Raw genomic sequence first — 225,253 nt, forward strand, 5'->3', positions numbered from 1 at the left:
CTTCAAGCTCTGACCCATACCCGACCCGATTGCCCATTCCCGGAGGAGTAACCATGACCAAGACCTACCGCATCGGCCAGATCGTGCCGAGTTCGAACACCACGATGGAGACCGAGATTCCCGCGATGCTGCGCGCGCGCGAGCTGATCCGTCCCGAGCGCTTCACCTTCCACTCCAGCCGCATGCGCATGAAGAAAGTGGTGAAGGAGGAACTGGCCGCGATGGACGCCGAGTCGGACCGCTGCGCCGTCGAGCTGTCGGACGCGCGCGTGGACGTGCTGGGCTACGCCTGCCTGGTGGCCATCATGGCCATGGGCCACGGCTATCACCGTGTGTCGCAGGAGCGTCTGACGGGCCAGACGGCGGCCAACGGCGCCAGCGCGCCGGTCATCACCAGCGCGGGCGCGCTGGTCGATGCCCTGAAGATCATGAGGGCGAAGAAGATCGCCGTGGTCGCGCCCTACATGAAGCCGCTGACCGACCTGGTGGTCAGCTACATCGCCAACGAGGGCTACGAGGTGCTGGACTACCGCGCGCTGGAGATTCCGGACAACCTGGACGTGGGCCGCCACGACGCCGCGCGCCTGCCCGGGATCGTGCAGGGCCTGAAATACCAGGATGCCGACGTGATCGTGCTGTCGGCCTGCGTGCAGATGCCGTCGCTGCCGGCCATCGCCAAGGTCGAGGCCATGACGGGCAAGCCCGTGGTGACCGCCGCCGTGGCCACCACCTACGCGATGCTGGGATCGCTGGGCCTGGAGCCGGTGGTGCCGGGCGCGGGCGCGCTGTTGTCGGGCGCGTATTGAACACCGGGGAGCCGACATGAGTACCTTCCAATACGGCGCGCACGTGCACGCCAACGGCATCCGCCAGCACTACCTGCGCTACGGCGGCGCCAAGGCGGGCCTCGATCCCGTCATCATCGTGCCGGGCATCACCAGCCCGGCCGTCACCTGGGGCTTCGTGGCCGAGCGTTTCGGCGGGCGGTTCGACACCTACGTGCTCGATGTGCGGGGCCGCGGGCTGTCGCAGGCCGATGCCTCGCTGGACTACGGCCTGGACGCGCAGGCGGCCGACCTGCTGGCCTTCGCGCAGGCCCTGGGCCTGGCGCGCTACAGCGTCGTGGGCCATTCCATGGGCGCGCGCATCGGCATCCGCGCCGCGCGCACGCGGCCCGCGGCGCTGGCCCGGCTGGCGATGGTGGACCCGCCGGTGTCCGGTCCCGGCCGCCGTCCCTATCCCGCCAAGCTGCCCTGGTACGTGGGCTCGATGGCGCAGGCGCGCGCCGGCATGACGGCCGAGGACATGCTGGCCTATTGCCCGACGTGGACCGAAGAACAGCGCCAGTTGCGCGCCCAGTGGCTGCACACCTGCGACGAGCGCGCCATCCTGGCCAGCTTCGACGGCTTTCACCTGGACGACATCCACGCCGACCTGCCGTCGATCGAGGCCGGGCGGCTGTTGGTCACGGCCGAGCGCGGCGAGGTGGTGCGCGACGACGACGTGGCCGAGATCCAGCGGCTGGCGCCGGGCACACGGCACGTACGCGTGGCCGACGCGGGCCACATGATTCCCTGGGACAACGAGGAGGGCTTCTACGCGGCCTTCGGCGAGTTCCTGGGTGCGGCGCTAGACCTCCCCGAACAGGAGCCATGATATGCCAGTCAGCGACTACGCCATGATCGAAGCCTGGAAAGAGGTGCTGACCCTGTCCCGCCTGGAAGCAGGGCAGACCGTCACCATCCTGACCGGCGCGACCACCCATCCCCAGACCCTGTCCACCGCGCTGATCGCGGCGCAGTCGCTGGGCGCCATCGTCAATCGCCTGGACCTGCCGCCCGTCAACGGCGAGAAGGCGTTGAGCCGAGACACGCTTGCCTACCTGGGCACCACGCCGCTGACCGGCAACCAGGCGGCCATTGCCGCCCTGAAGGCCAGCGACCTGGTGCTGGACCTGATGACCTTGCTGTTCTCGCCCGAGCAGCATGACATCCTGGCCAGCGGCACCAAGATCCTGCTGGCGGTCGAACCGCCAGAGATCCTGGCGCGCATGGTGCCCACCGAGGCCGACCGGGCGCGCGTGAAGGCCGCCGCCGCCCGCATCGAGGCCGCCAGGACCATGCATGTGACGTCGCCCGCGGGCACGGACGTGCGGTTCCGGCTGGGCGAGTTCCCGGCGATCAGCGAATACGGCTACGTCGACGAGCCCGGCCGCTGGGACCATTGGCCCAGCGGCTTCGTGCTGACCTGGCCCGACGAAGGCAGCGCCGACGGCGTGATCGTCATCGATCGCGGCGACATCCTGCTGCCGCAGAAGAGCTACGTGAACGACCCCATCCGGCTTACCGTGCAAGGGGGGTACGCCACGCATATCGAGGGCGGCATCGACGCGCAGTTGCTCAGCGAATACATGGCGTCGTTCAATGATCCGGAAGGGTACGCGATCTCGCACATCGGCTGGGGACTGCAGCCGCGCGCCAGCTGGACCACCTTGTCGCTATACGACAAGGAGGCCACTATCGGCATGGACGCGCGAGCCTTCGAGGGCAATTTTCTTTTCTCGCTGGGACCCAACAACGAAGCGGGCGGCCATCGCACCACGGCCTGCCACATCGATATTCCGCTGCGCCGCTGTACCGTGCGGCTGGACGGCGACACCATGGTGCGGGACGGCAAAGTGCTGTACCCGCCACAATCAGGAGCCTAGGCATGACCCAGACCCCACAGACCGCCGATACCGACGTCTACCGCCGGCAGAGCTTCGGCACGCCGCTGCCCTTGAAGGCCCCGTATGGCCTGCTGATCGTCGATTTCGTCAATGGCTTCGCCGATCCCGCCGTGTTCGGCGGCGGCAACATCCGCCCGGCCATCGACCGCACGGTGGGCCTGTTGCAAGCGGCGCGCGAACGCGGCTGGCCGGTGGCGCACAGCCGCATCGTCTACGCGGACAACGATGCCGACGCGAACGTGTTCTCGTTGAAAGTGCCAGGCATGCTGGGACTGAAAGAGCAGGGGCACAACAGCGCCATCGTGCCCGAGCTGACGCCCGCCGACGGCGAACTGGTGGTGCGCAAGACGGTGCCTTCAGCCTTCTTCGGCACGGGCCTGTCTGCCTGGCTGTCATTCCATGGCGTGCAGACCCTGCTGGTCGCCGGCGCCGTCACCAGCGGCTGCGTGCGGGCCAGCGTGGTGGACGCCATGCAGTACGGCTTCCGTCCGCTCGTGGTCACCGACTGCGTGGGCGACCGCGCGATCGCGCCCCACGAAGCCAATCTGTTCGACATGGAACAGAAGTACGCGGCGCTGATGACCCGCGACGAGGCTCTGGCCGCGACAAGCCAATGACGACGCATCGGGGCCTGCTGCCCGGCCCTGCGCATTTCTCGACAGGTCGCCCTAGTCGTTCTCAAGCAACCGCCCGGCCTTGGACGACAGCGCGGCCCCCGCGCGGTGATAGCCAACCACGCTGGCCACGCTGGCGTGGCCGGTCAGCGCCATGGTCTCGCCCAGCGGCAACGCCTGTCGGCCTGCCTCGGTCACGAAACCCGAGCGCAGGCTGTGCGCGGCGTAGTCGCCTTGCAACCCCGCCTGCGCGGCGCGCTGCCGCACGATCTTGCGGACTGCCTCGGCCCCCAGGCCGTCACCAATCACGCCCCCCCGCCTCACGCGGCGGAACAGCGGGCCTTGGGTAATGCCGGCTGCCGTCAGCCAGGCCTGCAGGGCCACGGCGGCGCGGCCCACGACGGGCTTGTGGCTGTCAGCGCGTTCGGCGCCTTCCTGGTTGGTCTTGGACGTCCCCATCGAATACAGGAATCCCTCGGGCACGCGCCGGGTATTTTCCATGGTGGCCCGCACGACCTCCGAGCGGCGGCGTCCGCCGCTGGCCCAGGCGAACAGCAGCAGGGCGCGATCGCGCAGGCCGATCAACGAGTCGTCGCAGGTGGCCAGCAGTTGCTCCAGCGGCTCTTTCGTCAGGGCATCCTTTCTGGCCGGACGAACGCCACGCTTGGCATAGGCGCTGCGCACGCGCGCCATCAGCGCCTGCACCTCGCGGCTGCGGCAGGGATTGGGCTGCTGTTTTGCCTCATGGGCTTCTGACAACACCGCCAGGCGATGCCGGACCGTCGCCAGCTTGAATGCGCCCAGGCTGCGTTTGACGCCACGGGCGACCAGCGCGGCATCGACGGCAGCGGGCAGGTCGCAGGCCAGCCCATGCTGCTCCGTGACGTGCTCGACGTGATCGGCGATGAACTGCAGGACGGCAGGGACCGAAACGGGGAGCGTGAACGGCTGGCCCAGGCGCAACTGATGCCAGGCAGCCCAGTACTGAATCGCCGAGCGGTACGAGGCCACGGTGTTCTGCGCGCTGCCCTCGCGCATCAGCGCCCGGATCGACGCGTCACTGGAGCCCAGCCCGACCACGACGGCTTCACCGGGGGAAGCCCACCTGGGCGCTGGGATCGACGGGGAGGGTGGCGCTTTGCTCATGGAGGTTCGACCGCTGCTTGAATTTTGTTTGATATAATACATAAAACGTATTTTATAATACGCCTTAAAGCAACTAAGGCGGATAACTTTTAATTATCCGCTCTAATTCCAAGCCGCTGCGGCATTTGCTCACCCACGCATCCAGAAAAAGGACGTCCTTATGGCCAGAGGCATCACCGACGAAGACGTCTGGGCGGCGGCCGATGCATTGCTGCGTGACGGCGAGCAACCCACCATCGAGCGTGTGCGTCTGCACCTGGGCCGCGGATCGCCCAATACCGTCGGCCCGCACCTGAAAACCTGGTTCAAGCAACTCAGCGAACGCCATTCGCGGCTGGGCGGGACGGAGCAGGGCGGGGCAAGCGGTTTGCCCGCGCCGCTGTTGCGGGCGGCTGCCCAGCTCTGGGAAATGGCATTGGCCAGCGCCCGTGACGAATGGGCCGACGCCGCCGCGCAGGAACGTGCGGCGCTGGCCAAGCAGCGGGAATCCCTCGACGCCGAACGCGCGATGCTGCGGCAGGAGCGGGATCGATTGCAGGCGCGCGAAGCCGACCTGCAGGCCGCGGCGGAAACGGCACGCTCACAGGCCGCCGCGGCGGAAGCCCGCCTGGTGTCGGCGGAGACCCAGGCTCGCGAAACCCGCGCCGCGCTGAAAGATGCCACATCGCAATTGACCGACATCCGCGACCGCGAGACCCGGCTGCAGCAGGCGCTGCGCGACGCTACGGTCGCCCACCAGGATGCCCTGGCCAAGGCAGAAGCCCGCCATGCCGTGCATGAGCGCCGATGGCTCGGCGAACTGGACGAATTGCGCCAGTCCCTGAAGCAGGCCGGCGAGGACCAGGAGCGCGCACGCAAAGCCGCCGAGGCAGCCGCCGCCAAACTGCGGACGCGGATCGAACAGGCCGAATCGGAAGCGGACGCGCAGGCACAGCGCGCCCAGGCCGCCGAATCCACGGTACAGACCCTCATCGCGCAGTTGGATGCCAGTATTGCCGCGACCGAGACGGAGCGGTCATTGCGTCACGACACCACGGCGCAGCTGCTCGGTCAGTTGGGCAGCCTGAACGAGCAACTGGCGGGCCGGGACAGGCAGATCGATCAGTTGCTGGCGCAACAGCCGCGCAAGCCCGCCGCCAGGAAGCGACGGCCCTGAACTTCCTGAGCAGTCCGCGTGGTTCCTGCGTACACTGGCCCCCATGCTACGCATCGATCGACTCGGCAAACGCTACGGCGGCCACACCGTCTTCGACGGCCTGACCCATACCTTCCCGGCGGGCTGCTACGCGCTGTGCGAAGAAGACAGTACCGGCAAATCGACCTTGCTGGGCATCATCGCGGGGGTCATTGCCCCGGATGCGGGAGAAGTCTGGATCGACGGCCATTCCCTGGCCGCCACCCCGCAACAGGCCAGGCTCAGGCTTGCGTACGTCCCCGAGAACTGCATGGCCAACCCCGCGCAGACCGGCCGCGAACTGCTGGCGCAAGCCGCCGCCGGCAAGCACACGACGATCGGCGAAGCCACCCTGGAACTGGCCCACGCGCTGGGACTGGACCCCCACCTGGACAAGCGTTTCGAGCAGATGTCCACGGGCACCCGCAGAAAGGTCTATCTGGCGGCGGCCTCGTTGGGCGATCCCGCCGTCGTGATCGCCGACGGGGCCAGCAATGGACTCGACGGCCCCGCCCGCGCGGTGCTGGCGCAACGGTTCAAGGCCTGGGCCCAGGACCGCGTCGTGCTGTTCGCCAGCCATGACCCTGAACTGGTGCAGGCCTGCGGCGCGACGGCGATCGATGTCCGCGGCCTGCGTCCAGCCTGATGCCGCGCTCGCCCTCATGTCCGCCGACACCGCCCACCGCCGCCGCGCCTTCCTCGCCGACACCACGGCGCTGATCCTGTTCTTCACCACGACCGGCGCGCTCAACGAACGCTACATCGCGGGCATGACCTGGGACCAGGTGCTGCACGCGCGGCTGCTGGGCGCGGCCCTGATGATCCCGGTCGCCAGGCCCTACGGGATCTGGCGCGACTACGTGATGCGCCGCGCCAGCGAAAGCCGGCTGTCGCAACTGCTGTGGGATAGCGCCGCCCTGGTCAGCTTCCAGGTGCCGATCTATGCCGCCATCATCGCTTTCAGCGGCGCCTCCGGGCCTGGCCTGTGGCTCGGGGTGCTGAGCGCCACGGTGATGATGCTGGTGCTGGGACGGCCCTACGGCGCGTTTCTCAATGCCGTGCGCAGGTTGTTCGGCCTGCCGCCGGGCGGCGCCAAGCCGATGAGCCTCGATACCTGAAGACCGGAAGGGCGATGCCATCGTCCTCTGCCGGGCAGCGCGTGGGATGGGCCGGATCGAGGCCATGATGCCCGGCGGCTCGACGGGAATCGCGACCCGCCGCCGCCTCGGCGCCCGGCAGAGGGTTTTCACTGCCCCGCAAGGGGCAGGGTACTCAACATCGGCCGGGCCAGGTGCAGCACCTGCCAGGTCATGCCGCCGTCTCCCGCCACCGGCTCGGTCTCCGACAGCACGGCGCGCGTGATGCGCCAGCGGGCCGGATCCACGCTGACCGCGGCCGCCACCACGCCCGGCCGCGCCGCCGCCTCACGATTGCGGGCGACTTCACGGGCCAGCACGGCATCCAGGTCTTCATCCGGTTCCACGTCGATGTCCTGCAGCCGCGCGAAGCGCGCCGCCTGCGCGGCCCCCTGACGCGCATCCAGCGCGGCCTGCGTCTGGATGGCCGCGCGCCCGAAACTGTCGGTCACGGTGCGGTACTTGCCCGACAGCAGGAAATCGCGAAACCCTTCCGCGCCTTGCCACAGGTAGAACGACGCGTAGTTGCTTTCGGTGGCGCCGTGCTTGCCCGCCTCCCGCAACAGGAACCCCTTGAAGATCAGTCCTGGCGTGTCGTCCCACGACGGGCCACGTTGCCGGGCACGCGCGCGGATGATGCCGATGTCGTAGTCGGCGGGCAGGCGATGGAGGTAATAGGCAGTCAGCATGGCGGTTCCTCATCGGGAAAAGACCGGGGTCGGGAGTGACACCGCCAGATTAAGCAGCCGTAGATCATTTGAAAACCGCATGGCATCATATTTCAATGATTCAAAATTAAAATGGATAGCCATGAAGACGCTGGATATCGAAGCCGTCCAGGCCTTCGTCATGACCGCGGACTTGCTGAGTTTCACGCGGGCGGCCGAGGCGCTGGACACCACGCAGTCCGCCATCAGCCTGAAGGTCAAGCGCCTGGAAGAGGGCCTGGGCCGCCGCCTGCTGGAGCGCACGCCCCGGCAGGTGCGCCTGTCGGCCGATGGCACGGATTTCCTCGTGCCGGCCCGAGCCCTCATGGCTGCCCACCAGGGGGCCATCGGCGCCTTCGGCCAAGGCAAGCGCCGCTTGTCCATCGGCATCAGCCATCATCTGGTGGGCGCCGAGTTGCCGCGCCTGCTGCGCAAGCTGGGCGAGATGGAGCCAGGGCTGGTGCTGGAGATGCATGTCGCCGCCTCGCGGGACGTGCTGGAAGACTTCGACCGGGGCACGCTGGACGCCGCCATCGTCCTGCAGCACGACAGCCGGCGGCTGGACGGCGACACGCTGCTGAGCGAGACCTTCGGCTGGATCGCCGCCCCGGATTTCGAATACCGGCCGCCCGAGCCCCTGCGGCTGGCAACGCAGGCTGCGCCTTGCAGCGTGCGCAGCATGGCGGTGGGCGCGCTGGACGAAGCCGGCGTGCCCTGGACAGAGGTGTTCGTTGGCGGCGGCGTGGTCACGGTGGGCGCGGCGGCCTGCGCGGGCCTGGCCGTGGCGGCGCTGGGCCATCGCGTGGCGCCGCCCGGCACGGTGGACGCGGGGCCGATGCTGGGACTGCCGCCGCTGCCGGCGCGCGACGTGGTGCTGTACTCGAACCTGACCGACGACCAGGCAAGGCGGACCTGGCGAACCTTGGGCGCCACGCTGCGCGCGACCGCCGCGGGGTAGGGCCGCCCGGCGCGCCGGCATGGCGCGGGACTGCGCCTATCTCTCGCGCCGCCGCCCCGTGCGAACCACGATCACGGCCCCCACGATCACCATCGCCGCCATCGCGAACCAGGTAATCGCATAGACCAGGTGGCTGTTGCGGAACTCCAGCACCGTCAGCCCGCGCACCGGGGCCACGGCGGGATCCGGCGCCGGGCCGGCGGTCTTCTCGGCATCGATGAAGTAGGGCGCCACTTGATCCAGGCCGCGCGCCACCCCGATCGCCCGCGTATCGCGCGAGTACCAGACGTCCTTCGCAGGATCGTTGGTGCGCAGGATAGGGAAATCCGGTTCGGACATCCGCAGCAGCCCGGCCACTTCGACCAGGCCCGCCGGACCGCCCTGGTCCTGCTGCTTGCGCCAGGCCGGCAGCACGAAGCCACGGTTCACCAGCACCGTCCCGCCTTGGCGCAGCTGCAGCGGCGTCATCACCCAGTAGCCGCTGCCGTAGTCCGTGGTGGCCTGGACCAGCGTCTGCCGGTCGTAGCGGTACTCGCCCGTGGCCACGACGTGCCGGTATTCGTCGTTGGCCGTGTTCATGGAGTCCCAGCGGTCCGCGCCGGGCGCCGCGGTGGCGGGCAGATGCACGCGCTGCTCGACCTTGGCGATCAGGTCCAGCTTCCATGCGCGGCGCTGCACCTGCCACACGCCCAGCGAGCAGAAGCCGGCAAACAGCACCACCGCCAGCAAAGCCAGGAAGACCCGCTTGAGCACGCCCCGGCGCGGCCGCGAAACGGCAGCCGTCGCGTTCAAGGCAGCTTCCGTGCGTCGTCCGGCATCATGTGCATCATGTTGTGGTCCAGGTGGTACATGATCCAGATCGATCCGCTCAGCGTGATGATCACCAGCACCAGCGTGAACAGGATGGACAGCATGTTCCAGCCGCCTTCCGAGCGGAAGTCCATGTGCAGGAAGTAGATGACGTGCACCACCATCTGGATGGCGCCCAGGGCCAGCAGCACCAGGCTGGTCACGCGCGTGCTGGAGAACAACCCGCCCATCACGATGGCGAAGGGGATCGCGGTCAGGATGACGGCCAGCACGAAGCCCAGCAGGTAGCCGTGCAGCGAGGCGTGGGCCAGCGGATCGTCTTCCTCGTGGCCATGCCCATGGCCGTGATCGTGGGCGGAGGTCGTCGTCGCGCTCATGGCAGCACTCCCATCAGGTACACCACGGTGAATACGCCGATCCAGATCACGTCCAGGAAGTGCCAGAACATCGACAGGCACATCAGGCGGCGCTTGTTGGGGATCGTCAGGCCGTGGCGGGCGATCTGCGCCATCAGCACCACCAGCCAGACGATGCCGAAGGTCACGTGCAGCCCGTGGGTGCCGACCAGCGTGAAGAACGAGGACAGGAAGGCGCTGCGCTGGGGGCCGGCGCCTTCGTGGATCAGGTGCGAGAACTCGTACAGCTCCAGTCCCAGAAAGCCCAGGCCCAGCAGCCCGGTGACGGCCAGCCAGCCCAGCAGCGAACCGACGCGTCCCTTGCGCCCCTGCAGCAAGGCAAAGCCATAGGTGATGGAGGACAGCAGCAGCAGGGCGGTGTTGATCGCCACCAGCGTCAGGTCGAACAGCTCGGCCCCGGTGGGCCCGCCCGCATAGTTGCGGCCCAGCACGCCATACGTGGCGAACAGGCAGGCGAAGATGAGGCAGTCGCTCATCAGGTACACCCAGAAGCCCAGCAACGTGCCGTTCTTCGGATGGTGTTCGGTGGTCAGGTAGAACTGGCGACCCGCGTCGCCGTTCGGGGCGGTGGCAGTGAGTTCAGGCATGGTTGGCCAGCAGTTGGGTACGATCGGATTCGGTGCGCGCGACCTGGTCGGCCGGCACGTAGTAGTCGCGGTGGTAGTTGAAGGTGTGCACGATGGTGACGCCCACCAGCGCGGCGAAGGACACGATCGCCACCAGCCACATGTGCCAGATCATCGCGAAGCCCAGCACCAGCGAGATACCCGCCAGCACCGCGCCGGCCCAGGTATTGGCGGGCATGTGGATGGGGATGAAGCCGTCCACCGGGCGCTGGTAGCCCTCGCGCTTCATCTGCCACCAGGCATCGCGGTCGTGGATCACCGGCGTGAAGGCGAAGTTGTAGGCCGGCGGCGGCGAGGACGTCGACCATTCCAGCGTGCGGCCGTCCCACGGATCGCCCGTTTCGTCGCGCAGGGCGACGCGCCTGCGGAAGCTCACCACCAGCTGGATCAGGAAGCAGGCGATGCCGCCCGCGATCAGCAGCGCGCCCACGGCCGCGATCTGAAACCAGATCTGCAGCGAGGGATCGTCGAAATGGCTCATGCGGCGCGTCACGCCCAACAGCCCCAGCACGTAGAGCGGCATGAACGCGGTGTAGAAGCCCACCAGCCACAGCCAGAACGACAGCTTGCCCCAGAATGGATCCAGCCTGTAGCCGAAGGCCTTGGGAAACCAATAGGTGATGCCAGCCAGCAGGCCGAACAGCACGCCGCCGATGATCACGTTATGGAAGTGCGCGATCAGGAAAAGGCTGTTGTGCAGGGCGAAGTCGGCCGGCGGCACGGCCAGCAGCACCCCGGTCATGCCGCCGATCACGAAGGTCACCATGAAGCCGACCGTCCACAGCATGGGAACGTCGAAGCGGATGCGCCCGCGGTACATGGTGAACAGCCAGTTGAATACCTTGGCCCCGGTCGGGATCGAGATGATCATCGTGGTGATGCCGAAGAACGAGTTGACGCTCGCGCCGGACCCCATCGTGAAGAAGTGGTGCAGCCACACCAGGTACGACAGCACCGTGATGACCACCGTGGCGTACACCATCGACGCATAGCCGAACAGGCGCTTGCGGCAGTAGGTGGCCACGACCTCGGAGAAGATGCCGAAGGCCGGCAGGATCAGGATGTAGACCTCGGGGTGGCCCCAGATCCAGATCAGGTTGATGTACATCATGGCGTTGCCGCCGCCGTCCGCCGTGAAGAAGTTGGTGCCGACGTAGCGGTCCATGGTCAGCAGCGCCAATACGGCGGTCAGCACGGGGAAGGCCGCCACGATCAGCACGTTGGTGCACAGCGACGTCCACGTGAAGATCGGCATGCGCATCATCAGCATGCCGGGCGCGCGCATCTTGACGATGGTCACCAGCAGGTTGACCCCGGACAGCAATGTGCCGACCCCCGCTATCTGCAGCGCCCATATGTAGTAATCGACCCCTGGGTCCGGACTGTGCAGGATGCCCGACAAGGGGGGATAGGCCAGCCAGCCGGTCTTGGCGAACTCGCCCACGAACAGCGACATCATCACCAGGGCCGCGCCCGAGGCGGTCATCCAGAAGCTGAAGTTGTTCAGGAAGGGAAACGCCACGTCGCGCGCGCCGATCTGCAGCGGCACGATGTAGTTCATCAGGCCCGTGACCAATGGCATGGCCACGAAGAAGATCATGATCACGCCGTGCGCGGTGAATATCTGGTCGTAGTGATGGGGCGGCAGGAAGCCCGCGTTGTCGCCGAAGGCGATGGCCTGCTGCGCCCGCATCATCAGCGCGTCGGCGAAGCCGCGCAGCAGCATCACCAGGCCCAGGATCACGTACATGATCCCGATCTTCTTGTGGTCGATGCTGGTGAACCACTCGCGCCACAGGTAGCCCCACTTGCGGTAGTAGGTGATGCCGCCCAGCACCCCGATGCCGCCCAGCGCCACGGCGGCGAAGGTCACCAGCAGGATGGGCTCGTGCAAGGGAATCGCTTCCCAGGTCAGGCGTCCGAACAGAAGGCTTTCAGGTGCTGAATGATCGGCCATTTGGCGTTCCTGCGAGAGGCATTCGTCGAGCGGGGAGTCGGGCCGGGCGGCGCCGGCGGTTCTACAGGGCGGCGGGCGAGCTCATCGGGTTCTGCGGCAGTTGCAACTCGGCCTGCCGGGGCGCCCGGCAGATGTTGGCGTCGTCGAACCGGGCATGGGCGGACGTGCAGTCCCCGCCGGGCTGCGCGCAGCGGTCCAGGATGGCCTGGTACAGGCTGGGGTCCACCGTGCCGAAGCGCTGCACCGGCGCGGCCGAACTGGGCTGCACCAGCACCTGGTAGGCGTCGCGGTCCAGCGCGCGCGGGTCGGCCTTGTTCTTCCGCACCCACTGGTCGAACTCGGCCTGCGGCAGCCCGTGGAACTTGAAGCGCATCTGCGAGAAGCCCGCGCCGCTGTAGTTGGCCGAGAAGCCCTGGTAGACGCCGGGCTGGTTGATGACCGCGTGCAGGCGGGTCTGCATGCCCGGCATGGCGTAGATCTGGCCGGCCAGCGCGGGGATGTAGAACGAATTCATCACCGAGGACGAGGTCAGCTTGAACTCGATGGGGCGATCGACCGGCGCGGCCAGTTCATTGACCGTGGCGATGCCCTGCTCGGGATAGAGGAACAGCCACTTCCAGTCCAGCGCCACCACCTGCACCTCTAGCGGCTTGGTGCCCGCCGGCACCTGGCGCTGGGCGTCCAGCCGTTCGAGCGGGCGGTAGGGATCGAGCTTGTGCGTGCTGACCCAGGTCAGGGCGCTCAGCGCGATGATGATGAGCAGCGGCGCAGCCCAGATCAGCAGCTCGAGAATGGTGGAGTGATCCCAGTCCGGAGAGTAGGGGGCCTCGGTATTGCTTTCGCGATAGCGCCACGCGAACCACAGCGTGGCGACGATCACCGGCACGATGATCAGCAGCATCAGGCCGGTGGATACCAGGATGATGTCCCGCAACTGCCAGGCCACGTCTCCGGAAGGGGACAGCAGCACGGCTTTGCTGCATCCCCCCAGAGGGGCCAAGGCGGGAAGCAACAGCAAACTTCTCAACTTTCTGGAGAACAGCATGGACATGCAGCCCCTCCGCGGTTGGTGCCCCGATTAGGATAGTTTCAACCGTACTCTGGAGCATGTGAAAAATCTAGAGCAAAATGCAGGCTGGTTCGGTTGCAGGGCGTACTGGCATCGTGCCGGCGCGCATCAGGGCAGGCAGTATTCCACGTCAAACACGGAGCGCGCCAACGTATGTCCACCACCGCGACGCAGTCCCCCGCAAACACGCAGGCCCACGGTCACTCCGCTGTCGCTCCGGGCGAGATCGCGGTCGGCGTGGTGATCGGACGAACATCCGAATACTTCGATTTTTTCGTCTTCGGCATCGCCTGTGTTGCGGTTTTCCCACAGGTCTTCTTCCCCTTCGAGTCGCCGCTGTACGGCATCCTGTGGTCGTTCGTGATCTTCTCGTTCGCGTTCGTGTGCAGACCGTTCGGCACCGCCATCTTCATGGCCGTGCAGCACCGGTGGGGCAGAAGCGTCAAGCTCACGCTGGCGCTGTTCATGCTGGGCACCGCCACGGCGGGCATGGCCTTCCTGCCCAGCTACGAAACGCTGGGTCCGGCGGCGATCATGCTGCTGGCGCTTTTCCGCTGCCTGCAAGGCATCGCGCTGGGCGGCTCTTGGGATGGCCTGCCGTCTCTGCTGGCGCTGAACGCGCCGGCCCATCGGCGTGGCTGGTACGCCATGCTTGGCCAGTTGGGCGCGCCCATCGGCTTCATGATCGCGGGCGGCATCTTCCTGTACCTGCTGAGCACGCTCAGCCAGTCCGACCTGGTGGAGTGGGGCTGGCGCTATCCGTTCTTCGTGGCCTTCGCCATCAACGTGGTGGCCCTGTTCGCGCGGCTGCGGCTGGTGGTCACCGAGGAATACACGCGGCTGCTCGAAGAGCGTGAACTGGCCCCGATCAAGGTGTCCCGCGTCATCGACGAACAGGCCTATAACGTCTTCATCGGCGCGTTCGCGGCGCTGGCCAGCTATGCGCTGTTCCACCTTGTGACGGTGTTCCCGCTGTCATGGATCAGCCTGAACGGCGAACGGAACCTGGCCAGCGTGCTGTCGGTGCAGATCCTGGGCGCCGCGCTCAGCATGCTGGGCACCGTGGGCTCGGGCTGGCTGGCCGACCGCTTCGGCCGCCGCAACACGCTGGGCGCGCTGGCGCTCTTGATCGGCCTGTTCGCCCTCACGGTGCCCTGGCTGCTGGAAGGGGGAGCGGTGGGCGAGAACCTCTTCATCCTGGCAGGCTTCGTGTTGTTGGGGCTGTCATATGGGCAGGCCTCGGGCACGGTCACGTCCAACTTCTCGCTGCACTTCCGCTACACCGGCGCGGCGCTGACCGCGGACATGGCCTGGCTGTTCGGCGCGGCTTTCGCGCCCCTGGTGGCGCTGGGACTGTCGACCAAATTCGGCCTGGCCGCGACCAGCGTCTACCTGATCTCGGGAGCGGTGTGCACCCTGGTGGCATTGAAGATCAACCGGGTGCTGGAAACCAACTGAGGCAGAACCTGTTTATGCGGGTAACAAGCGGGCACGCAATGGCGGCGCGCACCCGCGGGCCTGTCAGTACGGCAGCCCCCCCTGTCATTCAGGGGAGTCGCCATGGCCAGCATCGTGCGGGGTGGGGACATCCGGCCGGTCACTAGCCGTCCTTGCGCTTCCATCGCGCCCCACCGCGCGGCGGCGCCGCAGGGAAGGTGTCCAGGTCGGTGCATACGGCCAGCACGTGGGCCGGCCTGGCGCTCATGGACAGGTAGACGTGGCCGATGCCGCTGGAAAAATAGGCGGATTCGAAGCGCGACAGCACGACGCTCTCGCCGTTCTCGAACTGGATGCGGACCTTGCCGCTGAGCACGATCACGAATTCCTGCCCCGGGTGCCGCACGTACTCCTCGAACTCGTCGACGCTGCGCGACTCGATGATGCCCAGCATGGGCGTCATCTTCTTGTCGGGGTAGTCACCCAGCAGCAGCCTGTAGTGGTAATTGTCGGTGACGTAGTCCAGCGAGTCGTCCAGCCGGCCCTTCACATACGTGGGGGTCGCCGCGGGCGGCTCGCCATCGCCGCGGCGGAACAGCCGGGTCATGTCGATGTCCAGCGCCCGGGCAAGCGAGGCGAATTTCTCGTAGCTCAGCGCGATCTGGCCCAGTTCGGCCTTCGACAGCGTCGAGACGGCGATGCCGGAGGCCGCGGACAGGGTCTGCAAGGTCATCTTGCGCGCCTTGCGCTCGGCGCGCAGGCGCCGTCCCATGGCCTCTTTGCCCAGAATGTCGGGTGCCGCGGAAGACGAGGAAGAAGCCATGGCAACTCGAAAAGACAGTGGACGTGCTTGAAAGGTGGCGATTGTAATCTCCACCTCTCTGAGCGCTCAGCCTGCCGACAGCGGCGCGCCCGCGCCAGTGCGCGACACGATCAGCCCGTAATGCTCGGGCCGGCGGTGCGCCGCGAAGTTGAAGATGTTGGCGCGGTAGTGATCGCAGACGGACAGATCGCAGACGAAGTTGATGACTTCGTCGTCCTCCGAGAACGTACGCACCATCACTTCCCCGGTCGGCGCCACGATGGCCGAGCCGCCGATCATGGGGCTGTCTTCCTCGATGCCGGCCTTGGCCGCCGCCGCCACCCAGCAGGCGTTCTGGTACGCGGCCGCCTGCAACGACAGCAGATGATGGTGCATGCGCAGATGGATGGGCTCGTTCCATTGCACGTAGCCCGACGGCGTGTTGTAGCCCAGCATCACCACGTCCACCCCTTGCAAGCCCATGACGCGGAACGTCTCGGGCCAGCGGCGGTCGTTGCAGATGCACATGCCGATGGCCGCGTCCTCGGTTTTCCACACCGGAAAGCCCAGGTCGCCGACCGCGAAGTACTTCTTCTCCAAATGCTGAAGCGCGGCGCCGCTGCGGCTTTGCGCATCTCCCGGGATGTGGATCTTGCGGTACTTGCCCAGGATGCGTCCGTCAGGCCCCACCAGGATGCTGGTGTTGTACTGCGTGTCGCCGTCCAGTTCGGCATAGCCCAGCGAGAAACCGATGCCGCGCTGGCGGGCGGCGTCGAACAGCGGCTGCGTTTCGGGGCCGGGCATCTCGGTCTCGAAGAAGCCGCGGATCTCCGCCGGGTCTTCGAGGTCCCAGCGGGGGAAGAAAGTGGTCAGCGCCAGCTCCGGAAAGGTCAGCCAGCGCGCGCCGCGGGCAGCGGCGTCTTCCAGCATGGCCAGCAGGCGCCGCACGGCCTGGGCGCGGCTGTCGGCGCGTTGCACGGGGCCCAACTGGGCGACGGCCAGGTGAAGTTTGCGCGTGGAACGGCTCATGCCGCGCGCCTTTCCAGCACGCGGCCGGGGCGGGCGCCGCTGTGCGCCTGGTCGATCCAGACGGGCGTGCCGTTGACGAACACCGCCTCGATGCCTTGCGCGCGCTCGGTGGGCTTCTCGAAGGTGGCGGCATCCACGATGGCCTGTGCGTCGAACACCACCAGGTCCGCATAGGCGCCCGGCTCGATGCGGCCCCGGTCGGCCAGGCCGAACTTGGCCGCCGTCAGGCCGGTCATCTTCCATACGGCGGTTTCCAGCGAGAACAGCCCGACGTCGCGCGCGTAATGGCCCAGCACGCGCGGGAAGGTGCCCCACAGGCGCGGATGCGGCCGCTCGTCATGTGGCAGGCCGTCCGACCCGATCATCGTCGAGTCGAAGGCCAGGATGCGCTGCACGTCCGCCTCGTCCATCATGAAATAGATGGCGCCGGCCGGTTGCAGCTCGTCGACCACGTCGTACTTCGCCTTGCCGCGTTCGGCGGCAATGTCGTCCAGGTCGCGCCCGGCCAGTTCCGGAAACGGCTTGCACCAGGTCAACACGGTCTTGCCGGCCAGCATCGTGCGGTCCTTCTTCAGCATGCTCGATCCGGCGATGTACGGATAGGCGTCGATGGCGATGGGCTGGCGCGCCATCGCATCCTCGATGATGGCCAGCGTCTCGCCCGAGCGGCCGAAGTTGTTCCGCCCCATGACCTTGTGGTGCGAGATGACCACCGGCACGTTCAGCTCGCGGCCGATGCGGAAGGTCTCCTGCAGCGCATCGACGATGTGGTCGCCTTCGTCGCGCATGTGCGTGGCATAGATGCCGTGGTGCGCGGTCAGCGGGCGGCATACCTCGATCAGCTCCTCGGTCGTGGCGTTGGCCGCGGGTGGATAGAACGTGCCGGTCGAGATGCCGATGGCGCCGGCCGCCATGGCCTGCTCGGCCAGCTCGCGCATCGCGTCGATCTCGTCGGCCGTGGCCGCCCGGTCCAGGGCCGGCATCACCGCCGCGCGCAGTGTCGAATGGCCCACCATGCAGGCCGCGTTCACCGCGGGCGGAGCCTGGCGCAGCGCATCCAGGTAGTGTCCGAAATCGGTGAAATGGTACGAGCCGCCTTCGTCCAGCAGATCCAGCGGCGGTGGTGGCGAGGCGTGCGCCAGCGGCGCCAGGCTGATGCCGCAGTTGCCCGTAATGACCGTGGTGACGCCTTGCGAGACCTTGGCGGTCATGTCCGGGCGCGCCAGCAGGTAGTTGTCGTCGTGCGTGTGCGAGTCGATGAAGCCCGGGGCCACGATCTTGCCGCTGACGTCGATGCGGCGGTGCGCCTGGGCGCCCGACAGGTCGCCGATGGCGGCCACGCGGTCGCCGCGCACGCCCACGTCGGCCTGGCGGCGCGGCGCCTGCGTGCCGTCGATCAGCGTGCCGCCGGTCAGGATGTAGTCAAAGGGAGTCGAGGGTGTCTCTGGCATGCCGGTTTCCTTGTCGGGTCTTGGGCGCCGGGACGGACCCGCGGCGCGGCGTGGTCGAAATCAAGCGTGGGCAAAGTGGCAGGCCACCGTATGGCCGTCGGCCAGCGGGCGGGTCTGTGGAATCTCGTCGGCGCAGCGCGGCTGCGCCATGGGACAACGGGTGCGAAAGGCGCAGCCAGAGGGCGGCGACAGCGGGCTGGGAATCTCGCCCTTGAGCAGCCGTACCGGGGTTCCCCGCTCGCCGCTGCGCGCGGACGGCACCGCCGCCAGCAACGCGCGGGTATACGGATGCGCGGGCGCCTTGAACAGTTGCCGCGCGCTCGCCTGCTCGACGATGCGGCCCAGGTACATCACCGCCACCTGATGGCTGACGTGGCGCACCACGCTCAGATCGTGCGAGATGAACACATAGGTCAGGCCCAGGTCGCGCTGCAGGTCCATCAGCAGATTGACCACCTGCGCCTGCACCGACACGTCCAGCGCGGACACGGGCTCGTCACAGACGATCAGCGACGGATTCAACGCCAGCGCGCGGGCGATCACGATGCGCTGGCGCTGGCCGCCCGAGAATTCATGCGGATACTTGGAGGACGAGTCGGGCCGCAGGCTGACGCGCTCCAGCAGTTCGGCCACGCGGCGGTCGATGTCGGCGCGCGAATGGCCGAAGTTGCGCAGCGGCTCGCCGATGATCTGGCGCACCCGCATGCGCGGATTCATCGACGAATACGGGTCCTGGAACACGAATTGCATGCGCTGGCGCGACTGGCGCAGCGTACGGGCATCCATGGCGGCCAGGTCCTGGCCGTCGAGCATGATGCGGCCGGCGGTCGGCTCGGTCAGGCGCACCAGGCACTTGCCCGTGGTGGACTTGCCGCAGCCCGATTCCCCGACCAGGCTCAGGGTTTCAGCGCGCGGCACCCGCAGCGAGATGCCGTCCACGGCGCGCAGCACCTGCGCGCCGTGACGTCCGGCAACCTTGTAGTGCTTCTTCAGATCCTGCACGTCCAGCAGGGCGGAGGAGGATTCCATGATGGCGGTCTCAGGCATGCGCGAGGGCGGGGGAGGCGTCGGCGCGGGCCCAGCACCATGACTGGTGAGTGGCGCCGGCGGCCACGGCGGGCGGGCGGTCCTGCGTGCAGCGGGGCCGGACTTCCGGACAGCGCGCGGCGAAGGCGCAGCCGCGCGATTGCGGGGTGATGACGGGCACGATGCCGGGCAGCTCGGCCAGGCGGGTTACGTGGCCGTCCGCATCGGCGAAGGCGGGCAGGGCGCGGATCAGCGCCTGCGTGTACGGATGGCGCGGCGCGTCCAGCACGTCATCCACCGAGCCTTCCTCCACCTTGCGCCCCGCGTACATCACGATCACCCGCTGGCACATCTGCGCCACCACGCCCAGGTCGTGCGTGATCAGCACGATGGCCGTGCCCAGGCGCTGCTGGATGTCGCGCAGCAGGTGCAGGATCTGCGCCTGGATGGTCACGTCCAGGGCGGTGGTGGGCTCGTCGGCGATCAGCACGCGCGGCTCGCACGCCAGCGCCATGGCGATCATCACGCGCTGGCGCATACCGCCCGACAGCTGGAACGGGTACTCGTGCAGGCGCCGCGCCGGGTCGGAGATCTGCACCAGTTCCAGCAGCGATTCGGCCTGGGCATAGGCCTGGCGGCGCGGCTTGCGCTGGTGCAGCATGATGGACTCGGCGATCTGCTTGCCCACGGTGAACACCGGGTTGAGCGAGGTCATGGGCTCCTGGAAGATCATGGACAGCCGGTTGCCCCGCAGCTTGCGCATGGCGGACTCGGGCAGCTTCGCCAGGTCCTGGCCCTCGAACTCGATGTGGCCGCCGGCGATGCGGCCGGGCTGGCGCAGCAGGCGCATGATGGACAGCGAGGTAACGCTCTTGCCGCAGCCGGACTCGCCGACCAGGCCCAGCGTTTCGCCGGGCCGCAGGTCGAAGGACAGGCCGTCGACCGCGATCACGCTGCGCTCGTCGCCGTCGAAACAGGTGCGCAGGTCGCGCACGCTCAGGATGGGGGCTTGCGTGGACGCGGTCATGGCGCGCTCCTACAGTTTGCGGGCCAGGCGCGGGTCCAGCATGTCGCGCAGCCCGTCGCCCACCAGGTTGATGGCCAGCACCGTCAGGCCCAGCAGCAGGCCCGGGTACAGGATGATGTGAAAGGCGATGGCGACGAAGTTGCGCCCTTCTGCCATGATGTTTCCCCAACTGGGGATCTGCGGCGGGATGCCCACGCCCAGGAAGCTCAGCACCGCCTCGCTCAGGATGGCCGAGGCCGCCACGAACGTCGCCTGGACCATCAGCGGCGCGAACAGGTTGGGCAGGATGTGCCGGGTCAGGATGCCGAAGGTGCGCGTGCCCACGCAGCGCGCCGCTTCCACGTAGGGCTGTTCGCGCAGCGTCATCACCAGCGCCCGCACCAGCCGCACCACGCGCGGCACCTCGGGCACCACGATGGCCAGGATCACCGTGCCCAGGCCACCCTTCAGGATGGACATCAGGGCAATGGCCAGCAAGACGCCGGGAATCGCCATCAGGCCATCCATGACGCGCATGATGGGCGCGTCCAGCCGCCGGAAATAGCCGGCCAGCAGGCCCAGCGTCGTGCCGATCACCGTCGCCACCAGCGCCACCGACAGGCCCACCGTCAAGGACACGCGGGTGCCCCAGATGGCGCGGGCATATACGTCGCGGCCCAGCGCGTCGGTGCCGAACCAGTACTCGGCCGACGGCGGCTTCATGCGCATCAACGGGTCGATCTGCAAGGGGTCGGCGCTGGCCAGCCAGGGCGCCAGCAACGCCGCCAGGGCCAGCAGCACCAGGATCAGCACGCCCAGGTGCAGCGTGGGATGGCGGCGCAAGGCGCGGCGCACGCGCACGTGCATCGGCCGGGCCGGGTGGGCGGCGGGCGTGGCCGCCTGCGCGGGCAGGGAGGTCGTCGTCATGTCTGCAGGCTCCGCAGGCGGGGGTCGAACAGGCGATAGCTCAGGTCCACCAGCAGGTTGACCAGCACGTAGATGGCCGAGGCCACCAGCAACACGCCTTGCACGACGGGATAGTCGTGGCGCAGCACGGCGTCCACGGTCAGGCGGCCCAGGCCGGGAATGGCGAACACGGTTTCCGTGACCACCACGCCGCCGATCAGCAGGGCCACCCCGACGCCGATGGTCGTCACGATGGGATTGGCGGCGTTCTTCAGGGCATGCCAGACGATGGGCAACGTGGGCAGGCCCTTGGCCCGCGCCGTGCGGATGTAGTCCTCGTTCAGCGCTTCCAGCATGGTGGCCCGCGTCATGCGCGCCAAGAGCGCCATGTACACCAGGCCCAGCGACACACAGGGCAGGATCAGGTGCCGCAGGTACAGCCCCACGCCCTCGGCCAGCGGCCGGTAGCCCTGCACGGGCAGCCAGCGCAGCTTGATGGAAAAGCCGTAGACCAGCGCATAGCCGATCAGGAACACCGGCACGGAGAACGCACAGACCGACAGCAGCATCGCGGCGCGGTCCGGCCAGCGGCCGGCATTCCACGCCGCCACCACGCCCAACGGAATGGCAGTGACCACGGCCAGCAGCATGGTGAACACCGCGATGGACACGGTGGGTCCCATGCGCTGGCCGATCAGTTGGGAGACGGGCATCTGGGTCGAGATCGACGTGCCCAGGTTGCCGGTGGCCAGGTTGCCGATCCAGACGCCGAACTGTTCCAGCAGCGGCTTGTCCAGGCCCAGGTTCTGCCGGATCCGGGCCACGTCCTCGACCGTGGCGTTGTCGCCCGCGATGACCGCGGCCGGATCGCCCGGCGCGATGTGTATGAGCATGAACACCACCACCGCCACCACGGCCATGACCGGGATGACGGCCGCGATGCGGCGCAGTATGTCTTTCATGCGTGTCTCCGCGGCCGGGTCAGGGCTTCTGCATGTTCCACATCACGGGCATGCCGGTCTTCAGCAGTTCGGTATGGGACAGGCCGCGGGTGGCCATCACCGGCTTGAACTCGCCCCACATCACATAGGGCACCGTCTCGTAGGCCCGCGCCTGGATGGCCGCCGCCAGCTCCTTGCGCCTGGCCGCGTCGCTCTCGCGCACCCATTGCGTGCGCAGCTCGTCCAGCGGCTTGTCGCAGGGCCAGCCGGGCAGGCTGTTGCCGCACGCGGCCGACAGCCAGGGATTGGTCAGCGGCGTGCTGGCGTCGTAATAGCCGCCCCAGGTCAGGAAGATGTTCCAGCCGCCTTGCGCGCTCGGTTCCTTCTTCAGCCGGCGTGCCGCCACCGAGGCCCAGTCCATGGACTGCAGATCGACATTGATACCGGCTTTCTGCAGGTTCTGCGCCAGCACCAGTACGGCCTGGCCCGTGGGGTTGTCGGTGGGGTGCAGCAGCACGATCTTCTCGCCCTTGTAGCCGGCCGCCTGGAACAACGCCTTCGCCTTGGCCAGATCCTGCTTGGCGTAGGGCGCGGCGCCCGCGTCGGTGGCCAGCGGCGAATTGCAGATGTAAAGGGTAGGGCAGTAGTCGACGCGGTACTTGTCCGAGTACCCCATCGCCGTCGTCATGGCCTTCTGGTTGATCAGGTAATAAAGCGCCTGGCGGGCGCGCGGATCATTGAAGGGCGGTTGCTGCGAGTTCACCACCGCCATGCCCTGCGACGCCACGGTGGGCGTCAGTTGCACGTCCGGGTTGCCCTCGAACATGGGCAGGAAATCCGGCGGCACCAGCTCGACCATGTCGACCTCGCCGTTGGCCAGCGCGGCGGCCGCAGTGTTGCCGTCGGGGATGTACAGCCATTCCACGCGGTCCACCTTCACCTGCTTGCCGCCGGCCAGGCCGTCGGGCGCTTCCTTGCGCGGCACGTAGTTCGGGTTCTTGACGTACACCACCTTGTTGCCCGGCACCCACTCGTCGCGCTTGAACAGGAAGGGGCCCGAGCCCACCATTTCCGTCACCGCCGTATTGGGATCCGTGTCCGCCAGCCGCTTGGGCATGATGAACAGCGGCAGGCCCGAGGGTTTGGACAGGGCTTCCAGCATGGGGCCGAAGGGCTCGGACAACGTCAGCGAGAAGCTGCGCTCGTCCTCGACCTTGAGCTTGGCGCCGGCGCGCATGAGGGCCTGACCCATCGTGTCCTTCTTGCCCCAGCGCTCGATCGAGGCCACGCAGTCGGCCGCCGTCACCGGCGCGCCATCGCTGAACTTCAGGCCGTCGCGCAGCGTGAACTTCCAGTTCAGTCCATCGTCCGAGCGTGTATAGGCATCCACCATCTGCGGCTGCGGCACGCCCTTGCTGTTCTGCGAGAACAGCGAGTCGAATACCATGTAGCCGTGATTGCGCGTGATGTATGCCGTGTTGAACAGCGGATCCAGCGTCTTCAGGTCGGCGTGCGGCACCATCTTGATGGTGACTGCCTGCGCCGCGCCGCCGGCCATGGCCAGGCCGAACGCCAACCCGAGGGCGGCGCCATGCTTGCTGAGTGTGGACAGCATCGTGATTCCCCTTGTCATGTGATGCCGCGGCCGTGCAGCCGCGGCTTGCCGCGTGTGCTTCAAGAGGCCAGCGGCCAGATGTCGCGCCGCGCCTTGGTGTAGTTCAACGAGCGCAGGTCCGTAGTGAGGGCGCCCGGCGTGTCGACGTAGACCACGTGCTTGCCCACCTTGGAGAACGACGCATAGAAATGCTGCGAACTCTTGACCACGATCAGCTTCATCGCCGCCAGGTCGACCCCGAACTGCGTGAAGAGGTCCGTGCCCATGGCCTGGTTGCGCACGCTGGTCAGCACCAGCACCACGCCGTTGGTGCGCACCACGGCCGTGTCGCCCAGTTGCGAAGGCGTGTTGGCCAGACCCGTCATCTCCGCGCCCCGCTTGAGCGCCAGCACCTCGCATTCGATATCCACCGGTTGCCCGGACACTGGCGCCACCTTGCCGCCCACGCGCAGCCGCATGCGGGCGCCGACGCCGGCCTCGAAGCACAGCGCGGCCGACACGGGATCCCAGAACGGTCCCATGGCCACGCCGCTCAGGCCGCGAGCCAGCACCCGTTGCAGGATGAACGTCGAATCGCTGGGCGCTCCGCCGCCGGCGTTGTCGGCCGAGTCGGCCAGCACGACGGGAAACCGGTCACTGGCCAATGCCTGGTCCAGCGCGTCATCGGGGTTGGGATAGGGCGGCGACAGCTGATCGCGAAACCCGATGATTTCCTCGCCCAGCCGCTTGGCCAACTGCTGGGCCTGCTCCAGGTTGCCGTCGGTGTAGACCAGCACCCGGCTGCCCATGTCCGGCACGTCGCCCCACGGGAAACCATGTGCGATCGAGATCGACAGCACGCCGTCCTGGCCTTCCATGGCCAGCAGGCGGTCGACGAAACTGCGCATCGGCTCGCGGCTGGTGTGCATGAACGAGATCATCCTGCAGTCGTACACCGCATGCACGGGCTGGAGGCGGCCCTCGGCCTTGGCCACGCACAGATCGACCAGGTCGTAGGCGCGTTCCAGGATGTCCGTATGCGGGTACTCCTTGAAACAGACCACGAAATCGGCCGTCTCCGTCTTGGCTTTCGTCAGGTGGCAATGCGGGTCCAGCTCCACGCCGATCACCGTGTCCGGCCCGGCGATAGCCCGCACGCGGGTGATGATGTCGCCCTCGCAGTCGTCATAGCCGTCCGCCACCATGGCGCCGTGCAGCCCCAGCAGCGCGATGTCGACGGGCAGCGCGGCCTTCAGGTCTTCCAGGATCTGGTCGCGCAGCGTTTCGTAGGCATGGCGCGTAGTCGTGCCCGCGGGCGTGGCGCCGGCGGTCAGCCCCTCGAACAGCGTCCAGTCCTTGCCTTGCGCGCGTTGGCGCGCGGCCCACAGCGGGCCGGAGAACAGCTGCATGCGGTCGGGATGGGTGCCGGCGGGATAGAAGCCGCGGTCCTTGTAGGCATTCAGGCCGGTCGGGATGGGCGAGAAGGTATTGGTTTCGGTCGCCAGCGAGGCCGAGAAGATGCGCAGGCTCATCTGGCGTCCCCGATGAACGCCTGGACCTCGATCTCCACGTCCACGCCCATGGCCAGCGCGGCCTGTACCGTGGATCGCGTGGGGAAGGTGTCGCCGAAGCGCTCGCGGTAGACGGCGTTGAAGTCGTTGAAGGTGGCCAGGTCGCTCAGCCATACCGTGGCGCGCACCACGTCTTTCAGGGCACAGCCGGCCAGGGCCAGCGTTTCCTCGATGCGGTCGAACACGGCGTGGGTCTGTGCCCCGATGTCGCCGCGCACGACCTGGCCGGAGGCGTCCATCGGCACCTGTCCCGACAGGAACAGGAACCCGCCGGCCTGGGTGGCGCGGGAAAAGGGCAGAGGCAGGGAGCTGGGGTAGCGTTTGATCATGGGCAGGCTCGATATGGTGGGATGAGGTCGGCCGCGCGGGCCAGGAGGGCTGGGCTGGCGAGGTTGGCAACAGGCACCGCCGCCGGGTCTGAGACCCGGCCTTGCAAGGCATCGGACGAGCGGCGCCGAGGAAGAGGGCACGAAAGGAGACCCGGATGCCGTCGTGGCGATGAGGCCGTGGTGCGTAGGGCCGCGACGAAGCCATCGCGGAACTGCGAGTCGTCCAGCATGCTTTTTCGTCGGCACGGCTGGATGCCGTGCTCCCCTTGTTTGATTTGTCGAATATGAGAATTCTCAAATACGATAAAGATCAATGGAGAGATGGGTAATAGGGGCAAACACCCATAAGCCGGCTTATGTTCGCGCCGGCATGCGTGGCCGTTGCGCGGTCATCCTGGCTGCGGAAGCGGTGGGCCGCACTGGAGGCGGCGCTTGCGGACCAAGACGCCTGTCGCGTTGTCCAAGGGGCCGACGGTGGTGCGCGTTGGAGAGTGAGGGACAAGCCCGGCGAAGCACGTGGCCGGGGTAAATCTCACTTTACATAATATACATTATGCGCAATTCAGAACCATCATCCCAGCCGCCATCCCAGCCCTTTATCCGACGGCTTGCCTGGCCGCGTGTAATCTTGCACCCAAGCCGCCAACGCGCGCCCTTTGGCGGCCTTCAGATTTTTTCGCACCACCGTCATCGTCTAAGGCAAGACTGCCCTGAGCATGGAATGTTTGTTCTGAAATACATCCGCTACTTCCTCTTCGCCTTCGGCCTTTCTTCGGCGGCCTCGGCCTGGAGCCATCCGCATGCCTGGATCGATGTGCGCAGCACGGTGCTCACCTCGGACACCGGGCTCGTTGCAGCCATCAAGGAAGAATGGCTTTTCGATGAACTCTACACTTCATACGTCGTCGAAGAGACCACCGAGAATACAAAGGAAGCGGCAGATTCGGCTGCTCGATTTGCCGGCAAGGCGGTAGAGAATCTCAAGCCCTTCGGCTATTTCATGAAGATCCGTTCCGATGGCAGACAAATCCCGATTGGAGCGATCGGGCATTAACGGCCCCCGGCAACTTCGGCAGCATGCTCGTGTTGGCAGGCGACTCGATCTACATGGCTCATATTCATTCCATCATTTCTTGGAATGTTGGATCGATAGCCTTTCGCCGTCAAGATATCCCCTGGGCCGGTTCTTCCACTCCTGTGCCCCCCATCGGCGCGAATTCTTCCCTGGCCGCCAGCAGAGGCTGTACACCGTGCGCCGGACAGTCCCACACGGGCGCGGATTGGAGTATTACGTCCACTGACCTGTCACGGCGGCATGGTCCGTGCTTCGATGCCGTTTTCGATTCGGTCCCGCAAAGCGAGCAACCGTGGGGCCAGCCCAGCCGCCAGTCGCGCCCGCTGCGCGGGCGTATCCCCGGACGGCTGACTGAAATTCAAGGCCAGCGGCCGGCCCGCGATGACCAAGGGCGCCGCCAACGCGATCACGTTCGGCTGCCAGGAGGTCCAGCAGTAGCCGGAATGCCCCAGCTCCGCCAGGGCCTCGCCGATGCCCGCGCTGATGGATCGCCATGCCGCCGCCGAATGGGCCCGCTTCAGTCGGACTAGCAGTTCCTGGCGCTCGGACGCATCCAGCCGGCCCAGGTAGGCGCGCCCCAACGACGTCAATTCGATGGGAACCCGCTGGCCGGCCACCACCGTGCGCAGCGACACTTTCCGGTGATAGCGGATCGACTCCAGGTAGATCATGTCCGCGCGGTCCGGACTGGCCAGGCCGACGTTGACCTTCAGCCGCGCCGACACCTCGTGCATCAACGGCACCGCCACGCGCAACACGGGCGACGAGGCGCGCATGGCATGGCCCAGGCTCAGCACGGGAACGGCCAATCGGTAGGCGCGCGCCGCACGGTCATGTTCAAGGAACCCCGCCGTCACCAGGGTTTGCGTCAGGCGGCTGATCGTGGCGCGGGACAACCCCGTACGTTCCGCCAGTTCGCCATTGCCCAGCAGGTCCGTGCCGGGACGGAAGGCCCGCAGCACCTCCAGCCCTCTTTCCAGGGACCGGTTCTGGCCGGGGCCGCCGAAGCGGCCCTGCCCGCCAAGGGAAAGATCCTGCGCCATTTGCAATTCCACCAGATGGAAATGAGGGGATGTGGCCGCCCACTTTAGCGCGTAGTGTTCGCGGTAAGCCAGTGCAACGGCACACCAGCCACTGGCGGCCATACCGGAGGAGACATGGCGCACTACGAACTCATCGAACTGCAGGTCCATGCGGGCATCGCCACGCTGACCCTCAACCGCCCCGACAAGCGCAATGCCTTCACCGACGGCATGCGCGCCGACTTCATCCACGCGCTGGAACACATGGCGCGCGACAAGGACGTCCGCGCGCTGGTGCTGACCGGCGCGGGCAAAGGATTCTGCGCGGGCGGCGACGTCGCGGGCATGCAGCAGCGCATGGAAGCGCCCGCGGGCGACGTGGCATTCAATGGATGGTCACGGCAGCAGGTCGTGCACCATGCCGTGGGGCTGCTCTATCACATGCCCAAGCCCACCATCGCGGCCGTCAACGGCGCCGCCACCGGACTGGGGGCCGACACGGCGCTGGCCTGCGACTTCGTGCTGGCCTCCGAATCCGCGTCGTTCGCCTGGAGCTACATCGACCGGGGCCTGATCCCGGACGGCGGCGGCATGTACTTCCTGCCTCGCCGCGTCGGCCTGCCGCATGCAAAGGATCTGATCTTCAGCGGCCGCAAGGTGGATGCCCGCCAGGCGCTGGCGCTGGGCATCGCCGACAGGCTGGCCGCCCCCGACGCCCTGCTGGCCGACGCGCGGGAATGGGCCGCATCGCTTGCACGCGGCTCGCGCACGGCGCTCGCGCTGGGCAAGTCGATCCTGAACCAGACCTTCGAGCTGACCGCCGACCAGGTCTTCGCCATGGGCAGCCAGGCCCAGGGCGTCTGCTACACCAGCCACGAGCATCGGCAGTCGGTCCAGGCGTTCCTGCAGCGCATGGCGCAGGCCAGGGAGGCCCGCCAATGAGCCTTTGGGACCGCCTCATGACGCCTCGCTCCGTGGCCATCATCGGCGCCTCGGCAGATGCGTCCAAGACCTCGGGCCGGCCCGTCGGCTATCTGCTCAAGCATGGCTACCAAGGGAAGATCTTCCCCGTCAATCCGCGAGCCAGCGAGATCGAGGGGCTGGCATGCCATCCGGACATCGCCTCGCTGCCGCAGGCTCCGGACGTCGCGCTGGTGCTGCTGGGAGCACAACGGGCCGTGGACGCCGTGCGGGAGCTGGCCGCGCGGGGCACGCCGGCCGCCATCGTGCTGGCCAGCGGGTTCGCCGAAACCGGCGAGGAAGGCGCGCGCCGGCAGCAGGCGTTGTGCCAGGCGGCCGGTTCCATGCGGCTGCTGGGCCCGAACACGATCGGGCTGGTCAACCTGACCGACGGCATCACCCTCAGCGCCAGCGGCGCCCTGGAGCTGGGGCAATTGCAGCGGGGCGAGGTCGGCCTGGTGTCGCAGAGCGGCGGCATTCTGGGCGCCCTGCTCTCCCGCGCCAGTGCGCGCGGCATCGGTTTCTCCAAGTTGATATCGACCAGCAACGAGGCCGACCTGGAACTATCGGATTTCATCGACATGCTGGCCGACGATCCCGGCACGCGCGTCATCGCGCTGTATGTCGAAACCGTGCGCCGTCCCGAAGCCTTCGTCCGGGCCTGCCGGAAGGCGGCGGCCGCCGGCAAGCCCGTCGTGGCCTTCAAGATCGGACGTTCGGAATCCGGCGCCCGCGCCGCGGCCTCGCACACCGGCGCGCTGGCGGGCGCGGATCGCATGTATGACGCCCTGTTCTCGCAGGCCGGCGTGCTCCGGGCGCAGACCTTCGCGGACCTGCTGAATGTGCCGGCGGCCTTGGCGGCGGGACGGACATTGCAGGGCAATCGCGTGGCGGTGCTCACCTCCACCGGCGGCGCCGGCACGCTGGTCGCCGACAGCCTGGGAATGGCGGGTTTCGATCTGCCCGCGCCCGATGCGGCCACCGCGGCCGGATTGCGCGCGCTGCAGGAAGGCGACCATGCCGTGCTGGACCGCAATCCTATCGACGTCACGCTGGCCGGGCTGCAGCCCGCCCTGCTGCGCCGGATCATTCGCGTGCTGCTGGACAGCCCCGCGTACGACGCGCTGGCGGTGGTCGTGGGTTCTTCGGGCGTGGCGCAACCGGAACTGATGGCGGATGCCTTGCGGGACTCCATGGGCCACGATGGTAAACCCGTGATGGCCTACGTCAGCCCCCATGCGCCGGCCGCGGCGGCCGTAATGGGCCGCTATGGCATTCCCGCCTTCCACGAACCCGAGGGGGTGGCCGCTGCCCTGGGCGCGCAATGGCGCTACGCGCAGTTGTCCGCCAGACCGACCATGGAGGCTGCGGCGCGGCGGCCCCCCCAGGCCCCGAACGACCTGCCCGCCGGACCGATGGACGAAGCGCGGGCCAAGGCCCTGTTCCGCCACTTCGGCATCCCCTCGGTTCGCGAACGGGTCGTTCACGACGCGGCACAGGCCGAACAGGCCGCGCGCGAACTCGGGCCTGCCGTTGCGCTCAAGCTGCTGTCCGCGCGAATCCTCCATAAATCGGAGGTAGGCGGCGTGGCGCTGGGACTGGACGCGACGTCGATCGGATCACGCCTGGCACGGATGGCGCGCGAGGTCCGGGCCCACACCGGCCAGGCGCCCGATGCCTTCCTGGTCCAGGAGATGACGTCAGGCGTGGCCGAACTGATCCTGGGGGTACGCCAGGACGCCCTGGGCACCGCCCTGCTGATCGGCATGGGCGGCGTGATGGCCGAACTGTTCCGGGACACGGCGCTGCTGATGCTGCCGGCGGATGGCGGTTCGCTGCGGCCCGATCAGGTGCTGGACGCGTTGCGCGGCCTGACGTCCTGGCCATTGCTGGAGGGCTACCGTGGCCGTCCCAAGGCCGACGTGGCTGCCGTCATCGACGCCGTGCTGGCGTTCGGCGAGATGGCCCGGTCGCTGGGCAACCGCCTGGTCGAGGCCGAGATCAACCCCTTGTTCGTCCGCGCGGAGGGCCAGGGCGCGATCGCCGCGGACGGGGTGGCCATTCTTTCCTAGTGCCCGGACGGGCGCATGAACGCGCCCGCCATTTTTCACGACAAGTGCCGCACGAGCCGGCACGCTTTCTGGAGACAGGCAATGAACCGACGCTTATCGCGGGGGTGGCTGCTGGCCGCCGCCTTGACCGCCCTGCTGCCCCTGCACGCCGCACGGGCCGAATTTCCCGACAGGCCATTGCGCATCGTCGTGCCTTTCACGCCCGGCGGCGGCACCGACATCATCGCGCGCCAGTTGGCCAAGGACCTGGGGCAGAATCTCGGCCAGGCGGTGGTGGTCGAGAACCGGCCCGGCGGCAGCACCATCATCGGCAGCGACAATGTGGCGCGCAGCGCGCCGGACGGCTACACCCTGCTGATGGCGACGTTCGCCCATGCCGTCAACCCCGCCATCCAGCAGAAGCTGCCCTACGACACCGACAAGGCCTTCGCGCCGGTCGCCATGATCGGCAAGTCGCCGAACGTGCTGGTGGTCGCGGCGAACTCGAAGTTCAAGACCGTGCAGGAGCTGCTGGCCGCCGCCCGCGCGCAGCCCGGCAAGCTGACCTTCGGTTCGTATGGCAACGGCACCTCCGCGCACCTGGCGGGCGAGATGTTCAAGAACCTGGGCAAGGTCGACATCCTGCACGTGCCCTACAAGGGCGCGGGACCCGCGATCAACGACCTGATGGGCGGCCAGATCGACATGATCTTCTCCACCTCGGCCAGCGTAAGCGCCCAGGTCAAGAGCGGCCAGTTGCGCGCCCTGGCGGTCACTTCGCCGAAACGCTCCCCGACCTATCCCGAGGTACCCACCGTGGCTGAAGCCGGACTGCCGGACTACTTCGTGGACAGCTGGTACGCCGTGTTCGTGCCGGCCGGCACGCCGGCATCCGTGATCGACCGGCTCAACGAGGGAATCCGCGGCGCCGTCGGCAAGGAGGATTTCCGCCATGCGGTCGAACAGGAGGGACTGGTCCCGGAGGTCGGCCGCCCCGAGGACCTGGGCAAGTATGTCACCTCGGAGGAAGACCGCTGGCGGCGCATCGTGGAGCGGGCGGGACTGAAGCAGAAGCCATAGGCCAGCAACGCACCGGAGGTGTTCGACGAGGTCATGAAACCCGAAGGCGTCACACGCTCGCAGTGGTGGGTGATGGCGTATCTATCGCGCCATGACGGCATGTCGCAGAAGCGACCTGGCGGAAATGCCGGGCATCGGGCGCGCCGCCCCGATCTCCTTCAATCCACGCTGGCGCCTGCCTGTTTCACCAGCGGCACCCACTTGTCGATGTCCTGCTGGATGAAGGCGCCGAACTGTGCCGGGGTATCGTCGCGGTACACCTCATAGCCCAGCGACTCCAGGCGCTTCTGCATGTCCGCGTCTTTCATAACGGCCCGGGCTTCGCGGTTCAACCGTGTCACCACGGCGTCCGGCGTGCCCGCAGGCGCCATCAAGCCGAAGTCGACCGAGATCAGGTAACCCGGCACGCCGGCCTCCTGCATCGTCGGCACGTCAGGCAGCAACGGCGAACGGGATTGGCCGGTGGTGGCCAGGGCCTTGAGCTTGCCTTCCTTCACCAACCCCGACACGCTGGGCGTGTTGTAGAAGCCGAAATCGACCTCGCCCGCCATCACGGCGGTCACCCCCTGGGGCGCGCCGCGATACGGAATGTGCATCGCCTGCGTCTTGGTCAGTGCCTTCAGGTATTCCGAGGACAGGTGGTGCGTGGTGCCATTGCCGCCGGACGAGAACGTCAGGCGGTTCGGCTCGGCGCGCATGGTCGCCACCAGGGCCTGCATCGAGCCATAGGGGCTGGCCGGCTTGACGATCAGCACATTGGAGCCGCCGGCCAGATAGGCCACGGGCGCGAAATCCTTCTGCGGATCGTACGGCAGCGACTTGTAAAGGCCCTTGTTGATGGCCCACGTATTGTTCGAGCCCATCACCAGCGTGTAGCCGTCGGGCGCCGCGCGGGCGACGAAACTCATGGCGATCAGCCCGCCGCCGCCCGCCTTGTTCTCAACCACCACGGGCTGGCCCAGGCGGCGGGACAACTCGGGCTGGATGGCGCGCGCCAGGATGTCGGCGGTGCTGCCGGCCGCCAGCGGCACGACGAGGGTGATGGGATGGGACGGGAACGTATCGGCGGCATGCGCCGACCATGCACTGCCGGCCAGCATGGCCAGGCTTACCCCTAGTATTTTTTTCATGACGACTCCGATGGTCGATGCAAATGGCAAGGCGCGGGCTGTTGCCCCGCGAATCCGCCCGTGGCCGCCGTGCGGCGACGCACAAAAGCCAGGTCAGACTATCGGATCGGGTTGCCCTTCCCTAGCGCATGCCGGCTATATCGCCATGTCGCCGCGTTATGCATCCTGGCGGGCCTTGAACGTCCTGATGGTGTTGCGCACCACTGCCGCGAACGCCTGCGCGGCGGGCGACAAGGGATAGTTCGCCAGCCTCACCACCGAGATCGGCCACGCCAGGCCGGGCTCGCGCAAGGGAATTCCCTTGATGCCGCGCGGCATGTGCACCGCGGCGATGCTCGGCATCATCGCCACGCCCATGCCGGCCTGGATCATGCCAACCGCGGTCGACACCAGGATGACGCGCTGCTCCACGCGTGGATAGATGTTGTGGGCCACCAGCCTGCGGCTGATGGCCAGCCAGGCGGGCGCGTTGGGATTGAGCTGGATACAGGGCAGCTCGGTAAGCAGCCGTGCATCGACCGCGGCGCGGCCGGCCAGCGGATGGTCGTCGCGCAGGAACAGCCAGACCTCGCTGTCCCACAGGTTTTCGACCAGGATCTTGGAGTCGTCGGACGCGACCACCGCGCCCAGGCCGATGTCGGCCTCGTGCGACAGCAGCTTGCCGCGGATCTGCTCGACCATGCAGTCGACCACGGTCAACTCGATGTCCGGATGTTTTTCCTGGAAACGGTGCAGGATCTGCGGCAGCAAGGTGGCGGCGCTGACGTGGCCCACCGCGACGTTGACCGATCCCGCCTTCAGCGAGGTCATGTCGCGGCACTCGCGCAGCGCGCTGTCGATGGCCAGGATGGCGCGCCGCGCGACATCGGCGATGGCCTGTCCCTGGCGCGTCAGTTGGATATCGCGGCCGCGAACCACCAGGGTCTGGCCGACCTCGGCCTCCAGGCGGCGGATCAGGTGGCTGACCGAGGGCTGCGACATGCCCAGTTGCTCCGCGGCGCCCGTGAAACTGGCGGCATCGCTGACAGATACCAGCGCGCGCAATTGCCGTAGCGAGACGGCCTCGACAGACTCTTCCATGATGCCACGCTATGTAGAAATAGCTTATATACCATGGCCGCATGCATGTCGGCTCGCTAGGATGGTGTCTGACCCTCCCTCCCCCTTCCCGAGTCCCACGCCATGCCGCATTCCCAATACGCCCGCCACCAGATGGGATCCGCCACCATCGAACCCATGGGCGAATTCGAGGCCGGCAGCTTCGCCTCCTTCACCCTGACCTACACGGCCGGCTATTTCGGCATCGACGACACGGGCTCGCTGAAGATCGTGCACCGCTTCGCCAGCGACATGGGCAAGCCGCAGTTCGACGACCCGGCCGGCTGGAACTACACCACCGTGCAGGCCAGCAACGGCGCCGTGCTGCAGGTCGAGTACGACGGCAAGCGCAACATCCGCCCTTGGGACAAGACACTGTTCATCCGGGTGGTGCGCGGTTACCTGGAGGAAGGCGACCAGATCATCGTGCGCTTCGGCGACACGCGCCAGGGATCGCCGGGCATGCGCGTGCAGACCTTCCACGAACCGACCTTCGAGTTCCGCGTCCTGGTCGACGCCTTCGCCACCTACAACTATGTCGAGATGGAGCACTCGCCTACCATCTCCGTGGTGGCGGGCCCGCCCGCCAGCTTCAAGGCCATCCTGCCCAGCCTGGCCATGCGGGGACAGGCTGTGCGCCTGGGCTTCAAGGGCGAAGACCGCTGGGGCAATCCCTCGAACCGCGTCACGGGCTGCTATGCGCTGCGCAGCAACCTGCGCGTGGCCGGCCTGCCGGCCAGCATCACCGTCCAGGATGGCGACTATGCCACCGTGCTGGACGACCTTGTCCCGGAAGAGGACGGTGACCTGCGGATCGACGTGCTGCGCGACGGTCAGGTCATCGCGTGCAGCAACCCCTGCCGCGTGGTGGCGCGGCCGCGACGTGGCCACTACTGGGCCGACCTGCATGGGCAGTCCGAAGAGACCATCGGCACCAATTCCGCCGAGGAGCTGATCGTGTTCGCCCGCGACCGCGCCTTCCTGGACGTGATGAGCCACCAAGGCAACGACTTCCAGATCACGATCGACTTCTGGCGGCACCTGAACGCGCTGACCGCGCGCTACAACGAGGACGGCCGTTTCGTGATCTTCCCCGGCTATGAGTGGTCGGGCAACACGGGGCTGGGCGGCGACCGCAATGTGATGTATTTGAACGAGAACCGTCCGCTGCACCGCTCGTCGCATGCCCTGGTCGACGATCTGTCCGACCTGGACAGCGACTGCAACAGCGCCGACCAACTGTTCGACGCCCTGCGCGACGAGGACGCCGTGGTATTCGCCCATATCGGCGGCCGCTACGCCGACATCACACTGTCGCACGACGCGCGGATCGAGCGGTCCATCGAGATCCACTCCGACTGGGGCACGTTCGAGTGGCTGCTGGAGGATGCCTTCACGCTGGGCTATCGCGTCGGCATCCTGGCCAACAGTGACGGCCACAAGGGCCGGCACGGCGCCAGCCACCCCGGCGCCTCGCTGTTCGGCGCCTACGGCGGCCTGAGCTGCCTGATCGCCGACGCCCTGACGCGTCCGGCCATCGCCGAATGCCTGCGCCAGCGGCGCCACTACGCCACCACGGGCTGCCGTGCCTACCTGGACGTGCGCGCGCATTTCGCGCGGCCGGCGCAGCGTTGGTCCGACGATCCGAAACTGGGTCTGCCCGTGACGCAGGCGTCCGTGGACAGCGCGGACATGGGCGCCATCCTCGCCTACGACGGCGACGCCGTGGAATTCGAGTTCGACGTCGCGACCCAGGCGCCGATCGAGCGCATCGAGGTGCGCAACCTGATGGAAGTGGTACATGTGATCACCCCGTATGACCGGGACGACCTCGGCAGCCGCATCCGCATGGTATGGGAAGGCTCGGGGTATCGCGGACGTGGCCGGCAGACGGTGTGGGACGGCGAGGCAACGCTGTCGGGCAACGCGTTCGTCGATCCCAGGCCCATCAATTTCTGGAACCTGGACAAGACCCTGGACCAGCCCGAGCCGCGGCGCCTGGCCTGGCGCTCGCTGACCACCGGCGGCTTCAGCGGCGTGGACGTGCGGCTGGAAGATCCGCAAGCCGGAACGCTGCAGATCCACACGCCGCTGGTGGACCTGGAGGTGCCGGTGTCGGAGATCGGCCTGGAGCCCATCGTGCGCGAGAACGGCGGCATCCGGCGCCGGCTGCAGGTGTTCCGCCTGCCCGACCAGAACACGGTCACGCACCTGCGCCAGCGCGTGCGCGTGCCCCTGCATGCGGGCCGGGACAATGCGATCTACGTGCGGGTGACGACGGAAGACGGGTTCTTCATCTATTCCAGCCCGATCTATATCGAGAAGCCGGCGAGCTGAGCCGCGGCGCTGCCCGCCACTTGCGCCGCGAGGCGTGGCGGTGCATCGCGCAAGCGACGGGATCGAGGATCGATGCCGCCCAAGGGTTCATGCCAGGCTGTGCGGCCAGGACATGGCCTCGCGGCAGCAGCGGAAAACCCGTTGATGGCCCCCTCCGGTGCGACCGCCATGTGCAGGCGGGGGAGCGCGGCGGAAGGCTCAGGCGGCGATCTGGCGCCGCCAGGCCGCCGGCGATACCCCCATCACCTTGGTGAACACCCGCGTCAGGTGCGGCTGATCCGAGAACCCGCAGGACAACGCGATTTCCGCGATCGATCGTCCCGGCTCGCGCAGCAGATCGCAAGCCTTCCGCACCCTCTGCTCGAGCAGCCAGCGATGCGGCGGCATGCCCACCGTCTGGCGGAACGCCTTGATGAAATAGCTGCGCGACAGCCGGCAGGCATCGGCGATGTCGGCCACGGAGAGGTTTTCCTCCATGTTGGCCAACAGCATTTCCTTGGCCCGCCGCTCCAGTGCGCGCGACAGCACTCGCCCGCCGCGCACTTCCGGCCAGGCGGCATCGGAGCTGGCGCGGTTGCCGTATTGCGCCAGCAGATGGCTGCCCAGCGCCACGCCCAGATGATCGACCAGCAGCGGCCCGGCCCGCCCGGGCTGATCCAGCACGATGGACGCGGCCTGGGCCAGATGCGTCAGGACCGGATCGCCCGCGCCGGTCTTGGGCAGCAAGCCGTGAACCGGCGGCCCGCCCTTCTCGGCGTTCAGCCGCTCGATGAAACTGCGCGACAGCTCGACCATCAGGAAATCGAAACCGCCATGCAGGTCGGCACGGTAGTCGTCGGTGAAATCGCGGATGTAGATGGAGCCGAGCTCGAAATCATGCGAGGCCACGCGCCGGCCGTCGAAGATGCGCCGGCGATGTCCGCTTCGCAACGCCACGCCAACCAGAAAGCCGCGATCGGACGCCGCCGTGCCCACGCTGCCGAAACGGTCGTCGCGGGTGCTTTTGCGGTAGAGCGTCAGGTCATCAGCATGCAGCTCCTGGTTCAAGGAGAGCTTGCCGGCGGCGCAACCCAGGGCGTCCTTCTTGGGCACGGGCTGAGGATGTGTCTGGATGACGGACATGATGACGATTCCTGATCGCAACGCGGACATTGCGAGTTCAAGCGTAGCATGGGGGCAAGTCAGCGGATATCGAGGATCTGTTCCTCTCGAACGCCACAGCCGGGACGCCAGCGGCAAGACAGCCACCGCCAGCATCGGTGGCCGGCGCTCTCGGCGGCCCCAAAGCGTCTCAGACGAGCCGGGCTCCCAGGCGCAACCCGCCGTCCATATCCAGCGTCATCATCTCCAGCGCGCGGCCGCCCGACCAGATGCTGGGCGCCGCGATCTCGGCGTTGCCGATGTCCTGGCTGGGACCCGGTTCCGCCATGGCGGCAATCAGTTCCGGCGCCTTGGCCATCACGCTGGACACGATCGCGGTCTCGATCGTGACCACGACGAAGCAAAGCGGCCCGCCGAACAGGGACAGTATCGCGCCGCCGATCATGATGGCATCGGCGATGCGCTCGTCCTTGGCCTGCACTTCCGGGTCGATATGCGTCTCGTGCGAGATCTGCGCCGGGCTCAGGTCGATGACGCGCAACCACTGGCTGCCATCCGGCCGCTTCTCCAGCACAAGCGTGTGCTCGGCGTGCGTGAAGGTCGACAGCGATACGCCTTCGTCGTAGAGCACCACGCTCTCCGACTGGCAGACGATGCTGGCGCCCGTGATGGACGCGGAGAAGGACTGCAGCACGTGATGGCGGTCGCTTCCCTTGACCGGCACGGGCGGCAGGTCGCGGGGCCTCTTCAGCGTGATCACCGGCACGACGGGCGACTGCTCGTAGTCGCTTGCGGAGGTACCCTTGAAGGCGGACATCGCGGCGCGGCGCACGACGCTGTCCAACACGGCACGGGACGACAGCAGCACCCCGCAATCGCACCCGGGCGGTACGCTCTCTGGCGAGACGACCTGATCCAGCCCTCCGGACGGCGCCGCCCCATCCGTCAATACCAGCACGGCCAGCAGGCAGTCGTTGATGTCCTGGGCATCGTGGTAGGCGTAGCTGATCCGGGTGGGGCGCATCACGGTGCCCTCGGCACGCTCGGTCCCACCCTGCAGATCGATCGTGGCGAACACGTGCTGAATCGCATCCGGATGGTGGTTCAGCCATTGCTGCACGGCCTGCTTGATTACACCCTGGACGATCGCGTTATCTGTCCCGCTGGCCACCAACTCGCGTACGTAGAACGGGCGCACACCGCTCTGGGTTCCGGGTGACGGCAATTGCAGTGTGGCGCACCGTCCGCCCGAGACGTCCCAATGCAGGACCTCCAGTTCCACCGCGACGATCGCCTGGCCGCCGAACGCGACCCGCTTGCCCGCCGGCGTCACGATAGCGCCTTCGTCCAGGCCCAGCGACAGGCAGATGAGCGAATTGGCGCCGCCCTGGACGACGCGCCAGCCGCCGACCAGCGCCGTCACCTCCATGTCGTCGATGCTCTCCTGCATCCATCGGGGTGCGCCGCTGCGCTCGGTGATGTGCTTGTTGACCTCGGGAATCCGCAGGGCATGCACCATGTCCCAGCCATGCGTGGAGAATGCGGCGGCCGCCACGATCAGGCCTCGATCCTGAAGGCCAGCGTGAACGCGTTGTTCAATCCCGCCGACAGCAAGGTCGCGCCATTCGTGTGCGGCCAGAGGATCGGCGAGACGCAATGGTCCGCGAATTCCGTCATGCCCTTCATGCTGCCGGGGTCTTCGTGCAACGCGCTGATCAGATCCATGGTGCCGCGCTCGCCATACAGCGAACCGGCCATCTGGCCCACCATCATGATGACCAGCGTATTGGTCAGGCCGCCCTGCAGGAACTCCAGCACGCCGACCGAACCGGTCCGGGTCGCGCTGCCGACCGCACGCCAGACCTTGGCGCCCGTGGACTCGACGCGCAAGGCCGCGTCCTGGCCCACTTTGCCCGCCTGCTCGATTTCGGCGGCCATCACCTGCTGCACGTTACGCTCGACCACCGCCGCCTCCTGGCCGGCCGTGCGCGCCACCACGTTGGAGCCGCCTTTCAGCGCCGACGCCGCCTTGCCCGCGATCTTGCCCAGGCCGTGAAACACGATGGCGGTGCCGATCTGCGCGACGATGGACCAGCCTACGGTCTTCAGGGTCTCCTTGGCCATCTTTTCCTGATTGGGTTGCGCCGACAGCGAGGCCTGCGTGCGCTGCGCCCTGAAGGCGAAGTGATCGTGCTCGTCCAGTCCCACTTCGGCATCGCACTCGTAGCTCAGCACGATGTCGATCTCTTCGCTGCCGCCATAAGGCAGGCGCACGTTCTGGAACGACGTGACCATCGACCGGTTCTCGGCCTTCACGGTGAAATTCTTGGCGGGGATCGTGGCGATGCCGTGCTTGCCGTTGCCCGAATACCACTCGGGGTCCAGTTCGAGCTTCAGTTTGACCGGATTCTGGTTCTGGATGGCCAGGGCGTTGCCCTTGGGCGAGACGAAGTCACCGGGGCTCGCGCCTTCGAACAAGGTGTGCAGCCTCGGCCGCACGAACTTGTCGAGGATCAGGTGCGAGCCAATCAGGAATGCGGCATTGGCGTCCTTGTCCAAAGGAATGGCGCTGACCGGTACCGACGAGGACGCGTGGTCCAGCTTGCGGAACTGGGTCATGCCCAGCACGGCGAACAGTGTGTCGACGACCTCGCCGTCCTTGTCCAGGATGTCCGTGACGGCGTAGCCGACCGTGGTGGGCTTGATCCATTCGAAATGGCCCTGCGCCGCCTCTTGCGCAATGTCGACCGACAGGAACACGTAGTCGAACAGGTCCTTTCTGTTCTGCAGCCAATCCTTGATGCCGCCGCAGATCGTGGATTCCATCGACGATTCGAAATTCGGGCCCTTGAGCTCGAGCACGCGGATCTCGTCATGGGCGGCGGCCGGCTTGCCATCCGCCGGCTGCGCGTCCAAGGCCGTCGCGATGGCCGGCGCGGCCCGGTCGCCGATGATCTTCAGCTGCAGATACAGCGGTTTGGCGGGGTCGATCTCGGGCGGTGCGTGATAACCGAGGCTGACCTCGACAATGGCGGTCGTCCCGGAGATATCGACGATCTTCTCCTTCTTGCCTTGCACGGTGGCCTTGCCCGACACGATAGGCAATTGCAGGTGGATCTTGTTGCCCGCCCCGCCCCGTGCGATCTGCCAGGCGCCGAATTCGGCATCGATCTGCAGGTCGTACAGGTCGGATTCCAGCAGTTCCTTCATCCGGAAGGCGTGCGTGCCGACCAGCGGCTCGAAATGCCTGCGCATCGAGGCATTGACGACATCGGCCTTGACGACGTACACGGTGTCCCATCCGTTCGTATCGGCCATGCCGAGCACGTGCCCCGCCTCGTCCGCGTACTTGCACGTGCGGATCGGGTGCGCATCGGCGGCTTGTACGTTGCTCGGGTCCTGCGTCGTGATGTCATTCATGGGAAAGGCTCCTATGCCGGATTCGAGATGGAAACACCGAGGATCAGCGCACCGTTGACGGCGGCGGACCGCAGCACCGCCTTGGGCGCCGGGGCCGATGCGTCGCCATCGGGGCGGCGCATCAGGGGGAAGTTCACCGTTTTCAGGAAGACGTTGGTCGGTTCGTTCATCCTGTCCGGATTGTTCAGGGCATCGATGTCCTTGCGCTCCTGCGAAGGAAACCAGGATTCGACGGCGTTCTGGGCGAAGGTGCTGCCGGCCTGTCCGGCGGCCAGACCCGCGAAATACATCAGGTAGCCCGCCAGCTTCATGGAGGTGGGACGCGGCGCCTCTTCGATGAAGCGCCGTACGTTGGGCAGCGCGTACCCGCCACGGCCGTCGGCCAGGCCCAGCGACACTTCGCGGGCAATGCCCGGGGGCACCTCGTGAATCGTCCCTCCCACCGTTGCGTAGACATGGCTCGGCAAGTGGCTGTCGTCCAGCAGATGAAGCCCTCTTCCCTGCGGGTCAAACAGCGCGCGCATTTCCGATACGAGGCGCAGATAGTGGCCATCGGACAGCTTGCCCGACTGGAAGGACTCGTTGAGCACGTCGACCATATGGCCGTAGGCCGCCTGCGCCGTCTCCGGCCGCATCCTCCTGATGGTGTCGGGATTCATCACGTTGGCCACGCCCAGCTTCTGATTGACCCTTGCGACAAGTTCCTCATGCACGGCTGGCGGGCACATGGCCGCCACGGAGGCGCGCAACCGTTCGAGTCCGCCGTAGATCGTCCTTTGCGCGGCCCGCTGGGCTGCCCGGGCTTGCGGCCCCGGCCCCTGCTGCGGCGCCGGGCGCCGCACACGTACCTGGGGACCCATCGCTCGCCTGCCTCGTATGATCGCTCCGCCCTGCATGATGCGGGCGCGAGGCAACGGCGCCATCTCCAGTTGCATGTAACCGCCTGGCCGGACGGCAGGCACGACGAATTCGGACGATTTCGGAAAACGCGTGCGCATCCGCTGTTCCGTCGTCAACGCCAGCGCGGGCCGGTTGACGCCGTTATGCGCCACCCCGGCCTTGCGCAACAGGCCGAGTGACATCTCGACGGGACGGTTGCTCGCGATCGCCGCCTCGTTGGCCGCCAGGAAATCCAGCGCGAGCTCGTTGATCCTGGCCTTGGTCAACGCCTTGCCGGTCAGGTTGCCGACATAGTCCACCCCCACGGCAATCAACTCCGACGCCACGATGCCGACGAACATGCCGACGTAGTTCACCCACGTGGCCTTGGTATCCTGCGGCAACGAGATCTGGCGCGCGGTGATCTTGGGCTCCCCCGCCAGGACGATGTCCAGGTCGTCGCCGTTGGCCATGATCTGGAAGTCGTACTGGACGCTCAGCAGGATCGAGTAGCCGTCCATGTCGATGGTCATCGACGTGATGCCGGCGGTGATCGCGTTGTTGCCGATCGTGAAGCGCAGCGTCTTGGCGGGAACCGAGGCGGGATACTTCGCCGCCGTGCTGGAGATGGCCGAATTCGCATCCAGCAATGAGATCGAATCGTCAGCGGCGCGCACGTAGTACAAGGTCAGCGCATTGTCGTTGGTGATGGAACCCGTTGCCGGGTCATACGACATGGTCCCCAGCATGGCGCTGCCCAGCTGATGGTTGAAAGCTTCCAGGAACGTGCTGCGCGACACCAGCGCGGGGTTGAGCAGCACGACCGCGTTGATGTCTCCATCCACCGGGATGGCCAGCGGATTGATCTCGGCGGACAGGCCGGTCAAGTCGCCGCTGACGCTGCCCAGCACGGCCAGGACGCCATCGTCCGCGGGATTGACCAGATCCGCCGTCGCATAGCGGAAAGCCTTGGGCAGCGCCCAGGGAATGTTCACGCTGCGCGCATAGTCGTGGTCGTACACCTCCATGATGTCCATTTTGAACATGCTCTGGACGAACGCGTCCTGGCACAGCCAGCTCATGATCTGGTGAACGTCAGGCGGCAGCATCGCGGCATCGGGCGAGGTGACCGAGACGACGGTCGGGGTCGCGTCCACATCCACCCCGAGCGTACGCAGGCCGGCCGTACCGGTTTGCGAGATCTTCAGCACGACCCGGATCAACACCTCGATCAGCGAATAGGTCCTCTCCGGATCCCCCGTGGAGGCATCCGACAGGACGGCGTCCTCGATGCTCAGCCGAAAGAACAGCTCCTGCCCAGCCGCGCCGCGGGCCACTTCGAGACCGGTGACCACGCCCTCCAGTTGATAGTCGTCGGCCACGCTATAGAGCAACGCATCGCCGCCACCGAAGTCGATCTGCAGCCAAGGGGCGCTCTGCGCCAGATGCGTGTTGATCGTGCTGTACTTGAGCGCGTAGATGACGTCCCAGCCCCCCGTCGCGTTGGACAAGGGCGTATGGGCGTCGGGGAACGTGCAGTCGATGCTGTAGACCGCCATGAGGACTCTCCTGTGTCGATCCGCCAGTGCCCGCCACGGCGCGCGCTGGCCGTTTGCCGTCAGAAACGCGTCCGGAACCTGATGCGAAAGGCATGGTCCCGTGCGTTCTGATCGAATCCATAGGTGTTCTGGTAAGAGATGCCGATCGCGACATTGCGGCGCCACTGCGCCTCCACGCCCAATTGCGCGGACACCGCGTCCTGACTGAGGCCCAGGACATCGATGGCGTACGGCGTGGCATCGGTGTCGGCGTAGCCCACCGCCGCCCGGCTCCGGCCCGTGAAACTGCGGGTGTATTCCAGCCTTCCGTTCAAGGCGAACGCGCCCCAGGACGTCGGAATCAGGTATTCAGACCGCATCCCCGCCACGCCCGCGAGCAAGGACAGGTCCTGGTCGGCATACGTCAGGTCGAACGCGCCGGCGCCATGTTCGCGAAAGCCTTTCAGGCGTGTCCAGGCGGCCTGAAGCCTGCCGTACGGCGACAGCAGCAGCTTGTCGCCGCGAAACTCGTAGCCCGAGGTCAGCGACCCGAACACCTGGGCGCCGGTACGCCGGCCCTCGGCCTGGGCGCCAGTGACGGTGACGTGGCGGCGGCTGTCGAAATCCAGGTAGGACATGCCCAGCAAGCCATCGACGAACACCGCGCCGGGGTGATAGCTCGCGTAGACCGCGCCGCTGACCGCCTGGCCGCGGGTGTGCGTGCCATGCTGGCCGATGTCGGTGCTTTCCCGGCCGTAGCCCAGGCCGATGCCCGCGACCAGGTGGCGCGAATACCGGTAGTCCGCGCCGCCGCTGATCCCGACCAGGGTGCGGTCGAGCCGGATCGAATCGGTATCGGACGTGCCCAGATTGACGAAGCCGCCGGTCCAGAAAGCCAGCCGTCCCGGCACGGGGCGAGTATCCCGGGCGTCCGTCTTGCCGGCGGACAGCCGCGGCAACGCGCTCGCGGGCACGGCGCCCAGCGCCTGGGCGATCGGACTGCCCTGCCGTGCATCGCCGTCCCGCATGGCCCCGCGGTCCCGCCGGCCGATCGTGTTGGCGCCCACCTGGATGTCGAACGAATCCGCCTGGCGCAGGCCCTCGTCGTGCAGCCGCTCCAGGCGGCTGCCGAAATTCGAGATCTGCGTAGTGGCAAAGCGCTGCGCCGTCTGCGCCTGCGCCGTGACCAGGCCGATGACTTCCACATCCTTGCTGGGGTCCGGGCGCTGCACGATGGTGAACGTGATGGCCGCCGCAGCGGAGGTATGCCAGGCGTTGGACAGCGTATAGCGAACGATCACGCTGCCGGTCGCCAGCGGCGCTGCCGTGAACGCCATGCGGAACTGGCCCTCGGCGGCGGAAAGCACCGCCTGCCCCTCGGCCGGCTGCGGCGCGTCGACGAGGGCCGCAGCGGTGAACGGGCCGCCGGAAGCGCCCTCCGCCAGGTCGACCGTGGCCGCCGTGCCCGCCATCACTTGCACGGACCGGCTGATGGCCACCGGCATCGGCCCTGCGCTTTGCAGCGTGTAGGAGGCCTGGCCCTGGACACCGTTGGCGTCGGTCGCCGTGACGGTGAACGCGTAACTGCCCGCCTCGGTGGGCGTCCCCGAAATGCCCGCGTCCGACAACACGAGGCCGGCCGGCAAGGCGCCCGCGACCGCATACCGGTATGGCCCCTGCCCGCCAGACGCCGACACCGCCTGCGTGTAGGCGGCGCCCACCGTGCTGCCCGGCAACGCGCCGGGTTGCGGCGACAACGTCAGCACGGCGGCGGCCACGTTGACGGTGACAGTGGCCGGTGCGGACGTGCCGGCGGCGCTGGTGGCCGTATAGGTGAATTCATCCTGGCCGGCAAAGCCTGCGTTCGCGGTGTAGGTGATCGTCGTGCCGGATGCCGTGGCGATGCCGTGCCGGGCCTGCGTGGCCACGTCCACGCGCGTGGCCACGCCGCCGCTCAGGTTGAGTACGACGGCCGTCGCGGTGCCGGCCGTCGCGTTCACCGACACCGGATTGGCGACCGGACGTGGCTGGGCAACGGCCAGCGTATAGGCGAAATCGCCGCGCACACCAGCCGAATCGCTCACCTGCAAAATGAAATTGCTGCTGGCGGCGGCGGTGGGCGTGCCCTTGAGCGTGAGCGTCGCCGCCTCGAACGCCAGCCCGGCGGGCGGCGTACCCGAGACGGTCACGCTGTAAGGCGCGGTGCCGCCCGAGAACTGGAAGACCTGCGAGTAGGCCGCGCCCACCGTGCCGTCGGGCAGCACGCCCGCCTGCGGCGTGGCGGCCAGGACGGGCGCGGCATAGGTGAACGTGCCACTGGCCGTGCCGCCGGCGGTCGTGACCGTTACCGCCACTGCGCCCGCCGCGTGCGCGGGAGTGGTAACGGAGATCGAGGTCGCCGAATTGGCGGTGATGACGCCCGGCACGCCATCGAAGGTGACCGAACTGGCCGATGTCAAATGCGTGCCGGTGATGGCGACGCGGGTCCCGCCCGCCGCCGGCCCGGTAGCGGGCGAAATGCTGGAGAGGGTCGGCTCACCGATATACGTGTAGCCCGAGGGTAGCGTCGCGCTGCCGCCGGCTGTCGTGATCGCGATGTCCACGGCACCTGCTGCGTGCGCAGGCGCGGTCACCACGACGGAAGTCGCGGTGTTCGACGCAATGGTCGCCACTACTGCGCCGAAGGTGACGCTCGTCGCCGCGCCCAGGTTGGCGCCCGTCAGCGTGACCCGGGTCCCGCCGGCCGCGGGTCCGCTGGAAGGCGTGGCCGACGACAGGGTCGGTGCGCCGATATAGGTGAAGCCACCCGGATACGTTGCGCTGCCTCCCGGCGTCGTCACCGCCACATCGACCACCCCTTCCGCATGGACCGGCGTGGTGGCCGTGATGGCGGTCGAGGATCGGGACACGATGGTTGCCGCCGCTCCCCCGAACGTCAGCGCCGATGCGTCGGACAGATGGGTGCCTGTCAGCGTGACGGACGTGCCGCCTGCCGTCGGACCATTATTGGGAGAGACGGCCGTCAGCGTGGGCGATGGCGCGGCCGTGGGCAGCGTGAAGCTGAAGGAGAAGGCGCTGTTGGCGTTCGACGACGCGATCCTGACGTCTTGCGCGCCCTGGAAGGTATAGAGCGTCATTGCATCCGTGGCCGCCGAAGCATTCGTCACGGATTGCAGCGTGATCGTCACTACCCCGCTGTTGATCAGTTCGGTGGAGAACGAGTACGACGCATTCGGCGTGGCCAGAACCTGCGGACTCGGCATACACCCGTTGGTGGTATTGCCGGACCCGATGCCGCAGTTCGCAGGCCCCCGCACCAGATCGCCCATGGCCGCCACCAGGCCGCCCCACCTAGGCGTGGAACGGTCCTGCAGCGTGTTGGTGAAGAACGTCGAGCAAGTGGAAATACTGACCGAGATCGAGTCGCCAACCGCGCCGAAGGCGCCGCCGCCGGTACACATGGCCTGCGCGCGGGCCGGGGAGGACACTGTCAGGGAACCGAGCGTGCCGGCCACCAGCCATAACAGTACGAACAACGCGCGCCACGCCGCCCGGTAGCCATAATGCATGAATCGCACTCCGATATCCCCGCGGCTTATCGAAGTCGATTGCCGCCTCCCACCGTGCGGCGCGCGCTCATCCAAATGTTATTTTTGCGCGATATTCACACGAATTGCAGCAAAGAATATCCAAGCAATGCCCCATTTTGATGGAAAGAGTTTTGCCAAAATGACGAAAAGGTTTGCAGGAAGGAAAAATATCTTACATTCCGACATGCCCTTATTCGGGTTTGCTGACAGCGCTGACATTGCTGCCGCAGTGGAATGTCTTCCATTTCCCGCCAGTCGCGCAGAACGTGCGTACGGCACGCGCCAGAATGTCTGCCCGGCGTTTCGCAAGGACTTCGGCTGCGCGCCGACCGGGCCGCGCAACCTCAGGGCCGATACGCCGGGGCAGCCCGTCTGATCCAACCGTCCTCCCCTTTTTCCCGATAGACCGACCATGGAACTACGCCAACTCCGCTACTTCGTCCGCGTCGCCGAGCTCGGCAGCATCGGCCGCGCGGCGCGCGATCTCGGCGTGGTCGGCTCTGCCCTCAGCCAGCAGATCAGCCGGCTGGAAAGCGAACTGGCCACCCGCCTGCTCACCCGCACCTCCACCGGCGTCGTTCCCACCGAGGCCGGCACCGCCTTCCTGCGCCAGGCCCGGTTGACGCTGCGCCACGCCGACCAGGCCGTCGCCGCCGCGCGCGAGACCCGGCTGTCGGGCATGGTCAGCGTGGGCTTCGCCCCCACCACCGCCTCGGTGCTGGCGCGCCCTTTCCATACCGCGATGACCCAGCGCCACCCCAACGTGCGCCTGCACCTGGTCGAGGGCCTGTCCGGCAACCTGGGCGACCTGCTGAACGGCCGCAAGCTGGATCTGGCGGTGCTGTTCCAGAACGACAGCGGCGGCCAGGGCCGCGGCCTCATCCCGGTGCTGGACGAGAAACTGTTCCTGCTGGCCCGCCGCGGCCTGTTCGCCGTGCCCGACGGCGAACCCACCACCCTGGCCCAGCTCGCCCCCCTGCCGCTGGCCGTCACCAGCAAGGCGCACGGCCTGCGGGCCTGGGTCGAGGCCGCCTTCGACCGCGCCGGGCTCGAACCCTGGATCGCCATCGAGGTCGACGGCATGACCACGCTGATGGACATCGTGCAGGCCAACGCCATGGCCACGATCCAGCCGGGCGCGGCGGTGGCGCGCGTCGAGGCGGGCCTGCTCACCATGCATCCCATCGACGATCCCTACCTGTACCGCCGCAACTCGGTGGCCTGCATGAACGACGAAGAACTGTCGCCCGCCGCCCTGGCCGCCCGTTCCGTGCTGGTCGACGTGATGCGCGGGCTGGTGCGCCAAGGCGGTTGGCCCGGCGCCACCCTTCTGGATTCGTGAAGGCCTCATGCCACATCGTGGGCTAGCCGCCGCCCGCCGCCGCCCGTAGAGTCTGTCCGCATCAACGCCGCGCCCATGCGGCACTTCTCGGATGGTGATGTGATGGAACAGACCCAACGCCCCGGCGTTCTGAAGATTTCCTCGATGCGGCCGCATTGCTCGCCGCAGGAATGGACCGCGCGCGTGAACCTGGCGGCCTGTTACCGGCTGGTCGATCTGTACGGGCTGTCGGACATGATGGCCAACCACATCTCGGCGCGGGTGCCCGGCGAGGACAACGCCTTCCTGATCAATCCGTACGGCATGATGTACGAAGAGATCACCGCCTCCAGCCTGATCAAGGTGGACCTGGACGGCACGATCCTCGCCAAGCCCGATTTCGGCGAGCTGGACTACGGCATCAACAAGGCGGGCTACGTCATCCATAGCGCCATCCACGCGGCGCGCCACGAGGTGGACTGCGTGATCCACACGCACAGCTGGGCCTCGATGGCCGTGGCTTCGCTGGAATGCGGGCTGCTGCCCATGACCCAGACGGGCATGCGCTTCCTGAAGATCGCCTATCACGATTACCAGGGCGTGGTGCTGGACACGGCCGAGCAGGCGTCGCTGCTGGAGGACCTGGGCCACGGCGAGGCGCTGCTGCTGCGCAACCACGGCGCGTTGACGGTCGGCCGCACCATCGGCGAGGCCTTCAACTGGATGCACCGCCTGGAACTGGCCTGTCGTTCGCAACTGGCCGCCATGGCCACCGGCGCGAAGCTTCGGGCCGTGCCGCCCGAGGTGCTGCAGGAAACCTGGAACAACTACCAGCCCGGCACGCGCCGCCCGTACGGCGTGATGGAGTGGCCGGCGCTGCTGCGCAAGCTGGACCGCATGGATCCCGGCTTTCGCGACTGATCGCGCGACGCCACACGCACCGATTGCATGAATCGACCGGCGCGCCAGACGCCGGCATTCCGACGTCCAACGACGACCATCCCAAGGAGGAGACATCATGAGACTCGCCCGAGCCTTGCTTGCCGGCGCGACGCTGGCGGGCGCCTGTGCGGCCCTGCCCGCCGCCGCGGCCGACTACCCTGCCCGCCCCGTGAAAGTGGTGGTGGCCTTCTCGCCCGGCGGCACCACGGATACGCTGACCCGCAGCGTGACCAACATCCTGTCCAAAAAGCTGGGCCAGCCCTTCATCGTGGAGAACCGGCCCGGCGCCGGCGGCAATATCGGCACCGAGTACGTGGTGAAGTCCGAGCCGGATGGATATACGCTGATCGTGAACTCGGTGGGACCGATCGCCGTCAACCCATCCTTGAACAAGCTGCCGTACAACCCGCTGACCGATCTGCTGCCGATGGCCCAGATCGCCACGGTGCCCAATGTCCTGGTCGTGCCGCCCGACTCGCCCGTGAAGGACATGAAAAGCTTCCTGGCCTACGTGAAGACGCGCAAGAACCTGAACTACAGCTCGACGGGCGTGGGCACGTCCTCGCATCTGTCGAGCTACATGCTGATGGACCAACTGGGCGTGCAGGCCACCCATGTGCCCTACAAGGGCGCGGATGCCATCAACGACCTGCTGGCCGGCCGCATCGATTTCATGTTCGCGACCATCCCCTCGGTGATCGGCCAGATCCGCGCCGGCAAGCTGCGCCCCCTGGCCGTCAGCACCCTGCGGCGCTCCACCGCCCTGCCCGACCTGCCCACGGTGGCCGAGTCCGGCTTTCCGGGGTTCGATGCGGGGTCCTGGTTCGGCTTCTTCGCCCCCAAGGGCACGCCGCGCGCGGTGGTCGACCGCATCAACCACGAAGTCAACGCGGCCCTGCCCGCGCTGCGCCAGCAGATGCTGAGCGAAGGCGCCGAGCCCGTGAAGGGATCGCCCGAGCAGTTCGGCGCCTTCATCAGGACCGAATACGAGAAATGGGCCGTACTGGTGAAGAAATTCGATGCCCCCGCCCAATAGCGCCATCCGCCTGCTGTGCTCGCCCGCCGAGGCCCCGCGCCTGCGGCAGGCGCTCGAACGGCCCGGCATGCCCGGCTGCGTGCTGTGCCATCCCGAACCCGGCCAGCCCGCGCGGGCGGACGCGGCCTTCGTCTCGCGCGACATCACGGGGCGCTCGACCAAGTTCGCCATCACGCCCGAGACGGCCGTGTATTACGAGGCCATGCGGCATTCGGCGGACCTGCGCTGGGTGCACATCCATTCGGCGGGCGCGGACCGCGAGATCTACCAGGCCCTGCATGCCCGCGGCGTGACGGTGACGACGTCCCAGGGCGCCAGCGATGCCGTGGTGGCGCACACCGCGCTGGCCGGCGTGCTGGCCCTGGCGCGCCGGCTGCCGCTGTTGGCGCGCGCGCAGCAAGCGCGGCAATGGCAGCCGCTGATGGAGGAACTGACGCCGCGCGACCTGAGCGGACAGCACGCGGTCATCGTGGGCTGGGGCGGGATCGGGCAACGCGTCGGCGAGCTGCTGCGCGCGCTGGGCATGACGCTGTCGGTGGCGCGCCATTCCGCCACGCCCGTCGAACAGGCCCGGCACACGGTGGACTATGCCCATCTGCCCGGATTGCTGCCGGGCGCCGACTGGCTGATCCTGGCGTGCCCGCTGACGCCCGCCACCCGGAACCTGATCGACGCCAGCGCCCTGCGTGCGCTGCCCGGCCACGCCATGCTGGTCAACGTATCGCGCGGGCACGTCATCGACGAACCGGCAATGATCGAACGATTGCAGGCCGGCCTGTTGGCGGGCGCGTTCCTGGACGTGTTCCAGCAGGAACCGCTGCCGCCGGAATCTCCGCTCTGGAGGCTGGACAACGTGATCGCCAGCCCGCACAGCGCGGGATTCTCGGACGGCAATGCCGAACGGGTGCGGCAACTGTTCCTGGACAATCTGCGCCGCTGGGCCACGCACGAGCCCTTGCGCAACGTGATGATGGGCTGACGTGGCGGCTTGGCGGACCGGGCCGCGAGCCCGCCGGCATGCCGGGCTATCGTTCGTCGAAGCGCACCGCGGCCACGCGGCGCGCCAGTTCGTCTATGTCGGATGCATTCAACGCCTGCGCATGCACACGGGCGGCCTGGCCGAGCCGCTGCAGGTGGCGGCCCTGCGAACGCGCATACAGCGGGTCGTAGTGCAAAGCCATCATGTCCTGGAACAGCGGCGCCAACTGGCGCGCCATGGCCCAGTCATGCCAGCGCGACAGGGTATCGTTGGCCTGCGTGCCCTTCAGCGCCGCGATCTTGCCGGCCAGGGCATCGGGATCGTCCCCCAGCCACGCATAGTCGCGCAGCAGGAACGCCAGCCGCGCCTGCACGGGCGCCACGATCTCGACCACCGGACTGGCGCGCAGGCGATTCAGCAATGCTTCCGGCAAGGCCACGCGGCCGATGCGGCGGCTCTCGGCCTCGACCCATACCGGCCGGGCCGGATCCAGCGCCGCCAGCGCCTCGTACAGCCGCGTTTCGAAGGCCTTCTGCGAAGGCTGCTCGACCCCTGGAATCGCGCCCAGCACCGAACCGCGATGCGCGGCCAGGCCCTCAAGATCCAGCACCTGCTCGCCCTGGCGCGCCAGCGCATGCAGCACGCGGGTCTTGGCGCTGCCCGTCGGACCGCACACCACGCGCAGCGCCAAGGCCCGCGCCAGCACGTCGTTGCGCGCGATGACGTGGCCGCGAAACGCCTTGTAGCCGCCCTGCAGTTGCTGCGCATCCCATCCCACCAGCCGCAGCCAGGTGACGAAACTGCTGCTGCGCAGGCCGCCGCGCCAGCAATAGACCAGCGGCCGCCAATTCTGCGGCTTGTCGTGGAACTGCTGCTGGATGTGCCGGGCGATGTTCTGCGCCACCATGGCGCCGCCGATGCGCCGCGCCTCGAAGGCCGAGGACTGCACGTAGGTCAGGCCGACGATATGGCGTTGCTCGTCGTCCAGCACCGGGCAATTCAACGCGCCGGGCACGTGATCCAGCGCGTATTCAGCGGGCGAGCGCGCATCGATGATGGCGTCGAAGCGCGGCATGTCGTGGACGGTAGTAGGTTTGTAGCTCACGCGGATGGCCGGCGGGACGGGAAGTCAGGCGCCCGCGCGGCGGCGGACACTATAGCCCAGCCGCCAACGAGATCGTTTTCATGCAGCGTGGCCATCACGTTGCATCATCCAGTCGCGCGAGGTGCGGAACAGGTCGTGCAGCGTGTGTTCGGGAATGGTTTGCAAGGTGTGCGCGGGCGCGTACGTCAGCATGGCCAGCAGTTGCGCGGAGCCCGGCGGGCCGGCATACACGGCATCGGGCATGGCCGCCTGCATCTGCTTGAGCGCCACGGGCAGGGCCCGCGCGGCCAGGCGATCCACGCGCACGGCCCTTTCGATGTCGTCCAGCAACCGCAAGGCCTCGCGTCGCGGGCGGCCCCGAACCCAATGGCGCAAGGCCCAGGCGGTGGCCGTGACGGCGCACAGGGGCACCAGGATAAGCAGCATCCACTGCCAGGCAGGTAATGCCAGCAGCACTGCGGGGTCGAACAGCTGCGCCAGCAGCTCGGCGAATCTGTTCATCGCACGTTCCTTGGCTTCAGGTGGCGAAGAAAAAACGTAAAGCATATTCAAGGGGGAGCTTGGCACAAGCCGGCAGGAAAAGGAATCCCGGCAAGCCCCCGGTCAGCCAATTCGACACGCATTTTTCGTCGCGAAATGCTTTCGCATACTCATGCTATGAAAATCCGGCCCATGGTTATGCGGAATCCTCCAGTGCCATGGCGCCGCCTCGACGGAAGCCGTGCCCGCGCTAACCCGCCCTGCCACGATGCCGGCCTCAGACTGGCCCGCCCGCCTGCTTCCAGGCCTCGGCCAGCAACGCCGGCAGGCTGGTCTCGGCGATGTCGAAGGCAATGTCGCCGCTTTGCCCATCGAACAGGATCTCGACGCGGTAATAGCGCCGGTCGCCGCCGGCCAGCGGGCCGGCGCGCGAAGCCGCCTCGCCCAGCGCGTCGCACAGCGCCTGCCTGCGCGGCGGATCGCAGTCCCGCAGATCGATATCGCGAGCCCGCGCCAGGGCGGCGAGATACGCCACGCCGCCTTCGCGGCGCAGCCGGATGCCGGTGGCCGTGTCCAGTGGCGGCAAGGCGATCATGGCAGCACGCCCACGTCGGCCCAGGCACGCCGCACGGCTTCCCGCACGCGCGCATCGCTGGCCGTGACCACCGTCAGCCGCGCGAAGGACACGAAATCGGCCCGCGGCGGCAATTGTCCGCCCGTCAGCGCGCGATACCAGACCTGCCCCGCGCCCTGCCAGGCGGGTCCGCCCAGGTTCCGCGCCGCCAGATGGAAAGCCCGGTTGGGAATGCCCGAATTGATGTGCACCCCACCGTTGTCTTCGTCGGTGTCCACGAAATCGCGCATGTGCCCCGGCTGCGGGTCGCGGCCGATCAGGGGATCGTCGTACGCCGTGCCCGGCTCGGACATCGACCGCAGGGCCCGCGCGTTCACCGCCGCGGTGAACAGGCCTGCCCCGATCAGCCAATCGGCCTCCTCGGCCGTCTGCCCTGCCGCGTGCTGCCGCACCAGCGCGCCGAACACGTCGCACAGCGACTCGTTCAAGGCGCCCGCCTGACCTTGATAGACCAGCCCGCCCGAGTGGTCGATGATGCCGTGCGTCAACTCATGCGCCACGACGTCCAGCGCGATGGTGAAGCGGTTGAATATCTGGCCGTCTCCATCGCCGAACACCATCTGCGCGCCGTTCCAGAAGGCATTGTCGTAGTCCTGGCCGTAATGCACGGTGCCCACCAGCGGCAGGCCCCGGCCATCGATCGAATCCCGGGCGTGCACCTGGCGGAAATACGCATGCACCGCCCCCAGGTGATCGTAAGCCTCGTCCACCGCGGCATCCGCGCGCGGCGGCTGGCCTTCGGCGCGCACCAGCTTGCCCGGCAAGGCCGTGGCATTGCCGGCGTCATGGATGCGCCGCTGGGGGGGCGCCGCGCCTTCCGTCCGCGCCGCTGCCGACGCTCCCGTCGGCGACAGCGCCACCGACGAGGCGCGCAGGCTGAGCTGCCGCGCATCGAGGTGCAAGGTGTTGGCGGCGCCGCAGGCCACCCGCCCGGCGCCCTGACGGGACAACCGGTCCAGCAGATAAGGGGGAATCAGGCAACGCGGCAAGGGCTGGGGCGCGATCACTGGCATGCAAGCTCCTTTTCCTGGTGGAACACGAGAATGGACGATCCCCGCAGGCCCTCTCCGACAAGCTGTACCTGCCCGGCGGGATTTGCCATAATGGCGCCGCCCGTGCCGCCGAGCCGGGCGGTCCTGAGGCCGGCCTTCCGGCCATGCCGCCAGCAGGTCCCAACCGACTCCAGCGAGAACCTTCATGCGATCCGACGATACCGGCAAACTGATCCTGCGCCTGAGCCTGGGCATCCTCATCCTGCTGCACGGCCTGTCCAAACTGAGCACGGGCGTCGGCGGTATCGCGGGCATGCTCTCCCAGCACAATATCCCCGGCTTCGTGGCCTACTTCGTCTACGTCGGAGAGATCCTGGCTCCGCTGCTGCTCATCCTGGGCATCGCCAGCCGGCTGGGCGGCCTGATCATCGCGATCAACATGGTCGTGGCCATCATGCTGGCCCATTCCAGCCAACTGAGCGGCATGACCGCACAAGGCGGCTGGGCGCTGGAACTGCAGGGCATGTTCCTGTTCAGCGCGCTGGCCGTCGCCTTCCTGGGCGCGGGCCGCTTTGCGCTGGCGGGCGCCAACGGCCGCTGGAACTGACGCGGGCCGGCACGCCGCCGGCTGCGAATCACGGGGTCGCTCGGGCGGCCCCGTTTGCTTGGCGCGGCGCATGCACGCTGCCCATGCCATGCGCCGTCAGCGTCCGTAGCGGGACGTGCCGCCCGGCCTGGACGGCACCACGGGCACCGCGGGCGCGGGCGTATACGAAGGCAGCGCCGAGGACGGGCTCGCCGGCGCCGAGGGCCGGCTGGGCCGCGAAGGCAGCGTGGGCGCCGACTGCGGCGACGGCTGCACGGGCACGGCGCGCGGCGGCTGATAGATCGTCACGCCCAATTCGCCTGGCTGGCGCGGAATGGGCGGCAAGGCGCGGTTGCCGCCGGGCGGCGCCATGTAGGCGGGCTGGTTGGTCGAATACACGCGGCCCGGCGTGGCGCCCGAGGGCTGCGCGGCGGGCGGCAGCACCTGCGCGGCCGCGGTGCCGGCCATCCCGGCCAGGACCACGAGGGCGGTACCGACGAGGCAATGAGCGATGTGCATGGATTGTCCTCCTGCAAATGCGCCAATCGATCCGGTGGGCATGCCGCTCGCCGTACCGGTGATATGGCGCAGGGTCGGGCGGCGATACCGGCGGATTCAGCGCCTGGACAGGTGTAGCGTCCGCCAAAACGCCCGCGCGCGTCAACCGCGCCGCCGTAAGCGGATGTACAGCCGGTGGGATGCATGATGGCACTGGACCGCACCCGGTTCAATCGCTATAACTGGTCGGGTTCGGCCTGACGCCGTCCGGAGATCCCCATGAAACGCCATCTGATTGCCGCCACCTTCGCCGCCGCGCTGGGCGTGGCCGCCGCCGCGCATGCCGCCCTCGATGTCGGCGCGCCGGCGCCCGATTTCACCGCCCAGGCGGCCCTGGGCGGCCAGCCCTTCACCTTCAAGCTGCACGAGGCGCTGGCCAAGGGGCCGGTCGTGCTGTACTTCTACCCCGCCGCCTTCACGCAGGGCTGCAGCCTGGAAGCGCGCAGCTTCGCCGACGCCATCGATCAGTACAAGGCGCTGGGCGCCACCGTGGTGGGCGTGTCGGCCGACGACATGGAAACCCTGAAGAGATTCTCGATGGCCGACTGCGCGGGCAAGTTCGCCGTGGCGGCGGACGCCGACCGCAAGGTGATGCAGCGCTACGACGCGGCCCACGCGCGCAATCCCGAGCGCGCGCAACGCATCTCGTATGTCATCACGCCTGACGGCAAGATCCTGTACGAATACTCGGACATGAACCCCGATCATCACGTCGCCAACACGCTCAAGGCGCTGCGCGACTGGAAAGCCGGGCACGGCTGAATACGCGGCCGCCCGGTGAAAGGCGCCGGCGGGCAGCGGCCTCCCGCGCCGTTCTCACGCCTCGATCAGGGCAGCCGTTCCCGCGCGCCTCCGGCCGGACGGGGCCGTGACAGACGGCGGACAGGATGCGCGCCGGGTCGGTCAGGCATTGAAGGGCCACACGGGAGGGTGCGTGCCCGGCGGTACCGAGGGCCGCTCCCAGCGGGCCGGCGTCTCCGAGAACTGTGCGCTGTGGCGCACGGCCTCGAGCAGGCCGAACCCCGAGGGCTCGGCATACACCAGATGATCGATCGGCGGCATCGGACATGCCAGTCCGTCCCGCACCCGGCCCAACTGACGCACCCACAGTCCCGTACGGGCCAGCGACACCCGCACGTGCCAGCTGCCGCCCTCGATGGTCTGACGGGCCAGCGCGGCCAGCGCGCCGAAGGCCATCAGATAGCCCGACGCGTGGTCCAGCAGTTGCACCGGCAGCGGCTTGGGGCCCTGCTGCCCGGCGGCCTGGGCCTCGGCATGATTGAAACCCGTGGCCGTCTGCACCAGCGAATCGAAGCCGCGCCGCGCCGCCCAGGGCCCCTGGTGCCCGTAGGCCGACAGCGACACATAGACGATGCCGGGACGCAGCCGCGCGGCGTCTTCCGGGCCGAAACCCAGCGATTGCAGGCCGCCCGGCCGGTAGCCTTGCACGAACACGTGCGCGCGGCGCAGCAGATTGGCCAGCGCGATCCGGCCCTGCGCCGTGTCCAGGTCGGCATGCACCGACAGCTTGCCGCGGCTGGTGTCGGCGATGTTCTCGATGTTGGGCAGCTCGGGGGAATTGATCAACATCACGTCCGCGCCATGGGCAGCCAGCGCCCGGCCGCACACGGGGCCGGCGATGATGCGCGTCAGGTCCAGGATGCGCAGGTCCTGCAAGGGACGGCGCAGATCGCCATGGACCGGCAAGGGCCGCGGGTCGGCCTCGCCGATGCGCTCGATGCTGACCACCGGCTGTGCCGCGACCGCCTGCGCTTGCGGATGCGCGTCCCAACTGGCGAAGTCGCGCATGGCGGCCACCACGATGCCGGCATCGGCCGCCGCCTGCTCGAACTCGAATGAGTTCCACTTGGCCAGGGCGTGCCCGACGTCCTCGCGCGAGGTGCCCTCGCCCGTGGGGCAGCCCAGCAAGGCCAGGGCCCCGTCGCGGTGATGCGCGAAATTGGCGTGGATGCGCACCCAGTTGCCATCGCCGCAACGGTACGTGCCGCTGATCTTGTCCCAGATGTCGGGCGTGACGCCGTCGAGCTTGAAATGGCTGCGGCATTCCTGCGCGGCGTGCAGCAGGTCGACGCCGACACGCTGGCGGTGCCTGCCGCGCAGGTGCCAGATCTCGGCGGCGGCCAGCGCGGCCGCCGCGATGCTGGCCTGGGCCGCGGCACCCACCGCGAACGAGGAAGGCAACGCCGGGTCACGCCCGGTCAGGTCCACGTAATCCAGGGCCTCGGCCGGCATCCCGGCCTGCTGCCACAGGCGGTGCAAGGGATGGCCGGCATCCGCCTTGGAATGCGAAGGGCCTGAACATTGATCGAGGTCGGTCAGTGAACCCATGGGTGCCGTGTCTTCCTGTTCTGGACGCATCGTGAGCGCCCTCGATCCGATTACAGAACTGCCGCGTGACGCCGTCAAGCGGACCGGCAGCGGCGGTGTTTCATGGTTTGACGGGCGCGGGCCGCGGCGCGGCGCCCGGCCACGCACCGTAACATCCGCACCGATGTGCTTACGCCGCTACGCTTGGCCGGCCTCTCGCTCCAGGCGCCTCAGGAACACCTGCAATTCCTTGACGACCTGCGCGTCGCCGCGCGCCTGCGCCGCCTGCAAGCCGTCCAGCCAGGCCTGGCGGGCTTCGTCGCGGCGTCCCAGGCCCAGCAGCGCCTTGCCCAGCCACTTCCAGGCCACGGAATAGTTCGCGTCGAAGGCCAGCGCGGCGCGCAGATGCGTTGCGGCCTCGTCGTGATTCCCGGCCTCGGCGCAGGCCTTGCCCAACGTATAGCGCAGCATCGGGTTGTCCTGGCCTTTTGCCAGCATGCCCCGCAGGCGCTCGATCATCGGATCCATGCGTTCGCTCCCTTGCCGCCCGCCGACGGACGGACGCCTGCCCGCATCATATCGGCCTTGCGGGCTGCGTCCAGCGGTTCCAGCACGTTTCAAAGGGATGATGGCGGCGGTTTTTTCAGGCAGTCTGAGGATTCTGGTCGATCCGTCCATCGCAAGGAGCCCTCGTGCAAGCCAAACTCCTGCGCCCCGTCGCGCTCGGATTTCTCTTTCTCGTCGTCCAGAGCTGGGGACAAACCAGCCTGGCCGCCGGCACGCCCCCCTGTGGCGGCAGGTCGACCGCATCACGTGGGGCGTGACGCCCGCTGAATTGCAGCGCGCGCAGCGGCAAGGCTGGCAGGCCTATCTCGACCGCCAGTTGCATCCCGATCCGGACGCGTCTCTGCCGCCCGAGGTGCAGGCCCGCATCGACGCGCTCTCCATTTCCCAGGTCGGCGCGGCAGAGGCGTTGCGGTCGCAGACCGAGCGCCGGCGCGAGATACGCGAGCTGCCGCAGGCCGAGCGCGCCGAAGCCAACCAGGCGGTTCGCAAGGTGTCGGCCCAGCGCGCCAACGAAGCCAGCCAGCGCATGGCCTGGCGCGCGCTGTACTCGCCCAATCAACTGCAAGAGGTGATGACCTGGTTCTGGATGAATCACTTCAGTGTCTATGTCGGCAAGGGCGACGTGGGCGCGCTGCTGGGCGATTACGAAGACCGGACCATTCGCCCGCATGCGCTGGGCAAATTCAGGGACCTGCTGCGCGCCACGGCCCGCGCGCCGGCCATGCTGCAGTTCCTGGACAACGCCCGCAACGTCAAGGGCAGGATCAACGAGAACTATGCCCGCGAACTGATGGAGCTGCACACGCTGGGCGTGGATGCCGGCTATACGCAGCAGGACGTCCAGGAACTGGCGCGCGTGCTGACCGGGCTGGGCGTCGATCACGGCGAGAAGCCTGGTGGCCGGCAGGCGGGCGGCACGCGCCCGCAGGCGACGCAGGACGGCCTGTTCCGTTTCTCGGCCGGCCGCCATGACGGCGGCGCCAAGACCCTGCTGGGCCACACGATACCACCCGGCGGCATGGACGAAATCGACGGGGTGCTGGACCTTCTGGCCCGCCAGCCCGCCACTGCGCATTTCATCAGCGGCAAGCTGGCACGCTATTTCGTGTCGGACAAACCTGGCCAGGCGCTGGTCGAGCGCATGGCGCAGACGTTCCTGAAAAGCGACGGCGACATCGCGCAAGTACTGCGCACGATGTTCGACTCGCCGGAATTCGCGGCCTCGCTGAACGCCGGCAAGTTCAAGGATCCCACCCAGTACGTCTACTCGTCGCTGCGCGCGGCCTACGCGGAACAGCCGCCCATCATCAATGTCCGGCCCGCGGTCGGCATGATCGACCGGCTGGGCCAGGCAGTGGGCCGGCGCATCACCCCGGATGGCTATCCCCTGGGCCAATCCGACTGGTCGGGGTCGGGCCAGATGACCACGCGCTTCGAGGTCGCGCGCCAGATCGCCACGGGTGGCGCGGGGCTGTACCGGGAAACGCCCGACGCGGCACCGCCCAAGCCCCCTGTCCTGCCCAGCCTGCTGGACGCATACGGCGCGGATGGGCCCTACGCCGGCCTGTCGTCCGCCACGCGAACCGCCATCGAGCAGGCGCCCAACGTGCGCGAGGCGAACACCTTGCTGCTGTCCTCGCCGGAGTTCATGCGCCGCTGACCGCCGCGCATCCCGCCAGCCCAGATACGGAGCCCAGATCATGGACCGACGCCGTTTTCTAACCCACGCCGCCGCCGCCCCCTTGCTGCTGCACGGCGCCAGCCTGCATGCCGCGCCAGCCACCGATACGCGCCTGCTGGTGGTCTTCATGCGCGGCGCCTACGACTGCGCCAACCTGCTGGTGCCCGCCACCAGCGAGTTCTACTACGAATCCCGTCCCAACATTGCCATTCCCAAGGACCAGGCACTGCCCCTGACCGACGGCTGGGCGCTGCATCCCGCGATGGCGCAGAGCCTGATGCCGATGTACCAGCGCGGCGAACTGGCCTTCGTGCCGTTCGCGGGGACCGACGACCTCAGCCGCAGCCATTTCGAAACGCAGAACAGCATCGAAGTGGGCCGCGCCGCCAGCGCGCGCGGCAACTACCGTTCCGGCTTCCTGAACCGCCTGTCCGAGGTGCTGTCGCGCGACAGCCGCCGCCCCGCCTCGTTCACTCGCGACGTGCCTCAGATCTTCCGCGGCGAACTGGGCGTACCCAACATCGACCTGGGCGGCGGCAGCCGAAAATCCACGTTGACCGACGACCGCGCCCGCACGTTGGCGCGGATGTACCAGGGCACCGACCTGGGCCAGTCGGTGGATGAAGGCCTGCAGATCGCCGCTCAGAGCGAGGCCATGCAGAGGGAGATGGCCCAGGCCAATGGCAAGGCGGTCTCTGCGCAGGCCCTGGCCGCGCAGGCCGAACGCATCGGCGGCTTCATGGCCGAACGCTACAACATCGGCTTCGTCGACGTGGGCGGATGGGATACGCACGTGGCGCAGGGCGGCGTCACCGGCGCCCTGGCCAACAACCTGGCTCGGCTGGGGACGGCCCTGGCAGCCTATGCGAAGGCCATGGGGCCTGCCTGGAAGAACACCACGGTGGTGGTGATCAGCGAATTCGGCCGCACTTTCCGCGAGAACGGCAACCGGGGCACCGACCACGGCCACGGCTCGGTGTACTGGGTGCTGGGCGGCACCGTGCGTGGCGGCCGCATCGCGGGCCAGCAGGTCGAGGTCGAGCAGGCCACGCTGTTCCAGAACCGCGACTATCCCGTGCTGAACGATTACCGCGCCATGTTCGGCGGCCTGTTCGGCAAGCTCTACGGACTGAACGCCAGGCAGCTGGACACCGTCTTTCCGGGTACGCGGGCGCAAGACCTGCGGTTGGTCTGACCGCACGGCGGCGTTACACTTCCAGGTGCCAGGCGGCCAGCCGGCATCTTGCCGTCCCCGCCGCCCCAACGGAGGCTGAATGACCACCCTGTTCGATTTCTCCGCGCGCGGCCTCGATGGCCAGGAGCGCCCCTTGTCCGACTTCAACGGCCAGGTCGCCCTGGTCGTCAACGTGGCGTCGCAATGCGGGTTCACGCCGCAGTACTCGGGCCTGGAAGAGCTGTATCGCAGCTACCGCGACAAGGGCTTCGCCGTGCTGGGATTCCCCTGCAATCAGTTCGGCCACCAGGAGCCGGGCGACGATGCCGCGATCCGCAGCTTCTGCGACATGCAGTACGGCGTCACTTTTCCGATGTTCGCCAAGATCGACGTCAATGGCGCGGACGCGCATCCGCTGTACCGCTGGCTGAAGGAACAGAAGCCCGGCCTGCTGGGCACGGAAGGCATCAAGTGGAACTTCACGAAGTTCCTGGTGGGCCGCGACGGCCAGGTCATCAAGCGCTATGCGCCGACCGATGCGCCGGCCTCCATCGCCGATGACATCGCGGCCGCTTGCGCCGCCCCGCCCCCCGCTGCCTGAGCGGCTGGCGCAGCGGCGGCGGCCCCGGGCGCGTACCCATCGCCGCGGCCCGCGCCGCCAAACCCGCGCGCAGAACCGGGGCTTGCGCCACGGCCCGGCGGCAAGCCGCTATCATGGGGACTTGCCGCCCGCACGACGGGCGACGCAACGAGCAGAGGACCCCCATGATCGACTTGTATTACTGGACGACCCCCAACGGCCACAAGATCACCCTGTTTCTCGAAGAAGCCGGCGTGCCTTACAAGATCCATCCGGTCAACATCGGCAAGGGCGAACAGTTCCAGCCGGAATTCCTGGCCATCTCGCCCAACAACCGCATTCCTGCCATCGTCGACCAGGAGCCCGCGGGCGGCGGCGCGCCGGTCCCGGTGTTCGAATCCGGCGCCATCCTGCTGTACCTGGCCGAGAAAACCGGCAAGTTCATCCCGCAAGACCTGCGCGGCCGCACCGAGGCCCTGCAATGGCTGTTCTGGCAGATGGGCGGCCTGGGTCCCATGGCGGGCCAGAACCATCACTTCTCGTCGTACGCGCCCGAACCGATTCCCTACGCCATCGAACGCTACGTCAAGGAAACCAACCGGTTGTACGGCGTGCTGGACCACCGCCTGGCCGACCGCGAGTTCGTGGCTGGCGAATACTCCATCGCCGACATGGCGGCCTACCCCTGGATCGTGCCGCACGAGAAGCAAGGCCAGAAACTGGAAGACTTCCCACACCTGAAACGCTGGTTCGACGCCATCGCGGCCCGCCCCGCCACCGTGCGCGCCTACCAGAAGGCCAAGGAAATCAACGTCACGCCCTCGGTCAACGACGAGGCTTCGCGCCGCGTCCTGTTCGGCCAGACGGCCGCCTCGCTGCGCCGCTGAACCGCATGGCTCGCGAGGCCCCCACCTTCCGGCGGGCAGTCGCCGATGATCTCCCCGCCATCATCGCCCTGCTGGCCGACGACGTGCTGGGCAGTACCCGCGAAGACGCGACCCTGCCGCCGCGGCCCTGCTACGTGCAGGCCTTCGAGGCCATCGACCGCGATCCGCTGCACCAGCTCGTCGTGGCCGAGCGCGAGGGCCACATCGTGGGCTGCCTGCAGCTCACGTTCATCCCCGGCCTGTCGCAGCGGGGCCGGTGGCGCGCGCAGATCGAGAGCGTACGCATCGCCGCCAGCGCACGCGGCACCGGCCTGGGCCGGGTCATGTTCGACTGGGCGATCGCGCGATGCCGCGAGCACGGCTGCGGCGTCGTGCAGCTCACCACCGACAAGCAGCGCACCGATGCGCGGCGCTTCTACGAATCCCTGGGTTTCGTGGCCAGCCACGAAGGCATGAAGCTCAACCTGGATTGAACGGCAAGGAGCCTTCCCCATGCACGGAGAGTACAAAGTCCCCGGCGGCAAGCTGGTCGTGGCCGACGTCGACGTCGTCGACGGCCGTCTGGCCCACGTGCGCATCAGCGGCGATTTCTTCCTCGAACCGCCCGACGCGCTCGAGACCATCGACCGGGGCCTGTCCGGCCTGCCCGCCGATACCGACGAAGCCGGCCTGGCCGAAGCCGTACGCCAGGCCCTGCCCATCGACGCCGAACTATTCGGCTTTTCGCCCGAAGCGGTGGCGGTGGTCATCCGCAGGGCCCTGTCATGACCTCCATGGACGAATCCAACACGCCCCCCGCCGCGCCCACCACGGTGCCGCCCCAGCCCGCCCCGGCGCCGCGCCGCACGGCCTGGTCCGACTACGAATGGCAGTTGATCCATGAAGGCCCGCAGATGCCGGCCACGCACATGGCGCTGGACGCCGTCATCACCGACGAGGTCGGGGGCGGGCCGCCGTCCGCCCACGCTGCGCATCTGGGAATGGTCGGCTCCCGCCGTGGTCATCGGCCGTTTCCAGTCGCTGCGCAACGAGGTCGACATGCAGGCCGCGCAGGAGCACGGCATTGCCGTCGTGCGCCGCGTCAGCGGCGGCGGCGCCATGTTCGTCGAGCCCGGCAATACCATCACCTACTCGTTGAGCGTGCCGCAGGCGCTGGTGCACGGCATGAGCTTCCAGGAGTCCTACGAATTCCTGGACGCCTGGGTGATCCGCGCGCTGCACGACCTGGGCATCAAGGCCTGGTATCAGCCGCTGAACGACATCGCCTCGGAAGCCGGCAAGATAGGCGGCGCCGCCCAGGCGCGCCGCGGCGGCGCCGTGCTGCACCACGTCACCATGTCCTATGACATCGACGCCGAGAAAATGGTGAAAGTACTGCGCATCGGCCGCGAAAAGCTGTCCGACAAGGGCACCACCAGCGCCAGGAAGCGTGTCGATCCGCTGCGCAGCCAGACCGGCCTGGCTCGCCAGGCCATCATCGGCCGCATGCTCGAAACCTTCTCGGGCATGTGCCTGCTGTCCCCCGGCACCCTGGGGGCCGCCACGCTGGAAGAAGCCGAGCGCCAGGCGCGCGAGAAATTCTCCACCGACGAATGGACCGGCACGGTCCCCTGAGACGGAAGTACGACAATGCTGGACCTACCACGACGCGCGGGCCGCGCCACCCTGATCACGCTGGCCGCCGTGCTGGCGGCCGCCTGCGGCAGTTCGCCTCCGGACACCATCAGCCTGCCCGCCAGGGGCACGGCGGCCAGCGTGGGGGACGTGCGCACCGAGTCCGTCAAGCGCGAACTGACCAAGCCCGGTTGCCGCGGCGAATGCCCGCGGATCGTCATCGACAGCGTGGCGTTTCCCGGCATCGCCCCGCTGACCCAGGCGGTGGACCGCGGCCTGGCCAGCATGACCGGCGTGGATGCCAATCTGCAGGGCAATTACCGCACCATCGACGAGTATGTGGCGTATTTCTGGCGCACCGCGCAGCCGCGCGACCGCACCGACCTGCACGCCAAGGTACGGGATACCGTCGGCGACCTGATCGGGGTCGAGCTGACCACCGAGCAGTACCTGACCGGCGCCGCCCATCCCATTCCCGCCACGCACTTCCTGAACTGGCGGCGCAGCACGGCCAGCGAGATCACGCTGGCGCAGATGGTGATTCCCGGCCGGGGCGAGCAGTACCTGCAGGCGCTGCGCCAGGCGCATGCCGCCTGGCTGAAGCAGAACGAGGACGCGCGCCGCGATCCGGCGGCGTACAACAAGAACTGGCCGTTCCAGCCCACCGATAACGTCACCCTGACGCGCCAGGGCATGGTGGTGAAGTACGACGCCTACGCGATCGCACCGTATTCGTACGGGCAGCCGGAGCTGACGCTGCCGTACCCGGCGCTGCGCGGCATCCTGAAGCCGGAGTTCATGCCGCCGGGGTCCTGAGCGGCAGCGGCGCGGCCGCCCTGGCTGGCTGCGGCAGGGCCGGCTCTTGCCGGCCCTGCCGTCCCGCCCGTATGGACCTCAACCGCTCAAGGGTACAGGCCGCGCACCTGACGGGCCTGCAGGATGCGCGTGCACGCCACGATGAAGGCCGCCGTGCGCAGCGTGACCTTGTGCTCTTTCGCCATCTGCGACACGCCCGCATAGGCCTCGCGCATCAGGCGCTCCAGGCGCTGGTTGATCTCTTCCTCGCTCCAGAAGAAGCTGGAGAAATCCTGCACCCACTCGAAGTAGCTGACCGTGACGCCGCCGGCGTTGGCCAGCACGTCGGGCACCACGTACACATTGTTGTCGCGCAGGATGTCGTCGGCCTCCGGCGTGGTCGGGCCGTTGGCGCCCTCGACCACCACCTTGGCGCGCACGCGGGCGGCGTTGCCGGCGTTGATCTGGTTTTCCAGCGCGGCGGGAATCAGGAAATCGGTTTCCAGGCCCCAGAACTCGGCGTTGTCCAGCGCCTGGCCGCCGCTGAAGCCGCCGACGCCGCCCGTGGAGGACACGTGGGCCAGCAGCTTGTGCACGTCCAGCCCGGCCGGGTTGTAGACCGTGCCGGTGTGGTCCTGCGCGGCCAGCACCGTGGCGCCGGCTTCGTGGAACAGGCGGGCCGCAGTGCCGCCCACGTTGCCGAAACCCTGCACGATGACGCGGGCCTTGGAGACGTCGATGTTCAGGTCGCGCGCGGCCTCGCACGCCACCACGAACACGCCGCGGCCGGTGGCCTCGACACGGCCCAGGCTGCCGCCCAGCGCGATCGGCTTGCCGGTGACCACGCCGGTGGCGGTGGCGCCTTCGTTCATCGAGTACGTGTCCATCATCCACGCCATGGTCTGCGCGTTGGTATTCACGTCGGGGGCGGGAATGTCTTTCGACGGGCCGATGATCACGCCGATTTCGGAGGTGTAGCGGCGCGTCATGCGCTCGAGCTCGGACTGCGACAGATTGCGCGGGTCGACGCGGATGCCGCCCTTGGCGCCGCCAAAGGGCAGATTGACGGCCGCGTTCTTGATCGACATCCAGGCCGACAGCGCCATCACTTCGGACAACGTGACGTCCTGGTGGAAACGCACCCCACCCTTGCCCGGACCGCGCGACGTGTTGTGCTGCACGCGGTAGCCCTCGAAGTGGGCGATCGTGCCGTTGTCCAATTCGATCGGCACATCCACGACCAGCGCACGCTTAGGACGCTTGAGCGTCTCGACCCAGCGGCCCAGCGAACCCAGATAGGGCGTGACGCGGTCTACCTGCTGCAAGTAGATGCCCCACGGGCCGAGATGGTTGGGATCCAGATACGACGGCAATGCATGGGAGGGAGTTTGAGACATGAGGCTGCTCTCCTGGAGGAATGACGCCATTTTATCCACGAACTCAAATACGCCCCCAATTAATCCTTATTTATTTAATTAGGGACATTACAAATACTACCCGTCGGACGGCCTCCCTCAATCATAGGACTGCTGGCGTACGCCCGTCACCCCACGAACCGTCGGCGCGACCGGCGGCGTTGCCGCGGCGGGTGCGGGCTGCATGCTCGCGGGCGCAGGCGGCGCCGTGGGTACGGTGGCCGATTGCAGGGGCGCCAGACCGGGCGCCGGCGCGATCGGTTCGCCCTGCCCCTGCGCGGCCCGCATGTCGCGCTTGCGCTGCTCCGCCCGCGCCACCACCTCTTTGAGACTTTTCGCAAGCGCCGGCTCCTTGCGCGCGTCGACCCAGTCGGCGGCGTTCTTGCCCTGGAGGTCGCGCGTGGTGACGTCCGCGCCGGCGTCCATCAACAGTTGCACCATGGCCTGGTTGCCCGACAGCGCCGCCATCATCAGTGGCGTGGTGCCCTGGGGCGACGGCGCATTGGGCATGGCCTGGTTCTGCAGCATGAGCTTGGCGGCGGCGATCTGGCCCTTGGACGCCGCGTAGTGCAGCGGGGTCCAGCCCAGCCGGTTGACGTGGGCGCCGCGGGCGATCAGCCGCTTTGCCCGCTCGGTCTCGCCCAGCAGCGCCAGATACATCAGCGGAGTTTCGCCGGCGGGATTCTCGGCGTTGACGTCGGTGCGGGGATCCGCGGCCAGCAGGTCGAAGACGTTCCAGGCCTTGTCGATGACCGCGCGCATGATGGCCGGCTGGCCGTTCTGGTAACGCAGGTTCGGATCGGCGCCCTGGGCCAGCATGGCCCGCATCTCGTCTACGCGGTCGTTGGCGATGCTCGGCCACCAGTTGGCCGAGACCTGCGCCGCCGACACGGGGCCGCCCACGGCCAGCGCCAACGTCGCGACCAGGGCGGCCGGGGCGATGCGGCTGCCGGCACGTTGAATGAGATTCCTACGCTTGAACATAGCCATATCGCACAATCCTGAAGTAATACTTTAACTTTATAAGTTGAGAGACTTTAGATTAGATTATCTCTTTATCTTATTGAAAAGCTTGAAGAAGTTATCCGTAGACGCCTGGGCAACCTCTTCCACCGGGATGCCTTTCAATTGAGCGATGCGCTCGGCCACGTGCACCACCTTGGCCGGATCGTTCAGCTTGCCACGATGCGGCACCGGCGCCAGGTACGGCGAGTCCGTCTCGATCAGCAGGCGGTCCAGGGGCATGCGCGTGGCCACGTCATGCACGACCTGGGCGTTCTTGAAAGTGACGATGCCCGACAGCGAGATGTGGAAATTCTGGTCCATCGCCTCGCGGGCGATCTCCCAGGTCTCGGTGAAGCAGTGCATGACGCCGCCCACTTCCGCCGCGCCCTCTTCCCGCAGCACCCGCACGGTATCGGCGGCCGACGAACGCGTATGCACGATCAGCGGCAGCCCGGTGGTGCGCGCGGCGCGGATGTGCCGGCGGAAACGGTCGCGCTGCCAGTCCAGCGGTTCGGACAGGCGGTAATAGTCCAGGCCCGTCTCGCCGATGGCCACCACCTTGGGGTGCTGGGCCAGGCGCGCCAGTTCCTCGGGCTCGGGATCGGGCGTGTCTTCATAGTCGGGATGCACGCCCACCGACGCCCACAGGTTGCCGTGCGGCTCGACCAGTTCCATCAAGCCCGGCCATTCCGGCATGTTCACGCTGACGACCAGGGCATGGCTGACCTGGTTGGCCTGCATGCGGTCCAGGATGCCGGGCAGGTCTTTCGCCAGTTCGGGAAAATTCAGATGGCAATGCGAATCGACGTACATGATGAATGGAGGGGTGACTGCGGGCGGTGGCTGGCCGCCCCACGGCATGGACCGGGACAGGCGTATCCGCCAGGAAAGCCGCCGCGTGAGCGGGCTTGTCGGGTTGGATCAGGCCCCGGCGAACCGGGGCATCATGCCTGGCAGGATAGCACCACCCGCTGCAGCGCCGCGTGGGCGAACAGCTTGGCATTCAAGGGGTGGTTGGCCACCGCGCGCTGGGTGGACAGCCAATGGGCCGTGTCGGCCACCCGAGCGGGATGCGCCCGTGCGGCCGCCTTGCCCACGGCGTCGGCCAGCGAGGGAAAATAGCGCACGGGGGCGCCGCAGCCGGCCAGCATCAGGTCGGCATACAGGCGCTGCAACGCATCGATCCATTCGGGCGTGGGGATTTTTTCCAGCCATTCGGTCAGTGTCCCCACATCCGGCGCCTTGCCCGCGGACAGGGGCATGATCAACTGGCCCAGCCAGGCGGGACACGGCTGGTCCTGCTGCTGCGCCAGGCGCTGGGCCGCCAGGGGGGCTCCGCCCGCCGCGGCCAGCCATTCGGCCGCCGGCTCCACGCCCTGGTCGCGCAGCCACTGCAGGGCCAGTCCGGGGGCCGGCGCGGGCAGCGGCAGGCGCCGGCAGCGCGACACCAGCGTGGGCAGCAGGCGGTCGGGCGCATCGGCCACCAGCAGGAACACCGTATTGGGCGGCGGCTCTTCCAGCACCTTCAGCAGCGCATTGGCGGAAATCACGTTCAGCGCCTGGGCCGGATACAACAGCGCCACGCGCCAGCCGCCACGGTGCGTGGCGGTGTTGAACCAGGATTCCAGTCCGCGGATCTGGTCGATGCGGATGTCTTTCGACGGCGCGCGCTTGGCCGCGCCCGTGGCGGCCGCCTCGGTTTCCTCGGACTCGGGCGCGGCATCCGCGCCTTCTTCCAGCGCCACGGCCTCGGGCCGGATACGGCGCAGGTCGGGGTGATTGCCGGCCGACACCCATGCGCAGGCGTTGCAGCGCCCGCAGGCCAGGCCATTGGCCGGCGATTCGCACAGCAGGCTGGCCGCGGCGGCCGCCGCGAACTGCAGCTTGCCGATGCCGGCCACGCCGTGGATCAGCCAGGCATGGGCAAAGCGCTCGCGCTGGCCGAGCCAGCCGTGCGCCTTCTCCATGTGCCAGGGAAGAAATGCCGCCAGACTCATCGAACCACCCGAACCGGCATGGCCATCATTGCGCGGACTCCAGCAGCGCCCGCAGTTCGGCCTCGAGCTGGGCGCGGACCTCGTCCACGGAACGGCTGCCGTCGATGATGTGCAAGCGCCGCGGCTGCGCCTGCGCGCGGGCATGGTAGGCCGCGCGCACGCGCTCGAAGAAGGCGCCCGCCTCGCGCTCGAAGCGGTCGGGGTCGCGGCTGGCCGACAGGCGCTGGCGCGCCACCTCGGGCGGCACGTCGAACAGCCAGGTGCGGTCGGGCTGCAGGCCGGGCTGCATCCATTGCTCTAGCGCGGCGATGCGTTCGGCGCCCAGTTCCCGGCCGCCGCCCTGGTAGGCGTAGGTGGCGTCGGTATAGCGGTCGCAGACCACCCAGGCGCCGCTGGCCAGCGCGGGCTCGATGACGGTGCGCACGTGCTCGCAACGGCCGGCGAACATCAGCAGCGTCTCGGTTTCCAGGTGCATGGGTTCGTGCAGCACCAGCTCGCGCAGGCGTTCGCCCAGCGGCGTGCCGCCCGGTTCGCGGGTGGCCAGCACGGTGCGGCCCGAGGCGCGGATCGCGTCGACCAGCCAGCCGGCGTGGGTGCTCTTGCCGGCGCCATCGACGCCCTCAAGCGTGATGAAAAGACCGCGGGCCGTCATTCGGCCCTCGCGGATTGCGTACGGATGAACGTGCGCGGGTAACTCATTTCTGCCCTTGTCCCAGGATGTAGCGCGAGACGTTGCGGTTGTGCTCGTTCAGGTTGCGCGAGAACTCGCTGGTGCCATTGCCGCGCGAGACGAAGTAGTAATAGTCATGCGCCTCGGGATGCGTGGCCGCGCGCAGGGCGGCGCGGCCCGAGGCGGCGATGGGCGTGGGCGGCAGGCCGGGCCGGGTGTAGGTGTTCCACGGGGTGTCGGTCTGCAGGTCGCGCTTGCGGATGCGGCCGTCGTAGGCGGCGCCCATGCCGTAGATGACGGTCGGATCCGTCTGCAGCAGCATGCCGCGGCGCAGACGGTTGACGAACACGCCGCCGATGCGCGCGCGGTCGGCGCCGTCGCCGGTTTCCTTCTCGATGATCGAGGCCAGGATCAGCGCCTCGTAGGGCGTGGCCAGTGGCAGGTCGGGGGATCGGTCGGCCCAGAACTTCTGCAGCACCTGCTCGCCCGCCTGGTAGGCGCGGCGCAGGATGTCGAAATCGCTGCTGCCGGGGGTGAACACATAAGTGTCCGGGAAGAACATGCCTTCCGGATGTTCGATCTTGGAGCCCAGGCGTTCCATCAGCGCCTCGTCGCTGACGCCGTCCAGCGTCTGCTTGACGTCGGGATGGTTGCGCAGCGCATCGCGCATCTGGCGGAAGGTCCAGCCTTCGACGAACGTGATCTGCCGCTGCGACATGTCGCCGCGCGCCATGCGTTCCAGCAGCTTCCAGGGGCTGTCGCCCTGAACGGCCTCGTAGCCGCCCGCCTTGATCAGCTTGTCCTGTTCGGTCAGGCGGGCCATCCAGATGAAGCCGTCTTCCCAGACAGGGATGCCGGCCTGCGCCAGCGTGCGCGCGACCGCGCGCGGATTGCTGCCGGGCTGCACCACGAAATCGACGCGCTCGGCGGCCAGCGGCACGGGTTCGTGCGCCCAGCGCCAGGCCAGGCCCACGACGGCGGCAGCCGCCACGAGGGCCAGCAACACGAGCATCAGGAAGAGGGTTCGGAAGCGGATTCTCATGAGTGGGGTGAAGTGTAATGGATAGGCGCGGCGCCAGGCCGCGTTCCGCCCCTGACGAGCGCAAGGACTTGAACCGGTTGGCCGCCCTCGCGGCGTATCATGGGAGTTTGCCTGCCAGCCGCGGGCGGCGTTGCCGTCTGCCTATCGCCACCATGCATGCTTTCTACGATTCGATTCCGCTGGGCGCCGAAGGTTCGCCGCTCTGCTCGCCGCTGCCCGGCTTGCGCGTCCTGGCCGCCGCCGGCGACGACGCCCTGGCCTTTCTGCACGGCCAACTGACGCAGGACGTCACCGGCCTGCCCGCCGACGCCGCGCGCCTGGCCGGCTACTGCACCGCCCGCGGCCGCCTGCTGGCCACCCTGGTGATGTGGCGCGCCGCGCAGGGCGCCGAGGACGATGCCCGCCTGTACGCGCTGGTGCGCGCCGACCTGGCCGAGGCCTTGCAGAAGCGCCTGTCCATGTTCGTGCTGCGGGCCAAGGCCAAGCTGTCGCTCGCGGCCCTGAACCCCGCCGGCGTGCAATGCGACGCCGGCCAATTGCCCGGCCTGCAGGCCGCCGCGGGCGGCGAACTGCCGCGCACGGCCTGGCAACGCGTGGACCGGGTCACCGGCACCTGGATCGCCGCGCCCTCGGCCAGCGGCGCCGCCCTGCGCTGGTGGTGGATCGCCAGCGATGCCCAATTGCAGCAGGCCGGCGCCCTGGGCCAGTTGCTGGCCCGCGCCGAGCCCGCGCTATGGCAGGCCGCCGACCTGGCCGCCGGCCTGCCCTGGATCGGCAGCGCCACCCAGGACCTGTTCATTCCCCAGACGGTCAACCTGGAACTGGCCGGCGGGGTCAGTTTCACCAAGGGCTGCTACCCCGGCCAGGAGGTGGTGGCGCGCAGCCACTACCGCGGCACGGTCAAGCGGCGCATGGCCTATGGCCAGTTGCAGGGCAGCGCCGGCACGGATCAGTTGGCCGGCCTGGACGTCTACGACGCGGCGCAACCCGGCGAACCCTGCGGCCGCGTGGTCGACGCCGCCGGACATGCGGGCGTATCGCTGCTGTTCGAGACCACCCTGTCGTCGTTGCCGGAAGGCGACCTGCGACTGGGCGCGCCGGACGGCCCGCGCATCGAGGTGATGCCCCTGCCGTACGCCTTGACGGCGAACGATTGAGCGCGTGGCCTAGACCGCCACCCCGGCCAGCGCGCCCACCCCGGCGGTCAGTCCGATCGCCAGCGCGCCCAGCACCATGACCCGGATGCTGGCGCGGCCCATGGGCGCGCCGCCGGCCCGCGCGGAAACGGCTCCCAACAGCCCCAGGCACGCCACCGAAGCCACGGTCACCGCCCCGATCACGCCCGGCAACGGCGCCATCGCGGACACCGCCAGCGGCAGGGCCGCCCCCACGGCGAACGACCCCGCCGAGGCCGCCGCCGCCTGCACCGGCCGGGCGCGGTTATGCAAAGAGATCCCCAATTCGTCACGCGCATGCGCGTCCAGGGCGTCATGCTGCGTCAACTGGCGCGCCACCTGCGCGGCCAGGTCGGGGCTCAGCCCTCGCGCCACGTAGATGCCGATCAGTTCGTCCAGTTCCTGCGCCGCATTGCCACGCAGCGAGCGCATTTCCATCTGCAGATCGGCGGCCTCGGTGTCGGCCTGGCTACGCACCGAAACATACTCGCCGGCCGCCATCGACAGCGCCCCCGCCACCAGGGCCGCCAGCCCGGCCGCAAGAATGGCTTCGTGGCTGGTCTGCGCGGCCGCCACGCCCGCGATCAGGCTGGCGGTGGAGACGATGCCGTCATTGGCGCCCAGTACGGCGGCACGCAGCCAGCCGATGCGGAAGATGCGATGGTGTTCTGCGGTAGGCATCATGGAACGCGCCCGGCAACCCTGCCGATCGGCGCGTGCCGAGTATAAGCCCGCGCCGCCCCCGATCGCGCCGGCTCATGGGCGGCACGGCGGGCGGCGGACTGCGCGCATCAACGCGGCGTGACACGCACCGTGGTCATCAAGCCCACCACGCACAGCGTGGGCCGGCCGTCGCGCCAGGCATGCACCTCGGCCTGGCAGACGGTCAGGCGGCGCCCCGGCTTGAGCACGGTGCCGGTCGCCACGTAGTACTCGCCCGAGGCCGGCGCAAGGAAGTTCATCTTGAACTCGGAGGTCAGCACGTCCTCGCCCGGCTCGAACAGGCTGAAGGCGGCATAGCCGCCCGCGCTGTCGGCGATGGTGGTGGAGATGCCCGCATGCAGGAAGCCGTTCTGCTGGGACAGATCGGCTCGGTGCGCCAGGCGGATCTCGACCCTGCCCGGCGCCATCACGCGCAACTGGGCGCCCATCATCGCCATCACCCCCTGGCGGGCGAAGCTGGCCTGCACGCGCGCGGCCAGTTCATCAGACACCACCGCGCCGCCGCTCATTTGGGCTTCTGGGTATACAGGCGCACGATGCTGGAAAAATCCAGCCCGCCGCTGCCGCCCTGGCTATGCAACGCATACAGGTTGCGCGCCAACTCGCCCAGCGGCGTGGCCGCGCGGGCCGACAAGGCCGCCTCGGCCGCCAGCCCCAGGTCCTTCAGCATCAGGTCCGTGCCGAAGCCGCCCGCGTAGCCCTTCGAGGCCGGCGTGTCGGGCATCACCTCGGGCCAGGGGTTGTACAGCTCGGTGGCCCAGTTGCGGCCCGAGCTCTTGGCGATGATGTCGGACAGCACCTTGGGATCCAGCCCATTGGCCACGCCCAGCGCCAGCGCCTCCGACGTGCCGGCCATCAGGATGCCCAGCAGCATGTTGTTGCAGATCTTGGCGACCTGGCCGGCGCCCGACGGCCCCGCATGGAAGATGTTCCTGCCCATCTGCTCCAGCACGGGCCGGGCCCGCGCCAGCGCCTGGTCGGAGCCGCCCACGATGAAGGTCAGCGTGCCCGCCACCGCGCCGCCCGTGCCGCCGGACACCGGCGCATCCACCATGTCCAGGCCGCGGGCCTGCGCGGCCGCGCCCACCTTGCGCGCCGAGTCCGGCGCGATGGTGCTGCAATCGATGACCAGGGTGGGCGGCTCGATGCGCGCCAGCAGGTCTTCGCCCAGGTACAGGCCCTCGACGTGCTTGCTGGCGGGCAGCATGGTGATGACGATCTCCGCGCCCGCCACCGCCTCGGCGGCCGAACCCGCGGCGCGCGCGCCGGCCTCGGTCAGCGTGCGCACCGTCGCGGGCACCAGATCGAACACGGTCAGCGCATGGCCGGCCTTGATCAGGTTCTGCGCCATCGGCGCGCCCATGTTGCCCAGCCCGATGAAAGCAATACTGCTCATGTTGCGTGTCTCCTCGCATTGTCCGGCCCCGTGTCCGCGCCCCGGTCGGGACGCGCGGCCCATCAGGGCACGCGTCCGGCCGAGGCACCGGCGCGGGGTCCTGGGGTGGTGTGAATCGTCGCGGGCCGCCGCGGGTCAGGCGCGGCCCAGGTCCTCCAGCGGATGCGGCACGCCCTCAGGCCACGGTTCCTGGAAGAATTGCTGCACCCAGGCCGGACTGGCCTCGGCCAGCGTGGCCGGGTTCCACCTGGGGGTCTTGTCCTTGTCGACCAACAGCGCGCGGATGCCCTCTTCCAGGTCGCCATGCGCCGTGCAGACCAGCGCCGCCACGTACTCGATGCGGAACACGTCATCCAGCGAACGCAGCCGCGTGTGCTGCTGCAGCGCATACGCCAGCCGCGCCGAGCCCGGCGAACCGGCCAGCATGGTCTTGGCGGCGCGCGCCAGCCATGGATCGTCGTGGTTCGTCAGTCCGGCGAGTTCGTCATAGATGGTCTCCAGCTTCATCTCGCCGCAGATGCTGTTGATCAGGAACGAATGCTGGCGCAACGGGCCGGGTTCGAGCGGTTCGGAGGGCTCGTGCGCCAGCAGCACCTGACGCAGCAGGCCGTCGTTGATGGAGCGCGGCGCCAGGCCGCCCTGGTTGGGGCCGCCCGCCCAGGGTTGATGCAGGAGCGCCTCGCAGAAACGCGGCCAGTCGGCCGGGTCGAGCCGGAAATCGGCCATGCCCGCGAAGAAGGCGTCGGAGGTGTTCAAATGCGCGCCCGTCAGCGCCAGGAACAGGCCCACGCGGCCGGGCATGCGGTTCAGCATCCAGCTGGCGCCCACGTCGGGAAACAGGCCGATGGAGATCTCGGGCATGGCCACGCGGGCGTCGGAACTGACCACGCGGTGGCTGGCGCCCATCATCAGGCCCACGCCGCCGCCCATGACGATGCCGCGGCCCCAGCACAGCAGGGGCTTGGGATAGCAATGGATCAGGAAGTCCAGCCGGTACTCGTGCTCGAAGAACGTGCGCGCATGGGTATTGGCCCACGCGCCCTGCCCCGCATGCTCGCGCATGCTGCGATACAGTCCGTGCAGGTCGCCGCCCGCGCAGAACGCCTTTTCGCCGGCCCCTTGCAGGATGACCAGCGCCACCGAACTGTCGGCCGCCCAGGCCCGCAGCTGCGCGTCCAGCATGTCGACCATTTCCAGGGACAACCCGTTGAGGGTCTGCGGCGAATTCAGCGTGGCCACGCCCAGGCGCATGCCGGTATCGGTAAAGCGCTCCTCGAACAGCACGGGTACGTTCATCTTATGTCGACTCCTTTATCCAGCAGTTGTCGGGCCACGATCACACGCATGATCTCGTTGGTGCCCTCAAGTATTTGGTGTACCCGAGTATCGCGCACCAGACGCTCCAGTGGATAGTCACGCAGGTAACCATATCCGCCATGCAGTTGCTGCGCGTCCAGGCAGATCTGGAAGCCCATATCGGTGGCGAAGCGCTTGGCCATCGCGCAATAGGTGGTGGCATCCGGCGAGCCGCCGTCCAGCTTGCAGGCGGCCAGGCGCACCATCTGGCGCGCCGCCACCAGGTGCGTGGCCATGTCGGCCAGCTTGAACTGCAGCGCCTGGAACTCGGCCAGGCGGCGGCCGAACTGTTTGCGCTCGTCCATGTAGCGGCGCGCGGCGTCCAGCGCGCCCTGCGCCGCGCCGACCGAGCAGGTGCCGATGTTGATGCGCCCGCCGTCCAGGCCCTTCATGGCGATCTTGAAGCCCTCGCCCTCGGCGCCCAGCAGGTGGCCCGCGGGCACCCGGACGTTCTCGAAGGTGATGGGCCGCGTGGACTGGCTGTTCCAGCCCATCTTCTGTTCCTTGCGACCATAGCCGATGCCCGCGGCGTCGGCCGGCACGGCGAAGGCGCTGACGCCGCCCGCGCCCGCCCCCCCCGTGCGCGCCATGACCACCAGCAGATCGGTGTCGCCCCCGCCCGAGATGAAAGCCTTGGCGCCGTTGATCACGTAGTCGCCGCCCTCGCGCTCGGCGCGGGTCGACAGCGACCCGGCGTCGGATCCCGCCCCCGGCTCGGTCAGGCAGTACGACGCCAGCTTCTGGCCGCTGGCCAGCGCCGGGCCCCATTCGGCGCGCAGCGCCGGCTGGCCCCACTGGCCCACCATCCACGTGGCCATGTTGTGGATGGTGAGAAAGGCGGTGGTGGACGGATCGACGGCGGCCATTTCCTCGAAGACCAGCGTGGCGTCCAGGCGCGGCAGGCCCAGGCCGCCGATCTCTTCGCTGGCATAGATGGCGCAGAAGCCCATCTCGCCGGCGCGCGCGAAGGCCTCGCGCGGGAAGATGCCTTCCGCGTCCCAATGCGCGGCGTTGGGCGCAAGCTCGCCCAGGGCATAATCGCGCGCCGCCTGGGCGAAGGCGCGCTGCTCGTCGGTCAGTTCCAGGTCCACGAAGCGTCTCCAGAGATCGTTATGGTCTTATGGGGATGCGACCGCCTGATGAAGGGTTCCGGCCGCTGGGTATTACGTTGACGTAAACGTCACATTCAGCCTTATCTTACGCCGGAACGGCGCCGGGATTTTGTCCCGCGGGCGACAATTCCCGCCGGGGACCGTCGGCGGGCTACAGCAGTCCGGGCGGACGCTGCCGGGCCTGGCTCGTGCGCCGGTGCTCGACACGGCGGCGGCGCGACTCCTTGGGATCGAAGCGCAGTTCGCGGTAGATCTCGACGCGGTCGCCGTCGGCCAGGAGCGCATCGGGCACGCAGGCGCGCCCGTAGATGCCTACCCCGTGCCGCCAGGGGTCGATGCCGGGAAACGCCTGGACGAATCCGCTGGCGGCCAAGGCGTCGGCCACCGTGGCGCCGGCGGGCAGGGTCAGGTCGCGCTGCCAGGCGCTGGCCGCCGCGGCATGGCAGACCTGCACGCGCAAGGCGCCCGCGATGGCATCACTCGCCATATTTGGTCTGGGCCCGCTTGGTGAACGAATCGATGAAGCTGGTGGCGATGCGGTTGAACACCGGCCCCACCACCATCTCGAGCGCGCGGTTGGAAAACGCGTACTCCAGGGTGAACAGCACCTTGCAGGCGTCGTCGGCCAGCGGCTGGAACTGCCAGTTGCCGACCAGGCGCGAGAACGGGCCATCGACCAGTTCCAGGTTGATGCGGTGGGGGTAATCGTGGGTATTGCGCGTGGTGAAGCGCTGCTTCAGGCCCGCCAGACTGATCATGATGGAGGCCTGCATGCCGTGCTCGTCACGCGACTGCACCTCGGTGCCGCCGCACCACGGCATGAACTCCGGGTACTTTTCCACGTCGGCCACCAAGTCGAACATCTGAGCGGCGGAGTAAGGCACGAGGACGGAACGCTGGACTGTGTGCATCGACTATCGCAAATGGCTAGAATGATCGGATTTTACCGGTACAGCGGATCCTGTACGCCGAGACGGGTTCAAACCCCGGGTTTACCTGCCCGGTTTTCACCCCCCTGGTTTCAGAACTCCGGCCTCGGACGCAGGTATCCTCCCCCTAATGAGCATCATCGACAATCGCAAGGCCTCGCACGATTACTTCATCGAAGACCGCTACGAGGCCGGCATCGCCCTGCAAGGCTGGGAGGTCAAGGCCATCCGGTCGGGCCGCGTGCAACTGAAGGAAAGCTACGTCATCGTACGCGAAGGCGAGATCTACCTGATGGGCATGCACGTCAGCCCCCTGCCCACCGCCTCCACGCACATCCACCCCGACGCGATGCGCACGCGCAAGCTGCTGCTGCACGCGGAAGAAATCAGCAAGCTGATCGGCAAGGTCGAGCAGCGCGGCTATACCCTGGTTCCCCTGAACCTGCACTACAAGAACGGCCGGATCAAGCTCGATTTCGCGCTGGGCCGCGGCAAGAAACTGTACGACAAGCGCGACACCGCCCGCGAAAAAGACTGGCAGCGCGAGAAAGACCGCGTGATGAAGCACGACACGCGCAACAGCCGCCGCGACGACTGAAGCCCGGGGCGGGCCTGTCCACTCAGGTCTTGTACCCCTCCGGCGGCACCATCACCAGGCAGTTGCGCCCGGCCGCCTTGGCCGCATACAGCGCCTGGTCGGCGCGCACGCTGGCCGACTCCAGCGGCTCGCCGGGTTCGCATTGCGCCAGCCCCCCGCTCACCGTGCACATCAGCGTGCGGCCTTCGTAGAAGCACGGGGTCTCCCGTACCGCCTGCATCAGCCGCTGGGCCATGTGCTGGGCCTGCAACAGTGGCGTATCGGGCAGCGCCACCGAGAACTCCTCGCCGCCCAGGCGGCCCACCACGTCCCCTGCGCGCATCGCCCCGCCCACCACCCGGGCGAAATGCTGCAGCACCGCGTCACCCGCGGCGTGGCCGTGCAGGTCGTTGATCTGCTTGAAGTAATCGATGTCCAGGGCCAGCAGCGTCAGGACCCGCTCGCCGCGCTGCGCCTGGGCGTGCAGCCGGCTGGTCTCGCGCCACCAGGCCTTGCGCGTCAGCAGGCCGGTCAGGAAGTCGGTGCTGGCCTCGCGCTCGCGGTCGCCCAGCATGCGGTCGTGGATCATCATGATGACCCCCAATGTCACGCTGGGACTCAGCAGCACGCCCAGCGTCAGGAAGGCCACGTTCCAGCCCGCCGGCGACATCAGCGTGTCCACGCTTTCCATGCCCAGCATGTACACCGCCGCACGCACCAGGTAGCCGATGGCGGCGGTCAGGGTGATGGCCAGCGTGAACAGATAGCTGTAGCGCGAGCGCACCGCAGGCAGCGCGCGCCAGATGGCCAGCGCGATGCCCCCGCTGATGAAGCTGTGCAGCAGCGACGCGGCGACGATGCGGACGTCGGTGGAGGGCCAGACGTACAGGTACAGCCACAGCACGCCCATCAGCACCGCCACCCCCACGGCCAGCAACCGCACCGGCGCGCGCTGCCCCAGGAAGCGGCAGATGCCGTAGTAATAGATGCTGTAGCCGGCCGAGATCAGCAGATTGGGCAGCAGGATCGTCAGCCAGCGGACGCTGCCGGACGCCTGTTGCGCGAAGATCGCCAGCGAGCAGATGGTCAGGACGTTGGCCCACACGGCTTCGCGGATGCCGGGCATGCCGCTGCGCGCCAGCGACCCCAGCACCGCCAGGCAGATCAGGCTGGACAGCGCAGTGAGGACGAGCAGGTTGACGGGGGCCAGCATCCAGGCAAGGCAGTCAGGCGGCGGCCCCCAGCAGCGATCAGGCGCCGCGCGTGGACTTGACGATGGTCATGGCCGACGCCACCAGGCTGCCCACGTCCGACAGGTTCGACGGCAGGATCAGCGTATTGCCTTCCTTGGCCACTTCGCCGAAGGCCTCGACGTAGCGCTCGGCCACGCGCAGGTTGAGGGCCTCCATGCCGCCAGGCTGGCTCACCGCGTTGCCCACCTGCACGATGGCCTGGGCGGTGGCGTCGGCGATGGCCAGCACGGCGGCGGCCTCGCCCTGGGCCTGGTTGATCTGGGCCTGCTTCTCGCCCTCGGAGCGGGCAATGGCCGCCTCGCGCTCGCCGGTGGCGATGTTGATCTGTTCCTGGCGGCGGCCTTCGGACGCCGCGATCAGCGCGCGCTTCTCGCGCTCGGCGGTGATCTGGGCCTGCATGGCGCGCAGGATCTCGTTGGGCGGCGTCAGGTCCTTGATTTCATAGCGCAGCACCTTCACGCCCCAGTTCAGGGCGGCCTCGTCCAGCGAGGCCACGATGGTGCTGTTGATGAACTCGCGCTCTTCGAAGGTGCGGTCCAGTTCGAGCTTGCCGATGACCGAGCGCAGCGTGGTCTGCGACAGCTGCGTGATGGCCGTGATGTAGTTGGACGAACCGTACGACGCGCGCATCGGATCGGTGACCTGGAAATACAGCACGCCGTCGACCTGCAGTTGGGTGTTGTCGCGCGTGATGCAGACCTGGCTGGGCACGTCCAGCGGGATTTCCTTCAGCGAGTGCTTGTACGAGATGCGTTCGATGAAAGGGATGACGAACCCGGCGCCTGGCGACAGCACGCGGTCGAACTTGCCCAGCCGCTCGACCACCCAGGCATGCTGCTGCGGCACGATCGCGATGGCTCGGATCAGGACCAGCAGCACCAGGAAGACGACGATGATCAGGAAGATGGTGGATGGGTCGAGCGTCATGTAAACCCCTTCTGTAAGAAAATCAGCGGATTGCGGCGGCCGGAAGGCGGCCCGGTTGGCCTCAGCGCTTGCCAGACAGCACCAGGCGCGTGCCGCGCACTTCGGTGATGAGGTAAGTGCCGGGCGCGGCGGCTTCGCCCGCGGCCAGCTCGGCCTGCCACTGCGCGCCGCGATACCAGACGCGCGCCGTGCCGGCGGGGGACCACTGCTCGACCTGCACCGTCTGGCCGATGTCGAGATTGACGTTGGCGTTGCGCGACGCATCGATCTCGCGCTTCTTGAGCACGCCCGTGCCGCGCAGCACGGCCAGGCCCGCCAGCGCGACCACGACGCAAGCCACCAGTTGCCATTGCAGCGCCATAGCCAGCGCGGCCGCCACACCGGCCGCCGCCAGCCCCAGGGCCACCAGCAACAGATAGAACGTACCGGTCATGACTTCGCCGATGAGCGCGATCGCCGCCAATCCGAACCAAACCCACATCGCAAGGTACTCCGCGCGTGAAAACATAGCGGATTGTACGGATTTCCCACAGAATGCGCCCTTGATATGCGCATTATCACGCGAGGTTTACGCATTTCCCGGCGCGGGCGCCCTGTCGCCGCCCCTTTCCTGAATCGCTTTTCAAGCCTGTAGCAGCCATGACCGCATCCCTGTCCGCCCACGCCCTGCCCGTCCTCATCCTGCACACCGGAGACCCGAACGACACGCTGCGCGCGCGTCACGGAGGGTATGGCGAGCAGTTGCGCGCCGCCGCGGGCCTGGCCCCGGAGCAGGCGCAGATCGTGCCGGTGTTCCGGGGCGAGCGGCCGCAAGCCCCGTCGGCCTACCGCGCCGCGCTGATCACGGGTTCGCCGGCCATGGTCACCGACCACGAGCCCTGGAGCGAGGACACGGCGCAATGGCTGCGCACGGCCGCCGCGGCTGGCCTGCCCATGTTCGGCGTCTGCTACGGCCACCAGTTGCTGGCCTACGCGCTGGGCGGCGAGGTCGGCGACAACCCCGCCGGCCGCGAAGTGGGCACGCAAGCCATCACGCTGACCGAGGCCGGCCTGAACGACGCCATGCTGCAGGGCATGCCCGAGCATTTTCCGGCGCAGACGGTGCACATGCAGACGCTGCTGCGGCTGACCGACGGCGCCCGGGTGCTGGCCCGCTCGGCCATGGACCCCCACCAGTTGATCCGCTGGACGCCCACTTGCTACAGCGCCCAGTTCCACCCCGAATTCGGCGCCGCCTTCCTACGCGAGCATCTCGAGTACTACGCCGAACCGTACGGCCGGGAAGGCATCGACGCCCAGGCGCGCGCCCAGGCGGTCGGCGACACGCCGCAGGCCGCCACGCTGCTGCGCCGCTTCCTGCGGACCTGCGCGGCCGCCTGAACCTTGCGCTGAACCGGCAAAGCCTAACGCAACGGCCCGCGTCCGCAGCCCTGCCCGGCGGCTTACTTCGCCGCCAGCTTCTGCCAGGTGTCGACCACGGTGTCGGGGTTCAGCGACATCGACAGGATGCCTTCGTCCTTCAGCCATTGGGCGAAGTCGGGGTGGTCGCTGGGGCCCTGGCCGCAGATGCCGACATACTTGCCGGCCTTCAGGCAAGCCTGGATGGCACGCTGCAGCATGAACTTGACGGCTTCGTCACGCTCGTCGAAGTCGGCGGCCAGCAGCTCCATGCCCGAGTCGCGGTCCAGGCCCAGGGTGAGCTGGGTCATGTCGTTCGAGCCGATCGAGAAACCGTCGAAGTACTCCAGGAACTGCTCGGCCAGGATGGCGTTGGACGGCACTTCGCACATCATGATCAGCTTCAGCTCGTTCTCGCCGCGCTTGAGGCCACGGGCGGCCAGCAGGTCGACCACCCGGGAGGCCTGGCCCAGCGTGCGCACGAACGGCACCATGATCTCGACGTTGGTCAGGCCCATTTCGTCGCGGACCTTCTTCAGCGCTTCGCACTCCATGCGGAAGCACTCGGCGAAGTCCTCGGCGATGTAGCGCGACGCGCCACGGAAGCCCAGCATGGGGTTCTCTTCCTCGGGCTCGTAGCGCGAACCGCCCACCAGCTTGCGGTACTCGTTCGACTTGAAGTCGGACATGCGCACGATGACCGACTTGGGCCAGAAGGCCGCGGCGATGGTGGCGATGCCTTCGGCCAGCTTGTCGACGAAGAAGGCGCGCGGGCTGGCGTAGCCACGAGCAGCCGACTCGACGGCCTTCTTCAGCTCGCTGTCCACGTTCGGGTAGTCCAGGACCGCCTTCGGGTGGATGCCGATGTTGTTGTTGATGATGAATTCCAGGCGGGCCAGGCCCACGCCCGAGTTCGGGATCTGGGCGAAGTCGAACGCCAGTTGCGGGTTGCCCACGTTCATCATGATCTTGATGTCGATGGGTGGCATTTCGCCGCGGCGCACTTCTTCCACTTCGGTCTCGATCAGGCCGTCGTAGATGCGGCCTTCGTCGCCCTCGGCGCACGAGACGGTGACGTTCTGGCCTTCCTTCAGGATGTCGGTGGCCTCGCCGCAGCCGACCACGGCCGGGATGCCCAGTTCACGCGCGATGATGGCCGCGTGGCAGGTGCGGCCGCCACGGTTGGTGACAATGGCGGCGGCGCGCTTCATCACCGGCTCCCAGTTGGGATCGGTCATGTCGGTGACCAGCACGTCGCCGGGCTGCACCTTGTCCATTTCGGACACGTCGCCCACGATGCGCACGCGGCCGGCGCCGATCTTCTGGCCGATGGCCCGGCCGGTGACCAGCACCTCGCCGGTGGCCTTCAGGCGGTAGCGCTGCTGCACGTCGGCGGCGCCTTGCTGCGACTTCACCGTTTCGGGGCGAGCCTGCAGGATGTAGATCTTGCCGTCGACGCCGTCGCGGCCCCATTCGATGTCCATCGGGCGCTTGTAGTGCTGCTCGATGATGACGGCGTAGCGGGCCAGTTCGGTGACTTCCTCGTCGGTCAGCGAGTAGCGGTTGCGCTCGGACACGGGCACCTCGACGGTGCGCACGGCGCGGCCTTCGGTGCGCTCGGGGTCGAATTCCATCTTGATCAGCTTCGAGCCGATGCGGCGGCTGACGATCGGATAGTTGCCCTTTTCCAGCGCGGGCTTGAACACGTAGAACTCGTCGGGATTGACGGCGCCCTGCACCACGGTTTCGCCCAGGCCGTACGACGAGGTGATGAACACCACGTCCTGGAAGCCCGATTCGGTATCGATGGTGAACATGACGCCGGCGCTGCCCTTGTCGGAGCGCACCATGCGCTGCACGCCGGCCGACAGGGCGACCTCGGCGTGGGCATAGCCCTTGTGCACGCGATACGAGATGGCGCGGTCGTTGTAGAGGGACGCGAAGACGTGGCGGATCTTGTCCAGCACGTCGTCGATGCCCACGACGTTCAGGAAGGTTTCCTGCTGGCCGGCGAACGAGGCGTCGGGCAGGTCTTCGGCGGTGGCCGACGACCGCACGGCGAACGAACCCTTGCCATCGGCATCCAGCGCGGCGAAGGAATCACGGATGGCCTTTTCGAACTCGGGCGACAGCGGGGCCTCGACGATCCATTGGCGGATCTCGGCGCCGGCCAGGGCCAGTTCGCGGACGTCTTCGGGGTTGAGCGTGGACAGGCGCTGGGCGATGCGGGCATCCAGGCCCGAGGCCTTGAGGAAATCGCGGAAGGCCTCGGCCGTGGTGGCGAAGCCGCCCGGCACGCGCACCCCCGCGCCCGCCAGTTGGCTGATCATTTCACCAAGCGATGCGTTCTTGCCTCCTACCGAGTCCACATCCGTCATGCGGAGCTGCTCGAACGAAACGACGTACGACATTGAAGTCACCTTTTACAATGGAATGAAAGCGAGTTTGGTCAGGGCAGGATCTGCTGCGCTGACCAAACTGGCCTGGACGCCCTTGGGGTGACTTTTAAGGGGCAGATTGTACCCGGTTGCGGCCTACAACTCCCTTTCCTGGTTGGAATCTCTTACACATGAATGACACGACCCCACTTCGCACCGTCTACATCGTTTCGGACAGCACCGGCATCACTGCCGAGACCTTCAGCAATTCGGTGCTGGCCCAGTTCGACCAGGTGCGTTTCCGCCCCGTGCGCGTGCCGTTCATCGACACCCTGGACAAGGCCGAGGACGTCGCCGTGCGCATCAACAAGAATGCCCAGGAAAACGGCGTGCCGCCCATCGTCTTCAGCACCCTGGTCAATCCCGACATCCAGGCCCGCGTGCGCCAGGCCAACGGCATCTTCCTCGACCTGTTCGGCACCTTCGTGTCGCACATCGAGCAGGCATTGAACCTGAAGTCCAGCCACTCGATCGGGCGCTCGCACATGGCCGCCGATTCCGAACGCTATACGCAGCGCATCGACGCGATCAATTTCAGCCTGGCCCACGACGACGGCCAGTTCATCCGCCAGCTCGACGAGGCGGACGTCATCCTGGTGGGCGTCTCGCGCTGCGGCAAGACCCCGACCAGCCTGTACCTGGCCATGCAGTACGCGGTGAAGGCGGCCAACTTCCCGCTGACGCCCGACGACTTCGAGCGCGGCCAGTTGCCCAAGACCATCGCGCCCTACCGCAAGAAGATGTTCGGCCTGACCATCCAGCCCGAGCGCCTGTCCAAGGTCCGCAACGAGCGCCGCCCCAACAGCAAGTACGCCGAACTGGAGCAGTGCCGCTACGAAGTGGCCGAGGCCGAACGCATGATGCGCCGCGAAGGCATCTCGTGGCTGTCCACCACCACCAAGTCGATCGAGGAGATCGCCACCACGGTGCTGCAGGAAGTCGGGCTGGATCGCTGACGGCGTCAGAAGCCCGTCTGCAGCGGCGCGCGCACCGGCTTGCTCAGGGACAGATAACCCTTTTCGCCAGGCAGGTAGAAGCCGATCAGTTGGCCGGCCAGGATGACCGGAAAGGCCTCGCCCCGGTAACCGCCTTCCAGACTGAACATGTCGTCCACGCGGCGATAGACGTCGCCGCGCGGAATGGCGCCGATCTTCTGCCAGCGCGAGCCGGCAGGCAGGTTGATGATGCCTTTCGGCAACTGCACCTGTACGGGATCGACGAGGCTCACGGGCCGGCGCAGCTCACTGGCCGGCACTGAGACGTAATTGGCCGCGGCACGGGTGTCCAGTCCACCGCAGCCAGCCAGCAGCGCCGACAATCCGATGGCGACGACGAGGGTACGGGCGTGCAGGGTCATGGCGGCGTTTCCGGCTGGTTTTGCGAATCACGCCAGTATAGGGGGCAGCGGCCGCGCCGGCTGCGAAGGCAGCCGCCGGGAAGGCTGCCTAGCCGGCGCGCCTGAAGCGCCGGCGCTGCTCGAACAGGCAGATGGCGGCCGCGGCCCCCACGTTCAGCGACTCGACCGCGCCTGCCTCGTGCGCAATGCGCACCCGCAACGCCGCCGCCTCCAGCAGTTCGCCGGCCACCCCCTGGCCCTCATGGCCGAACACCCAGGCGCAGCGTTCGGGCAGGTCCGCGTCGTACAGATCCTGGGAACCGTCCAGCGCCGTGGCGATGAGCGGCACCGACAGCCGCGGCAAAAGGGCCGCGAGATCCACGTGTTCGTGGATCTGCATCGCGAAATGGGCACCCTGCCCGCTGCGCAGCACCTTCGACGACCAGGCGGCCGCGGTGCCGGTGGCCAGCAACACCCGCGTCACGCCGGCGGCCGCGCAGGTGCGCAGCAGCGTGCCGACGTTGCCCGGGTCCTGGATGCGGTCGAACAGCACGCAGCTTTCGTCGATGCGCGCGGGCAATTGCGGCTCGGGCGGCCGCACCGCGAAGACCACGCCCTGCCCGCTTTCCACGCTGGCGATGTCGCGCAGCACGCGGCTGTCCAGCCCATGGCAGCGGGACTCGGACACCCTGGCGGCCAGCGCGCGCAATTCGGGGCGGTCCAGGCGTTCGGCGTCGAAGACCGCCTGCTCGGGTTCACCGTGATGATCGAGCCAGGCCTGGCACAGATGCACGCCGTCCAGCAGCACCCATTCGCCGCGCCGGCCCGTCCCCGCGGCCAGCTTGCGCAGCGTCTTGACGACCGGATTGTCTCGCGAAGTCAGATGGCGCATGACGGAAGGTCGAATGCCTTGATGGGCGCGAAACTGCGGCGATGTTCGGGACACGGGCCGAAGCGCCGCAGCACGTCCATGTGCTGCTTCGTGCCATAGCCCTTGTGGCGGTCGAAACCGTATTCGGGATACAGCGTGTGCAGGCGCAGCAGGTCGGCGTCGCGCGCCGTCTTGGCAAGAATGGAGGCGGCCGAGATGGCCGGCACCGTGGCGTCGCCCTTGATGACCGTCTGCACCGCGCACGACAGCCTGGGCGCCTGGTTGCCGTCGATCAGCGCCAGCTGTGGCGCCGTCGCCAGTCCCTGCACCGCCCGTTGCATGGCCAGCAGCGTGGCGCGCAGGATGTTCATCGAATCGATCTCCTGGACCGTGGCGAAGGCGACGCACCAAGCCAGCGAATTCGCCTTGATTTCCTCGGCCAGGGTTTCCCGGCGCTCGGCCGCCAGCACTTTCGAGTCGGCCAGGCCGCCGATCAGGCGGGCCGGATCCAGGACGACCGCCGCTGCATAGACCGCGCCGGCCAGCGGGCCGCGCCCGGCCTCGTCCACGCCGGCGATGACGGTGGGCAGGGCCAGACCGGAGAAAAGCTCAACTTGCGCCATGCGCCACCTCGAGTATGGCCTGCGCCGCCAGGGCCGGCGTATCGCGCAGCAGTTCCTGGTGCAAGGCGGTGAAGCGGGCTTCGATTCGCGCGGCCTGGGCGTCGTCCGTCAGGGCCGACCAGGTGGCGGCCTCGAGCGCGTGCGGCGTGGCGTCGTCCTGCAGCAGCTCGGGCACCGCGAAATCGCGCAACAACACGTTGGGCAAGCCCACCCAGGGCAGATAGGGGCGCTGCTGGCCGGACTTCCACGACATGATGCGCCGCATCCAGGGCGACAACACGTACGAAATGACCATGGGCCGCTTGTACAGCGCCGTCTCCAGGGTGGCGGTGCCGCTGGTCACCAGCACGGCATTGGCGGCCTCCATGGCCGACCAGGCGATGGGCTGCGCGGCCTGGCCTTCGGCGGGCGCCTCGGCCATCACGCAACGCAGTCCCGGCACGGGATGCTGCGCCAGCAGGGCCTCGAACTCGGCGCGGCGCTGTTCATTGACCATGGGCACGATGCATTGCAGCGCCGGATCTCGCCGCAGCAGCCCCTGCGCCGCCAGCAGGAAGCGCGGGCCCATCAGGCGGATCTCGGACCCGCGGCTGCCGGGCAGGATGGCCAGCACACGGGCCTGGGGATCGATGCCCAGGCGCTGGCGCGCGGCCAGTCGGTCCGGCTGCATGGGAATGGCGCCCGCCAGCGGATGGCCGACGTACGTGACCGGCACGCGCTCCTTGCGGTAGATCTCTTCCTCGAACGGAAACAGCACCAGCATGTGCGAGACCGATTCGCGGATCTTGTGGATGCGTTCATAGCGCCAGGCCCAGATGGACGGGCCGACGAAATGCACCGTGGGCGTGCCCGCCTGCTTCAGTTGCCGCTCCAGGCGCAGGTTGAAGTCGGGTGCGTCGATGCCGACGAACACCGACGGCGGCTCGGCCAGCCAGCGCTCGCGCACGTTGCGGTACGTGGACAGCAGGCTGGGCAGCCGCTTGAGCGCATCGACGTAGCCGAACACCGTCAGCGCATGCATGGGATGCCAGGTGGCCAGCCCCTGCTGCGCCATGTGCGGGCCGCCGATGCCCTGGAAAGCGGCGCCGGGTTCGCGCTGGCGCAGGCCCGCGATGATGCGGCCGGCCAGCAGGTCGCCGGAGGGCTCGCCGGCGACCATGCCGATCACCGGCCCGCCCGAGTCGTTGCGTTGCGAGGTCATGCGGTCCCTTCGGCGCCCGTCATGAGGGCGCCCATGAAGCAAAAGCCGCCATCGCGGCGGCTGGGAAGGTCGAGTCGGGCGCGGCGCGCACCGGCCGCCGTCTCCCCGAGGGGAAACGCGCCCCAGGGGAGGATCGTGTGCCTCATGGCCGGATCAGGCCCCGTGTGGAGGCATCGATGAAGTCGAGCATGACCTGCAACTGATCGGCCACTTCGGGCTCGCTCTGCTGGCGGGCGCGGAGTTCGGCGCAGGCCTTTTCCAGCGTCAGGCCACGGCGGTAGATCGACTTGTAGGCATCGCGCAGCGCCGAAATGGCGGCGGGGGTGAAGCCGCGGCGCTTCAGGCCCTCGATGTTGATGCCCACCGGACGGCACGGATTGCCCGCGCTCAGCACATAGGGCGGCGTATCCTGCATCAGGGAGCTGTTGCCGCCCGTCATGCTGTGCGCACCGATCTTGCTGAACTGGTGCACGCCCGTCAGGCCGCCCACGATGGCCCAGTCGCCCACGTGCACGTGGCCGCCCAGTTGCACCGAGTTGGCCAGGATGGTGTTGTTGCCGACGTGGCAATCGTGCGCGATGTGCACGTACGCCATGATCCAGTTGTCGTTGCCGATGGTGGTGACGCCGCCGTCCTGCACCGTGCCGGTGTTGAACGTGGTGAATTCGCGCACCGTGTTGCGGTCGCCGATGACCAGCCGGGTGGGCTCACCGGCGTACTTCTTGTCCTGCGGCATGCCGCCGATGGAGCAGAAGCGGTAGAAGCGGTTCTCGCGGCCCACCGTGGTCACGCCATCGAACACGCAATGCGGACCCAGCTCGGTGCCGGCGCCGATGGTGACGTCGGGCCCGACCACGCAATACGGGCCGATGCGAACCGTCGGATCGATCCGCGCCGCGGGATCGACAACTGCGGTGGGATGGATGTTTCCGCTCATTTAGTCTTCCAGGCTGCGGATGGCGCACATCAGTTTGGCCTCGGCCACGAGCTGGCCGTCGACCAGTGCGCGTCCCTGGTACTTGCAGATGCTGCGGCTCAGGCGCTCGGCCTCGACTTCGAGGCGAAGCTGGTCGCCCGGCACCACCGGACGCCGGAAACGCGCGCCATCGACGCCCACCAGATAGTACGCCGTCTTGGTGCCGTCGCACTTCAGGCCGCCCTCTTCGTCCGAGAACGAGAAGATGGCCGACGCCTGCGCCAGCGCCTCGATGATCAGCACGCCCGGCATCACGGGATGGTGCGGGAAATGGCCTGTGAAGAACGGTTCGTTGATCGTGACGTTCTTGATGGCCACGATGGACTTGCCCGGCACCATTTCCAGTACCCGGTCGACCAGCAGCATCGGGTAGCGATGCGGCAACCGGTTCATAATCCCCGCGATGTCGAGTTCCATGTCTTTCTCGTTCCTGCTCAGTCAATGAAGGTGACGGCGCATGCGCGGCGCGCCCGCGAAGCTGCTTCGCGAGACGGCCGGCTACGCCGCCGAATCTTTTTCCAACGCGCGAATCCGCTGGCGCAATTGGCCCAGCTGGGAAATCACCGCGGCATTGCGTTGCCATTGGCCATGTTCGGCGTAAGGATACACGCCCGTGTACTGGCCCGGTTTGGCGATGTTCGAGGTGACGGCGGTGCCCCCCGAGATATGTACATCGTCGGCCAGCGTCAGATGGCCCGACAGCATCGAGGCGCCGCCGATGGTGCAGCGCTGGCCGATGACGGTGGAGCCCGCCACGCCCACGCAGGCCGCGATGGCCGTATGCGCGCCGATGCGCACGTTGTGCGCCACCATGATCTGGTTGTCCAGCTTGACGCCGTCGCTGAGCGTGGTGTCTTCCAGCGCGCCCCGGTCGACCGTGGTGTTGGCGCCGATCTCGACGTCGTCGCCGACCCAGACTCCGCCCAGTTGCGAGATCTTGGTCCAGGCTCCCTTGCCCAGCGCGGGGTCGGGCGCGAAGCCGAAGCCGTCGGCGCCCAGCACGGCGCCGCTATGGATGATGGCGCGCGCGCCCACGCGCACGCCGTGGTAGAGGGTGACGCGGGCATGCAGGCGGCAATCCGGTCCGAGCTGCGAGCCACGGCCGATGACGCATCCCGGCCCGAGCACGGTGCCGCGTCCGATGCGCGCACCGGACTCGACGACGCACTGCGGGCCGACGCTGACGCCAGCCTCGAGGATGGCGTCGGGCGCGACCACGGCCGTGGGGTGCACGCCGACGGGCTCGTCCGGACGGCCAGCGGCCTCGAACCATTGCGCCAGGCGGGCGTACAGCAGATAGGGATTGGCGCAGACCACCAGCACGTAGGGCACCACGGCGTCTTGCGCGCGCAGCGCCTGGACGGCGGCGGGCGGGACGATGACCGCCGCGGCCCGGGTGCCCGCCAACTGCGCCTGGTAGCGCTTGTTGGACAGGAAACTGATTTCTTCGGGACCGGCGCCCGACAGGGTGCCGATGCCACGAATACGGGGAAGGTCATTCCCCGCGGCGTTGCCTTCTAGCTGCCAGTCCAGGCCCTGGGTATCGGCGCTGGCCAACAGGACATCGAGGGTCGGCGCATGAGCGAGGTCCAGCAGAACCGGCATGGCTATGGATCAGCGGCCCAGGCTCTGAATCACCTTGTCGGTGATGTCGACGCGCGGATTGACCGTGACGGCATCCTGGACGATCAGGTCGTAGTTCTCTTGCTCGGCGATACGCTTGATGGCCTCGTTGGCCTTGGTCACGATGGACGAGAATTCCTCGTTGCGGCGGCGGTTGAAGTCTTCCTGGAATTCGCGGCGCTTGCGCTGCAGATCCATGTCCAGGTTGGACAGTTCACGCTGACGCGACACACGGTCGGAATCGGACAGGACGGGAGAGTCCTTGTCGAACTTCTCGGCCTGGGCACGCAGGTTCGTGCTCATGCGCTGCAGCTCGTCGTCGCGGCGCTTGAACTCGGACTCGATCTTGGTCTGGGCAGCCTTGGCCGGGCCCGACTCGCGCAGGATGCGTTCCGTATTCACGAAGCCGATCTTGGTGCCTTGGGCTTGAGCCTGTGCGGCACCGGCGGCCACGGGCCCCAGCAGCAGCGCACCCGCCAGGGCGACCGCCATGCCAAGTTTGCCGCCGCGGACGGGAGCCAGGGTTTTGAGTGCAAAATCAGACATCATGAAAATCTCACCTTCGAATGAGGTAAAGCAAAGCGGACAAGACGATATTGTGCCATTAAACAACAGCGGCGCCGGGCCGCTGCCGTTTTTCCCATGTTTTCATGCGTAACCGCGCAATCAGAACCCCGTACCGATCTGGAACTGGAAGCTCTGCTTGTCGTCGCCCGGCTTGGCATTGAGCGGACGCGCATAGGACAGTTGCAGCGGGCCCAGCGGCGACTGCCACGACAGGCCCACGCCCGTCGAATAGCGCCAGCCGCACGGATCCTCGACCAGGTCGCCGGGCTTGCCGCCCGAGCAACCCACGCCGCTGCTGGACGAGACCTGGCCCGCATCGGCGAACAGGAACCAGCGCAGCGTACGGTCGCGCGAGGCGCCCGGGAACGGCAGGTAGAGCTGCAAGTTGCCCACCAGGCGGCGCGAACCGCCCAGGTAGTCGCTGGTCTCGGGATCGCGCGGGCCCAGCGAGGCGCCATCGTAGCCGCGTACCGTGCCGATACCGCCCGCGTACACGTTCTTGATGATCGGATAGTCGTTGCCGCCGTAGGCGCGGCCGTAGTCGGCCATGCCGTTGAACGCCAGCGTGTACGACCGGCCCAGGGGCAGGTAGTACTGCTGCTGCGCGGTCAGCATGTAGTACTTCAGGTCCACCGTGCCGAAATCCCCCTTCAGGCGCGTGTACGAACCCTTGGTCGGCGCCAGCGCGCTGTCACGCGTATCTTTCGACCAGCCCGCGTTGAAGATCACGGAGTTGGTCTTGTCGCCGTACTGGTCGACGAAATTCTTGTAGGCCAGGGGCGAGTTGCTGTACAGGCCGATCTGGTTGCGTTCGAGGTTGGCGCCCAGGAAGACGCGGTCGTATTCCGAGATCGGCACGCCGAAGTTCATGCCCAGGCCCATGGACTTGACGCGGTAGTCGCCGTCGTTGTTGTCCCAGGGCTCGGTGGTGCGGTAGTAGATCGACGTGGTGCGGCTGATGCCGTCCTTCGTGAAGTACGGATCGGTATGCGACAGCACGGCGGCGCGGTTGATCGAGCTGGTGTTCACCTGGAACGTCAGGTTGGTGCCGCTGCCGAACACGTTGTCCTCGCTGATGCCAGCCGACAGGATCGCCTTTTCGGTCGAGCCGTAGCCCACGCCCAGGTTGATCATGCCGGTGGGCTTTTCCTTCACGTCGACGTTGACGTCGACCTGGTCGGGAGAGCCGGGCACGGGATCGGTCTTGACGTTGACTTCGTTGAAGTAGCCCAGGCGATCGACGCGGTCGCGCGAGACACGGATGTCGCCCGCGTCGTACCAGGCCGATTCCTGCTGGCGCACTTCGCGGCGGATGACCTCGTCGCGGGTGCGCGTGTTGCCGCCCACCTGGATGCGGCGCACGTACACACGGCGGCTGGGGTCGACGTAGAACGTGACGTCGGCCTCGTGCTTGGCGCGGTCCAGCTGCGGGTTCGGGTTGACGTTGGCGAAGGCGTAGCCCAGGTCGCCCAGGTAGTCGGTGATGGCCTTGGCCGAGGCGTTGGCCTGGGCGGCCGAGAAGACCTCGCCCGGCTTGACCTGCACCAGGTTGTTGATTTCCTTGTCCAGGCCCAGCAGGTTGCCCGCCAGCTTGACGTTGCGGACCTTGTAGGGCTCGCCTTCGTGCACGGTGATGGTGACGAAGATGTCCTTGCGGTCCGGCGAAATGGTGACCTGCGGGGGTTCGACCGAGAATTCCAGGTAGCCCTGGTCGAGGTAGAACGAGCGCAGGCGCTCGACGTCGCCCTCGAGCTTTTCGCGGGAATACTTGTCGGTGTTGGTGTACCAGGTCAGCCAGCCCGGCGTGGTCAGGTCGAACAGGTCGGTCAGGTCGCTTTCCGAGAAGGCCTTGTTGCCCACCACGCGGATTTCGCGGATGCGGGCCACGTCGCCTTCGAACACGTCGAAGCTGACGCCCACGCGGTTGCGTGGCAGCGGCGTGACGGTGGAGGTGACCTCGACGCCGTACTTGCCCTTGCCCAGGTACTGTTCCTTCAGTTCGTACTCGGCGCGTTCGAGCATCGACTGGTCGAAGATGCGGCCTTCGCCGAAACCGACCTGGTTCAGCGACGTGGTGATCGCCTTGCTGTCGAACTCGCGCATGCCCGAGAAGGTGATCGAGGCGATCGTCGGGCGTTCCTGGACGGCGATCACGACGACGTTGTTGTCGGTGCGGATCTGCACGTCGCTGAAGAAGCCGGTGCCGTACAGGCGCCGCACGGCTTCGGTGGCCTCGTCCTCGGTGAAACGGTCGCCCACCTTGACCGGCAGGTAGCCGAAAACGGTGCCGGCATCGATACGCTGGATGCCTTCGACGCGGATGTCACGGACCACGAAGGGGTTGAACGCCTGGGCGATCGACGGAACCAGCAACGCAGCGGCAAGCAAGGTCGGCGCGAACACCTTGCTTATCGGCCGCAGGCCACCCGCCGTCAAACCCCGTTTCGTCCAGCCCTGTTCAAACTGAATCTTCCGGCGAAAAGACATCCTTGCGTATCCTTGGTAGAGCAAATAAGGCCCCCACGCGCCCCCCGCGGCTCAGGCGCCCGGAAAGCACGGTTTCCAGTCGCCTTTTCGCCCATGAGCGGCCCCGCGGCAAAGCCGTGGATTTTATTCGATTCGCGGCTAGGTGAACAGGCGCGAGAAATCGTTGAACAATGCCAGCCCCATCAGGCAGGCCAGCAATCCGATACCGGCCCGTTGCCCCATATCGATCCAGTGATCGGATAGCGGACGGCCCCGCACGAATTCGACGAGATAGTACAGCAGATGGCCGCCATCCAGCATAGGAATGGGCAAGAGGTTCAGTACGCCCAGGCTGATGCTGATCAGGGCCATGTAGGCGATATAGGCAGCCAGGCCGATACGGGCCGTCTGCCCGGCGTAGTCGGCGATGGTGACCGGGCCGCTGACGTTGCGCCACGAGACCTCGCCCATGACCATGCGGCCCATCATGCGCAACGACAGCAACGCGGTGTCCCAGGTGCGCTGCGCGCCGCGCCAGACGCTTTCCAGCACGCCATAGCGCACCGTGACCATGGGCAGGTCGCCGCCCACCTGCACGCCGATGCGGCCGATGGTGCGGCCCTCGACGGTCTCGGGCTTGGGCGTGAGGGCCAGCGACAGCGCCGCGCCGTCGCGCACCACCGCCAGGGCCAGCGGCTGGCCGGGATGCTTCTGGATCTGTTCGATCAACTGTCCGGCGTCCGGATCGCGCAAGTCGCCTGCGCCCACGATGCGGTCGCCCGCGCGCAGGCCGGCGGTCTCGCCGACGCTGTCGGCAAACACCTCGACCACCACCGGCTTGGGCCGGGCCAGGCCCAGGCCCGTGTTGGCCAACGGGTCGTGAGCGGGATCCATGTCGCCACCCGCGATCTGCAACGTGCGCTGCTGGGCGGCGCCGGCGGCGGTGCGCACGTCCAGCATGGCCTGGCCGCCCGAGGACAGCACGTCCAGCAGGTGCCAGCGTGCGTCGTTCCAGGATTCGACGGGCTTGCCATCGACCGCCTGGATGCGATCCCCCGCCTGCACGCCCGCCTGGGCGGCGGCCGTGCCGGCCGCCGGTTGCGCAAGGATGGGCGCGGGCTCTTGGGTGCCGGCGATGTTCAGGCAGGCATACAGGAAGACGGCCAGCACGAGATTGAAGACCGGACCGGCCGCCACGATGGCGAAACGCCGGCCGACCGGCTGGGCATTGAAGGTCTGCTTCACCTCGGAGGCCGGCGCGCCCACCGGGGCGTCGTCCTGCATCTTGACGTAGCCACCCAGCGGAATGGCGGAAATGGCCCATTCGGTGCCATTGCGATCGACGCGCCGCAGCAGCACCTTGCCGAAGCCGATGGAGAAGCGCAGCACGCGCACGCCGCACAGCCGCGCCACCCAATAGTGGCCCAACTCGTGGAAGGTGATGAGGACGCCCAGCGCGATGGCGAAGGCAAGCAGCGTGAAAAGCATGGTCGGGCTTCCGAAGGCGTGTCCGAGACCGAGGATTCGAAACCGGCGGGCGCCGGGACCTGCCATAGATCCCTTACACCACTCCCAGGTTCCCCGCATAGGCGCGGACTTCGGCATCCAGGGCGAGCACGTCGCCCAAGCTGGCGAGGGTAACAGATGATCGACCCGCCTGCCACTCGATGGCCGCCTGGATCACCCGGGGGATCCAGGTGTAGGGCAGGCGGCCCTCCAGGAAGGCCTGCACCGCCACCTCGTTGGCCGCGTTCAGCGCGACGCTGGCCGCCTGGCCGGCGCGCAGCGCCTCGAAGGACAGGCGCAGACAGGGAAAGCGGTCGAAATCGGGCGCCTCGAAATCCAGCCGCCCCTGCCGGGCCAGGTCCAGCCCCCCCACTCCGCTGGCGATGCGCTCGGGAAAGCCCAGCGCATACGCGATGGGCGTGCGCATGTCGGGCTGGCCCAGTTGCGCCAGCACCGAGCCGTCCTCGTACTCGACCATCGAGTGGATGACGCTCTGCGGATGCACCACCACCTCGATACGGTCGGGCGGCATGGCGAACAGCCAGTGCGCCTCGATGACTTCGAGGCCCTTGTTCAGCATGGTGGCCGAATCGACCGAGATCTTGCGGCCCATGCTCCAGTTGGGGTGGGCGCAGGCCTGTTCGGGCGTGACGGATTCCAGGTCCGCCGGGTCGGCGCGGCGGAACGGCCCGCCGGACGCCGTCAGCAGCAGACGCCGCACGCCGAGCGCGGGCTCGGTGGGCGCGCTGGCGCGGGCGCCGTGCGGCAGGCATTGGAAGATGGCGTTGTGCTCGCTGTCGATGGGCAGCAGCTCGGCGCCGCTGTCGCGCACCGCATTCATGAACAGCGGGCCGGCGGCCACCAGGGCCTCTTTGTTGGCCAGCAGCACGCGCTTGCCGGCCCGGGCCGCGGCCAGCGCGGAGGGCAGGCCGGCGGCGCCCACGATGGCCGCCATCACCGTGTCGCACCGGCTGTCGGCCGCCGTGTCGGCCAGCGCCTGGGCGCCCACGCGGACTTCAGGAGGCTGCCCCGCCCCGTTCCAGGCCGCCAGGAAGCGCGCGCGGGCCGCGTCGTCGGGCACCACCACCACGGCGGCGCGGCTGGCCGCCGCCTGCTCGGCCAACTGTTCCATGCGGCTGTGCGCCGACAGGGCATAGACCGCCATCCGCTCGGGATGGCGGGCGATCACATCCAGGGTGCTGACCCCGATCGAACCGGTCGAGCCAAGCACGACCACGCGTTGCATTGCGTTCACTGATACCTCTGCGGCCTGCGGCAGGCATGGGCCCTGTCAATCATGGGAAGGCCCTGGTCTCAAGACATGACGCCGGACAGCAGCAGCGCGACCGGCATGACGGGAATGATCGCGTCGATGCGGTCGTAGACGCCGCCGTGGCCCGGCAATAGCGAACTGGAATCCTTGCGGCCGGCCCGGCGCTTGAGCAGGGACTCGAACAGATCCCCCATGATGGCGATCATGCCCAGCAGCGCGGCCAGCGGAATGGCGCCCCAGACGGTCCAGCGCTCGACCAGCAAGGCGCCGAAGGTGCCCTGCCACAACGCGGAAAGCAGGATCCAGACGACCGCGCCCGCCACGCCGGCGACCGCGCCCTCGATGGTCTTGCCGGGGCTGACGCGCGGCGCCAGCTTGTGCCTGCCCAGCGCGCGGCCCGCGAAATAGGCGGCGATGTCGGCCACCCAAACCAGCGCCAGCAGGGACACGACGAACATGCCGCCATAGGCAAGATACATCAGCGCCAGCACGGCCCAGCCGGTGAGCAGCGCCAGCGGCGCGAACAGCGACCACCCCATGTTGCCCGGCGGCGCGTCGGCGCGCCCCTTGACGACGGCGCCGGCAGCGAACACCAGCCACACCAGGGCCGATGCCGGCGCGAGAACGGCCGACACGAAGCGCTGCAGGGGCAAGGCGAGATCGCCGCCCTGCACCCACAGGCCGGCGGTGCCCAGCATGACCACGAACAGCAGGATGCCGGTGGCCGGGGCCGTGGCGCGCGGCAGTTCCTGGGGCAGCGTCAGGCGCAGCCACTCCCAGGCCGCGCAGGCCGTGGCCAGGGCCAGCAGCGACAGGAACCACATGGGCTGATCGGAAGCGAGCGCGCCGGCCAGGATGGCCAGCAGCACGATGGCGGTCAGAATGCGCTGGCCTAGCATGGGCGGGACTCCTTTCAGCGCGGCGCGTCGCCGCGCACCTGGGCGCTGGTGCGGCCGAAACGGCGCTCGCGCGTGCGATACCACTCGAAGGCCGCTTCCAGCGCCTCGGCGCCGAAATCAGGCCAGTACAAGTCGGTGAAGTACAGCTCGGTATAGGCGAGCTGCCAGATGAGGAAATTGGAGATGCGCTGTTCGCCGCCGGTGCGGATGAACAGGTCGGGCTCGGGCGCCCAGGACATCGACAGATGCGAGGCCAGCTCGGCCTCTTCGATGCGCCGCGGATCGGCCGCCAGCTCGGGACGGGCGGCCAGCATGGCGCGCGTGGCCTGCAGCACATCCCAACGCCCGCCATAGTTGGCGGCGATGGAAAGATTCAGGCGGTCGTTGTGCGCGGTGCGGGCCTGCGCGGCATCGATCAGCTCGCGCAGCCGCGGCTCGAAGGGGGACAGGTCGCCCACCACCCGCAGCCGCACGCCTTGATCCTGCAACTTGTCGACCTCGCGCTCCAGCGCCTGAACGAACAGGCGCATCAGCAGCGACACTTCGTCCGCCGGACGCCGCCAGTTCTCGGAACTGAAGGCGAACAGCGTCAGGTAACGCACCCCGGCGCGCCCGCAGGCCTCCACCACGCGGCGCACCGCCTGCACGCCCTTGGCGTGGCCGGCCGTGCGAGGCAGATGACGGCGCGTGGCCCATCGGCCATTGCCATCCATGATGATGGCAACGTGCTCGGGAATCGCACCGGTCTCGGGAACCGCCTGGGTGGAACTGATGGCCATGTAATGGACAGGCTCAGACCGTCATGATCTCGGCTTCTTTCTGGGCGACCATCTTGTCGATGTCGGCCACGAAGCGGTCGGTGAGCTTTTGCACGTCGTCCTGCCCGCGGCGCTCGTCATCCTCGGAGATGGCCTTGTCCTTGACCAGCTTCTTCAGGGTTTCGTTGGCTTCACGGCGCAGGTTGCGCACGGCGACCTTGGCGTCCTCGCCTTCGCTCTTGACCACCTTGGTCAGGTCGCGGCGGCGTTCCTCGGTGAGCGCGGGCATCGGCACTCGGATGCTGTCGCCCAGTGCGACCGGATTCAGGCCCAGGTCGGATTCACGAATGGCCTTCTCGATCGGGCCGGCCATGTGCTTCTCGTACGGCTGCACGCTGATGGTGCGCGCGTCGACCAGGTTGACGTTGGCCACCTGGCCCACGGGCACCGGCGAGCCGTAGTACTCGACATGGACGTGGTCCAGGATGCCGGTATGCGCGCGGCCGGTACGGATCTTGGCCAGATTCGTCTTCAGGGTTTCCAGGGACTTGGTCATCCTGGATTCTGCGGACTTGCGGGTATCTGCGACGCTCATGGTCTTTTTCCTTGCTTTCTTGGACTTAGACGTGGACCAGGGTGCCTTCGTCCTCGCCACCGACGGCGCGCTTGAGCGCCCCCGATTTATTGATCGAAAACACCTTGATGGGCAGTTTCTGGTCACGGCACAGCGCGAAGGCCGTGGCATCCATGACTTCGAGACGACGCACGATGGCTTCGTCGAAACTGATGCGCGAATAGCGGGTGGCGGTGGGATCCTTGTTGGGGTCCGCACTGTAGATGCCGTCCACCTTGGTGGCCTTCAGCACGATCTCGGCGCCGATCTCGGCGCCGCGCAGCGCAGCGGCCGTGTCGGTGGTGAAGAAGGGGTTGCCCGTGCCGGCGGCGAAAATCACCACCCTGCCTTCTTCGAGGTAGCGTAGGGCCTTGGGACGGATGTAGGGTTCGACGACCTGGTCGATGTTCAGGGCCGATTGCACGCGGGTATCGACACCGCGGTGCTTCAAGGCGTCCTGCAAGGCCAGGGAATTCATGATGGTGGCCATCATGCCCATGTAGTCGGCGGTGGCGCGGTCCATGCCCTGCGCACCGGGCGCGACGCCGCGGAAGATGTTGCCCCCACCGATGACGATGGCCAATTCGACGCCGGAGGCCGCAACCTCGGCAATCTCCTCGGTCATGCGGATGATGGTGCCGCGATTGATGCCGAACGCATCCTCGCCCATCAGCGCTTCGCCGGAAAGTTTGAGAAGAACCCGTTTGTAAGATCTGCTGCTCATAGGCGATATCCCGAAGAACGATCCGACGAAAGTGTATGACAAGAAACGGGCCGGGCCCGGCAACCGCGCTGGCGGTCCCTGGGCACCGGCCCGTGGCAGCCTTAGCGGGCGGCTGCGGCGGCGGCGACTTCAGCGGCGAAGTCGGTCGTCTTCTTCTCGATGCCCTCGCCCACCACGTACAGCACGAACTTGCTGATGGTAGCGCCCTTTTCCTTGAGCATCTGTTCAACGCTCAGCTTGTCGTTCTTGACGAACGGCTGGGACAGCAGCGTGACTTCCTTCAGGAACTTCTGGACCGAACCTTCGACCATCTTGGCGACGATGTCGGCCGGCTTGCCCGACTCGGCGGCCTTCTGCTCGGCCACCGAGCGCTCGGTGGCGATGTCTTCGGCGGCGACGCCGTTGGCATCCAGGGCCTTGGGCTTGGTGGCGGCGATGTGCATGGCCAGGTCCTTGCCGACTTCCTCGGCGCCCGAGTACTCGACCAGCACGCCGATGCGGCCGCCGTGCACGTAGCTGGCCAGCGCGTTCGGGGTCTCGATGCGCTCGAAGCGGCGGATCGAGATGTTCTCGCCGATCTTGCCGATCAGGGCGGTGCGGGTCGTGTCGACGGTGCCTTCACCGAACGGCAGGGCCGACAGCGCGGCCACGTCGGCCGGGTTCTGCGTGGCGACCAGTTCGGCCAGCTTGTTGACGAAAGCGACGAAGTCGTCGTTCTTGGCGACGAAGTCGGTCTCGCAGTTCACTTCCAGCACGGCGCCCTGCTTGGCGTCGGCGCTGATGAACAGGCCGATCAGGCCCTCGGCGGTGACGCGGGAGGCAGCCTTGCTGGCCTTGTTACCCAACTTGACGCGCAGCAATTCCTCGGCGCGAGCCAGGTCGCCTTCGGCTTCCGTCAGGGCCTTCTTGCACTCCATCATGGGGGCGTCGGTCTTTTCGCGCAGCTCTTTGACCAGCGCGGCGGTAATTTCAGCCATGGTTTGCTCCAAATTTCGCTAAGACATGCCCCGGAAAGGACCGGGGCAAGGGTATGGATGTTACGAGGCGGACGGCCCCGCCGGCATGCGGCGGGCGGGCGCATTCCGTGCGCCGCGGCTTGGCGGCCGGACGGCGGGCGGGTCACCCCGCCCCATCCTAGCCGCCGGACATGACAGGCGAATTAGGCCTGGCTGTCCTGGACTTCGACGAACTCTTCCTGGCCTTCGCCCAGCTCTTCGACCAGACCGTTGATGTTCTGTTCGCGGCCTTCCAGCACGGCGTCGGCGATGCCCTTGGCGTACAGCGCGATGGCCTTGGCCGAGTCGTCGTTGCCAGGGATGATGTAGTCGATGCCGTCGGGCGAGTGGTTGGTGTCAACCACGGCGACCACCGGAATGCCCAGCACGCGGGCTTCGGCCACGGCGATCTTGTGGTAGCCGACGTCGATGATGAACAGGGCGTCGGGCAGGCCGTTCATGTCCTTGATGCCGCCGATCGACTTGTTCAGCTTGTCCAGCTCGCGCTCGAACAGCAGGCCTTCCTTCTTGATCATGCGCTCGGCGCCGCCTTCGGCGACGACGACTTCCATGTCCTTCAGGCGCTTGATCGAGGTCTTGACCGTCTTGAAGTTGGTCAGCATGCCGCCGAGCCAGCGGGCGTCGACGTAGGGCATGCCGCAACGGGCGGCTTCGGCGGCGACCAGCTCGCGGGCGGCGCGCTTCGTGCCGACGAACAGGATGTTGCCGCCGCGGGCAGCCAGCTGCTTCACGAACTTGGTGGCTTCCTGGTACTTCTCGACCGTCTTTTCCAGGTTGACGATGTGGATCTTGTTACGATGGCCGAAGATGTAGGGAGCCATCTTCGGGTTCCAGTAACGGGTCTGGTGGCCGAAGTGGACGCCGGCTTCGAGCATTTCACGCATGAGGGACATATCAAATCTCCAAGGGTTGGGTCTTGCATCCATGCCAGTACCAGCGGGGTGAATCGGGCAGCTCCATGAAATGAGCCTTAAACGCCCTTTGCTTCCCACCGGACCCTTTGCGGCACGACGCGCGATTTCATTTTGGGTAAAACCCCGACCAGGAACAGCGTATCGAGCCGCCCCTGACCGTCTCTGACAAGAGGTGTGTTTTTACCCTTCCGTTTCCCGAAATTTCGGGAAAGCCTATAATTCTACTATCTTTCCAAGCAACTGCTCAAGTCGCGGCGCACACAAGCACCGTGGGGCGAGCCGAACAAGAGATACATGGGACTCGTAACCGATCCGGCCGACCTGGCCAAAATGCGCGCCGCCTGCCAGGACGCCGCCAAGATCCTCGACTTCATCACCCCCTACGTCAAGCCGGGTGTCACCACGGGCGAGCTCGACCGCCTCTGCCTGCAATACCTGACGGAAGAGCTGAAGGTGAAGTCCGCCACCGTGGGCTACGCGCCGCCGGGCTACCCGCCCTTCCCCGGCGCCATCTGTACGTCCGTCAACCACCAGATCTGCCACGGCATCCCGGGCGACAAGGTGCTGAAGAACGGCGACTCGCTGAACATCGACGTCACCATCATCAAGGACGGCTGGTTCGGCGACACCAGCCGCATGTACCACGTGGGCGAACCGTCGATCCTGTCGCGCCGCCTGGCCGACATCACCTTCGAATGCATGTGGAAGGGCATCCAGCAGGTGCGCAACGGCGCCACGCTGGGCGACGTGGGCTCGGCCATCCAGAAGCACGCGGAGTCGCATGGTTTCTCGGTGGTGCGCGAGTTCTGCGGCCACGGCATCGGCCGCCGCTTCCACGAAGATCCGCAGGTGCTGCATTACGGCAAGCCAGGCACCGGCGTGCGCCTGACCACCGGCATGCTGTTCACCATCGAGCCGATGATCAACGCCGGCCGCCGCGAGATCCGCCAGTTGTCCGATGGCTGGACCGTGGTCACGCGCGATCATAGCCTGTCCGCCCAATGGGAACACGCGGTGTGTGTCACCGAGACCGGCTACGAGGTCCTGACCGTGTCGCCCGGCATGCCGCCCCCGCCGGCCTTCATCACCGAGCCCGTCACCATTCCGGCGCTCTGACCCCGCCGCAACCCGTAGGCCGCCCGCATGGATCCCGTAGACCTCACCCCGATCAAGACGCGCATGCAGGCGGCCCGCGCGGCAGCCATCGCCGAATTCCGCGAGCATCACCGCCCCGATCCGCTGCTGGCCGAACTGCGCCGCATCGTCGACCAGGCGCTGCGCGAGCTGGTGCGGCTATGTCCGCTGCCGGCGGGGGCCACCCTGGCGGCCGTGGGCGGCTATGGGCGCGGCGAACTGTACCCGCACTCCGACGTCGACCTGCTGATCCTGCTGCCGCAGGCGCCCGCCCCCCGGGACGAAGGCGCCATCGAGCAACTGGTGGCCTCGCTCTGGGACCTGGGCCTCGAGCCCGGCCACAGCGTGCGCACCATCGAGGATTGCGAACAGGAGGCCCAGGCCGACATCACCGTCGAGACCGCCCTGCTCGAATCCCGCTGGCTGGCCGGCAGCCGGTCGCTGATGAAGCGTTTCGAGCAGGCCATGCACGACCGGCTCGATGCCCGCGCCTTCTTCCAGGCCAAGCGGGTCGAGATGCAGCAGCGCCATGCGCGCCACCGCGACTCGCCCTATTCGCTCGAACCCAACTGCAAGGAATCCCCTGGCGGCCTGCGCGATCTGCAGGTCATCATGTGGATGGCGCGCGCGGCGGATTTCGGCGGCACCTGGCGTGAAGTCTCGCAGGCCGGCCTGCTCACCCCCACCGAGGCGCGCGACCTGCGCCGCGCCGAACAGGCGTTCAAGCGCCTGCGCATCGAGCTGCACCTGCTGACCGGCCGCCGCGAGGACCGCGTGCTGTTCGACCTGCAATCGGGCCTGGCCGAGGTCTACGGCATCCATGCCACGGCCACGCGGCGCGCCAGCGAACTGCTGATGCAGCGCTATTACTGGGCCGCGCGCCTGGTGACGCAACTCAATGTGATCCTGGTGCAGAACATCGAAGAGCGGCTGTTTCCCCGCCCCGAAGGGGACGCGCGCCAGATCGACGAGGATTTCCGCAACCTGCACGACCGGCTCGACATCGTCCGCGACGACTGCTTCGAGCGCAATCCCACCCTGCTGCTGCGCGCCTTCCTGGTGATGCAGCAGCAGCCCGAACTGAACGGCATGTCGGCGCGCACGATGCGCGCCATCTGGCATTCGCGCCATCGCATCGACGCGCAATTCCGCCGCAATCCGGTCAACCGCAGGCTGTTCCTGCAGATCCTGCAGCAGCCGCGCGGCATCGTGCACGAACTGCGCCGGATGACGATGCTGAATATCCTGCCGCGCTACCTGCCGGTGTTCCGCCGCATCGTCGGGCAGATGCAGCACGATCTGTTCCACGTCTATACCGTCGACCAGCACACGCTGGCCGTGGTGCGCAACGTGCGGCGCTTCACCATGCCCGAGCACGCCCAGGAATACCCCTTTGCCAGCCAGTTGATCGCCAGCCTGGACGACCACTGGGTGCTGTACGTGGCCGCGCTGTTCCACGACATCGCCAAGGGCCGGGGCGGCGATCATTCCGAGCTGGGCGCGCGCGAGGTGCGACGCTTCGCGCACGATCACGGCATGGACCCGGCGGACGCCGAACTGGCCGAATTCCTGGTGCGCCAGCACCTGCTGATGTCCGCCGTGGCGCAGAAGCGCGACCTGAGCGATCCCGCCGTGGTGCAGGAGTTCGCCGCCCAGGTCGGCGACGAACGCCACCTGACCGCCCTGTACCTGCTGACGGTCGCCGACATCCGCGGCACCAGCCCCAAGGTCTGGAATGCCTGGAAGGGCAAGCTGCTGGAAGACCTGTATCGCCTGACGCTGGCGGCCCTGGGCGGCGCGCATCCCGACGCCCACACCGTGCTGTCGCAGCGCAAAGAGGAAGCCGCCAGCCTGACCCGGCTGGCCGGCCTGCGCGACGATGCCCGCGAGGCCTTCTGGCGCCAGCTGGACGTGGCCTATTTCCTGCGCCACGACGCCTCGGAAATCGCCTGGCACACCCGCCATCTGTACTACCAGGTGGCGCCCGACCGCCCGGTGGTGCGCGCCCGCCCCACCGAACAGGGCGAAGGCCTGCAGATCATGGTCTACACGCCCGACGTTCCCGACCTGTTCGTCAACACCTGCGCTTATTTCGACGCCAAGTCGCTCAGCATCCAGGATGCCCGCGTGCACACCACGCGGCACGGCTGGGCGCTGGACAGCTATATCGTGCTGCCGCCCGAGGGCCAGTCCGACCTGCGCACCCTGGCCCCGCTGGTCGAGCACGAACTGGCCGAAAGGCTCAGCCTGCCGCGCGACGTGGCGGCGCAACTGCCGCCCGTGCGGCACTACCGGTCGCGCCAGTCCCGCCTGTCCAAGCTGTTCCCGGTCATGCCGCAAGCCGAGCTCGATCCGGACGAGGGCAGCCGCTCGTGGCGCCTGTCGGTCATCGCCACCGATCGCCCGGGCCTGCTGCACGCCCTGGGCCGCGTGTTCGCCGACAACGGCGTCAGCCTGATCATGGCCAAGATCATGACGCTGGGCGACCGCGTGGAGGACGTGTTCATCATCTCGGGCTCCGCGCTGGAGCGGCCACGCACGCAGATGCAGTTCGAACGCGCGGTGCTGCGGGCCCTGGCGGGCGACGAGGCACCACAGCAGGCGGCGGCCTGATCGCGGCGGGCCCAGGACCCGTTCCCGCATAAAATCGCCGTTTTCTTCCCTCGTGGGGCCAGCCGGCATGCCGTACAACGAATACCTGCTCGTCTTCGGCCGCAGTTTTCTCTTCGCGCTGGCCACCTTGCTGCCGTTCCTGAATCCGCCCGCCGTCGCGCCCATCTTCTGGACGCTGACCGAAGGCGCGTCCGCGCAGACACGCGCCAGCCTGTCCAAGCGCGTCGCCATCAACGTCATGCTGATGATGACCATCGCCATGGTCGCCGGCAACCTGCTGCTGAGCTTCTTCGGCATTTCGCTGGCCATCGTGCGCGTGGGCGGCGGCATCCTGGTCATCCATAGCGCCTGGCGGCTGGTGAACTCGCCCGACGCCGATACCAGCCGGGTGGCCCGCATGGCCGAATCGTTCACGCCCGAAATGGCGCGCTCGCGGGCCTTCTATCCCCTCACATTCCCCATCAGTTGCGGCCCCGGCACCATCGCGGCCGCCATCACGGTCGGCGCCTCGCTGCGCGACCACAATCCGCTGCTCAGCGCGGTGCGGCTGGCCGGCTCGCTGCCGGGACTGGTGGTGGTGTCGCTGGCGCTGTACGCCTGCCTGCGCTTCGCCGCCCAGATCCTGCACCGCCTGGGCGAAAACGGCACCGCGGTGTTCATGCGCCTGTCCGCGTTCATCCTGTTGTGCCTGGGCGTGCAGATCTTCTGGGACGGCTCGCGCGAACTGCTGCTGGAATTGATGCGCCAGGGCATGCAACCAATTGCCGCGCCGCCAGCCTAATCGAGGCCCGCGCCGCGGGCCGGCCCATGCCGCCTTACCGTGGCAACCCGCCAGCCAACGCCTGAATCCCCTTCCAACCCATACACCGCGCCCCCCTCGCCATGCCCTCCTCTCGCAAGCGTCCGTTGCTTCTGATCAGCTTCCTGAGCTTCGCCGCCATCGGCATCGCGCTCATCTCGCAGCACGTCTACGACTATGCCCCGTGCGCGTGGTGCGTGTTCCAGCGCCTTATCTACCTGACCATCGGCATCGTCGCCCTGCTGGGCGCGGCAGGCGGGCCCGTGGCGGCCCGCATTGCCGGCGTGCTGACGGCGATCCTGTCGGCCGGGGGGATCGTGGCCGCCTGGTACCAGTACACGGTGGCCGCCAAGATGCTGTCGTGCGACCAGACGTTCGCCGACCGCTTCATGGTGTCCACCGGCCTGGACGGCGCGGTGCCATGGCTTTTCGGCATTTTCGCCACCTGCATGGACGCCTCGGTGGAGGTGCTGGGGGTGGAATATGCACTCTGGAGCCTGGCGCTGTTCGCCATCGTGCTGCTGGTATCGCTGGCGGCGGCATTGCGCGGCGGCAGCCGGGCATGATCCCGGCGCCCGGCGAATGCCGGGCCGCCACGCGCCGGAGTGGGCTGACCGTGGGTCTTACTGGTCGTTGGCCGCGTAGCCCATGTTGAACTGCAGACCGCCGCTGCGCTCTTCGTCGCCCGAACTGCCCTCGCGCGACTGGCTCAGGCGAGCCAGGTATTCGGCGGTGATGTCGCCGGTGATGTACTGGCCATCGAAGCACGAGGCCTCGAAGCGCGACAGCGCGGGATTGATGTCGCGCACCGCCTGCTGCATGTCTTCCAGGTCCTGGTAGACCAGCGCATCCGCGCCGATGGCGCGTGCGATCTCCTCGTCGCTGCGGCCGGTGGCGATCAGCTCCTGCTGCGTCGGCATGTCGATGCCGTACACGTTGGGATAACGCACCGGAGGCGCTGCCGAGGCGAAATACACCTTGTTGGCGCCGGCGGCACGGGCCATTTCGACGATTTCGCGGCTGGTGGTGCCGCGCACGATCGAATCGTCGACCAGCAGCACGTTCTTGCCCTTGAACTCTTCGCCGATGGTGTTCAGCTTCTGGCGCACCGACTTCCGGCGCACGGCCTGGCCCGGCATGATGAACGTGCGGCCCACGTAGCGGTTCTTGATGAGCCCCTCGCGGTAATCCAGGTTCAGGCGGGCGGCCAGTTGCATGGCGGCCGGACGCGACGAATCGGGAATCGGCATGACCACGTCGATGTCGCCCAGGCGCATGTTGCGCGCCAGCTTGTCGGCCAGGTATTCCCCCATGCGCAGGCGGGCGCTGTACACCGACACGCCGTCGATCAGCGAATCGGGCCGGGCGAAGTACACGTATTCGAAGATGCAGGGCACCAGTTGCGGATTGTCGGCGCACTGGCGGCTGACCAGGCGGCCGTCCAGATCGATGAACACGGCCTCGCCGGGTTCGACGTCGCGCACGAAGCTGAAGCCGCTGCCTTCCAGCGCCACGGATTCGGAGGCCACCATCCACTCGACGCCCTCTTCGGTTTCCTGGCGGCCGATGCACAGCGGACGGATACCGAAAGGATCACGGAAGGCCAGCAGGCCATAGCCCGAAATCTGGGCCACCACGGCGTAGGCGCCGCGCACCCGCTTGTGCAAGGCAGCCACCGCACGGAACATCGCGTCGTCGTCCAGCGACACGCCATTGGCCGCCGACTGCAGCTCGTGGGCCAGCACGTTCAGCAGGACTTCGGAGTCGGAATTGGTGTTGATGTGGCGGCGATCGACGCGGTAGAGCGACTCGCGCAGTTCGCGCCAGTTGGTCAGATTGCCGTTGTGGGCGAACATGATGCCGAACGGCGCGTTCACGTAGAACGGCTGGGCCTCTTCCTCGCTGGCGCTGGAGCCGGCCGTGGGGTAGCGCACCTGACCCACTCCGGTGGAGCCGGGAAGCGCGCGCATGTTCCGGGTGCGGAACACGTCGCGCACCAGGCCGTGGGCCTTGAACATGTTGAAGGTATTGCCGCTGGACGTTGCGATGCCCGCGGCGTCCTGGCCACGGTGCTGCAACAGCAGCAGGCTGTCATAGAGCAGCTGGTTGACCGGCCCGCGCCCGATGACCCCGACGATTCCACACATGGTAGTTCCTGTTAAATAAAGCGAATATCAGTACGGCAGGTATTCCGCCAGCGTAGGCGGCAGCCATGACTTGATATGTTTGACGGCCTCGACCGCCGAATGCGAAAACATGGCCCCTTCCCACCAAGGCTCCTTGGGAAGCGGCGTATAACCCGCCGCGGCGACCAGGACCACGATGATCAGCAGGCCGCGCGCCAATCCGAACATGGCGCCCAGTCCGTGGTCCGCCGGGCCAAGCCCGGTGGTGCGGATCAACGCCGACAATGTCATGTTGACCAGCCCCACGCCCAGCAGCACCACGATGAACACCACCGCATAGGACACCGCCATGCGCAGCAACGTGGTTTCGATATAGGGCTCGAGCCAGCCGTAGACCGTTGGCCCCCACCAGATCGCCGCGGCGAACGCCGCCAGATAGGCGATCAGCGACAGCAACTCTTTCAGCAGGCCCCGGACCAGCCCCAGCACACCGGAGACCGCCAGAATGGCCAGGACGACGAAATCGAACCCCGTCACTGCGCGGCAATGAAACCGTTGTCGTAGCCCAGCGTGCGCAAGCGCGCCTGGGCCGCCTGGGCCGCCTCACGCGACGGAAACGGTCCGACTCGCAGGCGGTACTGTTGCTTGCCGTTGATGCTGGCCTGCTCGACGAATGCATTGGTGATGCCTGCCTGGTGCAATTGCGTGCGGCGCGACTGTGCGTCGGCCTGCGCGCCGTACGAGGCGATCTGCAACACGAAATTGCCCGCCTGCGCCGGTTTGGCGGCGGGCGCCTGCTGCGAGGCGGCGGGCGCCGGACGGCCTTCGAGCAGCGCCATGGCGCGCGCGCCGTCGTCGGTGCGCGTGTTGTTCGCGGGCGGCTTGGCGGGCGTCTCGGGCTTGGCGGGCTCGGGTCTGGGCTCGGCCGGCTTCGTCTCGACCGGCTTGGGCGGCGTGACGGGATGCGCGGGAGAAACCGGCACGGTGTTGTTGGCGATCTGGCCCGGCACGGGCGGCGCCGGCGTCTGCGCCGCAGGCGGCGTGGCCGGCTGGCTTTGCGCCTGCGGGGCTTGGCTTTGAGCCGCGGCCGTATCAGCGGCCGGATCGGTTGCCGCAGTGCCATTGGTGGCGGGCGCCGGGCCCGGCCGCGCCTGCGGATCGGTGACCTGCGGCTGGTACGGCGTGTCGCGGCTGGGAATGCGGATGGGGATGTCGTCGGCGACCGGCACGGGCTCGGAATCGAGCACCATCGGCAGCACGATGACGGCGGCCAGTACCAGCACCACGGCGCCGGCCAGCCGGCGGCGCGCACGGCCACGCAACTCGGCTGCCTGGGCTTCGCTGGAGACGGATGGACGCGGCCGCGACGAACCCATGTCAGCGGCGGAATCTTTGCGTGTGAACAATCCCATTCGAGATCAACCCCTGGCGGCCGGATAAGGCATCCGGCCTGTCTGCGCCCAGTTCGGTGCCCTATCCACGACGGCCCAGTGCCTGCAAGACGGCGGCCACGGTCAGGAAGGACCCGAACACGAGAATTCTATCACCCTCGCCCGCGGCGGCCCGTGCCGCGGCATGGGCGGCGGCGGGGTCGTCGAAGGCCTGCACGGAAGGACCTTCGGCCCCTGCCGGCGTCACCGGCAAGGCGGCCCGGACCTGATCGGCCAACGCATGCGGCGCCAGCCCGCGCGGTCCGGGAAGGCCCGCGCAATACCAATGATCGATGCGTGTGCCGATCTTGGCGACGACCCCCGCGATGTCCTTGTCGGACAGCATGCCGAACACCGCATGCGTATAGGGATGGAACCCCATGTTGTCCAGGTTCTGCGCCAGCACGGCGGCCGCGTGCGGATTGTGCGCGACGTCCAGGATGACCAGCGGCTGGCCCGGCAGGATCTGAAACCGGCCCGGCAGCGAGGCCTGCAGCAGGCCGATGCGCACGGCCTGCTGCGGAACCGGCAGGCGATCGCGGACCGACTCCAGCGCGGCCAGCGCGGCGGAGGCATTGAGCAATTGATTGGCCCCGCGCAGCGCCGGATAGGCCAGCGCGGGGCGGCGCTGCTCGCGGCCGCCATAGGCCCATTGCTGGCGGTCGCCCGAATAATTGAAGTCGCGCGTGAACAGCCACAGGTCGGCGCCGATGGCGGCCGCGTGGTCCAGCAGCGATTGCGGCGGAACAGGGTCACTGCAGACGGCCGGCTTGCCCGCGCGGAAGATATGCGCCTTCTCGAAGCCGATCTTCTCGCGCGTGTCGCCCAGGTAATCCATATGGTCGAGATCGACGCTGGTGACGACGGCGCAGTCGGCGTCCACGATATTGACGGCGTCCAGCCGGCCACCCAGGCCGACCTCGAGCACGACGGCGTCCAGGCCGGCCTGCGAGAACATCCGCAGCACGGCCAGCGTGGTGAATTCGAAATAGGTCAGGCTGGTGCCGCCGCGCGCCGCCTCGACGGCCTGGAATTGCTCGACGAAGGCGGCGTCGGAGGCGATTTCGCCATTGATGCGGGCGCGCTCGTTGAAATCGATCAGGTGCGGCGAGGTGTACAGCCCCACCTTGTAGCCGGCGGCCAGCAGGATGGCCTCGAGCATGGCACAGGTCGACCCCTTGCCGTTGGTGCCGCCCACCACGAACTTGACCGCATCAAGTTCGATGCCGAGCCGCTGCGCGACGGCGCCGACCCGCTCCAGCCCCAAATCGATGGTTTGGGAATGCAGGGACTCCAGGTACTGCAGCCAGCCGCTGAGTGGCGTGGCGGCATCGGGACGCGAAAGCGGCATAAACAGCGACACGAAAATGAAACACGCGCAAGTGTACCAGCCGCTTCCGCGTTTACCCGCATGTCCGCACGGCAAGCGGGGTCGAAAGACGGTTCTCGCCGCCCCTGCGGACAGACCGCCGGGCCCTCCTAAAGTTCAGTGCCGGCCTGCCGTTATCGGTACTGAGATTTTGCTGACACCGAACGCGCCCCCACCTCGCCGGAGCCGAAACATCATGGCCGTAAGTCCGCTTCATCCTGCCGCCGCAGTTGCCGCGGCTCCCGCCCCCACCCCGGCCACGCCTGTTGCCGTCGATTCCGCCGTGGTCATCACGCCAGTCGGCAACGCCACCGACAGCAGCGGCGCGCGCGACACCGGTTCCGATCCCTCGCAGCAACAGCCGCAATCGGTCGAGAAGGCGCTCGAGGACATCAATGAGCAGATGAAGGCCTGGTCCACCCAGCTACAGTTCGAAGTCGACCCCGACATCAACCGGGTGGTGGTGTCCGTGGTCGACTCCAAGACGGGCGACGTCGTGCGCACCATCCCATCCGACGCCGTGCTGCGCATCGCGAAGATGATCGTGAAACTGCAAGGCAACGCGGTGGAAACCTCGGCCTGACCGGCCGGCAGACACCCTGTATATTGCAACAAACGCACCAAATTGGTGCATTTATTTCAAGTTCTTTGAAATAGCCCAACGTTGTGCCGCTTCCCGGCCGATCGATTGGACGTTTTTTTGACAGAATTCTATCGCTAGCAAGGAGTCTTTCATGGCCACCATTACCTCATTGGGCGCCGGCACATCACTGGAACTGGAAACCATCATCACCCAGTTGCAGGAGGCGAACCAAACCACCCTGGACGCGATCACCTCGCGTCAGGAAAGCTATGAGGTAAAAATCTCGTCGTTCAGCCAGATCACCAGCAGTGTCCAGTCCCTGCTGGACGCCGCCAAGGCGCTGGGCAAGAGCGACACCTTGAACGCCGTGAAAAGCGCCATCACCGGCGACAGCATCACCGTGACGACCACCACGGGCGCCACGCCGGGCCAGTACTCCTTGCAGGTCGATGCCGTGGCCACCGCGCAACGCCTGCAGTCCGCGTCGCCCACCAACGCCACGGCCAAGCACGGCACCAGCGCCACCCTCGAAATCGAACTGCAGGACGGCACCAAGACGTCCATCAGCGTCACCGACACCTCGCTGCAGGGCGTGGCCAAGGCCATCAACGCCAATGACGCGGCCGGCGTGCACGCCACCATCATCAACGATGGCAACGGCGGCTCCTACCTGTCCCTGACCAGCAAGAAAACAGGCGAGGCAAATGCCGTCTCGAAGATTTCCGTGTCGGGCAACGACGGCAACCTCGGCTCGCTGCTGAACTTCGATGCCGCGAACGCCGGCGGCGGCCTGACCGAGACCAAGGCTACCGACGCCCTGCTCACCGTCAACGGCATCCAGGTCAAGAGCGCCACCAACAGCGTCAGCGACGCGGTCAGCGGCGTCACCTTCCAGATCGCGCCCGATGCCGAAGTGGGCGACACGGCCATCGCCACCATCACCAGCGACCCGCAGGCCATCAAGGACGCCGTCACCAAGTTCGTGACCGCCTACAACTCGCTGCAGACCACGCTGTACAACCTGACCGCCTTCGACGTCGCCGCCGAGCAGCAAAGCCCGCTGACCGGCGACAGCACGGTCCGCAACATCCAGAGCAGCCTGGCCAGCGCCCTGCAGGTCGTCAGCGGCGAAGGCACGCTGCAGACGCTTGGCGCGCTGGGCATCAATTCCAACCCCGACAAGGTGGCCGGCGTCGCCGGCACGCTGAGCGTGGACGCCACCAAGCTGGCCGACGCGCTGGCCAACAACCCCGCCGATGTCGAGCGCGTGCTGGCCGGCACCAAGGGCCTGGTCGCCTCCGTCACCAAGGCCACGGATTCGATCCTGGGCACCGGCGGTTCCATCAAGAACCGCCAGAACGGCCTGCAGGAAACCGTCGATGCGCTCAAAGAGCAGCACGACAACACCGAAACCCGCCTGAACAGCGAGCTGGACACCATGCGCGCCCAATTCGTGCAGCTCAGCGTGCTGGTGGCGCAGATGAACAGCACCAGCAGCTACCTTACCCAGCAATTCGCCGCCCTGTCGTCGTCCACCAAGTAATTACTCCGACGTCCCATGACCTACGCCTCGCGCCGCCCTACGGGCTCTTACTCGGTTCGTTCCTATACGGACATCGGCCTGGAAACCCAGGTATTGAGCGCCGGGCCGGAGCGTTTGATCACGCTGCTGTTCAGTGGCGCGCGGGCGGCGATCGCGCAAGCCCGCATCCACATGGAAGCGGGCCGCATCGCCGAGCGCGGCGCGGCCATCAGCAAGGCTGCCCGCATCGTCGAGGAAGGCCTGAAACAAGGTCTCAACATGGAAGTTGGCGGCGAGATCGCCGCCAATCTCTCCCGCCTGTACGACTTCATACTCCGCGCCCTGCTCACGGCCAACCTGAAGGCCGATACCGAGCAACTGGACATCGCAGACCAACTGCTGGCCGAACTGGCCGATGCCTGGCAGCAATCCGTGGACGCACACCCGTCCGCCAATCCGGCCTGATTCGCGGCCACCCAGCGCGCCTCGATTGCGAGACCTTTATGCCGTCCCTCATGCAGCATGCCCCTGCCCTCGATTTGTATCTAGACATTGCAAATATAACCAGTGCAATGCTTAATGCCGCACAGCTGGACGACTGGGATTCGGTAATGGTCTACGGCCAGCAGTATTGCGAAACCGTTGAGCGCCTGCGCGACCTCGAACCCGGCCAGCCGCTGGACGAGGCGGGACGCAGCATGAAACATGATCTGCTGGTGCGCATTCTCGAAAATGACGCCGCGGTGCGCGACCTCGCCCTGCCGCAACTGGCGCGCCTGAGCACCCTGCTGGGCCGCATGAAGCGCCAGCAATCGCTGCTGGCGGCCTATCGGGGTCAAACGGCGGGCAAATGAGTATTGGTCCCCCCGCGCTAGGCAACATCCTGGTCCAGCGGCTCGATGCCGTGCTGGGGACCACGATGGCGGCGCATGCCAATCTGATTTCCGGCGCACGCCCCGACGCGGTCACGCAGCCCGGCGAAAGTGCTCGCCCCGACGGAACGGAAAACGCCACGCGCGGCCCCCGCCAGGGGGTGGACACGGTCGACGGCGCCGGCAACGGCCGGCAGAACGCCATCACCGATGCCAAGACGGCTGCCGCCCTGGCGCTGGCCGCGCGCGGGCTGGTCACACGTAGCGATCTCACCGCCTCGGCCCCCACGACGCTGGGCATGACCGCACGCACGATCCTGACCTTGCTGGCCCTGTTCCCCGAAAAAGCCCCTCCCATTGCCGGACGCGCGCCGCTGTGGACGCCAGCCGCCGGCGACGACGCTTCCCCGGACTCTCCCTCCGGCCCTCGCACGGGCGCCCCGGCAACGGCGACCGGTGGCGGCAACGCCGGCCAGGCATCCGCCGGGGCATCCACAGGCGGCGCCACGCCCGCGAGCGCCCAGGCGCCGCAAACAGGCACGGCCTCGCAAGCCCAGGCCGGTACCGCCTCGCAAACGCAGACTGGCACCGCCTCGCAAGCCCAGGCCGGCACCGCCCGCCCGGCGCAGGCCCCCGCGGCAGGCGAGACGGCCCCGGTTGCGCCGCGGGCCGACACGCCGCCGCCCGCGGCGCTGGCGCAAGCCTTGCGCTCGGTGCTGCAGAACAGCGGGCTGTTCTACGAGTCGCACCTGACCCAGATGGCCTACGGCCAGCGCACGCCTGGACAGTTGGCCGCCGAACCCCAGGCCGGGATGCGCATGCCCCCGGGCCAGGCGGACGCGGCCGCGTCGGCCGCGCGCCAGGCGATGACGGATGCGCTTGCGCCGCGCGACACGGCCCAGCAGCCCTCCTCCACCAGCAGCGCCACGGTATCCCTGAGCGGCGGTGGCCAGCCCTCCTCGCCCGCCCAGGCATTGGCCAGCATCCACCCGGACGCCACGCTGCTGGTGCGCCAGCAACTGGACGTGCTGGCCAACCAATCGGTCGCGTGGCAGGGCCAGCCCTGGCCCGATACCGAAATGGAGTGGGAAGTCGAGCGCGACCGCACCGCAGGCGGCACGGAAATCGAAGACGGCCACTGGGCCACCCGCATCAAGCTGGACCTGCCGCGCCTGGGACTGGTCGAGGCGCGCATCAACCTCGTGGACAACCAATTGATGATGCATCTGGCGGCGCCGCGCAGCGCCGCCGAACTCAGCCGCCACGGTGACGGCCTGCGCCAGCGCATGACGGCGGCCGGGCTGACCCTGACCCAGCTCAACGTCGACGTCCTCCCGCCTTCGCCTTTCGTCATTGAGCCATGATCGACACGCCCACGTCCGACGATCCGGACCGCCGCGCCGCCGTCGCCATCTCGTACGACGAACAGGACAACGCGCCTCGGGTCGTTGCAAAAGGCTATGGCAAGCTGGCCGACATGATCGTCCGCAACGCGCGCGAGCACGATCTGTATGTGCACGAATCGACCGAGCTGGTGGGCTTGCTCATGCAGGTGGACCTCGATTCGCAGATTCCGCCCCAGCTCTACACCGCCGTGGCCGAGTTGCTTGCCTGGCTGTACCGCCTGGAAGCCCGCGACGCCCCGGCGCTGCCGCCGCCGATCGGCCCGCGCCCCTCGGCCTGACGGGGACGGCAATCGTGCACACCCCGTCCCACGCACCGGATCACGAGGATTGGCTGCAAAGCCCCGCGGACATCCGCGGCGCGTTATCTTCGCTGGCGCACCCGTCCAGCGCCATCCAGGCGCGGGACAGCCAAGGCATGCAATGGGCGGTGAGGCTGCTGGGCCTGGACGCACGTTCCAGGGTGTTCTTCTGGCGGCTCGATGGCGCCCTGCCGCGCTACGCCGATGACCTGGCCAGGCGCCTGGCCAAGGCGCCGCTGGAGTTCACGGCGACACTGCACGACGGCACCTGGCTGCAATTCCAGACGGGCCAATCTTCGCCGGTACGTTTCGATGACGGCAGCATGCTGATGGTTTCGCCGTTTCCGCACCGCTTGCGCCACGAATTCGGGCCGCACTGATGCCTGGCCGCCCCACGGGACGGCCCCGCCGGGCGGCGGCGCAGAGATCAGATCGACATCGACGAGACTTCGCGGTAAGCCGATACCAGGCGGTTACGGACCTGCACCGCGGTCTGGAAGCCGATGCTGGCTTTCTGCAGATCGATCATGACGTCGTTCAACGAGACGTCAGGCGCGCCCAGCTCGAACGCCTGCGCCTGCGCGCCGGCCGCCTTCTGCGCGGCGGACACGCGGCGGATGGAGTCGGCCAGCTCGGAGGCGAAGCCCGACGGCGCGGGCGACAACTGGGCGGGGTCGGACACGCCGCTCTGGGCAGTGCGCACCACGGCGCGCATCTGTTGCAACATGCTTTCGATGCCGGACAGGCCAGAAACCGCCATGGAAGATACCTCGGACGTCAAACGGGACAATGGCAGCAAGCGTACCGCGGCGGCCGATTTCCCATAACGCCTAAAAGGCGGCAAAAACCCGGGCAGTTCCGCTCTGTGCGCAAAGAATGCCCCTGCCGGCGGCGCCGGGCGGTGCCGATTCGGACAATAGGAGACAAGTAACGCCAAAAAACGGTTGTTTTCGGCGATTGGGATTGCACGGGCGCCCGCCATAATCCACGCTCCCCGACCTAAAGCACGTTGCATGTGTAACCTGCCTTCCTCGACCATGTCGTTAGAATCCCTGCTCCGCGAAGCTTGCGGGAGCCACCGATGAACCAACAGGCAACCCTCGGTGCGTCGCTTCTGGCAAGGTTTCCGGTACTCGAGAAAGTACGGACTCTGCCCAAACCCATCCTGCTCGGCGCGGCCGCGGCCCTCGTGGCCGTCATCGCCGTGCTGGCGATGTGGAGCCGCGAACCCGATTACAAGGTGCTGTTCTCCAACCTGGAGGACCGCGACTCCGGCGCGATCGTCGCCGCGTTGGGCACCATGAACGTGCCCTACCGTTACAACGAAACCGGCACGGCCATCATGGTGCCGGCGGACCGTGTCTATGACGCGCGCATGCAGCTCGCCGCCCAGGGCCTGCCCCGTGGCGGCAGCGTCGGTTTCGAGCTGATGGACAACGCGCGGTTCGGCGCCAGCCAGTTCACCGAGCAGATCAACTACCAGCGCGGCCTGGAAGGCGAACTGGCCCGTTCGATCGAAGCCATGAACGGCGTGCAGAAGGCGCGCGTCCACCTGGCCATGCCGCGCCAGTCGCTGTTCGTGCGCGAGCGCCAGTCGCCCACCGCGTCCGTGCTGCTGAACCTGTACCCCGGCCGCAGCCTGGCCGACGCCCAGGTGTCGTCGATCACCTGGCTGGTGGCCTCCAGCGTGCCCGAGCTGACGGCGGACAACGTCTCCATCGTCGATCAGAACGGTCGCCTGCTGTCCGCTCCGCAAGGCGAAGGCCGCGGCATGGATGCCGACCAGATGCGCTTCGTGCGTGAGGTCGAACAGCGCGCCGTCGAACGCATCCTCACCATCCTGAACCCGCTGGTCGGCCCGGGCAACGTGCATGCCCAGGCGACCGCCGACGTCGACTTCGCCCGCCGCGAGGAAACGTCCGAGGTCTACCGTCCCAACCAGGAGCCCGGCCAGGGTGCGATGCGCAGCCAGCAGACCAGCGAGTCGCGCCAGACCGGCATGGATCCGGCACGCGGCGTGCCCGGCGCCCTCAGCAACCAGGTCCCGGCGCCGACCCAGGCGCCGTTGAACAACCCGCAGCAGCCGCCCGGCCAGCAAGGCCAACAACAGCAGCAGCAGCAGCAGCAGGGACAGCAGCCGCAGCAGAACGGCACCGCCACCGGGACGGCGCCCGCCGGCACGCAGGCGCCCAGCACCTCCACCAGCAGCCGCCACGACTCCACCACCAATTACGAAGTCGATCGCACCATCAGCCACATCAAGCAACCCGTCGGCGTGCTCAAGCGCATGTCGGTGGCCGTCGTGGTCAACTACCTGCCGGGCAAGGATGGCGGCGAAGCCAAGGCATTGCCGCCGGAAGAACTGAACAAGCTGACCGACCTGGTGCGCGAGGCCATGGGCTATTCCGAGGCCCGCGGCGACTCGCTGAACGTGGTCAACAGCCAGTTCAACGATGCCGAGCCCAGCGTGCCGCTGTGGCGCGATGCCGAGCTGATCGCCCTGAGCAAGACCGTGCTGGGCTGGCTGCTGGCCATCATCATCGTGCTGTGGCTGTATCGCCGCATCAAACCGGCGGTCATGGATCACTTCTACCCGCCGGTGGATGCCGAGAAGGAAGAACAGGACCGCCGCGACGCCGAGCGCGAGGCCCAGAACACCGCCCGCGCTCGCGAAATCGACCGCTACGAAGAGAATCTGCAGCGCGCCCGCGACATGGCAACCAAAGACCCGCGCGCCGTTGCAATGGTGTTGCGCACCTGGATGAGCAAAGATGATCAATGACGGCAAACCCATGGACGGCATGACCCGCAGCGCCGTCCTGCTGATGTCCCTGGGCGAGGACGCCGCCGCCGAGGTCTTCCGTTTCCTGACCGCGCGTGAAGTGCAGCAGGTCGGCGCCTCGATGGCCACCCTCAAGCAGGTGACCCGCCGCGACGTCGGCGGCGTGCTCGAAGAGTTCCGCCAGGAAGCGGACCAGTTCACCGCCGTGACGCTGGGCTCGGACGACTACATCCGCACCGTGCTGACCAAGGCGCTGGGCAGCGACCGCGCCGCCGGCCTGATCGAGGACATCCTTGAGGCCGGTGAAGGCGGCAGCGGCATCGACGCCCTGAACTGGCTCGATCCGGTCACCGTCGCCGAACTGGTCGGCAACGAACACCCCCAGATCATCGCCACCATCCTGGTTCACCTGGAGCGCGACCGCGCCGCGGGCGTGCTCGCCCTGCTGACCGATCGCCTGCGCAACGACGTCATGCTGCGCATCGCCACCTTCGGCGGCGTACAACCCTCGGCGCTGGCCGAACTGACCGAAGTGCTGAATTCCATGCTGTCCGGCCAGAGCGCCAAGCGCAGCAAGATGGGCGGGGTGCGCACCGCGGCCGAGATCCTCAACATGATGAACTCGACGCAGGAAGAGGCCGTGGTCAACAGCCTGCGCGAACGCGATGCCGACCTGGCCCAGAAGATCATCGACGAAATGTTCGTCTTCGAGAACCTGCTGGAAGTCGAGGATCGCGGCATCCAGCTCATCCTCAAGGAAATCGACAACGACATGCTCATGATCGCCCTCAAGGGCGCCCAGGACGAGTTGCGCAACAAGTTCCTGCGCAACATGTCCAGCCGCGCCGCCGAGATGCTGCGCGAAGACCTCGAGGCCCAGGGCCCCGTGCGCATGTCCAAGGTCGAGAGCGAGCAGAAGAAGATTCTGCAGATTGCCCGACGCCTGGCCGAGAGCGGCCAGATCGTGCTGGGCAACTCGGGAGACGACGCGTATGTCTGACCGTGGTTCCGTCGGGCCCTCGCTGTCGCGCCGCGCTGCCTGGCAGCGCTGGCAGATGACGTCGTTCGACGAACCCAAGGTCGAGGAAGCCCCCGTCGAACCGGCGCCCCTGCCCGACCCGGGCCCGGACCCCGAGGAAGTGCGCCAGGCGCTGCGCGAACAGGCCCGGACCGAGGGCCGCGTGCAGGGCATGGCCGAGGGCCGCAAGCAGGGCCTGGCGGCCGGCCGCGAGGAAGGCCGCAAGGAAGGCCTGGCCGCGGGCCGCGAGCAAGGCTACGCCGAAGGCCTGGCCCAAGGCCGCGAACAGGGACGCGAGGAAGCCGCCCACCTGAACGCCCTGGCGGCCAACCTGGCCATATCGCTGCGCGGCATCGAAGAACAGATGGGCCAAAGCCTGATCACCCTGGCGCTCGACATCGCCGCCCAGGTCGTGCGCCAGCAACTGGCCGAGCAACCGCAAGCCATGCTGGCGGCGGTGCGCGAAGTGCTGCACATCAACCCCACGCCGCCCCAAGGCGCACTGCGCCTGTGGATCCATCCCGACGACCTCGAACTGGTGCGCCTGCACCTGGCCGACGAACTGAAGGAAGGCAACTGGCGCGTGCTGGCCGACGAGTCCATCGCGCGCGGCGGCTGCCGGGCCGAAACGCCCTATGGAGACATCGACGCCACGCTGCAGACGCGCTGGCGCCGCGTGGCCGCCTCCCTGGGCCGCAGCGCCTCGTGGGACGACCAGCCATGAATCCCGCCATGCAGCCCCAGCCCGACGTGGCCGCCGCGCCGTTGCCCGAGCGCTGGAAGACGCAGTTGGAGATCGGGTCGATCCGGGCAGCGTCGACCGAGCCCTGGCTGGTCACGGGCCGCATTACCCGCGCCACCGGCCTGGTGCTGCATGCCACCGGTTTGCGCTTGCCCGTCGGCGCCGCGTGCCGCATCGAGATCGCCCGCGGACACGACCACTGGGCGGACGCCGAGGTCGTCGGCTTCGACGGCCACACCCTCTATCTGATGCCGCAGGCCGACATCTCCGGCCTGCCGCCCGGCGCCCGCGTGATGCCCAGCGAACCCGCGGTGCAACGCCCTGTCCCCTTGCCGCGCAAGGCCGAGCTGAACGGCAACGCCAAGCCGCAACTGGGCCGCCACCTGCCGGTCGGCAACGCGATGCTCGGCCGCGTGGTCGACGGCGCCGGCCGCCCGCTGGACGGCCTCGGTCCGCTGACCGGCGCCGAGGCCGCGCCGCTGACCGCCCTGCCCATCAACCCGCTGTCGCGGGCGCCCATCGACACCGTGCTGGACGTGGGCGTGCGCGCCATCAACGGCCTGCTGACAGTGGGCCGCGGCCAGCGCATGGGCCTGTTCGCCGGTTCCGGCGTGGGCAAGAGCGTGCTGCTGGGCATGATGGCCCGTTATACGCGCGCCGACATCATCGTCGTGGGCCTGATCGGCGAGCGCGGACGCGAAGTCAAGGAATTCATCGAGCACAACCTCGGCCCCGAGGGTCTGGCCCGTTCGGTCGTGGTGGCCGCGCCGGCCGACGTGTCGCCGCTGCTGCGCCTGCAGGGCGCCAGCTACGCCACCCGCCTGGCGGAACACTTCCGCGACCAGGGCCTGGACGTGCTGCTGATCATGGACTCGCTGACCCGCTACGCCATGGCGCAGCGCGAGATCGCGCTGGCGATCGGCGAGCCACCCGCCACCAAGGGCTATCCCCCCTCGGTCTTTGCGCGCCTGCCCGCACTGGTCGAGCGAACCGGCATGGGCGCGCCCGGCCCCAACGGCAAGGCGGGTTCCATCACCGCCTTCTATACCGTGCTGGCCGAAGGCGACGACCAGCAAGACCCCATCGCCGACTCGGCGCGCGCCATTCTGGACGGCCACATCGTCCTGTCGCGCCACCTGGCCGAAGCCGGCCACTACCCCGCCATCGACATCGAAGCGTCCATCTCGCGGGCGATGACGTCGCTGATCTCGCCGCAACAGTTCTCGCTGGTGCGCCGCTTCAAGCAGACCTTCTCGCGCTACCAGCGCAACCGCGACCTGATCGCCGTGGGGGCCTACGCCGCCGGCAACGATCACCAACTGGACGACGCCATCGCGCGCTATCCGCGCCTGGAAGCCTATCTGCAGCAGGACATCACCGACAACGTCGACTACACGACCGCCATCGATCAACTGCGCGGTTCCTTCGAGATCAAGGAAACCTATGCCTAGCCAACTCCCTCTGGACATGCTGCTCGGACTGGCCAAGGAAAGCGCCGACGAGGCGGCCCGCGTACTGGGCAAGCTCAACGCCGAGCGCACCCAGGCCGAACGCCAGTTGACCATGCTGTACGACTACCGCCAGGACTACCTGCAACGGCTGCAGCAGGCCATGCAAACGGGCATGTCGGTCGCCGATTGCCAGAATTACCAGCGCTTCATCTCCACCCTGGACGACGCCATCGGCCAGCAGACCAGCGTGCTGCGCACGGCCGACGACCACCTGGCTCGCGGCCGCCAGCACTGGCAACAGCAGCAGCGCAAGCTGAACTCGTTCGACGCCCTCTCGCAGCGCCAGGTGCGCGTCGAGCAGTTGGCGGAGAACCGCCGCGAACAACGCGCCAGCGACGAATATTCGGCCCGCATCGCGCGCGGCCAAGCCCACTATTGATTCCCAGCGGGACACCCAAAATGCCTAACACCGCTCCGCTTGCCAGCCTGCTGCCGATCACCCCGGCGGCCCCCCCGGCCCAACCCGCCATCAAGAGCGACGACAAGAGCCCGTCCTTCTCGAAGACGCTGGCCGAACAGAAGAACGCCTCGCGCCAGGAAGCGCCGGCCAGGAAGTCCGAGAACAAGCCGGCCACCCAGAAGCCCTCGGAACACGAGCCGGCCGGCCCGCAACAGGAGGCCGCGCCCGCCCCCCAGGCCGACGCGCAGCAACCGGCCGATCCTGCCGTAAGCGACAAGGACACCGCCAGCGACGCTGCCACGGCGGACGCCTCGGGCGCGCCACAGCCCGCCCCGGCCGACGTCCAGGTTGCCCAGCCGGTGCCCGCCGCCGCGCAGCAAGCGCCGAGCCTGCCGATCCAGGCGCTCGAGATTGCCGCGCAGTCTGCCGCGCTGCAGTCCCAGTCGGCGGCCAAGCTGGCCGCCCAGCAAGCCGCCGCGCCGGGTGCCGCGCTTGCCGCGGCAGCGGCAGCGGCAGCGGCCGGCACGCCGGCGCAGGCCGCCGGCCAGGCCGACAAGACGCCGGCGCCCGCCGCGCAAGCCGCACCGGCACCGGCACCGGCGCCAACACCGGCACCGCACGCCGCCGCCCTGCCGCAGCAGGCCAGCCAGGCCATCCAGGCCGCGCTGCCCGCCGCGGCACCTGCCTTGTCCCAGGAAAACGTCACGCCCCTGGCCGCGCTGCGCCAGACCATCGCCACCGCGCGTGATCCGCGCGCCGCCGGCCACGCCACGGCAGGCAGCCAGACCGCCGCCGCGACGCAGGACGGCCTGCCCCAGGACCAGACCACGGCCGTCGAGGCCGTGGCGGCGCAGTTGCCGGACTTCGGGTCCCAGACCGGCTCGCAGTCCCAGCACGACAGCCCGCACGCCCGCGGCGACGTGGCCGCGCTGACGGCCGCCACCATGCGCACCGCGCCGGCTCAGGCAACGTCCGCGGCCGCCGATGCGCGTCCGGCGCCGGCGGCGCCGCCGCTGGAAGTGGCCAGCCCCGTGGGCTCGGCGAACTGGGGCCGCGACCTCGGCCGCCAGTTGGTCCTGCTGGGCGGCGATGCCCAGCGCGGGCAGCAGACCGCCGAACTGCGCCTGGATCCTCCCGACCTGGGTCCGCTGCGCGTGACGCTGAGCCTGTCCGACGGCGTGGCCACGGCCAGCTTCGTGTCCGCCCATGCCTCCGTCCGGCATGCGCTGGAGTCGGCATTGCCGCAATTGCAGCAGGCGCTGGCCGATGCCGGCATCTCGCTGGGCCAGGCCGACGTGGGCGAGCAGGAGAACCCCTTCGCCCGGGACCAGTCCTCCGCGTCAGGAAAGGGTAGCGGCCAGGGCGCGGGCGGCGGCGACGCGCAAGGCGATGGCGTCATCGTCCAGCAGGTTGCCGTGGCGCGTGACCCCAATGCCCTGGTGGACACCTTTGCTTAAGCAAATACGTGCCGTAATAGCCTGAGATACCCCGCTTTCGTCCTGTTTTTCGCGTGCCTGGGCACGCGGACTTTGGGGCAGAATGCTTTCATTCCATCATCATCGGTTCAGTTTCAGCCGCACAACCCGTATCGACAACGAGATGGCGACCTCCAAGACTCCCTCCGCAGCGCCTGGCGCAGCTTCTTCCTCCGGCGGCATCGGCCGCCTGCTGCGCCCGCTGCTCATGCTGGTGATTCTGCTGCTGGTTGCCGGCCTCAGTGTCGCGGGCACATGGTTTTTCCTGCACTGGCAAGGCGCTCGCGACCTCAGCCCGGTTCAGTTGGGCGTGGGCGCGTCGGGCCAGCCCGGCGCCGTTCCCGGCCAGCCGGGCGCCCAGCCCACCACGTTCGTGGCCCCGCCGGCCGCGCCCCAGCCCGTTCCGGCCCCGATCTTCGTGCCGCTCGAGCCCTTCACCGCGACCGTGGAAGACCAGGAGTCCGAGCGCATCGTCCGCGTCGGCATCACGCTGCGCGTCAGCGACGAGCAAACCCGCACGCGCATCGAGAAATACCTGCCCGAGGTCCGCAGCCGCGTTCTGATGGTGCTGTCGGCGCAGACGCCCCAGACCGTGCGCACGCCGCAAGGCCGCACCGAGCTCGCCAAGTCCATCATGCAAGCCATCAACAAGCCGTTCTCGCCCATCCCTGACGGCCAGTACGTCACCGACGTGCTGTTTACGGAATTCGTGGTGCAATAAGCATGGCTTATGAGGCGTTTCTTTCCCAGGACGAAGTCGATGCCCTGCTCGCCGGTGTCACCGGCGAGAGCGAAAACGCAACTCCCGCGCAATCCGAAGCCGACGGTACACGAGCCTACGATCTCAGTTCGCCGGACCGCGTCGTGCGCCGGCGCATGCAGACGCTGGAGCTTATCAACGAACGGTTCGCGCGCGGCATGCGTAACGTGCTGCTTAACTTCATGCGCCGCAGCGCCGACATCTCCGTCGGCGCCATCCGCATCCAGAAGTACGCCGATTTCGAACGCAACCTGCCGGTGCCCAGCAACCTGAACATGATTCAGATGCGGCCGCTGCGCGGCACGGCGCTGTTCACTTATGATCCGAACCTGGTGTTCCTGGTCATCGACAGCCTGTTCGGCGGCGATGGCCGCTACCACACGCGCGTCGAGGGCCGCGACTTCACCAACACCGAGCAGCGCATCATCCGCCGCCTGCTGAACCTGACGCTGGAATGCTACGGCCGCTCCTGGGAGCCCGTGTATCCCATCGAGTTCGAGTACGTGCGCTCCGAAATGCACACGAAATTCGCCAGCATCACGGGTGACAACGAAGTGGTGGTGGTCACGCCGTTCCACATCGAGTTCGGCGCCACCGGCGGCGACCTGAACATCTGCCTGCCGTACTCGATGATCGAACCGGTCCGCGACCTGCTGACCCGCCCCTTGCAGGAAACCGCCCTCGAAGAGGTCGATCAGCGCTGGACCCAGCAATTGTCCAAGCAGGTGCGCAGCGCCGACGTGCAGGTGGCCGCCGAGTTCGGGCGCATCCCCTCCTCGATCGGCGAGCTGATGCGCCTGAAAGTCGGCGACGTGCTGCCCATCGATGTCCCGCAAACCGTAACCGCCCACATCGACGGCGTGCCGATCATGGAATGCGGCTACGGCGTCTTCAATGGCCAGTACGCCCTGCGCGTACAGAACATGCTCAACTACGATTTCGAATCCCCCGAGGCCCCTGAAAATGACTGACCAGACCGGCGACAGCAGCACGCCCGCCTCCTCGGCCGCCGACGATTGGGCCGATGCGCTCGCGGAGCAGGCCCGCGTCCCCAATCCTCCCACCCAGGCCGACGGCCTGAAATCCCCCGAACCCGTCGCGGCCGCGGCCAGCGCCCCGGCTGCCAGCACGCCGGCGCCCAGCGCGCCCGCCCCGTCGTCGGCCAAGCCGGCCGCGGAGTCCGTCTTCAAGCCGCTGGTCGGCAAGGACGGCGTCACCGGCACCGACATCGACCTGATCATGGACGTCCCCGTCCAGCTCACCGTCGAACTGGGCCGCACCCGCCTGACCATCAAGAGCCTGCTGCAGCTGGGCCAGGGCTCCGTCGTCGAACTCGATGGCCTGGCCGGCGAGCCGATGGACATTTTCGTCAACGGTTACCTCATCGCCCAGGGCGAAGTGGTCGTGGTCGAAGAAAAGTACGGCATCCGCCTGACCGACATCATCACCCCGTCGGAACGGCTGAACCGCCTGAACAACCGCCGTTGACCCGATGACGCAAGCCGACGTCCTGCGCGTCGCGGTCGCCCTGGGGCTGATCGTGGCCGCCATCCTGCTGGCGGCCTGGCTGGCACGTCGGTCCGGGTTGTTGCCGAGGCAGGGCGCGGGCGTGTTGCGCATCGTCGCCAGCCAGACGGTCGGTCCGCGCCAGAACATCCTCATCGTCCAGGTGCGCGATACCTGGGTGGTGGTCGGCGTCACGCCCAATGGCATGACCCCCTTGCATACGCTGCCCGCCGAGTCGGGCACCGATTCCGCCGCCGAGGGCGACGCGTCCATGGCCGTTGCCGGTCCGCCGGCCAACGGCACCTTTGCGACGACGCTGGCCAAGCGCTTCACCGAGGCGCTGAACAAACGCCCGTAGCCTTCCCGGACACCATGTTTTTCCTCTATCGCCGCTGCCCAGCACGCCTGCGTTCGGCCTGGCCCCAGGCGGCCGTGCTGTTGCTGACCGCGCTGGCCCTGTGGCCCGGCGCCACGCTGGCCCAGGCCACGCTGCCCGCCATCACGTCCACCCCCGGACCCGGCGGCTCGGAAACCTACTCGCTCAGCATGCAGACGCTGCTGCTGATGACGTCGCTGTCCTTCCTGCCGGCGGCGTTGCTCATGATGACCGGGTTCACCCGCATCATCATCGTGCTGGGCCTGCTGCGCACGGCGATCGGCACGCCGACCTCGCCGCCCAATACCGTCCTCATCGGCCTGGCGCTGTTTCTGACTTTCTACACGATGTCGCCGGTCTTCGACCAGATCTACACCGAGGCCTATCAACCGCTGAACGCCGGCACCATCAACTTCGAGACCGCCGTGCAGCGCGCCTCCGCGCCGCTTCAGACCTTCATGTTGCACCAGACGCGCGAGAGCGACCTGGCGCTGTTTGCGGACATGGCCAAGCAGCCGGCGATGGACAGCCCCTCGCAGGTTCCCATGCGGGTGCTGATTCCCGCCTTCATCACCAGCGAATTGAAGACGGCATTCCAGATCGGGTTCACCATTTTCATCCCCTTCCTGATCATCGACATGGTCGTGGCCAGCGTGCTGATGGCGCTGGGCATGATGATGGTGCCGCCCGTGACGGTCTCGCTGCCGTTCAAGCTCATGCTGTTCGTGCTGGCCGATGGCTGGCACCTGCTGCTGGGCTCGTTGGCGCAAAGCTTCTACCAATGACCCGGAAGGAGGACGCCCCATGACTTCCGAAACCGTCATGTCCATCATCTATCAGGCGATGAAGGTCGCGCTGATGATGGCCGGTCCGCTGCTGATGATCACCCTGATCGTCGGCCTGGTCATCAGCGTGTTCCAGGCGGCCACGCAGATCAACGAAATGACGCTGGCCTTCATTCCCAAGCTGCTGGCCATCTGCGGAGGCCTGGTTCTGCTGGGCCCGTGGCTGCTCGGCCTGATGACCGACTACATCCGTCAGTTGATCAGCCAGATACCGATGCTGACCTCCTGACCGGGCCGGGGGCCGGCGCACGCCATGATCTCCTTCACACTGGACCAGCTCACCGGCTGGATCGGCCAGTTCCTGTGGCCGTTCGTGCGCATGCTGGCCCTGGTCGGCGCCTCGCCGCTGTTCGCCGAGTCCAGCATTCCCAACATGGCCAAGATCGGCCTGGCAGTCATGCTGACGGTGGCGGTCGCGCCGAGCCTCGGTCCCATGCCTGCCATTCCCTTGAACTCTTACGGCGCGCTCTGGATCCTGGTGCAGCAGATCCTGATCGGCATGTCCATCGGACTGGTGATGCGTATCGTGTTCGCCGCCGTCCAGACCGCCGGCGAGTTCGTCGGCCTGCAGATGAGCCTGTCTTTCGCGTCGTTCTTCGATCCCTCGATCGGCGCGAACACCGCCGTGCTGTCGCGTCTGTTCAATATCGTCGCAACCCTGCTCTTCCTGTCGCTGGATGGCCACCTGCTGATGCTCGCTGCGTTGATGCGCAGTTTCGAGGTGTTGCCGGTCGGCCTGGATGGACTGGATCCGAACGGCTGGGGCGTCCTGCTGGAATGGGGCGGCACCATCTTCACGGCGGGCCTGCTGCTGGCCCTCCCGCTGATCTGCTCTCAATTGACGGTCAACCTGGCGCTGGGGATCCTGAACCGCGCGTCGCCGCAGCTGACGGTCTTCGCCATCGGCTTCCCCATCCACTTGATAGGCGGTTTGATACTGCTGTCGGTGGTGCTGCCGCACTCCGGGCCTTTCTTCGAAGACCAGTTCCAGGCCGCGTTCCGCACCATCAGCGACCTGATCCTGCGGCTGGCCGGCCGATAACGGCTGCCAAGGCAAAAAGGGCGCGGCGGGACGCCGCACCATCGGGCAACGCCGCCTCGGGCATGATCGCGCAACACCATCATTGGCACGTCAAAGTAGAACGGGCCGGGTTCCCGCGGGAACCCGGCCCGTTCGAGCCGCCATGACTGGCCGTCAAGCCAGGCGATGACGGCCTGCGAGGCGGAGCATCACCCCTGCGTCACCATCGGCGCAGTGCCATAGCCTTGCAGTTGCGCGGACGGCAGATCGATGACCTCGCCCGCATTGATGCGGAACACCGCCACGGCTTCGGCCAGGCGCTGCGCCTGCTCCTGCAGCGAACCCGCCGCCGCCGCCGCCTCTTCCACCAGCGCCGCGTTCTGCTGCGTCACCTCGTCCATCTGCGACACCGCGCGGTTCACCTGGTCGATGCCCCCGGACTGCTCTTCCGACGCCGCCGAGATCTCGCCCATGATGTCCGTCACGCGCTTGACCGAACTGACGATCTCCTGCATCGTCGCCCCGGCGCGTTCGACCTGCTGCGAACCCGTGCCCACCTTGCTGACCGAGTCCTCGATCAGCACCTTGATCTCCTTGGCCGCCTGCGCGCTGCGCTGCGCCAGCGAGCGAACCTCGCCCGCCACCACCGCGAAGCCCTTGCCCTGCTCGCCCGCGCGCGCCGCTTCCACCGCTGCGTTCAGCGCCAGGATGTTGGTCTGGAACGCGATGCCGTCGATCACCGACACGATCTCGGAGATCTTGCGCGAGCTCGCCGAGATGCCTTCCATCGTGTTGACCACCTCCGACACCGCCGAACCGCCGCGCTCGGCCACCTGCGACGCGCTGGCCGCCAACTGGTTGGCCTGGCGCGCGTTGTCCGCGTTCTGTTTCACCGTCGACGCCAACTGCTCCATCGAGGCCGCGGTCTCTTCCAGCGAGGCCGCCTGCTCTTCGGTGCGGCTGGACAGGTCGGTGTTGCCCGCGGATATCTCCTGCGCACCGACGTTGATCTCGTCCACGCCGCGGCGCACGGTGCTGACCGTGCGCGTCAGGCTTTCCTGCATGCGCTTGAGCGCCGCGAACAACTGGCCGATCTCGTTGTTGTTGCGCACTTCCACCCGCGCGGTCAGGTCTCCACCAGCGATGCGGTCGAAATGCTGACCGGCCTCGACCAGCGGACGCACCACCAGACGGCCGAAGACGATGCGGGCCATGATCATCAGCAACACCGCCAGCACGACGGCGGCCACCACGGCGATCAGCGCCCGCTCGAAGCTGGTCTGCGCCTGTTCCGTGGTCGCGTTCTGAGCGTCCTGGATGTAGTTGGTGAACTGGCCGATGGCCTCGATGAACGCCGCGCTGCGCGGCGTGCCGTACTCGTTGTTCACCATGTAGAACGTCGAATAGTCTTCGCTGCGCAGAGCTTCGAGCATGGTATCGACGCCGTCGTCGATATACGACCGGTAGCGGCGCACCAGGTTCATGGAGAGCTGGCGGCCCTTCTCGTCTTCCAGCATGTTCTTCTGGAAATCGGAGAAGCGGTTGCGAACGCCATTCAGCAGATCCGTGGCGTCCTTCAGGGCATCCTTGGCGGCCTGGTTCGACGAGGAAGCGGCGCCCTGGCCAGTGCCGCTGCCGCCGCCGCCCCAGCCGGCTTCCTGCAGATGGCGTGCCGCCACCATCAGGGAGACCCGGGCGCGCAGCATGTCGCTGTTGATGATCTCGACCTGCTTGCCTCGATCGGTCAACTGCGTGATCTGCAACACCGATTGGTAGTTCTGCTGCAGGAAATAGGCAGCCATCAGGCCCATGGCGGCGACGAGCACGGCGAACAGACCCATAACCCACATCAGCATGGTTCCGACGCGTGCGTCACGCAACTTCATGGAACGCTTCTGCTTGGGTGCGCGTTTGCGCTTCTTGGCCTTGCCTTTTTGCTCGCCTGCTTCCAGATTCGTGTCCATAAGCCCCCCTGTTTCCAGGAATAATTCATAAAAAGAAAAGCCGCCTTCCGTGCGTCCGACCTGGTGGCCGTACGGAGAGCGCCACCGGGCATTGCGCCCGGGTATCGTGGATTACTGCGTCGCCCCCGGTGGGATGACGATCCAACCGGACTCGGGTACGGTTTCCTGCGGCGCGATGGCCACCGGCGCGATCGGCGCAGGTTCCGGCCCCAACAACTTCTGCCGCTCCCAGGGTTCCAGCAGGATATTGGTGCTATCCACCAACCTCATCAGCCGTCCGTCGGGGCCGAACTGCAGCAAGGCTTCCTTGCGGCTGTACAGTCCGTCTGGCACAAACGTGACATGAAAACGCCAGAGCGCCAGCGTGGTGCCGTCGCTCTGTGCGTAGACCTGATCGGGCGCGGCCGTCAGCGCGCGCGCGCCGCCTCGGCGATCGTCGTACGGCCCGGCGTCAGCGAGGACAGCTTGCCCGGGTCGAAGTTGTGGCCCGAGGCCAAGCATCCTCCCAGTGCCAGCATCCCGGCCATTGCCATGACTTTCAGATATCGCATCATTTACCCCATGGTTGCCGCGCGTCGCGCGGTCAAAAGGATTCCCAGTCGTCTTGCGCAGCGCTGGCTGGCCGGCCGGCTTGGGCGCCAGTGCGGCCGGCGCCTTTTTCACCGCGGGCGCTGGCGCCGCGGCATCCTGGGCAGCCTGCTTCGCGGCTCGCCGCTCGGGCTGGCGCACGGAGGCGTCCTCGCCCGCCATGGAGATATCGGACTGCGTCAGGCGCTCGGGACGGCGCTGCGCGGGCGCCGGCTTGATCGGATCGGCTTGCCGCGCAACGCTCTCGGCACGCTTTGGCGGTGCCGGCTTCTCGGCTGCAGGAACACGCGGCGCCTGGCGCTGCGCATCCAGCTTCGCGGCCACATCGATGACCTCGCCGGTGTTGATGCGGAACACCGCCACGGCCTCGGCCAGGCGCTGCGCCTGCTCCTGCAGCGAACCCGCCGCCGCCGCCGCCTCTTCCACCAACGCCGCGTTCTGCTGCGTCACCTCGTCCATCTGCGACACCGCGCGGTTCACCTGGTCGATGCCCCCGGACTGCTCTTCCGACGCCGCCGAAATCTCGCCCATGATGTCCGTCACGCGCCTGGACGAGCCAAGCATTTCCTGCATCGTGACGCCCGCGCGTTCGACCTGCTGCGAACCGGTGTCCACCTTGCTGACCGAGTCCTCGATCAGCACCTTGATCTCCTTGGCCGCCTGCGCGCTGCGCTGCGCCAGCGAGCGAACCTCGCCCGCCACCACCGCGAAACCCTTGCCCTGCTCGCCCGCGCGCGCCGCTTCCACCGCCGCGTTCAGCGCCAGGATGTTGGTCTGGAACGCGATGCCGTCGATCACCGACACGATCTCGGCAATCTTGCGCGAGCTGGCCGAGATGTCTTCCATCGTGCTGATGACTTCCGACATGGCAGCGCCGCCGCGCTCGGCCACCTGCGAGGCGCTGGCCGCCAGTTGGTTGGCCTGGCGCGCGTTGTCCGCGTTCTGTTTCACCGTCGACGCCAACTGCTCCATCGAGGCCGCGGTCTCTTCCAGCGAGGCCGCCTGCTGCTCGGTACGGCTGGACAGGTCGGTGTTGCCCGCGGATATCTCGCGCGACCCCACGTTGATCTCGTCCACGCCACGGCGCACGGTGCTGACCGTGCGCGTCAGGCTTTCCTGCATGCGCTTGAGCGCCGCGAACAACTGGCCGATCTCATTGTTGCTGCGCGCGTCCACCCGCGCGGTCAGGTCGCCCGCGGCGATGCGGTCGAAATGCGCGCCGGCTTCCTTCAGGGGGCGAAGCACGCCCCGGATCATGAACAGGAACGCGCCACCGGCAATCGCCAGCGTCATGACGATCATGACGAGATAGACGATATCGACCAGACGGACCTGGCGGCGGAATTCAGCCAGCGTGCGTTCGCTCATTGTCTGGATGTTGGCGCCGAACTGATCGAGCCTGCCCGACAATGCCACGCTTGCCGCGCTGACCTTGGTGTTCTTCAATTCCAGGAAACGGCTGGCGTCATTGGCGGACAATGCGGCCTGCATTTCCTGAATCGAAGCGGCCAGGCCATGGAAGGCCGCCACCAGATCATCCGCCGTCGCGCGCCCCACGTCGGACAATTTGGGAATTTCGCGGAAAACCTCGACCTTTTTAAGACCATCGGCCACCTGCGACTGCAGCATGGACATGCTTTGCGAGAATCCCGCCGAGTCCCCTGCCTGCTGCTGCGCGGCGGCGATGTCAGCCCGGATGATCGAGCGCAGCATCATCACGTAGCTGTCCTTCAGCAACGCGTTCTGGCGCACGCTCAGGCTGTCCAGCCGGTTGAGCGCGGCCTCCCCATCATTCGCATTGACCCAACCCATGCCGATGGAAGCCAGCGCCATGGCCACCATGGCCAGCAGCGCGGACAACAAACCGGTTTTGACTTTCAAGTTCGAGAGCATAGGACCTCGCATGAAGGACAGTGGGCAAGGCCGGCGGACCAGCCTCAGGATGTCACCCTGTTAGAAAGATTCCCAATCATCGGACGCCGCGGGGGCCTTGCCGCGCGAGGGAGCCGCAGCAGGCGCCTGAGGCTTGGCAGCGGTTTCCGGGGCGGCGGGGCGGCGCGGCGGACGGCGGACGGTGGCGGCCTCGCCCGCACCCGGTTCGACCACACGGGCCGTTGCCACCAATCGCGGCGGCTGGACGGCAGGCTTGGCTTCGGCGAGCTTGGCTTCGGCAGGCTTGGCTTTGGCGGGCTGGGCTTTGGCGGGCTTGGCCGCCACGGGAGCCGGCGCGGGAACCGCCACGCGCGGCACGGCCTGCGAGGCCAATTGCTGCGCCGGCGCGTCGATGACCTCGCCCGCATTGATGCGGAACACCGCCACGGCTTCGGCCAGGCGCTGCGCCTGCTCCTGCAGCGAACCCGCCGCCGCCGCCGCCTCTTCCACCAACGCCGCGTTCTGCTGCGTCACCTCGTCCATCTGCGACACCGCGCGGTTCACCTGGTCGATGCCCCCGGACTGCTCTTCCGACGCCGCCGAAATCTCGCCCATGATGTCCGTCACGCGCTTGACCGAACTGACGATCTCCTGCATCGTCGCCCCGGCGCGTTCGACCTGCTGCGAACCCGTGCCCACCTTGCTGACCGAGTCCTCGATCAGCACCTTGATCTCCTTGGCCGCCTGCGCGCTGCGCTGCGCCAGCGAGCGAACCTCGCCCGCCACCACCGCGAAACCCTTGCCCTGCTCGCCCGCGCGCGCCGCTTCCACCGCCGCGTTCAGCGCCAGGATGTTGGTCTGGAACGCGATGCCGTCGATCACCGACACGATCTCGGAGATCTTGCGTGAGCTCGCCGAGATGCCCTCCATCGTGTTGACCACCTCCGACACCGCCGAACCGCCGCGCTCGGCCACCTGCGACGCGCTGGCCGCCAACTGGTTGGCCTGGCGCGCGTTGTCCGCGTTCTGTTTCACCGTCGACGCCAACTGCTCCATCGAGGCCGCGGTCTCTTCCAGCGAGGCCGCCTGCTGCTCGGTACGGCTGGACAGGTCGGTGTTGCCCGCGGATATCTCCTGCGCACCGACGTTGATCTCGTCCACGCCACGGCGCACGGTGCTGACCGTGCGCGTCAGGCTTTCCTGCATGCGCTTGAGCGCCGCGAACAACTGGCCGATCTCATTGTTGCTGCGCACGTCCACCCGCGCGGTCAGGTCGCCACCGGCGATGCGGTCGAAATGGGCGCCGGCCTCCTTCAACGGGTGCAGCACGTTGCGGCTGATGAAGAAGCCGCAGCCGACGCAGACCAGCAAGGACAGCACGAACAGCACGATCGTGACCAGGCGCGAACGGTCGAACTCGGCGAAGCCGGCCTGCACCATCTCATCGGTGGCAACATCGACATAGTTCAGGAACGTGTCGAGCGTTTTCTCGACCTCCTGGCTGCCGCGCAGCACGACCGGGGACAAGGCAGCAAAATCCGCGGGTGAATTGGCGCGCAGCGTGCCGATCTGCCGTTCACTGGCATCGGCGTAGCCGCGCAGCGCCGCCAACATGGGTTGCGCGAGTTCCGCCACGTCAGGCGTCATCTTGGACTTGCCCAGGTCTTCGATCTGCTTGCGCGCCTGGCCGAGGTAATCCGCGCCACGCTGCAGGGCCGCATCGGAGTCTGTCTGGCGGTTCTCTCCCATGGCAACGCGGGATTCGTTGAGATTGATGCGCGTGCGCAGCAGGTTCACGTAGCTGGCATACGCGGGAACGACCTGATCGGTGTACGCGTTGTTGACACCATCCAGCTTGTCGTTGCTGACGGTGAAGCTCAGCAGCGACAACCCATTCGAAACCGCCATGAACAGGCAGAACAAGCCCAGCACGATACCGATGCAGGTGCGGACCTTCAAATTGGATAACATGACTTGCCTATCTATCAAAAAACGCGCTCCTCTATTGGGAGCGCGTATAGGGGATCTCAGCTGAAAACGGTCAGTCACGCCGGGGCAATGTCAGCCCCTGCGGAACAGGCTCGTTCCTTGAATAAGCGTGAATGCTTGGGCGGCCGCGTCCAGCGCGGTCTTGCGCATCACCAGTTCGCTGGTGACTTTATAGGGATCCACATCCTCCAGATCAGAGAGTTGCTTGGTATAAGACAGGCCCTTCTGATCGCCGGTCGCATCCAGGGCATCCAGTTCGTTCATGCGGGCGCCGACCGAAGCGCGCACGGTCAGCACGTTGTCGTACGCCAAGGACATCTGCTTGTTGGCCGACGCCAGTTGGTTGACCAGCGCGGCAGTCGCCTGCGGGTTGTTTGCCGACGGCGTCTTCAACGTATTGATCAGTTCGTTCAGCGTGCCGAACATGTCCATGTTCGACGACTTGGGCGTCTCGACCGTGAAGGAGTCGCCGTCGGCGGGTTCGCCGGAAATCTTGAGCGACACGCCGCCCATGTCGATCGTGCTGCCCGCCACGTAGGGCTGGGCCGGCAGCGTGAACGGCGGGGGCGTGGGGACGGACGGATCGCTGGAGGGCGGCGGCGTGACCGTCACCGTGTACTCCAGTTCGCCTGTCGTGGCGTTGGTGGCGAAGTCGATGGAGAAATCGCTGCGCACATTGTTGGTGGCGCTGGGCGTATCGAACGACACGGTGCTGAACGTGCCGCTGCCGGTGTTGCCCGAGTCGGCCTGCGCGATGTAGGCCAGCACGCCGGCCGCGGCCTTGCCGAAAATATCGGCGCCGACATCGCTACCCGCCATCTGGCGGGTCTGGTCCACCTGGATCATGCGCTGGCCGCTGTCACCCGCATAAGTGACGTTGCCATCGGCACCGATGACGAACGGCGCGGTGTTGCCCTGGAAACCGGAGAACAGGTACTGGCCATTGCCGTCGGTGGTGTTGCCCAGGCCGACCAACTGGTCGCGGGCGCTGGCCAGCGCGGTGGCCAGCGATTGGCGGTCGGCGTCGCTCATCGTGCCGTTGCCGGCCTCGACGATGCGCTTCATCACGTCCTGCATGGTCGTGACGATGGAATCCAGTGCGTTGTCTTCCAGGCCCAGCGTGGTGTTCGCCTTGGCGCGGTTGGCCGCATAGGTCTCGTTCATGCTGGCCGTCTGCGTGATGTTCACGGTCAGGGCGGCCGCCAGGGGATTGTCGGCCGGAGACAGGAACGCGCGGCCCGAACTCAGTTGCTGTTGCAGTTTCGACAGCGTGGATTGCTGGTTCAGCAGACCGTTCAGGCCATTCTGGTAAATCAGGGAGGTGCTCAGACGCATGACTATGCTCCGGATTTATGCGTATGGTGTCGGCGGTCGTCGATCAGCGCAGGCCCAGCAGGGCATCGAACACCGTGCCGGCGATCTCGAGGATCTTGGCGCTGGCCTGATACTGCGTCTGATAGATCTGCAAATTGACGTACTCTTCGTCCAGATTGACGCCGGACACGGACTGCTGCGCTGCATACTGCTGGTCGATCAGGTCGCTCTGCGCCTTGCTCGATGACTGCAAACGCTGGGTCTGCACGCCAACGTTGTTCACCATGGTGGAGAACGACTCGTTCAGGCTCATCGTGCCGTTGCCCAGCACCTTGGCCGTCTGCAGATTCGCCAGCGCCAGCCCGTTGTTGCCGTTGCTGGTGCCGCCCGACGCATCGGCCAGGGCCAGCTTGGCGGGATCGCTGATCACGACGGCGATGTCCCGGGCCGCGTCACGGGTGCCTTCCAACTGCCAGCTGTCGCCGGGAGCCGGCACGCCGGAGGGGGTGATCGACAGGCCGTCGAATTCCAGCGCACCGGTGGTGGCGTCGGGCGTCGAGGTGAAGGCCTGGCCATCGGACAGCCGGGTGACCTGGTAGTCGGCGCCATCGAACACGATCTTGTAGGCGCTGGCCTTGATCTGATTGGCGTCCGTGTACTCGGCCGTCAGGCCGGCCGTGCCCGCATTCTTGCTGTTGGCCAGCGCGGCGGGCGCGGCCAGCGAAAACATCGGCTCGCCAGCGTCGCCGTTGAGGTCTATACCCTGCGCATGCTGTTCGTTGACGGCCATGGCCAGGCCCACTGCCAACTGGCCCAGCTGGTTCTGGATCGGATCCAGCGAATCGCGCCGGAACGCCAGCAGTCCGCCCAGCTTGCCGCCGGAGACTTCGCTGTCGGACAGTTCGACCGTGACCGTGGTGCCGCCGCCCGCCGGCGTGTCATACGCCAGCGCGGTGCGACGCGGATCGGCTTCGGAGGGCACCGCCTTCAGGGGACGCACCGTGGTGCCGGACAGCAGGGTCTGGCCGCCTTGCAGCGTGATGGTGACCGAGCCGTTCTGTTCGTAGTAGCGGATACCGACCAGTTCGTTCAGTTCGGAGACCGCCTGGTCGCGCTGGTCGAGCAGGTCGTTGGCCGGCTGGCCGCTCTTGCCCTGGGCGACGACGATCTGCTGGTTCAACTGGTTGATACGGTCGAGGTAGCTGTTGACCTGTTCGACCGTGGTGCTGATCTGGGTGTTCAGGCCGTCACGCTGGTCCTGCAACTGGCGGTAGGCGGAATTCAGTTGCGTGGCCAGGCTGTTGGCCTTGCCCAGCAAGTCTTGCCGCACGGCGGGGTCCGCCGGCGAACTGGCGGCGCTGTTGATGCTCTTGAAGAACTCGTTGAGCGCGGGGGTGATGCCGACCGTGCGGTCGGACAGGAAATCGTTGATCTGGGACAGTTGGTCCAGCTGGGTGGTGTATTCGGCCCCCGTGCCGCGCGAATTCACCAGTTGCCGGTACAGGAAGCTGTCGTACTGACGCTCGATGGTGTCGACCTTGACGCCGCGTCCGACAAAACCCTGGCCCGTGGGGGTGGCGCCAGCCGTGGCGGTGAGTACGCGCTGACGCGTATAGCCGACCGTGGTCTGGTTGTTGATGTTATGGCTGGTGGTTTCCAGGCCTGCCTGAGAGGCATTCAGTCCCGATAGCGCCAAGTTGTACAGATTCATGCGGTGCCCCGTGGTCGACGGCAATCAGTTACAGACATCCGGTTAACGGCAAGTTTGCGGCTAAATTTAGCGGCGTCCTGAAAAAGTCGCGGGTGAGATCGACGCGCTGAGCTGCCCCATGATCTGGATCAGTTTGTCGGCATACGCCGGATCGGTGGCATACCCTGCCTTTTGAATGCTGCGGGCGGCTTCGATCTCGTTGCGCGCCTGGGTCACCGCCTCATAGCGCGGGCTGTCGCCGATCAGCCTGGCATAGTCGGCGAAGGCTTCCTCGTACGAGCCGTAGGCCCGGAACGGCTGCACCATCTTCTGCGGCACGCCGTCCACATACTCGGTCGTGGTGACGTTGACGACCTTGCCTGTCCAACTGGAGCCGGCCTTGATGCCGAACACGTTGTGGCTGGTGCGCCCGTCGGCATGCATGATCTCGCGCTTGCCCCAGCCGGATTCCAGGGCGGCCTGCCCCAGGATCAGGCGGGCGGGCACGCCGCTTTGCTGCGACGCCGCATTCGCGGCATGCGACATGCGCGACACGAAATCCACGACATGGTCCGGCGCCCCCTCGGCGGCCGCCATTACGCGGTCGCCAGGACGGTTGGTGCGCAGCACGTCGAGCAGGGCGGAGACCTCGCCGCCCTGCCTGCGGCGCAGGTCCAGGCCCGCCTGCCTGCCATCGCCGGCCTCGTCCTGCCCCTGCCCGTCCGGCGACCGGCCCTTGGGCATCTGGTCCAGCAGGGACTTGGCCAGGCCGATGCCGGGATCGGCCAGTTGCAGCGCCAGCTGTTCGTCCGTCATGGACTGGATCATCTCGGTCGCCTGGCTGTCGAACAGGCCGTCCTTGGGCGTGGCCGCCCGCATGCGCTTGATCATCATCTGCAGGAACAGCGCCTCGAACTGCTTGGCGACCTTCTTCTGCTCGGCCTTGTCCGTGGGCGTGCCGACGACGCCGCGCTTCAGGTCGGACAGCCGCCCCATGTCGAAGACCGATTCCTGGGAATCGGGACGCGGGGTGTAACTGACGATCGCCATGACGAAAGGACGCCCTAGATGATTTCGAGATCGGCGCGCAGCGCGCCGGCGGCCTTCATGGCCTGCAGGATGGCCAGCAGGTCCTGCGGCGTGGCGCCGAGGGCATTGAGCGCCTTGACCACGTCGGCCAGGTTCGCGCTGGTATTCACGCGGCGGATCGCGCCGCCGTCCTGGCGCACCTCGATCTGCGTGTTGGGCGCCACCACGGTCTGGCCCTGCGTGAAGGGCGTATCGGGTTGGAACACCTGATTCTGCTGGTTGATGATGACCGACAGATTGCCATGCGAAATCGCGGCCTCGTCGATCGTCACGTTGCGGTTCATCACCACCGAGCCCGTGCGGGCATTGATGATGACCTTGGCGGAGGCCGGCGCGCGCGTGACCTGCAGATTCTCGAGGCGCGACAGGAAGGCCGGCATGGCCGAGGGATCCGCGGGGGCGCGCACCTGCACCACCCTGCCGTCCAGCGCCGTGGCCGAGCCGGGCCCCAGTTGGCGGCTGATGGCGGCGGCCACGTTCTGCGCGGTCCCGAAATCGCTGTCGTTCATCTCGAAATACACCATGCCGTCCTGGGCGACGGTGGTGGGCACGGCGCGCTCGACGATGGCGCCGCCGTTGATGCGGCCCCCGTTGAGCGTATTGATCTGGACGCTGGAACCGCCCGCCGATGCCCCGGCGCCGCCCACCAGCATGTTGCCCTGGGCAATGGCGTAGATCTGGTTGTCGGCGCCCTTCAGCGGCGTCATCAGCAGCGTGCCGCCGCGCAGGCTCTTGGCGTTGCCCATCGACGACACCACCACGTCCAGCGTCTGGCCGGGCCGTGCGAAAGGCGGCAGCGTGGCCGTGACCATGACGGCGGCGACGTTCTTCAATTGCATGTTGCTGCCGGGCGGCACGGTCACGCCCAACTGGGACAGCATGTTGGTCAGGCTTTGCTGCGTGAACGGCGTCTGGCGAACCTGGTCGCCGGTACCGTCCAGGCCCACGATCAGGCCGTAGCCGATCAGCTGGTTGCCGCGTACGCCCTGCACCGACGCCAGGTCTTTGAGGCGGTCGGCATGCGCGGCGCCGCCGGCCAGCAGGCACATCGCGGCCAGCAGGCGGGTCGCCAGGGTAAGCAGGAAACGAGGCGAGGTCGGCAATGGCATGGTCAGAAAGGCGAAGCCAGCAGGAAGAAGCGTTGCAGCCAACCCATGGTCTGGACTTCGTCCATGGTGCCCTTGCTGCGGTATTCGATACGGGCGTCGGCCACGCGCGTGGACGACACCGAGTTGGTGCCCGTGATGGAGCGCGGATCGACCACACCCGAGAAGCGCACGTATTCGCTGCCCCGGTTGATGGCGATCTGCTTCTCGCCGGCGACCTGCAGATTGCCGTTGGGCAGCACGCCGACCACCGTGGTGGTGATGTTGCCGGTGAACGTGTTGTTGGCCGAGCTGTTGCCCGTGCCCTGCGACTGGTTCTGGCCGGTGGCGTCGGTATTGAGCTTGGCGTTGATGCTGCCATCCATGAACGACGGCGTCGCGCCGATGCCCAGGCTGGTGGTGCTCTGCCGGTTGGTGTTCGTGGCGACGTTCTTGGCGGCGTTGGTGCGCTCTTCCAGGACGATGGTGACGACGTCGCCGACGTTGCGCGGCCGGCGGTCCTCGAACAGCGGGTAGTTGCCGTAGACCGTGGGCTGGAAGATCGAACCCGTCGGGCGGGACACCTGCATCGGCGGCGCGGGCGGCGCGGCCGTGGTCGGCCCCACCACCACGGGTTCCGGCGGGATCAGGGCGCAACCGGAAACGGCCAGCAGCAGTCCCGAAACGGCGATCAGGCGCGGCATCGACACGGTCATTACAGCTGCGACAGGCGGGCCAGCATCTCGTCCGAGGTCTGCACGGCCTTGCTGTTCATTTCGTACGCGCGCTGCGTGGTGATCATGTTCACCAGCTCTTCGGCGACGTTGACGTTCGAGGTCTCGACGAACTGCTGCTCGATCGAGCCCGCGCCGTCCACGCCGGGAGCCAGCACGTTGGCCGGCCCCGACGAATCGGTTTCCAGGTACAGGTTCTCGCCGATGCTCTGCAGGCCCACCGGATTGATGAAGGTGGCGACCTGCAACTGGCCGACCTGGACGCTGATGCCGGCGTTGCCGGGCTGCGTCACCGACACCGTGCCGTCCTTGCCGATGGTCATCGACAGCGCGTTGTCGGGAATATTGATCGGCGGCTGGATGACGTAGCCGCCGGCCGTGACGAGCTGGCCGTTCTGGTCGGTCTGCAGCCCGCCATCGCGGGTGTAGGCCTGGGTGCCGTCGGGCAGTTCGACCTGCAGGAAACCGCGACCGTTGATCGCGATGTCCATGTCGTTGCCCGAGTTGTTCATGTTGCCCTGCGAGAACACGCGCTCGGTGGCGGCCACGCGCACGCCGGTACCCAGCTGCAGGCCCGAAGGCAGTTGGTTGGCATCGCCCACCTGGGCGCCCGGCTGGCGCAGCGTCTGGTACATCAGGTCCTGGAACACGGCACGGCCGCGCTTGAACCCGTTGGTCTGGACGTTGGCCAGGTTGTTCGAGATCACGTCCATCGACGTCTGCTGACCTTCGAGGCCGGTCTTGGCAATCCAGAGGGAACGCATCATGGCTGTGTTACTCCTGGCGCGGCCACAGGGCGCGCGCGTTGATCTTTTGAGAGTCCGCCGCGAACGGTCAGACGGACAGGATTTCGTTGGCGCGGCCAGCGTTGTCGTTGGCGTTGCGGACCACCTGCATCTGCATCTCGAAGCGGCGGGCGTTTTCGATCATGCCGACCATGGCCGCGGTCGGACTGGCGTTGCTGCCCTCCAGGGCGCCGGACATGACGCGCAGCGCCGGATCGGCAGGCAACTGCGGCGACCCGGCGGCCTGGCGGAACACGCCATCGTCGCCACGCACCAGCGCGGACTCTTCCGGGCTGACGAGCTTCAGGCGGCCGAGGTTCAGGATGTTGTTCGGCGGATCGCCGGCGCCGATGGCCGTGATCGTGCCGTCCGAGGCGATCGTCAGCGAGGCCTGGTCCGGAATCGCGATGGGCGCGTTCTGGTCGGACAGCACCGGCTGCCCCAGCGAGGTCTGCAACAGGCCGTTCACGCCCACCTGCAAGCTGCCGGCACGGGTATAGCCCTCGCCTTGCTGCGTCTGGATGGCCAGCCAGCCGTTGCCGGCCATCGCCACGTCCAGCTCGCGGCCGGTACTCTGCACCGTGCCCAGGGCAAAATTGCTGCCGGGCGTCGTCGCCACGGTGGACACACGGGTCGGCAACGACGTGCCGTCCAGCATGGGCACCGAGCGGTACAGCGCGACCTGCTCGCGAAAGCCCGGCGTATTGACGTTGGCCAGGTTGTTGCTCAGGACGGCCTGCTGCTCGGAGATCCGGGCAGCGCCGTTCATGGCGGTATAGATGACGCGATCCATCGGCTATTTCCGTCTCGGTGCGGGCGCGGGGCCTTAGATGTTCAGCAGCACCTGCAGGACTTCGTCCTGCGTCTTGATGGTCTGCGTATTGGCCTGGTACGTGCGCTGCGCGATGATCATGTTGACCAGTTCGTTGCTGAGGTTGACGTTGGACTGCTCCAGCGATTGCCCCACCAGCGACGACAGGCTGTTGGTGCCGGGCTGACCCAGCAGCGGCTGGCCCGACGCATTGGTTTCCTGCCAGGCGTTGTTGCCGACCGGCTGCAGGCCCTGCACGTTGTTGAAGTTCGCCAGCGCGATCACCCCCACGACCTGGTTCTGGCCGTTGCTGTACTGGGCGGTGACGCTGCCGTCGGCGGCGATCTCGATGCCCAGGAACTCGCCGCTGGCGTAGCCGTTGGGGGTCAGCTTGGGGCTGAAATCGCTGCCGAACTGAGTGACGCCGGTGTAGCCGACGGTGATGGCCAGCGGATCGGCCGGGGACGTCGTGCCGCCGGGGTTGCCGAAGTTCACCGTGTAGTTGGGCGGCGTGGTCTGCAGCGCGCCGCTGGCGTTGAAGGTCAGCGTGGCGTGATCGTCGGCGGCCGTGCCCACCGTCATGGCATTGCCGTCCAGCGTGTAGTACACGTCATAGACGCTTTCGCCGGCCGCGCTGGGGCGCTTCACGAAGTACTGCACCATTTCGTGCGCGTTGCCCAGCGAGTCGTACACGGTGGTGGGCACCTGGTCCGTGTAGGTGGTGCGGTCGGTCGCATCGAACGGCTTGGGCGCCACGGCGGCGACAGGCGCCACATAGGCCGTGCCCGGCGTGAACGTGCCCGCCGTCACCACGCCATTGGTAACCGTGAACGTATCGCCGCCCGACGTGAACGTGCCGTTCAGGGCGGTATCCGTGGCGCCGGCCCCGTCCAGGAACACGATGGCGCCGCCCGCATCCTGGCGGAAGTTGTGGTTGGCGGCACCGGTGCCGTCGTCGAAGTTCAACACGCCCAGCGTTTCCGGAACGGCGGGCGAGCCCACCGGATCGATGGGGGTGGCATTGGCGTTCAGGTTGGTCGTCACGCCGACCGTGGTGGTCGCCACCGGCGCGATGTTGCCCTGCGGCACGGCCAGTTCGACCGGCGCGGCGCCGATGCTGCCAGCGGGATAGCCGGTCAGGCGCATGCCCATCTGGTTGACGATGAAGAAGTCCTTGTCCAGCAAGAACTCGCCGTTGCGCGAATAGAACACGCCGCCGGCCTGGTCGGTCAGGCGGAAGAAGCCCTTCGCGCCGTCGATGGCGATGTCGTACTCGCCGCCGGTGGTGGCCACGTTACCCACGGTGAAGCGCTGGTTGATGCCGCTGACCTTCACACCCAGGCCCACGCGCGAGTTGGCGTAGACGTCCGCGAACGACACGTTGCCCGACTTGAAGCCGACCGTGCCCGAGTTGGCGATGTTGTTGCCGATGACGTCCAGGTTCTGCGAAGCGGCATTCAAGCCGCTCAGTCCTTGTCCGAATCCCATGTGCTATCTCGCTGTCCAAGTATTTGTGAATGCGCCGGTGCCGCCATTGCGCAGGCACCCCGCCGAATCGGTAGGTATCAGGTGTTGCTGCCGTAGATCTTGCGGATGTCGAGCATGCTGGCCTGGTTGCCCATGCCCAACTGCAGGCGCAGGCCATTGGTGCCATAGGCCACGCCGCTGACCAGGCCATACTGCAGGGCCTCGGCGGTGACCTTGTTGCCGTCCGCATCCGTCGCGGCAACATTGAAGGTGTATTTGCCGTCGGCCACATCCTGGCCGCCGTCGTTCTTGCCGTCCCAGGCCACGTCGATCACGCCGGTCTTCTGGTCTCGCAGCGTCATGGTGCGCACGACGTTGCCGTCCTTGTCCAGCACCTTGACCGTGACCGTGTCGGCGTCGCTCTGCAGGTCGATGCCCAGCGGCGTGGCCTCGCGCACCGTCGGATCCGACAGGTCGGAGCCCAGCGACACCTCGTTGCCCGGCACCAGCACGCCGCGGCCGATCAGGGACGCCGCATTCATGGATTGCGACACGTCCACCTGGCCGCTGATGGCCTGCAGCGTGTTGTTCAGGTTGGTGATGCCCTCCACCGTGGATATCTGCGCGAGCTGCGACGTGAGCTCGGCGTTCTGCATGGGGTTGAGCGGATCCTGGTTGCGCAGCTGGGTCACCAGCAGAGTCAGGAACTGATCCTGGATGTCCTTGGCAGCGCTGGACGTGCTGGAACCCAGGCCGCTGGTACTGCTGGAAACGCCGGAGACAGAGGTGGCCATGGCTGATCGCGTAGTGGAAGGTCAGGAAGAAAAAGAGGCGGCCATGTCAGGACTGGCCGATGGTGAGCGTCTTGGCCATGAGCTGCTTGGCGGTGTTCAGCACTTCGACGTTGGCCTGATACGAGCGCGAGGCGGCAATCATGTTGACGGTCTCGGCGATCGGGTCGACGTTGGGCATGGCGACGTACCCATCGGCGTTGGCCATGGGATGCTTGGGGTCGTAGATCATCTTGAACGGCGACGCGTCCTGCACCACCCCGGCCACGCGCACGCCGCCGATTTCCTGGCCCAGGGCCTGGCCGGCGGCCGGATTCACCTCGAAGACCACCTGGCGGGCACGATAGGGTTGACCGTCGGGACCGACCGCGCTCTCGGCGTTGGCCATGTTGCTGGCCGACACGTTCATGCGCTGCGATTGCGCCGTCATGGCGGAGCCGGCAATATCGAAAATGCTCAGCAGGGACATTCGGGGTAGCTCCTAGATCATTCCTGGATGGCGGTCATCATCGAGCGGATGCGGCCGGACAGGATCTGCAGGCTGCTCTGGTAGTGCAGCGTGTTGTCGGCAAAGCGCACGCGCTCGTTGTCCATGTCGACCGTGTTGCCATCGAGGCTGGCCTGGTACGGCAGGCGGTATTGCATGTCCACGGCGGGGGCCGAGACAGCCTGCCCCGGAATATGGCGGACCGAGGTCAGCGCCAGTTTCGTATCGGGCAGGCGCATGCGCTCGCCCATGGCGTTTTCCATGGCCGTCTTGAAATCGAAATCCCGCGCCTTGTAGTTGGGCGTATCGGCATTGGCGATGTTCGAGGACAGGACTTCCTGGCGCTGGGCGCGCAAGCTGATTGCCTGTTGGAAGAAGCGAAAATCGTCGCTGAGCCGGTCTAGCATTCGGTCGCCTTACAAGGACGGTGCGGAGAGGGGGGCCGGGCGCGAGCACCCGGTCCTTTGGGCATGACGGAATCATAGGTGGCGGGGCCTGGACACAATCACTTAAATAACCCGACATTTCCGAGTCAATTCCGTTATTGCGACATTCCGCGGCCTTCTACAATCCTCTGCATGCCGCGATCTCTCCGCCCGCCCTCCCCGCTGCCGGCCGCCCTTGCCGCGACCTGCCTGGCCGCCGCCCTCGGCGGCCCGGGGGCCGCGCGCGCGCAATCAGGGCTCGCGCAGGATCCCGCCGCCCTGTCGGCCGCCGTCCAGACCTATCTGCGCGACCAGTTGGCGGACGTGCCCGGCACGGTCAGCATCACGGTGGATCCGGTGCGCACCGACCGCCTGCCGGCCTGCGACGCCCTCACCCCCTTCCTGTCGTCACCCGTGCGCCTGCGATCCCGCATGTCCGTTGGCGTGCGCTGCGCCGCGCCGCAGACCTGGACGACCTACGTGCAGACCAGCGTAAGCGTCGCGGGACGTTATTATGTCGCCTCGCGCCAGATCAATGCGGGCCGTGTCATCGGCAAGGCCGATGTCGAGACGCGCGATGCCGATCTGGCCACCCTGCCGCCCGGCATCGTCACCGATCCCGGCCACGTCATCGGGATGCGGGCGGGCAACCGCATCGCGGCCGGACAACCGATCAAGACGGCCGTGCTGCGAAGCGCGCAGGCCATTGAACGGGGCCAGAACGTCAATATCGTCATCAGCGGCAAAGGCTTTACCGTCTCCGGCGAAGGCGAGGCCCTGGACAACGCCGTGCCAGGAGACCGGATCCAGGTGCGCACGGCGTCCGGCCAGGTCGTCAGCGGCGTCGTGAAACAAGCGGGACTCGTCGAAGTCCCCCTGTAAAAATGTTACATATTTCTGGCATCCGCCGAGCGATTACCCTAAAGTTGCCGAAGCGATAGCCGTTACAAGGACAAGACCAAGGCAGGTCCGGCCAAGACCCGAGGCATGCCCAGCGGAGATTACCTTGAAGATCACTACCAGTTCCCCCCCGGTTGCCGCCAAGACCGTCAACCTGCGCACCGACAATCCGGTCGCGCAGGCTTATGGCGTATCCACCGGGTCCCCGTCCACCACGGGAAGCTCGCAGGTAGCGCTGAGCTCGGCGTCTCGGCAACTGCTGGTCTTGCAGGAAGGCGGCAGCGACATCAACGTGGAACGTGTCCACGCCATCCGCGCGGCCATCGCCTCCGGTGAACTGAAGATCGATCCCTCCCGGATCGCCGACAGCCTGATCGCCAGCGCCCAGGAACTGCTGAAGTAAATCCTGTCCGGCAGGCCGTACCGGCCGGCCATCGTTTTCTCCGCCGACGACGCTTCACTCTCTCATGTCCGCCGCACTGCAGATTTGTATCGAACGCGAAAGCGCACTCGTCCAGGCCTTCATCGAAGCCATCGACGCCGAAGCCCGCGCGCTGGCGGATCGCAAGGCGCACGACGCCCTGCAACAAGCCGCCCAAGAGAAAGAAGCCCTGGCCGAACAACTCAGCGCCCTCAGCGTGCAACGCGATGAACTGCTGGCTGGCCTGGGACTGCCCGACGGCCACGAAGGCACGCAGCAAGCCGCTTCACAGTTCCCCGAATTGGCCGAAAGCTGGAATCGCCTGCTGGAGTACGCCAGCCTGGCGCGCGAGCGCAATGAACGCAATGGCGCCATGATCAGCGCCAGCCTGCGCCATACGCAGCAGGCACTGGACGCCCTGCGCCAGTTGAACGAAGGGGCCAATGCCTCGGCGACCTACGACGCCCAGGGCCGCGGCCGCCGCGGCTACGGCCAGCGCAGCATCATCGCCACCTGATCATCCCCCACGCAATACGCCGGCGGACGGCCCGGCCCGCCTGGCGGTCTTGAAAGCCTGGGCCCGGCCGCGCGTTACGCCAGGCCGACCGGACGCCTCCTGGCGCCCTGCTCCGCCCGGCCTCGAATCAAGAGGCCATTTCCAGCATCGCGAATCCCTTCATCAGCGCTGCCGGCATCACCGGGCCGGTGAGCTTGCGCCCGCCGGATGCCATGGCGTGCAGCATTGCGCGGGTGGCGTCGGCCTGAGGAGTTTGCGACAGCTGCCAGCATGCCGTCCCCAATTGAGCGGCCAGCATGGCTTGACGAGGCATGTCCTGAATGCCTGCGGCGGGGGGCAGCGCCGCCCAGGCGTGCGTCATGTGCCGGAAAGCCGCCTTGGCCTGCTCCTGCTGCAGCAGCCAACGCGCGATCGTCGGCGCGTCGGCCTGAGACGCCTTCAAATTGGTCAATCCGTACAACTGATTGACCACCTTGCCCGTGGCCGGTTCGGTCAGCCGCGCGCAGATCATGCGTAGCGGCAGATCTTCATGGCCTCGCGCGGACATCCGCACTTCGGTCCCGCTGGCCCAGAGGTCCAGCGGGACCTCCGACTCCTGCCCGGGCAAGCGCGCGGTGCCGATCGGCAGATAACCCAGGTCGCGGGACACTGCGGCCAGCGTGGTGGGCGTATCCTCCTGGACCACGCGCAATGCGCCCGCGCCGCGCGCCACCCAGGATGCACTTTCGGCCGACAACGACTGCCACATCGCGGCCGTGCCCATGTCGAACAGGTGCACTTGCGGCACGTCCCGCAGGGCGGACTGCAGCCCGCGCACGCGCGCCACCAGCGCCTGCACCGCATTGTCGGGCATGGCGGCGCGCAGGTCATGCGCGTTCAGGATGCCGTGCGGCAACACCAGGTGAGCCATCGGGGCGGACAGTGCCACGCCACGGTCTGTCATCAGCATCGCCGCCAGCAACGAACCCGCCGATGCGCCCCCCTTCAAGGCGGCCTTGCCGTGCATGGCCAGCAGATAACGGTCGCTGCCGCCCGCGTAGGCCCCCTGCGCCAACGCCAGCCCCGCGCCGGACAGGCCTTCCGGCGAGACCGTGCCAGCGCCCGCGCCGCGCCAATTGGCACGCGCCTGCGTGCACGCGGGATCGGCTTCCATCCATGCGATCGCCTGGTCCAGCGCAATCTCCGCATCCGCCCGCGGCAGCAAAGCCGTCGCCAGCAACTGCCGGCGCCGCGCGGCGTCGCTGGCACCGTCGGCCTGCTTCTGCTGCGCGTCCTGCTTGGCCGACGAACGCCACAACGCCGCCAGGTCGGCTTCGCTGGGTGCATACAGCGGCGCGGCCTGTCGCGGCAGCGGTGCCAGCGCGCGGTCGACCAGCGCCTGACGGTCGGCGGTCGCCATGTCTTCCGGCACTTTCTGGCCGATGGAAACGTAATGGATCGGCAGGCGGTGCCGAATGGCGGTATCCAGCGCCGGCGCGATGCGGGTCGCCTCGTCCAGCTTGGTGATGATGCAGCCCACCACATCCTCGCTGGCGCCATTGCGATAGGCGTGGGCGACCTCGTCCAGCGTGTCTCCCTGGCTCGCCGCATTGAGCACCAGCAGGCGCCGCACCGGCCTGTCGGCCGCGTGCAGCAAAGCCGCCAGGGCCGCGACATTGCGGTCGCGCTGGCTGATGCCGGTCGTGTCGATCAGGATGGTCTTGCGGTGGCCCAAGTGGGCCACCGCCTGCTTGAGTTCTTCGCCGTCGCGCACGGAATGCGCGGGCACGCCCATCAGGCGGCCGTAGATCTGCAATTGCTCCAGCGCGCCGATCCGGAACAGATCGGTGGTCAACATCGCGACCTGCTCGCGGCCTTCGCGCGCGACACAGCGCGCCGCCAGCTTGGCCAGCGTCGTGGTCTTGCCCACGCCGGTGGGGCCGACCAGGGCGTATACGCCGCCATCGGCCAGGAACTCGTCCTCGCTGCGCATGACCGGCAGATGTTTCACCAGCTCGTTACGGGCCCAGGCCATCGCCCCCTGCCTGTCCAGGCTGCCGGGCAGGCGCTCGACCAGCGCGCGCACCAGCGGCATGCTGAAGCCGGCCTCGAGCAGGCTGCGGAACAGGGAGGCGTTGACGGGCTGCAGGCCGGCAGCCTGCGCACCGCTCCACAACAATCCATCCATGCGCGACTCCAGCGCGCCGCGCAGGGCATCCAGCGCGGCCTGCACCTGCTGGTTGCCGGCATCGGCGGGCGCCCCCCCCAGACCGGGCATGGCGGAAGGCAACGGCGCGTCGGGCCGTTGCGCCATGGAGGGCGCAGGCACGGCAGGCGCCTGCGGCCGGCGGGCCACGGGAGGTGCGGACGCCGCCGCCGTATCGGCCAGGGGCGGCTCGGCGGCGGGCGGCATCACGCCATGGCCAGGCGCGGGGGAATTCTGTACGGGCAGGCGCTCTTGCGGCGCCGGCAGGGCGGCAGGAGACGGCGCCGCGGCAGAGACTGGCGCAGACACGCCGGACGCCACCGCGCCCTGTCCCGCACCCGCGGACTCGGGCCGCACGGCGTCTGTCCGGGCAGCAGGCATGGGGGTGCCGGCGGCATCCGCCTCCGGCTGCGCGGACGCCGCCGCCGCATCGGCGTAGCGTGCCAGCGCACGCGCGGGCGCGTAGGACGTGTCGGGCTGGGACGGCGCGGGCGGCGGCAGACCGGCCGCGTCGGCCGCCGCCTGCCAGGCGGACGGCCTCGGCGTGGCCGCGGCGGGCGGCGTGGCGCGCGCGGCCGGGTGGGCGGCAGTCTCGGCCTGCGGTTGGGCGGGCGCCGGCTCGTCCACGAAATCCTGGGCGGCATCGACCGTGGCAACCACCTCGATCGCGCCATTGACGCTGCGATTGGACACGATCAACGCATCCGGGCCAAGCGCCTCGCGCACCTGGCGCATGGCTTCGCGCACCGTCGCGCCTACAAAACGGGAAAGCTTCATCAACCGGTGCCTCCGACCAGGGCAGTGACGCGTACGACGCGCTCATCGGGGATTTCAGCGTTGGACAACACGCCCAACTGCGGCAGGTGATGGCGCAGGAAACGCGACAGCGGCGCACGCAACGGCGGCGATACAAGCAATACCGGCGCATTGCCTTGCGACTCCTGCTTCAGAACCGCGGCCTCGGTTTCGCGCAGCAAGGTTTCGGCCAGGCCGGGTTCGAGGCCGCCGCTGGTGGCCATGGCCTGCGACAGCACACGCTCGAGCTTGACGTCCAGGCCGATCACGCGCAGTTCGCCTTCGCCCGGGAACCATTGCTGGGTGATGGCGCGACCCAGGGAGCGGCGCGTCAGCGCGATCAGTTCGGGCACGTCGGGCTGGCCGCCCACGTTGGCCGCCTGCACGGCCAGACGCGGGGCATGTTCGGCCACGGTATCGATGATGGTGCGCATATCGCGAATCGGCACCTCCTCGGACAGCAGGCCCTGCAACACCTTCTGCAGCGCGGTCAACGAGAGGGTCTTGGGCACCAGGTCCTCGATCAGCTTGGGCGCATCGCGCCCCAGGCGATCCAGCAATTGCTGCACTTCCTGGCGGCCCAGCAGGCTCGATCCATGGCGGTGCATCAAATGGTTGAGGTGCGTCGCCACCACGGTACTGGCATCCACGACGGTGTAGCCGGCCACCTGCGCCTGATCGCGCTGGCCGCTGTCGATCCACAGGGCCGGCAGGCCGAAGGCCGGATCGGTCGTCGGCACGCCCTTGATGGTGGCATTGACCCCGCCGGGATCGATGGCCAGCCACTGTCCCGGCATGGCCACCCCGCGCCCGACTTCGACACCGGACAGCAGGATGCGGTAGTCGTTGGGCTTGAGCTCCAGGTTGTCCCGGATGTGCACCACCGGCGGCAGGAACCCCACGTCCTGCGCGAACTTCTTGCGCAGGCTGCGGATGCGGTGCAGCAGTTCCCCATTCTGCGCGTGATCCACCAGGGGGATCAGGCGGTAACCGACCTCCAGCCCCAGTTGGTCGACCATCGACACGTCGTCCCAACTGGCCTCGGCCGCCGCGGCCTGGGCCTGGGCGGCGGCCTGCGAGGGCTCGTCGACGGTCCTGGAGGCCTCTTCGCGCTGGCGCTTCATCACCATCCAGCCCACGCCGCCCAGCATCGCGGCCAAAGACAGGAAGGCCACGTGCGGCATGTTGGGAATCAGGCCCATGATGCCGATGATGATGGAGGTCAGGAACAGCACGTTCGGATTGGCGAACAACTGGCCCACGATCTGCTGGCCGACGTCCTGGTCGTTCGAGACGCGCGACACGACCACACCGGCCGCGGTGGAAATGACCAGCGCGGGAATCTGCGCCACCAGGCCGTCGCCGATGGTCAGCAGCGTGTAGACGCGGCCCGACTCGGAGAACGACAGGTCGTGCTGCGCCACCCCGACGATCAGGCCGCCGATGACGTTGATCACCATGATCAGCAGGCCGGCGATGGCGTCGCCGCGCACGAACTTGCTGGCGCCGTCCATCGAGCCGAAGAAATCGGCTTCCTGGGCCACCTCGCCGCGCCGCCGGCGCGCCTCTTCCTCGCCGATCAGGCCGGCGTTCAAGTCGGCGTCGATGGCCATCTGCTTGCCGGGCATGGCGTCCAGGGTGAAGCGCGCGCCGACTTCGGCGATCCGGCCCGCCCCCTTGGTGATGACGATGAAGTTGATGATCGTCAGGATGATGAAGACGATGAGGCCGACCGCGAAGTTGCCCCCCACCAGGAAGTGGCCGAACGCCTCGATCACTTTGCCGGCGGCGTCGGGACCCTCGTGGCCGTGCAGCAGCACCACGCGCGTGGAAGCCACGTTCAACGACAGCCGCAACAGCGTGGCGAACAGCAGCACGGCCGGGAACGCGGCGAAATCCAGCGGCTTCCGGGTGAACATCGCCACCAGCAGGATCATCACCGACAGCGCGATGTTGAAGGTGAACAGCAGGTCGAGCAGGAAGGTGGGCAGCGGCAGCACCATCATGCCCAGCACGAGCACGATGAGCACCGGACCGGCGAGCAGGCGCGCGTTGGCCGCGCCCTGGGTTTTCAGCATGGAGAGCAGCGCGCTCATTCCTCAGACTCCTTGGGCCGCGGGGCGGCGGACGTGCGGGTCCAGTTCATCGGGCACCTTGAGGGCCGACGGCGGGGTCGGTTCCCCGGCCGCGCCCGCGCGCCAACTGCGCAACTGGAAGACCCACGCCAGCACTTCCGCCACGGCGGTATAAAGCGCAACCGGGATTTCCTGCCCCAGTTCGACGTGTTGATGCAGGGCGCGCGCCAGCGGCGGCGCCTCGAGTGTAGGAATACGGTGTTCGCCGGCAAGCTCGCGGATGCGCAAGGCGATCAGTCCGGTGCCCTTGGCGATCACGCGGGGCGCGCCGGCCTCGCCCTCGGCGTAGCGCAACGCCACGGCATAGTGCGTCGGGTTGGTCACCACGACGTCGGCCTTGGGCACCTCCGCCATCATCCGGCGCCGCGACATCGCCCGCTGCTGCTGGCGGATCCGCGCCTTGACGTGCGGATCGCCGTCGCTCTCCTTGTGCTCCTGCTTCACGTCCTCCTTGGACATGCGCAGCTTCTTCAAGTGGCTGTAGATCTGCCAGGGAACATCCAGCAGCACGATTAAAAACAGGGACGAAACAATCAGCGCACTGCAAAGAATCACCAGTTTCAGCGTATGCGCGATGGCCGCCGTGGGCGAAGCCTGCGACAGGCCGATCATGTCCGCGTGGTAATGCCACAACACCAGGGCGCCGATCCCCCCCACCAGCAACGCCTTGGCGACGGACTTGATCAGTTCGACCACGGTCTGCATCGAGAACATCCGCTTCAATCCGCTGATCGGATCGAGTTTCCCGAAGTTCGGCATCAATGGCTTGGTGGTGAAGACCAGACCGCCCAACGCCACGCTGCCCAGGATGGCCACCGCCGCCAGGATGCCGAACAACGGCAAGAGCATCAGCACCGCGTCGAAGGCGCTCCCTGCCGCCTCGACCACCATGACGGTGGAATCCCGCGCGATACGCGGCTCGAAACCCAGGCCGCTTCGCAGGATGCCCGTCAGTCCCCGGTAGAGGCCCGTCGCGCCCAGCCAGAGTCCTGCCACGCCCGCGGCAAGCAACAGAAACGTGCCCAGTTCGCGCGAACGCGCAAGCTGCCCCTCCTCGCGCGCCTTTTCCAGGCGCCGTGGTGAGGCGGCTTCTGTTTTCTCTAGATCGCTCTCTTCGGCCATGCTCGACGTATGCTTCGCGGCCTGCAGACGGGTTGCAGACTGCCCGGCGAGATTCTAGGCGAGGCGCCGTGCGGGCGATCATTTAAGAAACGGGGGGAAAGCCACGTTATTCCATTCGGGCGCACTTGGCCGATTGGCTCGGCCCCGCCCATGAGCAGACACACAGGTTACCGACCAGGCCGCTGACACCGGGGAGCAAGACGGCATGCAAGGTTTGAACGAGTACGCGGCGCGGGACTCCCTGCGTGAACAGGCGCGCCTTGACGCCTTGACCGACCTGCAGGTGCTCGACGGCGGGCCCGATCCGGTCTTCGAACGCATCTCCCGCCTGGCGCGCGCCACGCTGCGCTTTCCCATCGCCTACGTGTCGATGGTCGGCCTGCATCACGAGATCCTGAAAACACGCGCCACGCACCCCGTTTCCACCGGCAGCCGCGACACCGCCTTCGCTTCCTATGCCCTGCAAAGCGCCGAGCCGATGCTGGTATCCGACACCCTGGAAGACCCGCGCTTCTGCCGCTTTCCCCAGGTCGCCGGCGCCCCGTACGTACGGGCCTGCTGGAGCGTGCCGCTGGCCACGCGCGACGGCCTGCTGGTCGGCGCGCTGACCCTGCTGGATCATGTGCCGCGCCAGGCCGTCCGCGACGACCTCTCCATCCTGAAGGATTTCGGCAAGCTGGCGGCGGAAAGCATGGAACTGCGCGCCCAGTCGACCACCGATGTCCTGACCGGAGTGCAATCGCGGCGCGCTTTCCTCAGCGAAGGCGAGCGCATTTTCCTCAGCAGGCATCCCGACCGGCAGGCGCTCAGTTGCGTCATTCTCGACCTGGACGACTTTCGCCGCCTGAACGACGCCCTGGGGCATGACGCCGGCGACGACGCTTTGCGCCAGATTGGCGGACTGCTGCGCAGCGGCGTGCGTCCGGATACGCCCATCGGCCGCGTCGGCGGGGAAGAATTCGCCATCCTGCTGCCCGGCGAAAGCCTCTACGGCGCCCACACGGTCAGCGAGCGGCTGCGCCATGCGCTGGCGCGCTTGTCCGACCAGGGGTTTCCGGGCTTGTCCGCCAGTTGCGGACTGGCCGAGCGCAACAGCACCGACCGCTGCTTCATGGACCTTCTGGACCGGGCCAGCCAGCAGGCCTACGTCGCGCGCCATGCCGGCCGCAACTGCACGCGGCCGGACCTGGCGCACATTAGCGGGCATGCGCCGGGTTTCCGGCACCGCACGCCCATCTGAGCCCTGCCGCTGGCTGCGCCGTCCGGCCCGCCTTCACGGCGGGCGGACGCGGTCAGAAGCCCAGGCTGGCCAGCAGATCGTCGACCTGGTCCTGGCTGGTCACCACATCGGCCTTGCCTTCCGGATTGACCTGCGGACCATTGAGCAGGCTGGTGGCTTCGTCGCGCCGCTCTTGGGGCACATTGTCCAGCAGCACCTGCAGCAGTTCGCGCTCGATCGCGCCGACCACGTCCATCATGCGCATGATGACCTGGCCGGTGAGATCCTGGAAATCCTGGGCCATCACGATGGACATCAGCTGCGCCTGGGTTTCCTGCGTCTGCTTGGGCACGTCGGCCAGAAAGGCGCGCGTGTCCTTGACCAGTTCGCGGGCCTCGGGCACCTCCAGCGGCTGATCGAACCACGACTGCCAGCGCGCATCCAACTCGCGCGCATTGCGCGCCATATCGTCCTGAATCGGACCGGCGGCTTCGGTGGCGTTGAGCACGCGATTGGCGGCTTGCTCCGTCATCTGCGCGACATAGCGCAGGCGGTCGCGGGCATCGGGGATGGCCTCGGCGGCATCCTTGATCGCCTGGTCCAGACCCAACTCGCGCATGCTGTCGCGCAGCATGCGCGTCAGTGACGCGATGCGATGGATCAGGTCGCCGGCTTCGGGCTTCTTCTCGTCGCTATTCGTGGCGTTCATGGGGGAACCTCGTTCAGCCAGCCAGTTTCTCGAAAATCTTGTTCAGCTTCTCTTCCAGGGTGGCGGCCGTGAACGGCTTGACCACATAGCCGTTGGCGCCGGCCTGGGCGGCCGCAACAATGTTTTCCTTCTTGGCCTCGGCCGTCACCATCAGAACGGGCAGGCTCTTCAGGCTCGGGTCCTGGCGGATCTGCTTGAGCATTTCCAGACCATCCAGATTGGGCATGTTCCAGTCGGACACGACGAACTGGAAGCCGCCGGTCCGCAGCTTGTCCAGCGCGATGGCGCCGTCTTCCGCCTCGTCCACGTTCTCGAAGCCCAGTTCCTTGAGCAGGTTGCGGATGATCCGCCGCATGGTGGGGAAATCGTCCACCACCAAAATCTTCAGGGCCTTGTCTACCATCTTCACTCCAAGAATTGATTATGGACGCGCTGCCGCGCCCAGTGTGATTTCAAACCCGATGGCCACGGTCGCCCAGGCGGTCGAGGATACGTTCGCTGATATTTGACAGCGTCACCACGTCCTCCGCGGCGCCCAGCGCGATCGCCTCGCGCGGCATGCCGAAAACGACGCAGCTCGCCTCGTCCTGGGCGATCGTGTGCGCGCCGGCCCGGCGCATCGCCAGCAGACCGGCGGCGCCGTCCTTGCCCATGCCGGTCAGGATCACGCCGATGGCATTGTGGCCAGCCGACTCGGCCGCGGAATGGAACAGCACATCCACGGACGGCCGATGCCGGTTGACCGGATCGCCCTCAAACAACTCGATGACATAGTTGGCGCCGCTGCGGCCCAGGCGCATGTGCGTCTCGCCGCCGGGAGCCAGGTACACGTGGCCCGGCAGCACCCGCTCGCCATGCACGGCCTCCCGCACCGTCACCGCGCACATGGTATTTAGCCGCTGCGCGAACGACTTGGTGAAACCGGCCGGCATGTGCTGCGTGATGAGTATCGCGGGGCTGTCGGGGGGCAACGGCCGCAATACTTCGCGAATCGCTTCCGTACCGCCCGTGGACGAGCCGATGATAACCAGCTTCTCGGAGCTGGAGAACGGGCTGCGCAGGCGCTGCGGTGCGGGCGCGGCAGCGCCTTCGGCGGGCGGCGTGCTCTTGCGCAGGCGCGCCCGCGAGGCGGCGCGGATCTTCTCGGCAATGATCTCGCTGTATTCGAGCAGGCCATCGCGGATGCCCAGCTTAGGCTTGGTGACGAAGTCGACCGCGCCCAGCTCCAGCGCCCGCATGGTGATCTCACCGCCGCGCTCGGTCAGCGACGACACCATGAGCACCGGCATGGGGCGCAGGCGCATGAGCTTCTCGAGAAAATCCAGGCCATCCATGCGGGGCATTTCGACGTCCAGCGTCAGGACGTCGGGATTGTGCTGCTTGATCAGGTCGCGCGCCACCAGCGGATCCGGCGCGACCGCAACCACTTCCATGTCGGGATGCCCGTTGATGATCTCGGTCATCAGGCCGCGAACCAGCGCGGAATCGTCTACGCAAAGGACCTTGATTTTCTTCATTCTGTTCGTGCGTCTCTATTCAGGACTGCCGACGCAGTCATAGACCGTCTGTCCGCGCAAGCGGAAACTGCGGCTGATATAGGTGAAGTTCTCGGAATGGCCCGCGAACAGCAGGCCGCCCGGCTTGAGCAGCGGCACGAAGCGCTGCAGGATCTTCGACTGCGTGGGCTTGTCGAAGTAAATCATCACGTTGCGACAGAAGATCACGTCGAACTTCTCGTTCAGCGGCCAATCGGGGGCCAGCAGATTGAGCGTCTGGAACGTGACCATCTCCTGGATCTCGGGACGCACCTTCACGTGCCCGCTGTTCTCGCCCTTGCCACGCAGGAAGAAGCGCTTGAGCCGGGCCTCGTCGAGCTTGGACACCCGCTCGAACGGATAGACGCCCGCCCGGGCCCTGGCCAGCACCTGCGTATCGATGTCGGTGGCGATCACCTTGCTGCCGGCCGCGCGCGAACCCAGCGCCTCGGCCAGGGTGATGGCGATCGAATACGGCTCTTCGCCCGTCGAGGCGGCGGAACACCACACCGACACCGGCCCGCCGCGCGTGCGCGCGAACTCGGCCAGGATCGGAAAGTGATGGGATTCGCGGAAGAATGCCGTCAGGTTGGTCGTCAGGGCATTGACGAAATTTTCCCACTCGGGGGCGGCCGGCTGTTCCTCGAGATGATCGAGATAGCCGCCGAAGTCTTGCCGGCCCAGCGCCCGCAGGCGCCTCGCCAGCCGGCTGTAGACCATTTCCCGCTTGTGATCGCCCAGCGAGATGCCCGCGCGCGCGTAGATCATGCGGCGCACGCGCGAAAAATCGTTGTCGCGGAACTCGAACTGCCGTTCGGCCGAAAAGGCCGACGAGGGCTGGGCGGTGGCCACGCTGGATCCCTCGACTTACGACCCGGCCAATGCAAAGCCAGGGGTGCCCTCGCCTTGCATCAGCTCGGGACGGCCGCGGCCTTGCAATTGGGGGGACGGGGCATCGATGACCTCGCCGGTGTTGATGCGGAATATCGCCACGGCCTCGGCCAGGCGCTGCGCCTGCTCCTGCAGCGAACCCGCCGCCGCCGCCGCCTCTTCCACCAGCGCCGCGTTCTGCTGCGTCACCTCGTCCATCTGCGACACCGCGCGGTTCACCTGGTCGATGCCCCCGGACTGCTCTTCCGACGCCGCCGAAATCTCGCCCATGATGTCCGTCACGCGCTTGACCGAACTGACGATCTCCTGCATCGTCGCCCCGGCGCGTTCGACCTGCTGCGAACCCGTATCGACCTTGCTGACCGAGTCCTCGATCAGCACCTTGATCTCCTTGGCCGCCTGCGCGCTGCGCTGCGCCAGCGAGCGAACCTCGCCCGCCACCACCGCGAAACCCTTGCCCTGCTCGCCCGCGCGCGCCGCTTCCACCGCCGCGTTCAGCGCCAGGATGTTGGTCTGGAACGCGATGCCGTCGATCACCGACACGATCTCGGAGATCTTGCGCGAGCTCGCCGAGATGCCTTCCATCGTGTTGACCACCTCCGACACCGCCGAACCGCCGCGCTCGGCCACCTGCGACGCGCTGGCCGCCAACTGGTTGGCCTGGCGCGCGTTGTCCGCGTTCTGCTTCACGGTCGACGCCAACTGCTCCATCGACGCCGCGGTCTCTTCCAGCGAGGCCGCCTGCTGCTCGGTACGGCTGGACAGGTCGGTGTTGCCCGCGGATATCTCGCGCGACCCCACGTTGATCTCGTCCACGCCACGGCGCACGGTGCTGACCGTGCGCGTCAGGCTTTCCTGCATGCGCTTGAGCGCCGCGAACAACTGGCCGATCTCGTTGTTGCCGCGCATCTCGACCCGCGTGGCCAGGTCGCCCGCGGCGATGCGGTCGAACTGGATGCCGGCTTCCTTCAGCGGACGCAACACGCGGCCACGCAGGAACAGGTAGGTCATGAAGACCAGCACGGCGGCCACGAAGGCGCCCAGCGCGACGGCGCCCAGGATATAGTGGTAGCGGGTTTGGGCCATGTTGTAGGCCTCGTCCAGCTGCGTGGCGCGCCAGGTCGCGAAGGCATCGACCGAACGCTGGAAGCGGGCTTCCGGCGCATCCATCGCGCTTTCGATCTGCCTGGAGTAACCGGTCAGATCCCCCTTTTGCAGCAGCGCCACCACGGGTGCGATGCCCTGCTGGGTAAGCGCGCGATAGGCCTGCTCGAACTCGTTCAGCGCCGCTTGGGCCGCCTCGGTCTTGGGCATGGCCTGGTAACGCTCGAACTCGGCCTGCGCACGGCCCAGGCTGTCCTGGGCGCGTTGCGCCATCGACGCGGCCTGGCCGGCTATGCCCGACGGCATCTGCGCCGCCACGGCGGCCGGCACGGCGAGCGGAGCCGGCGCCGGGATGGGCGCGGCGGTGGCGCCTTCGGCAACGGGTGCGGAAGCCTGGGCGGCAAGCGCCGCCAGGGAAGTGTTGGCGGCGTCGATCGCGGTCTTGGTCTGCGCGACCTGGGCCGCCTGGGCGGCCGCCAGGGCCTGCACGGTCACGCCGTAATGGGCGATGGCGCCACGGTTCAAGGCGATGATGGCGTCCTTGGTGTGATTGACCACGCGGCTCATCGCGTCGTCGATATCCTCGGTCCGCTTGAGCGATGCGGTCGTCTCATTGCCCAGGTGCAGGGAGAAGACCCCCAGCACCGCACCAATGACCAGCAGAAGGGAGAAAAAGCCCAGCACGCCCAGCAGGCTGCTGCGAATGGACAGGTTTGCCAAAGTATTGCGCATGATGTTCATCAATCACGGACCGCGTTCGCTGCCATGCGCCGGGCGCGGGGTTCGATGCGCCCCGTCCCTGCGCTGATGGGCTCAGGAAGCCACTTTCTCGACCAGCGCCATTTCGTCGCTGGTCATCAGGCGTTCGATGTCGACGAGAATCAGCATGCGCTCGTCGACCGTGCCCAGCCCGGTCAGGTACTCGGTGGACAGCGTGGCGCCGAACTCGGGCGCCGGACGGATCTGGCCGGAATTCAGCATCAGCACGTCCGACACGCCATCGACCACGATGCCCACCACGCGGCGATCGAGGTTCAGGATGATGACGACGGTCTGCTCGTTGTATTCGACGCGGCCCAGGTTGAACTTGATGCGCAGGTCGACGATCGGAACGATGATGCCGCGCAGGTTCGTCACCCCCTTGATGAAGGGCGGCACGTTGGCGATACGCGTGACCGCGTTCGCATCGTAGCCACGGATTTCCTGCACCTTCAGGATGTCGATCCCGTACTCTTCTTCGCCCAGCGTGAACACCAGGAATTCGCTACCCTGGTCTTCGACGCGCGTCGCCGGGGTTTGCGGTTTGGCTGCCATGGTCTTGCTCCCTTAGTTCAGGATGGCTTCGGGCTGGGCCCATTTCTCGCGATTGGCCCGCGCCAGTGCGAATACATCGACGATCAGCGCAACGCTGCCGTCGCCAAGAATAGTGGCCGCCGAGATTCCCGGCACCTTGCGGTAGTTGGCCTCGAGGTTCTTCACCACGACCTGGTGCTGGCCGACCAGATGGTCCACCAGCAGGGCGAAGCGGCGATCCTCGGCCTGCATGATGACGGCGATGGCCTGGGTGGGATCGGCCTGTGCGCCGCCCACCGAGAACACGCGGTGCATCTCGACCAGCGGCAGGTATTCGCCGCGCACGTGCATCACGCGCTCGTTGCCCGCCACCGTGTACAGCTGGTCTTGCGTCGGTTGCAGCGATTCGGTCACGTGGTTCAGGGGCAGGATGAAGGTCTCTTCACCCACCCGGACCGACATGCCGTCGAGGATGGCCAGCGTCAGCGGCAACACGATGCGCGTGGTGGTGCCCTTGCCCGTCTCGCTGGACAACTGCACATGGCCGCCCATGTCCTGGATGTTGCGACGCACGACGTCCATGCCCACGCCACGGCCGGAGATATCGGTGATCTGTTCGGCGGTGGAGAAACCGGGCGCGAAAATCAGTTGCCAGACTTCATCGTCGGGCATGTTCTCGTTCACGGCCATGCCCTGCGACAGCGCCTTCTTCAGGATGCGCTCGCGGTTCAGGCCGCCACCGTCGTCGCTGACTTCGATGACGATGTTGCCGCCGTTGTGCTGTGCCGACAGCACCAACTGGCCCGTGGGCTCCTTGCCGGCGGCGATGCGCTTCTCGGGCGTTTCGATGCCGTGGTCCAGGCTGTTGCGCACCAGGTGCGTCAGCGGATCGATGATGCGTTCGATCAGGCTCTTGTCCAGCTCGGTGGCGCGGCCGTAGGTCTGCAGTTCGATCTGCTTGCCCATCTTGCCGGCGATGTCGCGCACCAGGCGGGGAAAGCGGCTGAACACGTAGTCCATCGGCATCATGCGGATGGACATCACGGATTCCTGCAGGTCGCGCGCGTTGCGCTCGAGCTGTTCCATGCCGTTGAGCAGGCGGTCGTGCAGCACCGGATCCAGCGACGAGGCCTGCTGTGCCAGCATCGCCTGCGTGATGACCAGTTCGCCCACCAGATTGATGATCTGGTCGACCTTCTCGACACCCACGCGGATGGAGGTGGACTCCTTGTCGGCATGCTGCGCGGCGGGAGCGCGCGCGGCACGGGCCGGCGCCGCGGCGGCGGGCGCCGCCGTCTCGATGGCGGCGGCGACGGGCGCGGCGGCCACGGCGGGCGTGAAGCTGGCGGCGGCCTGCTCGAACTGCTCCAGCACCCCGGCATCGGCCGGGGCGGCTTGCGCCGGGGCGGCCTCGCGCGTGACTTCGAGCTGGTCGGAATCGATGATGAAGCAGCAGACCGCCTCGATATCGGCCGCCGAGCAGGTCGTCTGCACCCACACGGCCAGCGCGCCGCCGCTGCGGTCACTGGCCAGGACTTTGCCCAGGTTGCCCATCTCTTCGAGCAACGAATCGGCATCCTTGTCGGACACCTTGCTGATGCGCACCTTGGTGGGCAGATCGCCGGCAGGCTGCTGCACGGGTTCGGCCGCAACGGGCGCGGGAGCCGGCACGGCTACGGGCGCGGGCGCGGCGACAGCGGCGGGAGCGGGGGCAGGAGCCGCCGCCGGTTGCGCCGGCGCGGCGTGGCCGTCTTCAAGGGCCAGTTGCCGCAATACGGCGCAGATGCGCTCGAATACGGCCTCATCGGGCTCCTCGGACGACCGGTAGGCATCCAACTGGCTCTTCAGCACGTCCTTCGTCTCCAGGAAAATATCTACCATGTCGACGCGCAGCGCCATCTCACCCCGCCGGATGGCGTCCAGCAGGTTTTCGAGCAGGTGGGTGGTTCCGGCCAGCTTCTGAAAGCAGCCGAAGGTCGCCGCGCCACCCTTGATGGAGTGAGCGGCACGAAAAATCGCATTCAGCTGTTCGATATCGGGCGCTTGCACGTCCAGTTCGAGCAGCAGTTGCTCCATTTGGGCCAGCAGTTCGTCCGCTTCATCGAAGAAGGTTTCGTAGAACTGACTGAGGTCCAGGCCAGAACTCATGGCAGGTGTTTACCTTATGTGAACCTGATCAATCCTGCGGCGTCTCGCCCAGCAGTTCCGCGGCCAACTCGACCAGGACTTGCGGGTCGAGCGGCTTGTTCAGCCATCCGCTGACGCCCAGATCGCGGGCCGCGGACTTGCTGATGTCGTCTTCTTCGGTGGTCAGCACGAGCACCGGAGTATGTTGATACTGAGGCTGCTCGCGCAGGCCCTGGATCAGGCCCAGGCCGCCCATGACAGGCATGTTCCAGTCGCTGACCACCAGGTCCACCCGGCTGGTCTGTGCCAGCGCCAGGGCTTCCTGGCCGTCTTTGGCGGCCAGCACCTGCCATCCGGCTTGCGACAGCACCGTCTTGACGATCATGCGCATGGTCGTCGAATCATCCGCCACCAGAATCGTGGATGTCATTGCTCTTCCTATTGCTTCGCTGGCGCTTGCGCGTCGAATTGCGGATTCAGCGCCTGGTCGACCTGCTGCGCGCTGTCGGCGGTTACGTCGGCGGCGGCCGCGTTCTCGGACTCGAGGCGGCGCTGGGTAGATTCGTTCAAGACCACCAAGCTGATGCGGCGGTTAACGGCAGCATAGGGGTCGTCCTTAACCAGGCTCATGCTGGAGGCCAGACCCTGCACGCGAATGACCTTGCCTTCGTTCATGCCGCCCGCCACCAGTTCCTTGCGCGACGCGTTGGCGCGATCAGCCGAGAGTTCCCAGTTGCTGTAGGCGCGCTCGCCCCGGGCGTACTGCGTGGCGTCGGTGTGGCCGGCGATGCTGACCTTGTTGGGCAGCTCGTTCAACACCGGCCCCAGCTCGCGCAGGATGTCCCGCATATAGGGCTTGACCTCGGCGCTGCCGGTGGCGAACATCGGCCGGTTCTGGCTATCGACGATCTGCACGCGCAGGCCTTCGGTCGTGATGTCGATCAGCAACTGCGGCCGGAACTTCTGCAGCACCGGGCTGCTTTCGATGACGTTCTCCAGCCGCTGGCGCAGGCGTTCCAGGCGATGGCGGTCACGCCGCTCGGCATCCGCGCTGATGGTCTGGGCCTGCATGCGCGTGCCCTGCGCGCGGCGGACCTCGCCTTCGTCGCGCAGGGGGTCCGGACCGCCGCCCGGGATGGCACTGCGTTCGGCCGAATTCTTCGGACCGCCCGCGATGGCCACCGACAGCGGCATGCGGAAATACTCGGCGATGCCTTTCAATTCTTCGCGTGGCACGATGCTGATCAGCCACATGACCAGGAAGAACGCCATCAGCGCGGTGATGAAGTCGGCGTAGGCGATCTTCCAGCTCCCGCCGTGGTGCGCATCCCCGTGCGACTTCTTGCGCCGGATGACGACGCGGTGATTGTTGACGGTGCTCATGGCGGCGTGTTTTCAATCCAGCGGATCAGGCACGGCCCGGCGCGGCCTTGGCCTGGCGCACGTGCTCTTCGAGCTCGCTGAAGGTGGGACGCACGGCGGAGAACAGCACCTTGCGGCCAAACTCTACAGCCAGTTGCGGGGGATAGCCGTTCATGCTGGCCAGCAGCGTGACCTTGATGCACTCCAGCACCTTGATGGACTCGGCGGTGCGGCGCTCGATCTGCGAGGCCAGCGGACCGACGAAGCCGTAAGACAGCAGAATGCCCAGGAACGTACCGACCATCGCCTTGGAGATCAGGTCGCCCAGGATGGCGGGGGGCTGGTCGACGGCGGCCAGCGCCTTGATCACGCCCAGCACCGCGGCCACAATCCCGAATGCAGGCAGCCCGTCGGCCACGGCGCGCAACGCATGCACGGGCACTTCCTGTTCGTGCCGGTAGGTGTCGATTTCCTCGTCCATCAGCGTTTCGATCTCGAACGAGCTCATGTTGCCGCTGATCATGATGCGCAGATAGTCGGTGATGAATTCCATCAGCTTGTCGTCGCGCAAGATGCCGGGATACTCGCTGAAGATCGGGCTGGAGGACGGGTCTTCGATGTGCGACTCGATCGCCATCAGGCCTTCGCGGCGCGCCTTGTTCAGCAGCACATACAGCAGCGCCATGAGTTCCATGTACACCTGCTTGCTGTAAGGCGAACCTTTCAGGGACTTGGGCAGCGCCTGCTTGACCAGCACCAGCGATTTCTTGCTGTTGCCGGCCACGAACGCGCCGAGCGCCGCGCCCGCGATCAGCACGACCTCGAACGGCTGATACAGCGCGCCCAGGTGGCCGCCCATGGCCACGAAGCTGCCGACCACGGAGCCGATGACCACCAAATAACCGATAACAATCAACACATTAGGCCCCTGCCAATGTAGTCCGAACAATCCCGCCGTAATGATCGCCCGCCCCACCCACGCCAAAAGCGTGGGTTACGGGGGGTTTTTAGGGGTTTTTGGCGTGTTTGCGCACCCTTAAGGAATTCAGGAGCGTGCCGTATCCAGGCTTGCCTTGACTGCAGCCCCGCGCGCCTTGGCGGCACGGGTCTTGCCCGCGCGGGGAGGCGGACGGCAGATCGCGCAGACGAAATCGGACTGCGGATCATGCGCGTGGGCGATGAAATGCCCGCCGCACTGCTTGCACGCCGACAACTGCAACATGCCGCTGTCGAAGAAGCGCACCAGCATCCAGGCGCGGGTGAAACTCAGCACCGGCTCATCGGGAGGCGCGCCATCGACCCGCGCATTCTCCAGGTACAGGCGATAGGCGTCGATGACGGCCCGGATGCCCTTGCTGGAGGTGCGTGCATTGAGGAACGAGAAGACGTTGTAGAACAACGAGGAATGGATGTTCGGCAGCCAGGTCATGAACCAGTCAACCGAAAAGGGCAGCATGCCCTTGGGAGGAGAACAACCGCGGATTTCGCGGTACAGGCGGGCCAGACGGTCATGGCTGAGGCTCGTTTCGGCCTCGAGGACCTGCAGGCGGGCCCCCAGCGTGATCATTGCGCTGGCCAGCAGGATTTCGTCGGCTTCCTGCGAAACGCTCTTGATTGGCATGGCGGGCGCCGTCAGGCCAGTTCTTCGACAGGCTGCTTGGCCAGCAGGATGGTGGCATGAGCCTGTTGCAGTGCCCCGCCGAGGACGTCTTGCGTCAACGCGGACAGCAGGCTGTAGTCGTCGAAGCGGAAACGGCACAGCACGGAACTGGAACTGGCCAGCTTGACCAACTGGGCCGGCGACAGGCGCACCAGGATGTCGGCGACCTCGGCGCTGAAGCCCAGGCGGAACATCGAAGCGGCGTGGTCGTCACGCAACATGCGCTGAGCCAGCAGCAGATATGAAAGATTGACTTCGCGAATGTCGGCAAGCAACGAACTATCGGCTGTTTTCACTTAACTCTCCGGTGACAGGCTGCCGCAGCGAGGCGACAACCCAGGCCCTGCCCCGCTCAATGCCGCAGGACCTTTGTAGATTTATGCGAAATGTGTCATTTCATCGCAAATTGGATTCAATTTACCATGCAGTTCGTCAGTTTTTATGACAGTCATGTCAAAAGTTTGAGAATCATCATTCATTTCACGAACGTCGAAACATCGGCGTTACATGCATTACGCCACAATATGGGCAAAGCCGTAAATAAGTGCTCAAAAAGTTGCGTTCTTGCACGAATGAATCGTCGCGTTTCTCCGACAATCTCACCGCAAGAAAGACCCTTGCGGGCCGCGCCCACGACGGCGTGATCTGTGGCTCGTTTGCAACGCCATTGCCTGCGCACCGTGCGAGTCCCCCGCAGACAGACACTGAATGCTTAACGCCGAAGACAGCCTGGTTCATTACGCTCCGTTGGTTCGCAAGCTGGCCCTCCAGTTGCTTGCGCGCCTGCCGGCCAGCGTGCAGCTCGACGACCTGATCCAGGCCGGCATGATCGGGCTGCTGGACGCCGTCCGCCGCTACCAGGAAAACCCCGACGCACAATTCGAGACCTACGCCACGGCCCGCATCCGTGGCGCCATGCTCGACGAGCTGCGCAGCCAGGACTGGCTGCCGCGCAGCGTGCGCAGCAAGAGCCGCCGCATCGAGACCGCCATCCAGCGCCAGGAGCAGCTCCTGATGCGCCAGCCCAGCGAGACCGAGATCGCAACCGAACTGGGCGTGCCGCTGACCGAGTACCGTGAAATGCTGGCCGATGCGCAAGGCATCCAGATCCTGCACTACGAAGATTTCGGCCGTGAGGGCGAAGGCGACGGCCAGTGGTATGACGCCCCGGCGGGCGACCAGGCCACGCCGCTGGACAGCCTGCTGGCCGGCGACCTGCGCCGCGCCCTCATCCAGGCGATCGACGCCCTGCCCGAGCGCGAGAAGCTGCTGATGTCGCTCTGTTACGAGCAGGGCCTGAACCTGAAGGAAATCGGCGCCGTGCTCAACGTCACCGAGGCGCGCGTCTGCCAGTTGCGTTCGCAGGCCACGGCCCGCATCCGCGCTCACCTGAAAGAACAGGCCTGGCATCAACTGCCCTCGGACGTCCATCTCACGCAGGTCGTCTGACGCGCCCCGGCCCGGGCCGGCCAAGGCCGGCTTGCGGGCCGGCGCCCCAGGGGCAGCCTCCCCTGTTACAAAACTTCCCGCCGAAAAACACGAAATCCGCGAGCACATGCCCTAAAGCTTGCGATCAACGCGCCGTAACCCAGGCAGCGGGACAGTCCCTGGCCCGCCACGTAGGGCGGCCCGAGCTGCCCGGTTTGAAGAAGCCTTTCTCTCTTGGGAGCTATTCATGGCTGCTGTTATCAACACCAACTACTTGTCGCTGGTTGCACAAAACAACCTGAACAAGTCCCAGTCGGCGCTGGGTTCCGCCATCGAGCGCCTCTCGTCCGGCCTGCGCATCAACAGCGCCAAGGACGATGCCGCCGGTCAGGCCATCGCCAACCGCTTCACCGCCAACGTCAAGGGTCTGACCCAAGCCGCCCGCAATGCCAACGACGGCATCTCGCTGGCCCAGACGACCGAAGGCGCCCTGAACGAAATCAACAACAACCTGCAGCGCGTTCGCGAGCTGACCAACCAGGCCGCCAACGGCACGAACTCGGATTCGGACCTGGAATCGATCCAGGCTGAAATCACCCAGCGCCTGGACGAAATCACCCGCGTGTCGGAACAGACCCAGTTCAACGGCGTCAAGGTTCTGGCCAGCGACTCGAAGATCAAGATCCAGGTCGGCGCCAACGACGACGAAACGATCACGATCGACCTGAAGCAGATCAACGCCACGACCCTGGGTCTGGGCAAGCTGGACGTCGGCAACGCGATCAGCAGCAAGGGCTTCCAGAACGTCACCACCATCCAGGCCGGCACCTCGGCCAAGTGGACCGACTTCTCGTTCGCCACGGAAGGCGGCGGCACGTATCAACTGTACGTCGGTGAAGACAACCAGCTGTACGCTTCGGCCGACGGCTCGGTGTACTACACCGCCACGTACGATCCCAGCGCCGGCACCGTCACCGTGGGTGGCATCAGCGCCGCCATCACGACGGCCAACATCAACGCCAATGCCACCGAGTTCGACAACGGCGCTGGCGTGGTTCAGCTGTCCGTCGCCAAGAGCGCCGCTCTGGAAGAACCGGCCGCCCCGACCGTTGACTCGGTCTTCATGGTGAACGACCCCAGTGGCGCCACCACCGCCTACTACGTCCAGTCCGGCTCGACGTACTACAACGCCACGATCGACCTGGATACCGGCAAGGTCAGCGTTGACCTGGCTTCGGCCACCGGCTCCGCCACCGCCCTGACTGGCATCGCCACCGCCGGCGTCGAAGTTTCGGCCTCGCAAGTCCTGGCCGAAGCCGCTGCTCCGGCCGTGACCGCCGACCTGTCGGGCGTGTCGTTCTCGGGCACCAACAGCCTGGTCAAGGATGGCGACAACTACTACGTGAAGAACGTGGCCAACGGCGAAACGACGTACTACGCCGCCACCGTGAACGCCACCACGGGTGCCGTGTCGGCGACCGCCGGCAACGAAGTCCTGGTCGACCCGCTGGCTTCGATCGACAAGGCCCTGGCCTCCGTCGACTCGCTGCGTAGCGACCTGGGCGCGATCCAGAACCGTTTCGAATCGACCATCACGAACCTGAACAACACGGTGAACAACCTGTCCGCCGCCCGTTCGCGTATCGAAGATGCCGACTACGCCACGGAAGTGTCGAACATGACCAAGGCCCAGATCCTGCAACAGGCTGGCACCTCGGTTCTGGCCCAGGCCAACCAAGTTCCCCAGACCGTTCTGTCGCTGCTGCGCTAAGCACGGCTACGCGGTGGCCGGCCTCCATGGCCGCCACCGAACGGACAAAAGCCCCTGGCTTCGGCCAGGGGCTTTTTTTTGGCCGCCGTTGGCGCATGAAAGACACGTGCAAGGAAATACGGCCAATTTCCTTGGTTTACCGCGCAATTCGCCGCCCTGCCCGCCCCATACACTGCTGCGAGAACTCGTTTAGCGTCCTGCTTCCATGAAAAACAAACCCAACCGCCAACAGCTGCTCAAGAGCATTCCGCGAGCACAGGGCGCCATCGTCGCGCTGACCCTCGAACAGGCGCAGGAACGCACCCGCCGTTCGCCGGACGATGTCCACGCCTGGAAGGAGTTCGCCCGGAACCTGTTGCAGGTCAAGGAGTTCGACGAAGGCCGTTCGGCCGCACAGCAGGCTTGCGAGTTGGCGCCTCAGGACGCCCATGCACGCGCGCTGTTGGGCATGATCGAATTGCAGGCCGACAACCAGGCCGTGGCTCGCCAGCATTTCACGCAAGCCCTCGAACTGGACGAGAACTGCGTGCCGGGCCATCAAGGCATGGCGCATGTGCTGATGCACCTGAACGACAACATCGGGGCGCTGCACCATATCGAAGAATCCCTGAAGCACCGGCCCGAGGATCAATCCGCGCAAGCCACGCGCGCCATCATCCTGACCCGCCGCTTCAAATATGAAGAGGCCGAGGCCGCGCTGCGCAAGCTGATCGCCGAAGGGCAAAGTACCTTCGGGCAATGGACCAACCTCGGCAACATCAAGCGCGACCTTTGTCTGTTCGAGCAAGCCGAAGAGTGCTATAGGAAAGCGGTCGAGCTCATGCCCAAGAGCCCGTTCGCGCACTCGAATCTCGTCACGCTGATGCACTACATGCCCACGCGTACGCGCGAGGACATCCTGGCCGCCTGCAAGAACTGGGGCGCCATCTTCCTGCCCGAGACGCGCCAGGTGCGCCCGGTACCGGACGATCTGTCCCCAGACCGCCGCCTGCGCATCGGCCTGTTCTCGGACGGGTTCCGCCAGCATCCGGTGGGCGCCATGACGACCACCGCGCTCGAGCACCTGGACTCGATGGGCGTGGAACTCTACTGCTACACGACCAGCCCCGTCGTCGATCACCTGACGCAACGCCTGATGAATATCTCGGCGTCGTGGGTATCCACGGCCAAGATGACGGACGACCAGTTCACGCAGCGCGTCCGTGACGACAAGATCGACATCCTGATCGACCTGGCCGGCCACAATGCGGGTACGCGCATGCGCTCGATGGCCATGGAGCCCGCGCCGCTGCTGGTGAAATGGGTCGGTGGCCTGATCAACACGACGGGCGTCGACTTCATCGACTATCTGATCACCGACAGCATCGAAAGCCCCCCCGACAGCGACGGCTTCTATACCGAGAAGCTGATCCGCATGCCGGACGACTACATCTGCTACGTGCCGCCCCCCAAAGTGCCCGCGGTGGGCCCGTTGCCGGCGCTGAAGAACGGATACATCACGTTCGGCTGCTTCAACAACCCGACCAAGATCAACGACGTGCTGTTGACGGAATGGGCGCGCCTGATGATGCAGGTGCCCGATTCGCGGCTGCTGCTCAAGAGCGGCCCGTACGAAAGCCCCGACTTGCGCAAGCGTATCGTGGCCATCATGGCCGCCGAAGGCGTGGCCGAAGAGCGCGTGATGTTCGAGGGCCAGTCCCTGCATTACGACCTGTTCGGCCGTTACAACGACATCGACGTGGCGCTGGATCCCTGGCCCTATTCCGGCGGTTTGACCACCTGCGAAGCCATGCTGATGGGCGTGCCCGTCGTCAGCCTGCCAGGCCCGACGTTCGCCGGCCGGCACTCGGCCACGCACCTGGTCAACGCCGGCATGGCCGAACTGGTGGCCCAGGACTGGGACCAGTACCGTGCCCGTGCGCTGGAACTGGTGTCCGACCTGCAGGCGCTGGCCACCATCCGCAGCCACCTGCGCCAGATCCTGCTCGAATCCCCCATCTGCGACGGCAAGAAATTCGCCGGCCACCTGGGCGACGCCCTGCGGGCGATCTGGCAACGATACTGCGCCGGCCGCAAGCCCGCCGCGCTGGCCTTCACGCCCGACGGCCAGCCCTGGTTCGAGGACGACGACGCGCCGACCGTGGTGTCTCATCCCAAGGCGCAGACAGCGCAAGAGGACACGCAGTTCAGTTTCGCTTTCCAAGGACGCATCGTGACGCTGGACCATGGGGCCTCCATGGTGCGCGGCTGGAAGTACAAGGACCTGGCGCGCACCAAGACGCTGTCGATGATTGTCATCGACCCGGCCAGCAACACCCAGGATGCGGACAAGCTTCTGCATGACGGCCGCATCCAGCACTATCACACCGAATTCGCCCTGGGCGACGGGCAGCCCCGGACGCTGAACGCCTGCCTGGAAGCCTCGTTCTCCGGCACGCTGAATCTGCTGCCCCTCGATCAACAGCCCCCCTATTCGCGCGCAGGCGCCAACGTGCTGGCCCGGTTGCCCGTGCAGACGGTCAGGCTGGACGCCATCGAAGGCCTGGAACGGATCGACTGGCTGATCCTGGACGACAGGCATGACAGCCTGGCGATCCTGCGCGGCGCCGAAGGGCTGATGCCGGACATGCTGCTGGTGCATGCACGCGTCATGTTCATGCAGATCTACCAGGATCAGCCCGACCTGTCCTCGCTCATCGCCCAGATGGCGCGGTACGGCATGCGCCTGCTGCGTCTGGACGGCCTGCACCACCACAGCTCGCTGCCAGCCGAGACTCCGCTGAAACAGCCCTTCGGCGGCTCGCAACTGGTGCATGCCAACGCGTTGTTCGTGCCGGATGAGGCGCGCCTCGCTACCCTGGAACCGAACCAACTGCGCAAGCTGGCCTTCCTGCTGCACACGGTCTATCACGCCTCGGATCTGGCGTTCAATCTGCTGGCGCGCCTCGACGAGCCGTCGGCGACGCGATTCCTGCGCGCCAACGGCTTGCTGCGCGACGAAGAGCCGGAGGCCTCGACGCTCGACCTGCGCAACCGCATCGAGGTGCCCGCCATCCTGCTGGCCGAGCCCCCGCGCAAGGCCTGCGTCGGCGTTCCGGTCTATAACGAAGAGAAGTACATCGAGCACACGATCCGCAGCCTGCTCGCGCAGGACGCGGACGATGTCGGCTTCCTGATCTCGGACAACGCCTCGACCGACCGCACGCTCGAGATCGTCCAGGATCTGACCGGCGGCGATTCACGCTTCAAGCTGCATCGGCATGACCAGAACAAGGGCTCCATGACGAACTTCACGTTCGCTTTCATGGCCGCCCAGTCCGAGTACTTCATGTGGCTGGGCGGCCACGATTACCTGTCGCCCGACTATGTGTCGAACGCCATCAAGCGGCTGGACGAGAACGACAAGTTGTCCATGGTGTTCGGACGCCCCTATTCGGTCCATGAAGGCACCATCGAGCGGGAAATGCCCGCCGCCATCTACGAGTTCAATAGCGACAAGCCCGCGCAACGCTACCTCGACTCCGTGGTCAAGCTCGCCAACTGCACCATCATCCACTCGATGTTCCGGCGCGCGCACCTGCAGGATTGCGACATGCGCCAGACCATGTCGTGCGACCACGTCCTGATCAGCCACCTGCTGTGGAAGGGGCACCTCGAGTACATGAACAACGGTCCCAAGTACTTCCGGCGCTTCTTCAAGCAGCGCGCGGAGTCGGCGGCCGAACGCATCACCGGAAAGAAAGAGGCCCTGCCCGCATCCGGCCTCTATCGCTACTACCGCGACGACATCGCGACGCTGGCCCGCAGTCACATGCCTCCGGCTTCGATCGCGTCTTTCCAACACACCGTTCAGCAGGTCCTGGCAAAGCGGTTTCGCTGACAAAACGCACGCCCGATCGCCGGGCGCTTTTTTCGACGCAGGCATACATCATGAAAGCGGTGATTCTTGCCGGGGGCTACGGCACCCGGATCTCCGAAGAGTCGTATCTCAAGCCCAAGCCCATGATCGAGATCGGCGGCAAGCCGATTCTCTGGCATATCATGAAGACGTACTCGCATCACGGGATCAACGATTTCGTGATCTGCTGCGGGTACAAGGGGTACGTCATCAAGGAGTACTTCGCCAACTATTTCCTGCACATGTCCGACGTCACGTTCGACATGAGCCGCAACGCCATGGAAGTGCATCACCGCTATGCCGAGCCGTGGCGCGTGACGCTGGTGAACACCGGCGAGGATACCCTGACCGGCGGCCGCCTGAAGCGCGTGCGCGACCACCTGGACGATGAGCCCTTCTGCTTCACCTATGGCGACGGTGTCAGCGACATCGACATCCGCTCGCTGGTCGATTTCCACCTGAAGCATGGCAAGCCGGCGACCGTGACGGCCATCCAGCCGCCCGGCCGATACGGCGCCCTGGACATCGAGAACGACGCCGTCATGAGCTTCCGCGAGAAGCCCGCCGGCGACGGCGCCTGGATCAACGGCGGCTATTTCGTACTGAATCCCTCCGTGCTGGATTACATCGAGGGCGATCAGACCAGCTTCGAGAACGAGCCGCTCATGCGGCTGGCCGCCGAGCATCAACTGATGGTGCACCGCCATAGCGGTTTCTGGCAGGCCATGGACACCTTGCGCGACAAGAACCACCTCGAACAGCTCTGGTCGCAAGGCAATCCCCCCTGGAGAAAGTGGGAGTGAGCCCGTTCGGCGATATCTACCGCGGCCGGCGCGTCCTGGTGACGGGGCACACCGGTTTCAAGGGTAGCTGGCTGTCGTTGTGGCTGACGCGCCTGGGCGCCCAGGTGACGGGCATCGCCCTGCCCCCGGATGCGCGGCCCGCCCTGTTCGACGAACTGCGCCTGTCGCACGACATGGATAGCCGGCTGTGCGATATCCGCGATAGGGACGCCCTGGCCGCGATCGTCCGGGAAGCCCAGCCCGAGATCGTGCTGCACCTGGCGGCGCAGCCGCTGGTCCGGGCCAGCTACCGGGTGCCCGTCGAAACGTTCTCGACCAATGTGATGGGCACGGTGCACTTGCTGGACGCCGTGCGCCACGTGGACAGCGTCCGCGCCGTCGTGGCCGTCACGACCGACAAGGTCTACCGCAACCAGGAATGGCACTATCCGTACCGCGAGACGGACGCCCTGGGCGGACATGATCCCTACAGCGCCAGCAAGGCGGCCTGCGAGCTGGCGATCGCCTGCTATCGCGACGCCTTTCTGGCGGCCCAAGGCCTGGCTGTCGCCAGCGCGCGCGCCGGCAACGTGATCGGCGGCGGCGACTGGTCCGAGGACCGGCTGCTGCCCGACGCCATACGCGCCTGGCAGAGCGGCCAGCCCCTCGACATACGCCGTCCCGATGCCGTGCGTCCGTGGCAACACGTACTGGAGCCCCTGGCGGGCTATCTGCGACTTGCCCAGGAACTGTGGCAGCGCCCGGCCAGCGCCGGTGCGTACAACTTCGGCCCGGACGTGTCGGATGCCGCGCCGGTCAGGCATGTCGTGGAGCTGGCCCGCGCCGCCTACGGCAGCGGCGAGGTCCATTTTGGCACCGACAACGCCGGCCCCCATGAGGCGGGCCTGCTGAACCTCGACACCTCGCACAGCCGTGCCGTGCTGGGCCTGGCGCCCCGCTGGACCCTGGCCGAATCCGTGTCGCGCACGATGCATTGGTATCGCGCATTCGATTCGGGCACGAACGCCCGCCTGTTGTGTGAGGCCGACCTGAACGCCTACGAGGCGGCGGCATGAGCTTCACCGTCGATCCGACGCCGCTGGACGGACTGATGCTGATAAGGCGCAAGCGTATCGGCGATACGCGGGGCTTCTTCGCCCGCCTGTTCAGCCCGACCGAACTGCATGCTTGCGGGTGGCAGGGTTCCGTGGCGCAAGTCAATCACAGCTACACCTCGCGCCGGGGTTCGGTGCGCGGCATGCATTTCCAGCATCACCCGGATGCGGACGCCAAGCTCGTCCAGTGCATCCGCGGCGAGGTCTGGGACGTCGCGGTCGACCTGCGGCGCGGCTCCCCGACGTTTCTGCAGTGGCATGCCGAACGCCTGTCGGCCGAGAACGGACACGGCCTGTTCATTCCCGCGGGTTTCGCGCACGGGTTCCAGACGCTGACGGACGACGTGGAACTGATCTACTGCCACACCGCGCCCTACGTGCCCTCGTCCGAGGGCGGACTGCATCACCAGGATGAGCGGCTGGGCATCGCCTGGCCCGAACCCGTGACGGAAGTGTCCGACCGCGACCGCCGCCACGGGTTCATCGACTCCGAATTCCAAGGATTGGAACCATGAAGTGCCGCCATTGCAGCGCGGAACTGCGCTTGCCCTTTCTGGATCTGGGCAACGCCCCGCCATCCAATGCCTACCTGAAACCCGGCGACCTGAACCGCCCGGAAGTCTGGTTTCCGCTACGCCTGCTGGTCTGCGAAAGCTGCTGGCTGGTCCAGACCGAGGACTACGCGGGCCGCGAGGCGCTGTTCACCGAAGAATATGCCTACTTCAGTTCCTTCTCGCGCTCCTGGCTGGAGCACGCGCGGCGCTACGTCACCGACAGCATCGCGCGCTTCGGGCTGGGCGTCGACAGCAGGGTGGTCGAGATCGCCGCCAATGACGGCTATCTGCTGCAATACGTGAAGGACGCGGGCGTACCCTGCTACGGCATCGAGCCGACGGCCAGCACGGCCGCCGCCGCCCGCAAGCTCGGCCTGGACATCATCGAACAGTTCTTCGGCGTGGAGCTGGGCCAGGCGCTGGCGGAACAAGGCCGCGCGGCCGACCTGATGGCGGCCAACAACGTGCTGGCGCACGTCCCCGACATCAATGATTTCGTGGGCGGCTTCCGCTGCCTGCTCAAGCCGAGCGGCGTCGCGACGTTCGAGTTCCCGCACCTGCTGCGCATGGCCGCCGAGCACCAGTTCGACACGGCTTACCATGAGCACTACTCGTACCTGTCGCTGACCGCGGTGCACGCCATCTTCGCCGCCAACGGCCTGCAGGTATTCGACGTCCAGGAACTGCCCACGCACGGCGGCAGCCTGCGCGTGTATGCGCAACGCGCCGACACCGGCACGCATGCCGTGTCGGCCGGCGTAGCCGGCATGCTGGAACAAGAGGACGCCGCCGGCATCCGCACCCAGGCCTATTACCAGCGCTTCCAGGCCCACGCGAACCAGGCCAAGAACGGCTTGCTGTCGTTCCTGCTCACGGCCCGCGCCGAGGGCAAGCGGGTGGGCGCATACGGCGCGGCCGCCAAGGGCAATACCCTGCTGAACTATGCCGGCGTGCGCCCGGACCTGCTGCCTTACGTCGTGGACCGCAATCCCGCCAAGCAGGGCCAGCACCTGCCGGGCAGCCATATCCCGATCGTCGACGAAGAGGTGTTGCGGCAGGATCGGCCGCACTACATCCTGGTCCTGCCCTGGAACCTGAAGGCCGAGATCGGCGAGCAACTGGCGTATGCCCGCCAGCAGTGGGGCGCGCAGTTCGTCACGGCCATCCCTTCCCTGGCCATCAACTGACGCGGCACGCCGTGCAGCCCCCCTCCCTCCCATGAGCGACGCCCACGCCCTCCCGTCCGCCGCGCCGCGCCAGGTCATCGTCAGCGGCGCGACCGGCTTCATCGGCCAGTACGTCGTGCCCTTGCTGTTGCAGCGGGGCCATCGGGTCGTCGCCCTCGGGCGTGACAAGAACAAGGCGGCGCGCATGCCCTGGCATGCCCAGGTCGACTTCCATTGCGTGGACCTGCGCAGCCAGTCGTTCGGCTTCACGCCGCAGCCGGATGCCGGGTTGATACACCTGGCCTGGTCCGGCCTGCCGGACTACCGCTCGCTGTCCCACATCGAGGACAACCTGCCCGCCAGTTGCGGCTTGATACGCAAGCTGGTGGAGTCGGGCGTCAGCACCGTGCTGGTCACCGGCACCTGCCAGGAATACGGCATGCAGGACGGCCCCCTGGATGCCAGGACGCCCACCCGGCCCACCACGCCGTACGCCATCGCCAAGGACACGCTGCGCCAGTACCTGCAATGCCTGCAAGGCAGCACCGGGTTCTCGCTGCAATGGGCGCGGCTGTTCTACATGTACGGCGCGGGCCAGAATCCGCGCTCGATCCTGGCGCAGCTCGACCAGGCCATCGCCAACGGCGACGCCGTCTTCCGCATGAGTGGCGGAGAACAGCTGCGCGATTACCTGCCCGTGCAGGAAGTCGCGCGCCGCATCGTGGATCGTTTCGACAGTGGCCTGGACGGCCCCGTGAACATCTGCAGCGGCAAACCCATCTCCATCAGGCGACTGGTGGAGGAACGTATCGAACACGTCGGCTCCGACATACGGATTGAACTGGGGTACTACCCCTACCCGGACTATGAGCCCATGGCCTTCTGGGGCAAAAACGAGGATCAACAACCATGAGCGAACACGAAAAATTCAAAGCGGAATGCGCGGAAGAAGTGCGCGGCCAGGGCGCCGACGCGGAACTGCGCGCGCTGACCAACCAATGGATCTCCAAGGCGGCCGAGCACAAGTACTCGTATCACTTCGAATGGCTGGGCCGGCCCGTCATCCAGCATCCGCAGGACATGGTGGGCGTGCAGCAGTTGCTGTGGGCGGTGCAGCCGGACCTGATCATCGAGACCGGCATCGCGCGTGGCGGTTCGCTGATTTTCTATGCAAGCATTCTTGAATTGATCGCGCAGTGCGGCGGCAATCCGGACGCCAGGATCCTGGGGGTCGACATCGACATCCGGGCTCACAATCGCGAGGCCATCCTGGCCCATCCGATGGCACGCCGTATCGAGATGATCCAGGGCTCCAGCATCGCCCAGGAAACCTTCGAGCAGGTGCGGCGCGCCGCCGCCGGCAAGAAGAAGATCCTGATCTGCCTGGACAGTAACCACACGCACGACCACGTCCTGGAAGAACTGAAGCTGTACGCGCCCCTGACCAGCCCGGACAGCTACTGCATCGTGTTCGACACCATTGTCGAGGACCTGCCCGAGGACGTCGGCCCGCCCCGCCCCTGGAGCAAGGGCAACAACCCCAAGACCGCGGTCTGGGAGTACCTGAAGCTGCTGCAGGAACAGGACGTGCAGGCGGCCGATGGCCAGCGCCTGGCCCTGGAGATCGACCAGCAGATCGAGGACACGCTGCTGATCACCGTGGCGCCCAGCGGCTTCCTGCGCCGGGTCTGAAGCATGCCGAACGTGCTGGAAGTCCCGACCCTTCCCAACCGGCCGCTGCTTCGAGCCGACGAACCCGAAGTGATCGGCCGCATGCAGCTACGCCGCAACGTGGCGCTCGATTTCGTCGAGAATGCGGCGTTCTTGGCGGATCTCGCGGTGTATGACCAGGACTACCAGAACAGCCAGGCGCATTCCCCCCTGTTCCTGGCCCACATGCAGAACGTGCTGGCCCTGCTGAAGGCGCGCTTTCCGCGCGGCAGCAAGCTCGTGGAAGTGGGATGCGGGAAAGGCGATTTCGTCGAGCTCGCGCTTGCCGACGGGCATTTCGATGCCAGCGGCTATGACGCGACCTACGAGGGCGCCAACCCGCGCATCGAGAAACGCTACCTGGGCCCGGACGACCGCATACAGGCCGACGTCATCGTCCTGCGCCACGTGCTGGAACACATCCCCGCCCCGCATCGCTTCCTGGCGATGCTGCGAGACATATTCAAGACCGGCCACGTCTACATCGAAGTGCCCAGCCACGAATGGATCCTGACCCATCAGGCCTTCTTCGACATCACGTACGAACACGTCAACTATTTCACGCGCACGGCCTTGACCGGCCTGTTCGGCTCGACGGCCTCCACGCACGGACTGCTGTTCGGCGATCAATACCAGTACGTGCTGGCCGACATTTCCACGGTTTCCCAGGACTACGGCAGCCGTTACGACGACGCGTCGCAATGGCAGACGCTGGATTTCGACAGCCTGTTCCCCAGCCTGTCCTCGCGCATCGCCGAACTGGACGAGATGATCGCGGCGCCCGCCCGCCTTTACCTCTGGGGCGCCGCCACCAAGGGCTGCATGTTCCTGATGCATTGCCGCAACCAGCAACGGCTGCTGGACAAGATGGCTTACGTGGTGGACATCAATCCCGGCAAATGCGGCAAGTTCCTGCCCGGGTCCCGCATTCCGATCCAGGCCCCAGAAGCCCTGTATGCCGATGCCCGCGAAGGCGACGTGCTGGTGATCGCCAATCCGAACTACCAGCAGGAAATTGCCGCCACCCTGCAAGCCCACGGGCTGTCGGGCCTGAAGATCACCTGCCTGTAATCCAGAGCGCGTACAATCGCCGTACCCACCTGACCAGAGGATTTCCATGGACGTCGACGTCAACAACGCCGTGTACAGCGCCGTTGCCCTGCGCAACGCGAATGCCCAGGAAAACGTGCAGGCCCTGCTGCTGAAGAAAGTGCTGAATTCGCAGGCCGACACCATCGCCACCCTGATGCAGTCCACCGCGCCCAAGGCCGTGGATGCCACGCTGGGCGGCACCATCGATACGCACGCCTGAACCCGCAGGGTGGCCCCGCAGCCGTCCATGCCTCGGGCTACCCTGCCGGCGAGCGCTTGCGGACGGCCTCGAACGCCTGCTTCACCGCCTCGAAGCCGTATTTCTTCTCCAACCGCTTCACGATGAAGTGCCCGCGCGCCATGTCCTGGTAGAAACCGGTGAACATGACGTTGATCGCCGCCCCACCCGCCGCGCCGATCAGCGGTATGGCCTGGGCCGCGGCCTTTTCGGTGACCACGACGCCGAAACGCGAGGCGACCTTCTTGATCAGCGCCGCCAGCCATGCGCCCGTGACCTTGCTCGTGGCCTCTTTCGACGTCATCGCGGCCAGCTCCTTGGCGATGAAGCCCACCGTTTCAGCCGTGAACACCCGCATCGCGTAATAGGTGGTCTCGGCCTGATCGTCCTGCTTGGTTTCGCCGCCGAGAGCGAACACCTCGATGCAGGCCTGCTTGGTCTCGATATCGGAGAGATCGAAGCCTTCGCTTCTGGCGACGTCGGCCACCGCGCGCATCAGGATGGTCGTCGAGACAGGCAACTCCATGGCCAGGCCGGTGAAGCCGAAGAAACCACCCACGCCTCCGGATGCCGCGGCATAAGCCTTGTTCCACCAGGGTGAGGCCTCTTGCGGCTTGTTGTTCAGGCTCCAGAGCGCGGCATCCGCTGCCTTGCTGAGCGCGCCTTCCACAAGCTTGTGCAGGTTCTTCTCCCAGCCGTCGGGCACATACTCGAGCAGCCTTTCCAATGGCTTGCCGACCATGGACGTGATCCGGGCGGTCAGCGTGGGAGACACCAGCAGCGCGACGGCCCGCTCCAGGTCGCGGTAGTCGGGCGTATCCGGCGCAAGGGACAGGACGGGAAGTGGATTCTGCATGATCGATCGGCTGCAAGGGCAATGGTCGAACGCCGACGGTAACGCAGATTCAAGACAGGCGCACGGCAATGGGAAATGCTCCCTCACCGCCTATCCAGCCTGCGCCCCCCGAGGTGGCGCTTTTCCTCCCGGGGCGGCCCAGAATGGAAAAAGGCAGGAAACCCGAGGATCTCCTGCCTTCTGCACGCTGCCGGCGCAAGCCGGTGATCGCGGCGATTACTTCTTGCGCATCGGCGGCAGGTCGGTGCAGACCCCCTCCGCCACTTCCGCCGCCATGCCCACCGACTCGCCCAGCGTGGGATGCGGGTGGATGGTCTTGGCGATGTCCACCACGTCGGCGCCCATTTCGACGGCCAGCGCGACTTCGCTGATCAGGTCGCCGGCATGCGTGCCGACGATGCCGCCACCCAGGATGCGGTGGGTGTCGGCGTCGAACAGCAGCTTGGTGAAGCCTTCGTCGCGGCCGTTGGCGATGGCGCGGCCCGACGCGGCCCACGGGAACACGCCCTTCTCGACCTTGATGCCCTGCTTCTTGGCTTCGTCCTCGGTCAGGCCGACCCAGGCCACTTCCGGATCGGTGTAGGCCACCGACGGAATGACGCGGACGTCGAAGAAGGACTTCTGGCCGGCAATCACTTCCGCCGCCACGTGGCCTTCATGCACGGCCTTGTGCGCCAGCATGGGCTGGCCCACGATGTCGCCGATGGCGTAGATGTGCGGCACGTTGGTGCGCATCTGGCGGTCGACTTCGATGAAGCCGCGCTCGGTCACGGCGACGCCGGCGCGGTCCGCGGCAATCTTCTTGCCGTTGGGGCTGCGGCCCACGGCCTGCAGCACCAGGTCGTAGCGCTGCGGCTCCTTGGGTGCGCCCTCGCCCTCGAAGCTGACGTAGATGCCGTCCTCGCGGGCCTCGGCGCCCACCGTCCTGGTCTTCAACATGATGTTGTCGAAGCGCCTGGTGTTCATCTTCTGCCAGACCTTGACCAGGTCGCGGTCGGCGCCCTGCATCAGGCCGTCCAGCATTTCCACCACGTCCAGGCGGGCGCCCAGGCTGGAATACACCGTGCCCATCTCCAGGCCGATGATGCCGCCGCCGATGATCAGCATCTTCTTGGGGATGCCGCGCAACAGCAGCGCGCCGGTGGAATCGACGATGCGGTCGTCCTGCGGCAGGAACGGCAGCTTCACCGACTGGCTGCCGGCGGCGATGATGGCGTTCTTGAAGCGGATGGTCTGCGTTTTGCCGTCGGCCGCCTTGACCGTCAGGTGGTGCGGGTCGGCGAACTCGCCCACGCCCGTGACCACGGTGACCTTGCGCGCCTTCGCCATGCCGGCCAGGCCGCCGGTCAGCTTGGCCACCACGCTGTCCTTGTAGCCGCGCAGCTTGTCCAGGTCAATCTTGGGCTCGCCGAAGCTGATGCCGTGGTCGGCCAGCGCGCGCGCCTCGTCCAGGATGGCGGCGTTGTGCAGCAGCGCCTTGGACGGGATGCAGCCCACGTTCAGGCACACGCCGCCCAGGGTGGCGTAACGTTCGACCAGGACGGTGGACAGGCCCAGGTCGGCGGCGCGGAACGCGGCCGAGTAGCCGCCAGGGCCCGCGCCCAACACCAGCACGTCGCATTCGATGTCGGCCGAACCGCTATAGCTGGCGGCGGCAGGCGCCGGCGCGGACGGCTTGGCGTCAGCCGCGGGCGCGGCCTTGGCGGCCGGCGCCGCTTCTTCCTGCTTGGCCGGCGCCGCAGCGGCGGCCTTGGCGCCGCCCGAAGCCTCGGCGGCCGAAGCGTCGCCCGCCTCGACCTCGACGACCACGGAGCCTTCGGCCACCTTGTCACCCACCTTGACCTTGACCGACTTGACCACGCCGCCCTGCGAGGCGGGTATCTCCATCGAAGCCTTGTCGGACTCGACCGTGATCAGGCTCTGCTCGGCCTTGATCGTGTCGCCCTCGGCCACCAGCACCTCGATGACTTCCACTTCCTTGAAGTCGCCGATGTCCGGAACCTTGATTTCCGTGAGTTTGCTCATGGTCTCTCCGGTTTACAGCGCGATGCGGCGGAAGTCGGCCAGCAACTGGCCCAGGTACGCGTTGAAGCGCGCGGCCGAGGCGCCGTCGATGACGCGGTGGTCATAGGACAGCGACAGCGGCAGGGTCAGGCGGGGCACGAACTGCTTGCCGTCCCACACCGGCTTCTGGGCCGAACGCGACAGGCCCAGGATGGCGACTTCGGGCGCGTTGATGATGGGAGTGAAGTGCGTGCCGCCGATGCCGCCCAGGGACGAGATCGAGAAGCAGCCGCCCTGCATGTCGGCGGGCGAGATCTTGCCGTCGCGGGCCTTCCTGGCCAGCTCGGAGGTTTCGCGCGCCAGGTCGAAGATGCCCTTCTTGTCGGCATCGCGCACCACCGGCACCACCAGCCCGTTGGGCGTATCGGCGGCGAAGCCGATGTGGAAGTACTGCTTGTAGACCAGCGTGTCGCCGTCCAGCGAGGCGTTGAACTCGGGGAACTTCTTCAGGGCCGCCACGACGGCCTTGATGACGAAGGCCAGCATGGTGACCTTCACGCCCGACTTCTCGTTCTCCTTGTTGAGCTGGACGCGCAGGGCCTCCAGGTCGGTGATGTCCGCCTCGTCGTTGTTGGTGACGTGCGGGATCATGACCCAGTTGCGGTGCAGGTTGGCGCCCGAGATCTTCTTGATGCGCGACAGCGGCTTGGCTTCGACCGGGCCGAACTTGGTGAAGTCGACCTTGGGCCACGGCAGCAGGCCCAGCGCGGCGCCGTCGGCCGAACCGCTGGCGGCGGCGGCCTGGCCCGCACCCGCGCCGGACGCCAGCGCCTGCTTCACGAAGCCGCGCACGTCGTCGGCGGTGATGCGGTTCTTCGCGCCCGTGCCCTGCACTCGGCTCAGGTTCACGCCCAGTTCGCGGGCGAACTTGCGCACCGACGGCGAGGCGTGCGGCAGCTTGTTCGGCGGCAGGCCGGCGTCTTCCAGTGCGGCGGCCAGCGCGGCGGCGGGAGCCGCCTTGGCCGGGGCGGCCGGCGCGGCGTCAGCCTTGGCCGGCGCCGGGGCGGCGGCCTGGGCCTTGGGCGCCTCGGCGGCGGCAGCCTGGGGCGCCGCCGGCTTGGCGCCGCCCCCCTGGCCTTCCACCACGACGATCACGGAACCCTTGGCGACCTTGTCGCCGACCTTGACCTTGATGGACTTGACCACGCCGCCTTGCGAGGCGGGGATCTCCATCGACGCCTTGTCCGACTCGACCGTGATCAGGCTCTGCTCGGCCTTGACCGTGTCGCCTTCGGCCACCAGCACCTCGATGACTTCCACTTCCTTGAAGTCGCCGATGTCCGGCACTTCGATCTCGACCGGGCCCGAGGCGCCGCCCGGGGATTCTTCCTGTGCCGGCGCGGCGGCGGGGGCCGCAGCCTTGGCCGGGGCTTCTTCCTTCTTGGCCTCGGCCGCCGGCGCGGCGGCAGGCCGGGCGTCGCCCGAGGCCTCGCCGGCCGAAGCGTCGGCCGACTCGACTTCGACGACCACGCTGCCTTCGGCCACCTTGTCGCCCACGTTCACCTTGATCGACTTCACCACCCCGCCCTGCGAGGCCGGGATTTCCATCGACGCCTTGTCCGACTCGACGGTGATCAGGCTCTGCTCGGCCTTGATCGTGTCGCCCACGGCCACCAGCACCTCGATGACTTCCACTTCCTTGAAGTCGCCGATGTCCGGAATCTTGATCTCAACGAGATTGCTCATCTGTCTACCCTCAGGCGTATTGCGGATTGGCTTTGGCGGGATTGATGCCGTACTTCTTGATGGCCTCGGCCACCTTGGCGGCCGGCACCTTGCCCTCGTCGGCCAGGGCGCGCAGCGCGGCCAGGACCACGAAGTGGCGATCGACCTCGAAGTGCTCGCGCAGCTTGCTGCGGAAGTCCGAGCGGCCGAAGCCGTCGGTGCCCAGCACGCGGTAGGCGCGGCCAGCCGGCACGAACGGACGGATCTGGTCGGCGAACAGCTTCATGTAGTCGGTCGACGCGATGATCGGGCCTTCCGTGCCCTGCAACTGCTGCGTGACGTACGGCACCTGCGTTTCGCCCTCGGGGTTCAGCAGGTTGTGGCGGTCGGCGTCCAGGCCGTTGCGGCGCAGCTCGGTGAAGCTGGTGACGCTCCAGATGTCGGATGCGATGCCCCAGTCGGCTTCCAGCAATTCCTGGGCAGCCATGACTTCGCGCAGGATGGTGCCCGAGCCCATGAGCTGCACGCGGGTATTGCCCGAGCCGTGCGACTTCAGCTTGTACATGCCGCGGATGATGCCTTCCTCGTCGCCGGCGGTCAGGCCCGGCTGCGGGTAGTTCTCGTTCATCACGGTCAGGTAGTAGTACACGTTCTCCTGGTCCTCGACCATGCGCTTCAAGCCGTGCTGGACGATGACGGCCAGTTCGTGCGCGAAGGTCGGGTCGTAGGAGACGCAGTTCGGGATGGTCGAGGCCAGCAGGTGGCTGTGGCCGTCCTCATGCTGCAGGCCCTCGCCGTTGAGCGTCGTGCGCCCGGCGGTGCCGCCCAGCAGGAAGCCGCGCGCCTGCATGTCGCCGGCCGCCCAGGCCAGGTCGCCGATGCGCTGGAAGCCGAACATCGAGTAGTAGATGAAGAACGGGATCATCACGCGGTTGTTCGTGGAGTACGACGTGGCCGCCGCGATCCACGAGCTCATCGCGCCCGCCTCGTTGATGCCCTCCTGCAGCAGTTGGCCGTCGGCGGCTTCCTTGTAGTACATGACCTGGTCTTTATCGACCGGGATGTACTTCTGGCCTTCCGGCGCGTAGATGCCGATCTGGCGGAACAGGCCTTCCATGCCGAAGGTGCGCGATTCGTCGGCCAGGATGGGCACGACGCGCGGACCGATCTGCTTGTCGCGCAGGATGGTGTTCAGCACGCGCACGAAGGCTTGCGTGGTCGAGATCTCGCGGCCTTCGGCGGTGGGCTCCAGCGTGGCCTTGAAGGCGTCCAGCGCCGGCACCTTGAGTTGCTCGTCGGCCTTGACGCGACGCTTGGGCAGGTAGCCGCCCAGGGCCTTGCGGCGCTCGTGCAGGTACTTCATTTCGGGCGAATCCTCGGCCGGCTTGAAGTACGGCAGCTTCTCGAGCTGGTCGTCGGGGATCGGGATGGCGAAGCGGTCGCGGAATTCGCGGATCGATTCCAGTTCCAGCTTCTTCTGCTGGTGGGTCGGGTTCTTGGCCTGGCCCACCTGGCCCATGCCGTAGCCCTTGATGGTCTTGGCGAGAATGACGGTCGGCTGGCCGGTGGTGTTGGCGGCCGCGTCGAAGGCGGCGAACACCTTGTGGGGATCGTGGCCGCCACGGTTCAGGCGCCAGATGTCCTCGTCGCTCATGCGCGAGACGGCTTCGAGCAGCTTGGGATGCTTGCCGAAGAAGTGTTCGCGCACGAACTTGCCGTCATTGGCCTTGTACGCCTGGTACTCGCCGTCGACGGTCTCTTCCATGATCTTGCGCAGGATGCCTTCCTTGTCGTGCGCAAGCAGCGGATCCCAGTAGCCGCCCCAGATCAGCTTGATGACGTTCCAGCCCGAACCGCGGAAGTCGCCTTCCAGTTCCTGGATGATCTTGCCGTTGCCGCGCACCGGGCCATCGAGGCGCTGCAGGTTGCAGTTGATGACGAAGATCAGGTTGTCGAGCTTTTCGCGGGCCGCCAGGGCGATCGCGCCCAGCGACTCGGGTTCGTCCATTTCGCCGTCGCCGCAGAACACCCAGACCTTGCGGTTGCTGGTGTCGGCGATGCCCCGGGCGTGCAGGTACTTCAGGAAGCGGGCCTGGTAGATGGCCATCAGGGGGCCGAGGCCCATCGACACCGTGGGGAACTGCCAGAATTCCGGCATCAGCTTCGGGTGCGGGTAGGACGACAGGCCCTTGCCGTCGACTTCCTGGCGGAAGTGGTCGAGCTGCTCTTCGGTCAGGCGGCCTTCGAGGTAGGCGCGGCCATACATGCCGGGCGAGGTGTGGCCCTGGAAGTAGACGAGGTCGCCGCCGTGGTTTTCGCTTTCGGCATGCCAGAAGTGGTTCTGGCCGCAACCGATCATGGTGGCCAGCGAGGCGAACGAGGCGATGTGGCCGCCCAGGTCGCCGCCATCGGGCGGGTTGTGCTTGTTGGCCTTGACCACCATGGCCATGGCGTTCCAGCGCACGTACGAGCGGATGCGGGCTTCCAGTTCCAGGTTGCCCGGGTGCGCGGGCTGCAGCGCTTCCGGAATGGTGTTCAGGTAGGCCGTGTTGGGCGAGAACGGAATGTGGGCGCCCGAACGGCGCGCCAGGTCGACCAGGCGTTCCAGCAGAAAATGCGCGCGCTCAGGGCCTTCGCGATCCAGCACGGCCGAAAGCGCTTCCAGCCATTCCTGGGTTTCGAGGGTATCGTCGTCGTTGGCGGCGGCTAGCGCGCCGGCCTGGGCGTTAGAGGACATCTGCTGTCTCCTGGTAGGGGTTCGGAGCCCGTCCCGGCAGGTAGACCAGGACGCGCGGCGTTCACTTCGGACAGGAGAGCGCGCACCGTGCGATACACGAACAGCGTCCTGCCTCGGACTTGCCGAAAAACGGCATTCTAGGAAGAAGACTACCCTGTCGCAAGGAAAATTTCATGTTGCGGTACGGCATTTCATAATATGGAATTTCGGTAAATACCTGCGGCAATCACATGCCCTGCACGGGGACGCTTGCGCGAACCCGCACTAAAATGCCGCATCAACGCTAAGAATTCATGTCCAGCGCAAAATCCAATATCCCGGTGTCGTTCCACGACCATGCCCGCCTTCGCCGGCGCGGCCTGTACTGGCTTACGCCCGTGCTCGTGCTCATCTCGTACCTGTGCGTGATGGGGGTCTTCTTCTGGCTGCAGCGCATCCACGACGACAGCGTCATGTTCGTCACCATCGACCAGGAGCTGCGCCAGCAGCGCCTGATCTGGGTGGTGCTGGCCCTGTCGGGCGTCATCATCATCAGTTTGCTGATGTTGTGGCGCTATACGGGTTTTCGTTCCGAGGCCGAGGCCGCGCTGATCGCCGAGACGGGTTTCCGGCGCGCCATGGAGAACTCCATGTCCACCGGCATGCGCGTGATCGACATGGAGGGCCGCATCGCCTACGTGAACCCGGCCTTCTGCCGCATGATCGGCTGGAACGAGGCCGACCTGATCGGCCGCAGCCCGCCCTTCCCGTACTGGGTGCCCGGCCGCCATGAACAGCACCAGCACACCCTGGACGTGCTGCTGTCCGGCAAGACGCCCAGCAGCGGCCTGGAGGTCGAGGCCCAGCGCCGCGACGGCTCGCGCTTCACCTCGCGCATGTACGTGTCGCCGCTGCTCGACCCCAACGGCAACCAGATCGGCTGGATGACCTCCATGACCGACATCACCGAATCCAAGCGCATCCGCGAGGCCCTGACCGCCGCGCACGAGCGTTTCATGACGGTGCTCGAAGGCCTGGACGACGCCATCTCGGTCACGGCCGACACCCACGACGGGCTGGAGCTGCTGTTCGCCAACCGCACCTACCGCCGGGTGTTCGGCGCGCAGACCGGCGGCCACGACGAGCTGCTGGCCGGCCGCCGCGGCCGCTTCACCGACGAATCGGTCGAGGTCTTCTCGCCCTCGGTGCAGCGCTGGTTCGAGGTGCACCACCGCATGCTGGCGTGGACCGACGGGCGCCGCGTGCGCATGCAGGTGGCGCGCGACATCACCGAGCGCCGCACCCACGAAGAAGCCTCGCGCGTGCAGCAGGAGAAGATCCAGCTGACCAGCCGCCTGACCACCATGGGCGAGATGGCGTCGTCGCTGGCGCACGAGCTGAACCAGCCGCTCACCGCCATCGCCAACTACAGCATGGGCGCGGTGGCGCTGGTCAAGGCCGGCCATACCAGCCCCAACATGCTGCTGCCGGCGCTGGAGAAGGCCGCCTCGCAGGCCGAGCGCGCCGGCAAGATCATCAGCCGCATCCGCGAATTCGTGAAGCGCAGCGAGCCGCGCCGCCAGCGCGTGGCCATCCGCGGCATCGTCGACAACGCCATCGGCTTCGCCGAGATCGACGCGCGCAAGCGCCGCATCCGCATCGACAGCTTCGTGCCGTCCAACGCGCCGGAAGTGCTGGCCGACCCCATTCTCATCGAGCAGGTGCTGCTGAACCTGCTGAAGAATGGCCTGGAGGCCATGGAGCGCAGCGACTCCGACGAACTGAAGGTCGCCGTCATCCTGCACGAACAGCACATCGAGGTCGCCGTGGTCGACCGCGGCCACGGCTTGGCCGAGCCCGAGCGCCTGTTCGAACCCTTCTTCAGCACCAAGTCCCAGGGCCTGGGCATGGGGCTGAACATTTGCCGTACCATTATCGAGTCGCATCACGGTCGCCTGTGGGCCGACCCGAATCCGGCGGGGGGCACCATTTTCCGGTTCACCCTGCCCTGCGCCGCGCCGCAAACGCAAACGCCCAATGAACAGTCCGAGGAGTTGCACGCATGAACACGCCCCACCTGTCCAGCACGGTCTTCATCGTTGATGACGACGAAGCCGTTCGCGATTCGCTGCGCTGGCTCCTGGAAGCCAACGGCTATCGCGTGCGCGCCTACGCCAGCGCCGAGACCTTCCTGGACGAGTACGATGCGTCCCAGGTGGGCGTGCTGATCGCCGACGTGCGCATGCCCGGCATGAGCGGCCTGGAACTGCAGGAGCAGCTGATCGCGCGCAACGCGCCGCTGCCCATCGTCTTCATCACCGGCCACGGCGACGTGCCCATGGCCGTGTCCACCATGAAGAAAGGCGCCATCGATTTCCTGGAAAAGCCCTTCAACGAGGCCGACCTGCGCGAAATCGTCGCCCGCATGCTCGAACAGGCCGTCCAGCGCGTCAGCAAGTTCCAGGCGCAGAAAGACCACGAAGCCATGCTCGCCCGCCTGACGGCGCGCGAGCAGCAGGTGCTCGAACGCATCGTCGCCGGCCGCCTGAACAAGCAGATCGCCGACGATCTCGGCATCAGCATCAAGACCGTCGAGGCGCACCGCGCCAATATCATGGAAAAACTGGAAGTCACCACCGTGGCCGACCTGATGAAGGTGGCCCTTGCAAAACCGGAGGCACATGCATGACTTTGAGCCCGCAGGGCCGCCCCAAGGGCCAAATCCCCCCCGGGGGAACGGCGCGCAGCGCCATGGGGGCAATATGACCGCACGCATCATCGATGGCAACGCGCTGTCCGCACGCATCCGCGAAGATGTCGCGGAACGTGCCCAGAAACTGACCGGACGCGGCGTTCGGCCCGGCTTGGCCGTCGTGCTGGTGGGCGAAGACCCTGCCTCGCAAGTGTATGTCCGCAACAAGGTCGCGGCCTGCGAGAAGGCCGGCCTGTACTCCATCAAGGAGCAGTACCCGGCCCACATCACCGAGGCCGAGCTGCTGTCGCACATCGCGCGCCTGAACCAGGACCCGGCCATCCACGGCATCCTGGTGCAACTGCCGCTGCCCAAGCACATCGATTCGCACAAGGTCATCGAGGCCATCGCCGCCGAGAAGGACGTGGACGGCTTCCACATCAGCAACGCCGGCCTGCTCATGACCGGCCAGCCGCTGTTCCGTCCCTGCACGCCGTACGGCGTGATGAAGATGCTGGAATCCGAGGGCGTGCCGCTGCGCGGCGCGGAAGCCGTCGTGGTCGGCGCCAGCAACATCGTGGGCAAGCCCATGGCCATGCTGCTGCTGCAGGCTGGCGCCACCGTCACGCTGTGCAACTCCAAGACGCGCGACCTGGGTGCGCAGACGCGCCGCGCCGACGTGCTGGTGGTGGCCACCGGCCGTCCCCGCATGGTCGACGGCGGCATGGTCAAGCCGGGCGCCGTGGTCATCGACGTGGGCATCAACCGCGGCGAAGACGGCAAGCTGTGCGGCGACGTCGATTTCGCCTCCGCCAGCCAGGTGGCCGGCGCCATCACTCCCGTGCCGGGCGGCGTGGGCCCCATGACCATCGCCATGCTGCTGGTCAACACGATCGAGGCGGCCGAGCGCGCCGCCGGCGCGACCGCTTAGGCGCGCCGCCGCCTGTCTTTGCCTGGGGGAGGCGGACGCATCCATGCGCCGCCGCCCTTGTCACTGGGATCGCAGCAAAGCATTATCGTGGACGACCCGCCCGCCTGGCCGGGCTTGCGTTATGCACATGCGTCCCCATCTAGCCCGAATATTCCAGCCCTATTTCCTGCGCCGAGGCCGCGATGACTTCCAATCCCCTGCTCGCTCCTGTTTCCGACCTGGTCGACTACGCCAGCGTCAAGCCCGCGCACATCGAACCGGCGGTCGATGAACTGCTGGAGATCGCCCGCCAGGCCGTGGACCAGGCCGCCTCGCCCGACCTGCCCGCCACCTGGGAGGCCGTGGTCGAGCCGCTGGACACCGCCACCGAGCGCCTGTGGCGCGCCTGGTCGGTGGCCGGTCACCTGAACGCCGTGGTCAACACGCCCGAACTGCGCGAGGTCTACAACGCCGCGCTGCCCAAGGTCACCGAATTCTCCACCTGGGTCGGCCTGCACGAAGGCCTGTACCGCCAGTACCAGCGCCTGCAGGCGGCCGCCGATTTCGCCTCGTGGCCACCCGTGCGCCGCCGCATCGTCGAACTGGCCCTGCGCGACTTCCGCCTGAGCGGCGTCGAACTGCAGGGCGAGGCCCGCGAGCGCTACGCCCAGAATTCCGAGCGCGAAGCGCAGGTGTCGCAGAAGTTTTCCGAGAACGTGCTGGATGCGGTCGACGCCTGGTCCATCCTCATCGAGGACGAGGCCCGCCTGGCCGGCCTGCCCGCCGACGTGCTGGACGCCGCCCGCCAGGCTGCCGAGGCCGAAGGCAAGCCGGGCTGGATGCTGACCCTGAAGATGCCGTGCTACCTGCCGGTGATGCAGTATGCGCGCGATCGCGAACTGCGCGCCACGCTGTACCGCGCCTACGGCACGGTGGCCTCCGAGCACGGCACGCCCGAGCTGGACAACTCGCCGCTGATCGAAGAACTGCTGTCCCTGCGCGCCGAGGAAGCCTCGCTGCTGGGCTACGGCCATTTCGCCGCGCTGCGCCTGCAGACCCGCATGGCGCGCAGCGCGGAGGAAGTCACGGCCTTCCTGCGCGACCTGGCCGCCCGCGCCAAGCCCTACGCGCAGCGCGACCTGGCCGAACTGCGCGCGTACGCCGCCGCCGAACTGGGCATGACCGACCTGCAGCCCTGGGACGTGCCTTTCGCGTCCGAGCGCCTGCGCGAGTCGCGCTACGCCTATTCCGAGGACGAGATCAAGCAGTACTTCACCGAGCCGCGCGTGCTGTCGGGCCTGTACCAGGTCATCGAGACGCTGTTCGACGTGCGGCTGCGCGAAGTGCCCGTGTCGTCCTGGCATGCCGACGTGCGTGGCGTGCGTGTCGAAACCCCGTCGGGCGACCTGGTCGGCCATCTGTACCTCGACCTGTACGCCCGTGCCGGCAAGCAAAGCGGCGCCTGGGTCGACAGCGAACGCACCCGCCGCCTGACGGCCGGCCGCCTGCAGACGCCCGTGGCCTACCTTACCTGCAATTTCGCCCGCCCCAACGGCGGCAAGGCCGCGCTTTTGACGCACGACGACGTCATCACGCTGTTCCATGAAACCGGCCACGCCCTGCACGCGCTGCTGTCCGAAGTGGACGAGCCCGGCGCCGCCGCGTTCTCCAGCGTCGAATGGGACGCCATCGAACTGCCCTCGCAGTTCATGGAGAACTTCTGCTGGGAATGGTCAGTGGTGCAGCAACTGTCGGCCCACGTGGACAGCGGCCAGCCGCTGCCGCGCGACCTGTACGACCGCCTGCTGGCCGCCCGCAACTATCAAAGCGGCATGCAGACGGTGCGCCAGATCGAGTTCGCGCTGTTCGACATGCTGCTGCATGCGCGGGCCCAGGCCACGCCCATCGCCGGCGTGCTGCAACTGCTGCGGGAAGTACGCCAGGAGGTGGCCGTGCTGTTCCCGCCCGAGTGGCATCGCCTGCCGCACGCCTTCTCGCACCTGTTCGCGGGCGGCTACGGCGCGGGCTACTACAGCTACAAGTGGGCGGAAGTGCTGTCGGCGGATGCCTATGCGGCATTCGAGGAGGCCGCGGCCAAGGCCGCCGGCCCCGGCACGCTCGACCCGGCCACGGGCGAGCGCTTCAAGCGCGAGATCCTGGCGGTCGGCGGCGCGCGTCCCGCCGCGGACTCGTTCCGCGCCTTCCGCGGCCGCGAGCCGAGCATCGATGCGCTGCTGCGGCATAGCGGGATGGCGGCGGAGGCTGCCGCAGCGGCGTAGCGGGCACCGATCGGCCACAGAACCTTGCATGCCGATGGTCAGCAGGTCGGATCATAGGGATTCGGGTGAATGAGGATCACGCGGTGCCGGCGCGTCAAGCAGACGGATTTACGCCGAGCGGTAGAATCGGGGCTTGCCCGACAATAACGACAACGCCGCGTCCACGGGCGCGGTGGCGAGACACCATCATGCCGCTTTCCTCTTGCGCCCGTGCGTGGCGCGCCCTGCTGCTGGGCCTGTGCGTGCTGCTGGCCGCGTGCAGCGAACGCTCGGCCGACTGGTCGCTGTACAACGTGCGGGGACATCTGCCCGACCTGAAGTTCGCGCTGTCCGGCGCGGGCGGCAAGACCGTCACCAGCGAATCGTTGCGCGGCAAGACGGTGTTGCTGTTCTTCGGCTACGCCAGTTGTCCCGACATCTGTCCCACCACCATGGCGCAACTGAGCAACGTGCTGCAGCAACTGGGCGACCAGGCCGGCCAGGTGCGCATCGTGTTCGTCAGCGTGGACCCGCACCGCGATACGCCTGACATGCTGCAGGCCTATGTGGATGCGTTCAACAGGCAGGCCATCGGCGTCACCGGCACCGAGAAGCAGATCGCCGACCTGGCACGGCGCTACCGCGTGGCCTATCAGATCGAGAAACCCCGGCCGGGCGACGGCGCGGACGTGTACGACGTGACGCACAGCCGCGGCGTGTACATCTTCGACGGGCAGGGCCGAGCCCGGCTGCTGGCATCGGACACCGACACCACCGCCGCGATGGTGCACGACCTGAAGCGCTTGCTGGCCATGGCCGGCTGAGGTGGATTCCGGAACGGCGCAGCCGTTGCCGCATCGGACAGCCTCCGACCGGGCCGCCCGCTCGCGCCCACTCACACGGACATGACAATCCGGTCTTTGTACCCGACCGGCACGCGTTGTTACAGCTTCCGGAGAAACCCCGTGGGTATCATGCCAGCCACGATTCCCCCCTCTAGGAAAGGAGTACCCGCATGGGCTTCATCATCATGATCATCGTCGGTTTCATCGTGGGGTTGATCGCCCGCGCCATCATGCCGGGCAGGCAGAGCATGGGCTTCATCCTGACCACGATCCTGGGTATCGTGGGCTCGGTCGTGGCCGGCTTCCTGGGCCAGTCCCTGGGCTGGTACGCGCCGGGCGAACCGGCCGGCTGGATCGCCTCGGTGATCGGCGCGATCATCGTGCTGTTCGTGGTGGGCCTGTTCACCAAGAACCGGGGTTGATACCCCACGGTACGGCGCGCCTCGCGCCGTACCGAAAAATGCCGGCAGCCTGCGTAAGCTGCCGGCATTTTTCATTTCATGCCCTGAGTGGGCATCACCGTATGCTCGCTCCAGCCGCCGCCCAGGGCCTTGTACAGGCTGATCAGGTTGGACAGGCGCTGCAGGCGGGTGTTGATCAGCGTCTGCTGCGCCGAGTACAGCGAACGCTGCGAATCCAGCACCGTCAGGTAGTTGTCGATGCCCAGCTCGAATCGCTGCTGCGACAGCTTGTACGCGCGCTGGCTGGCGTCGACCAGCTTGCGTTGCGAGGCGATCTGCTCGTCCAGGGTGCCACGTCCGGCCAGCGCATCGGAGACCTCGCGGAAGCCGGACTGGATGGCGCGTTCGTAATTGGCGATCTCGATGCGCTTCTGCAGCTTCGCCACGTCCAGGTTGGCCTGCAGCGAACCGCCCGCGAAGATCGGCACCGTGATCTGCGGCGCGAAGCTCCAGGCGCCCGAGCCGCCCTCGAACAGGCCGCCCAGCGAGGCGCTGGCGGTGCCGGCGCTGCCCGTCAGGCTGATGCTGGGGAAGAACGCCGCGCGCGCCGCGCCGATGTTGGCATTGGCGCCTTGCAGGACGTGCTCGGCGGCGCGGATGTCGGGCCGCCGCGTCAGCAGGTCGGACGGCACGCCGGCGGGCAGATCGATCGGCATCATGTCGTCCGGCAAGGGCTGCACGTGGTCGAGCTGGGGCGCCAGCTCGGCCGGAACCGGCTGGCCGATCAGCAGCGTCAGCGCGTTGCGGTCTTGCGCCACCAGCCGCGTGTATTGCGACAGGTTGCTCTCGGCCGTGCGCAGCGCGATCTCGGCCTGGCTCATGTCCAGGTCGGTCGCCACGCCCAGGTCGAAGCTCTGCTTCGTCAGGTCGTAGGACTCTTTCTGCGCCTTGTACGTGTCGCGCGTCAGGCCCAGCAATTCCTGGTCGGCGCGCAGCGTCAGGTAGGCGTTGGCGGTTTCGGAGACCAGGCTCAGTTGCGTGGCGATACGGGTTTCGTCCTGCGCCAGATAGGTCTGCAGGGCCTGCTCGCTGAGGCTGCGGATGCGGCCGAACAGGTCCAGCTCCCAGGCGGAGGTCGCCACGCCCACCTGATAGGTGCGGCTGATGGTGGCCTCGCCCGTGCGGCTGAGATCGGCCGGCGAACGCGAGACGTCCGCCGTGCCCGCCACGCCCACGGACGGCAGCAGGTCGGCGCGCTGGATGCGGTATTGCGCGCGCGCCACCTCGACGTTCAGCGCGGCCACGCGCATGTCGCGGTTGTCAGCCAGCGCCAGTTGGATCAACCGCTGCAGCACGGGATCGCGGAAGAAGTCGCGCCAGCCCACGTCGCCGGCGGCCTGGACCGCCGCGGCGCCATGCACCCGCGTGTTCTGGGTGGGTTGGCGGTCGTAGGCCGGACCGGTGGGATAGGCGGCATCGACCGGCGCCGCGGGACGTTCGTAGGTGGGCGCCAGCGAGCAGCCCGCCAGGGCGGCCATCAACAGCGCGCCGGACAGGGGTTTCAGGGCGATGCGCATCATGCGTGGCCTCCGTTGGACGGATCGGCCGAGGTGCCGTGGCCGCCAGTGTGCGGGGGCTCTTCGCTTTCGCTCATGCGCTTGACGCGGAACAGACGGAGCATGGTCACAAAGAACAGGGGGACGAAGAAGATGGCCAGGAAAGTGCCGGTGAGCATGCCGCCGATCACGCCCGTGCCGATGGCGTTCTGGCTGCCCGAGCCCGCGCCCGAGGCAATGGCCAGCGGCACCACGCCCAGGATGAAGGCCAGCGAGGTCATCAGGATGGGACGCAGGCGCTGCCGTGCCGCGTGCACGGCGGCCTCGGCCAGCGAGGCCCCTTTCTCGAAGTGCTCTTTGGCGAACTCCACGATAAGGATCGCGTTCTTGGCCGCAAGCCCCACCGTGGTCAACAGACCCACCTGGAAGTACACGTCGTTGGAGAGCCCTCGCAACGCGGTCGCCAACAGCGTACCGACGACCCCCAGCGGCACCACCAGCATCACCGCGGTGGGAATGCTCCAGCTTTCATACAGCGCCGCCAGGCACAGGAACACCACGATCAGCGAGATGGCGTAGAGCGCGGGCGCCTGCGCCCCGGACATGCGCTCTTCGAACGACAGGCCCGTCCATTCGAAGCCGATACCCGGGGGCAGGGTCTTGGCGATGCGTTCCATCTCGGCCATGGCCTCGCCCGAACTGTAGCCCGGCGCGGCCTGGCCCTGCACGTTGTACGACGGCACGCCGTTGTAGCGGTTCAGCTTCTGCGAGCCGAAGGTCCATTCGGCCGTGGCGAACGACGAGAACGGCACCATCTGCCCTTCGGCGTTGCGCACGTACCATTTGCCGAGGTCGTCGGGCAGCATGCGCGCGGTGGCGTCGCCCTGCAGGAAGACCTTCTTGACGCGGCCCCGGTCGATGAAGTCGTTGACGTACGAGCCGCCCCATGCGATGGACAGCGTGCTGTTGATCTCGGAAATGGAGACCCCCAGCGCACGGGCCTTCTCGCGGTCGATGTTCAACTGGTACTGAGGCGCGTCCTCGATGCCGTTGGGCCGCACGGCCACCAGCATCGGGCTTTTCATGGCTTCGCCCAGCAACTGGTTGCGCGCCTTCAGCAACTGATCGTGGCCCAGGCCGGCCTCGTCCTTCAACTGGAAGTCGAAGCCCGTGGCGTTGCCCAGCTCCATCACGGAAGGCGGCGCGAACACGGCGATCTGCGCGTCGCGCAGGTTCTTGGCGAAGTACGCGTTGGCCCGCCCCGCCACGGCCTGGGCGCGCTGGTCGGCGCCGGGACGCTGCTCCCAGTCGCGCAGGCGCACGAACATGATGGCGGCGTTCTGGCCCCGGCCGCCGAAGTTGAAGCCGGACACCATGAACACGGACTGCACGCTGGCCTTCTCGTCTTCCAGCAGGTAGCGTTGCGCCTGCTCGATCGTCTGGCGCGTGCGCTCGGCGGTCGCACCCGGAGGCGCCTGCACCTGGGCGAACAGGATGCCCTGGTCTTCCTCGGGCAGGAACGCCGTGGGGATGCGCGTGAACAGCCAGGCCATGCCGATCAGGATCAGCACGTAGATCAGCAGCAGGCGCTTGGTGCGGCCCAGGCTGCGCGACACGGTGTTGGCGTAGCCGTTGCTGGCGCGGTCGAAGTTGCGGTTGAACCAGCCGAAGAACCCGCGGCGCGTGCCGTGGCCGTGCTTGGGCTTGAGGATGGTGGCGCACAGCGCCGGCGTGAACACGATGGCCACGATCACCGACAGCACCATCGAGGACACGATGGTGATGGAGAACTGGCGATAGATGACGCCCGTGGAGCCGCCGAAGAACGCCATCGGCACGAACACGGCCGACAGCACCATGGCGATCCCCACCAGCGCCCCGGTGATCTGCTCCATGGACTTGCGCGTGGCCTGCTTGGGCGATAACCCCTCCTCTTCCATCACCCGCTCGACGTTTTCGACCACCACGATGGCATCGTCCACCAGCAGGCCGATGGCCAGCACCATGCCGAACATGGTGAGCGTGTTGATGGAGTAGCCGAAGGCGGCCAGCACCGCGAACGTGCCCAGCAGCACCACCGGCACGGCCATGGTGGGAATCAGCGTGGCCCGGAAGTTCTGCAGGAACAGGTACATCACCAGGAACACGAGGATGATGGCCTCGACCAGGGTATGCACCACGCCCTTGATGGACAGGCTGACGAACGGCGTGGTGTCGTAGGGATATACGACGTCCATGCCGGGCGGGAAGAACGGCTTGAGGCGCTCGATGGTGGCGCGTACGTTGTCGACCGTGTCCAGCGCGTTGGCGCCGGGGGCCAGCTTGATGGCCAGGCCCGAGGCCGGGCTGCCGTTAAAGGCGCTGTCGATGGCGTAGGTCTGCGGACCCAGCTCGATCCTGGCCACGTCGGACAGGCGCACGCGCGAGCCGTCGGTGTTGACCTTCAGCAGGATGCGGCCAAACTGCTCGGGCGTCGTCAGGCGCGACGGTCCGATCACCGTGGCGTTGAGCTGCTGGCCGCGCACGGCGGGCAGGCCGCCGACCTGGCCCGAGGACACCTGGACGTTCTGCTCCTGGATGGCCGACGTGACGTCGGGCGCCGTCAGGCTGTAGTTGACCAGCTTGTCCGGATCCAGCCAGATACGCATGGCGTACGACGACCCGAACAGCTGGAAGTCGCCGACGCCCTGCGTACGGCTGATGGGATCCTGGACGTACGAGGCGACGTAGTCGGAGATGTCCGCGCGCGTCATGTTGGGATTGCTGGACACGAAGCCCGCGACGATCAGGAAGTTCTTGGTCGCCTTGGTGATGCGGATGCCCTGCTGCTGCACCTCGAGCGGCAGTTGCGGCTGCGCCACCGCCAGCTTGTTCTGCACCTGCACCTGTGCAATGTCGGGGCTGGTGCCCTGGCGGAACGTGAGCGTGATGCTCATGCTGCCGTCGGAGTTGCTTTCGGACGAGATGTACTGCAGCCCGTCCAGGCCGTTCATCTGCTGCTCGATGACCTGCACCACCGTGTCCTGCACGGTCTGCGCCGAGGCGCCGGGATAGGTCACCTGCACCTGGATGGAGGGCGGCGCGATGTTCGGGTACTGCGCCACCGGCAACGACATGATGGACAGCAAGCCTGCCAGCATCAATACGATGGCGATGACCCATGCGAACACGGGCCTGTCGATGAAAAACTTGGCCATGCGCTGAGGCTCCGTGTTATTTCGCTTGGGGCGCGGCGGGCTGGGCGCCCGGTGCGGCGGGCGCCTGGCCCGGCTGCGCCGGCGGGGTCCACTCGGCGGCATTGACTTCGACGCCGGGGCGGGCCTGCTGCAGGCCTTCGACGATGACCCTGTCGCCCGGCTTGACGCCGTCGGTGACCAGCCACTGGTCGCCGATCGCGCGGTCGGCCTTCAGCGTGCGCTGCTCGACCTTGTTCTGGGCATTGACCACCAGCGCGGTGGGCTCGCCGCGCGGGCTGCGCGTGACCCCGCGCTGCGGCACCAGCAGCCCCTCGGGCGCCACGCCCTCGGCCAGCCGCGCGCGCACGTACATGCCGGGCAGCAACTGGCGGTCGGGATTGGGGAAGACGGCGCGCACCACCACCGACCCGGTGGTGGGATCGACGGTGACTTCCGAGAATTGCAGCTTGCCGGTCTGCGTGTAGCGGGTGCCGTCCTCGAGCGTGAGCGTGACTTCGGCGGCCTGCTCGCCGCCGCTCTGCTTGAGCATGCCGCTGGCCAGCGCGCGCTTCAGGCGCAGCAGCTGCACGCTGGACTGCGTGACGTCGACGTAGATGGGATCGATCTGCTGCACCGTGGCGATGGGCGAGGTCTGGTTGGCCGTGAGCAGCGCGCCTTCGGTGACGGCCGAACGGCCGATGATGCCGCTGATCGGCGACAGCACCTTGGTGTAGACGAGGTTGATGCGGGCGGTGTCCAGCGCGGCCTTGGCCGACTGCACGTCGGCGGCGGCCTGGTCGCGCGCGGCGACCGCATCGTCGTAGGTCTGGCGGCTGACGGCGCGGCTTTCGGCCAGCGGCTTGTAGCGCTGCACCAGCAGCACGGCGGTGCGCGCCTGGGCCTCGGCCCGCGCCAGGGCGGCCTTGCTGCTGTCGTATTGCGCCTGGTAGAGCGCGGGATCGATCTGGTAGAGCGGCTGCTGGGCCTTGACCTCGCCGCCTTCGGTGAACAGCCGCTTCTGCAGGATGCCGTTGACCTGCGGACGGACTTCGGCGCTGCGGAAGGCCGAGGTGCGGCCGGGCAATTCGGTGAACAGGGACACTTGCTGGGTCTTGAGGGTGACCACGCCGACCTGCGGCTTGGCCGCCGGCCCCTGCTGCTGTTCCTGCTTGCCGCACGCGGCCAGGCTGAACGCCAGTGCCGTCACCGCCAACGCGCAGGCGCCGCGCGAGACCAGATCATTCTTCTTCATACGATGCATTCCCGGATCATGGACACACCACACCCGCCGGTGCCGGCGAGCTGGGAGAGTTGAAATCGCGATGCCCGCAGCAGCGGCATGCTGCGGCGCAATAAAACCGCCATTGTGCGCCATTCCTTGACCGGAAACAAAGAAATGCAAAGAAAACTCTGTTCCAGTCACGGGACAATCGGCGCATCCTGTCTGCAGCGGCGGCACAGGGCTCGACCGCGGCACAGCCAGCAGCGTTCCGATTCGGGCACGGAATCGCGCATCGCGACGCAATAGCCGGCCAGAATACGCCTGCATCCGGACCAGTTAACCGTCGAGAAACAGGCTGAAATAAGTGTTGCCAAGTGCGCAGGCCGACAGACCGCCCTCAGAAGCGTTCATCGTCGCGCAGATAGCGCCATTGACCAGGCGGCAGATCGCCCAGTTGCACGTTGCCGATGCGCACGCGCTTCAAGCCCACCACTTTCAGGCCGACCAGTTCGCACATGCGGCGGATCTGGCGTTTCTTGCCCTCGCGCAGGATGAAGCGCAACTGGTCTTCGTTCTGCCAGCGCACCTGCGCCTGGCGCAGCGGCTTGCCGTCCAGCGACAGGCCATGGTTGAGCAGCGCCAGGCCGTTCTCGGCCAGCCGGCCCTGCACGCGCACCAGGTATTCCTTCTCGACCGAGGAGTCCTCGCCGATCAGCATCTTGGCGACGCGGCCGTCCTGGGTCAGCACCAAGAGGCCCTGCGAGTCGATGTCCAGGCGGCCGGCGGCGGCCAGGCCCATCAGGTGGGCCCGGTCGAAGCGGCGCGGCGAGCGGTCGCCCGGGTAGCGCGAGTGCGCCTGCACCAGCGCCACCGCGGGCGTATAGCCTTTCTCGGCCTGGCCCGACACGTAGCCCACCGGCTTGTTCAGCAGCACCGTGACCCGGGCCGTCTGGCGCGCCTGGGCGGCGCGCTCGAGGGTGATCACCTGGTTGGGAAAGGCGCGCGCGCCCAGCTCGGACACCACTTCGCCGTCGACACGGACCCAGCCCCGTTCAATGTAGGCATCGGCCTCGCGACGCGAGCAGAGTCCGCGCTCGGACATCAATTTGGAGATACGCACTTTTTCCATGGGGCGGTATTGTAGTCGCAGGGCGGCCCCCCTCCATGCACCCGATCCGCCCCGCGCGCCGGGTGTGCGCGGCCCCGATGCCCTCCGGCTTGGCATAATGCTGCCCATGAAGATTCCTTGCCCCACCAGCAGGCTCGGCTGGCAGGCCGGGCCCTCGCCCTCGCTGTCTCCCCTGATCAAGTCCTGGCTCGCGCGCCCCGGCGCGCTGACGGCGGGATTGCGCGCGCTGGGCGCGTTCCACCTGCGCGTGCTGGCCGAGCACGCCCAGGGGGTGCCGCCCGACGAGGCCCACGCCATGCAGCTGCCGCCGGGCGCGCCCGTCTGGGTGCGGGAGATCGTGATGTCGGTCGACGGCGTGGACGCTGTGATGGCGCGCAGCCTGACGCCGCTGCGGGCCTCGCACGGGGTCTGGCAAGGCATGCGCAGGCTGCGCACGCGGCCGCTGGCCGACATGCTGTATAACGACCGCGGCATCCACCGCTCGGCCTTCGCGTGCAGCCCTGTCGCGCGTGGCATTGCCCTGTACGCCCCGGCGCGCGGCACCCTGCCCGCACGGGATCGCGGCACGGCCCTGCTGTGGGCGCGCCGCTCGGTGTTCTGGCGCATGGGCCAGCCGCTGCTGGTGACCGAGTGCTTCATGCCCGGATTCTGGGCGGCCGCGGCCGCGCGGCCGCAGGCCATCCATCATCAACGCCACCGCCCCTGATACGGGGCATTCCAGCAAGCCTCATGTCTTCCTTGCCCTTGCGCGTGCTCTCCGTCATCCCGCCGATGACGCAACTGAACACGCCCTACCCCTCCACCGCCTATCTCACCGGGTTCCTGCGTTCGCGGGGGGTCACGGCGTTCCAGGAAGACCTAGCGCTCGCGCTGGTGCTGCGCCTGCTGTCGGCCGACGGCCTGCGCGCCGTGGCCGAACGGATCACCGCCCTGCCCGCCGCCCGGCATACACCCGCGATCCAGGCCTTCGTGGCCCAGCAGGCCCGCTACCTGGCCACGATCGGCCCCGCGATCGCGTACCTGCAGGGCCGCGACTCCACCCTGGCGCACCGCATCGCCAGCCGCAATTACCTGCCCGAGGGGCCGCGTTTCCGCTCGCTGGACGTCTACATCGACGAGGATGGCGGCGATCCGCTGGCCTGGGCGTTCGGCGCGCTGGGCCTGAACGACCGCGCCAAGCACCTGGCCACCCTCTATCTGAACGACCTGGCCGACGTGCTGCGCGACGCCGTGGACGAGCGTTTCGAGTTCGTCCGCTACGCCGAATCGCTGGCCGGCAGCCAGCCGACGTTCGATCCCCTGGCCGAGGCGCTCGCGGCCCCGCTGAACCTGGTCGACGAGACCCTGCGCGAACTGACGGAACAGGCGCTGGACCGCCACGCGCCGACCATGGTGCTGCTGTCGGTGCCCTTCCCCGGCGCCGTCTATGCCGCCTTCCGCATCGCCCAGGCCATCAAGGCGCGCAATCCCGCCATCGTCACCGTGCTGGGCGGCGGCTTCGTCAACACCGAACTGCGCGAACTGAAAGACCCGCGCGTGTTCGACTATTTCGACTATGTGTCGCTGGATGCCGGCGAACGCCCCTTGCTGGCGCTGCTGGAACACGTGCAGGGCAAACGCTCGCGCCAGCGCCTGGTGCGCACCTTCCTGCGCGACGCGGAATCCGGCCTGGTCCGGTACGTGAACCTGGTCGAGCCCGACGTGCCGTTCGAGGACGTCGGCACGCCCACCTGGGACGGCCTGCCGCTGGACCGCTACCTGTCGCTGCTGGACATGCTGAACCCGATGCACCGGCTATGGAGCGACGGCCGCTGGAACAAGCTGACGATCGCACACGGCTGCTATTGGAAGAAATGCAGCTTCTGCGACGTCAGCCTGGACTACATCGGCCGGTACGAAGGCGCGTCGGCGAAGATCCTGGCCGACCGCATCGAGGCCATCGTGCGGGAGACGGGACAGACCGGGTTCCATTTCGTGGACGAGGCCGCGCCGCCCAAGTCGCTGAAGGCGCTGGCCAACGAACTGATCGCGCGCGATACCGGCATTTCCTGGTGGGGCAACATCCGCTTCGAGAAGACGTTCACGCCCGAGCTGTGCCAACTGCTGGCCGACAGCGGCTGCATCGCGGTGTCCGGCGGCCTGGAAGTCGCTTCCGACCGGCTGTTGAACCTGATGAAGAAAGGCGTATCGGTGGATCAGGTGGCGCGGGTCACGCGCGCCTTCACCGATGCCGGCGTGCTGGTGCATGCCTACCTGATGTACGGCTTTCCGACGCAGACGGTGCAGGACACCGTGGACGCCCTGGAATACGTGCGCCAGCTGTTCGCCAACGATTGCATCCAGAGCGGCTTCTTCCACCGCTTCGCCTGTACGGTGCATTCGCCGGTGGGCAGGAATCCCGAGGAGTACGGGGTGACGCTGCGCCCCTTGCCCGACGTGACCTTCGCCAAGAACGACGTGGGTTTCCACGACCCCACCGGGGTGGACCACGATGCCCTGGGCCGCGCGCTGAAGAAGGCCATCTACAACTACATGCACGGCATCGGCCTGGACGAGGACGTACGCAGCTGGTTTCCGTTCAAGGTGCCGCGCACCACGGTGGCGCGGCATCGCATCAGCCGGGCGCTGGAGTACGACAACTAGGCCGGGCGGCTCGGCGGGAGAGCGGCCCCATTGAACATTGCCTAGCGCCAGCTCTCCGGCTGCACGGTCACCTGGCCCGCGTCGCACGACACGTACGCCTCGCCGTCCTGCACGTTGACATGCATGCTGAACGTGCGTTGCGCCAGCTCGCCCAGGGCCTGGGTCTGTTCGTACGGCAGGTAGACCACGCGCAGGTTGCGGGCGCGCTCCAGCTTGTTGCGGATGCCGTCCCACCACAGCTTGCTGGCATGGGCATAGCAATACACGATGACTTCGCGCGCCCGGCCGCAGGCTTTCAGAATGCGGCGCTCATCGGGCTGGCCGACCTCGATCCACAGCTGGATGTCGCCGGTCAGGTCCTTGAGCCACACGTCGGGTTCATCGGTGTCGCTCAGGCCCTTGGTGAAGGCCAGGTTCTCGTCGCCATGCAGGGCGAAGGCCAGCAGGCGCACCATCATGCGCTCGTCCGTCTCGGAAGGATGGCGGGCGATGGTGAGCGAGTGGCTGCCGTAATAGTGGCGGTCGCTGTCGGCGACGTGCAGGTCGGCCTTGTAGATGGTTGCGCGCAGGGCCATGGAATATCGGGGGAGATGAGAGGGGCCGGACGCGATGGGCATCCGGCGGCGACACGAATGATACCTGCCTGGGCGCCGGGACGTCGTCCGGCCCTGCCCGCGCCGCGCGCCTGAATGCAAGGACGTTGCGTGGCGAGGCCCGTGTGCGGGAGCGAAGCGCGCCGGCTTGCGTTAAGCTGGCGCAACCCGTATGAACCCGCATCGGCGCCGTGCCCCACGGCGCATGCGGACGAGCCGACGACGCCTCCGGCTCCCTCCCACAGACCCTCATCCGCCTCGCCATGACTGCGCTCGCCGCCCTGCTGGCCTTCACGGCCGCCGCCACCCTTCTCACCCTCACCCCCGGCCTGGATACCGCGCTGGTGCTGCGCACCGCCATGCGCGAAGGCACGCGCCGCGCGCTGCTGGCGGGCATGGGCATCTGCGCGGGCTGCCTGGTGTGGGGCGTGCTGGTGGCGGCTGGCCTGGGCTCCTTGCTGGCCGCGTCCCAGTTGGCGTACGACCTCCTGCGCCTCTGCGGCGCGGCCTACCTTTGCTATATGGGCGCGCAGTTGCTGTGGCGCAGCTGGGCGCGCCGCAAGGCGTCAGCAGAGGCTGCGGCACAGGGCGCCACCGACGCGGCGGGCTCCTTGGCCGCGGCGCGCGGCCTGACGCCCCCGCAGTGGTTCCTGCGCGGCTGCCTGACCAACCTGCTGAACCCCAAGATCGGCGTCTTCTACGTGACATTCCTGCCGCAGTTCGTGCCGGCGGGCGTGGATGTCTTCCCGTTCACCGTGCTGCTGGCCACCATCCACGCGGCATTGGGCGTCGCCTGGTTCGCCGTGCTGGCGGCAGCGGCCAAGCCGTTGAACCGCTGGCTGGCGCGCCCGTCGGTGGCGCGCGGGCTGGACCGTCTGACAGGCGCCGTGTTCATCGCCTTCGGCCTGAAGCTGGCGCTGGAGCGGCGCTGAAATCAACCCGGCACGGTAGCGTGCCCCTTACAGCAGCTCGAATGAAAAAGCGCCAGACAGTCACATGACCGCTGGCGCTTCGTGCTCTGCGGAAGGCCCCTCGGGACCCTCGGGGGCACGGCGTATCAATACACCCCGATCGAATGCCGGGCCACGAAATGGCCCTCGCCCACCTGCACCAGGGGCTGCACCACGGGCTCGTCGCCCACTTTGCGCACCGGGCTGGGAATCTCGTCGACCAGCAGGGAACGCTGCCGGTGGCGGCGTTGCGGATCGGCGATGGGCACGGCGGCCATCAGCTTCCTGGTGTAGGGATGCTGGGGATTCTCGAAGATGGCCTGGCGCGGGCCGATCTCGACGATCTGCCCCAGGTACATCACCGCCACGCGGTGGCTGATGCGCTCGACCACGGCCATGTCGTGCGAGATGAACAGGAACGACACGCCCAGCTCGCGCTGCAGGTCCAGCAGCAGGTTGACGATCTGCGCCTGGATCGACACGTCCAGCGCCGACACGGATTCGTCGGCGATCACCACCTTGGGGTTCAGCGCCAGGGCGCGCGCGATGCTGATGCGCTGGCGCTGGCCGCCCGAGAACTCGTGCGGATAGCGGTCGATCATGTCGGGCACCAGGCCGCACTTGTCCATCAGCCAGCGCACGCGCTCCTCGGCCTGCCTGCCACGCGCCACGCGGTGGATCAACAGCGGCTCCATGATGGAATAGCCGACCGTCATGCGCGGATCCAGCGACGCGAACGGATCCTGGAAGATGAACTGGATGTGGCGCCGCAGCGACTGCATGGCCGAGCCGCGCAGCGAGCCGATGTTCTGGCCGTCGAACTCGATGCTGCCGCCCTGGCTCTTGACCAGTTGCAGCAATGAACGGCCGGTGGTGGTCTTGCCGCAGCCCGACTCGCCCACCAGCGACAGCGTTTCGCCGGGATACAGGTCGAAGCTGACCTGCTCGACGGCGTGCACGCGCCTTTTCACGTTGCCGAAGAGGCCGCTGGCGACGTCGAAGCGCGTGGTCAGCCCGCGCACCTTCAGCAGCGGGCCCTGCTCGCGGCGCACGGTGGTGTCGCCCTCGGCCACGGTGGCGGGCTGCTCGGTGACGCCATCGACGCGCAGCAGCGGGAACGGCGCGGGCTGTGTCGTGCCCTGCATCGCGCCCAGGCGCGGCACGGCCGACAGCAGCGCACGCGTGTAGTTGTGGCGCGGATCGGCGAACACCGCGTCCGACGTGCCCTCTTCCACCTTGTCGCCGCGGTACATGACCAGCACGCGGTCGGCCACCTCGGCCACCACGCCCATGTCATGGGTGATGAAGATCACGCCCATGTCCATTTCTTCCTGCAACTGGCGGATCAGTTGCAGGATCTGGGCCTGGATGGTCACGTCCAGCGCGGTGGTGGGCTCGTCGGCGATCAGCAGTTGCGGCTTGCACGACAGCGCCATGGCGATCATCACGCGCTGGCGCATGCCGCCCGACAGCTGGTGCGGATAGCGGTCGAGGATGGCGCGGGCCTCGGGGATGCGCACGCGTTCCAGCATGCGCAGGGTCTCGGCGCGCGCGCCGGCGGCGTCCAGCCCCTGGTGCAGTTGCAGGGCCTCGGCGATCTGCGCCCCGGCGGTGAAGCTGGGGTTCAGCGAGGTCATGGGCTCCTGGAAGATCATGGCGACGTCGGCGCCGCGCACGCGCTGCAGGCTGGATTCGTCGGCGCGGGCCAGGTCGAAGACCTCGCCGCCCCGGCGCCGCAGTTGCATGTTGCCCGAGACGATCCTGCCGCCACCGTACTCCACCAGGCGCATCAGCGACAGCGAGGTCACCGACTTGCCCGAGCCCGATTCGCCGACGATGGCCAGGGTCTCGCCGCGGTCGACGTGGAACGACAGGTCGCGCACGGCATCGACCGTGCGCGTGGGGGTGTTGAAACGCACGCTCAGGTTCTCGACCTGGACGACGCGCTTGTCGTTCATGCTTGTGGTCATGTTGCTTACTTCTCCTGGCGCGGGTCGAGGGCATCGCGCAGCCCGTCGCCCAGCAGGTTGAATCCGAGCACCGCCAGGAAGATCGCCGAGCCGGGGAAGATCGACATCCAGGGCGCCTGCGTCATGAAGTTCTTGGCCGTGTTGAGCATCGAGCCCCACGACGGGTTGGGCGGCTGCAGGCCCAGGCCCAGGAACGACAGGCTGGCCTCGGCGATGATGGCCGTGGCGATGGTGATGGTGGCCTGCACGATCAGCGGCGGCATCACGTTGGGAAACACGTGCCGGCCGATGATGCGCAGGTCGGACGCGCCCAGCGCCCGGGCGCTCTGCACGTAGTCTTCGTTCTTCACCGCCAGCACCTGCCCGCGCGTGATCCGGATGAACTTGGGCGCGGCCGACACGCCGATGGCGATCATCGCGTTGACCAGGCTGGGCCCGAGAAAAGCGGCCAGCGCGATCGCCAGGATCAGGAACGGAATGGCCAGCAGCGCCTCGGTGCAGCGCGAGATGATGCTGTCCGTCCAGCCGCCGAAGTAGCCGGCGGCCAGGCCGAACGGCACGCCGACGATCAGCGCGATGATGACCGACACCAGGCCCGCCATCAGCGAGGCGCGCGCGCCATACATCAGGCGCGAGTAGATGTCGCGGCCCAGCTCGTCGGTGCCCAGCCAGAACGACGCCGACGGCGCCTTGCGGATGGTCATGAAGCTGGTCTGGAAGGGATCGTGGTTGGCCAGCAGCGGCGCGAACAGCGCCATCGCCACGAACAGCAGCACGATGATCGCGCCCAGCATGGCGACGCGGTTGCGCCGGAACTTGCCCCAGGCGCGGTTGCCGGCGCGCGGGGGAACGGCGGTTGCCGTTGCGGTCGTAGTCATGTTTGCTCCCAGGCGCTGCGCGCCGTCCCTGCGAGAGGGAATTCGTTCTTGAGGCGGCTCGGCGAACTCATCATGCGTGCCTCAGGCGGGGATTGACCAGGATGTACAGCACGTCGGCCAGCAGATTCATGATGATGAAGCCCACGGCGACGCACAGGACCACGCCCTGCACCACCGCGTAATCGCGGTTGAAGACGGCGTCGACGATCAGCTTGCCGAAGCCCGGGATGGTGAACACCTGCTCGGTCAGCACGGCGCCCGCCAGCAGTTCGCCGAACAGCAGCGTGACCAGCGTGACGATGGGCATCAGCGCGTTGCGCAGCGCGTGGCGCAGCACGACCTTGCGCGGCGACACGCCCTTGGCGCGCGCGGTGCGCACGTAGTCGGCGCTGAGCGCCTCCAGCATCGATGACCGCGTATGCCGCATCAGGTAGGCGGCGATGGCGGTGGACAGCACCAGCGACGGCATCAGCAGCGTCTTGATGGACAGCCACAGGTCTTCGGCGGGCGACACATAGCCCGAAGCCGGCAGCAGCTGCCACTGCACGGACACCACCATGATGAGGATGATGCCCAGCCAGAAGTTGGGGATGGACATGCCCGACAGCGCCGCCACGTTGGCGCCCATCTCGACCGCCGTCCCTTTTCGCACCGCCGCGACGATGCCCATGGGAATGCCGACGAGCACCGCCCAGAACATGGCCATCACCGCCAGTTGCAGCGTGACGGGCAGCTTCTGGGCGATCAGTTGCGAGACCGGCACGTCGGTGCGCAGCGACTTGCCCAGGTCGCCCTGCAGCACCTGGCCGACCCAGGCGCCGTACTGCACGGGCAGCGGATCGTTCAGGTGGTACTTGTCGCGCAGATAGTCGAGGACGGCCGGGTCGCGCTCTTCGCCCGCCAGCGTCAGCACCGGATCGCCGGGCAGGATCTTCTGCAGCATGAAGACGAGCATCGACACCAGCACCAGGGTCGGAATGGCCACGACCACGCGGCGCAATATGAGTCTTAGCATAGATAAAACCGAGAAAAAGAAAGCGGGCCGGGCCGCGTTCGGCTGGGCCGCGCTCGGCCGGGCCGCGCTCGACACGAGGCGATACCGGCTGCGCCACGCCACGCACTACCGCGCCGCCGGCCGTGGCGCCCCCAGGCGAAAACACCTGTTCCAGGGCATTGGACCGGCCGCGCGGCGCGCAGCGTCATTTTGCCAGGGTCACGCCCTTCAGGCGGATCATGCCGTCGGCATAGGGCTTGAAACCTTGCAGCTTCTTCGTCATGGCGAAGGGCCAGGGCTGGTAGTACAGGTAGAAGTTGCGCACGTCCTTGTCGAGGATGGCTTCGGCCTGGTCGTACAGGGCGCGGCGCTTGACCTGGTCGGGCACCTGGCGCGCTTCGTTCAGCAGCTTGTCCACGGCCGGATTGTCGTACTTGCCGTCGTTCAGCGAACCCTTGGCCGTGACGAAGGTGTAGAGGTTGCCGTCCGGATCGACCCGGCCCGACCAGCCGCGGATCGAAGCCTCGAAGTTGCCCGCCGTGTTGCCCGCCAGCAGCGCGGCGTAGTCGGTGGGACGCAGGCTGAGCTGGATGCCCGCCTCGGCCGCCATGGCCTGCACCATCTCGGCGATGGCCGCGGTCGTGGTGTTGTTGCCGTAGGACAGTTCGGCCTTCACGGTGGTGAGGCCGGCTTCCTTCAGCAGCGCCTTGGCCTTCGCCACGTCGCGCTGCGGCACGGGCTTGTCGCTGTGATAGGGGCTGGCCGGCGGGAACGGCTGGTTGGCCGGCGTGTAGATGCCGCCGCCGATCACTTCGTTGATGGCGTTGCGGTCGATCGACAGTTCCAGGGCGCGGCGCACCCGGACGTCCTTGAACGCGCTGGTCTTGGCGCGCTCGCCGTTGCCGATATTGAAGTAGATTTCCTGGAAGCCCAGGCCATCCACCGACTCGAACTTCAGATTGGGGTCGCCCTTGACCTGGGCCACGTCAGAGGGGTTCACGCGCTCGATCAGCTGCAGGCCGCCCGCGCGCAGGTTAGACAGGCGCACCGTGGTGTCGGGCACCGGCAGGAACACCACGCGCGAGAAATGGAAGTCCTTGGCGTCGTAGTACTTGTCGAACTTGTCCAGCACGATGCGGTCGTTCTGGATGCGCTCGACGAACTTGTACGGACCCGAGCAGATGGGCGTGCGGGCCACCGACGCCGGGTCGGCGAAGGACTTGGGCGACAGCATCATGCCGGCGCGGTCGGACAGGTTGGCCAGCAGCGTGGCGTCCGGTGTCTTCAGCGTCAGCACCAGCGTTTCGGCGTCGGGCGCGTCCACCTTCTCGACCGAGGCCAGCTCGCTCTTGCGCATGCTGTCCTGCAGGGTCAGCGCGCGGTCCAGGTTGGCCTTGGCCGCGGCGGCGTCGAACTTGGTGCCGTCATGGAAGGTGGCGTCGGTGCGCAGCTTGAACGTCAGCACCTTGTTGTCCGGGCTCCAGCTCCACGACGTGGCCAACTGCGGCACGAACTGCAGCTTGGCGTCGAGGTCGATCAGCTTGTCGCACAGCGACGTGAACACCAGGCGGCTGACATAGGTGCGGGCCCGGTGCGGGTCCAGCACGTCCACTTCTTCCTGCAGGCCGATGCGCAGTTCCTGCGCGACGGCGGCGCCGGAGGCGGCGGCCAGCAGCAGGCCGCCCAGGATGACGCTTGCGCGTGTACGTTTACTCATTGAAAACTCCCCTCGTTAATCCGCTCGTCTTGGCTACGGAGCCATCCCGGACACCCGCCCCGGCGCGAGGCGGCAAGATGCGGGAAGGTCCCGTGCATTGCATCATCAGAAGCCGACCGCCTGGCCATCGCGGCGCGGATCGCTGGCGGCAACGTAGCCCTGTTCATTGTCGTTGGCCGACATGCGCCAGATGAACTGGCCCGCGCCGAAATCCATGTACGGATCGTCCACCGACTTCAGGCCGTGGCCCAGGTCTTTCAGGCCGGCGACAGTCTGCGCGTTCATGCTCGATTCCACGTCCAGCGTGAAGTCGCGGTTGACCTTCCAGCGCGGCGCGTCGCACGCGGCCTGCGGCTGTTGATCGTAATCCACCATGCGGATCACCGTCTGCAGGTGGCCCTGGGGCTGCATGTCGCCGCCCATCACGCCGAAGCTCATCACCGGGCGGCCGCCCTGCGTCAGGAAGCCCGGGATGATGGTGTGGAATGGGCGCTTGCCGCCCTCGACCACGTTCGCCGAGGCCGGGTCCATCGAGAAGCCCACGCCACGGTTCTGCATGCTGATGCCCGTGCCCGGCACCACGATGCCCGAGCCGAAGCCCATGTAGTTGGACTGGATGAACGAAATCATCATGCCGCGCTCGTCGGCCGCCGTCAGGTAGATGGTGCCGCCGGCATGCGGACGGCCAGCCTCGAAGGGCGAGGCCTGGTCCAGCCTGATCAGCCTGGCGCGGCTGTCCAGATAGGCGTCGTCCAGCATCTGTTCGGGCGTGACTTCCATGGCGCGCGGGTCGGCCACGTAGCGGTACAGGTCGGCGAAGGCCAGCTTCATGGCTTCGATCTGCACGTGCTGCGACTGCACCGAGTCCACCGGCATCGAGGCCAGGTCGAAGCGCTCGCAGATGCCCAGCGCGATCAGCGCGGCGATGCCCTGCCCGTTCGGCGGGATTTCGTGCAGCTCGTAGCCTCGGTACGACTTGGAGATGGGGTCGACCCAGTCCGGGCGGTAGTTGCGCAGGTCGTCCAGCGTCATCGCGCCGCCGTGTTCCTTGGCAAAGGCGGCGATGCGCTCGGCCAGTTCGCCTTCATAGAAGTCGCGGCCACCGCTTTCGGCGATGCGGCGCAGCGCGAAGGCGGCGTCCTTGAAGCGGAAATGCTCGCCCACGGCCGGCGCGTGGCCGTGGGGCATGAAGGCCTGGGCATAGCCCGGCTGGCCCGACAGCTCGGCCGCGGCGGCGGCCCACTTGTGCGCCACCACGGGCGGCACGGCGTAGCCGCGCTCGGCGATCTCGATGGCGGGTTCGAACAGTTGCTCGAAGGGCAGCTTGCCCAGCTTTTCATGCAGCGTGGCCCAGCCGGCCACCACGCCCGGCACCGTGGCCGAATCCCAGCCGCGCTTGGGGCGGTTGGCCAGGCCGGCGGCGTCGGTGCCGTACTTGCGCTTGAAGTATTCGACGTTCCAGGCGGCGGGCGCCACACCCGAGGAATTCAGGCCGTGCAGGCGCTGGCCGTCCCAGACGATGGCGAAGCAGTCGCCGCCCAGGCCGCACGACACGGGCTCGACCAGCGTGATCGTGGCGGCGGCCGCGATGGCCGCGTCGACCGCGTTGCCGCCCTTCAACAGCATGCGCAGGCCGGCCTGCGCCGCCAGGGGATGCGACGTGGACACCACGTTGCGGGCGAACAGCGGAATACGGTGCGACGGATAGGGATTGGCCCAGTCGAAGGTTTTCATGCGGCGGCTCTGCGTCTAGTCGATAGGAAACAGGCGACGTTACTCCCGTGATTTAATTAGATCAATTTGAATCTTTGATCCGTCATTAAAGAATTTTTTATAAGTTCCAGAGCGGCGTCGCGACACGGGTTTTCCCTTATGAGCACCATTCGATTCATGCGCACTTTCCTGGCGGTGGCGCACCACGGCTCATTCTCCGAGGCGGCCGAGCAGGTGGCCTTGACCCAGGCCGCCGTCAGCTTCCAGATGCGCGCCCTGGAAACCGAACTGGGCCGCGAACTGTTCGACCGCAGCGGCCGGCTGGCCCTGCTGAATGCCGCGGGTCGCGAACTGCTGCCCGAGATCAAGCATCTGCTGGATTTATACGACCGCCTGCGGCAGCCGCGCAATGCGCCCGACGAACTGGCCGGCTCGGTCTCGGTGGGCGCCATCGTGTCCTGCATGGGCACGCTGTCCAAGGTGGTGTCGCGCATGAAGCGCGACCATCCGGCGCTGGACGTGCGGCTGTTCTCGGGCAAGGCCAGCGAACTGGCCGGCAAGGTCGAGGCGGGCGAACTGGACGCCGCCTTCATCGTCGAGGCCGGCCGCAAGATGGCCAGCACGCGCTGGATCACGCTGTATGAAGAGCCGCTGGCCGTGGTGGCCCCGGCGTCCGCCCAAGGCAGCGACGCGCGCACGGTGCTGGCCAGCCACCCCTTCCTGCGCTTCGACCGCACCCAGCGCACCGGCCTGCAGATCGAGCGGGTGCTGCGCCGGCTGGGAGTGGCGGTCAACGAGTTCCTGGAACTGAACGCCATCGAGACCCTGGTGGAACTGGTGCGCCAGGAGGTGGGCGTGACGCTCTTGCCGATGCTGATCGGCGCCAATTGGCAGCAAAGCCCCGACTTGCGCGTGTTGCCGCTGCCCGACGACCTGGGGCCGATCGCGCGCGGCATCGGCATGCTGGAGCGGCGCGAGCACGCGCGTCAGGCGATCACCGGCGAAGTCTGCGCGCAAGTGGCGGCAGCGGTCCGCCGCCGCCACGGCGCGCAGGCCGCCGCGCACGACTGACGCCGCGCCGATGCGCGGTGCTCAATGCCGGATGTCGGCCAGGAATTTCTGCGCGCGGGCGCTGCGCGGCGTCGTGAAGAACGCGTCGGGTGCGCCGGTTTCGATGATCTTTCCCGCATCCATGAACCACACCGTGTCGGCCACTTCGCGCGCGAACCCCATCTCGTGCGTAACGCAGACCATGGTCATGCCTTCGCTGGCCAGGGTCTTCATGACCTGCAGCACCTCGCCCACCATCTCGGGATCCAGCGCGCTGGTCGGTTCGTCGAACAGCATCACGGGAGGCTTCATGGCGAGCGCCCGCGCGATGGCCACGCGCTGCTGCTGACCGCCTGAAAGCTGCGCGGGATAGGCCTCGGCCTTGTGGGCCAGGCCTACCTTTTCCAGCAGGACCATGGCCTGGCCACGCGCCTCGGCCTTGCTGGCGCGACGCAGCATCACGGGCGCCAGCGTGATGTTCTCCATGACGCTCAGGTGCGGAAACAGGTTGAACTGCTGGAAGACAAACCCGATGTGGCTGCGCTGCTCGTCGATATCGGCCCCCTTGCGGGTGATGTCCTGTCCATTGACCTCGATGCGCCCGCGCTGGATCGGCTCGAGCCGGTTGATCGTGCGGATCAGCGTGGACTTTCCGGACCCGGACGGGCCGCACACCACCAGCACCTCCCCACGCCTGACCGTGGCGTTGATATCTGCCAGCGCGTGATAGTCGCCATACCATTTGTTGACATCGATGAACGTAATCATGCGGGAGCAGCCTGTACGGGTTTGGCGCAGCGGCGGCGCGCCACGCGGATGTCGACCAGGCGCGCCAGGCCGGTCAGAATGAAATTGAGCGAGAAGTACGTCAGGGCCAGCAAGGCGAACACCTCGAACGGCCGCACCAGCAGCACGCTGTTCAATTGGTTCGCCGCATAGGTCAGCTCCTGAACGCTGATCACGTAGGCGAGCGACGTTTCCTTCACGGTCGAGACGAACTGGCTCATCATGCTGGGCAGCATGTTGTAGAGCGCCTGCGGCAGGATGATGCGGCGCATGGTCTGGCCATACGACAGGCCCAACGCCCGGCCCGCCTCCATCTGCCCGGTGGGCAAGGCCTGGATGCCCGCACGGATGATCTCGGCCAGATAGGCGCTTTCATAGCACACCAGGGCAACCACCATCGTCGTAAACCCCGCCACCGGACGCCCGATCAGCAAAGGCACGAAAAAGTACGCCCAGAAAATGAACATCAGCAGCGGCAGTCCCCGCACCATGTACACCAGGGCCGTGGCGGGATAGCGGAAGACGCGCCTCGAACTCAGGCGCCCAAGCGCCAGCAGCAGCCCGCAAGGCAATGCCAGCAGCAGGCTGAAGGCGGCCAGCGACAGCGTGGCCACCAGGCCGCCCATGGGGCCGTTCGGATACTGCCCGACCAGCAGCAGCAGCCAGTTATCGGCAAGAATGTCCCACATGTCAGCGCACTCCGGTCAATCGGCTGCGGCGCGCCAGGGCATCGCCGCCCCACATGATCAGCAGCGACAGCGCCAGGTAGATCAGCGTGACCACCGCGTAAGCCTCGAACACCTTGAACGTCACGTTCTCGATCTCGCGCGCAGCCTTGGTCAGCTCGGTCACGCCGATCGCCATGGCCAGGCTCGTATTCTTGAACAGCAGCAATGTCTGGTTGACCAAGGGAGGAATGGCGATCCGGAAGGCCTGGGGCATCATGACCCGGCGCATCGCCTGCAGATAGGACAGGCCCAGGGCGCGAGCCGCCTCCAGTTGGCCCGCGGGAATCGAACGCAAGGCGCTGCGCAGATCCTCCGCCACGTAGGCGGCCATGACCAGCGCGATGGCGATCATGGCCATCAGGAACTCACCGCCGATGGCATTGATCCGGTCGCCCCAGGAAACGGGCAATATGGCCGGTACGCCGAAATACCAGAAAAGGATGTGAACCAGCATCGGCACATTGCGGTGAAAGGCAATGTAGGCCGAAATCAAGGTATTGAGGAGACGGACGCCGGCCAGCCGCATGACGGCCAGCAGCGTCCCCACGAAGAACGCCAGCCCCCAGGCCAGGCCGGTCAGCGCCAGGGTCGTCAACAGACCCTGGATCAGCCAATCGGCATACTGGCCCTGGAGGATGGCGCCGAAGTCAAAAACGTATTGCATCGACGTCTCGTCTCAGGACAGGCTCAGCCCTTGATGGCTTCGATCTTGAAGTCACGCTTCATTTTGTAGGGCGATTGGTCGCCAAGCCATTTGCCGAAGATCTTGTCGATCTCGCCGCTGGCCTGCAGGCCGTCGAGCACCTTGTTGACCTGGTCCAGCAAGGCCGTCTCGCCCTTGCGGACACCCACGCCCCAGGGCTCGACGAACAGGGCGGGCTCGAGGATCTTGACGGGCACCGGACTACTGGCCGCTTGCGTGCGGAATTTGGCCAGCATGAGCTCGGAGGCCACGAAGCCGTCGACCTTGCGCTGTTGCAGCGCCATGAAGGCACCCGGAGGGTCCTTGAACGAGATGGCGGTCACGTTCGGAATGTGCTCGCGCGCGCCCTGTTCGGAAGAGGACCCGGCGGTGGCGCTGACACGCTTGCCGGCCAGGTCGGCGGGCGACTTCAAGCCGGTGTCGGCCTCACGCGCAAGCACCTTCTGAGGGCTGACGAAATGCTGATGCGAGAAGTCGATCTGCTGAGCCCGGGCGGGCGACCAGCCCAGGTTCGCGGCGACCACGTCGACACGGCCGGCCACCAGTTCGGGGATGCGGGCCTCGACGGCGATCAGCTTGAGTTCCATCGGTACCCCCAGGCTGTCGGCGATCTTCTGGCACAGATCGACCTCATAGCCCACGACAGCGCGGGTCTTGGCGTCCTGGAAGCTGAACGGCTCGGCCGTGCCCAGCGTGCCGCAAATGAACTTGCCGCGCGACTTGATGTCCTGCAACTGGTCGGCGTGCGCCGTGCCGGGCATGGCGCACGCCATGGCGATCAATATGGCGGGAGCGGTGAACAACGTTTTCATGGTTTCCCCTTGTAAAGAAATACGGATGATGGTGCCGGCGACTCAGCGCAATGCTGCGCAAGCCTTGGCAAGGCGATCGCACCCCGCGTCGATCTGCTGCATCGAGGTGGCGAAACTCAGGCGGACATAGGGCGACAGGCCATAAGCCGCGCCGTCGAGCACGGCCACGCCGGCCGCCTCGAGCCAGTACATGACCACGTCCAGGTCGGTCGACAACGTCGTGCCCGCCGGCGTCACGCGGCCCAGCAGCCCCGCGACGCAGGCATAGACGTAGAACGCGCCGTCCGGCACGCCGCAGCGGATCCCGTCCACGCCATTGAGGCGGCCGACGATCCGGTCACGGCGCTCGCGGTACACGTCGCGAGACCGCGCCACGCTTTGCTGGTCGCCGGTCAATGCCACGACGGCGGCGGCCTGGCTGACCGCGCTCACGCAACTGGTGTTCTGAGAGATGAGCGTGCTCATGGCGCGAATCAGCGCGCGGGGGCCGCCGGCGTACCCGACACGCCACCCCGTCATGGCGTAGGCCTTCGAGACGCCGTTGACCGTGAGAACGCGACCGGCCAATTCCGGCGCGACCCGCGCCAGGCTGGCCATCGCGGTGCCGCCATAGCATAGGTGCTCGTAGATTTCGTCGGTCAGCACCGCCACCTGAGGATGGCGAGCCAGCACCTCGGCCAGCGCCTGCAGTTCCGCCGCGCGGTACACGGCGCCCGTGGGATTCGACGGCGTGTTCAGGATGAGCCACTTGGTGCGCGGCGTGATCGCCGCTTCCAGTGACGACGGCGTCAGCTTGAAACCCTGGTCCTGCCCGCAGACCACCACCACGGGCGTGCCTTCGTTGGCCAGCACCATGTCGGGGTAGGACACCCAGAACGGCGCGGGCACGATGACTTCGTCGCCGGCCTGGACGGTGGCCGCCAGCGCGGTGAAGATCAACTGCTTGGCGCCGACGCCGACGATCAGTTGGTCCAGGCCGTAGGCCAGGCCATTTTCCCTCTCGAACTTGGCCTGCACCGCCTTGAGCAGGGACTGCGTGCCTGCCGCGGCCGTGTAGCGGGTCTGCCCCTGGCGAATGGCCGCGATGGCTCCTTCCACGATATGCGCCGGCGTGTCGAAGTCCGGCTCGCCCACGGTAAAGTCGACGATGTCCTTGCCTTGGGCGCGCAGCTGGTCGACGCGTTGCTTGGCCGCCATGCTGGGCGAGGGCTTGATGGACAAGGCCCGCGCGGCCAGGAACGCCTGATCGATGCTCATGCCATCCCCTTGGCCGCGAAAGCCGCCTGCATCCAGCTCTGTGTCCGCTGGCCCGTGGCGATTTCCGCCATGATTCTTACCTCTTTGGCCGCATGGGCGCGGGCCGCCTCGATCAGCGCACGGGCATGGCCAGGCGCGAAAGACACCAGCCCGTCCTCGTCGCCCACGACCCAGTCGCCGGGCTCGATGACCTGGCCGCCGATCGTGACGGGCACGTTGACTTCGCCCGGCCCATCCTTGAAGGGCCCGCGATGCGTCACGCCCCGCGCATAGCAAGGAAAGTCGTCCTGGGCAAAAGCGCCGACGTCGCGGATCGCGCCATCGACCACCACGCCTGCGCAACCGTGCCGCTGCAGGTAGCGCTTCATGATTTCGCCCAGCACGGCGTTGTTCAGCGCGCCGCCCGCGTCGATCACCAGCACGTGGCCGGGCTGAACCTGCATCATGGCCTGGTAGATGAACAGGTTGTCGCCGGGACGCGTGCGCACCGTCAAGGCAGTGCCCACCAGCTTGCCCGTTCGGTGATACGGCTGCAGACCCACGATGCCGACCTGGCGGCCCAGGTTGTCGCTCAGGTGCGCGGTCGCGATGCCGGACAGCGCCTCACGGACGGAAGCATCGCCGGCGCCGGCGGCCGGCAGGATACGCGTGCCGGGAAGAGGTGTGTTCATGTATGAAATCGGGTGCGAAGTGTGACTGGGCCCTCATCATCGGCGCAGCGAATCACAAAAAAAAGTGATTTATCCTCACACCGCTATATTCCAAAAAATAATTAAAGGGATTACCCGAATATGTTCACGTTCAAGCAGATCGAGGCGTTGTACTGGACCGTGCGGCTGGGCACCCTGCATGCGGCGGCGCGCAAACTGCACACGTCGCAGTCCGCCATCACCAAGCGGATCCAGGACATGGAAGGCGAGTTCGACCTGGCCCTGTTCGACCGGACGGGGCACAAGGCCGTGCTGACCTCGCGAGGCCACGAGATATTCGGCATGGCGCGGGACCTGCTTGCGCAACGCGACAAGATGCTGACGCGCTTGCAGGGCCTGCACGTACATACCGGCACGCTGCGCCTGGGGATCACGGAGATCACCGCGATGACGTGGCTGCCGGCCTTCATCCGCGAGCTGCGCAACCAGTATCCGCGTGTGGCGCTCGAACCGAGCATCGACATGGGAGCCGACCTGCTGCAGAAGCTGGTCGCCGGCCGCATCGACCTGGCGATCGTCCATGAGGAACTCATCACGGCGGAGCTGGACTCGGTGCGGCTGCGACCGCTGGAATTCGTCTGGACAGGCGCTGCGGACCAGATCGACGACACGCGCATCCACACACCGGCGGACATTGCCGCGATGCCGCTGCTGCGGCAGTCGCGCGAGTCCGGCCTCAATCGCATCTACGACCTGTGGCTGGACCCGCATGTCTCGACCAACAACATTTTCACGATCAACAGCCTGATCGCGATGGCGGGCCTGACGTCGGCGGGGTTCGGCATTTCCTGCCTGCCACGCGACTTTTTCAGCGAGTGGATCCGGCACCGCCGGCTGAGCATTCTGCGCACCAGCATCGCCCCGCCGCAGTCGGTCTACCGCGCCGCTTATCGCCGCGATGCGGATGCGTCCTTCTATCACGACCTGGCGATGCTGGCGCAGCAATGCTGCGATTTTTCGGATCCGGTGTGACGGCGCTTGCGTTCGCGCGCCACCCCGGGCGGCGCGCTTCAGAACGGGACCCGGCGCGAGCGGGGCCTACCGCCCCATCGCCGGATCACTGACGGACGGCTTGCCCGTCTCGATGCGCCCGGCGTAGCGGCGCTCGTAGTCGGGGTCTTCGCGCACGGTCGCCGTGAAGTCGTACCAGCTGCCGCTGTTCTGCAGCGGCCAGTGCTGCTCGGCCCTGCCCTGCGCATCCACCGCCACCGTCCAGCTCTGGCCCGCGGTGTAGTACGCATTGGGCTTGATGTCGAACGTGCAGGCCGTGTCGCCCGTGTTCATGAAGGTGACGTACACGTCGCCGTTGGCCACGTCATAGCAGACGCGGATCTCGGGCACGGCCGCGCTGGCGGCGCGCAGCGTGTTCACATTGCCCTTGAAGTGGCGATGGAAACCGTTGGGGCCCAGCACCCACAGGTCGTAGGCGCCGCTGTCGTCCACCACGCTCCAGCTGTCGTCCAGCTGCTTGTCCGGCTCCACCGTGTAGCGGCGCGGCACGCGGTCCAGGTGCAGGCGGTCGTAGACATGGAACACCGCGCCCTGCGTGCCGGTGTTGGAGAAGATCAGCCACATCTTCATGCCCGACACATCGGCGCGGCCGCTGGTGTGCAGCTCGTAGGGCAGCGCGCGCGAGAAGCGCATGCCGGCGGCCTGGCGCGGCGCCGACTGGTCGGCCTCCGCCGGCACCGCCACCTGCGCCAGCGCGCCCTGCGCCGCGCGCACCGTGTCCGCCTGCGTCTTGGTCAGCAAGGTCAGGTCGGGCAGCGCCTCGTCGTTCGGATTGGCGAAGTTGAAGGCCGAGGTCATGTCGCCCAGGACGGCGCGGCGCCAGGGGCTGATGTTCTCTTCCTTCACGCCGAATCGGGCTTCCAGGAAACGCAGCACCGACGTGTGGTCGAACGCCTGTGAATTGACCCAGCCGCCGCGGCTCCAGGGCGACACGACGTACATGGGCACGCGCGGGCCGGGGCCGTAGACCTGGTTGTCGGCCGGATCCTGCGCCGAGGCCACGGTGTGGTGGTCGGCCAGGGTGTCCACGGTGGACGCGCCGGCCATCGTGCCGTCGTCGTTGTACGACGGCGCGGCGGGCGGCGGCACGTGGTCGAAGAAGCCGTCGTTCTCGTCGAAGTTGACGAACAGCACGGTCTTGCTCCAGACGTCGGGGTTGGCCGTCAGCGCGTTCAGCACCTCCTGGATGTACCAGGCGCCCTGGATGGGGCTGGACGGGCCGGGGTGCTCGGAATAAGTGGCCGGCGCCACGATCCACGAGACCTGCGGCAGCGTGCCGCCCGCCACGTCATCGCGCAGCGCCTGCAGCATCCCGCCGTCGGGCATCGTGTTGGCCACGCCCTTGTACAGGGGATTCGCGGCATCCACCGCCGGCGTCCAGGCGGGGTACGGCGCGCCGTCCGAGCCGTTGCCAGCCGCCTCGTTGGCGCGGCGGAATGTCTGGAAACCCGCCAGCGAGTTGTCGGTGAAATTGTCCGGCAGGTTCTGGTAGACCTTCCAGGTCACGCCGGCCTCTTGCAGGCGCTCGGGATAGGTCGTCCAGTTCCAGCCGGCGGTCGAGGCCTCCAGCCCGTCCCACTGGTTGCGGGTCGAGGGGCCATTGCCCTGCCCCGTGGGGTCGTTGGTGCCGGTCCACAGGAACAGGCGGTTGGTGTTGGTGCCGCCGTGGGTCGAACAGTGGTAGGCGTCGCACAGGGTGAAAGCGTCAGCCAGCGCGAACTGGAAACCCAGCTCGGCCTCGCGGTAGTAGCCCATGGACTGGTTGTTCTTGTAGCGCGGCCACTGCTGCATGCGGCCGCTGCCCCAGGCCTGGTGGGCGTCCACGTAGTCGTGCGGCGTGCCGCTGACGCGCTGCGCGTTGCCCGTGCTGCTGTCCAGGTGGTACGGCATCACGATGCGCGTGCCGTTGGACTGCTCCCAGACGCTGCGGCCATCTGGCAGCGGAATGGTGAAGCGGTCGCCGAAGCCGCGCACGCCGTTCAACGTGCCGAAGTAGTTGTCGAACGAGCGGTTCTCCTGCATCAGGACCACGACGTGCTCGACGTCGTTGATCGTGCCGGTGCGGTTGTTGGCGGGAATCGCCAGCGCGCGGCGGATGCTGGGCGGGAACAGCGACAGCGCGGTCATGCCGCCGGCGGCCAGCGCGGTATTGCGCAGGAAGCGGCGCTTGCCGGCGCTGGCCGGGCCGAAGGAATCGTCGTGTTGGGACATGTCGAAGGGTTCCTCAGTGATCGGTCAGGGCGCGCAGCGCAGTTGCGGCTGCTGGGCGGGGGGCGTGCCGGGTTCGGTGGGAGTCCCGCCGCCACCGCCGCCGTTGTCCGAGTCGGAATCGTGGTCGCCGCCGCAGGCGGACAAGGCCAGGGTCGCAGCCAGCAGCAGGCCGGCGCCCAGGCGCCGCCAGCGTCGCGCATCGCGTTCGATAGGCATGGTTACTCTCTCGTATTGCGGGTGGAAATCCGTCGGGATCACTGCAGCACCTCGGCCACGGAATGGCCGGACAAGGCCAGCGAACGCACCTCGGTCTCGGTCAGGGCGCGATTCCAGAACGCCAGGTCGTCGAAGTCCATGGTGTAGGCGCGCTTCTCGTAGCTGCCGAGCTTGTTGTAGGAACCGACGGCGTCTTCGTTCAGGCCGAAATGCGCGCCCAGCGAACCCTCGATGCGCGCCAGGTTCACGCTGCCGGTGGACACGCTGCGCGTGCTGAAGCCCTTGTCCAGGTCATAGACGTAGGCCGTCATCGTGCTGGCGGTCTTGTCGATGGACAGCGCGATATAGACCGGCTGGTTGGGCGTGAAGCCGAAGCCGTTGAGGTCCGCGCGGTTGCTGCCGTCGCCCAGGTTGAAACGCAGTTCGGCGCGCGCCGGATCGTAGCTGGGACGGCTGGTATTCCACTGTGCGACCGTGATGCCGGCGTTCTTGCCGGTGTTGTAGTCCTTGTTGGCCAGGATGGGCTTGTCGTCGGCCATGCCGTCGGCGCGGTACCAGAAGCCGATGGTGAAGGCGCTGGGCGTGGCGAGCATGCCGGCCGGGAAGTCCAGCTTGAAGGCGCTCAGGTTGGTGGTGCCGCGCTGGTCGCGGAACATGCGGCCGAAGGGGCCATCGGTGAACTCGGGCACCTGCGCGCCGTCGTACGGCGTGATGCCGGTGGTGCCCTGCGAGACGTCCTGCAGTTGGTTCTCGAAGGTGTACAGCATGGTCAGGCCGTTGCGCAGCGAGGACTCCAGCAGCACCGGCGGGGTGTACAGCACCTTGGCCTGCGCCGTGCTGCCCGCGTCGCCGGCCTGCACGGTGTAATTCAAGGTGTGCAGCCCGCCTTCCTCGAACGTGAAACCGGTGTCCTGGTACTGGGTGGCATCCCCCGGCAGGCGGGCGATTTCCGCGCCGTCGCGCAGCACGGTCACCTGGTCCGGCGCCTGGCCGACCAGCGACCAGTTCAGCGTCACGCTGGTGTTGTCGGCGGCAGTGACGGCGGCCAGGCGGCGCACGGCCACGGCGCTGGTCAGCACGGCGCCCGCCATGCCGGTCCGGGCGCTGGCCTGCATGTGCGCCAACGCGGTCGGCGCCACATCGGCGGCGCTGGGCAGCGCGTACCAGGCCTCGTCCCAGGCGGCCGACAGGTCCACGGCGGCGCGGTCGGCGCCCAGCAGATCGGCCCGGTTGGCCGCCAGGAAGACCGTCTTGTTGGCGGTCAGCGGCAGGCCATCGCTGGCGCCGGCGGGCGACAGGCCGTGGCTGGCGGTCACCAGCACCAGCCAGTCTTCCTCGGGATGCGCCTGGCGGCGCGTGGCCACGGCGGCCAGCAACTGGCCCAGGCGGGCGTCGGCCTGGCGCAGCACGGCGGGGTAATCGCCGCCGAAGCCGCCCGACTGGGCGGCGCGCTGCACGGCGCCGAATTGCGCCACCACGGCGTCGTAGCCCTCGCCGATGCGCGCCTGCGCGTCGCCGGCCACGCAGGCGTCGTCGCCCGCGCAATCGGCCAGAGCCGACAGGTAGCCGGCATCGCGGTCGGCGGTCTCGATCTGGGCGACCACACTGGTGTGGAAGGCCGCGGCAGTGCGCGCCGCGGGCTGCGCGGTTTTCAGGCGCTTGAACAGCGTGTCGGCGTGCAGGGCCTGGCCAGCGGCGTTGGAACGCACCTGATGCGTGTCGGCCCATACGCCGGTCAGCACGGTGGCCCAGCCGGGCGCGTCCAGCGTGGCTTGCTGGGTGGGAGTGCTGGTGACGCCGCCCGTCCAGCCGCGCGTCAGCGTCAGCTGGGCCAGATTGGGCAGCGTGCCGCCGGCCGCGCCGGCCTGCACCGCGTCGTAGGTGGCGCCGTCCAGGCCGATCAGCAGCATCTTCTGCACGGCCGGCTGGCCCGCGGGCGGCGTCACGGGAGGCTGCGCCGCCGGCTCGTCGCCGTCATCACCGCCACCGCCACAGGCCGCCAGCACCGTGCTGACGAAGAGGGGGGCAACCCATCGGCACCATTTCGTGTTCTTCATTCTTCGAGCTTCTCGTTGTTGTGGCCGCAAAACGGCGGCCCGGTCAGCTCGACATGCTGGAGGCGGGAAGTGAATGGGGGATGAAGCAAAGCGGAAATCGGCTGATCCCAGGATCAGGAAATCTTTGCAGTCCCCGGCACCATCATTGCGATGAGCCTGCGAATCTTTGCAACCGAATGCTGCCGGCGCGTCAATCGGCCTGCGTACTGGCCCGAATACGACAGCGCGCCGCGTCCGATGCCGGGCGTGCGGAAACCCACCCGCGCGGCGGCGGAGCCTGTAAACTGCTGCGTCGCTGTCCATAAACTGTCATGCGCCACGGGTATGGTCCGCCATTCCCGACCGCCGCCGTCCCGTATTCATGCGCTTCACCGCCCGCTCCTTCCGCCCCACCCTGCCCGGTGCCGCCCGCCTGGCCGCGATCCTCGCGGCAGCCGCGGCGGTCGGCGTCTGGGGCGCGATCCTGCTGGCGCCCAGCCCCGACCGGCTGCCGCCCGCTGTCGCGTCGGCCCCGGTGCGGCAATCCAACGTCGACCCCGTCGCGCTGTGGTTCGGCCGCGATGGCGTGCTGCAGACGCAGATCGCGGTGCTGGGCCTGATTGCCCAGGGCGCCAATGGCGCCGCGGTCATCAGCGTCAACGGCGGCCCGCCCTCGGCCCTGGCCGTCGGCCAGACCGCGGCGCCCGGCATCGTGCTGGCCGCGGTCGATTCGCAGGGCGTGGTGCTCGACGCCAATGGCACGCGCACCCGCGTGGCGGCGCCGCCCTACGACGCGGCGCCCGGCGGCATCACCGTCGTCCGCTGAGGGCCCGGCCTCGTACCGACAATCAATTCTTGCAATTCAATTACATTTCAAGCAGGCTACGCTGTTTTGTCATATTCGGACGCGAAAATGCCGGGCTTGACTGATTTTTCCAAGGATTCCCACGTGCACAGGTACCCCCTGAAGGCTCGCCGCCAGCAAGGCTTCACGCTGATCGAGATCATGGTGGTCGTCGTGATCATGGGCATTCTTGCCGCCCTGATCGTGCCGCGCGTGCTGGATCGCCCCGACCAGGCCCGCCAGGTCGCCGCCAAGCAGGACATCTCCGGCCTGATGCAGGCGCTGAAGCTCTACCGCCTGGACAACGGCCGCTACCCCACCACCCAGCAAGGCCTGCGCGCCCTGGTCGAGCGCCCCGAAGGCGCCAAGGCCTGGCGTCCCTACCTCGAGCGGCTGCCCAACGACCCGTGGGGCGCGCCCTATCAGTACCTCAACCCGGGCGTCAAGGGCGAGATCGACGTGTTCTCGTTCGGCGCCGACGGCAAACCGGGCGGAGAACAAGGCGATGCTGACATCGGCTCGTGGGAGCTCTGAACGGGGCTTCACGCTCGTTGAAGTCCTGGTAGTCCTGGTCATCATCGGCATCGGCGCATCCCTGGTCAGCCTGGCCGCCTTCTCCGGCCCCGACCGCAGCCTGCGCAGCGATGCCGAACGGCTGATGGATGCCTTCTCCGCCGCGCAAAGCGAGGCCCGCAGCGACGGGCGCGTCATTCGCTGGCGCGCCGACGGCGCCGGCTGGTTCTTCGAGCGCCGCGGCCGCTCCGATCAGCTCTCCGCGCA

Annotated in this window: 208 protein-coding genes and 3 pseudogenes (2 of these 211 only partly in view); 87 read left to right on the top strand and 124 right to left on the bottom strand. The window is 67.2% G+C overall.

The genetic code is table 11. From position 1 onward, the window contains the following. The 5 genes in view from A6745_RS16190 to A6745_RS16210 are tightly spaced (at most 40 nt apart) and all read left to right on the top strand, a layout consistent with a single transcriptional unit that may run on beyond the window. Positions 1-13: the final stretch of an amidohydrolase family protein gene (locus tag A6745_RS16190; protein ID WP_066129214.1), read on the top strand. Its footprint begins 941 nt before the window's first position; only the last 13 of its 954 coding nucleotides appear in the window; the start codon falls outside the window, past its left edge; its stop codon occupies positions 11-13. Between the two features lie 40 nt (positions 14-53). Continuing rightward, positions 54-806 carry a maleate cis-trans isomerase family protein gene (locus A6745_RS16195; RefSeq protein ID WP_066129217.1) on the top strand — a complete coding sequence of 251 codons (753 nt, stop codon included), beginning with the start codon at positions 54-56 and terminating at the stop codon, positions 804-806. Between the two features lie 16 nt (positions 807-822). Then, a complete protein-coding gene (locus A6745_RS16200; RefSeq protein WP_066129221.1) occupies positions 823-1,656 on the top strand; it encodes an alpha/beta fold hydrolase in 834 nt (277 codons plus the stop codon). Between the two features lies 1 nt (position 1,657). Beyond that, positions 1,658-2,707 (top strand): M29 family metallopeptidase, encoded by a 1,050-nt coding sequence (locus A6745_RS16205; protein WP_066129224.1) that lies wholly within the window; start codon positions 1,658-1,660, stop codon positions 2,705-2,707. Between the two features lie 2 nt (positions 2,708-2,709). Further along, a complete protein-coding gene (locus A6745_RS16210) occupies positions 2,710-3,345 on the top strand; it encodes an isochorismatase family protein (RefSeq protein ID WP_066129227.1) in 636 nt (211 codons plus the stop codon). Between the two features lie 51 nt (positions 3,346-3,396). Here A6745_RS16210 and A6745_RS16215 read toward each other — a convergent pair whose 3' ends face one another. Further along, positions 3,397-4,488, bottom strand: a complete 1,092-nt coding sequence (locus A6745_RS16215; RefSeq protein WP_197488177.1) for a site-specific integrase — start codon at positions 4,486-4,488, stop codon at positions 3,397-3,399. A gap of 160 nt (positions 4,489-4,648) precedes the next feature. Between A6745_RS16215 and A6745_RS16220 the strand changes: the two genes are divergently transcribed. From A6745_RS16220 to alaE, 3 genes are read left to right on the top strand one after another with little or no spacing between them, the layout of a single operon-like run. Next, a complete protein-coding gene (locus tag A6745_RS16220) occupies positions 4,649-5,644 on the top strand; it encodes a DNA-binding protein (RefSeq protein ID WP_066129230.1) in 996 nt (331 codons plus the stop codon). 43 nt (positions 5,645-5,687) lie between these two features. Further along, complete coding sequence (locus A6745_RS16225; protein ID WP_066129233.1) at positions 5,688-6,308, top strand: ABC transporter ATP-binding protein; 621 nt, start codon at positions 5,688-5,690, stop codon at positions 6,306-6,308. A gap of 16 nt (positions 6,309-6,324) precedes the next feature. Continuing rightward, entirely contained in the window at positions 6,325-6,780 is a 456-nt protein-coding gene (gene alaE / locus A6745_RS16230; protein WP_066131301.1) for an L-alanine exporter AlaE, read from the top strand. Positions 6,781-6,908: 128 nt separating this feature from the next. Here alaE and A6745_RS16235 read toward each other — a convergent pair whose 3' ends face one another. Next, positions 6,909-7,487, bottom strand: a complete 579-nt coding sequence (locus tag A6745_RS16235) for a DUF4865 family protein (protein ID WP_066129236.1) — start codon at positions 7,485-7,487, stop codon at positions 6,909-6,911. Between the two features lie 121 nt (positions 7,488-7,608). Between A6745_RS16235 and A6745_RS16240 the strand changes: the two genes are divergently transcribed. Further along, the gene (locus A6745_RS16240; RefSeq protein WP_066129239.1) at positions 7,609-8,463 is read left to right on the top strand and encodes a LysR family transcriptional regulator; all 855 of its coding nucleotides are present in this window, start codon (positions 7,609-7,611) and stop codon (positions 8,461-8,463) included. A 36-nt stretch (positions 8,464-8,499) separates the two neighbouring features. On the opposite strand, the gene A6745_RS16245 is transcribed toward A6745_RS16240, so the two are convergent. The 5 genes from A6745_RS16245 to cyoA form a co-directional block, all read right to left on the bottom strand. Then, positions 8,500-9,255 (bottom strand): SURF1 family protein, encoded by a 756-nt coding sequence (locus A6745_RS16245; RefSeq protein WP_066129242.1) that lies wholly within the window; start codon positions 9,253-9,255, stop codon positions 8,500-8,502. Further along, on the bottom strand, positions 9,252-9,650 hold the full coding sequence (cyoD, locus tag A6745_RS16250; protein WP_066129246.1) for a cytochrome o ubiquinol oxidase subunit IV: 399 nt from the start codon (positions 9,648-9,650) through the stop codon (positions 9,252-9,254). The genes A6745_RS16245 and cyoD overlap by 4 nt, the downstream gene beginning before the upstream one ends. After that, positions 9,647-10,276 carry a cytochrome o ubiquinol oxidase subunit III gene (cyoC, locus tag A6745_RS16255; protein WP_066129249.1) on the bottom strand — a complete coding sequence of 210 codons (630 nt, stop codon included), beginning with the start codon at positions 10,274-10,276 and terminating at the stop codon, positions 9,647-9,649. Before cyoC ends, cyoD begins: the two co-directional genes overlap by 4 nt. Next, positions 10,269-12,272 (bottom strand): cytochrome o ubiquinol oxidase subunit I, encoded by a 2,004-nt coding sequence (cyoB, locus tag A6745_RS16260; RefSeq protein WP_066129250.1) that lies wholly within the window; start codon positions 12,270-12,272, stop codon positions 10,269-10,271. Before cyoB ends, cyoC begins: the two co-directional genes overlap by 8 nt. A gap of 61 nt (positions 12,273-12,333) precedes the next feature. Further along, positions 12,334-13,317, bottom strand: coding sequence for a ubiquinol oxidase subunit II (gene cyoA, locus A6745_RS16265; RefSeq protein ID WP_082853177.1), 984 nt, complete (start codon positions 13,315-13,317; stop codon positions 12,334-12,336). Between the two features lie 177 nt (positions 13,318-13,494). Here cyoA and A6745_RS16270 point away from each other — a divergent pair, with 177 nt between their 5' ends. Beyond that, entirely contained in the window at positions 13,495-14,799 is a 1,305-nt protein-coding gene (locus A6745_RS16270; protein ID WP_066129257.1) for an MFS transporter, read from the top strand. 142 nt (positions 14,800-14,941) lie between these two features. On the opposite strand, the gene A6745_RS16275 is transcribed toward A6745_RS16270, so the two are convergent. The 10 genes from A6745_RS16275 to A6745_RS16320 all read right to left on the bottom strand — a co-directional run bounded on the left by A6745_RS16275 (position 14,942) and on the right by A6745_RS16320 (position 25,433). Beyond that, positions 14,942-15,601 carry a helix-turn-helix domain-containing protein gene (locus A6745_RS16275; RefSeq protein WP_066129260.1) on the bottom strand — a complete coding sequence of 220 codons (660 nt, stop codon included), beginning with the start codon at positions 15,599-15,601 and terminating at the stop codon, positions 14,942-14,944. A 66-nt stretch (positions 15,602-15,667) separates the two neighbouring features. Beyond that, positions 15,668-16,609 carry an N-carbamoyl-D-amino-acid hydrolase gene (locus tag A6745_RS16280; RefSeq protein ID WP_066129263.1) on the bottom strand — a complete coding sequence of 314 codons (942 nt, stop codon included), beginning with the start codon at positions 16,607-16,609 and terminating at the stop codon, positions 15,668-15,670. Further along, positions 16,606-18,060 carry an N-acyl-D-amino-acid deacylase family protein gene (locus tag A6745_RS16285; protein ID WP_066129266.1) on the bottom strand — a complete coding sequence of 485 codons (1,455 nt, stop codon included), beginning with the start codon at positions 18,058-18,060 and terminating at the stop codon, positions 16,606-16,608. Before A6745_RS16285 ends, A6745_RS16280 begins: the two co-directional genes overlap by 4 nt. 60 nt (positions 18,061-18,120) lie before the next feature. Further along, positions 18,121-19,089: an ABC transporter ATP-binding protein gene (locus A6745_RS16290; protein ID WP_066129269.1), complete on the bottom strand. Its 969-nt coding sequence runs from the start codon at positions 19,087-19,089 to the stop codon at positions 18,121-18,123. Positions 19,090-19,099: 10 nt separating this feature from the next. Then, positions 19,100-20,113 carry an ABC transporter ATP-binding protein gene (locus tag A6745_RS16295; RefSeq protein WP_066129272.1) on the bottom strand — a complete coding sequence of 338 codons (1,014 nt, stop codon included), beginning with the start codon at positions 20,111-20,113 and terminating at the stop codon, positions 19,100-19,102. A 9-nt stretch (positions 20,114-20,122) separates the two neighbouring features. After that, a complete protein-coding gene (locus tag A6745_RS16300; RefSeq protein ID WP_066129275.1) occupies positions 20,123-21,019 on the bottom strand; it encodes an ABC transporter permease in 897 nt (298 codons plus the stop codon). Then, positions 21,016-21,960 carry an ABC transporter permease gene (locus tag A6745_RS16305; protein ID WP_066129278.1) on the bottom strand — a complete coding sequence of 315 codons (945 nt, stop codon included), beginning with the start codon at positions 21,958-21,960 and terminating at the stop codon, positions 21,016-21,018. The genes A6745_RS16300 and A6745_RS16305 overlap by 4 nt, the downstream gene beginning before the upstream one ends. Positions 21,961-21,979: 19 nt before the next feature. After that, positions 21,980-23,554: an ABC transporter substrate-binding protein gene (locus A6745_RS16310; RefSeq protein WP_066129281.1), complete on the bottom strand. Its 1,575-nt coding sequence runs from the start codon at positions 23,552-23,554 to the stop codon at positions 21,980-21,982. A 59-nt stretch (positions 23,555-23,613) separates the two neighbouring features. Then, positions 23,614-25,059, bottom strand: coding sequence for a M81 family metallopeptidase (locus tag A6745_RS16315; RefSeq protein WP_066131302.1), 1,446 nt, complete (start codon positions 25,057-25,059; stop codon positions 23,614-23,616). A gap of 2 nt (positions 25,060-25,061) precedes the next feature. Then, complete coding sequence (locus A6745_RS16320) at positions 25,062-25,433, bottom strand: RidA family protein (protein WP_066129283.1); 372 nt, start codon at positions 25,431-25,433, stop codon at positions 25,062-25,064. Between the two features lie 721 nt (positions 25,434-26,154). Between A6745_RS16320 and A6745_RS16325 the strand changes: the two genes are divergently transcribed. Beyond that, positions 26,155-26,487, top strand: coding sequence for a DUF1007 family protein (locus tag A6745_RS16325; RefSeq protein WP_066129286.1), 333 nt, complete (start codon positions 26,155-26,157; stop codon positions 26,485-26,487). 251 nt (positions 26,488-26,738) lie between these two features. Here the strand turns inward: A6745_RS16325 and A6745_RS16330 are convergent, their stop codons facing one another. Continuing rightward, positions 26,739-27,701, bottom strand: a complete 963-nt coding sequence (locus tag A6745_RS16330) for an IclR family transcriptional regulator (RefSeq protein WP_407922736.1) — start codon at positions 27,699-27,701, stop codon at positions 26,739-26,741. On the opposite strand from A6745_RS16330, the gene A6745_RS16335 reads away from it, so the two are divergent. The 3 genes from A6745_RS16335 (at position 27,666) to A6745_RS16345 (ending at position 31,621) form a co-directional block, all read left to right on the top strand. Beyond that, positions 27,666-28,472: an enoyl-CoA hydratase/isomerase family protein gene (locus tag A6745_RS16335; RefSeq protein WP_066129292.1), complete on the top strand. Its 807-nt coding sequence runs from the start codon at positions 27,666-27,668 to the stop codon at positions 28,470-28,472. The two genes, A6745_RS16330 and A6745_RS16335, sit on opposite strands and share 36 nt — an antisense overlap. Then, positions 28,469-30,562: an acetate--CoA ligase family protein gene (locus A6745_RS16340; RefSeq protein ID WP_066129294.1), complete on the top strand. Its 2,094-nt coding sequence runs from the start codon at positions 28,469-28,471 to the stop codon at positions 30,560-30,562. The genes A6745_RS16335 and A6745_RS16340 overlap by 4 nt, the downstream gene beginning before the upstream one ends. A gap of 81 nt (positions 30,563-30,643) precedes the next feature. Continuing rightward, a complete protein-coding gene (locus tag A6745_RS16345) occupies positions 30,644-31,621 on the top strand; it encodes a tripartite tricarboxylate transporter substrate binding protein (RefSeq protein ID WP_066129296.1) in 978 nt (325 codons plus the stop codon). Between the two features lie 158 nt (positions 31,622-31,779). Here A6745_RS16345 and A6745_RS16350 read toward each other — a convergent pair whose 3' ends face one another. Next, entirely contained in the window at positions 31,780-32,751 is a 972-nt protein-coding gene (locus A6745_RS16350) for a Bug family tripartite tricarboxylate transporter substrate binding protein (RefSeq protein WP_066129300.1), read from the bottom strand. Between the two features lie 156 nt (positions 32,752-32,907). Then, complete coding sequence (locus A6745_RS16355) at positions 32,908-33,831, bottom strand: LysR family transcriptional regulator (protein WP_066129304.1); 924 nt, start codon at positions 33,829-33,831, stop codon at positions 32,908-32,910. 102 nt (positions 33,832-33,933) lie between these two features. Here A6745_RS16355 and A6745_RS16360 point away from each other — a divergent pair, with 102 nt between their 5' ends. Next, the gene (locus tag A6745_RS16360) at positions 33,934-36,186 is read left to right on the top strand and encodes a DUF3604 domain-containing protein (RefSeq protein ID WP_066129307.1); all 2,253 of its coding nucleotides are present in this window, start codon (positions 33,934-33,936) and stop codon (positions 36,184-36,186) included. A 198-nt stretch (positions 36,187-36,384) separates the two neighbouring features. On the opposite strand, the gene A6745_RS16365 is transcribed toward A6745_RS16360, so the two are convergent. The 5 genes from A6745_RS16365 to A6745_RS16385 form a co-directional block, all read right to left on the bottom strand. Then, positions 36,385-37,308: a helix-turn-helix domain-containing protein gene (locus A6745_RS16365; protein ID WP_066129310.1), complete on the bottom strand. Its 924-nt coding sequence runs from the start codon at positions 37,306-37,308 to the stop codon at positions 36,385-36,387. Between the two features lie 169 nt (positions 37,309-37,477). Continuing rightward, on the bottom strand, positions 37,478-38,842 hold the full coding sequence (locus A6745_RS16370; protein ID WP_066129312.1) for a TULIP family P47-like protein: 1,365 nt from the start codon (positions 38,840-38,842) through the stop codon (positions 37,478-37,480). Between the two features lie 2 nt (positions 38,843-38,844). Beyond that, complete coding sequence (locus tag A6745_RS16375) at positions 38,845-40,707, bottom strand: TULIP family P47-like protein (protein ID WP_066129315.1); 1,863 nt, start codon at positions 40,705-40,707, stop codon at positions 38,845-38,847. An 11-nt stretch (positions 40,708-40,718) separates the two neighbouring features. Beyond that, positions 40,719-43,145 (bottom strand): TULIP family P47-like protein, encoded by a 2,427-nt coding sequence (locus A6745_RS16380; protein WP_066129318.1) that lies wholly within the window; start codon positions 43,143-43,145, stop codon positions 40,719-40,721. A gap of 59 nt (positions 43,146-43,204) precedes the next feature. Then, positions 43,205-46,693 carry an autotransporter domain-containing protein gene (locus A6745_RS16385; protein WP_066129321.1) on the bottom strand — a complete coding sequence of 1,163 codons (3,489 nt, stop codon included), beginning with the start codon at positions 46,691-46,693 and terminating at the stop codon, positions 43,205-43,207. Positions 46,694-46,820: 127 nt separating this feature from the next. Here A6745_RS16385 and A6745_RS28745 point away from each other — a divergent pair, with 127 nt between their 5' ends. From A6745_RS28745 to A6745_RS16405, 5 genes are all read left to right on the top strand, one after another. Then, positions 46,821-47,090 (top strand): hypothetical protein, encoded by a 270-nt coding sequence (locus tag A6745_RS28745; protein ID WP_156513429.1) that lies wholly within the window; start codon positions 46,821-46,823, stop codon positions 47,088-47,090. Positions 47,091-47,126: 36 nt separating this feature from the next. Beyond that, entirely contained in the window at positions 47,127-48,056 is a 930-nt protein-coding gene (locus tag A6745_RS16390; RefSeq protein WP_066129323.1) for a LysR family transcriptional regulator, read from the top strand. 102 nt (positions 48,057-48,158) lie between these two features. Beyond that, on the top strand, positions 48,159-48,956 hold the full coding sequence (locus A6745_RS16395; RefSeq protein WP_066129327.1) for a class II aldolase/adducin family protein: 798 nt from the start codon (positions 48,159-48,161) through the stop codon (positions 48,954-48,956). 97 nt (positions 48,957-49,053) lie between these two features. Then, complete coding sequence (locus A6745_RS16400; RefSeq protein WP_066129330.1) at positions 49,054-50,013, top strand: Bug family tripartite tricarboxylate transporter substrate binding protein; 960 nt, start codon at positions 49,054-49,056, stop codon at positions 50,011-50,013. Further along, positions 49,997-50,992, top strand: coding sequence for a D-2-hydroxyacid dehydrogenase (locus A6745_RS16405; protein WP_066129331.1), 996 nt, complete (start codon positions 49,997-49,999; stop codon positions 50,990-50,992). Before A6745_RS16400 ends, A6745_RS16405 begins: the two co-directional genes overlap by 17 nt. A 46-nt stretch (positions 50,993-51,038) precedes the next feature. Here A6745_RS16405 and mnmH read toward each other — a convergent pair whose 3' ends face one another. The 4 genes from mnmH to A6745_RS16425 form a co-directional block, all read right to left on the bottom strand. After that, positions 51,039-52,103, bottom strand: coding sequence for a tRNA 2-selenouridine(34) synthase MnmH (gene mnmH / locus A6745_RS16410; RefSeq protein WP_156513430.1), 1,065 nt, complete (start codon positions 52,101-52,103; stop codon positions 51,039-51,041). 72 nt (positions 52,104-52,175) lie between these two features. After that, positions 52,176-52,598, bottom strand: a complete 423-nt coding sequence (locus A6745_RS16415) for a DUF4381 domain-containing protein (RefSeq protein WP_066129336.1) — start codon at positions 52,596-52,598, stop codon at positions 52,176-52,178. Positions 52,599-52,854: 256 nt separating this feature from the next. Then, positions 52,855-53,172, bottom strand: a complete 318-nt coding sequence (locus A6745_RS16420; RefSeq protein WP_066129339.1) for a protealysin inhibitor emfourin — start codon at positions 53,170-53,172, stop codon at positions 52,855-52,857. Then, complete coding sequence (locus tag A6745_RS16425) at positions 53,169-54,224, bottom strand: M4 family metallopeptidase (RefSeq protein WP_066129342.1); 1,056 nt, start codon at positions 54,222-54,224, stop codon at positions 53,169-53,171. Before A6745_RS16425 ends, A6745_RS16420 begins: the two co-directional genes overlap by 4 nt. 184 nt (positions 54,225-54,408) lie before the next feature. Between A6745_RS16425 and A6745_RS16430 the strand changes: the two genes are divergently transcribed. Beyond that, positions 54,409-54,810: a DoxX family protein gene (locus tag A6745_RS16430; RefSeq protein WP_066129345.1), complete on the top strand. Its 402-nt coding sequence runs from the start codon at positions 54,409-54,411 to the stop codon at positions 54,808-54,810. 96 nt (positions 54,811-54,906) lie between these two features. Here the strand turns inward: A6745_RS16430 and A6745_RS16435 are convergent, their stop codons facing one another. Beyond that, positions 54,907-55,308 (bottom strand): hypothetical protein, encoded by a 402-nt coding sequence (locus tag A6745_RS16435; RefSeq protein ID WP_066129348.1) that lies wholly within the window; start codon positions 55,306-55,308, stop codon positions 54,907-54,909. A gap of 258 nt (positions 55,309-55,566) precedes the next feature. On the opposite strand from A6745_RS16435, the gene A6745_RS16440 reads away from it, so the two are divergent. Beyond that, positions 55,567-56,109, top strand: a complete 543-nt coding sequence (locus A6745_RS16440; protein WP_066129349.1) for a peroxiredoxin — start codon at positions 55,567-55,569, stop codon at positions 56,107-56,109. Between the two features lie 141 nt (positions 56,110-56,250). On the opposite strand, the gene A6745_RS16445 is transcribed toward A6745_RS16440, so the two are convergent. Both A6745_RS16445 and A6745_RS16450 read right to left on the bottom strand, forming a co-directional pair. Then, on the bottom strand, positions 56,251-57,696 hold the full coding sequence (locus A6745_RS16445; protein WP_066129354.1) for a CoA transferase: 1,446 nt from the start codon (positions 57,694-57,696) through the stop codon (positions 56,251-56,253). A 177-nt stretch (positions 57,697-57,873) separates the two neighbouring features. Then, the gene (locus tag A6745_RS16450) at positions 57,874-58,203 is read right to left on the bottom strand and encodes a tetratricopeptide repeat protein (protein WP_082853115.1); all 330 of its coding nucleotides are present in this window, start codon (positions 58,201-58,203) and stop codon (positions 57,874-57,876) included. 292 nt (positions 58,204-58,495) lie between these two features. On the opposite strand from A6745_RS16450, the gene A6745_RS16455 reads away from it, so the two are divergent. The 8 genes and pseudogenes from A6745_RS16455 (at position 58,496) to A6745_RS16490 (ending at position 64,994) form a co-directional block, all read left to right on the top strand. Continuing rightward, complete coding sequence (locus A6745_RS16455) at positions 58,496-59,902, top strand: DUF1800 domain-containing protein (protein WP_066129357.1); 1,407 nt, start codon at positions 58,496-58,498, stop codon at positions 59,900-59,902. Between the two features lie 40 nt (positions 59,903-59,942). After that, on the top strand, positions 59,943-61,118 hold the full coding sequence (locus tag A6745_RS16460) for a DUF1501 domain-containing protein (RefSeq protein ID WP_066129365.1): 1,176 nt from the start codon (positions 59,943-59,945) through the stop codon (positions 61,116-61,118). 79 nt (positions 61,119-61,197) lie between these two features. After that, positions 61,198-61,698, top strand: coding sequence for a glutathione peroxidase (locus tag A6745_RS16465; protein WP_066129372.1), 501 nt, complete (start codon positions 61,198-61,200; stop codon positions 61,696-61,698). A 164-nt stretch (positions 61,699-61,862) separates the two neighbouring features. Beyond that, positions 61,863-62,564: a glutathione binding-like protein gene (locus tag A6745_RS16470; RefSeq protein WP_066129376.1), complete on the top strand. Its 702-nt coding sequence runs from the start codon at positions 61,863-61,865 to the stop codon at positions 62,562-62,564. 5 nt (positions 62,565-62,569) lie between these two features. After that, positions 62,570-63,037 (top strand): GNAT family N-acetyltransferase, encoded by a 468-nt coding sequence (locus A6745_RS16475; RefSeq protein ID WP_066129379.1) that lies wholly within the window; start codon positions 62,570-62,572, stop codon positions 63,035-63,037. A gap of 19 nt (positions 63,038-63,056) precedes the next feature. Beyond that, the gene (locus A6745_RS16480) at positions 63,057-63,332 is read left to right on the top strand and encodes a biotin--protein ligase (protein WP_066129382.1); all 276 of its coding nucleotides are present in this window, start codon (positions 63,057-63,059) and stop codon (positions 63,330-63,332) included. A gap of 125 nt (positions 63,333-63,457) precedes the next feature. Then, positions 63,458-64,178 (top strand): annotated as a pseudogene (locus A6745_RS16485) (lipoate--protein ligase family protein). A gap of 15 nt (positions 64,179-64,193) precedes the next feature. Next, entirely contained in the window at positions 64,194-64,994 is an 801-nt protein-coding gene (locus tag A6745_RS16490) for an RsiV family protein (protein ID WP_066129385.1), read from the top strand. An 86-nt stretch (positions 64,995-65,080) separates the two neighbouring features. Here the strand turns inward: A6745_RS16490 and A6745_RS16495 are convergent, their stop codons facing one another. From A6745_RS16495 to mltG, 6 genes are all read right to left on the bottom strand, one after another. Further along, positions 65,081-66,370, bottom strand: a complete 1,290-nt coding sequence (locus A6745_RS16495) for a Glu/Leu/Phe/Val family dehydrogenase (protein ID WP_066129388.1) — start codon at positions 66,368-66,370, stop codon at positions 65,081-65,083. A gap of 117 nt (positions 66,371-66,487) precedes the next feature. Then, positions 66,488-67,378, bottom strand: a complete 891-nt coding sequence (locus A6745_RS16500; RefSeq protein ID WP_231886031.1) for an ankyrin repeat domain-containing protein — start codon at positions 67,376-67,378, stop codon at positions 66,488-66,490. Positions 67,379-67,435: 57 nt separating this feature from the next. Next, positions 67,436-68,206 carry a TatD family hydrolase gene (locus A6745_RS16505; RefSeq protein ID WP_066129394.1) on the bottom strand — a complete coding sequence of 257 codons (771 nt, stop codon included), beginning with the start codon at positions 68,204-68,206 and terminating at the stop codon, positions 67,436-67,438. Between the two features lie 131 nt (positions 68,207-68,337). Next, complete coding sequence (gene holB / locus A6745_RS16510; RefSeq protein WP_066129397.1) at positions 68,338-69,390, bottom strand: DNA polymerase III subunit delta'; 1,053 nt, start codon at positions 69,388-69,390, stop codon at positions 68,338-68,340. A 25-nt stretch (positions 69,391-69,415) separates the two neighbouring features. Beyond that, the gene (tmk, locus tag A6745_RS16515; RefSeq protein ID WP_066129402.1) at positions 69,416-70,042 is read right to left on the bottom strand and encodes a dTMP kinase; all 627 of its coding nucleotides are present in this window, start codon (positions 70,040-70,042) and stop codon (positions 69,416-69,418) included. A gap of 43 nt (positions 70,043-70,085) precedes the next feature. Continuing rightward, complete coding sequence (mltG, locus tag A6745_RS16520) at positions 70,086-71,102, bottom strand: endolytic transglycosylase MltG (protein WP_066129405.1); 1,017 nt, start codon at positions 71,100-71,102, stop codon at positions 70,086-70,088. Between the two features lie 152 nt (positions 71,103-71,254). On the opposite strand from mltG, the gene ygfZ reads away from it, so the two are divergent. Next, positions 71,255-72,259 (top strand): CAF17-like 4Fe-4S cluster assembly/insertion protein YgfZ, encoded by a 1,005-nt coding sequence (gene ygfZ, locus A6745_RS16525; protein WP_066129408.1) that lies wholly within the window; start codon positions 71,255-71,257, stop codon positions 72,257-72,259. Positions 72,260-72,268: 9 nt separating this feature from the next. Here the strand turns inward: ygfZ and A6745_RS16530 are convergent, their stop codons facing one another. The 7 genes from A6745_RS16530 to A6745_RS16560 all read right to left on the bottom strand — a co-directional run bounded on the left by A6745_RS16530 (position 72,269) and on the right by A6745_RS16560 (position 77,775). Continuing rightward, positions 72,269-72,958, bottom strand: coding sequence for a VIT1/CCC1 transporter family protein (locus A6745_RS16530; protein WP_066131306.1), 690 nt, complete (start codon positions 72,956-72,958; stop codon positions 72,269-72,271). A gap of 110 nt (positions 72,959-73,068) precedes the next feature. After that, positions 73,069-73,509, bottom strand: a complete 441-nt coding sequence (locus A6745_RS16535) for a PaaI family thioesterase (RefSeq protein WP_066129412.1) — start codon at positions 73,507-73,509, stop codon at positions 73,069-73,071. Beyond that, entirely contained in the window at positions 73,506-74,396 is an 891-nt protein-coding gene (gene mmsB / locus A6745_RS16540) for a 3-hydroxyisobutyrate dehydrogenase (RefSeq protein WP_066129415.1), read from the bottom strand. Before mmsB ends, A6745_RS16535 begins: the two co-directional genes overlap by 4 nt. A 135-nt stretch (positions 74,397-74,531) precedes the next feature. Next, a complete protein-coding gene (locus tag A6745_RS16545) occupies positions 74,532-75,692 on the bottom strand; it encodes an enoyl-CoA hydratase/isomerase family protein (RefSeq protein WP_066129420.1) in 1,161 nt (386 codons plus the stop codon). Continuing rightward, on the bottom strand, positions 75,689-76,843 hold the full coding sequence (locus A6745_RS16550; protein WP_066129423.1) for an acyl-CoA dehydrogenase family protein: 1,155 nt from the start codon (positions 76,841-76,843) through the stop codon (positions 75,689-75,691). The genes A6745_RS16545 and A6745_RS16550 overlap by 4 nt, the downstream gene beginning before the upstream one ends. A gap of 172 nt (positions 76,844-77,015) precedes the next feature. Beyond that, the gene (locus A6745_RS16555; protein ID WP_082853116.1) at positions 77,016-77,351 is read right to left on the bottom strand and encodes an RnfH family protein; all 336 of its coding nucleotides are present in this window, start codon (positions 77,349-77,351) and stop codon (positions 77,016-77,018) included. Beyond that, on the bottom strand, positions 77,341-77,775 hold the full coding sequence (locus A6745_RS16560; protein ID WP_066129426.1) for a type II toxin-antitoxin system RatA family toxin: 435 nt from the start codon (positions 77,773-77,775) through the stop codon (positions 77,341-77,343). The genes A6745_RS16555 and A6745_RS16560 overlap by 11 nt, the downstream gene beginning before the upstream one ends. Positions 77,776-77,923: 148 nt before the next feature. Between A6745_RS16560 and smpB the strand changes: the two genes are divergently transcribed. Then, the gene (gene smpB / locus A6745_RS16565; RefSeq protein WP_066129429.1) at positions 77,924-78,391 is read left to right on the top strand and encodes an SsrA-binding protein SmpB; all 468 of its coding nucleotides are present in this window, start codon (positions 77,924-77,926) and stop codon (positions 78,389-78,391) included. A 22-nt stretch (positions 78,392-78,413) separates the two neighbouring features. On the opposite strand, the gene A6745_RS16570 is transcribed toward smpB, so the two are convergent. From A6745_RS16570 to A6745_RS16580, 3 genes are all read right to left on the bottom strand, one after another. Beyond that, complete coding sequence (locus A6745_RS16570; protein ID WP_066129432.1) at positions 78,414-79,583, bottom strand: GGDEF domain-containing protein; 1,170 nt, start codon at positions 79,581-79,583, stop codon at positions 78,414-78,416. A gap of 37 nt (positions 79,584-79,620) precedes the next feature. Then, a complete protein-coding gene (locus A6745_RS16575) occupies positions 79,621-80,550 on the bottom strand; it encodes an SPFH domain-containing protein (RefSeq protein WP_066129435.1) in 930 nt (309 codons plus the stop codon). Between the two features lie 61 nt (positions 80,551-80,611). Then, entirely contained in the window at positions 80,612-81,031 is a 420-nt protein-coding gene (locus tag A6745_RS16580) for an NfeD family protein (protein WP_066129438.1), read from the bottom strand. Positions 81,032-81,189: 158 nt separating this feature from the next. On the opposite strand from A6745_RS16580, the gene A6745_RS16585 reads away from it, so the two are divergent. Next, positions 81,190-81,930 (top strand): glutamine amidotransferase, encoded by a 741-nt coding sequence (locus A6745_RS16585; RefSeq protein WP_066129442.1) that lies wholly within the window; start codon positions 81,190-81,192, stop codon positions 81,928-81,930. Between the two features lie 62 nt (positions 81,931-81,992). On the opposite strand, the gene ppsA is transcribed toward A6745_RS16585, so the two are convergent. Then, positions 81,993-84,359: a phosphoenolpyruvate synthase gene (gene ppsA, locus A6745_RS16590; RefSeq protein ID WP_066129445.1), complete on the bottom strand. Its 2,367-nt coding sequence runs from the start codon at positions 84,357-84,359 to the stop codon at positions 81,993-81,995. A 158-nt stretch (positions 84,360-84,517) separates the two neighbouring features. Here ppsA and ppsR point away from each other — a divergent pair, with 158 nt between their 5' ends. Then, on the top strand, positions 84,518-85,342 hold the full coding sequence (gene ppsR / locus A6745_RS16595; RefSeq protein ID WP_066129448.1) for a posphoenolpyruvate synthetase regulatory kinase/phosphorylase PpsR: 825 nt from the start codon (positions 84,518-84,520) through the stop codon (positions 85,340-85,342). A 5-nt stretch (positions 85,343-85,347) separates the two neighbouring features. On the opposite strand, the gene A6745_RS16600 is transcribed toward ppsR, so the two are convergent. The 17 genes from A6745_RS16600 to rpsB form a co-directional block, all read right to left on the bottom strand. After that, a complete protein-coding gene (locus tag A6745_RS16600; RefSeq protein WP_066129451.1) occupies positions 85,348-85,743 on the bottom strand; it encodes a hypothetical protein in 396 nt (131 codons plus the stop codon). Positions 85,744-85,831: 88 nt separating this feature from the next. Next, a complete protein-coding gene (locus tag A6745_RS16605; RefSeq protein WP_066129454.1) occupies positions 85,832-86,614 on the bottom strand; it encodes a TrmH family RNA methyltransferase in 783 nt (260 codons plus the stop codon). After that, positions 86,602-87,216, bottom strand: a complete 615-nt coding sequence (gene rnhB, locus A6745_RS16610) for a ribonuclease HII (RefSeq protein WP_066129456.1) — start codon at positions 87,214-87,216, stop codon at positions 86,602-86,604. Before rnhB ends, A6745_RS16605 begins: the two co-directional genes overlap by 13 nt. Further along, positions 87,203-88,417: a lipid-A-disaccharide synthase gene (lpxB, locus tag A6745_RS16615; RefSeq protein WP_066129460.1), complete on the bottom strand. Its 1,215-nt coding sequence runs from the start codon at positions 88,415-88,417 to the stop codon at positions 87,203-87,205. The genes rnhB and lpxB overlap by 14 nt, the downstream gene beginning before the upstream one ends. 142 nt (positions 88,418-88,559) lie before the next feature. Beyond that, positions 88,560-89,354, bottom strand: coding sequence for an acyl-ACP--UDP-N-acetylglucosamine O-acyltransferase (lpxA, locus tag A6745_RS16620; protein WP_066129463.1), 795 nt, complete (start codon positions 89,352-89,354; stop codon positions 88,560-88,562). Then, positions 89,355-89,810, bottom strand: a complete 456-nt coding sequence (gene fabZ, locus A6745_RS16625; protein WP_066129466.1) for a 3-hydroxyacyl-ACP dehydratase FabZ — start codon at positions 89,808-89,810, stop codon at positions 89,355-89,357. It abuts the gene before it with no gap. Between the two features lie 81 nt (positions 89,811-89,891). Then, positions 89,892-90,998 carry a UDP-3-O-(3-hydroxymyristoyl)glucosamine N-acyltransferase gene (gene lpxD / locus A6745_RS16630; RefSeq protein WP_066129469.1) on the bottom strand — a complete coding sequence of 369 codons (1,107 nt, stop codon included), beginning with the start codon at positions 90,996-90,998 and terminating at the stop codon, positions 89,892-89,894. A 9-nt stretch (positions 90,999-91,007) separates the two neighbouring features. Beyond that, a complete protein-coding gene (locus A6745_RS16635) occupies positions 91,008-91,565 on the bottom strand; it encodes an OmpH family outer membrane protein (protein WP_066129472.1) in 558 nt (185 codons plus the stop codon). A gap of 117 nt (positions 91,566-91,682) precedes the next feature. After that, positions 91,683-94,070 (bottom strand): outer membrane protein assembly factor BamA, encoded by a 2,388-nt coding sequence (gene bamA / locus A6745_RS16640; protein WP_082853117.1) that lies wholly within the window; start codon positions 94,068-94,070, stop codon positions 91,683-91,685. 138 nt (positions 94,071-94,208) lie between these two features. Further along, the gene (rseP, locus tag A6745_RS16645; protein ID WP_066129475.1) at positions 94,209-95,537 is read right to left on the bottom strand and encodes an RIP metalloprotease RseP; all 1,329 of its coding nucleotides are present in this window, start codon (positions 95,535-95,537) and stop codon (positions 94,209-94,211) included. Positions 95,538-95,610: 73 nt separating this feature from the next. Beyond that, on the bottom strand, positions 95,611-96,810 hold the full coding sequence (locus tag A6745_RS16650) for a 1-deoxy-D-xylulose-5-phosphate reductoisomerase (RefSeq protein WP_156513431.1): 1,200 nt from the start codon (positions 96,808-96,810) through the stop codon (positions 95,611-95,613). A gap of 59 nt (positions 96,811-96,869) precedes the next feature. Continuing rightward, on the bottom strand, positions 96,870-97,727 hold the full coding sequence (locus tag A6745_RS16655) for a phosphatidate cytidylyltransferase (RefSeq protein WP_066129480.1): 858 nt from the start codon (positions 97,725-97,727) through the stop codon (positions 96,870-96,872). A 14-nt stretch (positions 97,728-97,741) separates the two neighbouring features. Beyond that, complete coding sequence (gene uppS / locus A6745_RS16660) at positions 97,742-98,506, bottom strand: polyprenyl diphosphate synthase (RefSeq protein WP_066129482.1); 765 nt, start codon at positions 98,504-98,506, stop codon at positions 97,742-97,744. A 13-nt stretch (positions 98,507-98,519) separates the two neighbouring features. Beyond that, positions 98,520-99,080, bottom strand: coding sequence for a ribosome recycling factor (frr, locus tag A6745_RS16665; protein ID WP_066129485.1), 561 nt, complete (start codon positions 99,078-99,080; stop codon positions 98,520-98,522). 25 nt (positions 99,081-99,105) lie between these two features. Next, positions 99,106-99,822, bottom strand: coding sequence for a UMP kinase (gene pyrH / locus A6745_RS16670; RefSeq protein WP_066129488.1), 717 nt, complete (start codon positions 99,820-99,822; stop codon positions 99,106-99,108). Positions 99,823-99,923: 101 nt separating this feature from the next. Next, the gene (tsf, locus tag A6745_RS16675; protein WP_066129493.1) at positions 99,924-100,799 is read right to left on the bottom strand and encodes a translation elongation factor Ts; all 876 of its coding nucleotides are present in this window, start codon (positions 100,797-100,799) and stop codon (positions 99,924-99,926) included. A 182-nt stretch (positions 100,800-100,981) separates the two neighbouring features. Further along, complete coding sequence (rpsB, locus tag A6745_RS16680; protein WP_066129496.1) at positions 100,982-101,731, bottom strand: 30S ribosomal protein S2; 750 nt, start codon at positions 101,729-101,731, stop codon at positions 100,982-100,984. Between the two features lie 315 nt (positions 101,732-102,046). On the opposite strand from rpsB, the gene map reads away from it, so the two are divergent. The 4 genes from map to A6745_RS16700 all read left to right on the top strand — a co-directional run bounded on the left by map (position 102,047) and on the right by A6745_RS16700 (position 106,864). Beyond that, positions 102,047-102,868, top strand: a complete 822-nt coding sequence (gene map, locus A6745_RS16685) for a type I methionyl aminopeptidase (protein ID WP_066129497.1) — start codon at positions 102,047-102,049, stop codon at positions 102,866-102,868. A gap of 27 nt (positions 102,869-102,895) precedes the next feature. Next, positions 102,896-105,499: a [protein-PII] uridylyltransferase gene (locus tag A6745_RS16690; protein ID WP_066129500.1), complete on the top strand. Its 2,604-nt coding sequence runs from the start codon at positions 102,896-102,898 to the stop codon at positions 105,497-105,499. A gap of 67 nt (positions 105,500-105,566) precedes the next feature. Beyond that, positions 105,567-106,280 carry a MarC family protein gene (locus A6745_RS16695; protein ID WP_066129502.1) on the top strand — a complete coding sequence of 238 codons (714 nt, stop codon included), beginning with the start codon at positions 105,567-105,569 and terminating at the stop codon, positions 106,278-106,280. A gap of 101 nt (positions 106,281-106,381) precedes the next feature. Further along, positions 106,382-106,864: a disulfide bond formation protein B gene (locus A6745_RS16700; RefSeq protein ID WP_066129503.1), complete on the top strand. Its 483-nt coding sequence runs from the start codon at positions 106,382-106,384 to the stop codon at positions 106,862-106,864. A gap of 57 nt (positions 106,865-106,921) precedes the next feature. Here the strand turns inward: A6745_RS16700 and purF are convergent, their stop codons facing one another. From purF to folC, 4 genes are all read right to left on the bottom strand, one after another. After that, the gene (purF, locus tag A6745_RS16705) at positions 106,922-108,445 is read right to left on the bottom strand and encodes an amidophosphoribosyltransferase (protein WP_066129505.1); all 1,524 of its coding nucleotides are present in this window, start codon (positions 108,443-108,445) and stop codon (positions 106,922-106,924) included. 27 nt (positions 108,446-108,472) lie between these two features. Further along, positions 108,473-108,961 carry a CvpA family protein gene (locus A6745_RS16710; protein ID WP_066129508.1) on the bottom strand — a complete coding sequence of 163 codons (489 nt, stop codon included), beginning with the start codon at positions 108,959-108,961 and terminating at the stop codon, positions 108,473-108,475. Then, on the bottom strand, positions 108,958-109,836 hold the full coding sequence (locus A6745_RS16715) for an SPOR domain-containing protein (protein ID WP_066129511.1): 879 nt from the start codon (positions 109,834-109,836) through the stop codon (positions 108,958-108,960). The genes A6745_RS16710 and A6745_RS16715 overlap by 4 nt, the downstream gene beginning before the upstream one ends. A gap of 61 nt (positions 109,837-109,897) precedes the next feature. Beyond that, positions 109,898-111,205: a bifunctional tetrahydrofolate synthase/dihydrofolate synthase gene (gene folC, locus A6745_RS16720; RefSeq protein ID WP_066129514.1), complete on the bottom strand. Its 1,308-nt coding sequence runs from the start codon at positions 111,203-111,205 to the stop codon at positions 109,898-109,900. A gap of 214 nt (positions 111,206-111,419) precedes the next feature. On the opposite strand from folC, the gene A6745_RS16725 reads away from it, so the two are divergent. The 7 genes from A6745_RS16725 (at position 111,420) to A6745_RS27945 (ending at position 116,285) form a co-directional block, all read left to right on the top strand. Next, positions 111,420-111,806: a flagellar protein FlaG gene (locus A6745_RS16725; RefSeq protein ID WP_066129517.1), complete on the top strand. Its 387-nt coding sequence runs from the start codon at positions 111,420-111,422 to the stop codon at positions 111,804-111,806. A gap of 151 nt (positions 111,807-111,957) precedes the next feature. Continuing rightward, positions 111,958-113,349, top strand: a complete 1,392-nt coding sequence (fliD, locus tag A6745_RS16730; protein WP_066129520.1) for a flagellar filament capping protein FliD — start codon at positions 111,958-111,960, stop codon at positions 113,347-113,349. 15 nt (positions 113,350-113,364) lie between these two features. Beyond that, the gene (fliS, locus tag A6745_RS16735; RefSeq protein WP_066129523.1) at positions 113,365-113,793 is read left to right on the top strand and encodes a flagellar export chaperone FliS; all 429 of its coding nucleotides are present in this window, start codon (positions 113,365-113,367) and stop codon (positions 113,791-113,793) included. 38 nt (positions 113,794-113,831) lie between these two features. Further along, the gene (locus A6745_RS16740; RefSeq protein ID WP_156513432.1) at positions 113,832-114,182 is read left to right on the top strand and encodes a flagellar protein FliT; all 351 of its coding nucleotides are present in this window, start codon (positions 113,832-113,834) and stop codon (positions 114,180-114,182) included. Continuing rightward, positions 114,179-115,564 (top strand): flagellar hook-length control protein FliK, encoded by a 1,386-nt coding sequence (locus tag A6745_RS16745; protein ID WP_066129526.1) that lies wholly within the window; start codon positions 114,179-114,181, stop codon positions 115,562-115,564. The genes A6745_RS16740 and A6745_RS16745 overlap by 4 nt, the downstream gene beginning before the upstream one ends. Next, entirely contained in the window at positions 115,561-115,884 is a 324-nt protein-coding gene (locus tag A6745_RS16750; protein WP_066129529.1) for an EscU/YscU/HrcU family type III secretion system export apparatus switch protein, read from the top strand. The genes A6745_RS16745 and A6745_RS16750 overlap by 4 nt, the downstream gene beginning before the upstream one ends. Positions 115,885-115,898: 14 nt before the next feature. Continuing rightward, positions 115,899-116,285 (top strand): hypothetical protein, encoded by a 387-nt coding sequence (locus A6745_RS27945; RefSeq protein WP_197488178.1) that lies wholly within the window; start codon positions 115,899-115,901, stop codon positions 116,283-116,285. A 47-nt stretch (positions 116,286-116,332) separates the two neighbouring features. On the opposite strand, the gene fliE is transcribed toward A6745_RS27945, so the two are convergent. Beyond that, a complete protein-coding gene (gene fliE, locus A6745_RS16760) occupies positions 116,333-116,665 on the bottom strand; it encodes a flagellar hook-basal body complex protein FliE (RefSeq protein ID WP_066129535.1) in 333 nt (110 codons plus the stop codon). Between the two features lie 321 nt (positions 116,666-116,986). Here fliE and fliF point away from each other — a divergent pair, with 321 nt between their 5' ends. From fliF to fliR, 13 genes are all read left to right on the top strand, one after another. Further along, positions 116,987-118,687 (top strand): flagellar basal-body MS-ring/collar protein FliF, encoded by a 1,701-nt coding sequence (gene fliF / locus A6745_RS16765; protein WP_066129540.1) that lies wholly within the window; start codon positions 116,987-116,989, stop codon positions 118,685-118,687. After that, the gene (gene fliG / locus A6745_RS16770; protein ID WP_066129543.1) at positions 118,677-119,687 is read left to right on the top strand and encodes a flagellar motor switch protein FliG; all 1,011 of its coding nucleotides are present in this window, start codon (positions 118,677-118,679) and stop codon (positions 119,685-119,687) included. The genes fliF and fliG overlap by 11 nt, the downstream gene beginning before the upstream one ends. Further along, positions 119,680-120,429: a flagellar assembly protein FliH gene (gene fliH, locus A6745_RS16775; RefSeq protein WP_066129546.1), complete on the top strand. Its 750-nt coding sequence runs from the start codon at positions 119,680-119,682 to the stop codon at positions 120,427-120,429. Before fliG ends, fliH begins: the two co-directional genes overlap by 8 nt. Next, the gene (gene fliI / locus A6745_RS16780) at positions 120,426-121,898 is read left to right on the top strand and encodes a flagellar protein export ATPase FliI (protein WP_066129549.1); all 1,473 of its coding nucleotides are present in this window, start codon (positions 120,426-120,428) and stop codon (positions 121,896-121,898) included. Before fliH ends, fliI begins: the two co-directional genes overlap by 4 nt. Then, on the top strand, positions 121,891-122,337 hold the full coding sequence (gene fliJ, locus A6745_RS16785) for a flagellar export protein FliJ (RefSeq protein ID WP_066129552.1): 447 nt from the start codon (positions 121,891-121,893) through the stop codon (positions 122,335-122,337). The genes fliI and fliJ overlap by 8 nt, the downstream gene beginning before the upstream one ends. A 20-nt stretch (positions 122,338-122,357) precedes the next feature. Beyond that, entirely contained in the window at positions 122,358-123,815 is a 1,458-nt protein-coding gene (locus A6745_RS16790; protein ID WP_066129555.1) for a flagellar hook-length control protein FliK, read from the top strand. A gap of 142 nt (positions 123,816-123,957) precedes the next feature. Continuing rightward, positions 123,958-124,554, top strand: a complete 597-nt coding sequence (locus A6745_RS16795) for a flagellar basal body-associated FliL family protein (RefSeq protein WP_066129559.1) — start codon at positions 123,958-123,960, stop codon at positions 124,552-124,554. Positions 124,555-124,556: 2 nt separating this feature from the next. Further along, the gene (fliM, locus tag A6745_RS16800) at positions 124,557-125,564 is read left to right on the top strand and encodes a flagellar motor switch protein FliM (RefSeq protein ID WP_066129561.1); all 1,008 of its coding nucleotides are present in this window, start codon (positions 124,557-124,559) and stop codon (positions 125,562-125,564) included. Next, entirely contained in the window at positions 125,557-126,081 is a 525-nt protein-coding gene (gene fliN, locus A6745_RS16805; RefSeq protein WP_066129564.1) for a flagellar motor switch protein FliN, read from the top strand. The genes fliM and fliN overlap by 8 nt, the downstream gene beginning before the upstream one ends. Positions 126,082-126,085: 4 nt before the next feature. Beyond that, a complete protein-coding gene (gene fliO / locus A6745_RS16810) occupies positions 126,086-126,457 on the top strand; it encodes a flagellar biosynthetic protein FliO (protein ID WP_066129567.1) in 372 nt (123 codons plus the stop codon). A gap of 14 nt (positions 126,458-126,471) precedes the next feature. Beyond that, entirely contained in the window at positions 126,472-127,260 is a 789-nt protein-coding gene (gene fliP / locus A6745_RS16815; protein ID WP_066129569.1) for a flagellar type III secretion system pore protein FliP, read from the top strand. A 19-nt stretch (positions 127,261-127,279) separates the two neighbouring features. Then, positions 127,280-127,549 carry a flagellar biosynthesis protein FliQ gene (gene fliQ / locus A6745_RS16820; RefSeq protein ID WP_066129572.1) on the top strand — a complete coding sequence of 90 codons (270 nt, stop codon included), beginning with the start codon at positions 127,280-127,282 and terminating at the stop codon, positions 127,547-127,549. Positions 127,550-127,573: 24 nt separating this feature from the next. After that, positions 127,574-128,362, top strand: coding sequence for a flagellar biosynthetic protein FliR (gene fliR / locus A6745_RS16825; RefSeq protein ID WP_066129575.1), 789 nt, complete (start codon positions 127,574-127,576; stop codon positions 128,360-128,362). A gap of 188 nt (positions 128,363-128,550) precedes the next feature. Here the strand turns inward: fliR and A6745_RS16830 are convergent, their stop codons facing one another. The 15 genes and pseudogenes from A6745_RS16830 to flgB all read right to left on the bottom strand — a co-directional run bounded on the left by A6745_RS16830 (position 128,551) and on the right by flgB (position 145,414). Beyond that, a complete protein-coding gene (locus A6745_RS16830; RefSeq protein WP_066129578.1) occupies positions 128,551-130,305 on the bottom strand; it encodes a methyl-accepting chemotaxis protein in 1,755 nt (584 codons plus the stop codon). 111 nt (positions 130,306-130,416) lie between these two features. Beyond that, positions 130,417-130,859, bottom strand: a pseudogene (locus tag A6745_RS27950) (hypothetical protein). A gap of 29 nt (positions 130,860-130,888) precedes the next feature. Then, positions 130,889-132,786, bottom strand: a pseudogene (locus A6745_RS27955) (methyl-accepting chemotaxis protein). Positions 132,787-132,846: 60 nt separating this feature from the next. Next, entirely contained in the window at positions 132,847-134,736 is a 1,890-nt protein-coding gene (locus tag A6745_RS16840) for a methyl-accepting chemotaxis protein (protein WP_066129580.1), read from the bottom strand. 90 nt (positions 134,737-134,826) lie between these two features. Continuing rightward, the gene (flgL, locus tag A6745_RS16845) at positions 134,827-136,089 is read right to left on the bottom strand and encodes a flagellar hook-associated protein FlgL (protein ID WP_066129584.1); all 1,263 of its coding nucleotides are present in this window, start codon (positions 136,087-136,089) and stop codon (positions 134,827-134,829) included. 43 nt (positions 136,090-136,132) lie between these two features. Next, a complete protein-coding gene (flgK, locus tag A6745_RS16850; RefSeq protein ID WP_066129587.1) occupies positions 136,133-137,779 on the bottom strand; it encodes a flagellar hook-associated protein FlgK in 1,647 nt (548 codons plus the stop codon). Positions 137,780-137,845: 66 nt separating this feature from the next. Next, positions 137,846-138,808, bottom strand: a complete 963-nt coding sequence (gene flgJ, locus A6745_RS16855; RefSeq protein WP_066129590.1) for a flagellar assembly peptidoglycan hydrolase FlgJ — start codon at positions 138,806-138,808, stop codon at positions 137,846-137,848. A gap of 14 nt (positions 138,809-138,822) precedes the next feature. Continuing rightward, positions 138,823-139,956: a flagellar basal body P-ring protein FlgI gene (locus A6745_RS16860; protein ID WP_066129594.1), complete on the bottom strand. Its 1,134-nt coding sequence runs from the start codon at positions 139,954-139,956 to the stop codon at positions 138,823-138,825. A gap of 2 nt (positions 139,957-139,958) precedes the next feature. Continuing rightward, positions 139,959-140,648: a flagellar basal body L-ring protein FlgH gene (locus A6745_RS16865; protein WP_066129599.1), complete on the bottom strand. Its 690-nt coding sequence runs from the start codon at positions 140,646-140,648 to the stop codon at positions 139,959-139,961. Next, positions 140,648-141,433 carry a flagellar basal-body rod protein FlgG gene (flgG, locus tag A6745_RS16870; RefSeq protein ID WP_066129602.1) on the bottom strand — a complete coding sequence of 262 codons (786 nt, stop codon included), beginning with the start codon at positions 141,431-141,433 and terminating at the stop codon, positions 140,648-140,650. The genes A6745_RS16865 and flgG overlap by 1 nt, the downstream gene beginning before the upstream one ends. Positions 141,434-141,500: 67 nt before the next feature. Continuing rightward, positions 141,501-142,244, bottom strand: a complete 744-nt coding sequence (locus A6745_RS16875; RefSeq protein WP_066129605.1) for a flagellar basal body rod protein FlgF — start codon at positions 142,242-142,244, stop codon at positions 141,501-141,503. Positions 142,245-142,277: 33 nt separating this feature from the next. Continuing rightward, positions 142,278-143,750 (bottom strand): flagellar hook-basal body complex protein, encoded by a 1,473-nt coding sequence (locus tag A6745_RS16880; RefSeq protein WP_066129608.1) that lies wholly within the window; start codon positions 143,748-143,750, stop codon positions 142,278-142,280. Between the two features lie 77 nt (positions 143,751-143,827). After that, on the bottom strand, positions 143,828-144,523 hold the full coding sequence (locus tag A6745_RS16885) for a flagellar hook capping FlgD N-terminal domain-containing protein (RefSeq protein ID WP_066129612.1): 696 nt from the start codon (positions 144,521-144,523) through the stop codon (positions 143,828-143,830). A gap of 46 nt (positions 144,524-144,569) precedes the next feature. Next, entirely contained in the window at positions 144,570-144,989 is a 420-nt protein-coding gene (gene flgC / locus A6745_RS16890; RefSeq protein ID WP_066129615.1) for a flagellar basal body rod protein FlgC, read from the bottom strand. Between the two features lie 17 nt (positions 144,990-145,006). Then, on the bottom strand, positions 145,007-145,414 hold the full coding sequence (gene flgB / locus A6745_RS16895; RefSeq protein ID WP_066129618.1) for a flagellar basal body rod protein FlgB: 408 nt from the start codon (positions 145,412-145,414) through the stop codon (positions 145,007-145,009). Positions 145,415-145,585: 171 nt separating this feature from the next. Between flgB and flgA the strand changes: the two genes are divergently transcribed. From flgA to A6745_RS16910, 3 genes are all read left to right on the top strand, one after another. Beyond that, entirely contained in the window at positions 145,586-146,314 is a 729-nt protein-coding gene (flgA, locus tag A6745_RS16900; protein ID WP_066129621.1) for a flagellar basal body P-ring formation chaperone FlgA, read from the top strand. Positions 146,315-146,438: 124 nt separating this feature from the next. Next, complete coding sequence (gene flgM, locus A6745_RS16905) at positions 146,439-146,735, top strand: flagellar biosynthesis anti-sigma factor FlgM (RefSeq protein WP_066129623.1); 297 nt, start codon at positions 146,439-146,441, stop codon at positions 146,733-146,735. A gap of 64 nt (positions 146,736-146,799) precedes the next feature. Further along, a complete protein-coding gene (locus tag A6745_RS16910; protein ID WP_066129624.1) occupies positions 146,800-147,270 on the top strand; it encodes a flagella synthesis protein FlgN in 471 nt (156 codons plus the stop codon). A 127-nt stretch (positions 147,271-147,397) separates the two neighbouring features. On the opposite strand, the gene flhF is transcribed toward A6745_RS16910, so the two are convergent. Genes flhF through flhB form a run of 3 tightly spaced genes read right to left on the bottom strand, consistent with a single transcriptional unit; the run spans position 147,398 to position 153,507 of the window. Continuing rightward, positions 147,398-150,232 carry a flagellar biosynthesis protein FlhF gene (gene flhF / locus A6745_RS16915; RefSeq protein ID WP_066129625.1) on the bottom strand — a complete coding sequence of 945 codons (2,835 nt, stop codon included), beginning with the start codon at positions 150,230-150,232 and terminating at the stop codon, positions 147,398-147,400. Continuing rightward, the gene (gene flhA, locus A6745_RS16920; RefSeq protein ID WP_066129628.1) at positions 150,232-152,346 is read right to left on the bottom strand and encodes a flagellar biosynthesis protein FlhA; all 2,115 of its coding nucleotides are present in this window, start codon (positions 152,344-152,346) and stop codon (positions 150,232-150,234) included. Before flhA ends, flhF begins: the two co-directional genes overlap by 1 nt. Positions 152,347-152,349: 3 nt before the next feature. Then, positions 152,350-153,507, bottom strand: a complete 1,158-nt coding sequence (gene flhB / locus A6745_RS16925; RefSeq protein ID WP_066129629.1) for a flagellar biosynthesis protein FlhB — start codon at positions 153,505-153,507, stop codon at positions 152,350-152,352. Positions 153,508-153,712: 205 nt separating this feature from the next. On the opposite strand from flhB, the gene A6745_RS16930 reads away from it, so the two are divergent. Beyond that, on the top strand, positions 153,713-154,747 hold the full coding sequence (locus A6745_RS16930; RefSeq protein ID WP_066129631.1) for a GGDEF domain-containing protein: 1,035 nt from the start codon (positions 153,713-153,715) through the stop codon (positions 154,745-154,747). Positions 154,748-154,799: 52 nt separating this feature from the next. Here A6745_RS16930 and cheZ read toward each other — a convergent pair whose 3' ends face one another. The 12 genes from cheZ to flhD all read right to left on the bottom strand — a co-directional run bounded on the left by cheZ (position 154,800) and on the right by flhD (position 165,703). Beyond that, complete coding sequence (cheZ, locus tag A6745_RS16935) at positions 154,800-155,435, bottom strand: protein phosphatase CheZ (RefSeq protein WP_066129632.1); 636 nt, start codon at positions 155,433-155,435, stop codon at positions 154,800-154,802. A gap of 13 nt (positions 155,436-155,448) precedes the next feature. Next, positions 155,449-155,838 (bottom strand): chemotaxis response regulator CheY, encoded by a 390-nt coding sequence (gene cheY, locus A6745_RS16940; protein WP_066129634.1) that lies wholly within the window; start codon positions 155,836-155,838, stop codon positions 155,449-155,451. 49 nt (positions 155,839-155,887) lie between these two features. After that, a complete protein-coding gene (locus A6745_RS16945) occupies positions 155,888-156,952 on the bottom strand; it encodes a protein-glutamate methylesterase/protein-glutamine glutaminase (RefSeq protein ID WP_066129636.1) in 1,065 nt (354 codons plus the stop codon). A gap of 15 nt (positions 156,953-156,967) precedes the next feature. After that, entirely contained in the window at positions 156,968-157,822 is an 855-nt protein-coding gene (locus A6745_RS16950) for a CheR family methyltransferase (RefSeq protein ID WP_066129639.1), read from the bottom strand. 15 nt (positions 157,823-157,837) lie between these two features. Next, positions 157,838-159,697 carry a methyl-accepting chemotaxis protein gene (locus A6745_RS16955; protein WP_066131313.1) on the bottom strand — a complete coding sequence of 620 codons (1,860 nt, stop codon included), beginning with the start codon at positions 159,695-159,697 and terminating at the stop codon, positions 157,838-157,840. A gap of 81 nt (positions 159,698-159,778) precedes the next feature. Further along, positions 159,779-160,279 carry a chemotaxis protein CheW gene (gene cheW, locus A6745_RS16960; RefSeq protein WP_066129642.1) on the bottom strand — a complete coding sequence of 167 codons (501 nt, stop codon included), beginning with the start codon at positions 160,277-160,279 and terminating at the stop codon, positions 159,779-159,781. 12 nt (positions 160,280-160,291) lie between these two features. After that, the gene (gene cheA, locus A6745_RS16965) at positions 160,292-162,406 is read right to left on the bottom strand and encodes a chemotaxis protein CheA (protein ID WP_066129645.1); all 2,115 of its coding nucleotides are present in this window, start codon (positions 162,404-162,406) and stop codon (positions 160,292-160,294) included. 28 nt (positions 162,407-162,434) lie between these two features. Further along, entirely contained in the window at positions 162,435-162,815 is a 381-nt protein-coding gene (locus A6745_RS16970; RefSeq protein WP_066129650.1) for a response regulator, read from the bottom strand. Positions 162,816-162,823: 8 nt separating this feature from the next. Continuing rightward, positions 162,824-163,768 (bottom strand): flagellar motor protein MotB, encoded by a 945-nt coding sequence (gene motB / locus A6745_RS16975; RefSeq protein WP_066129654.1) that lies wholly within the window; start codon positions 163,766-163,768, stop codon positions 162,824-162,826. 25 nt (positions 163,769-163,793) lie between these two features. Beyond that, complete coding sequence (gene motA / locus A6745_RS16980) at positions 163,794-164,666, bottom strand: flagellar motor stator protein MotA (RefSeq protein WP_066129657.1); 873 nt, start codon at positions 164,664-164,666, stop codon at positions 163,794-163,796. 126 nt (positions 164,667-164,792) lie between these two features. After that, positions 164,793-165,368, bottom strand: a complete 576-nt coding sequence (flhC, locus tag A6745_RS16985; RefSeq protein ID WP_066129660.1) for a flagellar transcriptional regulator FlhC — start codon at positions 165,366-165,368, stop codon at positions 164,793-164,795. 11 nt (positions 165,369-165,379) lie between these two features. Next, on the bottom strand, positions 165,380-165,703 hold the full coding sequence (flhD, locus tag A6745_RS16990; protein ID WP_066129662.1) for a flagellar transcriptional regulator FlhD: 324 nt from the start codon (positions 165,701-165,703) through the stop codon (positions 165,380-165,382). Between the two features lie 412 nt (positions 165,704-166,115). Between flhD and A6745_RS16995 the strand changes: the two genes are divergently transcribed. The 11 genes from A6745_RS16995 to A6745_RS17045 all read left to right on the top strand — a co-directional run bounded on the left by A6745_RS16995 (position 166,116) and on the right by A6745_RS17045 (position 179,143). Beyond that, positions 166,116-166,856, top strand: coding sequence for an RNA polymerase sigma factor FliA (locus A6745_RS16995; protein ID WP_066129666.1), 741 nt, complete (start codon positions 166,116-166,118; stop codon positions 166,854-166,856). A 226-nt stretch (positions 166,857-167,082) separates the two neighbouring features. Then, on the top strand, positions 167,083-168,606 hold the full coding sequence (locus A6745_RS17000; protein WP_066129669.1) for a flagellin N-terminal helical domain-containing protein: 1,524 nt from the start codon (positions 167,083-167,085) through the stop codon (positions 168,604-168,606). A 205-nt stretch (positions 168,607-168,811) separates the two neighbouring features. Then, positions 168,812-172,486 (top strand): O-linked N-acetylglucosamine transferase family protein, encoded by a 3,675-nt coding sequence (locus A6745_RS17005; protein ID WP_082853118.1) that lies wholly within the window; start codon positions 168,812-168,814, stop codon positions 172,484-172,486. 50 nt (positions 172,487-172,536) lie between these two features. After that, the gene (rfbF, locus tag A6745_RS17010; protein WP_066129672.1) at positions 172,537-173,307 is read left to right on the top strand and encodes a glucose-1-phosphate cytidylyltransferase; all 771 of its coding nucleotides are present in this window, start codon (positions 172,537-172,539) and stop codon (positions 173,305-173,307) included. Beyond that, the gene (gene rfbG / locus A6745_RS17015; protein ID WP_082853119.1) at positions 173,304-174,362 is read left to right on the top strand and encodes a CDP-glucose 4,6-dehydratase; all 1,059 of its coding nucleotides are present in this window, start codon (positions 173,304-173,306) and stop codon (positions 174,360-174,362) included. The genes rfbF and rfbG overlap by 4 nt, the downstream gene beginning before the upstream one ends. After that, on the top strand, positions 174,359-174,916 hold the full coding sequence (rfbC, locus tag A6745_RS17020) for a dTDP-4-dehydrorhamnose 3,5-epimerase (RefSeq protein ID WP_066129680.1): 558 nt from the start codon (positions 174,359-174,361) through the stop codon (positions 174,914-174,916). Before rfbG ends, rfbC begins: the two co-directional genes overlap by 4 nt. After that, positions 174,913-176,142, top strand: a complete 1,230-nt coding sequence (locus A6745_RS17025; protein ID WP_066129683.1) for a class I SAM-dependent methyltransferase — start codon at positions 174,913-174,915, stop codon at positions 176,140-176,142. The genes rfbC and A6745_RS17025 overlap by 4 nt, the downstream gene beginning before the upstream one ends. A gap of 31 nt (positions 176,143-176,173) precedes the next feature. Beyond that, a complete protein-coding gene (locus A6745_RS17030) occupies positions 176,174-177,034 on the top strand; it encodes an NAD-dependent epimerase/dehydratase family protein (RefSeq protein WP_066129686.1) in 861 nt (286 codons plus the stop codon). Continuing rightward, complete coding sequence (locus A6745_RS17035; protein ID WP_066129688.1) at positions 177,031-177,813, top strand: cephalosporin hydroxylase family protein; 783 nt, start codon at positions 177,031-177,033, stop codon at positions 177,811-177,813. The genes A6745_RS17030 and A6745_RS17035 overlap by 4 nt, the downstream gene beginning before the upstream one ends. A gap of 3 nt (positions 177,814-177,816) precedes the next feature. Continuing rightward, positions 177,817-178,902 (top strand): class I SAM-dependent methyltransferase, encoded by a 1,086-nt coding sequence (locus A6745_RS17040; RefSeq protein ID WP_066129691.1) that lies wholly within the window; start codon positions 177,817-177,819, stop codon positions 178,900-178,902. A 46-nt stretch (positions 178,903-178,948) separates the two neighbouring features. Next, the gene (locus A6745_RS17045) at positions 178,949-179,143 is read left to right on the top strand and encodes a putative motility protein (protein ID WP_066129694.1); all 195 of its coding nucleotides are present in this window, start codon (positions 178,949-178,951) and stop codon (positions 179,141-179,143) included. A gap of 37 nt (positions 179,144-179,180) precedes the next feature. Here A6745_RS17045 and A6745_RS17050 read toward each other — a convergent pair whose 3' ends face one another. The 4 genes from A6745_RS17050 to aceE all read right to left on the bottom strand — a co-directional run bounded on the left by A6745_RS17050 (position 179,181) and on the right by aceE (position 186,483). Further along, positions 179,181-180,017: an EcsC family protein gene (locus A6745_RS17050; protein ID WP_066129697.1), complete on the bottom strand. Its 837-nt coding sequence runs from the start codon at positions 180,015-180,017 to the stop codon at positions 179,181-179,183. Between the two features lie 216 nt (positions 180,018-180,233). Further along, complete coding sequence (gene lpdA / locus A6745_RS17055) at positions 180,234-182,042, bottom strand: dihydrolipoyl dehydrogenase (RefSeq protein ID WP_066129703.1); 1,809 nt, start codon at positions 182,040-182,042, stop codon at positions 180,234-180,236. Between the two features lie 12 nt (positions 182,043-182,054). Beyond that, the gene (aceF, locus tag A6745_RS17060; RefSeq protein ID WP_066129708.1) at positions 182,055-183,767 is read right to left on the bottom strand and encodes a dihydrolipoyllysine-residue acetyltransferase; all 1,713 of its coding nucleotides are present in this window, start codon (positions 183,765-183,767) and stop codon (positions 182,055-182,057) included. 10 nt (positions 183,768-183,777) lie between these two features. Next, on the bottom strand, positions 183,778-186,483 hold the full coding sequence (gene aceE, locus A6745_RS17065; protein WP_066129711.1) for a pyruvate dehydrogenase (acetyl-transferring), homodimeric type: 2,706 nt from the start codon (positions 186,481-186,483) through the stop codon (positions 183,778-183,780). 293 nt (positions 186,484-186,776) lie between these two features. Here aceE and A6745_RS17070 point away from each other — a divergent pair, with 293 nt between their 5' ends. The 6 genes from A6745_RS17070 to A6745_RS17095 all read left to right on the top strand — a co-directional run bounded on the left by A6745_RS17070 (position 186,777) and on the right by A6745_RS17095 (position 193,589). Next, the gene (locus tag A6745_RS17070) at positions 186,777-188,528 is read left to right on the top strand and encodes a PAS domain-containing sensor histidine kinase (RefSeq protein WP_066129714.1); all 1,752 of its coding nucleotides are present in this window, start codon (positions 186,777-186,779) and stop codon (positions 188,526-188,528) included. Beyond that, positions 188,525-189,151 carry a response regulator transcription factor gene (locus tag A6745_RS17075; protein WP_066129718.1) on the top strand — a complete coding sequence of 209 codons (627 nt, stop codon included), beginning with the start codon at positions 188,525-188,527 and terminating at the stop codon, positions 189,149-189,151. Before A6745_RS17070 ends, A6745_RS17075 begins: the two co-directional genes overlap by 4 nt. Before the next feature lie 73 nt (positions 189,152-189,224). Beyond that, the gene (folD, locus tag A6745_RS17080; RefSeq protein ID WP_066129721.1) at positions 189,225-190,085 is read left to right on the top strand and encodes a bifunctional methylenetetrahydrofolate dehydrogenase/methenyltetrahydrofolate cyclohydrolase FolD; all 861 of its coding nucleotides are present in this window, start codon (positions 189,225-189,227) and stop codon (positions 190,083-190,085) included. A 182-nt stretch (positions 190,086-190,267) separates the two neighbouring features. Next, positions 190,268-192,343: a M3 family metallopeptidase gene (locus A6745_RS17085; protein ID WP_066129723.1), complete on the top strand. Its 2,076-nt coding sequence runs from the start codon at positions 190,268-190,270 to the stop codon at positions 192,341-192,343. 188 nt (positions 192,344-192,531) lie between these two features. Continuing rightward, on the top strand, positions 192,532-193,146 hold the full coding sequence (locus tag A6745_RS17090) for an SCO family protein (RefSeq protein WP_066129729.1): 615 nt from the start codon (positions 192,532-192,534) through the stop codon (positions 193,144-193,146). 191 nt (positions 193,147-193,337) lie between these two features. Then, entirely contained in the window at positions 193,338-193,589 is a 252-nt protein-coding gene (locus tag A6745_RS17095; protein WP_066129731.1) for a GlsB/YeaQ/YmgE family stress response membrane protein, read from the top strand. A gap of 71 nt (positions 193,590-193,660) precedes the next feature. On the opposite strand, the gene adeC is transcribed toward A6745_RS17095, so the two are convergent. From adeC to A6745_RS17115, 4 genes are all read right to left on the bottom strand, one after another. Then, positions 193,661-195,145 (bottom strand): AdeC/AdeK/OprM family multidrug efflux complex outer membrane factor, encoded by a 1,485-nt coding sequence (adeC, locus tag A6745_RS17100; protein ID WP_066131318.1) that lies wholly within the window; start codon positions 195,143-195,145, stop codon positions 193,661-193,663. After that, positions 195,145-198,321 carry an efflux RND transporter permease subunit gene (locus A6745_RS17105; RefSeq protein WP_066129737.1) on the bottom strand — a complete coding sequence of 1,059 codons (3,177 nt, stop codon included), beginning with the start codon at positions 198,319-198,321 and terminating at the stop codon, positions 195,145-195,147. Before A6745_RS17105 ends, adeC begins: the two co-directional genes overlap by 1 nt. Positions 198,322-198,337: 16 nt before the next feature. Then, positions 198,338-199,552, bottom strand: coding sequence for an efflux RND transporter periplasmic adaptor subunit (locus tag A6745_RS17110; protein WP_066129742.1), 1,215 nt, complete (start codon positions 199,550-199,552; stop codon positions 198,338-198,340). Positions 199,553-199,919: 367 nt separating this feature from the next. Further along, the gene (locus A6745_RS17115; RefSeq protein WP_066129745.1) at positions 199,920-200,651 is read right to left on the bottom strand and encodes a pseudouridine synthase; all 732 of its coding nucleotides are present in this window, start codon (positions 200,649-200,651) and stop codon (positions 199,920-199,922) included. Between the two features lie 106 nt (positions 200,652-200,757). Here A6745_RS17115 and A6745_RS17120 point away from each other — a divergent pair, with 106 nt between their 5' ends. Both A6745_RS17120 and A6745_RS17125 read left to right on the top strand, forming a co-directional pair. After that, entirely contained in the window at positions 200,758-201,357 is a 600-nt protein-coding gene (locus A6745_RS17120; protein ID WP_066131320.1) for a chorismate--pyruvate lyase family protein, read from the top strand. A 23-nt stretch (positions 201,358-201,380) separates the two neighbouring features. Further along, entirely contained in the window at positions 201,381-203,294 is a 1,914-nt protein-coding gene (locus tag A6745_RS17125; RefSeq protein ID WP_066129748.1) for a B12-binding domain-containing radical SAM protein, read from the top strand. Positions 203,295-203,335: 41 nt separating this feature from the next. On the opposite strand, the gene A6745_RS17130 is transcribed toward A6745_RS17125, so the two are convergent. Further along, complete coding sequence (locus A6745_RS17130; protein ID WP_066129751.1) at positions 203,336-203,869, bottom strand: YaeQ family protein; 534 nt, start codon at positions 203,867-203,869, stop codon at positions 203,336-203,338. Positions 203,870-204,150: 281 nt separating this feature from the next. Between A6745_RS17130 and A6745_RS17135 the strand changes: the two genes are divergently transcribed. Continuing rightward, positions 204,151-204,819 carry a LysE family translocator gene (locus A6745_RS17135; protein WP_066129754.1) on the top strand — a complete coding sequence of 223 codons (669 nt, stop codon included), beginning with the start codon at positions 204,151-204,153 and terminating at the stop codon, positions 204,817-204,819. A gap of 125 nt (positions 204,820-204,944) precedes the next feature. On the opposite strand, the gene A6745_RS17140 is transcribed toward A6745_RS17135, so the two are convergent. The 5 genes from A6745_RS17140 to ggt all read right to left on the bottom strand — a co-directional run bounded on the left by A6745_RS17140 (position 204,945) and on the right by ggt (position 212,130). Continuing rightward, complete coding sequence (locus A6745_RS17140; protein ID WP_066129757.1) at positions 204,945-206,795, bottom strand: dipeptide ABC transporter ATP-binding protein; 1,851 nt, start codon at positions 206,793-206,795, stop codon at positions 204,945-204,947. Positions 206,796-206,812: 17 nt separating this feature from the next. Continuing rightward, complete coding sequence (locus A6745_RS17145; protein ID WP_066129760.1) at positions 206,813-207,685, bottom strand: ABC transporter permease; 873 nt, start codon at positions 207,683-207,685, stop codon at positions 206,813-206,815. A 70-nt stretch (positions 207,686-207,755) separates the two neighbouring features. After that, positions 207,756-208,700: an ABC transporter permease gene (locus A6745_RS17150; RefSeq protein ID WP_066129764.1), complete on the bottom strand. Its 945-nt coding sequence runs from the start codon at positions 208,698-208,700 to the stop codon at positions 207,756-207,758. Between the two features lie 184 nt (positions 208,701-208,884). Continuing rightward, complete coding sequence (locus A6745_RS17155) at positions 208,885-210,396, bottom strand: ABC transporter substrate-binding protein (RefSeq protein ID WP_066129767.1); 1,512 nt, start codon at positions 210,394-210,396, stop codon at positions 208,885-208,887. A gap of 105 nt (positions 210,397-210,501) precedes the next feature. After that, positions 210,502-212,130: a gamma-glutamyltransferase gene (gene ggt / locus A6745_RS17160; protein WP_066129771.1), complete on the bottom strand. Its 1,629-nt coding sequence runs from the start codon at positions 212,128-212,130 to the stop codon at positions 210,502-210,504. Positions 212,131-212,268: 138 nt separating this feature from the next. Between ggt and A6745_RS17165 the strand changes: the two genes are divergently transcribed. Then, positions 212,269-213,180, top strand: a complete 912-nt coding sequence (locus A6745_RS17165; protein ID WP_066129774.1) for a LysR substrate-binding domain-containing protein — start codon at positions 212,269-212,271, stop codon at positions 213,178-213,180. A gap of 21 nt (positions 213,181-213,201) precedes the next feature. On the opposite strand, the gene A6745_RS17170 is transcribed toward A6745_RS17165, so the two are convergent. Genes A6745_RS17170 through A6745_RS17195 form a run of 6 tightly spaced genes read right to left on the bottom strand, consistent with a single transcriptional unit; the run spans position 213,202 to position 218,116 of the window. Continuing rightward, a complete protein-coding gene (locus A6745_RS17170; RefSeq protein ID WP_066129777.1) occupies positions 213,202-213,927 on the bottom strand; it encodes an amino acid ABC transporter ATP-binding protein in 726 nt (241 codons plus the stop codon). Next, positions 213,924-214,634 (bottom strand): amino acid ABC transporter permease, encoded by a 711-nt coding sequence (locus tag A6745_RS17175; protein WP_066129780.1) that lies wholly within the window; start codon positions 214,632-214,634, stop codon positions 213,924-213,926. Before A6745_RS17175 ends, A6745_RS17170 begins: the two co-directional genes overlap by 4 nt. Position 214,635: 1 nt before the next feature. Further along, complete coding sequence (locus tag A6745_RS17180) at positions 214,636-215,337, bottom strand: amino acid ABC transporter permease (RefSeq protein WP_066129783.1); 702 nt, start codon at positions 215,335-215,337, stop codon at positions 214,636-214,638. A gap of 23 nt (positions 215,338-215,360) precedes the next feature. Further along, the gene (locus A6745_RS17185) at positions 215,361-216,188 is read right to left on the bottom strand and encodes an ABC transporter substrate-binding protein (protein WP_066129786.1); all 828 of its coding nucleotides are present in this window, start codon (positions 216,186-216,188) and stop codon (positions 215,361-215,363) included. A 42-nt stretch (positions 216,189-216,230) separates the two neighbouring features. Continuing rightward, positions 216,231-217,445, bottom strand: a complete 1,215-nt coding sequence (locus tag A6745_RS17190; RefSeq protein ID WP_066129788.1) for an aminotransferase class I/II-fold pyridoxal phosphate-dependent enzyme — start codon at positions 217,443-217,445, stop codon at positions 216,231-216,233. After that, complete coding sequence (locus A6745_RS17195) at positions 217,442-218,116, bottom strand: RraA family protein (protein ID WP_066129791.1); 675 nt, start codon at positions 218,114-218,116, stop codon at positions 217,442-217,444. The genes A6745_RS17190 and A6745_RS17195 overlap by 4 nt, the downstream gene beginning before the upstream one ends. 120 nt (positions 218,117-218,236) lie before the next feature. Between A6745_RS17195 and A6745_RS17200 the strand changes: the two genes are divergently transcribed. Next, a complete protein-coding gene (locus A6745_RS17200) occupies positions 218,237-219,127 on the top strand; it encodes a LysR family transcriptional regulator (RefSeq protein WP_066129795.1) in 891 nt (296 codons plus the stop codon). Between the two features lie 66 nt (positions 219,128-219,193). Here A6745_RS17200 and A6745_RS17205 read toward each other — a convergent pair whose 3' ends face one another. The 3 genes from A6745_RS17205 to A6745_RS17215 are packed head-to-tail and all read right to left on the bottom strand — an operon-like array spanning position 219,194 to position 223,650. Then, positions 219,194-221,377, bottom strand: coding sequence for a phosphocholine-specific phospholipase C (locus A6745_RS17205; protein WP_066129798.1), 2,184 nt, complete (start codon positions 221,375-221,377; stop codon positions 219,194-219,196). A 24-nt stretch (positions 221,378-221,401) separates the two neighbouring features. After that, on the bottom strand, positions 221,402-221,593 hold the full coding sequence (locus tag A6745_RS17210) for a hypothetical protein (protein WP_066129799.1): 192 nt from the start codon (positions 221,591-221,593) through the stop codon (positions 221,402-221,404). A 38-nt stretch (positions 221,594-221,631) separates the two neighbouring features. After that, positions 221,632-223,650, bottom strand: coding sequence for a nucleotide pyrophosphatase (locus A6745_RS17215; protein ID WP_066129805.1), 2,019 nt, complete (start codon positions 223,648-223,650; stop codon positions 221,632-221,634). Positions 223,651-224,011: 361 nt separating this feature from the next. Here A6745_RS17215 and A6745_RS17220 point away from each other — a divergent pair, with 361 nt between their 5' ends. From A6745_RS17220 to A6745_RS17230, 3 genes are all read left to right on the top strand, one after another. Beyond that, entirely contained in the window at positions 224,012-224,455 is a 444-nt protein-coding gene (locus tag A6745_RS17220) for a general secretion pathway protein GspC (protein WP_066129808.1), read from the top strand. A gap of 87 nt (positions 224,456-224,542) precedes the next feature. Further along, positions 224,543-225,007 carry a type II secretion system major pseudopilin GspG gene (gspG, locus tag A6745_RS17225; protein ID WP_066129810.1) on the top strand — a complete coding sequence of 155 codons (465 nt, stop codon included), beginning with the start codon at positions 224,543-224,545 and terminating at the stop codon, positions 225,005-225,007. Continuing rightward, positions 224,979-225,253, top strand: partial view of a GspH/FimT family pseudopilin gene (locus A6745_RS17230; protein ID WP_066131323.1) — the 5' portion only. It continues 217 nt past the right edge of the window; 275 of the gene's 492 nt are visible here — the first part of the coding sequence; the start codon lies at positions 224,979-224,981; its stop codon lies off the right edge, out of view. The genes gspG and A6745_RS17230 overlap by 29 nt, the downstream gene beginning before the upstream one ends.

This window comes from Bordetella ansorpii (assembly GCF_900078705.1).
Lineage (GTDB): Bacteria > Pseudomonadota > Gammaproteobacteria > Burkholderiales > Burkholderiaceae_B > Bordetella > Bordetella ansorpii_A.

Excerpts from the sequence above, each read along its gene's own strand:
- A6745_RS16205 (WP_066129224.1), top strand. The coding sequence starts at position 1,658 with ATGCCAGTCAGCGACTACGCCATGATCGAAGCCTGGAAAGAGGTGCTG.
- fabZ (WP_066129466.1), bottom strand. The coding sequence starts at position 89,810 with ATGGAACTCGACATCGCGGGGATTATGAACCGGTTGCCGCATCGCTAC.
- A6745_RS16310 (WP_066129281.1), bottom strand. The coding sequence starts at position 23,554 with ATGCTGTCCACACTCAGCAAGCATGGCGCCGCCCTCGGGTTGGCGTTC.
- A6745_RS17185 (WP_066129786.1), bottom strand. The coding sequence starts at position 216,188 with ATGAAAACGTTGTTCACCGCTCCCGCCATATTGATCGCCATGGCGTGC.
- A6745_RS17140 (WP_066129757.1), bottom strand. The coding sequence starts at position 206,795 with ATGAACGACAAGCGCGTCGTCCAGGTCGAGAACCTGAGCGTGCGTTTC.
- A6745_RS17220 (WP_066129808.1), top strand. The coding sequence starts at position 224,012 with ATGCGCTTCACCGCCCGCTCCTTCCGCCCCACCCTGCCCGGTGCCGCC.
- A6745_RS16795 (WP_066129559.1), top strand. The coding sequence starts at position 123,958 with ATGGCGACCTCCAAGACTCCCTCCGCAGCGCCTGGCGCAGCTTCTTCC.
- fliP (WP_066129569.1), top strand. The coding sequence starts at position 126,472 with ATGTTTTTCCTCTATCGCCGCTGCCCAGCACGCCTGCGTTCGGCCTGG.
- A6745_RS16280 (WP_066129263.1), bottom strand. The coding sequence starts at position 16,609 with ATGAGCCGTTCCACGCGCAAACTTCACCTGGCCGTCGCCCAGTTGGGC.
- holB (WP_066129397.1), bottom strand. The coding sequence starts at position 69,390 with ATGAGTCTGGCGGCATTTCTTCCCTGGCACATGGAGAAGGCGCACGGC.
- A6745_RS16195 (WP_066129217.1), top strand. The coding sequence starts at position 54 with ATGACCAAGACCTACCGCATCGGCCAGATCGTGCCGAGTTCGAACACC.
- A6745_RS17075 (WP_066129718.1), top strand. The coding sequence starts at position 188,525 with ATGAACACGCCCCACCTGTCCAGCACGGTCTTCATCGTTGATGACGAC.
- cheW (WP_066129642.1), bottom strand. The coding sequence starts at position 160,279 with ATGGCAGCCAAACCGCAAACCCCGGCGACGCGCGTCGAAGACCAGGGT.
- A6745_RS17180 (WP_066129783.1), bottom strand. The coding sequence starts at position 215,337 with ATGCAATACGTTTTTGACTTCGGCGCCATCCTCCAGGGCCAGTATGCC.
- A6745_RS16570 (WP_066129432.1), bottom strand. The coding sequence starts at position 79,583 with ATGCTGGCCCCCGTCAACCTGCTCGTCCTCACTGCGCTGTCCAGCCTG.
- A6745_RS16420 (WP_066129339.1), bottom strand. The coding sequence starts at position 53,172 with ATGATCGCCTTGCCGCCACTGGACACGGCCACCGGCATCCGGCTGCGC.
- gspG (WP_066129810.1), top strand. The coding sequence starts at position 224,543 with ATGCCGGGCTTGACTGATTTTTCCAAGGATTCCCACGTGCACAGGTAC.
- A6745_RS16865 (WP_066129599.1), bottom strand. The coding sequence starts at position 140,648 with ATGACCGTGTCGATGCCGCGCCTGATCGCCGTTTCGGGACTGCTGCTG.
- A6745_RS17045 (WP_066129694.1), top strand. The coding sequence starts at position 178,949 with ATGGACGTCGACGTCAACAACGCCGTGTACAGCGCCGTTGCCCTGCGC.
- A6745_RS16655 (WP_066129480.1), bottom strand. The coding sequence starts at position 97,727 with ATGCTAGGCCAGCGCATTCTGACCGCCATCGTGCTGCTGGCCATCCTG.
- A6745_RS16535 (WP_066129412.1), bottom strand. The coding sequence starts at position 73,509 with ATGAGCGGCGGCGCGGTGGTGTCTGATGAACTGGCCGCGCGCGTGCAG.
- A6745_RS16365 (WP_066129310.1), bottom strand. The coding sequence starts at position 37,308 with ATGTCCGTCATCCAGACACATCCTCAGCCCGTGCCCAAGAAGGACGCC.
- A6745_RS16885 (WP_066129612.1), bottom strand. The coding sequence starts at position 144,523 with ATGGCCACCTCTGTCTCCGGCGTTTCCAGCAGTACCAGCGGCCTGGGT.
- A6745_RS17210 (WP_066129799.1), bottom strand. The coding sequence starts at position 221,593 with ATGCCTATCGAACGCGATGCGCGACGCTGGCGGCGCCTGGGCGCCGGC.
- A6745_RS17005 (WP_082853118.1), top strand. The coding sequence starts at position 168,812 with ATGAAAAACAAACCCAACCGCCAACAGCTGCTCAAGAGCATTCCGCGA.
- aceE (WP_066129711.1), bottom strand. The coding sequence starts at position 186,483 with ATGTCCTCTAACGCCCAGGCCGGCGCGCTAGCCGCCGCCAACGACGAC.
- rpsB (WP_066129496.1), bottom strand. The coding sequence starts at position 101,731 with ATGTCCCTCATGCGTGAAATGCTCGAAGCCGGCGTCCACTTCGGCCAC.
- map (WP_066129497.1), top strand. The coding sequence starts at position 102,047 with ATGGGACTCGTAACCGATCCGGCCGACCTGGCCAAAATGCGCGCCGCC.
- A6745_RS17040 (WP_066129691.1), top strand. The coding sequence starts at position 177,817 with ATGCCGAACGTGCTGGAAGTCCCGACCCTTCCCAACCGGCCGCTGCTT.
- A6745_RS16290 (WP_066129269.1), bottom strand. The coding sequence starts at position 19,089 with ATGGAATCCTCCTCCGCCCTGCTGGACGTGCAGGATCTGAAGAAGCAC.
- fliR (WP_066129575.1), top strand. The coding sequence starts at position 127,574 with ATGATCTCCTTCACACTGGACCAGCTCACCGGCTGGATCGGCCAGTTC.
- A6745_RS16325 (WP_066129286.1), top strand. The coding sequence starts at position 26,155 with ATGTTTGTTCTGAAATACATCCGCTACTTCCTCTTCGCCTTCGGCCTT.
- A6745_RS16530 (WP_066131306.1), bottom strand. The coding sequence starts at position 72,958 with ATGCCTACCGCAGAACACCATCGCATCTTCCGCATCGGCTGGCTGCGT.
- mmsB (WP_066129415.1), bottom strand. The coding sequence starts at position 74,396 with ATGAGCAGTATTGCTTTCATCGGGCTGGGCAACATGGGCGCGCCGATG.
- A6745_RS16360 (WP_066129307.1), top strand. The coding sequence starts at position 33,934 with ATGCCGCATTCCCAATACGCCCGCCACCAGATGGGATCCGCCACCATC.
- A6745_RS16295 (WP_066129272.1), bottom strand. The coding sequence starts at position 20,113 with ATGACCGCGTCCACGCAAGCCCCCATCCTGAGCGTGCGCGACCTGCGC.
- A6745_RS16715 (WP_066129511.1), bottom strand. The coding sequence starts at position 109,836 with ATGGGATTGTTCACACGCAAAGATTCCGCCGCTGACATGGGTTCGTCG.
- A6745_RS17175 (WP_066129780.1), bottom strand. The coding sequence starts at position 214,634 with ATGTGGGACATTCTTGCCGATAACTGGCTGCTGCTGCTGGTCGGGCAG.
- A6745_RS16575 (WP_066129435.1), bottom strand. The coding sequence starts at position 80,550 with ATGACGCTCGACCCATCCACCATCTTCCTGATCATCGTCGTCTTCCTG.
- ppsA (WP_066129445.1), bottom strand. The coding sequence starts at position 84,359 with ATGTCGTACGTCGTTTCGTTCGAGCAGCTCCGCATGACGGATGTGGAC.
- A6745_RS16415 (WP_066129336.1), bottom strand. The coding sequence starts at position 52,598 with ATGAACAGATTCGCCGAGCTGCTGGCGCAGCTGTTCGACCCCGCAGTG.
- A6745_RS17115 (WP_066129745.1), bottom strand. The coding sequence starts at position 200,651 with ATGGAAAAAGTGCGTATCTCCAAATTGATGTCCGAGCGCGGACTCTGC.
- A6745_RS16270 (WP_066129257.1), top strand. The coding sequence starts at position 13,495 with ATGTCCACCACCGCGACGCAGTCCCCCGCAAACACGCAGGCCCACGGT.
- A6745_RS16470 (WP_066129376.1), top strand. The coding sequence starts at position 61,863 with ATGATCGACTTGTATTACTGGACGACCCCCAACGGCCACAAGATCACC.
- uppS (WP_066129482.1), bottom strand. The coding sequence starts at position 98,506 with ATGGCCATCAGTTCCACCCAGGCGGTTCCCGAGACCGGTGCGATTCCC.
- A6745_RS16400 (WP_066129330.1), top strand. The coding sequence starts at position 49,054 with ATGAGACTCGCCCGAGCCTTGCTTGCCGGCGCGACGCTGGCGGGCGCC.
- A6745_RS16350 (WP_066129300.1), bottom strand. The coding sequence starts at position 32,751 with ATGAAAAAAATACTAGGGGTAAGCCTGGCCATGCTGGCCGGCAGTGCA.
- A6745_RS16210 (WP_066129227.1), top strand. The coding sequence starts at position 2,710 with ATGACCCAGACCCCACAGACCGCCGATACCGACGTCTACCGCCGGCAG.
- A6745_RS16745 (WP_066129526.1), top strand. The coding sequence starts at position 114,179 with ATGAGTATTGGTCCCCCCGCGCTAGGCAACATCCTGGTCCAGCGGCTC.
- ppsR (WP_066129448.1), top strand. The coding sequence starts at position 84,518 with ATGAATGACACGACCCCACTTCGCACCGTCTACATCGTTTCGGACAGC.
- A6745_RS16995 (WP_066129666.1), top strand. The coding sequence starts at position 166,116 with ATGCTTAACGCCGAAGACAGCCTGGTTCATTACGCTCCGTTGGTTCGC.
- A6745_RS16380 (WP_066129318.1), bottom strand. The coding sequence starts at position 43,145 with ATGGCGGTCTACAGCATCGACTGCACGTTCCCCGACGCCCATACGCCC.
- A6745_RS16465 (WP_066129372.1), top strand. The coding sequence starts at position 61,198 with ATGACCACCCTGTTCGATTTCTCCGCGCGCGGCCTCGATGGCCAGGAG.
- flgG (WP_066129602.1), bottom strand. The coding sequence starts at position 141,433 with ATGATGCGTTCCCTCTGGATTGCCAAGACCGGCCTCGAAGGTCAGCAG.
- A6745_RS16435 (WP_066129348.1), bottom strand. The coding sequence starts at position 55,308 with ATGCACATCGCTCATTGCCTCGTCGGTACCGCCCTCGTGGTCCTGGCC.
- A6745_RS16215 (WP_197488177.1), bottom strand. The coding sequence starts at position 4,488 with ATGAGCAAAGCGCCACCCTCCCCGTCGATCCCAGCGCCCAGGTGGGCT.
- A6745_RS16790 (WP_066129555.1), top strand. The coding sequence starts at position 122,358 with ATGCCTAACACCGCTCCGCTTGCCAGCCTGCTGCCGATCACCCCGGCG.
- A6745_RS17105 (WP_066129737.1), bottom strand. The coding sequence starts at position 198,321 with ATGGCCAAGTTTTTCATCGACAGGCCCGTGTTCGCATGGGTCATCGCC.
- fliJ (WP_066129552.1), top strand. The coding sequence starts at position 121,891 with ATGCCTAGCCAACTCCCTCTGGACATGCTGCTCGGACTGGCCAAGGAA.
- A6745_RS17190 (WP_066129788.1), bottom strand. The coding sequence starts at position 217,445 with ATGAGCATCGATCAGGCGTTCCTGGCCGCGCGGGCCTTGTCCATCAAG.
- A6745_RS16690 (WP_066129500.1), top strand. The coding sequence starts at position 102,896 with ATGGATCCCGTAGACCTCACCCCGATCAAGACGCGCATGCAGGCGGCC.
- A6745_RS17135 (WP_066129754.1), top strand. The coding sequence starts at position 204,151 with ATGACTGCGCTCGCCGCCCTGCTGGCCTTCACGGCCGCCGCCACCCTT.
- A6745_RS16430 (WP_066129345.1), top strand. The coding sequence starts at position 54,409 with ATGCGATCCGACGATACCGGCAAACTGATCCTGCGCCTGAGCCTGGGC.
- cheY (WP_066129634.1), bottom strand. The coding sequence starts at position 155,838 with ATGGTAGACAAGGCCCTGAAGATTTTGGTGGTGGACGATTTCCCCACC.
- flhB (WP_066129629.1), bottom strand. The coding sequence starts at position 153,507 with ATGGCCGAAGAGAGCGATCTAGAGAAAACAGAAGCCGCCTCACCACGG.
- flhC (WP_066129660.1), bottom strand. The coding sequence starts at position 165,368 with ATGCCAATCAAGAGCGTTTCGCAGGAAGCCGACGAAATCCTGCTGGCC.
- flgK (WP_066129587.1), bottom strand. The coding sequence starts at position 137,779 with ATGAATCTGTACAACTTGGCGCTATCGGGACTGAATGCCTCTCAGGCA.
- ygfZ (WP_066129408.1), top strand. The coding sequence starts at position 71,255 with ATGCATGCTTTCTACGATTCGATTCCGCTGGGCGCCGAAGGTTCGCCG.
- A6745_RS17215 (WP_066129805.1), bottom strand. The coding sequence starts at position 223,650 with ATGAAGAACACGAAATGGTGCCGATGGGTTGCCCCCCTCTTCGTCAGC.
- folC (WP_066129514.1), bottom strand. The coding sequence starts at position 111,205 with ATGCCGCTTTCGCGTCCCGATGCCGCCACGCCACTCAGCGGCTGGCTG.
- A6745_RS16500 (WP_231886031.1), bottom strand. The coding sequence starts at position 67,378 with ATGGCTATGTTCAAGCGTAGGAATCTCATTCAACGTGCCGGCAGCCGC.
- flgJ (WP_066129590.1), bottom strand. The coding sequence starts at position 138,808 with ATGGCGATCGTCAGTTACACCCCGCGTCCCGATTCCCAGGAATCGGTC.
- A6745_RS16880 (WP_066129608.1), bottom strand. The coding sequence starts at position 143,750 with ATGGGATTCGGACAAGGACTGAGCGGCTTGAATGCCGCTTCGCAGAAC.
- A6745_RS16600 (WP_066129451.1), bottom strand. The coding sequence starts at position 85,743 with ATGACCCTGCACGCCCGTACCCTCGTCGTCGCCATCGGATTGTCGGCG.
- A6745_RS17110 (WP_066129742.1), bottom strand. The coding sequence starts at position 199,552 with ATGAAGAAGAATGATCTGGTCTCGCGCGGCGCCTGCGCGTTGGCGGTG.
- A6745_RS17130 (WP_066129751.1), bottom strand. The coding sequence starts at position 203,869 with ATGGCCCTGCGCGCAACCATCTACAAGGCCGACCTGCACGTCGCCGAC.
- A6745_RS17150 (WP_066129764.1), bottom strand. The coding sequence starts at position 208,700 with ATGCTAAGACTCATATTGCGCCGCGTGGTCGTGGCCATTCCGACCCTG.
- A6745_RS16225 (WP_066129233.1), top strand. The coding sequence starts at position 5,688 with ATGCTACGCATCGATCGACTCGGCAAACGCTACGGCGGCCACACCGTC.
- A6745_RS16445 (WP_066129354.1), bottom strand. The coding sequence starts at position 57,696 with ATGGGTTCACTGACCGACCTCGATCAATGTTCAGGCCCTTCGCATTCC.
- A6745_RS16635 (WP_066129472.1), bottom strand. The coding sequence starts at position 91,565 with ATGATGTCTGATTTTGCACTCAAAACCCTGGCTCCCGTCCGCGGCGGC.
- A6745_RS16580 (WP_066129438.1), bottom strand. The coding sequence starts at position 81,031 with ATGTGGGTTTGGTTCGGATTGGCGGCGATCGCGCTCATCGGCGAAGTC.
- adeC (WP_066131318.1), bottom strand. The coding sequence starts at position 195,145 with ATGCGCATCGCCCTGAAACCCCTGTCCGGCGCGCTGTTGATGGCCGCC.
- A6745_RS16240 (WP_066129239.1), top strand. The coding sequence starts at position 7,609 with ATGAAGACGCTGGATATCGAAGCCGTCCAGGCCTTCGTCATGACCGCG.
- A6745_RS16440 (WP_066129349.1), top strand. The coding sequence starts at position 55,567 with ATGAAACGCCATCTGATTGCCGCCACCTTCGCCGCCGCGCTGGGCGTG.
- flgC (WP_066129615.1), bottom strand. The coding sequence starts at position 144,989 with ATGTCCCTGCTGAGCATTTTCGATATTGCCGGCTCCGCCATGACGGCG.
- A6745_RS16395 (WP_066129327.1), top strand. The coding sequence starts at position 48,159 with ATGGAACAGACCCAACGCCCCGGCGTTCTGAAGATTTCCTCGATGCGG.
- A6745_RS16875 (WP_066129605.1), bottom strand. The coding sequence starts at position 142,244 with ATGGATCGCGTCATCTATACCGCCATGAACGGCGCTGCCCGGATCTCC.
- smpB (WP_066129429.1), top strand. The coding sequence starts at position 77,924 with ATGAGCATCATCGACAATCGCAAGGCCTCGCACGATTACTTCATCGAA.
- cyoC (WP_066129249.1), bottom strand. The coding sequence starts at position 10,276 with ATGCCTGAACTCACTGCCACCGCCCCGAACGGCGACGCGGGTCGCCAG.
- A6745_RS17120 (WP_066131320.1), top strand. The coding sequence starts at position 200,758 with ATGAAGATTCCTTGCCCCACCAGCAGGCTCGGCTGGCAGGCCGGGCCC.
- fliI (WP_066129549.1), top strand. The coding sequence starts at position 120,426 with ATGAATCCCGCCATGCAGCCCCAGCCCGACGTGGCCGCCGCGCCGTTG.
- A6745_RS17170 (WP_066129777.1), bottom strand. The coding sequence starts at position 213,927 with ATGATTACGTTCATCGATGTCAACAAATGGTATGGCGACTATCACGCG.
- A6745_RS16495 (WP_066129388.1), bottom strand. The coding sequence starts at position 66,370 with ATGTCTCAAACTCCCTCCCATGCATTGCCGTCGTATCTGGATCCCAAC.
- A6745_RS16385 (WP_066129321.1), bottom strand. The coding sequence starts at position 46,693 with ATGCATTATGGCTACCGGGCGGCGTGGCGCGCGTTGTTCGTACTGTTA.
- A6745_RS16955 (WP_066131313.1), bottom strand. The coding sequence starts at position 159,697 with ATGCGCAATACTTTGGCAAACCTGTCCATTCGCAGCAGCCTGCTGGGC.
- A6745_RS17155 (WP_066129767.1), bottom strand. The coding sequence starts at position 210,396 with ATGAGTAAACGTACACGCGCAAGCGTCATCCTGGGCGGCCTGCTGCTG.
- A6745_RS17030 (WP_066129686.1), top strand. The coding sequence starts at position 176,174 with ATGAGCGACGCCCACGCCCTCCCGTCCGCCGCGCCGCGCCAGGTCATC.
- A6745_RS16970 (WP_066129650.1), bottom strand. The coding sequence starts at position 162,815 with ATGACATCCACGATTCTGGTGGCGGATGATTCGACGACCATGCGCATG.
- A6745_RS16555 (WP_082853116.1), bottom strand. The coding sequence starts at position 77,351 with ATGGCGAGTGATGCCATCGCGGGCGCCTTGCGCGTGCAGGTCTGCCAT.
- A6745_RS16695 (WP_066129502.1), top strand. The coding sequence starts at position 105,567 with ATGCCGTACAACGAATACCTGCTCGTCTTCGGCCGCAGTTTTCTCTTC.
- ggt (WP_066129771.1), bottom strand. The coding sequence starts at position 212,130 with ATGAAAACCTTCGACTGGGCCAATCCCTATCCGTCGCACCGTATTCCG.
- A6745_RS16300 (WP_066129275.1), bottom strand. The coding sequence starts at position 21,019 with ATGACGACGACCTCCCTGCCCGCGCAGGCGGCCACGCCCGCCGCCCAC.
- A6745_RS16450 (WP_082853115.1), bottom strand. The coding sequence starts at position 58,203 with ATGGATCCGATGATCGAGCGCCTGCGGGGCATGCTGGCAAAAGGCCAG.
- A6745_RS16490 (WP_066129385.1), top strand. The coding sequence starts at position 64,194 with ATGCTGGACCTACCACGACGCGCGGGCCGCGCCACCCTGATCACGCTG.
- lpxD (WP_066129469.1), bottom strand. The coding sequence starts at position 90,998 with ATGCCGGTTCTGCTGGACCTCGCTCATGCGCCGACCCTCGATGTCCTG.
- A6745_RS17000 (WP_066129669.1), top strand. The coding sequence starts at position 167,083 with ATGGCTGCTGTTATCAACACCAACTACTTGTCGCTGGTTGCACAAAAC.
- A6745_RS28745 (WP_156513429.1), top strand. The coding sequence starts at position 46,821 with ATGCCCCATTTTGATGGAAAGAGTTTTGCCAAAATGACGAAAAGGTTT.
- A6745_RS16930 (WP_066129631.1), top strand. The coding sequence starts at position 153,713 with ATGCAAGGTTTGAACGAGTACGCGGCGCGGGACTCCCTGCGTGAACAG.
- A6745_RS16830 (WP_066129578.1), bottom strand. The coding sequence starts at position 130,305 with ATGGACACGAATCTGGAAGCAGGCGAGCAAAAAGGCAAGGCCAAGAAG.
- A6745_RS17070 (WP_066129714.1), top strand. The coding sequence starts at position 186,777 with ATGTCCAGCGCAAAATCCAATATCCCGGTGTCGTTCCACGACCATGCC.
- fliG (WP_066129543.1), top strand. The coding sequence starts at position 118,677 with ATGATCAATGACGGCAAACCCATGGACGGCATGACCCGCAGCGCCGTC.
- flhA (WP_066129628.1), bottom strand. The coding sequence starts at position 152,346 with ATGAGCGCGCTGCTCTCCATGCTGAAAACCCAGGGCGCGGCCAACGCG.
- A6745_RS17195 (WP_066129791.1), bottom strand. The coding sequence starts at position 218,116 with ATGAACACACCTCTTCCCGGCACGCGTATCCTGCCGGCCGCCGGCGCC.
- A6745_RS16585 (WP_066129442.1), top strand. The coding sequence starts at position 81,190 with ATGACCGCATCCCTGTCCGCCCACGCCCTGCCCGTCCTCATCCTGCAC.
- A6745_RS16545 (WP_066129420.1), bottom strand. The coding sequence starts at position 75,692 with ATGAACGTACCCGTGCTGTTCGAGGAGCGCTTTACCGATACCGGCATG.
- A6745_RS16200 (WP_066129221.1), top strand. The coding sequence starts at position 823 with ATGAGTACCTTCCAATACGGCGCGCACGTGCACGCCAACGGCATCCGC.
- rseP (WP_066129475.1), bottom strand. The coding sequence starts at position 95,537 with ATGCTTTTCACGCTGCTTGCCTTCGCCATCGCGCTGGGCGTCCTCATC.
- purF (WP_066129505.1), bottom strand. The coding sequence starts at position 108,445 with ATGTGTGGAATCGTCGGGGTCATCGGGCGCGGGCCGGTCAACCAGCTG.
- A6745_RS17095 (WP_066129731.1), top strand. The coding sequence starts at position 193,338 with ATGGGCTTCATCATCATGATCATCGTCGGTTTCATCGTGGGGTTGATC.
- lpxA (WP_066129463.1), bottom strand. The coding sequence starts at position 89,354 with ATGAGCGGAAACATCCATCCCACCGCAGTTGTCGATCCCGCGGCGCGG.
- A6745_RS17090 (WP_066129729.1), top strand. The coding sequence starts at position 192,532 with ATGCCGCTTTCCTCTTGCGCCCGTGCGTGGCGCGCCCTGCTGCTGGGC.
- rfbC (WP_066129680.1), top strand. The coding sequence starts at position 174,359 with ATGAGCTTCACCGTCGATCCGACGCCGCTGGACGGACTGATGCTGATA.
- fliE (WP_066129535.1), bottom strand. The coding sequence starts at position 116,665 with ATGGCGGTTTCTGGCCTGTCCGGCATCGAAAGCATGTTGCAACAGATG.
- A6745_RS16330 (WP_407922736.1), bottom strand. The coding sequence starts at position 27,701 with ATGGACCTGCAGTTCGATGAGTTCGTAGTGCGCCATGTCTCCTCCGGT.
- A6745_RS17025 (WP_066129683.1), top strand. The coding sequence starts at position 174,913 with ATGAAGTGCCGCCATTGCAGCGCGGAACTGCGCTTGCCCTTTCTGGAT.
- frr (WP_066129485.1), bottom strand. The coding sequence starts at position 99,080 with ATGAGCGTCGCAGATACCCGCAAGTCCGCAGAATCCAGGATGACCAAG.
- cheA (WP_066129645.1), bottom strand. The coding sequence starts at position 162,406 with ATGAGTTCTGGCCTGGACCTCAGTCAGTTCTACGAAACCTTCTTCGAT.
- A6745_RS16335 (WP_066129292.1), top strand. The coding sequence starts at position 27,666 with ATGGCGCACTACGAACTCATCGAACTGCAGGTCCATGCGGGCATCGCC.
- A6745_RS16725 (WP_066129517.1), top strand. The coding sequence starts at position 111,420 with ATGGCCGTAAGTCCGCTTCATCCTGCCGCCGCAGTTGCCGCGGCTCCC.
- A6745_RS16405 (WP_066129331.1), top strand. The coding sequence starts at position 49,997 with ATGCCCCCGCCCAATAGCGCCATCCGCCTGCTGTGCTCGCCCGCCGAG.
- A6745_RS16285 (WP_066129266.1), bottom strand. The coding sequence starts at position 18,060 with ATGCCAGAGACACCCTCGACTCCCTTTGACTACATCCTGACCGGCGGC.
- tsf (WP_066129493.1), bottom strand. The coding sequence starts at position 100,799 with ATGGCTGAAATTACCGCCGCGCTGGTCAAAGAGCTGCGCGAAAAGACC.
- A6745_RS16425 (WP_066129342.1), bottom strand. The coding sequence starts at position 54,224 with ATGCCAGTGATCGCGCCCCAGCCCTTGCCGCGTTGCCTGATTCCCCCT.
- A6745_RS16235 (WP_066129236.1), bottom strand. The coding sequence starts at position 7,487 with ATGCTGACTGCCTATTACCTCCATCGCCTGCCCGCCGACTACGACATC.
- A6745_RS16505 (WP_066129394.1), bottom strand. The coding sequence starts at position 68,206 with ATGTACGTCGATTCGCATTGCCATCTGAATTTTCCCGAACTGGCGAAA.
- fliF (WP_066129540.1), top strand. The coding sequence starts at position 116,987 with ATGAACCAACAGGCAACCCTCGGTGCGTCGCTTCTGGCAAGGTTTCCG.
- folD (WP_066129721.1), top strand. The coding sequence starts at position 189,225 with ATGACCGCACGCATCATCGATGGCAACGCGCTGTCCGCACGCATCCGC.
- A6745_RS16390 (WP_066129323.1), top strand. The coding sequence starts at position 47,127 with ATGGAACTACGCCAACTCCGCTACTTCGTCCGCGTCGCCGAGCTCGGC.
- tmk (WP_066129402.1), bottom strand. The coding sequence starts at position 70,042 with ATGACGGCCCGCGGTCTTTTCATCACGCTTGAGGGCGTCGATGGCGCC.
- motB (WP_066129654.1), bottom strand. The coding sequence starts at position 163,768 with ATGAGCACCGTCAACAATCACCGCGTCGTCATCCGGCGCAAGAAGTCG.
- A6745_RS16480 (WP_066129382.1), top strand. The coding sequence starts at position 63,057 with ATGCACGGAGAGTACAAAGTCCCCGGCGGCAAGCTGGTCGTGGCCGAC.
- A6745_RS17200 (WP_066129795.1), top strand. The coding sequence starts at position 218,237 with ATGTTCACGTTCAAGCAGATCGAGGCGTTGTACTGGACCGTGCGGCTG.
- fliD (WP_066129520.1), top strand. The coding sequence starts at position 111,958 with ATGGCCACCATTACCTCATTGGGCGCCGGCACATCACTGGAACTGGAA.
- A6745_RS17085 (WP_066129723.1), top strand. The coding sequence starts at position 190,268 with ATGACTTCCAATCCCCTGCTCGCTCCTGTTTCCGACCTGGTCGACTAC.
- A6745_RS16305 (WP_066129278.1), bottom strand. The coding sequence starts at position 21,960 with ATGAAAGACATACTGCGCCGCATCGCGGCCGTCATCCCGGTCATGGCC.
- A6745_RS17165 (WP_066129774.1), top strand. The coding sequence starts at position 212,269 with ATGAGCACCATTCGATTCATGCGCACTTTCCTGGCGGTGGCGCACCAC.
- bamA (WP_082853117.1), bottom strand. The coding sequence starts at position 94,070 with ATGTCTTTTCGCCGGAAGATTCAGTTTGAACAGGGCTGGACGAAACGG.
- mltG (WP_066129405.1), bottom strand. The coding sequence starts at position 71,102 with ATGAGAATCCGCTTCCGAACCCTCTTCCTGATGCTCGTGTTGCTGGCC.
- fliM (WP_066129561.1), top strand. The coding sequence starts at position 124,557 with ATGGCTTATGAGGCGTTTCTTTCCCAGGACGAAGTCGATGCCCTGCTC.
- A6745_RS16910 (WP_066129624.1), top strand. The coding sequence starts at position 146,800 with ATGTCCGCCGCACTGCAGATTTGTATCGAACGCGAAAGCGCACTCGTC.
- rnhB (WP_066129456.1), bottom strand. The coding sequence starts at position 87,216 with ATGGCGCAAGTTGAGCTTTTCTCCGGTCTGGCCCTGCCCACCGTCATC.
- A6745_RS16840 (WP_066129580.1), bottom strand. The coding sequence starts at position 134,736 with ATGTTATCCAATTTGAAGGTCCGCACCTGCATCGGTATCGTGCTGGGC.
- A6745_RS17145 (WP_066129760.1), bottom strand. The coding sequence starts at position 207,685 with ATGACTACGACCGCAACGGCAACCGCCGTTCCCCCGCGCGCCGGCAAC.
- rfbF (WP_066129672.1), top strand. The coding sequence starts at position 172,537 with ATGAAAGCGGTGATTCTTGCCGGGGGCTACGGCACCCGGATCTCCGAA.
- lpdA (WP_066129703.1), bottom strand. The coding sequence starts at position 182,042 with ATGAGCAAACTCACGGAAATCAAGGTTCCGGACATCGGCGACTTCAAG.
- cyoA (WP_082853177.1), bottom strand. The coding sequence starts at position 13,317 with ATGCTGTTCTCCAGAAAGTTGAGAAGTTTGCTGTTGCTTCCCGCCTTG.
- A6745_RS16220 (WP_066129230.1), top strand. The coding sequence starts at position 4,649 with ATGGCCAGAGGCATCACCGACGAAGACGTCTGGGCGGCGGCCGATGCA.
- alaE (WP_066131301.1), top strand. The coding sequence starts at position 6,325 with ATGTCCGCCGACACCGCCCACCGCCGCCGCGCCTTCCTCGCCGACACC.
- lpxB (WP_066129460.1), bottom strand. The coding sequence starts at position 88,417 with ATGACCTCGCAACGCAACGACTCGGGCGGGCCGGTGATCGGCATGGTC.
- cyoB (WP_066129250.1), bottom strand. The coding sequence starts at position 12,272 with ATGGCCGATCATTCAGCACCTGAAAGCCTTCTGTTCGGACGCCTGACC.
- cyoD (WP_066129246.1), bottom strand. The coding sequence starts at position 9,650 with ATGAGCGCGACGACGACCTCCGCCCACGATCACGGCCATGGGCATGGC.
- flgA (WP_066129621.1), top strand. The coding sequence starts at position 145,586 with ATGCCGCGATCTCTCCGCCCGCCCTCCCCGCTGCCGGCCGCCCTTGCC.
- A6745_RS16345 (WP_066129296.1), top strand. The coding sequence starts at position 30,644 with ATGAACCGACGCTTATCGCGGGGGTGGCTGCTGGCCGCCGCCTTGACC.
- A6745_RS16460 (WP_066129365.1), top strand. The coding sequence starts at position 59,943 with ATGGACCGACGCCGTTTTCTAACCCACGCCGCCGCCGCCCCCTTGCTG.
- fliN (WP_066129564.1), top strand. The coding sequence starts at position 125,557 with ATGACTGACCAGACCGGCGACAGCAGCACGCCCGCCTCCTCGGCCGCC.
- A6745_RS16355 (WP_066129304.1), bottom strand. The coding sequence starts at position 33,831 with ATGGAAGAGTCTGTCGAGGCCGTCTCGCTACGGCAATTGCGCGCGCTG.
- A6745_RS16375 (WP_066129315.1), bottom strand. The coding sequence starts at position 40,707 with ATGAATGACATCACGACGCAGGACCCGAGCAACGTACAAGCCGCCGAT.
- flgL (WP_066129584.1), bottom strand. The coding sequence starts at position 136,089 with ATGCGTCTGAGCACCTCCCTGATTTACCAGAATGGCCTGAACGGTCTG.
- flhF (WP_066129625.1), bottom strand. The coding sequence starts at position 150,232 with ATGAAGCTTTCCCGTTTTGTAGGCGCGACGGTGCGCGAAGCCATGCGC.
- A6745_RS16560 (WP_066129426.1), bottom strand. The coding sequence starts at position 77,775 with ATGCACACAGTCCAGCGTTCCGTCCTCGTGCCTTACTCCGCCGCTCAG.
- A6745_RS17035 (WP_066129688.1), top strand. The coding sequence starts at position 177,031 with ATGAGCGAACACGAAAAATTCAAAGCGGAATGCGCGGAAGAAGTGCGC.
- A6745_RS16320 (WP_066129283.1), bottom strand. The coding sequence starts at position 25,433 with ATGATCAAACGCTACCCCAGCTCCCTGCCTCTGCCCTTTTCCCGCGCC.
- cheZ (WP_066129632.1), bottom strand. The coding sequence starts at position 155,435 with ATGAACGCCACGAATAGCGACGAGAAGAAGCCCGAAGCCGGCGACCTG.
- A6745_RS16700 (WP_066129503.1), top strand. The coding sequence starts at position 106,382 with ATGCCCTCCTCTCGCAAGCGTCCGTTGCTTCTGATCAGCTTCCTGAGC.
- A6745_RS16740 (WP_156513432.1), top strand. The coding sequence starts at position 113,832 with ATGCCGTCCCTCATGCAGCATGCCCCTGCCCTCGATTTGTATCTAGAC.
- A6745_RS16475 (WP_066129379.1), top strand. The coding sequence starts at position 62,570 with ATGGCTCGCGAGGCCCCCACCTTCCGGCGGGCAGTCGCCGATGATCTC.
- A6745_RS16340 (WP_066129294.1), top strand. The coding sequence starts at position 28,469 with ATGAGCCTTTGGGACCGCCTCATGACGCCTCGCTCCGTGGCCATCATC.
- A6745_RS16860 (WP_066129594.1), bottom strand. The coding sequence starts at position 139,956 with ATGCCATTGCCGACCTCGCCTCGTTTCCTGCTTACCCTGGCGACCCGC.
- A6745_RS16275 (WP_066129260.1), bottom strand. The coding sequence starts at position 15,601 with ATGGCTTCTTCCTCGTCTTCCGCGGCACCCGACATTCTGGGCAAAGAG.
- A6745_RS17050 (WP_066129697.1), bottom strand. The coding sequence starts at position 180,017 with ATGCAGAATCCACTTCCCGTCCTGTCCCTTGCGCCGGATACGCCCGAC.
- pyrH (WP_066129488.1), bottom strand. The coding sequence starts at position 99,822 with ATGAGCAGCAGATCTTACAAACGGGTTCTTCTCAAACTTTCCGGCGAA.
- fliS (WP_066129523.1), top strand. The coding sequence starts at position 113,365 with ATGACCTACGCCTCGCGCCGCCCTACGGGCTCTTACTCGGTTCGTTCC.
- A6745_RS16750 (WP_066129529.1), top strand. The coding sequence starts at position 115,561 with ATGATCGACACGCCCACGTCCGACGATCCGGACCGCCGCGCCGCCGTC.
- A6745_RS16945 (WP_066129636.1), bottom strand. The coding sequence starts at position 156,952 with ATGAAGAAAATCAAGGTCCTTTGCGTAGACGATTCCGCGCTGGTTCGC.
- fliO (WP_066129567.1), top strand. The coding sequence starts at position 126,086 with ATGACGCAAGCCGACGTCCTGCGCGTCGCGGTCGCCCTGGGGCTGATC.
- aceF (WP_066129708.1), bottom strand. The coding sequence starts at position 183,767 with ATGAGCAATCTCGTTGAGATCAAGATTCCGGACATCGGCGACTTCAAG.
- A6745_RS17205 (WP_066129798.1), bottom strand. The coding sequence starts at position 221,377 with ATGTCCCAACACGACGATTCCTTCGGCCCGGCCAGCGCCGGCAAGCGC.
- fliH (WP_066129546.1), top strand. The coding sequence starts at position 119,680 with ATGTCTGACCGTGGTTCCGTCGGGCCCTCGCTGTCGCGCCGCGCTGCC.
- A6745_RS17125 (WP_066129748.1), top strand. The coding sequence starts at position 201,381 with ATGTCTTCCTTGCCCTTGCGCGTGCTCTCCGTCATCCCGCCGATGACG.
- A6745_RS16605 (WP_066129454.1), bottom strand. The coding sequence starts at position 86,614 with ATGCGCCATCTGACTTCGCGAGACAATCCGGTCGTCAAGACGCTGCGC.
- flgB (WP_066129618.1), bottom strand. The coding sequence starts at position 145,414 with ATGCTAGACCGGCTCAGCGACGATTTTCGCTTCTTCCAACAGGCAATC.
- fliQ (WP_066129572.1), top strand. The coding sequence starts at position 127,280 with ATGACTTCCGAAACCGTCATGTCCATCATCTATCAGGCGATGAAGGTC.